Source organism: Pikeienuella sp., assembly GCF_046290545.1.
In the GTDB taxonomy this organism is placed as follows: domain Bacteria; phylum Pseudomonadota; class Alphaproteobacteria; order Rhodobacterales; family Rhodobacteraceae; genus Pikeienuella.
In genome coordinates this window covers 112201-277622 of sequence record NZ_JBKAGV010000016.1, presented here as the reverse complement: position 1 = coordinate 277622, position 165422 = coordinate 112201, and the positions used below count along the sequence as shown (strand labels likewise).

The window sequence follows — 165422 nt, the reverse complement described above, 5'->3', positions numbered from 1 at the left end:
ACACGTCGGCGGGGTCGCCCCGCCAGTATGCGGTCAAGGCGACATCCAGCACCTCGCCGGCATCCATCGTCCGCGGGCGGCCGCGTGAAGGTTTCGGATCACTGTCACTCATATTTATACCATTCGGTATTTTATTTCTTGACGGGGGCGCCCAGATATTCGTACCAGTCGGTAACACCACATTCAAGCAGGAGATCGCGGGATGACAAGCGCAGAAACGAACGTCGGTCGAACGGTGGCGATCACGGGGGCGAGCAGCGGCTTCGGCGAAGGGGCCGTGCGCGCCTTCGCGGACCGGGGCGATCGCGTGTGGGCCACGATGCGCGACGCCGCGGGGCGCAACGCCGGCAAGAAGGCCGCGCTTGAGGCGCATTCGGCCAATATCTCCGTAATCGATATGGACGTGAGCGACGACGCCTCGGTTGCGGACGGTTTCGCCGCGATCCTCGCGGGAGGCCCGGTCGACATCCTGATCAACAACGCCGGCGTCATGTATCTCGGCCTCACCGAAGCCTTCAGCGTCGCGCAGGCGCGGGAGCAGATGGAGACCAACTACTTCGGAGCCGTCCGCGCCATGCAGTCTGTGCTGCCCGGCATGCGGGCGGCGGGTGCGGGGCTGATCATCAACACCTCGTCGCTGGTCGGGCGCATCTCGCCGCCCTTCTTCGGAACCTATACGGCCACCAAACATGCGCTGGAGGGCTATTCCCAGGCGCTGCGCTACGAAGTCTCGCCCTTCGGCGTCGACATCGCGATCGTGGAGCCCGGCCCTTTCGGCACCGGCCTTCTCGGCGCGGGCAAGCCGCCCGCGCGGGAGGATGTCATGGCCTCCTACGGCGATCTCGCGGGCGTGCCGACCGCGATGGGCGCGCATTTCGCCGCGCTCCTGACGAGCGAAGGCGCCCCCGATCCGCAATGGGTGGTGGACGCCTATCTCCGGCTCGCCGACATGGCCCCCGGCAAGCGCCCGACCCGCACGGTGGTCGGCATGACCTGGGGCGTCGACCGGATCAATGCAGGGACCCAGGCGGTGCAGGACGCCATCCTGAAGGAAATGCAGCTCGATGGCGTGCTCGGCGGAGCCGACGCCTGACCGGCGGGCGGCCCGCGCCCCAGACCCCTTCCCGACAAAGAAAGGACCATCGTCCATGAATCGATCGTTTGCAGCCCTCGCGTTCGCCGCCTCCGCCTTCGCCGGCCCCGCCCTCGCCGGCGACATCGACACGGTGCGCGCCTTCTATGCCGACATCCTGACCGACCCGGCAGGGACGACGGAGGCGCGCTACTACGAGCTCTTCTCGCCCGATGTCGTCTCGATCCCCGCGCCCCCGGGCGGCGAGGGCGCGCAGGGCATGCTCAACACCATCGCCTATCTCGGGCAGGTCGTCCCCGACCTGACATGGGAGCCGCAGGAGATCATCGAGACGGGCGACGGGCGCTTCGTCGTCCGCAGCCTCTTCCGCGGCGCGCCTGTGGGCCCCTTCTTCGGCGTTGACCCCGCGACCGGCAAGAGCTTCGAGGCCATGTCGATCGACATCGTGACCGTCGAGGGCGGGAAGATCACGCACGTCTACCACCTCGAAGACTGGACCGGCGCCATCGCCCAGCTGACGGCGGAGTGACGACGGCCCGGTCCCTGCGCCGCCGGTCGGGGCCCGCCCGGCGGCCGCCAGCCACGAGAGACACAGCATGACCTTCGCCGGCACGATCCGACACGCTCTCATCCTCGGCGCGGCGGCGGCGATGCTCCTCGCCGCGCCGCTCGCCCGAGACGCCTTCGCCGAAGATGCGGCCCGCGGCCTCGGCGCGGACATGACGGCGGACGATGTTCAGGCGGCGCTGGGCCGGCTAAGCGACGAGGAGGTGCGCCGCTTCCTGATCGAGGACTTCGCCGCGCGCCGCGCGGCCGCGCCGGAGGCGGCGCCCCCGCTGATGGAGACGCTGCGCGCCGCCGGAGACGCGCTGACGGCGAATGCCGGCGCCCTTCTGGCGAGGTGGCCGGAGCTCGGCGCGGCGTTCGGCGCCGTCGGCGCGCGTCTGGCGGGGGCCGGCGGGCTCGGCCTCGCCGCCCTCGCTCTCGCCCTGAGCCTCGGATCGGGCTTCGCGGCGCGCCATATCTGGCGGCGGCGCGCGGCCCGGCGCCAGATAGCCATCGCGGAGCGCAACATCGGGGCCGGCGCCTATGGCTCGCGCGGGTCCATCCTCGACGCCGCGCTCTTTCTGGCGATCGAACTCTCCGGGGTGGCCGTGTTCGCGCTGACGGCCATGGTGGCGCTGTATCTCGGGTTCCGGAGCCCTGACCTTCGCTACTTCGCGTCAAGCTACATCGCCGTCGTCGCCGCCATCCTCATTGCAAAGTCGATGGTCGACTTCATGTTCCCCCTCCGCTGGCCGCAATACCGGCTCGTCGCGCTCGGTGACGCGGCGACGCGGCTCGTCCACATCACGGCGCTCGGGCTCTCAGGCCTCTGGATGTTCGAGGCGATCACCTCGCAGACCATGGCCCGGTTCGACGCGCCTCCGGGGACGCCGGACCTCTTCAGCCTGCTGCTCGGCATGCTCTGGATCGCGATGGCGCTGTGCGGCGTCGCGCTCGTCCGCCGCGCGACCATGGACCTGACGCCGCCGGCGACGGAGCGGGGTCTTGCGAGCCTCCTGACGCGCAACTGGGCGGGGATCATGAGCGGGGCGCTGATCCTCATCTGGCTCCTCTTCACCGGCGGCGCGCTGATCACCGGGGATGTCGACATCGTCGCGGCGCGCATCTTCCAGACGATGCTCATCTTCATCGGGTTCTGGACGGTCCATCGCATCCTGACCCTCCATCTCCGCACGCGGATCATGGACGACGCGGTCAAGGCCGCCATCGGCCGCGCCGCGCGCGCGTCGTTCCTGGTCGCCGGCCTGCTGATCCTCGCCCCGGTCTGGGGGCTCGGCCCCGAAGCTCTGGCGGCGGGCGGCGGCGCCGGGCGCGCGGTCGACGCCGCGCTCGATATCGCCGTGACCGCCCTGATCGGCTGGGCGCTGTGGGATTTCATCCGCACGCTGATCGACGCCCGCGCCGAAAGGGAGGCGCCCCGCGGCGAGACGGACGAAGGCGCAGACGGCGAGGGCGGGCTCGGCGCGAGCCGCTCCGCGACGCTCCTTCCGCTCGTGCGGACGGCGGCGATGGCGCTTATCGCGCTCTGCTGCGTCTTCGCGGGCCTCTCCAGCCTCGGCGTCAACGTCGCGCCCCTGATCGCGGGCGCCGGCGTCGTCGGCCTCGCAATTGGCTTCGGGGCGCAGACGCTGGTCAAGGATGTGGTTTCCGGGGTTTTCTTCCTGATCGACGACGCGTTCCGCCGCGGCGAGTACATCGACCTCGGCTCGGTCAAGGGCACGGTGGAGCGGATCTCCGTCCGCAGCCTCCAGCTCCGCCATCATCTCGGCGCCGTCCACACGATCCCGTTCGGGGACATTTCGGCGTTGACCAACTATTCGCGCGACTGGGTGATCATGAAGCTGCCGCTGCGGCTCACCTTCGACACCGATCCGCACAAGGTGAAGAAGCTCGTGAAGCGGATCGGCGAGGAGCTGATGGCGGACGCCGCGCTCGGCGCCGGGCTGCTGGAGCCGCCGAAGTCGCAAGGGGTGATCCAGATGGAGGACAGCGCCATGATCCTGCGGGTCAAGTTCAAGGCGATCCCCGGGAAGCAGTTTCCGATCCGGCGCGAATTGCTGCATCGTATCCGCGCGGCCTTCGAGGAGGCCGGCATTCGCTTCGCCAGCCGGGAGGTCACGGTGCGGGTTCAGGAAGACGCTGGTGCGGCGGAGCGCCGGTCCGCCATCGAGGCGGCGGCCTCCCGCGGGTTCGAGGAGGCGGAGCGCGCATGAGGAACCGGGCTCCGGACGAGGCGACGCTTCTCTCCCCGCAGGACTGGGCGCTCCCTGTCCCCATCGCCTACGGCCCCGGGCGGCTCGCGGAGATCGGGCCGCGCTGCGGCGAGATGGGCGTGCGGAACCCTCTGGTCGTCACCGACCGGGGCAGCGCCGGCCTGCCGTTCGTGGCGCGGCTGTGCGAGCTTCTGACCAGGGAGAGCCTGAGCCCGGCGCTCTTCGCCGACTTCTCTCCCAACCCGGTCGGCGAGGAGATCGGAGCGGGGCGCGAGGCGTTCCGCGCGGGCGGCCATGACGCCGTCATCGCCATCGGCGGCGGCAGCGCGATGGACGCCGGCAAGGCGCTCTGCCTCGCCGCGGGGATCGAGACCGACCTCTGGGCCTTCGACTTCGACCGGCCCCCTCCGATCCCGCCGCCCGGCGCGGCGTTCCCGCGCCTTGTCACGATCCCGACGACGGCGGGGACGGGGGCGGAGACCGAGAGCACGGCGATGGTCACCCATGCCGGCAAGGGCATGAAGTTCTGCCTCTGGCATCCGCAGCTGAGGCCGTCTCTCGCCCTTCTCGACCCGGAGCTTACGGTCGGCCTCCCGCCGAACCTGACGGCCTGGACCGGGGCGGACGCGCTGACCCATGCGATCGAGGCCCTGCTTGTTCCTGGCTATCACCCGCTCTGCGACGCCGCGGCGCTCGAAGCCCTCGGCCTCATCGCGGCATGGCTTCCGGTCGCCGTGCGCGAGCCGGCGAACATGACCGCGCGCGGGGGCATGTTGATGGGCTCGTGCCTCGCCGGCATCGCCTTCCTGAAGGGCCTCGGCCTCGTCCATGCGATCTCGCACATGGTCGGGGCCGAGTTCGACACGCATCACGGCCTGACCAACGCAATCCTGCTGCCCGCCGTGCTCCGTTTCAACCTGCCGGGGATGGAGGAGAAGACTGCGCGCATGGCCGAGGCCATGTCCCTGCCGGGCCGCTCGGTCGACGGATTCATCGCCAGCGTCGAGTCGCTGCTAGACGAGATCGGCATTCCCCGCTCCCTCGGGGAAATCGGCGTTCCGGCGGACTGCGCCGCGCGCATCGCCGGAAAGGCGATGCAGGACGCCGCCGCCCGAACGAACCCGCGCGCCGCGAGCGAGGTGGAAGTCCGCGGGCTTGTCGAGGCCGCCATCGCGCGGGGTCGCAGCTGACCGCGCCTCGCGCCGAAGGGCGCATCGCGATACCGGGTCAGGCTCCGCGCGCTCACATGCGCGACGCTCGTCCTCTGCCCGGCCCTCGACGCGGTCTTGACCGGTCTTCTCGTTCCCGCGTTGTCGATCCTCGCCGACGTCTTTCGCGCGAGCCCCGCGACGGTCCAGTTCGCAATCGTCGCCTTCGCTGTCGGGCAGCTCGTGTTCGGCCCGCTGCAGGACCGTCTCTTGCAGCCCGCGCTCCTCGGCCGCCCGGATGATCGTCAGGCCGCCCGCCCGGGCGCGCTCCACCGCCTCCGGCTTGAACGCATCAGGGAAATGACGCCGCTTCCTGCTCTCCGTCGAACACTCCTCTCTCGGCTCGGAAACCTGCAAGGGGCGCCCGCTCAAGCGGGGCGGGATCAGTGGCTCGGCGGCATTCCTTGAGGGAGGGCGAAGTGTTTGGCGGCAAGTGAGGTCTCAGTTCAGTGCACCTGCGGCGTGTTCACCCAGAAGATTAGCGCCCTCTCATCGCCAACGTTGCGATAGCTGCTGGTCAGGTGGTTCTTGAAGAAGAACGAGTCACCCTTGCTCAAGCGATAGGTCGTCGTCTCGATCGTGAGCTCGATCTCCCCTTCGACAATGTAGCCAAGTGTTTCACCGTGGTGGGTGACTTTATCCTGCTTCTGTCCGCCCGGTTCGACACGATGGATGTTGGCTTCGAGCAGGTTGCCCGCCGCGAACGGGACAAGGCGCTCATAGCTGACACCTGCTCCGCCCCGGATTGCGTCGGTCAAGAGGATCGGGCGCTCGTTGGCTCGCTGCACGAGTCCGGGCGTGTCGAGCTTTGATCCGAAGAACGACGCGAGGTCGCGCCCCAACGCGGCGACAAGCCTGGCAAGCATGACAATTGAAGGAGTGACTTTCCCGCTCTCGATCTTGGAGACCATGCTCTCCGCACATCCCACTTTCTGTGCGAGGTCGCGAATGCGAAGGCCAGCGAGTTCGCGCGCTTGGCGGAGGCGGGCGCCGATCTCAAGGTCGCCGCGAAGATCATGCGTCTCCGTAGTGTGTTGCGGCATGTCCTCTCCTAACCGCTCGGTATGCCGATCATGCCTACCGCGTTTCTGTGCGCTGTCCCGATTGTGCCGCCGCTATCTCGCACTTCCCTGTCGAGTCAATCGTGCCTGATTCCCGTGAGGCCGCCTTGAGCAGACGACAGACGTACGTGATTTAAAATAAAACGACATGAATATTAATCACATTCCGCGCTTGGCGCCTCCCCAAGGTGCAAAGCGGCGCAGTCTTGGTGCGCCGCAGCGAAAATCGCTTCGCCGGGCGCCTTTGCCGCCCATCCTCGCGTCCAGGGCGCCTCAATCGTCGACGCCCGCGGACGGAGTCCTTGAGGAGCCGATAGCACGATGATTGCAGGCCTGATCCTTCGTCGCGTGGCCGCAGCCTTGCCCGGGCTCGTCGGCGTCCTGATCGCGACGTTCATCCTTTCCCGCGCCCTGCCGGGGGACCCCGCCGTGTTCTTCGCCGGCCCGGCTGCGAACGCCGAATCCGTGCAGCAGCTTCGGGAGACGCTCGGACTGGACAAGAGCTGGCCGGAGCAGCTGTGGATCTATGTGGCGGACATCGCAAGCGGCAGCCTCGGGACGTCACTCACCTCAGGTCAGCCGGTGCTTCAGGACCTGATCCAGCGGCTCCCGGCGTCGCTCGAACTGACGTTCGTCGCCCTTTTGCTCGCAGTTGCGGTCGCCGTGCCGCTCGGGGTCATCGCGGCGCTGCGGCCGAATTCGCTGATAGACCATCTGTGCCGCGTGCTTGTGACTGTCGGCGCAGCGTTTCCGACCTTCTTTGTCGGGCTGCTGATGGTCTATGTCTTCTACTTCCTGCTCGACTGGGCGCCGCAGCCGCTCGGACGGCTGGACGAGATCTATTTCATCGCCCCTGAGCGCGTCACCGGGTTCTACCTTGTCGACACACTGGTTTCCGGCGACGTAGAGGCTTTCCGCGGCGCGCTCTCGCAACTGGTGATGCCTGCGGTCACGCTCGGTCTCTTCGCGCTCGCGCCGATCGCGCGGATGACCCGCGCTGCCATGCTCACCGCCCTCGGAACAGACTTCATCCGGACCGCGAGAGCCTATGGGCTCACGCGCTACACGGTCATCTTCACCTATGCATTTCGGAACGCGCTCCTCTCCATCGCGAACGTGATGGGCATGGTCTTCTCGTTCCTTCTCGGCTCCAACGTGCTGGTGGAGCAGGTATTCGGCTGGCCCGGCGTCGGCTCGTACGGCGTCTCGGCGGTGATCGCCTCGGATTACGCGGCGGTTCAGGGCTTCGTGCTACTGATGGCCGTTCTCTACATCCTGCTCAACCTCGCGGTCGACATCCTGTCCGGGCTGATCGACCCGCGCGCCCGGATGGAGGGGTGACGCGGCCATGAGCGGCGCAACCCTCGCGCGCGACCTGCGCTACGCCTTCGGCTCGAACCCCCTGACGGCTGCGGCCGCCGGGCTCTTCGCGCTGCTTCTTCTCTGCGCCGTCTTCGGCCCGGCGCTCGCGCCCTATGACCCGCTGGCGACAAACGCGGACATGCGGATGATCCCGCCCTCCCTCGCGCATCCTTTCGGGACGGACCATCTCGGCCGCGACATCTTCAGCCGGGTGATCGTCGCCGCGCGGCTCGACCTCGGAATGGCGCTCACTGCCGTCGTCGCGTCGCTGCTGATCGGCACTGCACTGGGCGCCGCGGCCGGCTATCTCGGCGGCTGGGTCGATCTGGTGATCGGCCGGTTCTTCGACACCATCATGGCGTTTCCGCTCTTCGTGCTCGCCATGAGCATCGTCGCCGCCCTCGGCAACAGCGTCGTCAACATCATCATCGCCACAATCGTCATCAACCTGCCGTTCTACGGGCGGTTCGCGCGCGCCGAGGTGAGCGTTCTGCGCAACTCCGCCTATGTCGAGGCTGCGCGGATGGGCGGAAACGGCGCCGTTCGCATCCTCTGGGCGCATATCGTTCCGAACATATTGCCGCCGATGATGGTGCAGGCCTCGCTCAACATGGGCTGGGCGATCCTCAACGCAGCCGGCCTCTCCTTCATCGGGCTCGGCGTCCGGCCGCCGGACGCGGAATGGGGGATCATGGTCTCGGAAGGCGCGGCCTACATCTTCTCCGGCGAGTGGTGGACCTTCTTCTTTCCCGGAATGGCGCTCGTCCTGGCGGTCTTCTGCTTCAACCTGCTGGGCGACGGCCTCAGGGACCTTATCGATCCGCGGAGGCGGACTTGAGCGCCGCGCGACTCTTGGAGGTGGACGGGCTCACGCTCGACTTCCGAACCCGGCAGGGCGCCGTCAAGGCGCTCGAGGACGTGAGCTTCTCCGTCGCGAAGGGGGAGATCGTGGGCGTCGTCGGGGAGAGCGGCTCAGGCAAGTCGGTCACCGCCTTCGCCGTGATGGGGCTCCTTGACGAGACGGCGGTGATCCGTTCGGGCTCCGTCTCGCTCTCCGGAATAGACCTGATGAAGGACGGGCGCAGCGCGCTCGGCGCGCTGCGCGGCCGTGAGATGTCGATGATCTTCCAGAGCCCGCGGACGGCTCTCAATCCGATCCGAAAGGTCGGCGTGCAGATCGCGGATGTGCTCGTCCGGCACGGTCCGGTGACGCGAGGCGACGCGAAAGAGCGCGCGATCGAGGCGCTCCGGCGCGTCCGCATCCCGGACCCGGAACGCCGCTACGACGCTTATCCGTTCGAGCTTTCCGGGGGGATGTGCCAGCGCGTGATGATCGCCATGGCGCTTGCCTGCAAGCCGATGCTGCTGATCGCGGACGAGCCGACGACCGGGCTGGACGTCACCACGCAAGCGGTCGTGATGGACCTTATTGCGGAGATCGTCGCGGAGACGCGGATGGGCGCCGTGCTCATCACCCACGACCTCGGCCTCGCCGGCGAGTATTGCGACAGGGTCGTCGTGATGCATGCAGGTCATGTCGTCGAGACGGGGCCCGCCCGGGCGCTCCTGGGCGGAGCCGCGCATTCCTACACACGACAACTCGTCGCGGCCACGCCGGCCTCGGCAGGGTCCATCGAGGGGCTCGCGTCGATCCCGGGCGCCTTGCCGGACCTCCGGCGCTCCGATTTGCCATTTTGCCGTTTCGAGGGGCGGTGTGCGCTCCGGGAGCCGGTTTGCGGTGAAAGGCCCTTGCCTCTCGCCGATGTCGGCGACGGGCATACGGTTCGTTGCTGGAGGCCGACGTGACGGCTCTGCTCGAGGCGAGCGGGCTGGCCAGGCGCTTCGTCGTCGGAACCGGCCGCAAGCGCGGACTGCTTCACGCAGTGGATGGCGTGGACCTCGAGATCGGACGGGGCGAGAGCGTCGGGCTCGTCGGAGAGTCGGGCTGCGGAAAGTCCACTCTCGCCCGCGTCCTCGGCCGGCTGATCGAGCCGACGGAGGGCGAGATCCGGTTCGGCGGCGTCGATATCGGCGCGATCCCGCTTCGCCGCTTCGTCCGTGCGCCGGAGCGGGCCAGGATCCAGATGGTGTTCCAGGACCCGACGGAGAGCCTCAACCCCCATTTCAAGGTCTTCGACGCCGTTGCAGATCCCGTCCGCCGGCTCTCGGGGCTCAGGACCGCGAAGGATGTCGAGGCGCGCGTTCGCCGCGCGCTCGATCATGTCGGCCTGCCGGACGAGCTAGTCGGGCGCTATCCGCATCAGCTTTCCGGCGGCCAGAAAGCGCGCGTCGGCATCGCCCGCGCGATCGCGGTGGAGCCGGAACTCCTGATCCTCGACGAGCCGACCTCGGCGCTCGACGTCTCGGTGCAGGCCGTGATCCTGCGGCTCCTGGCCGACCTTCGGGACCGGCTCAACATGAGCTATCTCTTCGTCTCGCACGATCTCAACGTCGTGCGCCTGCTCTGCGAGCGGGTTGTGGTCATGTATCTCGGAAAGGTCGTGGAGACCGGACCTTCGGCCGAGGTCTTCGCCCGCCCGCAGCATCCCTACACGCGCTCGCTCCTCGCCGCGATCCCGGACCCGACGCGGCGCGGCCCGCCGCCCGCGCGCCTTGCAGGGAGCCCGACATCTCCGATCGACCCTGACCCGAACCGCTGCCGGTTCGAGAACCGCTGCCACATGGCCGCGCCGCTCTGCGCGGAACGGCAGCCCGCGCTCGCCCTTGTCGGGACGGACCACCGGGCCGCCTGCCATTTTGCTGGGCCTGCGCCCTCCCAAGAGAAGGAAAGAGAGCATGTCTGACTCGGACAACGCAATCGCACGGCTTTCCGCCGGCGAGATCGCGGCGAAGGTGAAGTCGAAGGCGATTTCCGCCGCGGATGTGACGGAGGCGGCGCTGCGCCGGATGGAGGCTCTTGAGCCGCATATCCACGCCTTCTCCGTGCCGACTCCGGAGGTCGCCCGCGCCGCCGCCGCCGCTGTCGACGCGAAGGTCGCGGCGGGGGAGGATCCGGGCCCGCTCGCGGGCGCGCCCATCGGGATAAAGGACCTCGTCGCGACGAAGGGAATCGTCACCGCGATGGGCTCGAAGCTCTACGAGGGCTGGGCGCCGGAGGAGGACGACATCGTCGTGGAGCGGCTGAAGGCCGCCGGCGCCGTCATTCTCGGCAAGACCAATGTGCCGGAGTTCGGCTATTCCGGCGTCGGCCACAACCCGCTCGGCATGACCACGCGCAACCCGTGGAACCTCGCCCTCACGCCGGGGGGCTCCTCCGCCGGCTCGGGGGCCTCTGTGGCGAGCGGCGTCTCCCCCTTCGCTATCGGGTCGGACGGCGGCGGGTCGATCCGCATCCCCTCCGCCCATTCCGGCCTCTACGGCATGAAGGCCTCGATGGGCCGCGTCCCGCTCTATCCCGGCTGCCGGGACGAGCGATACCCTGGCGTGTCGAGCTGGGAATCGCTCGAGCATATCGGACCGATGAGCCGTACGGTCGCGGATTCCGCCCTGATGCTCAGCGTCATCGCCGCCGGCCCCGACATGCGGGACCGCTACTCGATCCCCGGCCCGGAATTCGACTGGAACGAAGCCGCGAAGCCGGGCTCTCTGAAGGGCCTCCGCGTCGCCTATTCCTCCGACTGGGGCTATGCGCCGGTCGACCCGGAGGTGCGGCGCGTCGTCGGCGAGGCCGTGAAGGCCTTCGAGCAGGACCTTGGCTGCCATGTCGAGGAGGCGCATCCGGGCTGGGAAGATCCCGGCCCGCATTTCTGGACGCTGGTCGCCGCCGAATCCGACCTCACGGGGATGCGCAAGATGATCGCGGGCCGGGAGGCGGACGTCTCCCCGCATCTCGTGGCGCTCATCCAGAAGGAATGGACCGGAGCGGAGTTCACAGACGCCAAGACGGTTCGCAAGGCCGTCGTCAACAAGATGTGGCGTTTCATGCAGAACTACGACGTCCTGCTGACGCCGACGCTCGCCGTCCCCCCGTTCCCGGTCCACATGCAGGGGCCGGAGATGATCGAGGGGCGGATGGTGGACAGCGGGCGCTGGCTCTCCTTCACCTTCCCGCTGAACCTGACCGGCCAGCCCGCCGCCTCGATCCCCGCAGGGTTCACGAAGGACGGGTTGCCGGTCGGCCTCCAGATCATCGGCCGGCACCTCGACGACGCGATGGTGCTCCGCGTCTCCGCCGCGTTCGAAGCCGCGCGGCCCTGGGCGAATGTCTGGCCGCCGCTTGTCCGCGACCTTGGGCTCTAGAACGACCCGCAACCAAGAAACGACACTCCGACAGAAAGGTCTCCCGCATGATTGAACTCGATCGCCGCGCCGCCCTCGGCCTCTTCGGGGGCGTCGCCTCCGCCGCCGCTTTCGGATGGCGCCCAGCCTTCGCCGCCACGCCGAAGGATACGCTCGTCCTCGTCAACGAGATGGGGCCGAACTCGCTCGACACGATGCTCCCCTCCGCCAACGATCAGGCCCGGATGGTGGCGTGGAGCGTCTATGACCGGCTCGTGAGCCACGGCGTCAAGACGATGCCCAACGGCGCCCTCGGCTACGACTCGACCGTCTTCACGCCCGAGCTCGCAGAAAGCTGGGAGGTGCTGGACGGCGGCAAGACGATGATCTTCAACCTCAGGAAGGACGCGACCTTCCATGACGGCGCCCCCGTCACCGCGGAGGATGTGCGCTGGTCCTTCGAGCGGGCGATCGCTGCGGGCGGCTTTCCGGCGATCCAGATGGCCGCCGGCTCCCTTGAATTCGCGGAGCAGTTCTCCGTCATCGACGACCACACCTTCAAGATAACCTTCGAAAAGCCCAACAAGCTCAGCCTCCCCGATCTCGCCGTGCCGGTGCCCTGCATCGTGAACAAGGCGCTGGTGATGCAGCATGCGACCGCGGCGGACCCATGGGGCCTCGAATGGAGCCAGCGGAACGACGCCGGCGGCGGCGCCTTCTCCGTCGCGAGCTGGAAGCCGGGAGACCAGCTCGTGCTCTCCCGCTTCGATGACTGGAAATCCGGCGAGCTGCCGCAGATGAAGCGCGTCGTCTTCCGCCAGATCGCCTCGCCCGGCACCCGCCGCGCGCTGCTTGAGAAGGGCGACGTGGACATCTCCGTCGGCCTTCCGCCGAAGGACTACGCGGAAATGGCCGCGGCCGGCGAGATCAAGGTCATCGGCACGCCGGTTCAGGGCGATCTGCTCTTCATGGACATGAACGTGCAGATGGCGCCCTTCGACAACCTCAAGGTCCGGCAGGCGATCGCCTACGCCATTCCCTACGAGGAGATCATGTCGAGCGCACTCTATCAGCGCGGCCTGCCCATGTTCGGCGCGCCGGCGGGGACCACGGACTTCCCGCCGACCTGGCCCACGCCCTCGCCCTTCTCCACAGATCTCGAAAAGGCGAAGGCGCTGCTGACGGAGGCGGGCTTCCCCGAAGGGTTCGAGACGACCCTGTCCTTCGACCTCAGCCAGGCGACGACGCGGGAGCCCATCGCGCTCCTCGTTCAGGAATCCCTCGCCAAGATCGGCGTGAAGCTGACCATAGAGAAGGTGCCTGGCGCCAACTGGTTCGCCAACATGGCTTCGAAGACCATGCCGTTCGTCATCGCCGAGTTCTATCCGTGGCTCGACTATCCGGAATACCATTTCTTCTGGACCTATCACGGAGGCAACAACTCGGTGTTCAACACCTGCAATTACGTGAACCCCGCGCTCGACGAGTTGATCGAGACGGCCCGGTTCGCGACGGACGACGCGGTCTACAAGGAGACGCTGAGCAAGATGGTGGCCATCGTGATGGCCGACATTCCCCGCATCCCGCTTGCGCAGCTCTTCGGCGACGTCGCGATGCAGCAGAACGTGGAGAACTACGTCTACTGGTTCCACCAGCACATCGACTATCGGACGATCCGGAAGTCGTAACGCGTTTGCGAACGGCGCCCGCTGCGCGGTGCGGGCGCCGCATTCCTGTTCGGGAAGCATGAGATGAGAGACGAGTTCGGCGCCTTCGTCACCGGCCCACCCTGTGCGCTTCAGCCCACGGCGCCGGGTTTGCTCTCCGGGTTGAGCTTCGCCGCGAAGGACCTTTTCGACATAGCCGGTCATGTGACCGGCTCCGGCAACCCGGACTGGGCGCGCACCCATCCGCCCGCAAGGCGCCATGCCGCAGCGGTGGAGGTTCTGCTCGGGGCCGGCGCCGTTCTGGCCGGCAAGACGGTGACCGATGAGATCTCGCTCGGACTTCTCGGCCGCAACCGGTTCGATGGAACGCCGCTCAACCCGCGCGCGCCGCGCCGCGTGCCCGGCGGCTCCTCCAGCGGTTCGGCCAGCGCCGTGGCGGGCGGGCTGGTCGATCTGGCGCTCGGCACGGATTCGGGCGGCTCGGTCCGGACGCCGGCGTCGTTCTGCGGCCTCTACGGCATTCGCCCCACCCACGGGCGGGTGAGCGTCGAAGGCATGGCGACGCAATCCCCGAGCTTCGACACCTGCGGCTGGTTCGCCCGTGACGCAGAGACCTTCGCGAAGGCCGGGGAGGCGCTGCTCGGCGCGCCGGCGGAAGGGGCGCCGTTCCGCCGGCTCGTCATCGCGGAGGACTGCTTCGCCCTCGCCGACTCGGAGGTGCAAACGGCTCTCGCCGGTCCGGTCGAGGCGCTCGGTCGCCATTTCCGCACGAGCGAAAGCAAGCCGCTTGCGGAAGGCTCGATTCTCGAATGGTCCGCCGCGCAGCGCCCGCTTCAGGCCGCCGAGTTCCACGCCACGTTCCGGCCCTGGATAGAGCGATGCGTGCCGCGTTTTTCCATCGAGGTCGGGCGAAGCCTCAGCCTCGCGGCGATGATCGAGGAAAGCGCGCTTGTCGAGCCGCGCGCATTCCGGCTCGCCGCGAAGGCGAGGATGGCGTCGCTCATCGGCGGTGACGCCGTCCTTTGCCTGCCGACGAGCCCGATCCTCCCGCCCTTCCGCGACGAGCCGTTCTCCGCCATGACGCGCGCAGTGGACCGTATCATCGAACTCACCGCCATAGCGGGTCTCACCGGCTCTCCGCAGATCAGCATCCCGATGGCGGCGGATCAGGGCGTTCCCGTCGGCCTTTCGCTGATCGGGCCGGCGGGTTCCGACGAACGGCTTCTCGCCCTGGCGAGGGGTCTGGCGGAGCCGGGTTGAACGATTGCCTAGCGTCTTATCCGCAGACGCCTTGCGCGAGACGGCGAGCGTTGTGCCGGAGGGATCCGGCCCCCGAAACATCGAGAAAACGAACCTGCCAGCCGCCCCTGTGGCACAGTTGCGCTTGGTCGACATGGAGAGAAGATGCCCCGCTTCGTCAATGATACCAGGATTCTCGCTCTCGCCGGCGCGCAGGCGGTGCTTCGGGCCGCAATTTCCGAGGCTGAGCGAATTGGCGCGCCGATGTGCGTCAGCGTGGTCGATGCGGGCGGAAACCTGCTCGCCTTTGCAAGGATGGACGGCTCGAAAGCGCTCTCGGTGATCTCCTCGCGAACCAAGGCCGAGACCGCGGCGCTCTCGGGCGAGCCGACCGGCGGCGCCAATGCAGACGTCGAGCTTCAGATATCTCTCGCTTCTGCAGGTCGATGGACGAACCTGATCGGCGGATTGCCCATCATTATCGAAGGACATCTCATCGGCGCAGTTGCGGCCGGGTCCGGAACCGGGCCCCAGGATCTCGCGGTGGCCCGAGCGGGCGCCGCCGCCATCGAAGGGGCGGAGATGTTCGAGGGCTTCGTCTTCAGAGGCGCGGAGGATACCGGCTTCGCTCGCAACGACCCGAGATGAGCCCCCGGCGCCGAGGCCGCGATGAGAGCGCTGAAGGGGCGCCCCTCGCATCGGAGCCTCGGAACAACGCGATCACCCGGTCTCAGAGCGGAAGCTGTCGCCGCGCCGAGAGAGGTGGCTCGGGAAATCTGAACGGGAGTTCTGAGTGGTGAAGCCGCTCGAGATCGGCAAGAAGATTGCCGAGAAGCGAGGAGCGACCACTACGAACGGACCATGCCGGAACCACAGCCCGGCCTTCAAGGCGAAGGTGGCGATTGCGGCCATCAAGGGGGAGAAGACGCTGGTGGAGCTGGCGCAGCAGTTCGATGTGCATGCGAACCAGATCACACAATGGCGCGGGCAGCTTCTGGAGGGTGCGACGGCGGTCTTCGGTGATGGCGCAAGGCCGACGCGGCTCCGGCGGTCGACGTGAAGGTCCTGCATGCGAAGCTCGGCGAGCTGACGCTGGCCGACGATTTTTTAGAGGGCGCGCTCGGCAAGGCCGGACTGCCGGCGAGCGCAAGACGATGATCGACAGGTCCCATGGACTGCCGCTGAGCGGGCAAGCGAAGGCGCTCGGAATCAGCCGGGGCAGCGTCTGCTATCTGGCCCGCCTGGCCTCGGAGGCCGACCTGGCGCTGATGCGGCGCATAGACGAATTGCACCTCGATCATCCGTTCGCCGGCAGCCGGATGCTGCGGGACATGCTGAAGGCGGAAGGCCCTCCCGCATAACCCTCGTTTATAACGGAAAAATCCGGCCTCAGCCGGATCGGTAGAACGCTTTCGCGGGGGCAAGTGGCGGAGGGGATGGGCCTGATATCCAACCTTCTCTGGCATCTAAGGCATTGTTATTATTTACTTTGTATATGGTTCGAATGGTCAAGTGGTCCAAACGCGACTGACAGCGAAACGCGGTCATGACAGCTTCATGCACAGCACCACTGACCCGTCCTCCGCTACGACTTCGAGAACCCCGCCAACAAACTGTCGGCGGGGGGGGCGATCTCGAGCAGGTGGATCTGAAGCTCGGACCGAAAGCGCCAAGCCAGGTCAGGCAGCCGAAGACGCCGGCTGAGCCTCGGACGGGCGCATGTCCAGCGCGATAACGCCCCGGCGTCGGCGCGTTTCCACCGCTTCATGGGCGCGCGCGATCTCGGCCAGTGGAAAGCTCCGTTCGATCACCGGGGCCAGCTTGCCTGCCTCAGCCATCTCTGCGAGGCGGGCAAGCTGCGCGGCATCCGGCTCGGAGATACCGAAGCGCACGACATGGCCGTAGCGCCGCCACGGGACCAGCATCTGCCGCCCCTCGCGCCAGCCGCCCTCGTTCGTGAGATAGCGCCCGCCGCGCCGCAGGAGCCCGCGCGCCCGACCGAAATCCAGGTGCCCGATCGTGTCGAACACCGCGTCGAACCTGGCACCCGCTTCGGTGACATCCTGACGAGTGTAGTCGATCACCTCTTCCGTGCCGAGACCGCGCACGAAGTCGGCGTTCCCGGGCGAGGTCAGCGCGGTGACATGCGCGCCGAGCGACTTCGCGACCTGGATGCCGGCATGGCCGACCGCGCCCGAGGCGCTGGTGATCAACACCCGCTCGCCGGCCCGGACTCGGCCCAGATCGCGGAGGAAGTGATCGGCGGTGGCGGCACCGAAGGGGAGCGCGGCGGCCTGCGCATGGGTCAGGCTCATGGGCTTGGCGGCGATGGCGGCGGTCTCGGGCACGGCGATGTATTCCGCGTGACCGCCCCGGTTCAGCGCGCCGAAGACCGGCTCGCCGACCGCAAACCGCGTCGCACCGTCGCCGGTGGCGACCAGGGTGCCCGAGAAGGTCACGCCGGGCACGACACGGCGGGGGCGGAAAAGGCCCGTCGCCAGCCGCCCGACAAGGCGTAGGCCCTTCGGATAGGCGGCGCCGCGAAGTCGCCAGTCGCCCGTGGTGACGGCGGAGGCATGAATGCGCACCAGCATTCGCCAGAGGCGGGGCGCGGAACCGGCATGGTTTCGAGCGCGATTAGAGCTGTCGCGGTTTGGTTCCGGTCACTTGAGAGCGATACTTGCCATCAGGGAGACTGGATGTGGCAGACAGACATAGCGACGAGTTCAAACGTGATGCGGTTCGGATCGCGCTTACCAGCGGCCTGACGCGGCGCCAGGTGGCGTCGGATCTCGGGATCGGCCTTTCGACGATCAACAAGTGGGTGAAGGCGTTTTCGGATGAAGCTTCGCCGACCGGGCCAGATCGGGATTTGCTGCGTGAGAACGAGCGGCTTCGGCGAGAGAACCGAATTTTGCGGGAGGAGAGGGAAGTCCTAAAAAAGGCGACAGTTTTCTTCGCAGGCCAAAAGCTATGAGGTTCGCGTTCATCGATGAATATCGTGGCGCGCTGCCACAGGCACATCTGTGCCGAATGCTGGGCGTGACGGATCGCGGTCTGGCGCCTGGCGCCGGCGCCCGCCGTCGCAGCGGCAGCGCACCGACATGGTGCTGCTGGCCCATGTCCGTGAGCAGCACCGTGCCAGCTTGGGCAGCTACGGCCGACCACGGATGACCGAGGAGCTGAAAGAACTCGGTTTCAACGTCGGCCACCGCCGGGTGGGTAGTCTGATGCGCCAGAACGACATCCGCGTGGTGCGGACACGGAGATACAAGGTCACAACCGACAGCGATCACAGCCTCAACATCGCGCCCAACCTGCTGAACCGCAACTTCCACGCAGACGCACCGAACCAGAAGTGGGCTGGTGATATCAGCTACATATGGACCCGGGAGGGCTGGATTTATCTCGCGGTTATTTTGGATCTGCACTCCCGCCGCGTGATCGGTTGGGCGACCAGCAATCGGCTGAAGAAGGATCTGGCGATCCGGGCGCTGAACATGGCGATCGCCCTGCGACGCCCGCCCAAGGGCTGCATCCAACACACGGATCGCGGCAGCCAATACTGCGCCCACGATTATCAGAAGATCCTGCGTCGGCACGGCTTCAGGGTATCGATGAGTGGCAAAGGGAATTGCTACGATAATTCCGTGGTGTAAACGTTCTTCAAGCCTCTGAAGGCCGAGCTGATCTGGCGGCGATCCTGGTCGACACGCCGCGACGTCGAAGTCGCCCTCTTTCAATACATCAACGGCTTCTACAATCCGCGACGGCGACACTCAGCCCTCGGCTGGAAAAGCCCCTTGGCCTTCGAACGAAAGGCCGCCTAAACGAGTACCGTGACCGGAACCAAACCGCGACAGGTCCAATCCTGCGAGATGCGCCAGATGCCTATGTGCGGGATCCCTGCGATCTCGTAGCTGTAGGTCCAGAGGCGCTTGAGGAAGCGTCCCTGCTTGTAGACGGCCAGCAGCGTGTCGGATACCCGGATGAGCCAATAGACCAGGATGATGAGCAGTCGAAAGAGACCGACGCTCGTCAGGAAGGTGATGAACCAGCGCAGCCCCGGGCCGATCTGCTCCGTCGCGCTCAAGAGGCTGTTGATGGCGATGATGTAGGTGATCGTCGCCAGCAGAATCGCGATGTTGACCTTTTCGAGCGTGTTCATGGGAGGGCCTCCTGCGGCGGACGTGTCGGGAGCACGGGGATCCTTGGCGGCGGTCAGGCGGGCTGCGACTGGCTCTGGGTCATCCACAGCAGCCCGAACAGCAGGAGCGCGGCCGAAAGCGCGGCCGCGGCCGTGCGGACGGAGTTCCAGAAGGTCCAGCGCGGCACGTAGATCTGCAGCCAGTAGTCCCGCGTGGCCTCGGAGCTCAGTTCCATTCCGGCCAACGCCTGGTTCATCGGCACGTTGAAGGCGACCGTGACGCCAAAGACGCCAACGAGATAGACGAGCGCCGCGGCGCCGATCAGCGTACCCGCCGGGCCGTTGAGCTGGGCCCAAGCATAGCCCGCGATCAGGATCGAAACCGCAGCCATGCCGAGGAACAAGGCCATGAATACCCAGCGAAAGACCTCGCGGTTGATGACCTGCATGGCCTCGACGCCGCCCACGCCGCCGGTGAGCGCAAGAGAGCGCATGATGAAGTCCGAAAAGGCGAGAAAGACGCCCGCGACCAGCGCATAGGCGAGGATCGAGAACTGCAGGAGAACGAAGAACGTAGTGGACATGGCGCTTCCTTTCGAGCGTGGGAGTGAGCGCGCGGGAACGGACGGCCCCCGCGCGCTCACGGCGATCAGGCGGCGCTGGACCAGACGCCCGTGCGAGCCGCACCTGCGGCGAACTCGGCGAAGTCACGCGGCGCACGGCCCAGGGCCCGCATTACCCCATCGGTGGTATGGGCATTCCGCCCGTCGAGCGTTTCCCGCGCGATGGCGGCAAATACATCCGCGATGAAGCTGCCGACTGAGGCGGCGACATTCGCGTGGAAATCGTCGAAGCTGATAGGGATGTACCGGATCGGTCGGCCCGTGGCGTGGCCGAGCACGTCCGCCATCTCGGCGAAGGTCATCAGTCGCGGCCCCGTGACCTCGTAGAGGTTGCCCCGGTGACCGTCCTCCGTCAGCGCGGCGACGGCGACGTCGGCGATGTCCTCGATGTCGATGATCGGCTCGCGGATATCGCCGCCCGGCATCGGTAGCACGCCGCCGAGGATCGGGTCGCGCAGATAGCCTTCGGAGAAGTTCTGTGCGAACCAAGCGGCGCGGACGAGGGTGAAGTCGACGCCGGAGGCGCGCACGACCTTTTCACCCAGCCGTGCGTGATGCTCGCCCCGGCCCGAGAGCAGGACGAGATGCGGGACGCCGACATCCTTGGCCGTCTCAACGAACGATTCGAGCTTCTCGACCGCCCCGGGGAATGCGAGATCGGGGAAGTAGGTGACGTATGCGGCGCGCACACCGGTAAGTGCGGGCGCCCAGGTCTCCGGCGCCTCCCAATCGAATGGAGTGGCGGAACTGCGCGAGCCGCGGCGCACGGGAAGCCCCTTGGTCTCCAGCTTGCTGGCGACGCGGCTGCCGGTCTTGCCGGTGGCACCGATGACGAGGATGGGTTTCGTTTGCACGGGTATTGCTCCTTGGCTTCAAGTTATGGCCAAGGGGTATCAGCAGGGGCGCGGCGCGGTATTGACCGGCCTTGCCACGGTTTTGACCGCCGTCGCCAAAGCGACGTCAACGGCTCATGCGAGCCTTGCGGTAACTCGCCGGCGTCGTGCCCACCCAGCGTTTGAAAGCCCGGGTGAACGAGCTCTGCTCGGAGAACCCTGTCAGGAAAGCGATCTCGGCAAGGGAATGGCTTTCCTCTCGCAAGAGTCCCTCGGCCAGGTCGCGGCGTGTGTCCTCGGTAAGGGTGTGGAAGCTCATTCCGTGTTCCGACAGACGCCGATGAAAGGAGCGCGCGCTCAGGCCAAGGTCGCGTGCAATATCCGCCATCTTGGGCGCACCCTCGCTGAGCGCCTGCGCGATTGCGTCCTTCGCGTGGGCGACCAGCGGGGCCTCATCGCCCATCTGCGCCAGCTCGGCGTCCAGATGCGAGACCAGGTAACGCGAAATTCCCTCGTCGCCGAGGATGTTCGGCTGCGCCAGCGTCTCTCGCGAGAACAGGATCGCATCCAGATCCGCGGCGAACCTGACGGGACAGCCGAAGTAGTCGGCGTGAGAGGCGGTGGACTTCGGAGCCGGATGCCGAACCAGCACCTCCAGGGGCGCGACAGGCACCGGGCTGACCTGCCTTGCTATCGTAACAGCGCTCGCCAGCGTCGCCTCGTTCGACAGCCGAAGGCCCAGCCGCCGTTCGCCGGACCTGTGCAGGATAAAGAGCGTGCCTCGCGGATCGGGGCGCAGCTCGTACTCCACGACGCTGGTCCAGAGCCGGGCATAGCGTTCGACCCGCGCATACGAGCCACCAAGAGTCGTCGCCGCCTTGAAAGCCAATCCCAGCGCGCCGTATTCGTCGAGCCGCATGGACGCACCGACGCGCACCGGCAGATCGGTCACGTCGGTCTGCGAGGCGATGCGCTCCAGCATATCGTAATAGCTCTCGGCAGGCAGCATTGCCTTCGGATCCCAAGGCCCTTCCGCACTGAGGCCGACCGAGGCGAGCATAGCGGCGGCATCGACTTGAGAGCCAGCTGCGGCGACCATCTTTCGCGCGAATAATGAAGTAACGTAGCCCACGATCGAAACTCTACGCGGAATGGGCGCGAGGTCCAAACAAGCCGATCGCTGCCAAGATGGCGGCAAGGCCTTTCCATCAGCCGGGGAAGCTTGGAGGCGACCCCCTGTTTCACCAAGCGTTGTTGCTGGCAGACTTCAGAAATGCACTGCGAAGTTGAGGGGGTGACGGTCAGGCTTGGCGACGGGTGTCATGGATGACGGGCGACCGCCAAGCCGTGACCGGCCCGGACCAGTTGGAACAGCAGGAACCCCGCCGGTCCGAACAGGAAGGTGACCGGCAGGCACGGCGCTACCGACCAGAAGGGCAGACCCTCCTGCCGCCCGCGCCGGCAGATCCACGCGCCGATCAGGAGGTCGAAGGCGAGGAAATGGATCCACCCCGCGATGAGCGCATCGGCGTGTGAGAAGAGCTCCCTCACGTCGGCGAAGCTGCCGAACCCGCCACTCGGGGCAGGAAAGACGAACAGGATTACGACATAGCCAGCCGAGAGGATGCCTGGAACGGCAAGACCCGCGATCCGTTCCGACCAGACCGGAATAACGGGCGACAGCACAAGCGTGACCCAGCCGGCCATCGCCAACATCCCCGCGAGCGAGAAAATCAACTCATGGTTCATGGGATGTCCTTTCGGAACCAGAATGCGCGAGATCCAGCGCGACATGCGGTGTGCCATCCGAGGTCCGCTCCTTGGAATGTCCCTCGGGACCGACCTCGACCCGGATCCGCTTGCGCAGATTCGAGAAGCTGTCGAAGCGGACCACGTCGACGGCCGCTTCCAAGTCGAGCACCAGCCGGAACCAGCCGGGCCGAAACTCGTCGGTGGCCAGCACCGTTGCGGCGAAGGGCTGCGACAGGTAGCGCCCGGTCACCCGCCCGCCGACCTCCCAGCCTTGCGGCGGCCGGGCGCGCAACGCGGCGTGAAACGCGTTCCAGTCGCGGTAGCCGTGCCGCTGCGCGACCCGCTCCAGCGCCTGCGCGTGGCTGATCGCCTCGCCCTGTTCGGCAAGGGTGGCACGCAGGTGTTTTGCTTCCTGCTTCGCCTCCGAGATCGTCGGCAAGTCGCGTGTCATGCCCGCACCTCCCGAACCGTTGTGAAGAGACCCCAGCGCAGGGACTGCGCCCGTGCGACCTGTGCCAGAACGAGGGCCGTCAGCCCGACCAGCAGAACCTCCGCGACCGGCGCCGCCAGCCAGATGCCCTTCTCGCCGACCGACCCGGCCAGCGCGAAGGTCAGCGGCATCACGAAGAGATAGGGCTTGGACAGCCCGAGGATGGCCGCGCGGGCCGCATCGCCTATCGCTTGGAAATGCATGGCGATCATCATCAGCGGCCCGGCGGCGAAGAAGCCCGCCGAGATCACCGGCAGGATGCGCGCGACCTCTCCGATGACGACCAGGTCCGATACGAAGGCCGCACCGATCGGTTCCGCGAAGACCGTCATGACGACTTGGAGCGCCAGGCAATAGCCGAAGGCCGCGAAGACGCCCGTCCGAAGGCTCGCGTCGCTGCGGTGGAACGCCCCTGCGCCGTAGTTGTTGCCCGTGATCGTCTGCATCGCATGGGCGAGGCCAAGAAGCGGCAGGAAGGCGAAGGTGATCAGCCGCGTGACGATCCCGTAGGCCGAGACGGTCGCGTCGTAGTCCGGCGCCTCGACCCATTGGAGGGCCGCGATAATCGCCCCCGACCCGAGCGCAAGCCCAAGGAAGTTGAGGCTTTGCGGCGCTCCGAGAGCGAGGATGCCCCGCCATCCCAACAGCGGCGAATGGTGCCAGAGCGCGGACGGGCGCAAACCCGTTTCGCCGAAGACGCGGAAGCCCAGGATGATGGCGAGCGCGAGGGCCTGTGCCAGCGCAGTGCCGTAGGCCGAGCCTGCCACGCCCATGTCCAGAAGACCGATCAGCACGTAGTTGAACGCAATGTTGCTGAGTGAGACCAGAAGGCTCATCGCAGCCATGAACATGACCAGCCCTTCGTTCCGCAGGGCGTCGGAATTGACCGACAGCACGAAGATCAGGGGCGAGGCGAAGACCATGATGCGCAGGTAAGTGAGCCCCATCGCGGCGAGGTCTTCGGACCCGCCGGCGGCGAGGAGCGCGACCGGCTTCCCGAAGGCCAGGAAGAGCGCGATCAGGACGAGGCCGACAAAAACGGCGAGCCCGTGCGCGGCGGAATACGTGATGCGCGCCTCGAGCACCCGCGAGGCGCCGAGCTGCCGGGCGAGGATGCTCGACATGCCCGACGACACCAACGTCGCCAGCGCGACGATCAGCATGTAGAGCGGAAACATGAGCGTGACGGCGGCCAGTGCTTGCGGTCCCGCGAAATGCCCGAGGAACAGGGCATCGACTACGGCGAGCGCGCCGTTCATGCCCATGACGAAGATGATGGGGAGCGCGGTTCGCGCGTAGATCGGGCCCAAGGGCCCGGTGAGAAATGAATTGGTCTGGGACGACATGACCCCGTTTTCCTTCCGGCTCAGGTCGCGCAAGGACTGGACGGGGCCCGCATTACCATCCGCGCGACAAGTGCCGAGGATGACGAAGATCGTGTCTGTTACAGAACTTCACCGTGACGAAAGTCGGCGGGCGGCAGGCGTCTGTTACCTGAGCGCCATCTAGAGGAGCCGACGCACTCTTGTCAAGCGGAACGGCTTTTACGCCCCACGCGCTCGGCAAGCCCACGCGCTAGCAGATCGAAGACCACCCTGATGCGGCGGCTGGTCTGCAATTCCCGGTGCGTGACAAGCCAGATCGGGAACTCCGGCGACGGGAAATCGGAAAACACCCTCTCTAAACCCGGCTCTGCATCGCCGAGCGCTTCGGGCTGCATCGAGACGCCGTAGCCCGCCTTTACCAACTCCCACGCAACGACCCCGCTTGCGCTCGACATCACGAAGCTCTCCGGTCGGACGGGAATACCCATATTGTGAAGTGGCGCCATAAGACGCTCGGGGTCTGCGTTTCCGACGAAATCGTAATCGGCGATGTCGCGCAGCGCGCGCGGTCGTCCTGCGCGGTCTAGATACTCCGATGCGGCAAAGAGATTTGCGCGGAAATCACCCAGATGCCGTGCGATCAGATCGGGACGCTCCGGTCTGACATGCCGGACCGCAATGTCGGCATCCCGCTCTGTCAGGTTTTCCAGCTCGCTAGAGGCGAGGATGCGGATCCGAATGCCCGGAGCCGTCTCCCGCAATGGCTTGAGAACGCGCGGCAGGACAGCGGCGGAAAGAAGGTCGGTTCCTGTGATCGTGACCTCGCCCGTGACGTCCTGGGACTTCCCGTCGGCCACCATTGATATCAGGGTCGCCGCCTCACCCATCGCGCGAACATGGTCGAGAAGATCACGACCCGCCTCGGTGAGGGTGAGCCCCCGGACGCTACGTTCAACGAGGGTCACGCCCAGTGCCTCCTCGAGGGCGCCGATCTGCCTTCCGATGGTCGGCTGCGTCGTCTTCAGGACACGCGCTGCACCGCTGAACGAGCCCTCTTCGGCCGTCGCGAGGAAGGCGCGCACCTGGTTCCAGTCAAAGGAGATGGCCTGCCAGTTCATATATCGGCGTATAGCAGATGGACGAATTTCGACAATCGACCAATTGCGTGCGCATGGCGATACAGCTCGCGACACCGAAAAGCGGCCGACAGACGATTTCGGCTCGTCATCCCGCGCCCCCGAAAACACAAGCTTGGACGGATCGACCAATGGCCACTCAACTCTTTTGGGACCGTATCGCGCCCAAATATGCACGCAAACCCGTGGACGATCCCGACGCCTACGAAGAGAAACTCGCGCTTGCCGCGTCGCTACTGCAGCGCGGTGACCGCGTGCTCGAGATCGGGTGCGGGACTGGGACAACCGCCCTGCGCCTCGCCTCCAGCGTGAGTCACTACACCGGGACCGACGGCTCGCGTGCCATGATTGGTATCGCCGACGCCAAGCTCGGCCCAAGGGCACCGGCAAACGTCACATTCCATCATGCCGACGCCGGCGAACTGGTCGCCGGGGCGCCGTTCGACGCGGTCTGCGCCTTTAGCCTGCTGCACCTTGTCGAGGACATCCCAGAAGTTCTGACAGCCGCGCACGCGCAGCTGAAGCCGGGCGGTCTGTTCCTGTCCAAGACGGTGTGCACGAAGGCGGTGGCCTGGTCGATCCGCCTCCTTGTCCCCATGCTGACCGCGCTCCGCATCGCACCGCATGTGACGCCGCTGAGCGAGGCGGAGCTCGTGCGGTTTCTCGAAGCGACAGGCTTCACGGTCGAGCGCACGGTGCATCTGGGTCGGAAACGGATGAGCCCAATCATCATCGCGCGCAAGGCCGGATGAAGCAGTCCAAGCCGCTCTCCAGAAAGACCGAAGCATGAATTTCATCAGCCGTCGCGAATGGGCCTTGCTTGCCCTCGTTTTAATGTACTCCTTCATCCCGGCCGTGTTCGGACTGCTCCGGATTCCCGAACTTCTTGGCGGTCCCATCATCATACCGCCGAACCCGCGTGCGGTGATCGATCCCGTGCCGATTGTCCTGCATATCCTCGGCAGTTCGGTGTTCTGCCTGATGGGAGCCGTACAGTTCCTGCCGAGCCTGCGGCGCCACCGCCCGGCAATGCACCGGACCCTCGGGCGGGTCGTGGCGGCCGCGGGATGCGTCAGCGCACTCACCGGGCTCTGGATGACCGTGTCCTACGCGTTTCCGGATGCCCTGCAGGGACCACTGCTCTACGGGGCGCGGGTCATCCTCACCCTCGCCATGGTCACCTTCATTGCTTGGGCCGTCATCGCCATACGATCGCGAAAGCTCGCTGCGCACCGCGCTGCGATGCTGCGCGCCTATGCGATCGGCCAGGGGGCCTCGACACAGACCGCGCTCTTTCTGATCGTCATGATCTTCATGAAGACCGAGCCGCTCGGCTTCGCCCGCGACCTCCTGATGGTTGGCGCGTGGGCCATCAACCTTGCGGTCGCGGAACTCCTCATCCAGCGCATCTTCGCTACGCGCGCATTTCCCGCCGCGATCTCGCATGGGTCGTGAAGTCTAGGCCAAAGCCCCTCTAACTCCAAAAAGAAGAAACCGAAATGCGAAAGATCGATCCCCATACCCTCCTGTCCGCACTTTGGCTGTTCATCCTGCTCAACGTGATCTTCCGGGATTTTCATCAGCTCGGCATGGCCTGGTATCTGGAATCCCTGCTGACCGGCTACCAGAACGGCGTGGAGATCACCGACGAAATCATGCTGATGGCCGGCATTCTCGTACAGGTGCCGATTGGCATGGTGCTTCTGTCGCATGTGCTTGCACGAAAATGGCTACGCCGCGCGACCTTTCTCGCAGTCCCGATAACGGCTGCGGGGATGATGCTGGCGCCACCGACGGACATGGACGATGTGCTCCATCTGGTCATCGAGCTGCTTGCCATACTCGTGATCCTGTCGGTCGCGTGGCGATGGCCCGACGACCAAGCGACACCGGCACGGGCATGATGAAGTCTGATCCCGAACGCGAAGCTCCCGCAGTGCCTGCGGGCCTCCGCCGGCGGCGACGCTGGCCCATGGGTCCCATCGTCCTGCTCGTCGCGCTGGCCGCGATGGTGGCGACAAGGCTCGACTTGTCGCCCATGCTCGCGGCACTATTGGATCAGGCAGCGAATTCGCGCAGCGCGATCTGGGCGCTCCTGTTGCTCTACACCGTTCTGCTCGTCATGCCCTTCGTGCCGGGTGCGGAGATCGGCCTTGCGCTCTTGCTCGTCTTCGGCGCTGCCATGGCATGGCCAGTCTATGCCGCAACGGTGCTGGCGCTGTCGATCGCCTTTGCGGTCGGGCGGCTTGCATCACGATCTCGAAGCCCCGCGTCCTTTGGGAACGTGCCGCTGGCCTCGGATGCGGTCACTTCGCTCTTGGAAGGACTACGGGATCGCCCGTGGATCCACGGATTGATGCGTTTTCGGTGGCTTGCCCTCGCCCTGTTGATCAACATGCCGGGCAATACCGTGATCGGCGGCGGCGGCGGCATCGCGATGGCGGTCGGATACAGTCGGACGTTCACCTACCCGGCGTTTCTCGCCTGCGCGGCTGTCGCCGTGGCGCCGGTGCCGACCCTCGTCTTGCTGGCCGAAGTCACGGGGTTCGGGGAGCGACTGAGTCAATGGTTACGACACTTCGTTTGAGCGCCAGTGCAACTCGGGTTGCGCGCAGGGATTGCGAAGGCTCTTTGCGCCGAAGGTACAGGATTAGAGGAGACGACATCGATGCCCAGCGGAAGCCCTGAAATGCACATCCTTTGCGGCAAGATCGCTTCGGGGAAGTCGACGCTGGCGGCCCGGTTGAGCGCGAAGCCGGACACCGTCCTCATCACTGAGGACGCATGGCTCGACGCCCTGTTCGGGGAAGAGCTGCAGACCCGCGAGGACTACGTCTCATGCTCACGCCGGATCAAGGCCGCCTTGCAACCGCACATCGCGGCACTCCTCCGGGCGGGCGTGTCGGTAGTTCTCGATTTCCCGGCGAACACACCAGGGCAGCGTCGCTGGTTCAAAGAAATCGTCGAGACTACCGGGGTAGCACACACGCTGCATTTCTTGGACGTGTCGGACGCGGTTTGCCTGGCAAGGCTGCGCCAGCGCAATACCACCGGGGAACATCCATTCACGGTGACCGACGACATGTTCCATGAATTCACGAGTTACTTCACCGCTCCCTCAGCGGAAGAAGGGTTCACGGTCATTCGACATCACGAGGCGGGCGATGACACGCCTGAGGACTCGCGACGTTGAGGAACACCGCCAACAAGCCAAACCGGGAAACTCAATCGATCATTTGTGCGAAGATTTGTTCGACAGAATATTGAGGCCTGCGCGCGGACATCAGAGAACGCCAACTTGAAGACTGAGATCGCGCTCTTTCGTTTGTCGGAGATCGCGCATCCGTTTCTTGACTTTCCTGCTGCCACTTTCCCGAAAGAGCATTGGTGCGCTCCAAATCTCGGTGCTCGGCTGGTCGGCGAGATCGAGTTCGATGGGGCCAAGTTCCATAAGTTCCGGCTCGAGACTGATAGCGCTGACTTGCGTACGTCAGAGCCACGCGCTCACTCGGGGGCTTAGTCTAACCAAAAAGTTCGCGCTTGCTCCCGCATCACCGCGTAGTCCGCCAGCATCTCCGCGATCGCCGAGCCCTCTGGCACCAGAGCCAGTTCGTCGGCGGCCCGCGCCTGGAACTCCAGGCTGTACTCGACGATAGGAGGGCAGGCCCCGCGTTCGCCGACGTCAGAACTGACCGTCGCGCAGCCGCTGAGCCAGATCGTCGCGAGAGCGAGGGCGACGCGCCGCCGCCTCGAGCATCCGTCTTTGGGCGTCATGGGATTTCTCCATGGTCTCGAGCTGCTCGGCCAGCCGCCCGGCGCGCTCGCCAGAGCGGCGCAGGGCCAGCAGGAACATAAGGATCGTGAGGGCGGTGAGGCCGTAGCGGAGCACCGCGCGCGCCCACGCCGATCCGGCGATTCCGGTGAGGAGCTCGCCGATCATCGCGGCCTCCGGCGCCAGTCATCGAGCCGAGCGTAGATCGTGACCGCGATCCCGCCGAGCGCCACCACGATGAACACCCAACGGAGCGTGTCGAGATACGGCACGAGCGGCAGGATGGCGGTCTGGGTCTCGGCCAGGACGCTCTGTGCCACGTCGACCCCGGCCGCGCCCAGCGTGGCGACACCGGCCGCGCCACCACCCTTCATTGTGCGGCTGTCAGCCAGCACCTCGCGCGCGGGCGGCGTCTCGGCTGCAAATGCGGTCGCCCGGACTGGGAACCGCTCGCCCCATTCACGGGCGGGCCCGAGATCGACATGGATGAAGCCCGAGCGGGGATAGAAGCCGAAGCCGGTGAAGCCGGCGATCCGCGCCGCCTTCTCGAACGCCTCGGGATCATGGTTCGCCATGGAGATGTCGAAAGCGATCCCGAGGAGATGCTGAGACCGCGCCGCGCCGCCGACGGCGCGGTTGTGGGCGGGGCTGCGATAAGCCGAGCGGATGATGAGGGGCTTGCCGAGCGCGTCTCGGAGGGCCTGAAGCCGGTCAAGCGCGACGGCGTCGATCAGGATGGCGCCGATCCCGCGGCAGGCGATCTCGGCGGAATAGAAGTTGGACCAGCGCCAGGTTCCGGCGGGGAAGTCGCATTCAGAGCGATCACGGCGAGCCCCTATAATCTCTTCCGATCATGCGCTTATCGAGTTGATAAGCCGCCACCTGCGAGCGAACGTCGCTCTTGAGACGCGATGCAACTCACCCTGACCCGCCGCGCTGCGGGCTCGACCTCGTAGAAGGCCCGGCATTCCGCCCGGCCCGATACGAAGGACGAACCCCATGACGAAGCTCTCGGACACTCAACTGGTGATCCTGTCGAACGCCGCCGCCCGGCCCGACCGCAACGCCCTCCCGCTTCCCGGCTCACTGCGGGGCGGCGCGGCTGGCAAGGTGGTCAGCGCGCTCCTCTCCCGCGGCCTTGTCGCCGAGCGGATCATCGAGACCAAGACAAAGGCCGACGCCTCGCTGAACCGCCTCTGGCGGAACGAGCCGGACGGACGCGCGGTGCTGCTGGAGATCACCGACGTGGGCCTCGCCACCATTGACGCGGAGACAGGCGAGAGCGTTGGTTGCGCGCAGGGTGAAGGCGACCCCATCACAGGGCCCGCCGGAGAGTCACGGAGCGCGCCACTGGGCGGGGTCTCGGGCGAGACGAGCGTGGACGAGCCGGGGACCGAGAAGGCCGCCCATGACGCCGCTGTGGCGCCCCGTGCGCGCAAGACCCGCGAGGGGACGAAACAGGCGACCCTCATCGCCATGCTGCGCGCGCCGGGCGGCGCGACTATCGCGGAGATCGCTGCGGCGACCGGCTGGCAGGCGCACACGGTTCGCGGAGCCCTGTCCGGGGCGCTGAAAAAGAAGCTGGGGCTGGAGGTCACATCCGAGAAGGATGGGGCGCGCGGGCGGGTCTACAGCATCCGCTGACCGGCTTCCGAGTGATCAGGCCGCCGCGTTTTCGAGCGCGGCGGTTTCTCATTGGCTGTCGCGGTTCGCGCTCGACCCTCGCCTTCGACTATGCGCGGGCGAACCTGTTCTCGGGCAGCCCTTGTCCAACGCCTTCGATCGCGAGGAGCGAACCGGACAGGGGCTCCCTCGAGATCTGTTTCACCGTGAGGAACTTGGTCGCTGTTGTGACATAAAGGGTCGACAGGTCTCTCCCCCCGAAACATACGCAGGTCGGGTTGGTGGTCGGCAGCCCGATCACGCGATCTATCCGACCGTCTGGCGCGTAGCGGACGATCCGGGCGCCGGAGAAGAAAGCTTGCCACATACATCCGTCGACATCGATGCAGGCCCCGTCAGGTCGGTCGCTGCTGGACCTGTAGTCCGCGAAGAGACGCCGTTCGAGGATCGCGCCGTCCGCAGGGTCGATATCGAAGACCCATGTCAGAAACCGCCTCGTATCGGTGAAGTACATGGTCCTTCCGTCGGGCGCATGGGCGATCCCGTTCGTCACGATCACGTCGCCGAACATCTTCATCGCGTCCCCGTCCGCTTCAATGCGGTAGACGCTCGCGTTCGGCCGGCGCAACTGGTTGTCGAGCGTGCCGATCCACAGGCGGCCCGAGGGATCGACGCGCCCGTCATTCAGGCGATTGTCGAGGTCGCGCTCAACCTCGACGAATTCCTCCAGCGCGCCGTCGGCGGGATCGAACAAGCGTAGCCTGAGGTCGATGGCGGCCAACAACCGGTTCGACTGCGTCAAGGCGAGCGATCCGATGCAGCCGCCGGGCATCGGATGAACCTCGTGGCGACCTGTCGCCGGATCGAAGGACTGCACATTCGGCGCATCGACATCGATCCACCACAATCTGTGTTCGCGGTCGCACCAGAGCGGCGTCTCGCCGAGCCTGTCGTTGGACCGCACGGCGCATTCGATGGTTGGCTTTGATCCCGGCATTGCGGGACGCTAGCAGGCTGTCCCTGTCTGAGCCAGAATGGCGTTCGCCAAGTGAAGCAGGCCGTCGCCGAGTTTTGGAACGCGGCATTCCGTCAGGAGTAGAGGCCCGATCTCTCGCTGGCGCCCTCCAGCCTCGCGATCAGGTTCCCGACATTCGAGACGCCCCACGCCCCTCCCCGCCGCGTGAGCACGCCCCGCTCGTTCAGAGCCGCGGCGATCCCCCGGAGGGTGGTCGCGCCCCCGGCCCTGATCTCCGCCAGCACCGGCGCGAGGTCGCGCGCGAAGGCGTCGGCGTTGCGGGAGACGGCGGCGCGGAGGGGAGCCCCACCCTTGCCGGCCCGGTGGAGGGCGGCGGCCCCGTTCGGGTTGCCGAGCTTCACGCCGCGGGCCTTCGCCGCGGCCAGCGCTTCGCGGGTGCGCCGGGAGATCAGATCGCGCTCGGCCTCGGCGACGAGCGCCATGATCCCGACGGTGAGGTCGTTCGCCGCCGGCATGTCGCAGGCGAGGAAGCGGACGCCGCCGTCGCGGAGGGTGAGGAGGAAGGCTGCGTTGCGGGAGAGCCGGTCGAGCCGGGCGATGAGGAGGGTTGAGCCGGTGAGCCGGGCGTGCCGGATCGCGCGGGCGAGTTCCGGCCGGTCCGCCTTCCGCCCGCTCTCGACCTCGGTGAAGATCGCCGCGACCTCCGCGCCCCGGCTTCTGGCGTAGCCCTCGATGGCTGACCTCTGCGCCGCCAGCCCAAGCCCGCTCGCCCCCTGCCGTGCCGTGGAGACCCGCTCGTAGCCGACGAAGCGCTCCGTGGGCGTCAGTCCCGCCCCTGATCCCGCCATCTCCTCCCCCTGTGCAAACCTGCCAAACGTTCGTTGCGCAGCTGTGCACGAGGGTGGCGGGAAAGTGTAGGCGGATGAATGGCTTGTCGGGCGGCTTAGGTCGGCTGGACCGCAGCGGCGCTCAGATCCCGTCCAGCATTCGTATCTGCTGATGGACCGGCTCCCGGCGCTCCTCGATCTGCCGCCGCCCGTCGGTGTTCCAGGGACCGCGCTCCAGCCGCGTCTCGGTCGTCGTGCCGTCCGGGTTCGGGCTCACCAGAACGATCTCGACCTTGTCGATCTGGTCATGCTCCGGCTCCGGCTGCATCGCCGGAACGCGCGCCCGCGCCGAGGGCGTGAGACCGAGCTCCGCCATGTAGCGCGCCATGAGTTCGAGCTGCTTGTTCGCGACGGTCAGCCAGGGCGATTGCTGCACATAGCCGGAGGGCGTCTTCAGCAGTATGGGCGTCTCCGCCAGCCGCCGCTCCGCCTCGGCCCAGCGGGACCAGCACTGGCAATACGCGGCGAGCGCCGCCCGGTCCGCCACCGTGAGCACGCCCGCCTTGTGGAGCGGCGTAGCCAGCCTCCGCCATTCCCGCCGCGCCTCCGCCGAGAGATGGTCCGGGCAGCGCGGCAGCGTGTTGAGCGAGGCCGGCGCATCCGCCTTCGCCCCCCGCTTCGCCAGAGCCCGCGGCTTCGGTTTCCGGCCCCGCATCATGAGACAGACCCTCCCCGCAACCGGGGCGACACGGTCAGCCGTCCACGGAGCCAGGTCGCCAGGAGACCGAGAAGCGGGAGCATGGCCAGCTGACCCAGAACCGCCAGGCCGAGCCCGGCTGCGAATGCGGCGGCGGCCTCCGCCAGCAGCGCGGCGTCCGTGCGGCCTGAGACCATATCCGGGGAAGCGGGGCTCATCGGTCCGTCTCCGCATCGACAAGCGCCGAGCCGCGCCGGTCGCGATCATCGGCGAGAGGCGCCGTGGCGGGCTCGCCCTCGATAACGGGCCGCTCCGCATGCCGGTCGAGCAGCGCGATGAGCCGCTCGCGTGCGCCTGTCACCTCCACCGGGCCGCCATCCGCGCCCGTGACCTCCAGCCGGTCCTTCTCCCGCCAGCCCGCCTGCGTCTTCAGGAAGAAGATCATGCAGGCGGTGTCGCCGCCCCGCGCCTTGGCGATCAGGCTCTGCGCAATCGCGCCGACCGCCCGCGCCTTGCCCCGTTTATAGCGTTCAGCGAAATCGGGGTCGCGGTCCATCAGGGAGAAGAGCGTGGTCCGGCCGATCCCGAAATAGTCCGCCATCTGCCCGGCGGTCAGCACGGCGGCGAGCGTCTCCACCTCCGCCCGCTGCGCCTCCGTCAGGGTCTTGAACTTGCCGGGCATCAGACCGCCTCCAGTTCGGGGCTGTCGTGCGCGTAGGCCTCTGCGCCGTCCTCCGCCTCTGGTCCGAGCCGGTCGGCGCGTATCTCCGCGAAGCTCCGTCCGTCCCCGTCGAGGATCGCGTCGCGCCCGGTCTCCGCCTGCCAGCGTAGAATCGCGACGTCCACATAGGCCGGGCCGATCTCCATGGCGTAGACCCGGCGTCCGTTCGCCTCGCCCGCCATGACCTGCGAGCCCGAGCCCGAGAAGGGTTCGTAGCAGAGCCCGCCCCGCTCGACATGCTGGCGCATCGGGATGCCGAAGGCGTCAAGCGGCTTGGGCGTCGGATGGTCGGGCCGGTCCGCCTTCGCGAAGGAGGGCATCTCCCAGGTCGAGGAGAGCGTCTCGTCGGCGACCTTCGGCGGACGGTTCGGGCGGCGCCAGCCCATGAAGCAGGGCTCGTGCCTCCAGAGATAGTGGGACCGGGTGAGCACGCCCCGGTCCTTCACCCAGATGATCTGCTGATGGACGAAAGCGCCTGCGCGCTCCCAGCATTCCTCCAGCATCGCCTGCCGGCGCGAGGCGTGCCAGCAATACCACGCCGCGTCATCCGCGATGGCCTCCGCGACGGCGGCGGCGATGAAGCCGTCGTAGAGTTCCGAGCCCTGAGAGCTGTCGTCCCAGGTGGTCCCGTAGGAGGCCGACCAATCCTTGTTCCGCGTCGGGTGGTTCGAGCCGTCATAGTCCACCAGGTAAGGCGGATCTGTCGCGAAGAGGATCGCCCGCTCGCCGTTCATCAGCCGGCGCACATCGGCATGGCTGGTGCTGTCGCCGCAGAGCAGGCGGTGTTCGCCGAGGAGCCAGAGATCCCCGGTCCGCGAGGCGGGGTTCCGCGGGGGCTCCGGGATGACGATGGGCGGGACGGACGTTCCCTCGTCCTCCTCCCCGTCCATTCCGAGCAGCCGGTCCAGCTCCGCGCTCTCGAAGCCGAGGTCCATCAGGTCGATCCCGAGCGCCGAGAGGTCCTGCGCCTCCAGCGCCAGAAGCTCCCTGTCCCAGCCCGCCTGCTCCGCCAGCCTGTTGTCGGCGAGGATGTAGGCCCGCTTCGCCGCCTCGGAGAGATGCGCCAGCTCGATCACCGGCACCCGCTCCAGCCCGAGCTTCCGCGCCGCCAGGAGCCGCCCGTGCCCCGCGATCACGCCGTTCGCGCCGTCCACCAGCACCGGGTTGTTGAAGCCGTATTCCCGGATCGAGCCGGCGATCATCGCGACCTGCGCCTCGGAATGCGTCCGGGCGTTGCCGGCATAGGGGATCAGCGCCTCCACCGCGCGCATCTCCACCGCCGAGGCCCCGCGGAACCCGGTCGCCTCCTCGGCTTCCTCTCCGTCCCGTCTCCGCCGCACTGAGCCCATGACCCCCGCCTCCGAATAGACCGCGCGCCGTCCCCGCGCCTCGCTTCGGAGTATATCATCTCCCGTAACTAACTGATAGAATGACAGTTTCTGCCGATCAGCGTCATGCGGCGACAACAAACGACGCGCCTTTCAAGGCTCACCCTGATCCAGGCCGTCCCCGCCGAGGCAGAGCCTGGCGCGCGTCTGCCGCCGTTGTGACGCTTGTGACGCTTGTGACGGATTAAACCAGTCCTCCTCTCACGCGCGCGCGCGTGAGGGGACCAATGGTTTGAAGCGTCACAAGCGTCACAAGCGTCACAGACGTCGCTGGTCAGGGCTGTCGGACAGGGGGGCGGTCGTGCTTCCGATACCCGAACAGCAACTCTCCACCGCGACGGCGCGATGAGCCGCTTGTCGGCGCTTTTGGGTTGAGCGTTCGTATGGTGACGGAGGGCGGCGAGAGCCGGCGCCGACCGAGCCGGCCGCACCCATGGCCGAGACTGGCTAACAGGGGTTCCGAGAGAGAAGGGGGCAGGACGGCACTCGACAGCGACATTCCACACATCCGCCTGTTCTGACGCCGAACCGCCTCCGCCTCCGCCTCGCCCGATACGCTGTCCGTCCCGTGCGCCGCCCAGCCCCCACCCAGCCCCTCGCGCGCGTGTCTCTCGACTATTCACTAACCATGTTCTGGTTGGTGAACCCTTGAGCGAAGGCACAGGACGATCAGCCCCGCTATCCGGGGTTGGTTCCCGTGCCCTCCGCGTACGTTCTGGCCGGAGCCACCCCGTCGCATCAGGCCCCCGAAGTCGCTGTGATCCGCGCTTCAGGGTCGGCCGCTACTATTCGACGCCGGATCTGGCGCCGGGGGACACGCTTCGGCCTTTCGGACTGCGTGTGGCATGCGTCCCCGCCCCGTGGTGTGCCAGTGCAGGATCGTCGCCACGGTCATCCAAACCCTCCGGCGATCCCGGCCGGGTGGCGCCTCAAGGAGACGCGCCGCCCGGCCCCGCCAGCATAGCAAATCGCTCAAGTCATTGTTATATTGTCATTTTCTGACATTCGGCGACATGCGCCGACATTCGCTCCGCTGGTTTTGGTAAAGGGCCTCATCCGCCCGCCGGCGACGATCGTTGTGATTCGCCGTGTCGGGTCTGGCCAGAACAGGCGCGAGCGCCGCATGATGTTCACCGGAGACCAAGGACCACCGACATTCAGCGAGCAGGTGATTGCGATGATGGATCCAAGGCGGGAGAAGCTCCTGAAGGCCAAGCTGGGGGCGTTGTGGACCTGGTCGAGGCCGGAGATTGTAGAGACCGTCGGTCCCTACAATCTCGAAATGCATAACGCCTACGCCGTGTTTCGAGAGGCCATGATCAAGGAGTGCGCGGAGAAGCTGCTCTCCTATGACGATCATCAGATCTCGGTTCTGCTGGGCGAGGTCGAGGACGACACGGATGACCTGCTCGACGATTGGCGCAGGTTCCGAGAGGACAAGATCCGGAACGGCGTGAGGCACATGCCGCCCTGGCATGCCTCCGGGTTTGGGCACCCTGATCATGCAGCGGATTTCGAGCACTGGAGCAAGATGGCGATCTTCACCATCCATGAGCTTCTTTGTCTGTCCGTCGGCGTCGAGCCGGGCAGCCTGGACTCTTCGGAGCTTGCGAAGCTGGCCGCCGCGCCAAGAGAGCGCCATGGAGATTATTGGCCGACGCTGAATTTCCTCATCCGTAGGCGTGAACAGCTGGTTCGACAGTTCTGCTTCAGGTCCACCGACTGCCGGGTCACGCCGAAATCCTTCCTTGCCTGGGTCGACAAGGTGGCCTTCGACGCACATCCCGAGTTGCTGCGCCTGCTCCGTCGCTACCACGTTGAAGAAGCCCGCGAGCCGGCTGCCTCTGCCGCGCCGCCGCGGCAAGATCCGAGGGAGGTCGATACGATCGCGCAATTGTTCACCGCCATGGCGATCGACCATCTCGGCTATGATCCGCAGCAGGACCGCAGTCCCATCCTCAAGGAGATCACCGATCTTGCGGCATCAATGGGGATGCAGGTGTCGACCGAAACGGTGCGAAAGTATCTGAGGCGCGGCGCAGCCTTCATTCCGGAGGACTGGTCGCCAAATAGACCTATTCGTTGAGCGAATAGCCACCCTTCAACCCGCTGATATCATTGTAATTCAGATCTATTCGGCATGGGGTGCGGGTGTTCCCGTACGCCAGCGGCCGACTGTGGCACGCCCCTTCTGACGCTTCAGGACGGAGGGCCGACAGAAATGACGTATCACGACGAAAACGCGCAGCGGAGGCCGGGCGCGCTGGCGTTCATGACGGAGCGCGAACTGGCGTCCCGATGGCGGGTGTCGGCCAGAACCCTGCAGCGCTGGCGCGCCGAGCGCTACGGCCCGCCCTGGACCAACATCGGCGGCTCCATCAGATACGGCATGGCCGATGTGCTCGCCTTCGAGGAAGGGGGCCGCTCCGGCGGGCGTCGCGCGTGAAGGCCCCGAACCCTCTTTCGCCTTTCCTGATGACGCCCGCGGAACGGCGCGCTGAACTCTGCCGCATACTGGCGCGCGGGCTAGTCCGGATGCGCATGCGTCATTGCGACGAAGCGTCCGGGGCCGTCGGAGAGAGTTCGCTACACTTCCCGCCCGACCGGAGCGGTCATGCGAACCCGACTGAACGGAGACCGGCATGACGACGCATGATCCCATTCCCGCGCGCCTCGCTGCGCTGAGGACCGCGACGACGCCCGACCTGAAGCAGCAATGGCGCGATCTCTTCGACAGCGAGCCGCCGCCCTTCAACCGCCGCTACCTGGAGAGCCGGCTGGCCTACAGGATCCAGGAGCTAACCTACGGCGGGCTCAAGCCTGAGACGATCCGGCGGCTGGAGCGACTCGGCGAGGAACTAGACGGCGGCGACCGTGCGAAGCGGAGCATCCGCGCCGATCGCGACCGCCCCATCACCGGTACGCGGCTGCTGCGCGAGTGGCAGGGCGTCGAGCACGTCGTCACCGTCACCGCCGACGGCTTCGAGTGGCAGGGGCGGCCCTACAGGTCGCTCTCCGCCATCGCCCGCGCCATCACCGGCACGCGCTGGAACGGCTGGGTGTTCTTCGGCTTCCGCAATCACAGGAGCCGGACATGACGAAGCCGCCCGAAAAATCGAAGGTCGTCCGCAAGCTGCGCTGCGCGGTCTACACCCGGAAATCCTCCGAGGAAGGGCTGGAGCAGGAGTTCAACAGCCTGCATGCCCAGCGAGAGGCGTGCGAGGCCTACATCGCGTCCCAGCGCTCAGAGGGCTGGGTGCTGGTCCGGGATCAATTCGATGACGGAGGCGTCTCTGGCGGCACGCTGGAACGCCCCGGCCTGAAGCGGTTGCTGGACGACATCGAGCACGGGTTGGTCGATGTCGTGGTCGTGTACAAGATCGACCGCCTGAGCCGCTCGTTGGCCGACTTCGCGAAGCTGGTCGAGGTGTTCGACCGGAACGGCGTCACGTTCGTCTCGGTCACGCAGTCCTTCAACACGACCACGTCGATGGGCCGGCTGACGCTGAACATCCTGCTCAGCTTCGCCCAGTTCGAGCGCGAGGTGACTGCCGAGCGGATCCGCGACAAGGTCGCCGCCAGCCGGAAGAAGGGCATGTGGATGGGCGGTGTGCCGCCCTACGGATACCGGGTAGAGAACCGGAAGCTGGTGGCCGACGAAGAAGCCGCCGAGCATGTCCGATGGATCTTCGCCCGCTACCTCGAAATCGGATCGGGGACCGAACTGGCGCGCGAGGTCGCGAAACGCGGCATCCGCACGCCCCGCGGCAACCGGATCGACAAAAAGTACCTCTACCGGATGCTGAACAACCGCACCTACATCGGTGAGGCGGTCCACAAGGGCGACAGCTACCCCGGCGAGCACGACGCCATCATCGACCGCGAGACGTGGGACCGCGTCCACGCGATCCTGCAGGAGAGCCCGCGCAAGCGTGCCGCGCGCACCCGCGCTGAGACGCCCGCACTGCTGAAGGTGCTGCTGTTCGGCCCGGATGGCGCGGCCTTCTCGCCGACGCATACGCGCAAGGGCGGGCGGTTGTACCGCTACTATGTCAGCCAGACAGTGCTGAAGCATGGCGCTGGATCCTGCCCCATCGGCCGCGTGCCAGCGGGGGAGATCGAGGCCGCGGTCATTGACCAGCTGCGCGCCGTGTTCCGCCAGCCCGAGATCGTGGCCGGGACGTGGAAGGCGGCGAGCGCCCACGCCAGCGACATCACCGAAGCCGACGCCCGCGCCGCGCTGCAGCAGATCGACCCGCTGTGGGGCGAACTCTTCCCCGCCGAGCAGGCGCGTATCGTGGCGCTGCTGATCGAGCGCGTGGACATCGGCACGGATGGGCTCAACGTCCGGCTGCGCATGGATGGTCTGGGGAGCCTCGCCCGCGAGATGCGTGCTGGAGACATGGGAGCGGCCGCATGACCCGCGAGCCGCCGATCCCCGAGACCATGACGCTCCACGTTCCGTTTCGGATCGTGAAGCGCGGCGGGCGCAAGGAGATGCAGCTTCCCCATGGCGTCCGGCCAGACCGCAAGGCGGACAACACGCTGGTCAAGGCACTGGCCCCCGCGTTCCGCTGGAAGCGTCTGTTGGAGTCGGGTGAGTTCGCCACCGTTTCCGAACTTGCCGAGCGAGAGGGGATCGCACCATCCTACATAACCCGCGTCCTGCGCCTGACGCTACTAGCGCCGGACATCGTCGAGGCAATCCTGGACGGGAAGCAGGGGCCGGAGGTTACGCTGGCACAAGGACTGGAGCCGTTCCCCCTCGCATGGCAGCTGCAGAGTTCGCATTTTTCTCTGTAGGACAAAAACTGCAATTCGAACGATTGACTCGTCGGGTTAGATAACCTAGATCTCTGTAAGCGCCTTACAGAGGATTTTTCCATGCGGCTCGCGGAGCTCTCTGATATTCACTCCGGCTACACGGCACGCGGCAGGCTCGAACCGCTGCCTGAGGGCGGCGTGCCGGCACTGCAGCTGCGTGATGTCGGGACGGAAGGCGCGGCACCGGGCCCAGACTTCCAACGGTACGATCTGGGCAAGCTGCCCGACCGATACTTTGTCCGTGGTGGCGAGGTCGTGTTTCGCTCGCGCGGCGAGCCGAACGCTGCGGCGGCAATTAGCGATCCGCTTCCGGAGCCTGCTGTGGTCATCGTTCCGCTGGTGATCGTTCGCCCGGACAAGGCCCGCGTTCTCCCCGAATACCTCGCTTGGGCCATCAACCAGCCCGACGCGCAGCGCAGGCTAGGCGCGGAAGCACAGGGCACAAGCCTCCGGATGATCCCGATGGCGGTTCTCGAAAACCTCGAGATCGCCGTCCCTGACCTGCCCACGCAGAAACGCATCGTCGAACTCAATGCCTTGGCTCGGCAGGAGGGTAAACTGCTTCGACAGCTCGCCGCTCGCCGGGACGAACTCGTAAGCGCCATTCTCGGCGAGGCCGCGAAGGCCGCCGACCAGAAGGAAATTGTCTGATGACCAACCAGATTACCCAAGACCAAGTCAATAATGCCGCCTGGGCTGCTTGCGACACCTTCCGGGGCGCAGTCGATCCCGCTCAGTACAAGGACTACATCCTCGTGATGTTGTTCCTGAAGTATATTTCGGACCTCTGGAACGACCACCTCGAGACCTACCGCAAGCAGTATGGCGACGACGAGGCACGCATTCGCCGGCGCCTCGAGCGCGAGCGCTTCATCCTGCCTGAGGGCGCCAGCTTCTACGACCTCCACGCCCAGCGGAACGAGGCCAATATCGGCGAGCTGATCAACATCGCGCTGGAAAAAATCGAGGACGCAAACCGAGCCAAGCTCGAGGGCGTCTTCCGCAATATCGACTTCAACTCCGAGGCCAATCTCGGCCGGCCGAAGGATCGTAACCGCCGCCTCAAGAACATGCTTGAGGACTTTGCCAAGCCTGCCCTCGACCTGCGCCCGTCGCGGGTGACCGAGGACATCATCGGCGAGTGCTACATCTACCTGATCTCGCGCTTCGCCTCAGACGCCGGAAAGAAGGCGGGCGAATTCTACACGCCCACCGCCGTGTCCCGCCTGCTGGCCAAGCTGGCCTCGCCGCAGCCCGGCAACACGATTTGCGATCCCGCCTGCGGGTCCGGCTCGCTGCTGATCCAGGCCTCGCAGGAAGTCGGCTCCGAGAACTTCGCCCTCTACGGGCAGGAGGTGAACGGGGCGACCTGGGCGCTGGCCCGGATGAACATGTTCCTGCACGCCAAGGATGCCGCCCGCATCGAGTGGTGCGACACGCTCAACAGCCCGGCACTGGTCGAGGGCGACCACCTGATGCGCTTCGACGTGGTGCTCGCCAATCCGCCTTTCTCGCTCGACAAGTGGGGCGCAGAGGACGCCGACAGTGACCAGTACAAGCGCTTCTGGCGCGGTGTGCCGCCCAAATCCAAGGGCGACTACGCCTTCATCACCCACATGATCGAGATCGCGAAGCGCCAGTCCGGCCGTGTCGCGGTGATCGTGCCGCATGGCGTGCTGTTCCGGGGCGGGGCCGAGGGGCGCATCCGCCAGCAGCTGATCGAGGAGAACCTGCTCGACGCGGTCGTGGGTTTGCCCGCCAACCTGTTCACCACCACGGGAATCCCGGTCGCCATCCTGATCTTCGACCGCTCGCGCGAGGAAGGCGGCGCGAACGCGGACCGGCGCGACGTGCTGTTCATCGACGCCAGCAAGGAGTTCACGCCGGGCAAGACCCAGAACGTGATGGACGAGGCGCATGTCGGCAAGGTGCTGGAGACCTACAGCACGCGTGCCGCGGTCGAGCGGTATTCGCATCGGGCAAGCCCCGAGGAGATCACCGAGAACGGCTACAACCTCAACATCCCCCGCTACGTCGACACCTTCGAGGCGGAGGACGAGATCGACGTCGCCGCCGTGCAAAAGGACATCCAGCGGATCGAGGCGGAACTGGCCGAGGTCCGGGTGAAGATGGCCGGGTATCTGAAGGAGCTCGGCGTTGATGCTTGAAGGATGGGCCGAGTCCCGGATAGACGAATTGGGCAACGGGCGCCGCCCTGTTTTGAAGGCCGGCCCTTTCGGCTCCGCCGTGACGAAGGCGACCTACGAAGCCTCGGGCTACAAAGTCTATGGTCAACAGGAAGTTGTTGCCAAAGACCTCGACGCGGAAGCCTACTTTGTGTCTGAGGCCACTTTTCGTCGGCACAAGAGTTGCGCGGTTGAGCCCGGTGATATTCTCATGACCATGATGGGAACGATCGGCCGCGTGTATCGCGTCCCTCATGGAGCGCCAAAGGGCATCATCAATCCGCGGCTTGTTAGAATTGCGTTCGACAGGTCGCGCATCCTGCCGGAGTTCGCCGAAGCTGCCCTGGAGCAGCCGCCACTGCAACGGTTGCTGGATCGCCGGAGCCACGGCGGAACAATGCAAGGGCTTAATCTGGACGCGCTCGCGTCGATCCGGCTCTCCGTCCCCCCGCTCCCCGAACAACGCAAGATCGCCGAGATCCTGCGGACCTGGGACGAGGCGCTCGAAAAGCTCACCGCCCTCCGCGCGACGAAGGTTCGTCGCATCTCCTCGCTGCGGCAAAGGCTGTTCGAGGCAGAGTACGCCTCCCACAACCGGCTCCAGCGCGCCAGAGACCTGTTCGAGACGGTGTCGGAACGTGCGCGCCCAGATTTGCCGCTTCTCGCTGTGATGCAGGATATCGGGATTGTCCGCCGCGACGAGCTCGATCGGCGCGTGGCGATGCCTGACGGCGACACCTCGACCTACAAGGTAGTCCGTCCGGGCGATTTCGTGATCAGCCTGCGTTCCTTCGAGGGAGGTCTCGAATACTCCAGCATCATCGGGCTGGTCAGCCCGGCCTACACGGTCCTGCGGCCGACCACCGACCTGATCGGCGACTACTACCGCCACTTCTTCAAGTCCCGCAGTTTCATCGGCCGCCTAGACAAGCTGATCTTCGGTATCCGCGACGGCAAGCAGATCGCCTTCCGCGACTTCGGGGACATGTACATCCCCGCACCGCCCGTTGCCGAGCAAGAAGCGCACGCCCTCGCTCTCGGCTCACTCGAAGCCGACCTTGCCCTCGAAGACGAACGGATCGCTGCCCTGACCCGCCAGAAACGCGGCCTGATGCAGAAGCTGCTGACGGGCGAGTGGCGGGTAAAGCTGGAGGCGCCGGTTGCCTGACTTCTCCGACTTCATCGTCTATGCCGACGAGAGCGGCGATCACGGGATGGTCAGCATCGACCTGCAATATCCCATGTTCGCGCTGACCTTCTGCGTCATGCGCAAGGACGAATATGTCGGCGCCGTCGTGCCCGCCATGCAGCGGTTCAAGTTCGGCATCTGGGGCCACGACTCGGTCGTTCTGCACGAAAGTGAAATCAGCAAGTCGAAGGGCGCTTTCGGTTTCCTCCGAACAAGCAGGGAACTGCGTGAGCGCTTCTTCGAAGAGCTGAATGCGTTGATGGAGGCGGCGCCGATGACAATTTTCGCGTCTGTCATCCAGAAGGAGAAGCATCGCGCGAAATACGCGAACCCCTGGAACCCGTACGAGATCGCCCTGCATTTCTGCATGGAGCGGCTACACATCATGCTGACGGCGGAAAATCAGTACGGGAAGACCGTGCATGTCGTCTTCGAGAGCCGGGGCGCCAGGGAGGATGTAGAGCTTGAGCTGGAGTTCCGCCGCATCGCCGGGAACGACAGCCACTGGGGCTGGCGCCGGCACGATTTCGGCCGCTTCGACTTCCAGCCGGTGTTCATCCCGAAGGCCGCGAACGCCTCGGGCCTGCAGCTGGCCGACCTGACCGCCCGGCCCATCGCCCTGTCGCAGCTGCGCCCCGGCCAGCCGAACCGCGCGTTCGAGATCATCCGGCCCAAGCTGGGAGGGCTCAAATGCTTCCCCTAAGCACTTGTCAGACCGGAAAAAACAAAGGGGCCCCGGAAGCTCCAGGACCCCTTTGTCGACCGGGAAATGCCCAATCCTTTGATCCATATATAGACACAGAGCCCCTTAACCGCAAGTTAATCCGGGCCCGGGAGTGCGCCCCATGACCTTCAACGCCGCCGAGAAGCACCAGTCTCAGGTGCCAGCGCTGCAGCTGCTCGTCGCGCTTGGGTTCACCCCGCTTTCGCAGGAGGAGGCCCTGCGACTGCGTGGTGGGCGGCTGCGGAACGTGGTGCTGGACGATGTGCTCGCCGAGCAGCTGATGCGCATCAATCGCTTCACGCATCGCGGTCGGGAGTATGCCTTCGATCTCGAGGACGCGCACGAGGCGATGCGGCGGCTCAAGCCCACGCCAGATCGGCTGAAGGGTCTGCGCGGCACGAACCAGGACATCTACGACACGCTCGTCCTCGGCACGACCATCACGAAGTCCATCGACGGCGACTCGAAGAGCTACTCGTTCCGCTACATCGATTGGGAGCGGCCGGAGAACAACGTCTTCCACGTCACGGCAGAGTTCTCGGTCGAAAGGACCGCATCGAGCCAGACCAAGCGCTGCGACATCGTCGCGTTCGTGAACGGCATCCCGATCCTGGTGATCGAGAACAAACGGCCGACCGAAAGCCTGAAGAAGGCGGACAGCCAGCTGATCGGCTACCAGAACGAGGACAACATCCCGCAGCTTTTCCACTTCGCCCAGCTGCTGATCGGCATGAACCGGAGTACGGCGCGGTATGCGACGGTCGCAACGAAACCGAAGTTTTGGGCCGAGTGGCGCGACGAAGAAGACACCGACGAGGCCATCGCGCCCTTCGCCAACCGCGTGCTCACCGCGCCGGAGAAAGGTGCCATCTTCTCCGGCGACTTCGCGGGCGCGCGAGCCTACTTCGACGCCATGGCCGCCGAGGGCGAGCGCGCGGTCACGGTTCAGGACCGGACGGTGTACGCGCTGTGTCGCCCCGAGCGACTGCTCGACCTCATCCGCCGCTTCACCGTGTTCGACGGCGGCGTCCGCAAGGTGGCACGCCATCAGCAGTTCTTCGGGATCCGGCGCGCGGTCGAGACGGTCAAGCAGCATGATGTCAGCGGCGCCCGAAAGGGCGGCGTGATCTGGCACACGCAGGGTTCGGGCAAGTCGCTTACGATGGTGATGCTGGGGCGCTCGCTCGCCTTGGAACGGAGTATCGAGAACCCGAGGATCATCATCGTCACGGACCGCGATGATCTCGACAAGCAGATCAAGGACACCTTCAAGTCCTGCGACCTCGAGCCGGTTCGCGCGACGAGCGGGTCTCACCTTCTTGAGCTCGTCCACAACAAGGCGCCGCTGGTCACTACAATCATCAACAAGTTCGACACGGCGCTGAAGAATAGCAAGCTCGCGGACGACGATCCTAACATCTTCGTGCTGGTCGACGAGAGCCACAGAACACAGACGGGGCGCTACGGCGGCCACAGCCAGTTCGCCGCCAAGATGCGGCGTCTCCTGCCCAAGGCCTGCTACCTCGGCTTCACCGGAACGCCCCTGCTGAAGAAGGAAAAAAATACGCTTTCGACCTTCGGCCGGCTGATCCACCGCTACGCCATCGACGAGGCGGTCGCCGACGGCGCCGTCGTGCCGCTGCTTTACGAGGGACGGCTTGTCGAGCAGCAGGTCTCGGGCGCCGTGATCGACCGCTGGTTCGACAAGATCAGCGAGGGGCTGACCGAGAACCAGAAACGCGACCTGAAGCGGAAGTTCTCCAGGATGGACACGCTGGCCAAGACCGACCAGGCCATCCGAGCCAAGGCGTTCGACATCTCCGAGCACTATCGCCAGCACTGGCAGGGGACCGGCTTCAAGGCACAGCTCGTTGCCCCGTCGAAGGCCGCGGCCGTCCGCTTCAAGGAGGTCCTCGACGAGATCGGCCACGTGTCGAGCGCGATCGTCATCTCGCCGCCAGACGAGAACGAGGGCAACGAGGAGGTCGACCAGGAATCCAAGGACCTCGTGCGGAAATTTTGGTCGTCAATGATGGCGCGGTACAAGACCGAGGAGGAGTACAACCGCCAGATCATCGACGCCTTCAAGGGCTCCGGCGATCCAGAGATCCTGATCGTCGTTTCCAAGCTCCTCACCGGCTTCGACGCGCCCCGTAACACGGTCCTTTACGTCTGTAAGTCCCTGAAGGAACATAACCTCCTGCAGGCGATTTCGCGCGTAAATCGCCTCTACGAGGACGGTGGCACGGAGAAGCAGTTCGGCTTCATCATCGACTACGAAGGGTTGCTGGGCGAGCTCGACAGCGCCCTAACGACCTATAGCGCATTCGAGGGCTACGAGGCGGCGGACCTCGCCGAGACGGTGCACGACGTCCGCGAGGAGATCCGCAAGCTGCCCCAGCTGCACGATCAGCTCTGGGACCTGTTCAAGCCGGTCCGGAACAAGAAGGACATGGAGCAGTTCGAGCAGCACCTTGCCGACGAGTCGCTTCGCCACGAGTTCTACGCACGCCTCAAGGCATTCAGCCGGTGCCTGCACATCTCGCTCTCGTCCGACAAGCTGTTCGATGTCTTCGACGAAGCCAAGGTCGATGCCCTGAAGCGGGACTGGAAACAGTTCTCCGAACTCAAGCGCTCGGTCCAGCTTCGCTACCAGGAGACGGTCGATGTCCGCGAGTTCGAACCGAAGATCCAGAAGTTGCTTGATGACCATGTCGTGGCGATGCCGGCGGAGACTATCATCGAGGTGGTCAACATCAACGACCCCGACGCGCTGAAGGCTGTCGTCGAGGAGACGGGGGTCTCCGAGGCCTCGAGGGCGGACCGCATCGCCAGCGCGACCCGCCGGGCAATCACCGAGAAGATGGATGAGGACCCGACGTTCTACAAACAGTTCTCCGAGCTGCTCGAAGAGACCATCCGCGCCTACCGCGAGAAGCGGCTGTCCGAGCGCGAGTACCTGAACAGCGTCGTGGACCTCGCGAGCAAGGTGGCACGCAAGGATCGGGGCCGGGATGTTCCCGAAAGCATCCGGGGGGATGAGGATGCACAGGCGTTCTTCGGCGTCCTGGAAGGCCAGCTCAAGATCACGGACGATGAGCCGGTGGCCGGCGACGAAGCAGCATCCATCGCCCTGGAGATCATCGACATCATCAAGTCCCACCTGATCGTCGACATCTGGTCGAACGAAGTGGCCCAGAACAAACTGCGCAATGCCATTGATGACTACTTCTTCGACGTTCTGCGTGACGAGAGGGGCGTCGACCTGCCCGTGGAGGTGCTCGACGATCTCGAACTCAAGATCATGGATCTTGCTCGGGCCCGGTTCGCGGCATGACGCGGGAACTGCACTGCCTGCAGTACGGCGAGCAGGAGATCCGGTACGAGATCGTCCGCCGTCGGAGGAAGACGCTAGAGATCGCTGTCGAGCCGGATGCTTCGGTGGTGATCGCGGCCCCAGAGGACGCGACGCTCGACGCAATAGAAGCCAAGCTGCGAAAGCGCGCGGCATGGGTGACGCGGCAGCAGCGGTACTTCGCCCAGTTCCTTCCAAGAACACCGGAGCGCAGGTTTGTCGCCGGTGAGACCCATCTCTACCTCGGGCGCCAGTATCGGCTGAAGGTCGTCCCGCATGTCCAGGAAAGCGTGAAGCTGATCCGCGGCTTCATCGTTGTGCAGACACACCGGCCGACCAGGCCGGAGGTGACGCGCGAACTGGTCGAGGCATGGTACCGGGACCGGGCACACATCAAGTTTCCGGAGCGGATCGAGCTCTGTCTCGGCCACTTCCCGGATCCGGAGGCATTCAGGCCGAAAGGTCTCATCGTACGCCAGACCCGGCAGCGATGGGGGTCCATGTCGCCGGCCGGACGCCTGCTGCTGAACCGCCGCCTCGTGCAGGCGCCGGTCGACGCCATCGACTACGTGATCACCCACGAGCTCTGCCATGTGGCGGAGCCTCATCACGGTGCTGCCTTCTTCGAGCTGCTCGACAAGTTGATGCCCGATTGGGAGCGTCGGAAGCAGAGGTTGGAAAGGGCCATGGCCTGAGAACTTCCGAACCCGGTCGCGGCAGACGCAAACGCGACTCCAATCCAAGCAATTTCTGACGCTGGATTTTCTATATATATAACAATGGCTTATAAGAAATTCACCAAACGGGCGCAGTCATGAGGTCCGGAGAATAACGGCTCTGAGAGACCGCTTTCGGGCCTCCAGGCTCAGAGGTCAGTGCTCAGCCCCACCCGCATAACCCTCGAAAACAAAGAGAAAATCCGGCCGCAGCCGGATCGGGAGAACGCTTTCACGAGGGCAAGTGGCGGAGAGACAGGGATTCGAACCCTGGGTGGGGTCGCCCCCACAACGGTTTTCGAGACCGCCCCGTTCGACCACTCCGGCACCTCTCCGCGAAGCGACGCTCTGTCGACGCGGCGGTCTTTAGCGCCAGTCGCGGGCGGGGGCAAGAGGCGCGCTGCGGCGCTTCAGCGGAGCCTCTCCGCGAGAGCGGCGACGGCGACGCGGCCCTCGTCGACCATCGCGGCGTAGGCGGTCAGCGGCGCTGTCGCCGCGGGCGCGATCTCCGCGATCTCCGGCGCCTTCACATAGACGGCGGCGAGGACGAGCGCGAGGAAGGTCACCGTCGCGAAGCCTGCGAGGAAGGCGCCGCCCGCCCGCGGCCCTTCCGGCTCCGCGCGGAGCGTGGCGGCGAGCGCGGCCGGGTCCGGCGTTTCCCGCCGGGCGCGCGGCGCCTCTATCACGACGGGGTCCGGGCGGGCCCGCGGCGGATCGGCGTCGACATAGACGGCGTCGTCCTCCTCGGGTCCGAAGCGCGGGGGCTCCGGTTGCGGGCGGCGCGGCTCGGGCGGCAGCACCGTCTCCCGCGCTTCGCGCGCCTTCCGGGCGGCTTCCTCGAGCGCGTCGGCCGCCGCCTCCATGCCGGGCGCTGCGGGGGGCTGGAACCATTCGGCGGCGCAGGCCGCGCAGCGCACCATGCGGCCGGCCCGGCCGATCGCGCCCGCGTCGATCTCGTATTCCGCCGCGCAGGACGGGCAGGTCAGCCGCATGTCGTCTTTCCCTCAGGCATGGCGGCGCCGCCGCTCCGTTCGGAGCATAAGGCGCCCGCGCGCTTGCGCCAAGCGCGCCGGAACGGAGCCGGAGGGTCGCAAGGCGTTGTCAGCCTCGCCGCGCTTTGCGATGGTCCGCCCGTCCCGCTCAGGTCGCGGGGCGGGGCCGAGAGGTGGATGTGATCGAGTTCGAATCCGCGAGCGTGGGCTATGATGGGCGGGTCGTCCTCGCCGACGTGTCGCTGACGCTGGAGAGCGGCTCGCTGCATTTCGTCACCGGCCGCTCCGGTGCGGGGAAGACGACCGTCCTGCGGCTGATCTACCTCGCGCTCCGGCCCGATTCCGGCGCCGTCCGCGTCTTCGGGCGGGACACGCGGGAGGTGCCGCGGCGGGAGGAGGCGGCGATGCGGCGGCGCATGGGAATCGTGCTTCAGGATTGCGACCTTCTCGACCATATGAGCGTGATGGAGAACATCGAGCTGCCGCACCGCGTCGCCGGCCGCCAGCCCGGCCCGGAGCTGAAGGAGCTCGCCGCCTGGGTCGGCCTCGGCAAGCGGCTCGACGCGCGGCCGGCCCAGCTTTCGGCCGGGGAGCGGCAGCGCGCGGCGCTCGCCCGCGCCGTCGCCGCCTCGCCCGACCTCATCATCGCCGACGAGCCGACCGGCAATGTGGACGCCGAGGCCGCAGCGCGGATCATGTCGCTCTTCGTCGAGCTCAACAAGCTCGGCAAGACGGTCCTGATCGCGACGCACGACCTTAACCTGATGCGCGCCGCCCAGGGCTCCCGCGCGCGCGTGCTGAAGGTGGAGGGGGGCCGCGTCTCCCGCTCCGGGACGCCGCTGTGAGGGCGCTCTTCTCGCGCCGGCGCGGGGGGCCGCCGATCGCGCCCGGGGGCGGGGCGATCGGCGGGCTGCTCGCGCTGGTCGCCGCGGCGATGGGCTTTCTCGCCGCCGCCGCCGCCATCGCCGGCCTCGCGGCGGGGGAGGTCGCGGGCCGCTGGTCGGCCGATCTCGCCCGCGTCGCGACCGTCCGCGTATGGACGCCGGAGGCGGAAGGGCAGGGCGCGCGCGAGGCGGCGGTGACGGCCGCGCTCTCCGTCCTCGCCGTCACGCCCGGCGTGGCGGAGGCGCGGCTGATCGACGAGGCGGCGCAGCGCGCCCTCCTCGCGCCCTGGCTCGGCGCCGAAGCTGACGTCTCGGCCCTGCCGCTTCCGAGCCTCATCGACGTGCGGCTGGAGGGCGCCGGACCGGACGTGGCGGACGTCTCGCGCCAGCTTTCCGCCGCCGCGCCCGGCGCGGAATGGGACGATCACGGCGAATGGCGCGGCCCGCTGATCCGCGCCGCGGAGCGGGTGCGCCAGACCGCCGTCGCGGGCGTCGCCCTCGCCGCCGCCGCGCTGGCGGCGATGGTCGCCGTCGCCGCCGCGGCCACGCTCTGGTCCGGCGCGGGGGTGGTGCGGACGCTGCGGATGATCGGGGCGGAGGACACCTTCATCTCCCGCGCCTTCGCCGGCCCCTTCGCGCTCCGCGCCACGTTCGGGGCGGGCGCCGGCGCGCTCGCCGCGGCGGCGCTGCCCTTCACCCTGCCGCAGATCGGCGTCGAGACGGGGCTGGAGACCGGACTCGCCGCCGGCGCGGACCTTTTCGTCCTCGCGCCGCTCCTCGTCCTCTCCACCGCGCTCGTCGCCGGGCTCACCGCCCTCGCCGCCACGCGGGCGGCGGCCTGGCTCGTGCTCAGGCGGGGCTGACCGTGCGCTGGCTCCGCGCGCTCCTCTTCACGCTCTGGCTCTACGGGCTGATGGTCGTGCTCGGCCTCCTCTTCGCGCCGGCGGCGGCCTGGTCCCGTGCGGGGGCCTACTGGGCGATCGGGATCTATCTGAAGCTGGTCTTCGCAGGGCTCGAACGGCTATGCGGTCTTCGCTGCGAAGTTCGCGGCGCCCCCCCGTCCGGCGAAGTTCTTGTCGCCGCGAAGCATCAGAGCTTCCTCGATATTCTCATCCTCATCCGCGCCCTGCCGCAGGCGAAGTTCGTGATGAAGCGGAGCCTCGTCTGGGCGCCGATCCTCGGCTTCTACGCGCTCCGCATCGGCGCGAGCCCGGTGACGCGCGGCCGCGGGTGGGAGAGCGTGGCCGAGATGATGCGGGAGGTGGAGCGCCGGCGCGGGCTCGCGGGCCAGCTCGTGATCTTTCCGCAGGGAACGCGGGTGAAGCCCGGCGTCGCCGCGCCCTACAAGCCGGGCTCCCATCTTCTCTATCGCGCATACGGGCTGCCTTGCGTCCCGGTTGCGCTCAACACCGGGCATTTCTGGCCGCGCGCGGGCGTGATGAAGCGGCCCGGCGTCGCCGTCGTCGAGTTTCTCGAGCCGCTGCCGGAAGGGTTGGGTCCGAAGGCCTTCGTCACCACGCTCGAGAGCCGGATCGAGCCGGCCGTCGACCGCCTCGCCGCCGAGGCGCGGGAGCTTTACGGCGCCTGATCCGGCGCGACGCGCGGAAGCGTGAGGCGGAAGCGCGCGCCGCCCGCGCCCGTCTCCTCCAGAATCAGCCGCCCGCCGTTCATCGCCGCCAGCTCCGCCGCGATGGCGAGGCCGAGCCCCGCGCCGCCGCGCCGCGCGCCGCCGCGGAAGGGCTGGAAGAGGTTTTCGAGCGCCTTCGGCGGCAGCCCCGGCCCGTCATCCGCAATCACAAGCGCCGCCGCGCCTTCTTCGGCCGCGGCGAAGACGGAGACGCGGCCGGGCCGCCCCGCGCCCTCGATCGCCTGCTTCGCGTTGCGCGCCAGGTTGGTGAGGATGCGGAAGAGATGTTCGGGGTCCGCCTGCGCCGTCATCCCCGCGGGCGCGTGGTTCTCGAAGGCGACGGCGCCGCCCTCCTCGAACACGGCGTCCGCCACATCCTCGACAAGGCGGCGGAGATCGACGGGGCGGGGCCTTGGCGGCGCCTCCTCCGCCCGCCCGTGGCTCAGCGTGGAGATGCAGAGCGCCGCCGCCCGGTCGAGTGAGCCGATCAGCTTCGGCCCGATGCGGGAGACAACCGGGTCCGCGCTGCCCTCCAGCCGGTCGGCGAGGAGTTGCGCGCTCGCAAGCATGTTCCGGAGATCGTGGCTGATCTTCGCAACCGCCGCGCCAAGCTCCGCGAGGCGGGATTTCTGCCGCAGCGCGCCGCGGAGCTCCGCCTGCATCTCCGCCAGCGCCGCCTCCGCCCGCCTGATCTCGCTCAGGCCGGAGCGCGCGGCGGGCGCCTGGGCCGCGCGCTCCGGGTCGCGGGCGAAGGCCGTCATGTCGCCGACCACGCGCTCGATCGGCCGCACGATGATCCTGCGGCAAACGAGAAAGACGAGCGCGCCGGTCATGCCCGAAATGAAGAGGGAAATCAGCAGGATGCGCTCCCCGAATGCGCGCATCGCGGCGCCGAGCGGGGCCTCCGACATCGTGATCTCGATCTCGCCGGCGCCCATGCCCGCGTCGCCGATGACGCGGATCATCCGCGGCTCGGTCCGCACGAGCGTCCGCAGCGCCTCCACGACGAGCGTCGCCGCGCCCGCGTCCCGCAGGTCGAACGTCTCCTCGACCATCACCCCCGCCGGCGCGGCGAGGATGAGCTGGCGCGAGGCGTCCCGCCTCAGCGCGATGGAGGAGACTTCGGCCCGCTGGAGCAGCTCCGCCTCCAGCGTCTCCTCCACCATCTCGTCCTCCGCGGCGAGGAGGGCGAGCGCCGCGATCTGCGCCATCTGGAGGCGCAGCATCAGATAATCCTCGCGGTACCGTGCGACCGAAGGCACGAAGACGAGCACCTCGGTCAGCATCACGACGCCGACGGCGACAAGGAAAAGACGCCCCGAAAGCGTGCGGAAGAGCGTCATGGCCAGCCGTCCCGACCCCTCTCTGCGGTCCCGGCCCCGCCGCCCGCCTCAGCCGAGCTTCGCGAGGAGCCGCACGATGCGCTTGACCATCGGCGATCCGAAAAGCCGTGGCGAAAAGTATGCCCCGGCCGCGCGCTTCGCAAGCTCGCCATAGGTGGGGTAGGGGGCCACGAACCCCGCCACGTCGCCGATCTTCAACCGCTTCGCGATGGCGAGCGACCAGAGCGAGACGAGGTCGCCCGCATGGGCGCCGACGATGGTGGCGCCCACCGGCCGGCCCTTCACGACCATGACCTTGACGAAGCCCTCGGTCTTCAGCTCCGCCCGCGCCCGGTCGTTCTCCGCATAATCCGCGCGGCAGATCTCCAGCTTCGCGCCGTATATCTCCCGCGCCTCCGCCTCCGTCGGGCCGACCTGCGCGAGCTCGGGCTCGGTGAAGGTCGCGCGGGGGATCGCCGCCTCCGCCTTCACCGGCAGGCGGAAGAGCGCGTTGCGGATAACGAGGCCGGCGTGCCATCCGGCGAGATGGGTGAACTGCGCGCCGCCCGCCGCGTCCCCCACCGCATAGACGCGGCGGTTGGAGACGGAGCGGAGCCCGGAATCGACCTTCACCCCCGCCCGCGTCGTCTCCACCCCCGCCGCCTCCAGCCCGAGCCCGTCCAGCGCGGGGCGGCGACCGGCGGCGACGAGGAGCGCCTCCGCCTCCAGCCGCTCCCCGCTTTCGAGCGTCAGCGTCGTGACCGCCCCCTCGCGCGAAACAGAGGCCGCCTTCGCCCCTTCGCGGATCGTGAGCCCCTCCGCCCTGAGCCGGGCGAGGACGACCGCCGCCGCCTCCTCATCCTCCCGCCCGAGCGCGCGCAGCGCCTCCACGACCGTCACCTCGCAGCCGAGCCGCAGATGCGCCTGCGCCATCTCCATCCCGATCGGCCCGCCGCCGAGAATGAGGAGCCGCCGCGGCCGCTCGCGGAGCGCGAAGATCGTCTCGTTGGTCAGATAACCCGCTTCCTCCAGCCCCTGCACCGGCGGCATGGCGGGGCGGGAGCCCGTCGCGATGACGAAGCGCCGCGCGCGGATCCGCGCGCCCCCCGCCTCCGCCTCGGTCGGGGAGACGAAGCGCGCCCAGTCCCGGATCACGTCAACGCCGAGCCCTTCGAACCGCTCCTGCGAATCGTGCGGCGCGATCCCGTCGATCACCCGCCGCACGTGATCCTTCGCCGCCGCGAAATCGACCTCCGCCCGGGCGGGCGCCACGCCGAACGGCGCGCCCGCCCCCATCGCCTTCGCCGCCTTCGCCGCGGCGAGGAGCGCCTTGGAGGGCACGCAGCCATGGTTGAGGCAGTCGCCCCCCATCTCCCCGCCCTCGATCAGCACGACTGCGGCGCCCATCTGCACGGCCCCGGCGGCGACGGAGAGCCCGCCCGAGCCGGCGCCGATGACGCAGAGATGCGGCGTCAGAACCTTCATGCCCGCCTCCTCCGGAACGCCTTGACGACCAGCGGCAGCGCCGAGAGCGCGGCGAGGCCGAGCAGCGGCAGCAAAACCGGCGGCGTGAAGATGATCCCGAGATCGGGCGTCCCCCCCGCCTCGAACACCGCGCCGAGGCCCGACCCGACCGAGGCGTAGACCAGCGCGCCCGGCATGATGCCGAGGAAGGTCGTCCATGCGTAGTTGAACGTCGTCGCGCCGAGGAAGGCGGGCACAAGGTTGGCGACGAAGAAGGGCATCGCCGGCACCAGCCGCATCATCAGGAGGAAGCTGATCTCGTTCTCCCGGAACCCGTCCTCCGCCCGCTTCACCCAGCCCCCGGCCCGGGCCCGCAGCGCATCGCCGAGCGCGCCCTTCGCGAGCAGGAAGATCGCCACCGCCCCCGCCGTCGCCCCCGTCACCGCCAGCGCGCCGCCCCACCACGGCCCGAACAGGAACCCCCCCGCGAGCGTCAGCGCGAGCCCGCCGGGGAAGGAAAGCGCCGTCGCCGCCGCGTAGAGCGCGGCATAGCAGCAGGCGACGAGCAGGTAGTTCGAATCCCGCCAGGCCAGCAGAACCTCGCGATTGTCGCGCAAGGCCTCGAAGCTCAGATGCTCGCGCCCGAAGACGAAGAGGAGCGCCGCGCCGAGAATGGCGGCCGCAAAAGGCGCAATGCGTCTTGCGGGAAATCCCTTGCCGCTCATGCGCCTCTCCCCTTCCTGTCCTTTACTTGCGTCCCGTCGCCGCGCCGCGCCAGCGAAGGAGCCCCCTCATGACGAAGGCGTGATCGGCCCCGCTCCCGGTCGCGCGCCGCGCCGGCCGCGAGGCCGCGCCCCGAGCGGGGCGGACATCAGGTGATAATGCTGCCGCCAGGCGAAGCCTTCCGATTCGTAGAACCGCATCGCCCGGTTGCCGTCCTCGACCTCGAGATGCAGCGCCGCGAGCCCCTCCGCCGCCAGCGCCTCGGCCACCGCGCGGAGCGCCGCCCGCCCCGCGCCGCGCCCGCGATGCGCCGGCGCGACGTAGAACTCGTCCACGAACCCGTCCCGCCCGCCGAACTCGATGGACCAGCCGAAGGCCACGCAGATATAGCCGGCCTCCTCCCCGCCCTCCGTCTCGATCATCCAGAACGCGCCGGGGCAGGGCTCCGTGAAGAGCGCCGCGAGCGCCCGGCGGCGATGCGCGTCGTCCGCCTCGACGCCCTCCTCGACATGGAAGGCGGCGACGAGGGGCAGCGCCTCCTCGATCCGGTCTGCGCCGGCGCGGACGATCCGATAGCTCATCGGCAAGCTCTGCCCGGCATGGCCGGAATTGACAAGTCACGCCTCCGCGCGTATCCCCCGGCTTCCGAATTTCGGGCGGCGCTCGCGCGCGCCCCGGACGAACCGAGGACAAGACGATGAAACGCACCTTCCAGCCGAGCAACCTCGTTCGCGCCCGCCGTCACGGCTTCCGCGCCCGCATGGCGACGAAGAGCGGCCGCGCCATCCTGAACGCCCGCCGCGCCCGCGGCCGGAAGCGTCTCTCGGCCTGATCCGATGAACGCGCCGGCCCCAGCGACCGGCGCGGAGGGGGCTGCGCCTGCGGCGAGGCTCCCCGTCCTGAAGAAACGGCGGGAATTTCTCGCCGCCGCGCGCGCCCGCCGCCAGCATGCCGAAAGCCTGATCCTCCAGGCCCGCCGCCGCGCGGAAGGCGAGATGGAGGGGCAGGGGCCCCGCATCGGCTACACATGCTCCAAGAAGGTCGGCAACGCCGTCGCCCGCAACCGGGCGAAGCGCCGCCTCCGCGCCGCCGCCGCCGCCGTTCTGCGGGAGGCGGGGCGCGAGGGCTGGGATTACGTCCTGATCGGGCGTGAGGGGGCGACGGCCGCGCGCCCTTTCCCGCTCCTCCTCGAAGACCTTCGCGGGGCGCTCGCCCGCATCCACGCCCCGAAGGCGCGCGCATGACCCCGCTCGCCCATATCCTCGCCGCGCCCGTCCGGCTCTACCGCGCCGTCTTCTCCCCCTGGGTCGGGCACAATTGCCGCTATCAGCCGACCTGCTCGGCCTATGCGCTCGAAGCGCTGGAGCGGCACGGGGCCCTCAGGGGCGGCTGGCTCGCCTTCCGCCGGGTGCTCCGCTGCCATCCTTTCGGCGGTTCCGGCTACGACCCCATTCCCGAGAAGCGCCACGATGCTTGACGATCCGCTGGACCGCGCCGCGGAGGCGCTCTTCGCCGACATGCCGGCAAGCGGCGAGTTCGCCAAGCTCCGCAAGCGGATCATCCGCGAGACGCGGGAGTCGCTGCAGGTCTACGGCATGGTCCGCCGCGGCGCGCGCTGGCTCGTCTGCCTTTCGGGGGGGAAGGACAGCTACACGCTCCTCGCCGTCCTCCTCGACCTCAAATGGCGCGGGCTCCTGCCCGTCGACCTCCTCGCCTGCAATCTCGACCAGGGGCAGCCCGGCTTCGACGAGATGATCCTGCCCGGCTTCCTCTCCCGCCTCGGCGTGCCCCACCGGATCGAGCGGAGGGACACCTATTCGGTGGTGACGGAGAAGACCCCGGCGGGCCAGACCTATTGCGCGCTCTGCTCCCGCCTCCGCCGCGGCAATCTCTATCGCATCGCGCGGGAGGAGGGCTGCGATGCCGTCGTCCTCGGCCATCACCGGGACGACGCGATCGAGACCTTCTTCCTCAACCTTCTCCACGGCGGCAAGCTCGCCGCCATGCCGCCGAAGCTCCTGAACGACGAGGGCGACCTCCTCGTCCTCCGCCCGCTCATCCGCGTGGCGGAGGCCGATTGCGCCCGCTTCGCCGCGGCGATGAACTTCCCCATCATCCCCTGCGACCTCTGCGGCAGCCAGGACGGGCTCCAGCGCCAGCAGGTCAAGCGGATGCTGGACGATTGGGAGCGGCGCCGCCCCGACATCCGGGCGGTGATGGCGAACGCGCTGGCGAACGCCAACCCCTCCCACCTGCTGGACGCCTCGATCTTCGACTTCGCCGGGCTCGCGCCGAAGGCTTGAGCGCGCGCCCGGCGCCGCCGGTCACCCCGCGAGGGAGACCGTCCTGTGCGAGGCTGTCTTGTCCCGCCGCACCATCAGCCGGTTGAGCGCGATCACATAGGCCCGGGCGGAGGCCACGATCGTGTCCGTATCCGCCGCCTGCCCGGTCACGAGCCTCCCGCCCTCCTCGAGCCGGACGGAGACGGTCGCCTGCGCGTCGATCCCGTCCGTAACCGCCTGCACGGAATAGACCTTCAGCACGGCCTCATGCGGCACGAGGCTGTCGATCGCCTTGAAGGCCGCATCCACGGGCCCGTCGCCCTGCGCGGTCGCCTGAACGTCCGTTCCGTCGATGGTGAGCGTCACGTCGGCCGATTTCGGGTCGAGCGTGCCCGCGATCACGCGCATGAACTTGAGCCTGATCCGGTCATTCGCCGCGGCCGTCCGCTCGTCGTCGACAAGGGCGAGGATGTCGTCGTCATAGACGTCCTTCTTCTGGTCCGCGAGCGCCTTGAACCGCACGAACGCCTCCTGGAAGGCGTTGTCGCCAAGCTCGATGCCGAGGTCCTTCAGCTTGGCGCGGAAGGCGGCGCGGCCCGAATGCTTGCCCATCACCAGCGCGTTGGCGGTGAGGCCCACATCCTCCGGCCGCATGATCTCGAACGTCTCCGCATTCTTCAGCACGCCGTCCTGGTGGATGCCGCTCTCATGCGCGAAGGCGTTCTTGCCGACGATGGCCTTGTTGAACTGCACCGGGAAGCCCGAGGCCGTGGCGACGAGGCGGGAGGCGCGCATGATCTTCGTCGCATCCACGCCGGTGTGATAGGGCATGATGTCCCGCCGCACCTTCAGCGCCATCACGACCTCTTCGAGCGCGGTGTTGCCCGCCCGCTCGCCGAGCCCGTTGATCGTGCACTCGATCTGCCGCGCGCCGGCCTCCACCGCGGCGAGGGCGTTCGCCGTCGCCATGCCGAGGTCGTTGTGGCAGTGGGTCGCCACCACGCACTTGTCGAGCCCCGGCACGTTGGCCAGCAGGTCCCGGATGATCTCCGCCGATTCCCGCGGCGCGGTGTAGCCCACCGTGTCGGGGATGTTGATCGTGGTGGCGCCGGAGGCCACCGCCACCTTCACCGTCTCGATCAGGTAGTCCCGCTCCGTCCGCGTCGCGTCCATGGGGGACCACTGGACATTCTCGCAGAGCGACCGGGCATGCCCCACCGTCTCTTCGATCTTCCGCAGCACCTGCTCCTTGTCCATGGCGAGCTGATGCTGCCGGTGGAGCGGGGAGGTGCCGATGAAGGTGTGGATCCGGGGCCGCTTCGCATGTTCGAGCGCGGCCCAGGCGCGGTCGATATCGCCCTTCGCGGCGCGGGCGAGGCCGCAGATCACGGCGTTCTGCGCCTGCCTGGCGATCTCGCTCACCGCCTCGAAATCGCCGTCGGAGGCGATGGGGAAGCCCGCCTCGATCACGTCCACCCCCATCTCGTCGAGGAGGGCCGCGATGGCGAGCTTCTCGCTCAGCGTCATGGTGGCGCCGGGGCTCTGCTCGCCGTCGCGCAGGGTGGTGTCGAAGATCAGGACGCGGCTTGCGTCTTTCTGGATGTCAGTCATGTCGGTGTCTCTCGGTCCGGGTGTTTCCTGCGGCGCGTGGTTTACCCCCCAGACGCGCGCGCCGCTGCCCGGCGCGCCTAGGGGCGCGTAAGGAGGAGGCCGAGAAGGCGAAGGGGCGCACTCGCGAACATGCGCCCGTTTATACGCGCATCGCGCCGCCGCGCAAGAAAAGATCGGCATGCGCCCGCCGCCGCCCGCCGCTCTCGCCGCGATCACGGAAATCTGACCGGGCGCGGCGTAACGCGAGCCCGCGTTGAGACGAACTCACCGGAAATGCGCCGCAGCGCGCCAGGGGAGGCATGAATGTTGACGACATCTCTGATCCGCCATGCGAGGCGCGGCGTCTCCGCCGTCTTCCTCGCCCTCGCCGCGCTCGTCGCGCCCCTGGCGGCGACGGCCGACGGCCCGAAGCCCCTCGCGCCGCATGTGATCGCGGAATTCGGTCATCCGCCGGCCACGCCTGACGGCCCGCTCTCCCCGGAGATCGAGGCCGCGATCCGCGCCGTCTTCATCGACAACCTCGCCGAATACGGCTGGGGCGCGGAAGAGCAGGCGGCGCTCGACGAGATCGCGTTATCGGGCGACCCGCGGCTCGCCTGGATCGTGAGCGACCTGATGCGCTTCTCATGGCGCACCTCGCTCGACGCCGCGCTCGGGAGAACAGGCGCAGCCCTGCTCGGCATCGAATATGAAACGCCCCAGCGCTGGGGCGAGCTGACCGACCATCTCATCGCCTGGGACATTCCGGCCCCGCCCGGCTATCTGGAGGTCAAGCGCGCGATCTTCACGAACTTCATCCCCGGCTGGGAGCGGATCTTCGTGGAGGGGGAGATCGACTGGCGCCACGTCTCCTGGGGCGGCGTCCTGATCGACGACCGGCCCTTCGGCGCGACGGATGTTCCCTGCAACTGCATCCCCGCCGCCGACAACCCGGAGGTCAGCAGCGCCGCGGAGGCGACCTGGCTGAAGGATTCCGACATCGTCTTCGGAATCGGGATCAACGGCGAGTATCGCGCCTATCCGCGGAGGATCATGGAGGTCCGCGAGATGGTGAACGACACGCTCGGCGGCCGCGACCTCGGCATCCCCTACTGCACCCTCTGCGGCGCCGCGCAGGCCTATTTCACGGACAATATGCCGGAGGGCGTGAAGCGCCCTGTCCTCCGCACCTCGGGCCTCCTCATCCGCTCCAACAAGGTGATGTACGACGTCGAGACATGGTCCGTCTTCGACACCTTCCTCGGCCATGCCGTGACCGGTCCGCTCGCCGAGCGCGGCCTCCGGCTCGAACAGGCGACCGTTGTGACGACCGACTGGGGAACATGGCGGCGCGCCCATCCGGAGACGACCGTGCTCGTCGAACACCTCGCCCTCGGCCGCGATTTCGACTTCCGCAACGGGCGGGACGCGAACGGCCCGATCTTCCCCGTCGGCGACGTGGACCCGCGCCTGCCCGTGCATGAGGACGTGATCGGCGTCCTCACCGCCTCCGGCCAGCCCGTCGCCTTCCAGCGGAGCAAGGCCATCGCCGCCCTGAAGGCGGGCGAGGCGATCGCCTTCGAGAACGTCCGGCTTGAGCTTGAAGCCGGCGGCGTGAAGGCGGTGGGCGAGGACGGGGCCGACCTCGGCAGCCACGAGGCGTTCTGGTTCGCCTGGTCGCAATTCCATCCCGGCACGGCGCTCTGGGGAGGGTAGGGGGGCTTCGAGAGAGGAGTCCGGCCTGCTGGAATCGGCCAAGCGAAGGCGCCGCGCTCCCCCCGCAATCCTTGGCCCGGGCGACAAGCCCCGGGCCGCGGCCTCCCTCCCCCCAAGGGAGGCCGCATTGCAACCGCGCAAGACGTGCGATCGTTCGAGTTCGTGGCGACATAAACCACAACGGCCAATCCGCCCGAGGCGGCCCCCCGAGGGAGGCCGCGCCCCTCCACGCTCCGTTCGCAAGCCGGCCGGCCTCGTCGGAGCGCCCCACGTTACCGTCAGATCGGCCTTGGCGCCAGCATGCCAGCCGGCGCCTTCAAGCGCGCCGGCGGATCGGCTAGCCTTGGCCCCCCGCCCCGAGACAGGACCCCCGATGCTCCCCTGGACCCTCCTCGCCTCCGCGAGCGCCCCCGGGGGCGGCGCCCTGAAGCTCTTCCGCCGGGGCGACGAATTCTCGATCCGCCTCGAAGGCGGGAACGAGCTGATGAACAGCCGCCTCGGCGGCTCGGAGGAGGCGCTGGCGACGCTCGCCCTCGAACGCCTCGGCCCCCGGCCCGCGCCCCGCGTGTTGATCGGCGGCCTCGGCATGGGCTTCACCCTTCGCGCGGCGGAGGCCGCCGCCCCGCCCGATGCGCGCCTGATCGTGTCGGAGATCGTCCCCGAGCTGATCGACTGGGCCTCGCTCCACATGGGCGCGGTCTTCGGAGACTGCCTCGCGGACCCCCGAGTCGAACTCCGCCCCGGCGACGTCGCCGCCGAAATCGCCGCCGCGCCGGCGGCCTTCGACGCCATCCTCCTCGACGTGGACAACGGCCCCGGCGGCCTGACGCGGGAAGGGAACGACGCGCTCTACGGCCCCGGAGGCCTCCGCGCCGCGCATCGCGCCCTCGCCCCCGGCGGCGTCCTCGCGCTCTGGTCCGCCGCGCCGGAGCCCGCCTTCACGCGGCGCCTCTCGCAATGCGGATTCGAGGCGACGATGCGGAGCGTGCGCGCCGGGCGGGCGAAGCGGGGGGCGAGGCACACGATCTGGCTTGCCGTGCGATCAGAGGGCTGACGCCCCCCTCAATCCCCCGTCTGCGCCGCCGGCTGCGCCGGAGCGCCCCGCTGCCCGTTCACCCAGTCGCCGTCGAAGACGGAGCCGGAGGCGAATTCCATCCGTCCGGGGCCGTGGCGGCGGTTGTCCTTGAAGGCGCCCTTGTAGACGTCCCCGTTGGCGTAGGTGGCGACGCCCGTGCCCTCGATCCGGTCGGCGACCCATTCGCCCTCGTAGCGGAAGCCGTCCGGCTGGGTGAAGACGCCCTGACCCTCCCGCCGCCCCTCGACGAAGGCGCCCTCATAGACGCCGCCGTCGGGAAAGCGGGCGACGCCCCGGCCGTGGGGCATGTCGTCCTTCCATTCGCCTTCGTACTGGTAGCCGTCCGGATAGACGATCTTGCCCGCCCCCGCGATCCGCCCGGCCCGGAACTCGCCCTCGTAGACGGCGCCGGAAGCGTAGCGGAAGACGCCGCGGCCCTCGATCACGCCGCCCGCCCATTCGCCCGTATATCCCCCGCCATCCGTCGTCGTCATCTCGCCCGGCCCGGCGAGGGCGTTGTCCTTGAAGACGCCTTTCAGCACCCGCCCGTCAGCCAGCCGGGCGACGCCCTCGCCCTCGAACTGGCCCTCGACCCACTGGCCCTCGTAGACGTCGCCGTTCGCGGCGGTCAGCACGCCCGCGCCCTGCCGCCGCCCGCCGACGAAGGAGCCGACATAGACATCCCCGTTCGCGTATTCCGCCCGGCCCTCGCCCTGCCGCTCGCCGTCAAGGAAGGCGCCTTCGTAGACGTCGCCGTTGGCGTAGCGCGCGCGGCCCGTCCCGCTGATCTGCCCGCCCTTCCACTCGCCGACATAGGTGAAGCCGTCCGGCATCTCGATCTCGCCCATGCCCTCGCGCACGCCGGCGATGAAGGCGCCCTTGTAGACCGAGCCGTCGGAATAGGTGACCGTCCCCGTCCCGTGCGGCGCGCCCTCGGCCCATTCGCCCTCGTAGCGATAGCCGTTCGGGCGGGTCATCACGCCCGTCCCGTGATGCGCCGACTGCAGGAACTGCCCCTCGTAGCGCGCGCCGTCGGCATAGACGGCGACGCCCGTCCCCTCGATCACGCCGCCGACCCAGTCGCCCTCGTAGGAGCCGCCGTCGGAATAGACGATCTTGCCCTTGCCGTGCGGAGCCCCGTCCTTGAACGTCCCTTCATAGACGGAGCCGTTCTCATAGCGGACGCGCCCGTCGCCCTCGATCCGCCCCTCGACCCACTGGCCGGTGTATTCGTAGCCGCCCGGCAGGGTGAAGGTGCCGAAGCCGTGCTGCCGCCCGTCCCGGAACTCGCCCTCATAGACGCCGCCGCTGTCGTATTTCTTCACCGCGACGTCCTGGGCGGAGGCGAGAGCGGGAAGGAGGAGGAGCGATAGGGCGGCGATCGCCGGTCCGGACATGACGCGCATCTGGGGCTCACTTCTCCAACGCCTCGCGGGAGCCGGAGATTATGGGCCGATGCGCGCGCTGACAACCGTCCTTGCGTCTCCGGCGGCCCGGCTGCTACGCCGCCCCGGCCCGGAGGAGGGGCGCGCATGAAGACGACCCGATTCGCGCCCTCGCCCACCGGGGCGCTCCATCTCGGCAACCTGCGCACCGCCGTGTTGAACGCGCTCGTCGCCCGCGCCGCCGGCGGCCGCTTCCTCCTCCGGATCGACGACACCGATTCCGCCCGCTCGGAGGAGCGCTTCGTGGAGGCGATCCGCGACGATCTCCGCTGGCTCGGGCTCGCATGGGAGGGCGAGGCGCGGCAATCGGAGCGCCTCGCGCGCTACGAGGCGGCGGCGGAGCGGCTGCGCGAGGCCGGCCGGCTCTATCCCTGTTGGGAGACCGAGGGCGAGCTCGCCCTCATGCGCCGCGCCCTCCTCAACGCGAGGAAGCCCCCGGTCTATGACCGCGCCGCGCTCCGGCTCACGGAGACGGAGAAGGCCGCGCTGGCGGCGGAGCGCCCGCCCCACTGGCGCTTCCGGCTCGAGGACCGGGCGATGGAATGGGAGGATGGCATCCTCGGCCCCCAGCGCATCGCCGCCTCCGCCGTCTCCGACCCGGTGCTGATCCGGGAGGACGGGCAGTTCCTCTACACGCTCTGCTCAGTGGTGGACGATGCGGAGATGGCGGTGACGGACGTCGTCCGCGGCGCGGATCATGTCACCAACACCGCCACCCAGATCCAGATTTTCGAGGCGCTGGGCGCCCGCCCGCCCCGCTTCGCCCATCACGCGCTGATGACCGGCCCGGGGGGTGAGAAGCTCTCGAAGCGCGCCGGCGCCCTTTCCGTCGCGTCGTTGCGAGAGGCCGGGGTCGAGCCCGCCGCGCTCCTCTCCTGGCTCGCCCGCTCCGGCTCTTCCCGGCCCGTCGAGCCGGTCTGGTCGGTCGCCGAAGCGGCGGCGGATTTCGACCTCTCCGCCTTCTCCCCGGCGCCCAGCCAGGCGAGCGCGGAGGAGATCGCGCAACTCTCCGCGAAGATGCTGCGCGAGGCGCCGTGGGAGGCGGTCGCCGCCCGCGCGCCCGAGGGCGTGACGGAGCCCTTCTTCACCGCCGTCCGCCCCAATCTCGACCGATTGGAGGACGCGGCGGACTGGCTCCGCATCGCGAAGGGCGCCCCCGCGATCATCGCCCCGGAGGATGCCGACTTCGTGGCCGAAGCCCTCGCCTTCCTCCCCCCCCGCCCGTGGGACGAGACGACATGGCGCGAGTGGACGGAGGCGGCGAAGGCGAAGTCGGGCCGGAAGGGCAAGGCGCTCTTCCTCCCGCTCCGCCGCGTTCTGACGGGCCGGAGCCACGGGCCCGACATGGGCGCGTTCATGCCGTTTCTGGAGCGGTGAATCCGACCTCGTCGTTTGCGAATGCGTCGGCGAAGAGCGCCCGGCTGATCTGACCCGCGTCAGATCAGCCCGCGCCCGCCGCCCCCCCGGCGGGCGCGAGTCCGCGCCCACCGCGGCGCGCACGGCCCGATCTTCGACGTTCGGGAAGGCTTGGCGCCCCTCGCCCTCCGGCCTTCGCCTCCGGGCGACCGTCCCCTGCGACCCTCCCCCGGAGGGTCGCCGGTCGGGGCCGGGTCCTCCCGCCGAAACCCTTGCGCCCCGCCCCCGCTTCAGGCATAGCCTCGCCCCATGAGCCGCGCGATCATCATTTGCGAGATCTGCATCATCCGCTGACACCAGTCCGCGGCGGCGCTTCTGTTCCTCACGAAACATGGCCCGCCGGGGCGCCCCGGGGAATACGCCATGACGACCATCAAGCTCTGGAACAGCGCGGCGCGCGGGAAGGTGGACTTCGCTCCGCTCGATCCCTCGAACGTTCGCATGTATGTCTGCGGCCCCACCGTCTATGACCGCGCGCATATCGGCAACGCCCGCCCCGCGGTCGTCTTCGACGTCCTCTTCCGCCTCCTCCGCCATGTCTACGGGGAGGATCACGTCACCTATGTCCGCAACATCACGGACATAGAGGACAAGATCATGGACCGCGCGAAGGAGCGCGGCGTCAGCATCGCTGAGATCACGGCTGAGACGACGCGCTGGTATCAGGAGGACATGGCCGCCCTCGGCAGCCTCCCCCCGACGCATCAGCCGCGGGCCACCCAATTCGTCCCCCAGATGGTCGCGATGATCGAAACCCTCGTCGCGAAGGGCCACGCCTACGAGGCGCAGGGCCATGTCCTCTTCGAGGTTGCGAACTACCCCGAATACGGCCGCCTCTCCGGCCGCTCGACCGACGACATGATCGCCGGCGCCCGCGTCGAGGTCGCGCCCTTCAAGCGGGACCCGATGGATTTCGTCCTCTGGAAGCCCTCCGCGCCGGACCAGCCCGGCTGGGAAAGCCCGTGGGGCAGGGGCCGCCCCGGCTGGCACATCGAATGCTCCGCCATGGCCGCGGAGCTGCTGGGCGAGACCTTCGACATCCACGGCGGCGGGGCGGACCTGCTGTTCCCCCACCACGAGAACGAAATCGCCCAGAGCCGTTGCGCCTGCCCGGAGGGGGGCTTCGCGAAGCTCTGGATGCACAACGGCATGATCAACGTGGACGGGCGTAAGATGTCCAAGTCCCTAGGCAACTTCCTGACCGTGGAGGATTTGCGCGATCAGGCGCCGGGCGAGGTGCTGCGCCTTGCGCTCCTCTTCACGCACTACCGCGGCGTGCTGGACTGGACGGAGCAGCGCCTGTCGGAGGCGCGGGACGCGCTGGCGAAATGGGGCCCGCTGGTCGAGGGCGTCACGCCCGGCGAGGCCCCCGCCGTGCTCGAAGCCCTGATGGACGACCTCAACACCCCCGCCGCCTTCGCGGAGATGCACCGCTTGGCGCGCGCAGGGGAGGTTGAGGCGCTGGCCGGGGCGATGGCGATCATGGGGATCGAAGCGCCGCACGCCGGGAAGGCGGACGGAGCGCTCGTCGAGTCCCTCCTCGCCCGCCGGGCCGAGGCCCGCGCGGCGCGGGACTTCGCGGCGGCGGACATGATCCGCAAGGGGCTGGACGAGGCCGGCATCGTGGTGATCGACCAGAAGGGCGGCCCCTCCGAATGGCGCCCCGGCCCCGATTTCGACCCGGCGAAGCTGGAGGCTTTGCGATGACCCCCGCCCGCCTTCACCTCTACGACACCACTCTACGCGACGGGCAACAAACCCAGGGCGTCGACTTTTCCGGCGACGACAAGCGCAAGATCGCCCTCGCGCTGGACTCGCTCGGCCTCGACTATGTGGAGGGCGGCTGGCCCGGCGCGAACCCGACGGACAGCGAGTTTTTCGCAAACGCCCCAACGCTCAGGAAGGCGACCTTCACCGCCTTCGGCATGACGAAGCGCGCCGGGCGCTCGGCGGCGAATGACGAGGTGCTGGCGGAGGTCGTCAACGCCGCCACGCCCGCAATCTGTCTCGTCGGCAAGACCCATGATTTCCATGTCGAAACCGCGCTCGGGATCACGTTGGAGGAAAACCTCGCCAACATCGCGGACTCGATCACCCATCTTGTGAGCCTCGGCCGCGAAGCCCTTTTCGATGCAGAACATTTCTTCGACGGCTACAAGGCGAACCCCGCCTACGCCCTCCGCTGCCTAGACGCCGCGCATGCAGCCGGCGCCCGCTGGGTCGTCCTCTGCGACACGAACGGCGGCACGCTCCCCGGCGAGATCGCGGAGATCACCGCCGCCGTCACCGCCCGCATTCCCGGCGATCATGTCGGCATCCACACCCATAACGACACCGAAACCGCCGTCGCCGGGGCGCTGGCCGCGGTGGAGGCGGGCGCCCGGCAGATCCAGGGCACGCTGAACGGATTGGGCGAGCGCTGCGGCAACGCCAATCTCGTCTCGCTCATCCCCACGCTCCTCCTCAAGGAGCCGTGGAAGAGCCGCTACGTCACCGGAATCAGCGCGGACAAGCTGCCCTCCCTCACCGGCCTCTCCCGGATGCTGGACGAGCTTCTGAACCGGGCGCCGGACCGGCACGCCCCTTATGTCGGAGCCGCCGCCTTCGCCCACAAGGCGGGGCTCCACGCCTCCGCCATCGTGAAGGACCCGACGACCTACGAGCATGTCCCGCCCGAGGCGGTGGGGAACGAGCGCATCGTCCCGATGTCCAACCAGGCCGGCCGCTCCAACCTCCTCCGCCAGCTCCGCGAGGCGGGGATCGAGGCGCAGGCGGACGATCCGCGCCTCGCCGCCCTCCTCCGCGAGGTGAAGGAGAAGGAGGATCAGGGCTTCTCCTATGACAGCGCTGCGGCCTCCTTCCAGCTTCTCGCGCGGGAGGCTCTGGGGCTCCGCAAGCGCTTCTTCGAGGTGGAGCGCTTCCGCGTCACCGTGGAGCGGCGGCGGAACGCGGTGGGCGACCTTGTCACCGTCTCCGAGGCGGTGGTGGTGGTGAACGTGGATGGCGAGCGCTTCATCTCCGCCTCCGAGAGCCTCGATCCGGCGGGAAACGACCGCGGCCCGGTCAACGCCCTCTCCAAGGCGCTGCGGAAGGACCTCGGCAAATACGATTCCGCCATCGCCGACATGCGGCTGACCGACTTCAAGGTCCGCATCCTCTCCTCCGGCACCGAGGCGGTGACGCGCGTTCTGCTCGAAAGCCGGGACGGCGCAGGGCGGCGGTGGACCACTGTCGGCGTCTCCCCGAACATCGTGGACGCCTCCTTCCAGGCCCTGATCGACGCGGTGGACTACAAGCTCCACCGGGACGCCGCGTGAGCGGCCAGCCCTCGCTCCTCTCCTCCCTCCCGAGGGAGGGAGGAAGCGCAGGCCGCGCCCCCTGCGCCCCCCCTCTCCCGGTCGGGAGAGGGGACGGGGGAGAGGGCGGGGCCCGCTCCGGCCGACATGGGCGCGAAGGGCCGCGGCGGCCCCTTGGCGGACGCTACGGAACGCCGGGGCGGCGGCGGTTTATCGCGTCAGGTCATCCAACCGTCGAGCGGCGGGCGACGTCGCGATGCGTCCGCCCCCCCGCAGGGGCGGCCGCGGCCCGTGCTGGTCGCACGTGCCAAGGGGCGAGCGGCCCGCGCCGGCGCGCATTTCTTTGTATTTATATATATCAAATACATAACCCCCCTGCACTCCGTGTGCGCGCACCCGCGCGATGACCGCCCCCACCCTCTCCCCCGCCGCCGAGGCGGCCCGCGCCGGGGACGAACCCCGCTTCCTCGCCGCCCTCTGCGCGCCCCCCGAACGGCGGGAGCGGCTCTTCGCCCTCGTCGCCCTCAACCTCGAACTCGCCCGCATCCCCGTCACCGTCTCCGAGCCCATGCTGGGCGAAATCCGCCTCCAGTGGTGGCGCGACGCCCTCGAAGACCTGTTCGAGCGGGGCAGGGCGGCGGGCCACGAAGTGATCGCCGCCCTCGCCGCCGCCGCGCCCCCCGATCCCGCGCCGCTCTACGAGATGGTGGAGGCGCGCCGCCTCGCCCTCGCCCCCGGCGGGCTCTCCGAGAGCGACCTCGAAGCCTTTCTCGCCGGAACCGCCGGGGCGCTGATGCGGGCGGAGGTGCAGGCGCTCGGCGGCGGCGCGAAGGCGGAGGAGGCGGCGGCGCTCGCCGGCTGGGCCGAGGGCGCGGGCCGCCTCGTCGCCGCCCTCCCCGCCATGATGGCGGAGGGGAGCGCGCCCTTTGACGAGACGGCGGCGCGGGAAGGCGCCGCGCTTCGCGCACGCCTCGCCGCTCTCGCTCAGGAAGGGCTCGCCCGCCTCGCCCGCGCCCGCGCCCTCCGCGCGGAAGTGCCCCGCGCCGCCCGCGCGCCCCTCCTCTCCGCCCATGTCGCCGAACGCGCCCTCCGCGCCGCGATCCGCCCCGGCTACGATCCGTTCGCTCCCGACGCGCCCTCGCCCTTCCGCCTCCGCGGCGGCCTCCTCCTCCGCGCGGCGTTCGGGCGCTACTGATCCGGATAGACGATGAATTCCAGCAGCGTTCCGTCCGGATCGCGGAAATAGAGGCTCGTCCCCGTCCCCTTCGCGCCGAGCCGCTGCACCGGCCCGAGCTCCACCTCCACCCCGTGCGCGGCCAGATGCGCCGCCGCCTCCTCGACCGTTCCCGGCCAGCTGAAGCAGAGGTCCGAACCCCCGGGCATCACCGGGAGCCGCGCGCGCGGATGCCCGATCTGCCCCGGCCCGTGGGTGTTGAGCTGCCGGTCGCCGAAGCGGAACATCGCCCCGATCCCGTGGGGCACGATCTCCGCCCCCATCACGTCGCGGTAAAAGGCGATGCTCGCCTCCCAGTCCCCGACATGGATCACCGAATGGTCGAGTTCGATCTTCACGCTTCCGCCCCTTTCAATCCTGCCAGCCCCTCGCGTTCCAAGAACACCGGCCGCCGCGTCGCCAGCGCCCGCCGCGCCTCGTCCGCCTTGCCGAGCCGGAGGAGGAGGTTCGCCCAGGTCAGCTCCAGCAGGTCCCGCTGCGCCCGGCTGCCGCCGAACCGCTCATGCGAGGCCATGACGGGCGTGAGGTCACGGAGCGCCCCCGCCCAGTCCCCCCGCGCGAAGGCGCCCCAGGCTGCGGCGACGGGGCGGACGAGATCGCCCGCGAAGCCCGCCGCCCCCTCCGCGAGCCGCGCCAGCCGCTCGCCCTCGCCCGCCATCGCATGGGCGAGCGCGGCGTGCATGTCCGCGAAGCTCTGGCCCGAGGCGGGGAATTTCGCCGCCGCATAGTCCGAAAGCGCCCGCCACCGCTCCGGCGGAACTTCGATCCCCGCCATCTCCGCCCGGTGAAGAAGCGCCGCCGCATCCGTCAGCGTGTTGAGCGGCATCCCTGCGGAGCCGCCGGGGCCGATCGCGCCGTCGAGCATCGACCAGACCCGCGCCATCTCCCCCCGCTCCAGCGCCCAGAGCGCCATATGCCAGCTCATGTGCCCGTGGAGCGGCGCCGCGCGCTCATAATCCTCCATCCAGCCTTCGAGATAGCGGAGCCCCGCCTCCGTCTCTCCCGCCTCGTAATGCGCATGGGCCTTGAAATGCGCCCCGTTCGCGTTCCGCGGATGAAGCGCCAGCGCCCGCTCCATCAGCGCCTGCGACTCGCCGATCCGCCCCGCCTCACAAAGAGAGATCGCGTGGACGGACATCATCCACCAGTCCTCCCCGTAATGCGGTGAAAGCCGCTCCGTGAAGGCGAGGAGGAACGCCTCCCGACCGGCCTCTCCGGAAAAGCCGATCAGGCCGAAGACGCTGGTGAGAAGCTGCGCGATCAGCGCGTCCCGCGGATGCGCCCGCGTATGCGCCAGCGCCGCCTCCCGCGCCTCCGCCGCCCGGCCAGAGAGAAGGAGGGAGAAGACGCCGAGATGCCCCCGCTCCCGCGCGTCGAGCCCGCCCGAAAGCGCCTCCGCCCGCGCCAGCGCCGCCTTCGCGCCGCCCATGTCCCCCTCGAACATCGCCGCGCGGGCGAGGCCGGCATGGGCCAGCGCGAAGCCCTCGTCCGCCGCCAGCGCCCGCTCGAACGCGCCGCGCGCGCCATAGGTCGCGCCGAGCACATGCCGCGCGCCCTCCGCATAGGCGTCCCGCGCCGCGGCGGAGGCGGTCGTCAGCCGGTTGCCGTAATCATCATCGAGCGCCATCCGCGCCTCCCCGTCATGGCCCGACGGTCGCCGCCCCCTCCGCCGCGGTCAAGCCCGAACCGCCCCTTGCGCGCCCGCCCGCGCCCTCCGATAACCGGGCGATGAACCGCCCCGCCCCCTTCAACCCCGCGCTCTCCCACGCCCTCGCCTCGCCGGTGATGACGGCGCAGTCCTGGCTCCGGGGGAAGGTCTTCCCGCCCGAGCGGCCGCTCCTCAACCTGAGCCAGGCCGCCCCCGTCGGCCCGCCGCCGCTCTCCCTCCGTCGCGCGATGGCGGAGGCGGCGATGTCGGAGGGGGACGCCCATCTCTACGGCCCCGTGCCGGGGGACGGCGCGCTCCGGGCGGAGATCGCCGCCCGCTGGTCCGCGCTCTACGGGGCCGGGATCGCCCCGGAAGAGGTCGCCGTCACATCGGGTTGCAACGAGGCCTTCGCCGCCGCGATGCTCTCCCTCGCCGGGGCGGGGGACGAGGTGATCCTGCCGACGCCCTGGTATTTCAATCACAAGATGTGGCTCGACATGATCGGCGTCCGCGCCGTCCCCCTCCCTGTGGGGGAGGATGGCCTGCCGGAGCCTGAGGCGGCCGCGGCGCTGATCGGCCCGCGCACCCGCGCCCTCGTCCTCGTCACGCCCAACAACCCGACCGGGGCGGAATGCCCGGCGGGCCGGATGGAGGCGCTCTTCGACCTCTGCGCCGCCGCCGGGATCGCCTTCGTGGTGGACGAAACCTATCGCGACTATCTGAGCCATGAGGGCGCGCCCCACGGCCTCTTCCGCCGCCCGGCGTGGGGCGAGACGCTGATCCACCTCTATTCCTTCTCCAAGGCCTATCGCCTCACCGGCCACCGCGTCGGCGCGCTCCTATCCTCCGCCCGCCGGGTGGCGGAGGTGGAGAAGTTTCTCGACACGGTGACGATCTGCCCCTCCCGCATCGGGCAGATCGGCGCGCTGGAGGGGTTGCGGCGCGAGGGGGCCTTCGTCGCCGGGGAGCGGGCGGAATTCGCCCGCCGCCGCGCCGCCCTCGCCGCCGCCTTCGCGGAAGGGGTCGGCGGTTGGCGGCTCTTGGGCGCCGGCGCCTATTTCGCCTGGGTCGCGCATCCGTTCGATGCGCCCTCGGAGGCGGTGTCCCGACGGCTGGTGGAGGACCAGTCCGTCCTCGCGCTCCCCGGCGGCTTCTTTACGCCGGAGGGGGACGATGCGGGGCGCGGCGCGCTTCGCCTCGCCTTCGCGAATGTGGACGAGGCCGGGATCGCGGAGACGGCGCGGCGGCTCCGCGCCTTCTCCTTCTAGGCTGCGGCCTCCTCCGCCTCCGGCCGGTGCGCCGCGAGCTTCTCCCGCCAGTCGCGGGAGAAGGCCTTCTCCAGCGCCGCCGCGAGTTCGGGCTCGTCCCGCCAGAGCCGGCGGACCGCGGCGCCGGAGATCAGCCAGAGCCGCGCCGGAGCCGACAGCGTCGCGTCCGCGCTCGCGGGCCCTTCCTCGACCACGGACATCTCCCCGATGAAGTTCCCGGCGCGGCAGCGGGTGAAGACGCGGCCGCGATAGGCGATTTCCGCCTCGCCGGAGGCGATCCAGACGAGATGGGAGACGGGCTCGCCCTCCGTCGTCAGCCGCAGCCCCGGCGCGCCGTCGATCCAGACGCCGCGGTTCAGCAGCCGCCGCGCCTCGCCCGGCCTCAGGTCCGTGAGCCTCGCGGAGACGAACGCCGCCTCCTCGGCGGTGAAGCGCGCGCGCCGGTTCGCCCGCCAGGCGAGCGTCAGCTGCGCGATGTTCACCAGCACCAGCAGCGACTCCCAGAAGACGCCCACGGGGTCCTTCAGCCAGACCCAGTCATAGAGGATGGCGACGAAGGCGGAGAGGATGACGAGGACGCGGAGCGGGCCGAGCCGGCGCATCAGCATCGAGATCACGAGCAGAATATAGGAAAGGTGGCCCACAAGGCCGCCTGTCGAAAATGCGGATTCGAGCGTCAATTCCATCTGAAGCCTCTTCTGCGGCGCGCGGAGTTAACCGCGCGCAGCCTGCTAAGGCCATGTTTTTCTGCACGCCCGCTTCAGAGCAGCGTCTTCAGCAGCCGCTCCTTCTCGGGCCAGAGCTTTTCGCGGTCCAGTCGCTCCAGCACCCGGGCGCGCGCCGCCGCCCCGCGCCGCCGCGCCGCCTCGGGCGCGTCCAGCGTCTCCGCGATCCCGGCGGCGAGCGCTTCCGGGTCATGGAGGGGAACGAAAAGCCCCGTCTCCTCGTCCATGAACTCCCGCACCGGCGCGCTGTCGGAGACGATCATCGGGCAGGCGACGGCCATCGACTCGATCATCGACCAGGAGAGGACGAAATCCGCCGTGAGATAGACATGCGCCCGGCTCGCCTGCAGCGCCTTCACATACTCGCCCCGCGGCTGGAGCCCGATGAAATGCACGCGCGAAAGGTCGAGCCGCCCCTCGAGCTCCGCCAGCATCCGCGCCTTCCAGCTCTCGCCCTCGGGCAGCTTCGCGCCATAGGCGACCCGGTCCTCGCCCCCGATCAGCGCATGGAGGCCGGGCCGCCGCTCCTGCAGGATGGCGAGGGCGCGCATGAACTGCGGAAACCCGCGATGCGGCTCCATCCCGCGCGTGATCGAGGTCACGATTTCCGGCATGGCGGAGACGTCAAGCCCCGCGACGCTCCGCACGGGCGCCGCCGCCGGGGCGTGGAGCGCGCAGTCGATCCCGTCATGGATCACCGTGATCCGCTCGCGCAGATGCGCGGGAAAGCGCGCGGCCTGATATTCGGTCGGGCAGAGCGCGAGCGCGGCGCCTTCGAGATCGAGCAGGAAGGGCGCGTTCCGCGTCTTCTGCCGGAGCCGCGCATGGAGGTCGAACGTGTGGGTCCCGAGGCTCACGTCGTCGGGCGGCGGGTATTCGTACCACCATTCGAGATAGGGGACGAACCGCGCCTCCGGCCAGATCTCCCGCGCGAACATGCCGGAGCCCCAGCCCGAATGCGCCATCACGATGTCGGGCCGGTATCCCCGTTCCGCCGCGGCGAGGAAGGCGCGGGCCGCGGCCTGCCCGGTGATGACCGCCTTCTCGAAATTCCCTGCATAGGGATGCACGCCCTCCGTCGGCGCCCGGTGCGCCTTGTAGCGGAGGAAGGCCGGGTCCCCCGCATTGCCGCCCTCCCAGGCGGTCGCGAAGCGCACGTCCCAGCCGCGGCGGAGGAGCCACGCGCCGAAGGCGCCGAACTGCGCCGGGTAATTGTCATGCACGAACAGGATCTTCATTCCGCCCTCCGCGGCGGCACAATACCGGCGCGGGCGCTCCCGGCAAGTTGATCGCGCCGCCCGCCCGCCTGTGGCAGGCTTCCGCCCGAAGATGGGAGGCGTCATGCGATATCTGACAGGGCTTGCGGCCTTCGCCGCGCTCGCCTCGCCCGCGGCGGCGGAGCGGATCACCGTCACCGGGGAGGCGATCGACACCTGGTGCTATTTCTCCGGCGTCATGGGCGGCGCGGACGCGGTGCAGGGCACGGCGCACCACACCTGCGCGCTCTGGTGCGCGGCGGGCGGCATCCCCGTCGGGCTGCTGGCGGAGGACGGTACGGTCTACATGGTCCTGAAGATCGCCGCGGATGACGCGGCGAACGGCGGCGACATGCTGCTCCGCATCGCCAGCCACGTCATCACCGCCACCGGCGAGCATCATGTGCGGGACGGGATCAACTACCTCATCGTCAACGATGTCGTGGCGGACGCCGGCATCGTGAACCTCACCCATGAGGATTACGGCGTCGTCCCCGATTTCGCGATCCCGGAGCCGAAGGAATGAGCGCGATGCGGATGATCGCCGGCCTCTTCGCGGCGGCGCTCGCCCTCCCCGCGGCGGCGCAGGATTTTTCCGCCGTGTCCGAGGCGAAGGAATGGGGCCTGCTCGGGGAGGAGAAGGCGCGGTTCGAGGCGAAGGTGGTCGATCTCCTCTGCGAACTCGCCGGCGATTGCCCCGCCGATTGCGGCGCGGGGCGGCGGCAGCTCGGCCTCCTCCGCGCGGCGGACGGGGCGCTGATCGTCCCGATGAAGAACGGCCAGCCGCTCTTCACCGGCGCGGCGACCGATCTTTTCCCCTATTGCGGCAAGGACGTGGAGGTGGACGGCGTGCTCGTCGGCGACGAGGAGCAGACGCCGGCGAAATTCTACATGGTCCAGATGGTGCGGGAGGTCGGCGCTGCCGAATGGGCGCGCGCCAATCTTTGGACGAAGGACTGGGAGGCGAGGAATCCCGGCCCCGCGGCGGAGAAGGGCCCGTGGTTCCGGAAGGACCCGCGCGTCAACGCGAAGATCGCGGAGTCCGGCTGGCTCGGCCTCGGGCTGGAGGCGGACGAGGCCTTCCTGAAGGAGTATTTCCAGTGAGGGCCGCGCTCCGCATCGCGATCTTCGCCGCGCTCCTGGCCCTGCCCGCGAAGGCCGAGGCGCCCTCGCCCTTCCCGGTCGCCCTTGGCGGCCCCTTCGCGCTCGTGGACCAGAACGGCGCGGAGCGGACGGAGGCGGACCCGGAGGGGCGGCTCCAGCTCCTCTTCTTCGGCTACGCCGAATGCCAGGCGATCTGCACCGTCGCCCTGCCGCGGATGGCGGAGATGGCGGAGCTTGCGGCGGAGGCGGGCGTCGCCGTCCGCCCGGTTCTCGTCACCGTCGATCCCGCGCGGGACACGGAAGAGGCGATGCGGGGCGCGCTGCCGGGCTATCACCCGGATTTCGTCGGGCTCACCGGCCCGGAGGAGGCGCTCGCCGCGGCGCGCAAGGCCTTCGGCGTGGAGAGCAAGGTGGTGTTCGAGGATCCGCAGCTCGGCCCGGTCTACGCCCACGGCTCCTTCATCTATCTCCTCGACGGGGCGGGAAAGCTCCTCACGCTGATTCCGCCGGTCGTCGATCCGGCGCATGGGGCCGGGATCGTGGCGCGGTATGCGAAAGCAGGGCTCTGAGGGGTGGCGGAGCGCTTGCATCGGCCTGCGATTCCCCTTAAGTCCGCTCGGCCCACGCTAGGGGTGTAGCTCAGTTGGTAGAGCGACGGTCTCCAAAACCGTAGGTCGGGGGTTCGAGACCCTCCACCCCTGCCAGCGTCGGCAAGGAGGAAGATCATGGCGCGTACAAATCCCGCCCAGTTCATCCAGCAGGTTCGCGCCGAGACCGCGAAGGTTGTCTGGCCGACCCGGAAGGAAACCGGGCTCACCACCATCATGGTCTTCATCATGGCGGCGTTGGCGGCGGTGTTTTTCTTCCTCGTCGATCAGGTCATCGCGCTCGGCATAGACCAGATTCTGCGTCTTGGAGGCTGAGCCTGGCGCTTGACTTGGGGGCGGCGCGGGTCTATCCGCGCTCCTTCCTGAAGAACGATGGCGCGCGCCGATTCGGAAAGCGCGCCCGAAGAGTTTACGGCATCGCGTCCCGAAGAGGGCGCGGCGAGGCGAGCGGAGAGGCGGCGAGACACATGGCGAAACGCTGGTATGCCGTCCACGTCTTTTCGAACTTCGAGAAGCGGGTGGCAGAGACGCTGCGCGAATCCGTGGCCCAGAACGGCCTTGAGGACGAGATCGAGGAGATCTTCGTTCCCGTCGAGGAAGTGATGGAGATCCGCCGCGGCAAGAAGGTGAAGACGGAGCGGCGGCTGATGCCCGGCTACGTCCTCGTCAAGATGGAGATGACGGACCGCGCCTATCTCCACATCATCGACACCAACCGCGTGACCGGCTTCCTCGGCCCGCAGGGCAAGCCCTCGCCGATGCGCGATTCCGAGGTGAACGCGCTTCTGAACGTCGTCGAGGAAGGCGTGGAGCGGCCGCGGCCGAAGATCTCCTTCGAGGTCGGCGAGCAGGTCCGCGTCACGGACGGCCCGTTCGAGAGCTTCACCGGCTCCGTCGAGCAGGTGGACGAGATCAGCGCGCGGCTGAAGGTCATGGTCTCGATCTTCGGCCGGCCGACGCCGGTCGAGCTGGAATACGCGCAGGTCGCCAAGCAGGTCTGAGCGTCGCATCGCGGGAGGCGAGGGGGGCGCGCCCTCCGGACCGGACCGCTCACCGAGGACGCCCGGGGTCGCGACCCTGAGGCGGAATGGCAAAGGAGGCCGGAATGGCCAAGAAAGTGATGGGGCAGATCAAGCTCCAGGTTCCTGCGGGCAAGGCGAACCCCTCGCCGCCCATCGGCCCGGCGCTCGGTCAGCGCGGGCTGAACATCATGGAGTTCTGCAAGGCGTTCAACGCCCGGACGCAGGAGATGGAGGCGGGCGCCCCGTGCCCGACCGTCATCACCTACTATCAGGACAAGTCCTTCACGATGGAGATCAAGACGCCGCCGGCGTCCTTCCTCATCAAGAAGGCGGCGAACCTGAAGTCCGGCTCCAAGACCCCGGGCCGCGCCGTCGCCGGCTCCGTCACCGTCAAGCAGGTGCGGGAAATCGCGGAAGCGAAGATGAAGGACCTGAACGCGAACGACGTGGACCAGGCGATGAAGATCATCGTCGGCTCCGCCCGCTCGATGGGCATCGAGGTGAAGGGGTAAGTCGATGGCGAAGATCGCAAAGCGCATCAAGGCGGCGCGCGCCGCCGTCGAGGGCAAGGCCAACCTCCCGCTCGCGGAGGCGGTGAAGCTCGTAAAGTCGAACGCCAGCGCGAAGTTCGACGAGACGATCGAGATCGCGATGAATCTCGGCGTCGACCCGCGCCATGCGGACCAGATGGTCCGCGGCACGGTCACGCTGCCTGCGGGCACGGGCAAGACGGTGCGCGTCGCCGTCTTCGCGCGCGGCCCGAAGGCGGACGAGGCGCTCGCCGCCGGGGCCGACATCGTCGGCGCCGAGGACCTGATGGAGACCATCCAGTCCGGCAAGATCGAGTTCGACCGCTGCATCGCGACGCCGGACATGATGCCGATCGTCGGCCGGCTCGGAAAGATCCTCGGCCCCCGCAACCTGATGCCGAACCCCAAGGTCGGCACGGTGACGCCGGACGTGGCGGAGGCGATCCGCGCCGCGAAGGGCGGCCAGGTGCAGTTCAAGGTCGAGAAGGCGGGGGTCATCCACGCCGGCATCGGCAAGGCCAGCTTCGACGACGCCAGCCTGATCGCCAACGCCCGCGCCTTCGTGGACGCGGTCGGCAAGGCGAAGCCGTCGGGCGCGAAGGGCTCCTACATGCGGAAGATCTCGCTCAGCTCCACGATGGGCCCGGGCGTGACCGTGGATGTGGCCGACGCGAACGCGCAGGAAGCGGCGAAGACCGCCGCTGAATGAGAGATTCGCGCCGGGTCCGCCCGGCGCGATACGGCGGGGCGCTCCGGCGCGCCGCCGCCCGGTCCGAGACGGAGGGCGGGGCTTCGGCCCGCTAAGTCCTTCCATAGACGGGAGACGCAGGATCAGCCGCCTCATCGCGGCGTTCTTGGCTGACCCGGGAACGGGAACGGAAGCGGAGGGGCGGGGAGCCGCCCTCCCGAACCTGAGCCGGCCGAGGGGGGAAACCCCGGAGGCCATAACCTTGGAGTAGACTGTGGATAGAGCCCAGAAGGAAGCGGTGGTCGAGGAACTCGGCCAGATCTTCTCTGACTCTGGCGCCGTCGTGGTGTGTCACTACGCGGGGCTCTCGGTCGCTGAGATGTCGGATTATCGCGCCCGCATGCGTGCGGCGGGTGCGTCGGTCCGCGTCGCCAAGAACAGGCTCGCCAAGATCGCCCTGGAGGGCAAGCCGTGCGAGGGGATGAAGTCCCTTCTCATCGGTCAGACGGTGCTCGGCTACGCCGAGGATCCGGTCGCGGCGGCGAAAGTCACCGTGGAATACGCCAAGGGGAACGCGAAACTCGTGATCCTCGGCGGCGCCATCGGAACCACCGTCATGGACGAAGCGGGCGTGAAGGCGCTCGCCGCGTCGCCCTCCCGTGAGGAAGTTCTGGCGTCCATCGTGGGGTGCATCATCTCCCCGGCCGCCAACCTCGCGGGCGCCATCGGCGCTCCGGCCTCCAACATCGCCAGCATTCTGACGACGCTGAGCGAGAAGGAAGCCGCCTGAACCTTGCAGCAATCGGGAGGCGCGGCCGAGGGCCGAAGCCAGACCCACGAAATCAAGCGAACGGAACAAGACAATGGCTGATCTGAACAAACTGGCCGAGGAGCTCGTCGGCCTCACCCTTCTCGAAGCGGTGGAGCTCAAGAACATCCTCAAGGACAAGTACGGCATCGAGCCCGCCGCCGGCGGCGCGGTGATGATGGCCGGCCCGGCCGCGGGCGCCGCCCCGGCGGAGGCCGCCGAGGAGCAGACCGAGTTCGACGTCATCCTCAAGGAGGCGGGCGACAAGAAGATCAACGTGATCAAGGAAGTCCGCGCCATCACCGGGCTCGGCCTGAAGGAAGCCAAGGACCTCGTCGAGGCCGGCGGCAAGGCCGTGAAGGAAGGCGTCTCCAAGGCCGAGGCCGAGGACATCAAGAAGAAGCTCGAAGAGGCCGGCGCCTCCGTCGAGCTGAAGTGATCCGGCCCGCGCGGCCGCCCCTCGGGGCGCGCCGCGCGGCCTAAGGCTCGGGCCGGGGGCGACCCCGGCCCGCGCCGCGCCTTCTCGGGCGCTCCTGCGGGAGATTCCTGGAAGTCGCGGCGGTCCGAGACGCCGGCATGGGAAGCCGGCTGGGATGGGACCGATCCGACAGCGGGACGTCTGCGCGCCGTTTCCCCACCGGCGCGCGGCGGGCGAAAGACCAGAGGACCCAAATGGTTCAGACGCATTCCGGACGCAAGCGCATTCGCAAGTTCTTCGGCAAGATCCGCGAAGTCGCGAAGATGCCGAACCTGATCGAGGTGCAGAAGAGCTCCTACGATCTTTTCCTCCAGTCGGGCGACGGCCCGAAGCCGACGGACGGCGACGGGATCCAGGGCGTCTTCCAGTCCGTTTTCCCGATCAAGGACTTCAACGAGACGGCGGTGCTGGAGTTCGTGAAATACGAGCTCGAAGCGCCGAAATACGACGTCGAGGAATGCCAGCAGCGCGACATGACCTACGCCGCGCCGCTGAAGGTGACGCTGCGCCTGATCGTCTTCGAGGTGGACGAGGACACCGGCGCCAAGTCGATCAAGGACATCAAGGAGCAGGACGTCTTCATGGGCGACCTGCCCCTGATGACGGATAACGGCACCTTCGTCGTGAACGGCACCGAGCGCGTGATCGTCTCGCAGATGCACCGCTCGCCCGGCGTGTTCTTCGACCACGACAAGGGCAAGACGCATTCGAGCGGCAAGCTCCTCTTCGCTTCCCGCGTCATCCCCTATCGCGGCTCCTGGCTCGATTTCGAGTTCGACGCGAAGGACAACGTCTATGTCCGCATCGACCGGCGCCGGAAGCTGCCGGTGACGACGCTGCTCTACGCCCTCGGCATGGACCAGCAGAAGATCTGCGACGCCTTCTATGACCGGGTGGACTACACCCGCTCCGGCGAGGGCTGGGCCGCGCCGCTGAACGGCGAGCGTCTCCGCGGCTCGAAGCCGGCTTTCGACCTGATCGACGCGAAGACCGGGGAAGTCATCGCGGAGGCGGGCGTGAAGCTGACGCCGCGCAAGCTCAACAAGCTCGCGGAAGAGGGCGTGACGAGCTATCTCGTGCCGTTCGCCGGCATCGTCGGCCGCTATGCGGCGGAGGACATGATCGACGAGGGGACCGGCGAGATCTGGGTCGAGGCGGGCGACGAGCTGACGGACGAACTGGTCGAGCTCCTGCTCGAAAAGGGCGTCACGACGATCTCGACCCTCGACATCGACAACGTCACGGTCGGCCCGTACATCCGCAACACGATGGCGGTGGACAAGAATCTCGGCCGCGAGACCGCCCTGCTCGACATCTACCGCGTGATGCGCCCCGGCGAGCCGCCGACGCTGGAGGCGGCGGAGACGCTGTTCCAGTCGCTCTTCTATGATTCCGAGCGCTATGACCTCTCGGCGGTCGGCCGCGTGAAGATGAACATGCGCCTCCAGCTCGACGCGCCGGACACGGTCCGCACCCTCCGGCCGGAGGACATGCTGGCGGTCATCAAGGCGCTGGTGGAGCTGCGCGACGGCAAGGGCGAGGTGGACGATATCGACCATCTCGGCAACCGCCGCGTCCGTTCCGTCGGCGAGCTGATGGAGAACCAGTATCGCGTCGGCCTCCTCCGCATGGAGCGGGCGATCAAGGAGCGGATGTCCTCCGTCGAGATCGACACCGTGATGCCGCAGGATCTCATCAACGCGAAGCCGGCGGCTGCGGCGGTGAAGGAGTTCTTCGGCTCGTCCCAGCTCTCGCAGTTCATGGACCAGACGAACCCGCTCTCGGAAGTCACGCACAAGCGGCGCCTTTCCGCGCTCGGGCCGGGCGGCCTGACGCGGGAGCGCGCGGGCTTCGAGGTGCGCGACGTGCACCCGACCCATTACGGCCGGATGTGCCCGATCGAGACGCCGGAAGGCCCGAATATCGGCCTCATCAACTCGCTCGCCAGCTTCGCCCGCGTGAACAAGTACGGCTTCATCGAGACGCCCTACCGCACCGTGCGGGACGGCAAGGTGACGGACGAGGTCAACTACATCTCCGCCACGGAGGAGATGCGTTACACCGTCGCCCAGGCGAACGCGACGCTCGACGAGGAGGGGCGCTTCGTCAACGAGCTCGTCTCGACCCGCAAGAGCGGCGACTATCAGCTCTCCCCGCGGGAGAACGTGAACCTGATCGACGTCTCGCCGAAGCAGCTCGTCTCCGTCGCCGCCTCGCTGATCCCGTTCCTTGAGAACGACGACGCGAACCGCGCGCTGATGGGCTCGAACATGCAGCGCCAGGCGGTGCCGCTCCTCCGCGCCGAGGCGCCCTTCGTGGGCACCGGCATGGAGGAGGTCGTCGCCCGCGACAGCGGCGCGGCGATCACCGCCCGCCGCTCCGGCGTGATCGACCAGGTGGACGCGATGCGCATCGTGGTCCGCGTGACGGACGAGCTCGCGCCCGGCGACGCCGGGGTGGACCTCTACCGCCTGCGGAAGTTCCAGCGCTCGAACCAGAACACCTGCATCAACCAGCGCCCGCTGGTGAAGGTGGGGGACCGGGTGAAGGCCGGCGACGTGATCGCGGACGGCCCCTCGACCGATCTCGGCGAGCTGGCGCTCGGCAAGAACGTCCTCGTCGCCTTCATGCCGTGGAACGGCTACAACTACGAGGACTCCATCCTGATCTCCGAGCGGATCGTGAAGGATGACGTCTTCACCTCGATCCATATCGAGGAATACGAGGTGATGGCCCGCGACACCAAGCTCGGGCCGGAGGAGATCACGCGCGACATCCCCAATGTCGGCGAGGAGCAGCTCCGCAATCTCGACGAGGCGGGCATCGTCTATATCGGCGCCGAGGTCGGGCCGGGGGACATTCTCGTCGGCAAGATCACGCCGAAGGGCGAGAGCCCGATGACGCCGGAGGAGAAGCTCCTCCGCGCCATCTTCGGCGAGAAGGCGTCCGACGTCCGCGACACCTCGCTGAAGATGCCTCCGGGCGATTCCGGCACCATCGTCGAGGTTCGCGTCTTCAACCGGCACGGCGTCGACAAGGACGAGCGCGCCATGCAGATCGAGGGGGAGGAGATCGAACGCCTCGCCCGCGACCGCGACGACGAGATGGCGATTCTCGACCGCAACACCTATGCGCGGCTCCGCGAGCTCATCCTCGGCAAGACCTGCGTGAAGGGCCCGAAGGGCGTGAAGGCGGGCGAGACGATCGACGAGGCGATGCTGGACCAGACGCTGAGCCGCGGCCTCTGGTGGCAGCTCGTCCTGCCCGAGGAAGCGGACCAGAACCTGCTGGAGGCGCTCAACAAGCAGTATGACGCGCAGCGCCGGCAGCTCGAGGCCCGGTTCGAGGACAAGGTCGAGAAGGTCCGCCGGGGGGACGATCTGCCGCCGGGCGTGATGAAGATGGTCAAGGTCTTCGTCGCGGTGAAGCGGAAGCTCCAGCCGGGCGACAAGATGGCCGGCCGCCACGGCAACAAGGGCGTCATCTCCAAGGTGGTGCCGGAGGAGGACATGCCTTTCCTGGCCGACGGCACGCCCGTCGACGTCGTGCTGAACCCGCTCGGCGTGCCGAGCCGCATGAATGTCGGCCAGATCCTCGAGACGCATATGGGCTGGGCCGCATCCGGCCTCGGCCGCGCCGTCTCCGAGGCGCTGGACGGCTACCGCCGCTCGGGCGATCTCACGCCCGTCCGCAAGGCGATGGAAGTCGCCTACGGGGCGGAGACGCTCGCGGAGGCGACCGCCGACATGAGCGAGGACGAGTTCGTCGAGGCGGCGCAGAACGTCCGCCGCGGCGTCCCCATCGCCACGCCGGTCTTCGACGGGGCGAAGGAGGCGGACGTCAACGAGGCGCTGCGGAAGGCCGGCTTCAACGAATCCGGCCAGTCCACCCTCTATGACGGCCGCACGGGCGAGGCCTTCTCCCGCCCGGTCACGGTCGGCTACAAGTACATCCTGAAGCTGCACCATCTGGTGGACGACAAGATCCACGCCCGTTCGACCGGCCCCTACAGCCTCGTCACCCAGCAGCCGCTGGGCGGCAAGGCGCAGTTCGGCGGCCAGCGCTTCGGTGAGATGGAGGTCTGGGCCCTCGAAGCCTACGGCGCCGCCTACACGCTTCAGGAAATCCTGACCGTGAAGTCGGACGACGTCGCGGGCCGCACCAAGGTCTATGAGAGCATCGTCAAGGGCGAGGACAATTTCGAGGCCGGCGTGCCGGAATCGTTCAACGTCCTCGTGAAGGAAATCCGTTCGCTCGGCCTCAATGTCGAGCTTCTGGACTCGGAGGCGGAGTGAACAAGATGAATGAACTCAGCAACATCTTCACCCAAGGGCACACGCCCGCCGTCACCTTCGACGAGATCCGCATCGGGCTGGCCAGCCCGGAGCGGATCATGTCCTGGTCCTTCGGCGAGATAAAGAAGCCGGAGACGATCAACTACCGGACCTTCAAGCCGGAGCGGGACGGGCTCTTCTGCGCCCGCATCTTCGGCCCGATCAAGGACTACGAGTGCCTCTGCGGCAAGTACAAGCGCATGAAGTATCGCGGGGTCACCTGCGAGAAATGCGGCGTCGAGGTCACGCTCCAGAAGGTGCGGCGCGAGCGGATGGGCCATATCGAGCTCGCCAGCCCGGTCGCCCATATCTGGTTCCTGAAGTCGCTCCCCTCCCGCATCGGCCTGATGCTGGACATGACGCTGCGCGACCTGGAGCGGGTGCTCTATTTCGAGCAGTATGTCGTCATGGAGCCGGGCCTGACGGACCTGACGGCCGGCCAGCTCCTGACCGAGGAGGAATTCCTCGACGCGCAGGACACTTACGGCGAAGACAGCTTCACCTGCGGCATCGGCGCCGAGGCCGTCCGCGAGATGCTGGCGGCGATCGACCTTGAGCAGCTCCGCGACAAGCTCCGCGAGGAACTGTCCGAGGCGACGGGCGAGCTGAAGCCGAAGAAGATCATCAAGCGGCTGAAGCTGGTCGAGAATTTCCTCGATTCCGGCAACCGCCCGGAATGGATGGTCCTCACGGTCGTCCCCGTGATCCCGCCCGAGCTGCGCCCGCTCGTGCCGCTCGACGGCGGCCGCTTCGCGACCTCCGACCTCAACGACCTCTACCGCCGCGTCATCAACCGGAACAACCGGCTGAAGCGGCTGATCGAACTCCGCGCGCCGGACATCATCATCCGCAACGAGAAGCGGATGCTGCAGGAATCCGTCGACGCGCTCTTTGACAACGGCCGCCGCGGCCGGGTCATCACCGGCGCGAACAAGCGGCCGCTGAAGTCGCTCTCCGACATGCTGAAGGGCAAGCAGGGCCGGTTCCGGCAGAACCTCCTCGGCAAGCGCGTGGACTTCTCGGGCCGGTCCGTGATCGTGACGGGCCCGGAGCTGAAGCTTCACCAGTGCGGCCTGCCGAAGAAGATGGCGCTCGAACTCTTCAAGCCCTTCATCTACGCGAAGCTGGACGCGCAGGGTTATTCCTCCACCGTCAAGCAGTCGAAGAAGCTGGTGGAGAAGGAGCGCCCGGAAGTCTGGGACATTCTCGACGAGGTGATCCGCGAGCACCCCGTGCTCCTCAACCGCGCCCCGACGCTCCACCGCCTCGGCATCCAGGCCTTCGAGCCGGTGCTGATCGAGGGCAAGGCGATCCAGCTTCACCCGCTCGTCTGCTCCGCCTTCAACGCGGATTTCGACGGCGACCAGATGGCCGTGCACGTGCCGCTGAGCCTTGAGGCGCAGCTTGAGGCGCGCGTCCTCATGATGTCGACCAACAACGTCCTCAGCCCGGCGAACGGCAAGCCGATCATCGTGCCGTCGCAGGACATGGTGCTCGGCCTCTACTACCTCTCGCTGGAGAAGGAAGGCGAGCCCGGCGAGGGCATGATGTTCGCCGACATGGCGGAGATCGAGCACGCGCTCCAGCAGAAGATCATCACGCTCCACACGAAGATCGTGACGCGCCGCGACACGGTGGACGTGGACGGAAACCCGGTGCGCGAGCGGCTGCAGACCACGCCGGGCCGCATGATGATCGGCGCCCTCCTGCCGAAGAACGCCGCCGTTCCCTTCAGCGTCATCAACCGCGTCCTCCGCAAGAAGGAGGTGGGCGAGGTGATCGACGAGGTCTACCGCCATTGCGGGCAGAAGGACTCGGTCATCTTCTGCGACCGGATCATGACCCTCGGCTTCACCGAGGCGTTCCGCGCCGGCATCTCCTTCGGCAAGGACGACATGGTCATCCCCGAGTCGAAGTGGCGGATCGTGAACGAGACGCGCGACGCGGTGAAGGATTTCGAGCAGCAGTATCTCGACGGCCTCATCACCCAGGGCGAGAAGTACAACAAGGTCGTCGACGCCTGGTCCAAGTGCACGGACAAGGTGGCCGAGGCCATGATGGCCGAAATCTCCGCCGTGAAGAAGGATGAGAACGGCCGCGCGAAGGAGCCGAACTCGGTCTACATGATGTCCCATTCCGGGGCCCGCGGCTCGCCGACGCAGATGCGGCAGCTCGCGGCGATGCGCGGCCTGATGGCCAAGCCCTCGGGCGAGATCATCGAGACGCCGATCGTCTCCAACTTCAAGGAAGGCCTGACCGTGCTGGAGTACTTCAACTCCACCCACGGCGCGCGGAAGGGCCTCGCCGACACCGCGCTCAAGACGGCGAACTCGGGCTATCTCACGCGGCGTCTCGTGGACGTGGCGCAGGACTGCATCATCAAGATGGAGGAATGCGGCACGGACAACGGCATCACGCTCGAAGCCGTGGTGAACGGCGGCGAGGTCGTCTCCCCGCTCTCCGAGCGCGTGCTCGGCCGCATCCCGGCGGAGGACGTGCTGAACCCGACGGACGACACGGTTCTCGTCGCCCGCGGCGAGATGATCGACGAGAAGCTGGCGGCGAAGATCGACGCCCTCCATGTCGCCTCGATCAAGATCCGCTCGCCGCTGACCTGCGAGGCGGAAGACGGGATCTGCGCCAACTGCTACGGGCGTGACCTCGCCCGCGGCACGCGCGTGAACATCGGCGAGGCGGTGGGCATCATCGCCGCCCAGTCGATCGGCGAGCCCGGCACGCAGCTGACGATGCGGACCTTCCACATCGGCGGCGCGGCGCAGATGAACGAGCAGTCCTTCGTCGAGGCGAAGCAGGAGGGCGCGCTCTCCATCCGCAACGCCCAGCTGCTCGAGAACGCGGATGGCGGCGTGATCGCCATTTCCCGCAACGTCCAGCTCGTCATCACGGACGACAACGGGCGCGAGCGGGCGACGCACAAGCTCGCCTACGGCTCCCGCCTCCTCGTGAAGGAGGGCGACCGGATCGAGCGCGGCCAGCGGCTGGCGGAGTGGGACCCGTACACCCTCCCCGTCATCGCGGAGAAGGGCGGCGTCGCAAAGCTGGTGGACCTCGTGCCCGGCATCTCGGTGCGCGAGGAGATGGACGACGCGACCGGCATCAGCCAGCGCATCGTGTCCGACTGGCGCTCCGCCCCGAAGGGCGGGGACCTGAAGCCCGCGATCAGCCTGATGGGCGCCGATGGCGAGCCGGTGAAGCTCGACACCGGCAACCCCGCCCATTACTTCCTCTCCGTGGACGCGATCCTCTCGATCGAGGACGGGCAGACGATCCGCCCGGGCGACGTGCTCGCCCGCATCCCGCGCGAAGGCGCCCGGACGAAGGACATCACGGGCGGCCTGCCGCGCGTGGCGGAGCTCTTCGAGGCGCGGCGGCCGAAGGACCATGCGATCATCGCGGAAGTCGACGGCCGGGTGGAGTTCGGGCGCGACTTCAAGAACAAGCAGCGCATCTCCATCGTGCCCGAGGAAGACGGCATGGAGCCGGTCGAATACCTTGTCCCCAAGGGCAAGCATATCACCGTGCAGGAAGGCGACTTCATCCAGAAGGGCGAGTACCTGATCGACGGCAACCCGGCCCCGCATGACATCCTCGCGATCCAGGGGATCGAGAAGCTGGCCGATTACCTCGTCAACGAGGTGCAGGACGTCTACCGGCTCCAGGGCGTGAAGATCAACGACAAGCATATCGAGGTCATCGTCCGGCAGATGCTGCAGAAGGTGGAGATCACCGACGGCGGCGACACCACGCTCCTCAAGGGGGAGCAGGTGGACAAGGCCGAGTTCGACGAGGCCAACGAGAAGGCGTTGCGCGAGGGCCGCCGCCCGGCGGAGGGCGGGCCCGTCCTCCTCGGCATCACCAAGGCGAGCCTGCAGACCCGCTCCTTTATCTCCGCCGCCTCCTTCCAGGAGACGACGCGGGTGCTGACGGAGGCCTCCACCCAGGGCAAGCGGGACAAGCTGATCGGCCTGAAGGAGAACGTCATCGTCGGCCGCCTCATCCCGGCGGGCACGGGCGGGGCCGCGATGCGGATCAAGTCCGTCGCCGCGGAGCGGGACAAGAAGGTGATCGCGGAGCGGGAGGCCGAGGCCGCCGCCGCCGCGGCCGCCGCCGCCGCGCCGACCGCGGACGCCTTCGCGGTCATCGAGGGGCCGGATTCGGAGGACGACGACAACCTCCTCGTCGACTGAGGCCGCCTTCGCTCCGAAGATCATCCGCCGCCCCGGCCAGAAGCCGGGGCGGCGGTTTCGTTTTGCGGGGCGCAGTTCGCGGCGAGATAGGCGCAGACTGAGCTTCCACCAAATTTCTTGCTCCCCTGCGGTCGCCATCAGCGCCCGGCTGATCTGACCCGCGTCAGATCAGCCCGCGCCCGCCGCGGCGGTCACGGTCCGATCATCGACCGACGCGGCGGCTCGGCGCCCTTCGGCCTTCGCCTTCGGGCGACGGCCTCGGCGGCTTTCCTCCGTAAAGCCGCTGATCGAGGCCGAAGAATCTCCTCCCATCCCCGCCCTTGACCTCGATCAAGGCGCGCCCCCGCCCCTCCGCCGATCCTCCTCCCGTCGCCGGCGAAGGCCGGCCCTTCAGAGGAGAGATCCATGTCCAACACGCCCCATGAACTCGCCGAGGAATTCCCGGAGAAGGCCGAGCGCATCCACCTGCTGAAGACGGGGGACCCGCATTTCCGCAAGCTCTTCGACCAGTATCACGAGGTGAACCGCGCCGTTCACCGGGCGGAGACGCGGGTGGAGGCGATGGACGACGCCGCCGAGCAGGCCCTCCGCCGCCAGCGCCTGATGCTGAAGGACGAGCTTTCGCGCATGCTCGCCTGAGGGGCGGGGACGGAGGCAGACCCGGCCGGGCTCATGCGGGGCGCTCCCCCCGAAACCCTTGGCCCGTGCGCCCAGCACGGGCCGCAGCCTCCCTCCCGCATGGGAGGCCGCATCGCAACGGCGAAGTTGGCACAATCGTAAGAGTGCCTGACGCCATGAACCGCTGAAACCAATCGTTTCGAGGCGTCCTCCCGAGGGAGCCCACGGCCCTTCGCGCTCCGCTCCGGGGCCGGACGGCCTCGCCGCCGCGCGTTGGTGGCGCGGGGGAAAGATGTCCGGCCCTGCGGCGACCGTCCGGGTTCCGTCGCGCGCCGCGCCCGAGCCTGGCCGCCACTCAGCCTTGCCCTTCCCAGAGCCGCGCCTCCGCCCATTCCCCGTCCTCCGGCCGTCGCCAGGCCAGGAACACGGCGTAGAGCTCCAGCCGGGGCGAGGCCGCCAGCGCCTCGCCCGAGGCATAGAGCGGATCGCCGAGGATCGGCAGGCCGAGCCCCGAGGCGAGATGAACGCGGAGCTGGTGGCTTCGCCCGGTGAGCGGGCGGAGCGAGAGCCGCGTCGTCCGCTTCCGCCGCTCGATGACCTCCCAGTCCGTCACCGCCATGCGCCCGTCCGCCGCGATCATCTGCTTCGGCCGGTTCGGCCAGTCGGCGCGGAGCGGCGCCTCGATCCGCCCGGAATCGCCCCCCGGCGCGCCCCAGACCTCCGCCTCATAGCGCTTTCTCACGATCCGTTTCTCGAACTGCCCCGAGAGGATGCGCTGCGCCCGCGCGTTCCGGGCAAAGAGCATTAGCCCCGATGTCGCGAGGTCCAGCCGGTGCACGATCAGCGCGCCGGGAAAGGCGGCGGCGACCCGCGCCTCCGCGCAATCCGCCATGCCCGGCCCCTTGCCGGGGACGGAGAGGAGGCCGGCGGGCTTCTCCACGACGACCGCGTCCGCGTCGAGATGGACGATGCGGAGCGCGCCCGGCGGCGGGCGATAGATCAGCTGCGGCGGGCCTCCCATGAGCCCCGGATAGACGGCGACGCCCCCTCGCGCCAGCCCCGGGGCAATGCTATCGAGCCGAAAAGACAGGGGCTTCGATGGACGCGATCTTGTGGCTGGCCCCCTTCGTCTTCCTCCTTGCGGGGACGATCAAGGGCGCCCTCGGCATCGGCCTGCCGACGACCGTGATCGCCATCCTCTCGCAGGTCGCCGATCCGCGCCTCGCCGTGGCGATCGGGCTCATGCCGATCATCTTCTCCAATCTCTGGCAAACCTACCGGGAAGGGGAATGGCGGAAGACGCTGGCGCGGTTCTGGCCGTTCTCCCTCGCGCTCGGCGTCACGATCTTCATCTTCGCGGACATCGCCGCCGATGTCTCCGCCGCGACGATCATCATGGCGACGGGCGTCGGGGTCGTCATCTTCGCGGCCGCGAACCTGATCCGCCGCCCGCCGCCCCTCCCTGCGCGGTGGGAACGGCCGACGCAGGTGGCGGTGGGCGTCGCGGCGGGGGTGATGGGCGGCTTCACCGGGCTCTGGGCGCCGCCGCTCGTCATCCTCCTCCTGTCGCTCCGGCTGGACAAGACGGATTTCGTGCGGGCGACCGGGCTTCTCCTCCTCCTCGGCGCGCTGCCGATGCTGGCCGGCTATGCGCAGAGCGGGCTGATCACGGCGGAGGTGTTCCTCTGGTCGGTCGCGATGATCCTGCCCACCTTCCTCGGCTTCTCCGTCGGGGAACGCGCGCGGCGGCGCATGGCCGACGCCCGCTTTCAGAAGGCCTTGCTGATCTTCTTCCTGCTGATGGGCCTCAACATGATCCGCCGCGGGCTGGAAGGGTAGGGGGCGCCGCGGCGCCCCCGATCCTCAGCGCCCCCGATCTTCAGCGCCCCAATCCCTTCGCGACATGGTCGAGCGCAAGCGAGAGCTTGTCGAACATCTCGTCCAGCAGCGCCTCGTCCATGATGAAGGGCGGGCAGAGGACGACGGACTGGCCGAGCGGCCGGCAGATCAGCCCCTGATCCATGCAGGCGTTGGCGACCCGCTCGGAGACGGAGAGAGACCCGTCCCACGGCGCCTTCGTCGCCTTGTCGGAAACCATCTCCAGCGCGCCCATGAGCCCGATTCCGCGCGCCTCCCCGATGATCGGATGATCCGCGAAGCTGTTGAGCCGCTGCATGAAATAGGGGCTGACCTTCCGCACGTTGTCGAGCAGCCCCTCGTTCAGGATCACGTCGATGGCCTTGAGCCCGACGGCGCAGGCGACCGGATGGCCGGAGGCGGTGAAGCCGTGCGGGAACTCCTCGATCTTCTCCGAGGCCGCCTGGAACCGCTCCGCGAACTCGTTGCCGAGGATGACCGCGCCGAGCGGCATGAACCCGCAGGTCAGCGCCTTGGAGGAGATGATCGCGTCCGGCTCGATCGCATAGGTGTCGCAACCCCACACCTCGCCCGTCCGCCCGAAGCCGCAGATCACCTCGTCCGCGATCAGCGGGATGCCGTATTTCTTCAGCACCGGCTGGATCGCCGCGAAATAGCCCGCGGAGGGCGGGATCACGCCGCCCGCGCCCATCACCGGCTCGGCGAAGAAGCCGGCGATCGTGTCCGCCCCCTCCTTGATGATGAGCGCTTCGAGGTTGCGCGCCATGCGGGCGGAAAACTCCGCCTCGCTCTCCCCCTCGTTTCCGTATTTCCAGTAATGCGGGCAATCGGCATGGAGGAAGCCGGGCAGCGGCAGGCCGAAATGCGCGTTATAGGGCTTGCCCGTCATCGAGGCGGAGACGGCGGTGACGCCGTGATAGCCGTTGATGCGGGTGACGATCTTCCGCCTCTGCGGCTGGCCCTCGACCATGCCGAGCATCCAGAGCATCTTCACCATCGTGTCGTTCGCCTCCGACCCCGAATTGGTGAAGAAGACGCGCCCCGACTCGAAGGGGGAGACCTCGATCAGCCTCTCCGAAAGCGCCACCGCGCTGTCCGCCATGCGGCCGAAGAAGGCGTGATAGGCGGGGAAGCGGCGCGTCTGCGCCACCATCGCCTCGATCATCCCCTCATGGTCCCAGCCGCAGACGACGTTCCAGAGCCCGGAATTCGCGTCGAGATAGTCCCGCCCCTCGGTGTCATAGACGCGGACGCCCTTGCCATGCGTGAGCACGATGGGCCCGCGGGCGTTGAGCGTGGGGAAATCGGTGAACCCGGCCATGACGCTCGTCATGGCGCGGGCCTCCCAAGAGTTGGGGGCGTGCGGCTTGTTCATCTCGGCCTCGGAATGGTTGACGCCGGAAGGTATCTCGCCGCCGGGGGGCTTGTCCATCGCGGCTTGCCGAACCCTCCGGAACAGGCCGGGCGGAGGCGCCGCTATCCCCGCTCGCCCCTTGGCCCGGGCGTCCAGCCCGGGCCGCGGCCTCCCTCCCCCCAAGGGAGGCCGCATCGGGACGTCGCAAGACGCGCAACCGCCCGAGTCCCTGACGCCATAAATCGCTCAGACCAGTCGCTCCGAGGCGACCTCCCGAGGGAGGCCGCGCCCCTCCGCGCGCCGCTCCGGCGCCGGCCGGCCTCCCGCACGGCGCTCCATGGTTCCGTCGGCTCGAAATCCGATCTAGGCTCCGCCCGCATTCCGGAGGAGCATCCCATGACAAACGACCTCTGGCGCCTCGGCGCCGCCGACCTCGCCGCCCGCATCGCCCGGAAGGAGGTCTCGGCCCGCGAGGCGGCGGAGAGCGCGATCGCGCGGATGGAGGCGGCGAATCCGGCGCTCAACGCCGTCGTCGTCCCGACGGCGGAGGAGGCGATGGAGGCCGCCGCCGCGCTCGACGAGCATCAGGCGAAGGGCGCGCCCCTCGGCCCGCTCCACGGCGTCCCCGTCACGATCAAGATCAACGTGGACCAGAAGGGCTGGCCGACCTCGAACGGCGTGCCCGCCTTCGCCGGGATCATCGCGCCGGGCGATGCGCCTGTCGTCGCCAATCTCCGCAAGGCCGGGGCCATCGTCATCGGGCGCACCAACACGCCCGAATTCTCCTTCCGCGCGGATACCGACAATCCGCTCCATGGCCGCACCCACAACCCGTGGGGCCCCCATGTCTCCGCCGGCGGCTCCTCCGGCGGGGCGGGCGCGGCGGTGATGGCGGGCATCGGCGCGCTCGCGCACGGGAACGACATCGGCGGCTCGCTCCGCTTCCCCGCCGCCGCCAACGGCGCGACGACGGTGAAGCCGGGCATCGGCCGCGTTGCCGCCTTCAACCCCTCGCAGACGGCCGAGCGCGGGCTCCTCGCCCAGTCCATGTCCGTGCAGGGCGTCCTCGCCCGCTCCGCCGCCGACGTGGCGCTCGGCATGCGCGCCCTCGTCGCGGCGGATGCGCGTGACCCCTGGCATGTCGCCATGCCCTTCGACCTGCCGAAGCCGGAGGGCCGCATCCGCGTCGCCTTCACGAAGGAAACCTTCGAGTTCCCGCTCCACCCGGACGTGGACAAGGCGCTGGATGAAGCCGCCGCCGCGCTCCGCGACGCCGGCTACGAGGTGGTGGAGACGGAGGCGCCGATGCTCCGGGAAATCGGCCATGCCGGCTACCGCGCCCTGATGGGCGAGGTCGAGGCGCTGATGGGGCCCGCCGTCCGCAAGCTGGGCTCGGAGACGATCAACGCCGTCTTCCGCACCTACTACGAACTCTTCCCGCCCTACGAGGGCGCGGAGTTGCTGGAGATGATGGCGAAGCGCAGCTTCTACGCCCGCGCCTGGAACGCCTTCCTCGCCGAATACCCGCTCGTCCTCTCCCCCTTCCTGCCGCAACCCTTCTTCGCCCCGAACCGGGATGCGGAGGGCGTGGAGGGCGCGCGGGAGGCGCTGGGCTCCGCCGTCTGGTCCTATTCGATGAACTATCTCGGCCTTCCGGCGGGGAACGTCCCGGCGCATTTCAACGGCTCCCAGCCGATCAACGTGCAGATCGTCGGCGCCCGCTGGCGCGAGGACATGATCCTCGACGCCTGCGCGGCGGTTGAGGCGCGGGCGGGCTCGATGGCGGAACGCCTCTGGTCGCGGGAGGGGTGAGCCGCAGCCTCGCGGCATTGTTTCAGGTGGCGCGAAAACGCGCCATCCTTTCGTGATCGCCTGCTTCCCGGCCTTGCCCGCGCGTCGCGCCCCCCCATTTTTCTGTGGCCGCCGGGCGCTTTGCCGGCGCGGCGCGGGAACCGCACATCTTGGACATCCTTCTGGCCGAAGCGCTCGGGAAACCGGTCTGGGCGTGGCTGATCTTCGTGGGGCTCGTCATCGGGCTGCTCGCGTTCGATCTTGGCGTGCTGCACCGGAAGAGCCATGAGATCGGCGTGCGAGAGAGCCTCCTGCTCTCCGCCTTCTACATCACGATTGGCGCGCTCTTCTCGCTCTGGATCTGGCGTTCCATGGGCGCCGCGCCCGCCGTCGACTACCTGACCGGCTTCGTCGTCGAGAAAAGCCTCGCGATGGACAACATCTTCGTCATCGCGATGATCTTCGGCTATTTCGGCGTGCCGCGCGCCTATCAGCACCGCGTGCTGGTCTACGGCATCATCGGCGTCCTCATCCTTCGCGGCGTGATGATCGGCGCGGGCGCGGCGGTGGTGAACGAGTTCGAATGGGTGCTGATGCTCTTCGCCGCTTTCCTGATCTTCACCGGGATCAAGATGCTGCGCTCGGGCGACGAGGTCTACGACGTCTCCGCCAACCCCGTCCTCCGCATCCTCCGCCGCCGCCTTCCGCTGACGGAGACGCTGCACGGGGAGCGGTTCTTCGTCCGGCAGCCGGATGAAGCGACGGGCCGCCTGCGCCTCTTCGCGACGCCGCTCTTCCTCGCGCTGGTGATGGTGGAGATCGCGGACGTGATCTTCGCCGTCGACTCGATCCCGGCGATCTTCGCGATCACGACCGACCCCTACATCGTCTACACCTCCAACATCTTCGCGATCCTCGGACTCCGGGCGCTCTTTTTCGCGCTCTCGGCCATGATGCACCGCTTCGTCTATCTGAAGACGGCGCTCTCCCTCGTGCTGATCTTCATCGGCGCAAAGGTCTTCGCGGCGGAGCTTTCCGGCGTGGAGAAGATCCCGCCGATGCTCTCGCTCGGCGTGACGCTGGCGATCCTTGTCGGCGGCGTCGCCTACTCGCTCTGGAGAACGCGGCGGGAAGGCGGGGCGGTCATTACGCCGGCTCCGGCGCCGGAGCCCGGCGCGTGACGGTCGCGGAGGCGGCGGCGGGCGCGGGCGCCCCGCCGCCGCGCCCGCTCTCCCGCGTCATCGCCGAGATCGCGGCCTCGCCGGCGGAGCGCATCTCCCTCGGGGAAATCGCAGCCGCGCTCTGGGACCGGGGCTTCGCGCCGCTCATGGCGCTCTGCGCCGCGCCGAACGTGCTGCCGATCATGCCCGGCTCCTCCTTCATCTTCGGCATCCCGCTCATCCTGCTCTCGTTCCAGCTCATGCTCGGCTGGCCGCGCGTCTGGCTGCCCGGGCGGCTCAACAGGCGTACGATGGACATGGCCGCGTTCCGCCGGCTTGCGGAACGCGCCGCGCCCTGGCTGGAGAGAACCGAACGGCTCGCCCGCCCGCGCTACTGGCCGGCCTCCCGCCGCGCGGCGGAGCGTCTGGCCGGCGCCGTCTCCCTCCTGATGGCGGTGCTTCTCTTCCTCCCCATCCCCTTCGCGAACACGATGCCCGCGCTCTCGATCATCTTCGTCGCCCTCGGCATCAGCGAGCGGGACGGGCTCTGGCTCGGCGCCGGCCTCGCGACCGCCATCGTCTCCCTGCTGATCGTGGCGGGGATCTACGTCGCCGGGGCGGCGGCGCTGGCGGCGATCCTCTGAAGCGCCCGATTCCCGGGCTTCCGCGCCGAAAGTGACCATTTCGGCGGCGCCGGGCGCGGATCTAAGCCCCCGCGATGTGCGTTAAGCCATTGTGACCGGGCGCGAACATCGCATAACCTCGCCCATGAGGGAGGATCGCGTCGCATGTTCAACGAAATGTCCGGCGAAGACGGCGTCGTCCGCCCCGCCTATGAGGGCGTCGCCCGCTGGATCGAGAGGACCGGGGCGGAGAGCCTCCTCCTCAAGACGGAGGAGGCGGAGGCGATCTTCCGCCGCATCGGCATCACCTTCGCCGTCTATGGCGAGGGCGGGGACCCGGAACGGCTTATCCCGTTCGACCTCATCCCCCGCGTCTTCGACGCCGCCGAATGGCGCCGGCTCGACCGCGGCATCAAGCAGCGCGCCCGCGCGCTCAACGCCTTCCTGTGGGATGTCTACCACCGCGGGGAAATCCTCCGCGCCGGCATCGTGCCGGAGCGGCTGGTCTACCGGAATGACGCCTTCCTGCCGGAAATGGTGGGGTTCGATCCGCCCGGCCGCGTCTATTCCCACATCGTCGGCATCGACATCGTGCGGACGGGGGAGGGCGCCTTTCAGGTGCTGGAGGACAATTGCCGCACCCCCTCCGGCGTCTCCTACAAGCTGGAGACGCGGACGGTGATGATGCGCATGTTCCCCGAGCTCTTCCGCCAGCTCTCCATCGAGCCGGTGGACGATTATCCGGACATGCTGAGAAAAACGCTGGAGGAGGTCGCGCCGCCCGCCTGCAAGGGCTCCCCCGTCGTCGTCGTGCTGACGCCGGGGCCGCTCAACTCCGCCTATTACGAGCATTCCTTCCTGGCGGACCGCATGGGCCTCGAACTCGTCCAGCCGCAGGACCTCTTCGTGGACGAGGGGCGCGTCTGGATGCGGACGACGCGCGGGCCCCTGCGGGTGGACGTGATCTATCGCCGGATCGACGACGACTTTCTGGACCCGATCGCCTTCCGCCCCGATTCCATGCTCGGAATCGCCGGGCTCATGCAGGTCTATCGGAGCGGCGGCGTCACCATCTGCTCCGCGCCCGGCGCCGGCGTGGCGGACGACAAGGCGGTCTATTGCTACGTCCCGCAGATGATCCGCTTCTATCTCGGGCAGGAGCCGATCCTGGAAAACGTGCCGACCTGGCGCTGTTCGGAACCGGACGAGCTGGCCCATGTCCTCGCCCATCTCGACGAGCTGGTGGTGAAGGAGGTGCACGGATCGGGCGGCTACGGCATGCTGATCGGCCCGAAATCCACAAAGGCGGAAATCGCCGCCTATGCCGAGCGGATCAAGGCCGACCCGGAGGATTTCATCGCCCAGCCGACGCTGGAGCTTTCCGCAGCCCCCTCCGTCGCCGGGGGCGGGATCGCGCCGCGGCATGTGGATCTCCGCCCCTATTGCCTCGTCGGGGCCGAGATGCGCCTCGCGCCCGGCGGGTTGACGCGGGTGGCGCTCCGCGAGGGCTCGCTCGTCGTCAACTCCTCCCAGGGCGGCGGGGTGAAGGATACATGGGTCCTGTCCGAATGAGCGCGCGATGCTGAGCCGATCCGCCGAACATCTCTTCTGGACCGCCCGCTATCTCGAACGCGCGGAAGGCGCCGCGCGTCTGATCGAGATGGGCCAGCGGATGACGCTGATCCCCGGCGCCGGGCGGGACGAATGGCGCTCCGTCGCCGCCGTCGCCGGCGCGGCGCATCTCTTCGACGGGGAGGAGCGCATCACCGACGCGCGGATCGTGGAAAAGCTCGTCCTCTCGCCGGACGAGCCCTCCTCCATCCGCCATTGCCTCAACCGGGCGCGGGACAATGCGCGCGCGGTCCGCACCGGCATCACCTCGGAGATGTGGGAAGCGCTGAACGACGGCTGGCGCCGGCTGGAGATGGCGGACCCGTCCGCCGCGCTCCGCGACCTGCCCGCGATCCTCGAATGGGTGAAGGCGCGCGCCTCCGTCTTCCGCGGCGCCGCGGATTCCTCGATGCTGCGGACGGACGGATACTATTTCCTCCGCCTCGGCGGCCTGATCGAGCGGGCCGACCTGACCCTGCGCCTCCTCGACGTGAAATACTTCGTCCTCCTGCCGGAGACGGAGATCGTCGGCGGCGGGCGCGACCATCACCAATGGACCTCGGTGCTTCACGCCACATCCGCGGCGCGCGCCTATCACCACGTCTATCGCGGCGATTTCAGCCCGTGGAAGATCACGGACTTCCTGATCCTCAACCCGCGCTTCCCGCGCTCCGTCGCCTATTGCTACAACGAGCTTTCCCGCTATCTTGAGCTTCTCGCCATAGCCTATGGCGAGCGCAAGCAGTGCAACATGCTTGCGGCGCAGATGGTCTCCCGCCTCGCCGACGCCGAAATGGGGGAGATCTTCGCCACCGGGCTCCATGAGTTCACGACGGAGGCGATCCGTCACAATGCGCGGCTCTCCGGCGCGATCCACCGCGCCTATCACTTCTGAGGTCCGATGCTGCTCTCGATCCGCCACCGCACGCACTACCGCTATGAGCCCGCCGCCGCCCGCGTCGCGCTGAAACTGAAGCTCTTCCCCGCGATCACCGCCTCGCAGCGCCCCCGCTCCTGGACCGTGACGGTGAACGGGGAAGCGCCGCAGATGCGGCTGGTGAACAGCTACGGGGACGAGGAGGCCGTCTGGCTCGGCCATGAGGGCGCGTCGGAGGTCGAGGTGCTGGCCGAGGGCGTCGTCTCCACCTCGGACACGCAGGGGGTCATCCGCGGCTGGAAGATGGCCGCCCGCCCCGCGATGTTCCTGCGCGAGACGCGGCTCACCGCGCCGAGCGAAGAGATCGCGGCGCTGGCGCGGGGGGCGACGGCGGGCAAGCATGGCCTCGCCGCCGCGCACGCCCTCTCCGCCGCGGTGCGCGAGGCGGTGGATTATCGCACGGGCTCGACCGACGCGGAATCGACGGCGGACGAGGCGCTCAGGCAGGGCGCCGGCGTCTGCCAGGATCACGCCCATCTGCTGATCGCCGGCGCGCGCACGCTCGGCGCCGCGGCGCGTTATGTCGTCGGCTATCTCTTCGTCTCGGAGGGCGACCAGCCCGAACTGGCGACGGAGCAGGAGACGCATGCATGGGCCGAACTCTGGATCGACGGCCTCGGCTGGGTCGGCTTCGACCCCTCCAACCGCATCTGCCCGACCGACCACTATGTCCGCCTCGCGGCGGGCCTTGACGCCCGCGACGCGGCGCCCCTACGTGGATCGGTCACAGGCACTATGGCCGAGTCTCTTTCCGCTGAAGTGCAGGTGACCCAGGCGCAACAATAAGAATTCGGGGGGTCGCCTATGACGTATTGCGTGGGGCTCAAGCTCGACGCCGGCATCGTCATGATGTCCGACACGCGGACCAATGCGGGGCTCGACAACATTTCCCGCTTCCGCAAGATGTTCACATGGGACGTGCCGGGGGATCGTGTTCTCGTCGCCTGCTGCGCAGGAAATCTCTCCATCACGCAGGGCCTTCTCAGCCGGATCAACCAGGCCATCGCCCGCTCGCGCGATGACGACCGGGTGGAGACGATCCTGAACGCGCCGACGCTCTTCCGCTCCGCGCAGCTCTTCGGCGAGGCGATGAAGGAGGTGCAGGCCCGCCACCGGGAGACGCTGCAGGCGCAGGGCGCGGGGGCGGACGCCTCGATCCTCATCGCCGGCCAGCGCAAGGGCGGGGAGATGCGGCTCTATCTCCTCTATTCCGCCGGCAACTTCATCGAGGCGACGCCGGACACGCCCTTCCTCCAGATCGGCGAGCACAAATACGGCAAGCCGATTCTCGACCGCGTCATCACCCCGGCGACGCCGATGGAGCGGGCGCTGAAGGCCGTCTACCTCTCGATGGATTCGACCCTCCGCTCCAATCTCTCGGTCGGCATGCCGCTCGACCTCGCCGTGATCCCGGCGGACGAGATCCGCTTCGGCGTCCAGCGCCGGATCGAGCAGGACGACGAGGATTTCGCCGCCATCTCCCGCGGCTGGGCCGAGGCGATCCGCGACGCGTTCGAGACGCTGCCGAGCGTCGGAGAGGCGTGAGCCTCGCCGCCGCACTCGACCTCTCCGGCCGCGCCGCCCTCGTAACCGGCGCGGCGCGGGGCAACGGCTTCGCCATCGCGAAGGGCCTCGCCGAGGCGGGCGCCTTCGTGATGCTCGCCGATATCGACGGCGCGGGCGCCGCGCGCGCCGCCGCCGCGATCCCCGGAGCCGCCGCGACGGCGCTGGACGTGGCGGACGCCGCATCCTGCGCCGCGGCCGCCGAAGCCGCCCGCGCCGCCTTCGGCCCCGTCTCCATCCTTGTCAACAACGCCGGCATCATCGCGCGCGCCCCGCTCGGCGCCGACGGGTTCGAGGCGGAGTGGGAGCGCGTCCTCGCCGTCAACGCGGGCGGCGCCATGCGGATGACCCGCGCCTGCCTCCCCCAATTGCGGGAGACGCGCGGCGCCGTCGTCAACGTCGCCTCGATCATGGCGGAGCGCGGCGCGCCCGGCCTCGCCGCCTACGCCGCCTCGAAGGGCGCGCTCCTGCAACTCACCCGGGCCCTCGCCGCGGAGCTGGCGCCGGACGGCGTGCGCGTCAACGCCATCGCCCCCGGCGTGATCGAGACGGAGATGACCGCGGCCACCCGCGCGAATCCGGAGGCCATCGGCCGCTTCCTCGCGCACACGCCCATGGGCCGGGTGGGCAAGCCGGAGGAGCTCGCCGGGCCGACGCTCTTCCTCGTCTCCGGCCTCGCCAGCTACGTCACCGGCGCGATGCTGGCGGTGGACGGCGGCTATCTCACGATCTGAGGGGGGGCGCGATGCGGCGGGAGGAAGTGGACGTTCTGGTGATCGGCTCGGGCGCCGGCGGCCTCTCCGCCGCCGTCGCCGCCGCGCATCGCGGGCTCACGGTGCTCGTCGCGGAGAAGGAGCCGGTCTTCGGCGGGACGACGGCGCGCTCCGGCGGCTGGAGCTGGATCCCGGGCTCCGGCCCCGCCGTCCGCGCGGGGGTGAAGGACAGCCGGGAGGCGGCGCGGACCTACATGGCCCACGAGGCCGGCGCCCATTTCGACGCGCCCCGCGCCGAGGCCTTCCTCGACGCCGGGCCGAAAGCCGTCGCCTTCTTCGAGGAGAAGACGAGCCTCCGGTTCGACCTTGGCCCGACCTTTGCGGATTACCACCCGAAGGCGCCGGGCGGGGTGGACGGCGGCCGCTCCATCGTCGCCCGCCCCTTCGACGGGCGCGAGCTCGGGCCCGAGATCGCCCGCCTCCGCCCGCCGCTGACGGAGATCACCTTCCTCGGCCTGATGATCGGCACGGGCAAGGAATTGCAGCATTTCTTCAACGTCCTCCGCTCCCCCGTCTCCTTCCTCCACGTCGCGCGGCTCCTCGCCCGCTACGCGCGGGACCTCGTCTTCCACGGCCGCTCCATGCGCCTGATGAACGGCAACGCCCTCGTCGCCCGCCTCGCGAAGAGCGCCTTCGACAAGGGCGTGGAAATCCGGACGGAAGCGCCCGCCCGCCGGCTCCTGACCGACGAAAAGGGCCGGGTCACGGGCGCGCTCCTCACCGCGCGGGACGGGCCGGTGGAGGTGACGGCGCGAAAGGGCGTCGTCCTCGCCGCCGGCGGCTTCCCGCAGGATGTCGCCCGCCGCGCCCGGCTCATGCCCCATGCGCCGACCGGGCACGAGCATGTCTCCCCCGCCCCCCCGGGCAATACCGGGGACGGTCTCCGCCTCGGCGAGGCGGCGGGCGCGTCGGTGAACGAGAGCCTGCCCCACGCCGCCGCCTGGGTCCCCATATCCCGCCCGCGCCGGAAGGACGGAACGCTCGGAACCTTCCCGCATTTCGTGGACCGGTCGAAGCCCGGCGTCATCGCCGTCACCCGCTCGGGCCGGCGCTTCGTGAACGAGGCGGAGAGCTATCACGATTTCTGCCAGGCCATGGTCGCCCGCGCCCATGAGGAGGGGGCGGAGGAGCCGGCGGCATGGTTCATCGCCGACCATCGCGCCTTCCGCCGCTACGGCCTCGGCTTCGCCCGCCCCGCGCCCGTCCCCTATGGCCGCCTCGTGCGCGAGGGGTATCTCCTGAAGGGGGAGACGCTGGCCGATCTCGCCCGCCAGATCGGCGCGGACGCGGCGGCGCTGGAGGCGACGGTCGCCCGCTTCAACGAGGCCGCGGAGCGGGGGGAGGACCCGGATTTCGGCAAGGGCTCCACCGCCTACAACCGCTCCCTCGGCGATCCGGACTGGAAGCCCAATCCCTGCGTCGCGCCGCTCGTCAAGCCGCCCTTCTTCGCCGTCCGCCTCTTCGTCGGCGATCTCGGCACCTTCGCCGGGCTCCGCACGAATGAGCATGCGGAGGTGCTGGACGAGACGGGCGCCCCGGTCCCCGGCCTCTTCGCCGCCGGAAACGACGCGGCGAGCGTGATGGGCGGGGCCTATCCCGGCGGCGGCATCACCCTCGGCCCCGCGCTGACCTTCGGCTGGATCGCCGCGCGGCGCATGGCGGGCGGGAACGACTGACTGGGTTCGGGGATCGCTTTCAAACGCCTGCTTCGGGCCGAACGAAGCGCTGAGGGCCGCGACTGACCCCGGGAAGGCGCCCTGACGGCTGCAAGGGCGCGCTTTATCGTTTCGCCCCGAACGACGCCGGAGCCTCTTGAAGCGCGAGAGTGCGCCTGACCCTCCGGGGGGTCAGGCGCGGCCCGTGCTGGCCGCACGGGCCAAGGGGCGAGCGGAGGCGCCGCCGCGAATTCCTACCGGATCGACAGAACGCGACCGGCGGCCCCGGCTGTCTCTCAGAGCGCGATCTTTCCCCACGCCGCTCCAAAACCCTCCGGATCGAAGAGCGGCTTCGGCCCGATGGCCACCGCCCGCGTCTCCGTCTCGGCCGAAGGTTTGACGGTGAACGACCGCCCGACGAGCTGCGCCTCCACCGCTCCCTCCCCCGTCATCGCGAAGCCCTTGAAGCGATAGAGCCCCGGCGGCGGCGCGCCGAGGAGGGCGCGGAGCCCCGCCAGCGAGACGCGCCCGCCCTTCGTGGACCAGCTCGCATAATCCGCCCCGTGGTCATGCCCGCCCGGCGCCGGCGGCGCCGCTTCCGGCCGGTCCAGCAGCAGGTCGACCGGCGCCGCCCCCATCGGCGCCTCGATCACCGGCGCGGCGGAGAGCGGGGCGAGCAGCGCCCGCGCCGCCCCGAAATCCGCGATGTCCGTGCGGGTCACGAGGATCAGGTCCGCCCCCCGGAACTGCCCCGCCACCTGCGCGCCGATCAGCAGGTCCGCCAGCCGCTCGGCAAGCGAGGCGGCGTCGGCCATCGTCACGATGCCGGAATAGGTCATCTCAGGCTCGGCATGGGCGGCGGCGGCGATCTTCGCCGGGTCCGCGACGCCCGAAGCCTCGATCACGAGGCAGTCTGGCCGCGGCCGGCGGTCCAGCGCGTCGGACAGCGCATAGAGCAGCTCCGTCCCCATCGTGCAGCAGACGCAGCCATTGGCGAGCGTCAGCGTGTCCTCCGTCGCGCTCTCCAGAAGGTCGGCGTCGATGTCGAGCGCGCCGAAATCGTTGACCATCACCATGATCCGCCGCCCCCCCGCATTCCGGAGGAGATGGTTGACGAGCGAGGTCTTCCCCGCGCCGAGATAGCCGGAAATGACCGTGACGGGGAGCGGCGCAAGGCTCATGCGAGGAAGACCCGCCCTGCGCTGACGACGCCCTTCACCTTCACGTCCCGCAACGCCTCCGGCGCGACTTCCAGCGGATCCTCCGCCAGCACCGCGAAATCCGCGATCTTGCCCGCCTCGATGGAGCCGATCTCATGGTCGAGCTTCAGCGTATAGGCCGCGCCGAGCGTGATCGCCTCCAGCGCCTCCGCCACGCCGATCCGTTGCTCCGGCCCGAGGCAGGCGCCGCTCATCGTCAGCCGGTTCACCGCGCACCACGCCGTGCCAAGGGGCGCCAAAGGCGTCACCGGCGCGTCGGAATGGATCGCCATGGGCACGCCGATGTCGAGGCAATCCCGGCAGGCGTCCATCCGCCGGGCCCGGTCCGGCCCGATGGACTTCAGGACATGCATGTCCCCGAAATACCAGATGTGGTTGGCGAAGAGGTTGGCGCAGAGGCCGAGCGCCTTCATCCGCCGGAACTGCGCCCGGTCGATCAGCTGCCCGTGCTGCAGCGTGTGGCGATGGTCGGGCCAGGGATGCGCCGCGATGGCCGCCTCCACCGCGTCGATGGCGATCTCGGAGGCTTCGTCGCCGTTCGTGTGGATGTGCATCTGCACATGCGCGGCGTGGAGGTCGCGGATCAGCGCCCGCGCCTGTTCCGGCGCGATGACCCAGATGCCGTTCGGCTGCCCGCCGAGATGGCCGGGCCAGCGCAGCCGCGCCGTGAAGCCCTGGATCGAGCCGTCCAGCACCAGCTTAACCCCGCCGAGGCGCAGCCGGTCCGTCGAGCGCCCCTTCAGCTTCAGCGCCATGGGCGCGACCTCGTTCGGCGCCATCATCGCCGCGCCGAGCATCGGCACGATGCGAAGCGGATAATCCGCCGCCCCCGTCGCCGCCAGCAGCGCCGCCACGTCCTCGTCGGGCAGGGCGGCGTGAAGGTCCGTCATCGTCGTCGTGCCGGTCTGCACCGCGATCCTGCCGAAATTCGCCACCGCCTCCGGATTGGCGGAGAGCGAGCGGAAATCGACGCCGATCCGCCGCATCAGCGGGAACATCGCCGCCATTTCCTGCAACTCGCCGTTCGGCTCCCCGTCCGCCCCCTTGGCGACGCCCTCCACATTCGTCTCCCGGCTGTAGCCGGCGAGGGCGAGGGCGGGCGAATTGGCGGTCAGGAGGTGGAAGTTGGAATGCTGCACCGCGATGGGCCGCGTCGTCGAAACCGCGTCGAGATGCGTGCGGTTCAGCCGCTCCGTCGGCAGGAAGATCGGGTCGAACCCCCAGGCGTAGAGCGGCGCCTCCGGCGCGGCGCCGGAAGCGCTCATCTTCGCCTCCGCTTCCCTAAGCCGCTCGATCACGTCCTCGATCCGCGTCAGCCCCTTCCAGAGCTTGCCCTCCGCATCCACCCGGTCGTGATAGCCGACATAGGGAAACTTCCACATCGCCCCGGCCATCATGTGCGCATGGCCCTCGACGAAGCCGGGCAGGAGCACGTCGCCCGCAAACCTGTCGTCATGCCGCCCGCCGCCCCAGGGCTCCGCGCAGTCGGCGCCGCCGACGGCGAGGATGCGCCCCTCCCGCACCGCGACATGGGTCGCGAAGGGGAGGTTGCGGTCCATCGTCACGATCCGCTTCGCGCGGTAGATGATCGTCTCGTCCATGTCCCTCTCCCTCAGTTCAGCCGCGGCGTTCCGGCGAAGACCGTGCCGCGCACCGGAACCTCGCGCAATTCTTCCGGCGGAATCGCCGTCGGATCCTCCCCCAGCACCGCGAAATCCGCGATCTTGCCGGTCTCGATGGAGCCGAGGTCGCGGTCCAGATGCATCGTATGCGCGACGCCGAGCGTGACGGCGCGGAGCGCCTCCATCACGGTAATGCGCTGCTCCGGCCCCAGCACGCGGCCCGAGCCCGTGATCCGGTTCGCCGCGCACCAGGCCACCGTGAGCGGCCCCATCGGCGTCACCGGCGCGTCGGAATGGATGGCGAGCGGCACGCCCTCGTCGAGGCACGCGCGGCAGGCGTTCATCCGCCGCGCGCGATCCTCGCCCATCGTGACGGCGGCGTGCTGGTCCCCGTAGTAGAAGAGATGGTTGGCGAAGAGATTGGCGCAGAGGCCGAGCGCCCTCATCCGCCGGAACTGGTCCGCGCCGATCATCTGTCCGTGCTGGATGATGTGCCGGTGATCCCGCGGCGGATGCCCCCCGATCGCGGCGGCCAGCGCGTCTATCGTCACCTCGGAGGCTTCGTCGCCATTGGCGTGGAGGTTCATCTGGAGCCCCGCGGCGTGGCAGGCCTCCACCAGCGCGAGCAATTCCTCCGGCGCGGTGTTCCAGAGCCCGTTCGGCTGGCCGCCGAGATAGCCCGGCCATTTCAGCCGCCCGGTGAAGCCCTGGATCGAGCCGTCCGTCATCACCTTGATCGCGCCGAAGCGCAGCTTGTCCGTCGCCCGCGCGCGAAGGCGGAGCGCCTTGGCGACGATTTCCTCCGGCTTCGCGCCCACGCTGGCGAGCGAGGGGACGAGGCGGAGCGGAATGTCGGGCCGCCCGAAAAAGGCCAGGAGCTCGTCGACCTCATCCTCCTCCACGGTCGAGAAAAGGTCCGTCGCCGTGGTGACGCCGACGCGCCGCGCCGCCTCCGCGAACATCGTCAGCGCCTCCTTCCCGCGGCTCAGGCGCCGGAGGTCGAAGCCGAGCCGCCGGAAGAGCGGGAACATCGCGCCAAGCTCCCGCAGCTCCCCGTTCGGGCGCCCGCCCTCCATCATCACGCCCTCGATATTCGTCCCCGGCCCGAAGCCGGCGACATCGAGCGCCGCGCTGTTCGTCGTCACGAGGTGGAGAGACTGATGGAGGATCACGATGGGCCGCTCCGTCGAGGCCTTGTCGAGATGGGTCCGGTTCAGCCGCTCGCCCGTCAGGAAGATCGGGTCGAGCCCCCAGGCGATGAGCGGCTCCCCCGCCGGCAGCTTCGCCCCGAACTCCCGCAGCCGCGCGATCACCGCCTCCGCATCCGGCGCCCCGGGCCAGAGCCGCCCCTCCGGGTCGCGCCGGTCATGGAAGCCGACATAGCAGAACCGCCAGAGCGCGCCGGCCTGAAGATGCGAATGCCCCTCGATGAAGCCGGGGAGGAGAACGGAGTCGGAGAGGCTGTCGTCCGCCCGCCCGCCGCCCCAGCCTTCCGCGCAATCCGGCCCGCCCACCGCGAGGATGCGCCCGTCCCGCACCGCAACATGAGTCGCTTCGGGCCTGTTCGGGTCCATCGTGATGACCTTCCGCGCGCGAAAGACGGTGGTCTCGTTCATGCGCCGGGTCCTTCCCCTCCGTTCCGACTCGGAGGTTACGGCCTCCGGCGCGCGCCCGATGGCGCCAGATTTCGCCTTTTTTACGGGACTGGCGCATTTTTCTTTGCAGATGCGAAAAGAGGCTGTTTGCTGGCCATGCCGAAAAAAACAACAGGGAGACTTGCGATGAAATTCGCGCGCATTCTCGGCGGCGTCGCCGCCCTCGCCTTGCTTTCGCCTTTCGCCGCCGCCGCCGAGGGCGGCTCGCTGGTGATTCTCTCGACGCAGACGCCGCGGCACCTGAACGGCGCCGTCCAGTCCGGAACGGCGACCGCCGTGCCCTCGACGCAGCTCTTCGCCTCGCCGCTCCGCTATGACGCGGAGTGGAACCCGCAGCCCTATCTCGCGGAAAGCTGGGAGGTTTCGGAGGACGGCCTCTCCGTCACGCTCAACCTCGTGAAGACCGCGACCTTCCATGACGGCAAGCCCGTCACCTCCGAGGATGTCGCCTTCTCGATCATGACGACGAAGGAGAACCATCCCTTCAAGTCCATGTTCGCGCCCGTCGAGGCGGTAGAGACGCCCGACGCGCACACCGCGATCATCAGGCTCTCGCAGCCGCACCCCGCGCTCCTCCTCGCCCTCTCCCCCGCGCTGGCGCCCGTGATCCCGAAGCACGTCTACGGCGACGGGCAGGACCCGAAGAGCCACCCCGCCAACACCGCCCCCGTCGGCTCCGGCCCCTTCATGCTGGAGAGCTTCACGCCGGGCGAGGCGACGATCCTGAAGAAGAACCCGAACTTCTTCCGGGAGGGCTATCCGAAGCTCGACGAGATCATCATCCGCATCGTGAAGGACGAGAACGCCCTCCTCATCGCCATGGAGAACGGCGAGGCGGACATCTTCCCCTTCATGACCTCCTCCAACAGCATCAAGCGGATGCAGGGCGTGGAGCGGCTGACGGTGACGGACAAGGGCTATGCCGGCATCGGCCCGATCAACTGGCTCGCCTTCAACACCAAGTCCGAGAAGCTGTCGGACAAGCGGGTGCGGCAGGCCATCGCCTACGCCATCGACCGCGACTTCATCACGAAGGCGCTGATGCGCGGCGTGGCGCAGCCGCAGCGCGGCCCGATCATCGAGAGCTCGCCCTTCTTCGACGCCTCGATCCCCGCCTATGACGTCGATCTCGACAAGGCGAATGCGCTGATGGCCGAGGCCGGCTTCGCCGACGGGATGGAGCTGTCGGTCGACTACATCCCCGGCAATGACGAGCAGCAGAAGAATGTCGCCGAATACCTCAAGTCCCAGCTCAAGAAGATCGGGATCGAGGTCTCCGTCCGCCCCTCGCCCGATTTCCCGACCTGGGCCGGCCGCGTCTCCAGCCACGATTTCGAGCTGACGATGGACGTGGTCTTCAACTGGGGCGACCCGGTGATCGGCGTCCACCGCACCTATCTCTCCAGCAACATCGTGCCGGGCGTGATCTGGTCCAACACCCAGTCCTACGCGAACGCCGCGGTCGACGGGATCCTGAACAAGGCCGCGGTGGAGACCGACCCGGCGGCGAGAAAGGCGCTCTACGCCGAGTTCCAGATGATCGTCGGCGACGAGCTGCCGATCTACTGGCTCAACGCCTCGCCCTACCACACGGCCTATGACAGCCGGCTCGGGAACGCGCCGATGACGATCTGGGGCCCGATGTCCCCGCTCGACGAGGTCTACTGGAAGGAGCCGAAGTGAGCGGCGCATCGGCCGGGCGGTTCGCCGCCCGGCCCCTCTGAGGGTCGCTCATGGCCGGGTATCTCCTCCGCAGGCTCGCCTACGGCCTCCTCCTGATGGCCGGGGTGGTGATCCTCAACTTCTTCCTCATCCGCCTCGCGCCGGGCGACCCGGCGGAGGTGATCGCGGGCGACATGGGCGGGGCGACGGCGGAGGTTCTCGCCGCGATCCGCGCCGATTACGGGCTCGACCAGCCGCTCCTCGTCCAGCTCGGCCGCTATCTCGGCGCCATGTTGCAGGGCGATCTCGGCGAATCCTATTTCTTCAACCGCCCCGTCGCGGAGCTGATCGGCGCGCGGATCGGGCCGACCATCCTCCTCGTCCTCGCCGCGCAGGTCATTTCCATCACCATCGGCGTCGCGATGGGCGTCATGGCGGCGCGGAAGCCGAACGGCGTGCTCTCCGGCGCCGTCTCCGTCGTCGCCACCATCGGCTACGCGGTGCCGGTGTTCTGGATGGGGATCATGCTCATCATCCTCTTCGCCTCCATCATCCCGATCTTCCCGGTGGAGGGGATGGCGGATATCCGCCTCCGCAACGAGGGCTGGCTGGAGCGGATGATCGACATTCTCCACCATCTCGCGCTCCCCGCCTTCTCCCTCGCCGTGATCTTCCTCGCGATCTACGCCCGCCTCTCCCGCGCCTCGATGCTGGACGTGCTGGGGGCGGATTACGTCCGCACCGCCCGCGCAAAGGGCGCTTCGGAGCGCTCCGTCCTCTTCCGTCACGCGCTCCGCAACGCCGCGCTCCCCGTCATCACCGTGGCCGGGCTGCAATTCGGCGGCCTTCTCTCCGGCGCGCTCCTGGTGGAGACGGTGTTCAACTGGCCCGGCATGGGCACGCTGGCCTTCGACGCGATCCTGAGGCGGGATTACACGCTCCTCCTCGGCGTCCTCTTCTGCGCCGCCGCGATGGTCGTCATCGCCAACATCGTCACCGACCTCGCCTATCGCCTCGCCGACCCGCGCCTGAGGGGGGAGACATGAGCGCCCCGGACATCGCCCGCGCCCGCGCGGCCCGCGCCGAAAGCCCGCTCCGCGAGGCCTGGGTCATGTTCCGCCGGAACAGGCCCGCCATGGCGGGGCTCGCGCTCCTCGTCCTCATCATCCTCGCCACGCTCTACGGCGCGCTCTTCTATGGCGGCGACCCTTACGAGATCGTCTGGGCCCCGCACGAGCCGCCGGGGGCGACGCCGGAGTTTCCCCTCGGCACCGACTATCTCGGGCGAGACATCGTGGCCGGCCTCCTGACCGGCGGCGGCCCGACCCTTGCCGTCGGCGCCGCCGCCGCGCTCCTGACCATGCTGATCGGGGTCAGCATCGGCGCCCTCGCCGGCTATTTCGGCGGGGCGATCGACAACCTCCTGATGCGCTTTACCGAATTTTTCCAGGTCCTGCCCGCGCTGCTCTTCGCGATGGTGCTGGTGACGCTCTTCTCCCCCTCGCTGACGATGATCGCCATCGCCATCGGCCTCGTCTCCTGGCCGCAGACGGCGCGGCTGACGCGGGCGGAATTCCTGAAGATCCGGAAGCTCGAATACGTCACCGCCGCCCGCGCCATCGGCGCGCGGGACGGGCGGATCATGTGGCGCGTGATCCTGCCGAACGCGCTGCCGCCGCTCATCGTCTCCGCCACGCTCACCATCGGCGTCGCGATTCTCTTCGAGGCCGGGCTCTCCTTCCTCGGGCTCGGGGACCCGAACACGATGTCCTGGGGCCTGATGATCGGCGCGAACCGCGCCTACATCCTCTCCGCCTGGTGGCCAGTGACCTTCCCCGGCCTCGCCATCTTCCTCACCGTCTTCGCCGTGAGCCTCGTGGGCGACGGCCTGAACGACGCCTTCAACCCCAAGCTCAGGGAGCGCTGAATGGCGCTGCTGGAGATCGAGGAGCTCAAGGTCACGTTCCGCACCCGCCACGGCCCGGTGACCGCGCTGGACGGCGTGAGCCTCCGCGTCGAGGCGGGGGAGACGCTCGGCATTGTCGGGGAATCCGGCTGCGGCAAGTCGATCACCGCGCTCTCCGTCATGGGCCTCGTCCCCTCGCCGCCCGGAAACATCGCCGGCGGCGCGATCCGGCTGGCGGGGGAAGACCTCGTGAGCGCCTCCCCGCGCCGCCTCCGCCGCCTCCGCGGCTCCGAAATCGCGATGATCTTCCAGGAGCCGATGACCTCCCTCAACCCCGTCTTCACGGCGGGGGACCAGATCGCCGAGGCGATCATGCTCCACCAGAACGTGAGCCGCGCCGAAGCGCTGACCCGCGCCGTCGCCCTATTGGACCGCGTGGGGATACCCGAGGCCCGCCGCCGGGCCGGCGACTATCCGCACCAGCTTTCGGGCGGCATGCGCCAGCGCGTGATGATCGCCATGGCCGTCTCCTGCCAGCCCAAGGTCCTCATCGCGGACGAGCCGACGACGGCGCTGGACGTCACCGTTCAGGCCCAGATATTCGACCTCCTGAACGACCTCCAGAAGGAGACGGGCGCCGCCATCATGCTCATCACGCATGACATGGGCGCCATCGCCGAAATGGCGGACCGGGTGGCGGTGATGTATGCGGGCCGCGTGATCGAGGAGGGGCGGGCGGACGACATTCTCGACCACCCGAAGCATCCCTATACGCGCGGCCTCATCGCCTGCATCCCGAATGTCGGGAAGGGGGAGGGGGGAGAGCCGCCGCCGCTCGCGGAAATTCCCGGCGTCGTCCCCCCGCTCCACCTCCTCGGCGCCGGCTGCGCCTTTCGGGAACGGTGCGGTTCCGCCTTCGACCGCTGCGCTTCGGAACGCCCCCGCCTCCTCGGCCCCGCCGCCCATCCCGCCGCCTGCCACGCGGTCGAGGAGGGGCGGCCATGAGCGCGCTGCTGGAGGCGAAGGGCCTCACCGTCCGCTTCCCCATGCCGAAGCGGAACCCCTTCGCGAAGCGGGACTTTCTCGAAGCCGTCCGCGGCGTCGACTTCGCGCTGGCGGAGGGGCGGACGCTCGGCATCGTCGGCGAATCCGGCTCGGGCAAGACGACGGCGGCGATGGCCGCGATCCGCCTCACCGGCCCCGCCACGGGCGAGGTGCGCTTCCGCGGGGAGGACCTCCTCGCCCTCGGGCCGGAGGAGATGCGCCTCCGCCGCCGCGACCTCCAGGTGATCTTTCAGGACCCGTATTCCTCCCTCAACCCGCGCGACCGGGTGAGCCACATCGTGCGCGAGCCGCTCGACCTTCTCGGCGTGGGCGACGACGCCAGCAGGGACGAGCGGGTGGCCGAGCTCTTCTCCCTCGTGGGCCTGAGGCGGGACCAGCTCCCCCTCTTCCCGCACCAGTTCTCCGGCGGGCAGCGGCAGCGCATCTCCATCGCCCGGGCGCTGGCCACCAACCCGAAGCTGATCGTCTGCGACGAGCCGGTGAGCGCGCTCGACGTCGCGATCCAGGCCCAGATTCTCAACCTCCTCGTGCGGCTTCAGCGCGAATTTGGTCTCTCCTATCTCTTCATCAGCCACGATCTCGGCGTGATCCGGCAGATCTGCCAGGATGTGGCGGTCATGTATCTCGGGCGCATCGTGGAGCAGGCGCCCCGCGCCCGGCTCTTCGCCCGCCCGCTCCATCCCTACACGCAGGCGCTGCTCGCCGCCGCGCCGTCCCTCGCGCGGCGGAAGTCGGCGGGCTACCAGCGCCCGGCGAAGCTGAAGGGCGACCCGCCGAGCCCGATCAACCCGCCCCCCGGTTGCGCCTTTGCGGAGCGGTGCCCGAAGGCGCAGGCGAAATGCCGGGCGGAGCGGCCCATGCTGGCGCCGGACGGGGAGAGCCTCGTCGCCTGCTGGTTCCCCGGCTGAAGCCTCAGCGCGGCGCGCCGCGCCATGTGACGGCGAGGATCGTCGTGTCGTCCGTCGGCGCGCCGCCCGCCTGATGGCGGGATACGGCCTCGTCCAGCGCCTTCACCACCGCCGCCGCGCCGCCCGAAGCCGCCCCGGCGGCGACCTCCGCCGCCCGCGCCTCGCCGAAAAGGTCGCCGCCGGGCGTCTCCGCCTCGTGCACCCCGTCCGTGAAGATCAGGATCGTGTCGCCGCGCCGGAGCGTCAGCCGCGCCGTCTCGAACTCGGGCGCCTCCATCCAGCCGAGCGGGGCGACGGCCGGCAGCGTGAGGGGCCGCGCCGCGCCGTCCGCGCCGATCACCAGCGGCGGCTCGCAGCCCGCCGCGGCGAATTCCGCCTCTCCCGTCTCCGGGTCGATGCGCACGAGCGCGAGGGTCACGAACCCGCCCTTCTCCCGCCGCCACGCCCCGGGAGCCTGCCGCACGAATTCCCGCGCCACGGCGGCGAGCGCGGCGCCGAGCGGGCCCGCCGTCCGGTCCGTCACCGCGCCGGTGATGGATTTCGAGAGGGCGGTGACGAGGCTCGCCTCCAGCCCCTTGCCCGAAACATCCCCCACAGCGCCGAAGAGCCGCCCGTCCGAGAGCCGGAAGAGCTCGAAGAAGTCGCCCCCCACCTCCTGCGCCGGGCGGCAGATCGAGGCCGTCTCGAAGCCGAGCGCGGTGAAGTCGGCGTTGAAGGGCAGGGAGCCGAGCTGGATCTCCCGCGCCGCGTCCATCCGCTCCTCCTCCCGCGCCCGCGTCTCCCGCGCCTCCGCGAGCTGCCGCCGGATTGCGGAGACCCGGCCGAAGACGACGGGCGCCCCCGCCAGCAGCGCCGCGAGCGCCGGCATGGTCGGGGAGAGGACAAGCCCGCCGAACGCAAAGGCCGCCCAGCCGGCGAGGATCGGCGCCGCCGCGCTCGCCATGCCGAAGCCGACCAGCAGCGCCACCGAAACCCCGCCGAAGCGGATCAGCGCGAGGAAGGCGGCGAAGCCCGCATAGGCGAGCGCCGCATCCGCCGCCCAGTCCGGCGCGCGCAGGATGCGCCCGGCGAGGATGTTGTCCGCCGCCAGCGCCTGGATCACCACGCCCGGCGCGCCGTCCGCTGTGGCGAGCGGCGTCGTGTACTGGTCGATGGAGCCGAGCCGCGTGAGCCCGATCAGCACATGCCGGTCCGCGAGCCGCGCCGCCTCCGCCGCGTCGCCCTGCAGGAGCGCGGCGGCGGAGACGAGCCGCGCCGGCCCCGTCCCCTCCGCGCCAAGCCCCGGCAGCGCCCCGAAATCGAGCCAGAGCCCGAGCGAGGGCGTGAGCGGCGCCGGCGGCGGCCCGGTCCCGTCCGCGCGCCAGAGCCGGAGCGTCCGGTCCCCCCCTTCGGCGAGGAACTCCATCCTTGCGTCATAGGAGAGGCACTCCGCGTTCACCTCCGCGCAGACGATGAGCGCGGCGACGGGCATCGCCGGCAGGAAGGCCTCCGCCCGTGCGCCCGACTCGGTCAGGATCGGCTGCCCGACGAAGGCGCGCGCGCGGCGCAGCACGCCGTCGAGGTCCTGCTCCGCGAAGGTCGCGGCGTAGCCCGAGGCCGCCTGTTCGAAAAGCGCGAGCGGAAAGAGCAGGCATTCGACATGGAAGGGTTGCGGCCCCGCCGTGAGCAGCGCCCGGTCCGCGCATTGCGTCAGCCCCGGCAGGTCGTCGATCGCCCGCGTCGAGGCGCCGGCGACGGCCAGCGCCGTGGGCGCCGAGGCGATGGCGGCGGCGAGCCGCGCATCCGGAACCACCGGCAGCAGCGAGATCGCCTCCGGCCCCTTCGCCCGGAACGCCCGCATCAGGTTCACCTCGGAATAGGGGCCCGGCTCCGTCAGCAATATGTCGAGCGTGACGGAGCGGGGCCCCGCGGCCGCCACCGCCTCCACCAGTTCCGCAAGGTCCGCCCGCGCCCAGGGCCAGCGCCCCTTCTCGCGGATCGCCGCGGCGTCGATCCCGACGACGACGACCTCTCCCGTCGGCTCGTCCGGCGGCGCGAGGCGTTGCCACTGGTCGAGGAGCCGCGCATCGAGCCGGAAGAAGGCGTTGAACGCCCGCTCGTTCGTGGCCGAGAGGAAGGCGAGCCCGAGCGCCAGCACCGCGCCGAAGAGGCGCCAGCCCGGCGCCACCGTCCATTCGCGCCAAACGCTCCGCCCCATTCCCCCTCCGTTCTTCCACGAGCATAGCGAGCGCGCGCGCGCCGTCGCAAGCGGGGAAGTCCGCCGGGCCCCTCAGCGCGGCCGGACGATCAGCACCCCGTCCGCCGCGCGCTCCACGATCAGCGCCGCGCCCGCCTTCGCCTCCCCGGAGGCGAGGCGGGCCGGCCAGCGCACGCCGTCCACCTCCGCCGCGCCCTCGCCGTTCTCGAAATCGGCGAGCGCCCGCGCCGCCCGCCCCGCCATCTGCTCCGACCGCCGGTTGAGCGAGGAGACCGGCTCGCCGTCCCCCCGCCGCCTGAGCCAGGCCCGCCCGGCGAAGGCGGAGGCGGCGGAGAGCGCGGCGAAAAGCGCGATCTGCGCGCCCCCGCCCATCCCCGGCAGCAGCCAGAGCGCCAGCGCCGCGCCGAAGGCGCCGAGCGCGGGCCAGAGCAGCACATAGGAGAAGGTCAGCATCTCCGCCGCGCCGAGCGCGACGCCGAGCGCGACCCACCACCAGGGCGAGGCGCCGGCGAGCCAGGCGAAAAGGTCCATCGCCTCACTCCTTCCGCATGGCGGTTTTCGCGAGCTCCGAAATGCCCGCGATGGAGCCCATCAATCCCGCCGCCTCGAGCGGGATCATCACCGTCTTGGCGTTCGGCGCGGCGGCGATGTCGCGCAGCGCCTCGGTGTATTTCTGCGCGACGAAATAGTTGATCGCCTGCACGTCCCCCTCCGCGATGGCCTTGGAGACCATCTCGGTCGCCTTCGCCTCTGCCTCCGCCGAACGCTCCCGCCCCTCGGCGTCGAGGAAGGCGGCCTGCCGCCGGCCTTCCGCCTCGCGGATGAGGCTCTCGCGAACGCCCTCCGCCTTCAGGATCGCCGCCTGCTTCTCGCCCTCGGCGGTGAGGATCTCCGCCCGCTTCTCCCGCTCCGCCTTCATCTGCCGGGCCATCGCCTCGGTGATGTCCGCGGGCGGCGTCAGGTCCTTGATCTCGACGCGCAGCACCTTCACGCCCCACGGCGTGGAGGCCTGGTCGATCACCGTCAGCAGCTTGTTGTTGATCGTGTCGCGGTTGGAGAGCATGTCGTCGAGGTCCATCGCGCCCAGCACCGTCCGCGTGTTGGTCTGGGAAAGGTTGGAGAGCGCGCTTTCGAGGTCCCGCACCTCATAGCTCGCCTTCGCCGCGTCGATCACCTGGTAGAAGGCGATGGCGTCCGCCCGCACCATCACGTTGTCCCGCGTGATGACCTCCTGCCCGTCGATGTCCAGCACCGTCTCCATCATGTTGACCTTGCGGCCGACCTGGTCGACGAGGGGGATGATGAAACGGAGGCCCGGCCGGAGCGAGCGCGTATAGCGGCCGAAGCGCTCCACCGTCCATTCCTCGCCCTGCGGCACGGAGCGGACGCCGCGGCTGAGCGCGACGACGACGAAGACGAGCAGGGCGATGACGACGATGTTGGCGCTGAGGAAATCGGCGTCCATGATGCGGCTCCTTCCGGCTGGGCGGGGAACGCCTATCTGACACGGAGCGCCGCCGCGCGCGACCGGGAAAATCCGCCCGCCGGGCCGGACCATGGGAGACAAGTCATGCGCCTCGCCGCCCTCGCCCCCGCCGCGCTGATGCTTGGCCTCCTCGCCGCGCCCGCGCTCGCGCAGTCCACCCTGACCGTGACGGGGGAGGGCCGCGCCTCGGCCGCGCCCGACCTCGCGATCATCTCCGTCGGCGTCGAGACGCGGGCGCCGACCGCCGCGGCGGCGATGGCGGAGAATGCGGGCAAGGCCTCCGCCCTCATCTCCGCCGCGAAATCCGCCGGCGTCGCGGATGCGGACATCCAGACCTCGGATCTCTCGATCTGGCCCGTCTACGAGGATTACCGGCAGGACCGGCCGGAAGGCCCGCGGCTCATCGGCTTCGCCGTCTCCAACCAGGTGACCGTCCGCCTGCGGGATCTCCCCGCCGCCGGCGCGGCGCTCGGCTCCCTCGTTGAGGCCGGTGCGAACCGGATGAACGGAATCGCCTTCGGCTTCGCCGACGAAACCCCGCTCCGCGACGCCGCCCGCCGCGCCGCGGTGGCGGACGCGAAGCGGAAGGCCGCGCTCTATGCGGAGGCGGCCGGCGTCGCGCTCGGCCCGATCCGGAGCATCGAGGAGGCGGGCTTTTTCGCTCCGCCGCGCCCGATGATGCGCGCCGCGGCGATGGAGGCGGCCTCCGCCCCCATCGAGGCGGGGGAGAGCGAGCTCTCCGCCTCGGTGACCATCGTCTGGGAGATCGGCGCGGCGGCCGAGTGAGCCGCCGCGCGCACGGTTCACCCGATCTTCACCTTTCCGCGCCATGCTCGCGCATCGGCGCGGATTCTTTTCGCCGTGCGGCTCGGGAAGCCCGGCGTCGACGGTCAAAAAGCGAAACCGGGCAAATCTGCAATACCCGTGTAATACGTTTGTAATACGCTTGTAATATCCGAACGCTGCGATATTTGATATGAATATCAACAGCTTGTCTGTGAAGGTCTGGTTTTCCCACCCGAAGGCCGAAAATCCCGCAACGCGCGCTCCCAAATCGCTCTCTTGCCGGTCGCCCCGCCCGCCTCTCAGGCGTTGCGCATCCCTACCGCCGCCGCGCCCCCCATTGCGCCAGCGCGAGCCCCGCGAGGATCATCGCCAGGGCCGCCCAGAAGGCCGGCGCCAGCGCCTCCCCGAGGATCGCCGCGCCGAAGAAGGCGGACCAGAGCGGCACCTGGTAATTGACCGTGGAAAAGAAGGGCGGCCCCGCCAGCGCGATGATCCGGAGCATCAGGATCTGCGCCAAAGCCGTCGCCCCGAGCCCCAGCGCGGCGATCAGCGCCCAGGACTTGAACGTGATCTCCGGCAGGTTCGGCTCCTCCAGCAGGAAGGCGAGCGGCAGCGAGACGAGCGCCGAAAGCGACATGATCGCCGCCGCCATCCCCGCCGGGTCGGTCGGCCCGGCGCGCGTCAGCACGATCCCGGTCGCGGTGTAGAGCAGCATCGCCCCGATGCTGGCGAGCTGGCCGAGCAGCGCGAGGTCGCTCTCCTCGCCCGCCAGCGCCTTCGGCCCGACGAGGAGGAGAACCCCGCCGAGCCCCGCCGCGAAGCCCATGATCCGCGGCCATTCCATCGGCTCCCCCGCGAGGAAGATCCGCGCGAGGAGGAGGGAGAGAAGCGGCATCGGCGCCATCAGCAGCCCCGTCATCGCCGAGGGGATATGCTGCTGCGCCCAGGAGATCAGCCAGAACGGCAGCACGGTGCCGAGCAGCGCGGCCCAGACCACCACCGCCCATGTCACCCCCCGCCGCGGCGCCCGCGCCCCCGTCGCGAAGGCGACGACGAGCAGGAACAGCGCCGCGCAGACAAGCCGCAGCGCCGCCAGCGTCATCGGCGGCACATCCCGCACCGCGATGTTGGTGAGCATGAAGCTCGACCCCCAGATGACGCCGAGCAGGAGCAGGAGCGCCCAGGCGAGGGCGGAGGGGCTTCGGCTCAAAGCGCCGCCTTCAACGCATCGAGGAACCGCGCCTCGTCCTCCCCGTCGCACCAGAGATGCGGCGTGATCCGGAGCGAGCCGCCACGAACCGAGAGATGCACGCCCTGCGCCGCCAGCTGCGCGAGCAGGTCCTCCGGCGCGCCCGCCGGCAGCTTCGCGGTCAGGAAATGCGGCCCCCGCGCCGCCTCCTTCATCACGTCGAGCCCCATGGCGGCGAGCGCCGCGCCGAGCCGCCGCGTCCGGTCCGCCAGCGTCTCCTCCACATCCGCCGCGCCCCAGCCGAGCAGCATGTCGAGCGCCGCGACAAGGCCCGGCAACAAAGCGAAATTCGCCCGCTCCCCCATGTCGAACCGCGTCGCGCCCGGCTCGTATTCGTCGGTATAGGCGACGAGCCCGGCGAAGTTCCGGCTGCCCTTCCGCCCGATCCAGCCCTCCTCCAGCGGCTCCCCGTCCCGCCTTTCGGGCGCGACATAAAGGAAGCCGGTGGCGTAGGGCCCCATCATCCACTTGTAGGCGGCGACGGCGGCGAAATCCGGCCGGATCGCCGCGAAATCCGTGATCATCGCGCCCGCCGACTGCGTGAGGTCGAGGACCAGCGCCGCGCCGACCTCGTCGCAGCGCCGCCGCACCGCCGCGAGGTCGATGAAGGCCCCTGTCGTCCAGAGCACGTTCGGCAGCGCCGCGACGGCGCAGCTTTCGTCGATCGCCGCCAGAACCGCCTCCGTCGCCGCCTCGCCCGGCGGCGGCGCGACGGTCACGACCTCCGCCCCCGTCTCCCGCGCCCGCCGCCGCCACGGGTAGACATGGGAGGGGAACTGGTCCGCCAGCAGCACGATCCGCCGGCCTTTCCCGAGGGGGACGTTCCGCGCCGCCGTCTCCACCCCGTAGCTCGCGGAGGGGACGAGCGCGACGCCCTCCGCCTCCGCGTTCACGAGCCGCGCGAACCGCGCCCGCGCCGCATCCGGCATGTCGTAGAAATCGGGTATCGTCAGCGTCCAGGGCCGCGCCTTCATCGCCGCGCCCCGCGCCAAAGCCGCCATCACCTCATGGGAGAGCGGGGACATGTAGGCGCAGTTCAGATAGGCGATCTCGCGCGGAATATCGAAACGCGCGCGCTGGCTGGGAATCATGGAGCTAACTCTTGATTTACGGCCACTACTCTTTCTTGTGGCCATTCATTGCTGTCACATATGCGCTTGTTTTATGCCAAGGCATACGCTTCGGAGGACGTCTTAACACTCTGCCAACGTAATCGAGTGGAAAACGGCAATTAGCCCACGCGAAAACTACGCCATACCTGAACTCGACGTTGCGAAGGGTTGGGAAAGCAGCGATCGCCTCCCTTAGCGCAAAAAAAGTCCCGCCGGTTCCGGTGTAGCCTTGTATCACCAAGACTCTCGATGCGCCGTGTTTCCGGATCGCCGAGGCGCACTCTTGCAGGTATTCAAACTGCACGTAAGCATTCGAGTTATTATAATAGTCCATGACCATAAAGGCGGGCTTTGAGCCGATATTGCCTGAGATGAAGCCTCCCCAGATGCCCCCGCTCCGTCCAAGACAGATAACCAAGTCAGGCACCCAGCCATCGCGACCTATGAGCCGAACGATTTTCATCGCCGCGGCGACGGAGTGACTCCAAGTAATTGGGAATATCTCGGCGAACAGGAAAAGACGGGCGGCGCCGAGGATCAATGTCGCTGCCAGCGCGAGTAGCGATGCCAAGCTACCCCACTCTGCAAGGCCCCATTCCTCGAAGCCTATGGATGCATAGAGCATCGAAAGTTCTTTCATCCGGTCCTGTCGTCCGCACCCATCGTATCGCGCTTTGATATCGCCTCTACGCCCCCTTTTGATCGGAATCGTAGCAGAGCGCCAGCCCCTCAGGTTCGGCCCGCGTCCAGACCTCCGTCTTGCCGAGCAGCGGCACGCCGAGATAGCCGCGCGCCTCCAGCCGCTCCCCCGCCGGGTTCAGCTCGAAATCGAAGGTCTGCCCCGTCTTGGGGTCATAGACCTTGCCGCCCGTCCAGCGACCGTCCTTCTCCGCGAGCCCGGTGATGACCTCGATCCCGCACCAGTGACGCTCCCGCAGCGCCGGGTCCGGGTTCTTCACGTCGAGCCGCGGGGCGCCGTCCTTGCCGACCATCTTCTTCATCCAGACAGTGCGGCCGCAAAGCCGCCCCTCGCCGCACTCGTAGATGTCGACGATCAGCCCCTGCTTCTCCGTGAGCCAGAGCCCGGTCGGCTTGCGCTCCCCCGCGACAAGCTCTGAAACCGCGGGAAGGGCGGCGATCAGGAGGGCGGCGAGGATCAGGCGTATCATCATGCGGCTTTCGATCGTTTGCGTGAATATGGCACGTGGGTGGGCGTAAATTCCGGCGCAAGGACCACACGCGCTCGCCGCGCCGCCGGTCCGCAGTTTTCACTCGGTCTTCTATTGCACAGGTCGCGCCGCTTTGCGACATTGTATTCCCAACATGCAACTTCTAGTCGAGAATTGTCGCGTGCAGTCCGATCCTACCGCCGAACTCAAGGCCATACTGCGTGATTTCGTGGCGGATCGGGATGTTCTGGACGTTGGCAGCGTCAATCATTTCTTCAAGGGGGCGAACTGGAGCCGCGGCTGGATATTCGATTTTCTTCTCAGCGAAGCGCGCGCCGTGCGGGGGATCGACATTGCGAAGCGGCAGGTCAGGGCGGCGCGGAAAGCCGGATACGACATCCGCGTCGCCGACGCCGAACTCTATCGGGCGGAGCGCCGGTTCGAGGTCGTCCTCGCCTCGGACCTGATCGAGCATCTCAGCAATCCCGGGATGTTCCTCGCCTGCGCGCGCGCGAATCTGGAGCCCGGCGGGCGCCTCGTGCTGGTCACGCCCAACGGTTACTGCCTGCGGGAGATCTACATGGTCGTGAAAGGGTGGACGAACGACCCGGACGTTCACTGGCAGCATGTCTGCTATTTCACGCCCCGCACCCTCACCGCCCTCGCCGCGCGGGCCGGCTTCGCGCTGGAAGAGATACGCTATGCGAACATCCACTATAAGCAGGTCTCCCCGCTGCAGAGGGTTCTTCTTTGGGTGAACCGGCGCTTCTGTCGCATCTTCCCCCGGTTCAGCCAGACGATGATCCTCGTCTTCCGCATGCAGGGCGAAGCCGGCGAAGGGGCGGCGCCGGGCGAATGCGCCGCCCTGTCATCCGAAAACGACAACTTGCCGATTGACCGCGCGCCCGCGCTCGCCTATCCGGGCTCCGGGCGCGTCGTCGGACAAGGGCGAGCGGCGGCGGGCTCAGAAAAATCGCCCTGACGTTGGAGCGCGTCCATGACGTTCCCTGAAATGCCCGGCTTCAAGCCGCGGCGGCCCGAATTCTCGTCGGGCCCCTGTCCGAAACACCCCGAATGGTCCGCCGAGGCCGTGATGGCCAAGGCCTGGCTCGGCCGGTCGCACCGCGCGAAGGGTCCGAAGGCGCAGCTGAAGGCCGCGATCGACCGCACCGCCGCGCTGCTCGGCGTTCCCGCCGGCTGGCGGGTCGGCATCGTCCCCGCCTCCGACACAGGGGCGGTGGAGATGGCGATGTGGTCCCTGCTCGGCCCGCGCCCGGTGGACGTGCTGACATGGGAAAGCTTCGGCGAGGGCTGGGCGACCGACATCGTCAAGCAGCTGAAGCTCGACGACGTGAACATCCTGAAGGCGCCCTACGGCGCCCTGCCGGACCTGTCCGCCGTCCGCCCCGCCGCGGATGTCGTCTTCACCTGGAACGGCACGACCTCCGGCGCCCGCGTCGCGAATGCGGACTGGATCGCGGCGGACCGCGCGGGCCTCGTCATCTGCGACGCCACCTCGGCCGCCTTCGCGCAGGATCTCGACTGGGCGAAGCTCGATGTCGTCACCTTCTCCTGGCAGAAGGTGCTTGGCGGGGAGGGGGCGCACGGCGTCCTCTGCCTCTCGCCCCGCGCGGTGGAGCGGCTCGAATCCTACGCCCCGCCCCGCCCGCTGCCGAAGGTCTTCCGCCTCACCAAGGGCGGAAAACTGATCGACGGTATCTTCGCGGGGGAGACGATCAACACCCCCTCCATGCTCGCCGTCGCGGATTATGCGGACGCGCTGGACTGGGCGGAGCGGATCGGCGGCCTCCCCGCCCTCCGCGCGCGGGCGGATGCCAACTTCGCCGCGCTCCAGGGCTGGGCGGACCGCTCCGGCTGGATCGCCAATCTCGTCTCCGAGCCCGCGCACCGCTCCAACACCTCCGTCTGCCTCCGGGTGACGGACCCGGAGGTCGCGGCGCTCGACGAGGCGGCGCAGGCGGCCTTCTGCAAGCGCATGGTCGCGCTGCTGGAGGCGGAGGAGGCGGCCTTCGACATCGGCGGCTATCGTGACGCGCCGCCGGGCCTCCGCATCTGGTGCGGCGCCACCGTTGAGACCGCGGACATCGAGGCGTTGACCCCGTGGCTCGACTGGGCCTTCGCCGCCGCGAAGGCGGAGCTCGCCGCCAAGGCCGCCTGACCCCTCCCGCCCCAGGCGGGGCGGGCTCACCCCATTCCGAAGAGCGCGGGCGCAGCCCCGCAGCGAAGAGGCTTACCACATGCCCAGGGTTCTCATTTCCGACGAGCTTTCCGACGCCGCCGTGCAGATCTTCCGCGACCGCGGGGTGGAGGTCGATTTCCGCCCCGAACTCGGCAAGGACGCCGAGGCGCTGAAGGCGGTCATCGGCGCGTATGACGGCCTTGCCGTCCGCTCCGCCACCAAGGCGACAAAGGAGATCATCGCCGCCGCGACGAACCTCCGCGTCATCGGCCGCGCCGGCATCGGCGTGGACAATATCGACATTCCCGCCGCTTCGGCGAAGGGGATCGTCGTGATGAACACGCCCTTCGGCAACTCCATCACCACGGCGGAGCACGCCATCGCGCTGATGTTCGCCGTCTCCCGCCAGCTTCCGGCGGCGGACGCCTCCACCCAGGCCGGCAAGTGGGAGAAGAACCGCTTCATGGGCGTGGAGATCACGGGCAAGACGCTGGGCCTGATCGGCTGCGGCAATATCGGCTCCGTCGTCGCCGCCCGCGCCATCGGGCTCCGCATGAAGGTCATCGCCTACGACCCGTTCCTCTCCCATGAGCGGGCGCTGGAGATGGGCGTCGAGAAGATCGAGGAGGTCGAACCCCTGCTGGCGCGGGCCGATTTCGTCTCCCTCCACCTGCCGAAGACGGAGAAGACGGCGAACATCCTCTCCGCCGAGCGCATCGCGAAGATGAAGCCCGGCGCCCGGCTCATCAACTGCGCACGCGGCGGATTGGTGGACGAGGAGGCGGTGGCGGCGGCCCTCAAGTCCGGCGCACTCGCCGGCGCCGGGTTCGACGTCTTCGCCGTGGAGCCGGCGAAGGAGAACCCGCTCTTCGGCTGCCCGAACTTCGTCGCCACCCCCCATCTCGGCGCCTCGACCTCGGAAGCGCAGGAGAACGTGGCGCTCCAGGTCGCCGAGCAGATGGCGGATTATCTCGTGCACGGCGCCATCTCCAACGCCCTCAACGCGCCTTCCGTGACGGCGGAGGAGGCGCCGCTCCTGAAGCCCTGGATCGCGGTCGCCGAAACGCTCGGCGGCTTCGCCGGCCAGGTGACGGAGACGGCGATCAAGGAGATCGAGATCGAATATGTCGGCGATGTCGGCCGCCTGAACCAGAAGCCGCTCACCGCCGCCCTCGTCGCCGCCCTCCTCACGCCGCTGGTGGGGGAGGGGACGGTCAACATGGTCTCCGCCCCCCTCGTCGCCCGCGAGCGCGGCGTGAAGATCGCCGAGACGCGGAAGGACGCGCAAGGCGCCTACGGCTCCTACATGCGCCTGATCGTGACGACGGAGGTGCAGACGCGCGCCGTCGCCGGCACGGTCTATGGCGACGGCAAGCCGCGGATCATCCAGATCAAGGGCATCGGGCTCGAGGCGGAGCCGATGGCGCACATGCTCTACACCACGAACTCGGACACGCCGGGCTATATCGGCGCGCTCGGCATGAAGCTCGGCGCCCTCGGCGTAAACATCGCCACCTTCGCGCTCGGCCGGGCGGACAAGGGCGGCGAGGCCATCGCCCTCCTCGGCGTGGACGAGCCGGTGAACGCGGCGATGCTGGCGGAGATCGCCGCGCTGCCGCAGGTGCTTCAGGCGAAGGCGCTGCGCTTCTGAGGGGCGACAAGAAACTGTCGCCGAGGCATGATCCTCTCCGCCGGAAAGCGGAGAGGGCATGATGGACGACAAGCCGGAAACGGGCGCGGAAGACTGGCTGGCCGCCGAGCTGGCCGAGACGCTGGACGAGGATTACGAGCTCGAGCTCGAGGACATCGTGCTCAGCACGAAGATCAAGGAGATCTACCGCAAGGCGCATCCGCCCTCGCTGGAGCGGCATGACTACATCGCGCAGCTTCTCCGCCTCCAGTCCGAGCTCATCAAGCTGCAGGACTGGGTCTCGCATCACAAGAAGAAGGTCGTCGTTCTCTTCGAGGGGCGGGACAGCGCGGGCAAGGGCGGCGTCATCAAGCGCATCACGCAGCGGCTCAACCCGCGCGTCTGCCGCGTCGTCGCGCTCCCCGCGCCGAGCGACCGCGAGAAGTCGCAATGGTATTTCCAGCGCTACGTCCCGCATCTGCCCGCGGGCGGGGAGATCGCGCTCTTCGACCGCTCCTGGTACAACCGCGCCGGGGTCGAGCGGGTGATGGGCTTCGCCTCGGAGGACCAGGTGGAGCAGTTCTTCCATGACGTGCCGGAATTCGAGCGGATGCTGGTCCGCTCCGGCATCATCCTCGTGAAATACTGGTTCTCGATCACGGACGAGGAGCAGCAGATGCGCTTCCTCATCCGCATCCACGACCCGATGAAGCAGTGGAAGCTCTCCCCCATGGACCTCCAGAGCCGCGTGCGGTGGGAGGCCTACACCAAGGCGAAGGAGGAGATGCTGGCCCGCACCAACATCCCCGAGGCGCCGTGGCACATCGTCCAGGGGAACGACAAGAAGCGGGCGCGGCTGAACTGCATCGACCATTTCCTGACGCAGATTCCCTACGAGCCCGTGCCGCACGAGGAGGTCCACCTCCCCGAGCGCGTCTACAACCCGGAATACGAGCGCCGCGTCCTGCCGGACGAACTCTACGTGCCCCGGAAATACTGACTGGCGAAGGGCTTCCGCCGCGCTATGCTCCGTTCCAGCAAGCATTGAGCGAGCCCAGGGAGCAGAAAATGGCGGAAGCCCCCATTCCGGCGCAGAAGGCGCCCTATCCGGTCGAGGTCGAGGCGGGGAAAACCTATTTCTGGTGCTCCTGCGGCCGCTCGTCGAAGCAGCCCTTTTGCGACGGCAGCCACAAGGACACCGGCCTCGCCCCCGTGAAGTTCGAGGCGGCGGAGGCCGGCAAGGTCTTCTTCTGCGGCTGCAAGGCGAGCGGAAACGGCGTCCGCTGCGACGGTTCGCACAACAAGCTGTGAGCTTCCGGGGCTTCGCGCCCGGAGCCTGAGCCGTCTTCGCCGGGCCGGCGGCGCCGGCGCTCAGCCGAACGCCGCCGACGCGACCGAGGAGAGGAGGGCGAGGAACACGCCGAGCGTCGCCGCGCCGGCAAGGATCGGGTTCTCGTTGACCGGCAGATAAAAGAAGAGCGCGCGCACCACGGCGCCGAGCGGCGGCCATCTCCGCATCAGGTCGAGCACCGCCGCGAGGAACAGCGGCAATCCGGAAATTGCCGCGGCGTAGAAATAGACCGACGTGACCGCCTCCAGCCGCAACCCCGCCGCCAGGGTGGGAAGAACGGCCCGGAGCCCCGCCGCCGGATCGCCGCCGAAGGAGCCGAAGAGCGGGGCCGAAGCGAAGTAGACCGCCGAAAGCCCGATCGCGAACAGCGCGACGCGAAGCGCCATGTCGGCGAGCAGCGCCGGCCAGAGCCCGAGCCCGGAGGCGGAGAGTCGGGCTTCCAGTGCGAACATGATCTGCAGGGCGACATAGTTGACGAGGAATACGGTGAGCACCCCCTCGGTCAGGAACTGTCGCAGGTAGTAGGCTCGGGCGATCCCGCTCGTCAGGAAGCTTTCCGCGAATTGGGGCGCCAGGAAGGCGAAGCCGAGCAGGAAGATGAGGATGGAGGCGACGGAGAACGCGAGGGTCACGAGGACGAAGCGCGCCGTCGCGCCCGGCGGCCCGAGCAGCTCGTGATAGATCGCAAACGCCCCCTCCGGGCGCACGAAACGGTCGGCGAGTGCGGCCCAGATCGCCTTCCGCCCCGCGGGGGAGAGCAGCAGCTTGTCCAGACTCCAGAAAAGCGCGGGCAGGCCCAGCAGGAGGCCGAAGGTCCTCAGGACAAGGTTGACTGTCTCCGACTGGCCGAACAGGAAATCGATGACCGTCTGCATGATCGCTCCGCTGACGCGCGGGACAGAGCATAGCGCGCCGGCGCCGGCCCCGCGACCTTTTCCCGGTTTCGGCGCGCGGCGCGCCGCCTTATAAGGCCGCGGATCAACGCGGAGCGTGAGCATGGCGAATGTGGCGGTCGTCGGCGCCCAGTGGGGCGACGAGGGCAAGGGAAAGATCGTGGACTGGCTCTCCGAGCGGGCGGACGTCATCGTCCGCTTCCAGGGCGGGCACAACGCCGGGCACACGCTGGTGATCGGCGGCGTGGTCTACAAGCTCTCGCTCCTCCCCTCCGGCATCGTCCGGCCGGGCAAGCTCTCCGTCATCGGCAACGGCGTCGTGCTGGACCCGTGGGCGCTCCTCTCGGAAATCGAGAAACTGACGGGGCAAGGCGCCGCCATCTCGCCCGAGAGCCTGATGGTGGCGGAGAACGCGCCGCTCATCCTCCCCGTCCACCGCGATCTCGACCAGCTGCGGGAAGCGGCGGCGGGCGCGGCGAAGATCGGCACGACCGGGCGCGGCATCGGCCCCGCCTATGAGGACAAGGTGGGCCGCCGCGCGATTCGCGTCGCGGACCTCGCCGACGAGGCGACGCTGGATGCGCGGCTCGACCGCCTGCTCGCCCATCACGACCCGCTCCGCCGCGGCCTCGGCGTCGAGCCGGTGGACCGGGCCGCGCTGAAGGCGGAGCTGATGGCGGTCGCGCCGAAGATCCTCCCCTATGCCGGCCCGGCCTGGCGCGTGCTGGCGGAGAAGCGGCGGGAGGGCAGGCGCATCCTCTTCGAGGGCGCGCAGGGGGCGCTCCTCGACATCGATTTCGGCACCTATCCCTATGTCACCTCCTCCAACACGCTCTCCGGCATGGCGGCGACCGGCTCCGGCCTCGGCCCGAACGCGGTGGATTTCGTGCTCGGCATCGTGAAGGCCTACACCACCCGCGTCGGCGAGGGCCCGTTCCCGACCGAGCTTCGGGATGCGGACGGCGAACGGCTCGGCGAGCGCGGCCGCGAATTCGGCACCGTCACGGGCCGGAAGCGCCGCTGCGGCTGGTTCGACGCGGCGCTGGTGAAGCAGACCTGCATGCAATCCGGCGTCCGCGGCGTCGCGCTGACGAAGCTGGACGTGCTGGACGGGTTCGAGACGCTGAAGATCTGCACCGGCTACCGCGTCGGCGGCGAGGTCGTCGACTTCCTGCCCATCGCCGCGGCGCGGCAGGCGGCGGCGGAGCCGATCTACGAGGAGATGCCCGGCTGGTCCGAAAGCACGGAGGGCGCCCGTTCCTGGGCCGATCTCCCCGCGGCGGCGATCAAGTATGTCCGGCGGGTGGAGGAGCTGATCGGCTGCCCCGTCGCCCTCCTCTCCACCTCGCCGGAGCGGGACGACACGATCCTCGTCACCGACCCCTTCGCGGACTGAGCCGATGAAGCTTTCCTACAAGGCGCGGCGGCGCCTCTCCCTCGTCCTGCTGCTGGTCTGGCTGCCGCTCTTCGTCGTCGCGGCCGTCTCGGTGATGAACTGGCTGGACCGGCCGCCGCTCTGGCTCGAAGTGCTGATCTACGCCGGGCTCGGCGTGATCTGGGCGCTGCCCTTCCGCTTCGTCTTTCGCGGGATCGGAAAGCCCGATCCCGACGCCTGAACGCACAGGCCGGCTTCAGGCGCGAAGCCGGCCTTCATGGCCGAAGCGCGCGGCGCGGGAGAGGGAGTAGAGGCCGTCCTCCTCCCGCACCAGAACACCGTTCTTCAGGAGGGTGCGGAACGCCTTCATCCGCGCCTCGAGGCTGTATCCGGCCGCAGCCTCGATGCCGGACAGCGCCTGCATCACGTCGCGACGGCTGAAGCGGGGCCGCTCTTCGGACAGGGCGAGCCAGGCCGCCGCCGCCTCCACATGTTCCGTAAGTCCGTTCGCCCCCGCCTCGGCGGCGAAGGCCGCCGGGCCGGAAAGCGCCGTGCGAACCGGCCGCACGAGGGCGAGGCGCGGCTCCGGCGCGCGCGCCGCCGGGTCGAGGCGCGGCAGCGCGGCCTCGGACGCTTCGCGGAGCCGGCGGAACGGCCCCTCCGCATCTAGGGGCGCTTCTTCCGCGGCCGTAGCCTGCGGCATGATCCGGCGCAGGAAGCCGAACCGACCGACATCCGGCTCCTTGCCCGGCGCGGCGGCGGCCGGTTCGACGGGCGCCGGCTCGGCGGGCCGCTCCGCCGCGGCCGTGTCGTCCGTCTCGGCGAACAGGAAATTGTCCGTTTCCGACTCCGCGGCTTCGGACGCTGCGGCGCTCTCCGAAACGGCGCGCGCTTGCGAGGAGAATGCGGTCGCCGGGCGCGCTGCGGGCTCGGCGCCGGATGCGTCGTCCGCTTTGGCCTTCTCCGCCCGGATGATGCGCACCCGTGGCTGCGGGGCGGCTTCCGCGGTCGTGGGCGCAGGTTTGGCAATCCGCTCGCCCGCCGGCTCGTCCCGATCCTTCAGCCGGGCGCGCATCGCTGCGAACTCGGCGAGAAGCGCCGGATCCATCCCGGCGAGATGCGCGGGCGTCGCCGATTGCTCCGGGGGCGGCGGCGCTTCAACTGCGGGGGCGGCGGAAACGGTCACTCCGGCGCCTCGCGGCGAAACCGAAGCCCCGAGCCGCGCGGCGTTCTCTCCCAGGACTTCCGCGAACCGCGCGCGAAGCCGCGCCGCTTCGGGCGCGCCGCCGGCGATCAGCGCGGGGCTCGTCTCCGCGACGGCGACATAAAGGCCGAGGATCTTGTCGAGCACGCGGAGCGGGTCGTCATAGCCGACGATCTCACAATCGAACTCGCCGAAGGCGAGCTTCACGCGTCTGTCCTGATTCGTATCGAAAGCCATTCCAAATTCCCCACCACCGCTCCGGGCCTCGCTCGGCGCGCCTCCCGGCCCCCGCCGGAAAATGCGCACTCAGCCCGATTGCGTTCACATGTTCGACAAGTCTAAGCCATAAATCGCGAAAGAAAACCGCTCGTTTGCAGCGAGAGCACTTTTTTCGCCATTCGCGCGTCGGTTGCATGAACGGAGGCGGACATGGAGGGTCGGATCGGGTTCACCCGCGGAGCGACCCTTCTCGGCGCGGCGCCGGAGCGCGCCGCGCTGGAAGAGGCCCTCCGCCGGGCGCCCGCGCTCGTCTGCGCAGACGGGGGCGCGAACGGGCTGCCGGCGGGCGTGACTCCGGAAGCGGTGATCGGCGATCTCGATTCGCTCGAGAATGTCGCCGGCTGGGCCGCGCGCCTCGGCCCGCGCCTGATCCGCGTCGAGGAGCAGGAGACGACCGATCTCGAGAAATGCCTGCTCCGGGTGGAGGCGCCGTTCTTCCTCGGCGTCGGTTTCCTCGGCGGGCGGGTGGACCATGAGCTCGCCGCCCTCCACGCGCTCGTCGCCGATCCGCGCCCGATCCTGCTGCTCGGGCGGGAGGATGTCGTCTTCTCCGCCGGCCGCGGGCTCGCGCTGGACCTGCCGGCCGGCGTCCGCCTCTCGCTCCTTCCGATGCGGCGCGTGCTGGCGGAGGCGGGCGCCGGGCTGCGCTGGCCGGTCGGCGGGCTGGTCTTCGAGGCCGGCGCGCGGATCGGTTCGTCGAACGAGACGACCGGCCCCGTCTCGCTCGGCTTCGACCGTCCCGGCGCGCTCGTGATCCTGCCGCGCGCCCGGCTTGACGCGGCGCTCTCCGGCCTGTTGAACCGCGGCGAAACGCAAGAAGGAACCATGCCGGATGGAGCTTCCTGAGAACCCGGCGGACCGCGCCAAGTTCGCCGCAGCGCGCCGCGCCCTCGATTATGTGGAGGCGGGCATGAAGCTCGGCCTCGGCACAGGGTCCACCGCGAATTTCCTCGTCCGCCTGCTGGCCGAGGCTCCGCGCGCCTCCACCCTTCTCTGCGTGCCGACCTCCAGCCGCACCGCGACCCTCGCCGCCTCGCTCGGCCTCCGCGTCGCGACGCTGGAGGAGGCGGGGGCGCTCGACCTGACGATCGACGGGGCGGACGAGATCGACCCCGCGCTGAACCTCGTCAAGGGCGGGGGCGGCGCGCTCCTGCAGGAGAAGATCGTCGCCGCCGCCTCCCGCCGGATGCTGGTGATCGCCGACGCCGGCAAGCCCGTGCCCACGCTCGGCGCCTTCCCGCTGCCGGTGGAGGTCGTGCGCTTCGGCTGGCGGGCGACGATGGGCCATGTCGCGAAGCTGTTGGAGCGGGAGGATGTGGGCGGCCGCGCGATCCGCCTCCGGGGCGGGGAGGCCGCGCCCTTCGTGACGGACGAGGGCCACCATATCCTCGATCTCAACCTCCGGCGGATCGGCGACGCGCCGGGCCTCGCGACGCGGCTCAACGCGCTCCCCGGCGTGGTGGAGACGGGGCTCTTCATCGGCCTCGCCGCGGGGGCGGTGATTGGCCATGAGGACGGGCGGGCGGAGATCATGGAGCCGCCGGAGGCGGATTGACGCTCCGGGGGCCGGCTGCGCCCCGACTTGCATTGCGCCGCGGGCGGGCGGCGCCTAAGTTGCCCGCGACGGAAACGGGGCCGCGCCCCGGATGACCTCGACAGGACGGCGGATGGCGGACGGCTTCGACTATGATCTTTTCGTCATCGGCGGCGGCTCCGGCGGCGTGCGGTCCGCGCGCATGGCGGCGCAGGGCGGCGCGAAGGTCGCCATCGCGGAAGAGTATCGCTACGGCGGCACCTGCGTGATCCGCGGCTGCGTCCCGAAGAAGCTGATGGTCTACGCCTCCGCCTTTTCCGAAGCCTTCGAGGATGCGGAGGGATTCGGCTGGACGGTCGGGCCGCGGACCTTCGACTGGACGAAGCTGATCGCGGCGAAGGACCGGGAGATTGCGCGGCTCGAAGGCCTCTACGAGCGCAATGTCGGCGCCGCGGGCGCGACGGTGCTCAAGACGCGCGCCACCGTCGCCGGCCCGCACGAGGTCCGGCTCGCCGACGGAAGGATCGTGAGCGCGAAGCACATCCTCGTCGCCACCGGCGGCGCGCCCTTCGTCCCGGAGATCCCGGGCGCGGAGCACGCCATCACCTCGAACGAGATCTTCCACCTCCCCGCGTTGCCGCGGCGGGTGGTGATCGTCGGCGGCGGCTACATCGCCTGCGAATTCGCCTGCATCCTGAACGGCCTCGGCGCCGAGGTGACGCAGGTCTACCGGGGCGAGCTGATCCTCCGCGGCTTCGATGCGGACATTCGCGCCCATGTCTCGGCGGAGATGTTGCGGAAGGGAATCACCCTTCGCTACGGCTGCGACGTGATGGCGATCGAGAAGGCCGAGGGCGGCGCGCTCCGCCTGGTGATGGAGGATGGCGAGGCCATGGAGGCCGATTGCGTCTTCTATGCCACTGGCCGCCGGCCCAACACGGAGGGCCTCGGGCTGGAGGCGGCGGGCGTGACGCTGAAGCCGAACGGCGCCGTCGCGGTGGACGAATGGTCCCAGACCAGCGTGCCCTCGATCTACGCCGTTGGCGACGTGACGGACCGCGCCGCGCTCACCCCCGTCGCGATCCGCGAGGGGGCGGCTTTTGTCGAGACGGTGTTCAACGCGAACCCGACGAAGCCCGATCACACCGATATCCCCACGGCGGTCTTTACTCAGCCGGAAATCGGCACAGTTGGCCTTGCCGAGACGGCGGCGCGCGCGCTCGGGGATGTGGAGATCTATCGCTCGACCTTCCGCCCCATGCTGGCGACCCTGTCAGGGCGGGAGGAGAAGATGCTGATGAAGCTCGTCGTCACGAAGGCGGACCGCCGCGTGCGCGGCGTTCATATCGTCGGCCACGGCGCCGGGGAGATGATCCAGCTCGCCGGAATCGCGGTGAAGATGGGCGCGACGAAGGAGGATTTCGACCGGACGGTCGCGGTCCACCCGACCGCGGCCGAGGAACTGGTCACGATGCGCGCGCCTGTCTGACGGGGTCCCGTCAGGCGGAGGCGGCGCGCAGGGAGAGGAAGGAATGCCCATGTCGAGCAATGGCGGCGGCCCCTGGGGGGGCGGCGGAGGAGATGGCGGCGGGAAGAGCCCCTGGGGCGGCGGCGGCGGCGGAGGGCGCGGCCCCGGTCGCGGCGGCGGCCAGCGCCCGCCTGACATTGAGGAAATTCTGAAGGAGGGCCGCGACCGGCTCAAGGTCATCATGGGCGGCGGCGGAGGCGGCCGCGGCCCGCGGGGAACCGGCGGCGGCGGGCAGGGGCTCGGTAAGGGTGGGATCGCGCTGATCGTCCTCGCGGCGGTCGGGTTCTATCTCTGGAACGCGCTTTACACCGTGCGGCCGGAAGAGCGCTCCGTCGTCCTCACCTTCGGCGAGCGCTCCGGCATCGGCGAGCCGGGCCTCAACTTCATCCTCTGGCCGATCCAGTCCCGCGAGATCATCCCGGTTACGCGGGAGAACACGGTCGACATCGGCTCCGGACCTTCGGGAGCTCAGCGCGCGAGCCGGGCTTCGGACGAGGGCCTGATGCTGACGGGCGACGCCAACATCATCGACATCGGGTTCCAGCTCGTCTGGAACATCCGCGACCCGCAGCAGTACCTCTTCAATCTGGCCAACCCGGAGCAGACAGTCGCCGCCGTCGCGGAATCCGCGATGCGTGAGGTGATCGGCCGCTCGGAGATGAAGCCGATCCTGAACCGGGACCGCGCCATCGTCAGCCAGGAAGTGCAGGAGCTGATCCAGACGACGCTCGACAGTTATGAGAGCGGGATCAACGTCGTCCGCGTGAACTTCGACAAGGCGGATCCGCCGCAGGAGGTGATCGACGCCTTCCGCGACGTGCAGGCCGCGGAGCAGGAGCGGGACACGCTGGAGAAACGTGCGGACGCCTACGCCAACGAGCGCCTCGCCGGCGCGCGCGGCGAGGCGGCGCAGCAGATCCAGGAGGCCGAGGGCTACCGCGCCCGCGTCGTCAACGAGGCGGAAGGCGAGGCGAGCCGGTTCAAGGCCGTATTCGAGGAATATGCCAAGGCGCCGGAAGTCACCCGCAAGCGTCTCTTCCTCGAGACGATGGAGCGGGTCTACGGCGGCATCGACAAGATCATCATCGACCAGCAGATCGGAGACAGCGGTCAGGGCGTTGTGCCTTACCTGCCTCTCAACGAGCTCCGGAGGACCAACTGATGCCCCGCAGCTATATCATCGTCGGCGTCATCGCCGCGCTGCTCTTCACGGCGCTCTCCTCCGTCTACATCGTGGACGAGCGGAAACAGGCCATCGTGCTCCAGTTCGGCCAGGTGAAGGCGGTGAAGCAGGATCCCGGCCTCGCGTTCAAGATTCCGTTCATCCAGAACGTCGTCTTCTACGAGGACCGTATCCTGCCTCTGGACACGCAGCCGCTGGAAGTCACCCCGCTGGACGAGCGGCGGCTCGTGGTAGAGGCCTTCGCGCGCTGGCGGATCATCGATCCGGTCCGCTTCCGGCTCGCCGTCGCCGGCGGGGCGGAGCTTGCGGGCGCGCAGCGGCTCGACTCGATCCTGAATGCGGCGCTCCGCGGCGTGCTCGGCAACGTGAACAGCCGGGACATTCTCTCGGCCGAGCGGTCCGGCATGATGACGGCGATCCGCGACGCGGCCCGCCGGCCGGCGGAGAATCTCGGCGTCGAGGTTATCGACGTGCGGATCAAGCGCGCCGATCTCCCGCAGCAGAACCTCCAGGCGACCTTCGCGAGGATGCAGGCCGAGCGTGAGCGCGAGGCGGCGGACGAGCGGGCGCGCGGCGCGGAGGCGGCGCAGGTCGTCCGCGCGACGGCGGACCGGCAGGCGGTGGAGCTCGTCTCCGAAGCGCGCCGGGAATCCGAGATCGTCCGAGGCGAGGCGGATGCCGCGCGGAACGCCGTCTTCGCCGAGGCCTTCGGGCGGGACCCGGAATTCTTCGCCTTCTACCGCAGCCTCTCCGCCTACGAGCAGGCGCTGCAGGGGAGCAATTCCTCCATGGTCATCTCGCCGGACAGCGAGTTCTTCGACTTCCTCAAGTCGGATCAGGGGCGGCCGGCGCCGCTGCAATGAAGATCGCGCCGCCGGAACGGCGGCGCGCTCACGTTTGGGAAATGCTCTGAAACGTTTCGGTTGGATTATCGACTCCCGAGGCGTATCTCAGCGTCACAAGCTGGCGCCGCTCCGGGCGGCGCGCATCGACAAGACCCGAGGAGGCTTGACGTGTTTCTGCCCGAACTTTCGTTGAACCCGCTGCGCGCGCTTTTCGTCGCCGCCTTCGTCGGCGTGACGGCGCTCTCGGCCCCGGCGCAGGCCGCGCCGGAGAGCTTCGCCGATCTCGCCGAGCGGCTGAGCCCAGCGGTGGTCAACATCTCCACGAGCCAGACTGTCGAGGCGCCGCAGCGCGGCCCACGGCCGCAACTGCCTCCCGGCTCCCCGTTCGAAGACCTGTTCCGGGACTTCTTCGACGGCGAACGCAACCAGGGCCCGCGCACGACGAATTCGCTCGGCTCCGGGTTCGTGATCGCGCCCGAGGGCTTCATCGTCACGAACAATCACGTGATCGAGAACGCCGACGAGATCATGGTGAACTTCATCGACGGCGCCTCCCTCCCGGCGACGCTGGTCGGCACCGACCCGAAGACCGACATCGCCGTGCTGAAGGTGACCCCGCCGCAGCCGCTCCCCTTCGTGCCCTTCGGGGACAGCGACGCCTCCCGCGTCGGCGACTGGGTGATCGCCATCGGCAACCCGTTCGGGCTCGGCGGCTCCGTCTCCGCGGGCATCATCTCCGCCCGCAACCGGGACATCAATTCCGGCCCCTATGACGACTTCATCCAGACGGACGCCGCAATCAACCGCGGCAATTCCGGCGGCCCGCTCTTCAACATGGCGGGGGAGGTGATCGGCGTGAACACGGCGATCATCTCGCCCTCCGGCGGCTCCATCGGCATCGGCTTCTCCGTCCCCTCCGCGCTGGTGAAGACCGTGGTGGCGCAGCTCCGCGAATTCGGCGCGACGCGCCGCGGCTGGCTCGGCGTGAAGATCCAGCAGGTGACCCCGGAACTGGCCGAGGGCCTCGGCCTCGAAAAGCCGTCCGGCGCGCTTGTCTCCGAAGTGACCTCGGGCGGCCCGGCGGCTTCCGGCGGCGTCGAGGCCGGCGACGTCATCATGAAGTTCGACGGCCGCGACATCAACGAGATGCGCGACCTCCCGCGGATGGTTGCGGAAACGGAGGTCGGGAAGGATGTGCGGGTTGTCGTCTGGCGCAAGGGCAAGACGCAGACCGTGAAGGTCGTGCTCGGCCTCCTTGACGAAGGGGCGGGGGCGCCCGGCCCGGATGTGGACGCGCCGGAAGCCCCGGCGACCGCGGAAAGCGCGCTCGGCATGAAGATGGAGCCGCTCACGGCGAAGAACCGCACGGATTATGACGTCGCGGCCGATGCGAAGGGCGTCCTCGTGGTCGAGGTCGAGGCCGGCAGCGCCGCCGCCGAGAAGGGCATCCGCCCGGGCGACGTGATCGTCGAGGTGGCGCAGGAGGAGGTCGTGACGCCCGCCGATGTTCGCGGCGGCGTGGCGCGGGCCAAGGAGGAAGGCCGCAAGTCCCTCCTCATCCTCGTCCGCACTGGCGACGAGAAGCGTTTCGTCGCGCTGACCGTCAACTGACGCCGGAAGCGGCGGCGCGCGAGCGCCGCGCGCGCCAGCTTCGCGGCAAGGTTCATCCCCACGCCGGGGAGGGACCACGGGCATACCGCGATGCAGATGCCGCAGCCCTGATGCTCGTTGAAATAGGGCAGGCAGCGGTCGAACTCGACATACCACTTCTCCACGCCCCTCACGAGCCGCTTGTCCGGCGCCAGCGCCTCCGGCGGGCAGGCGTCCTCGCAGATCCGGCAGTTGAGGCAGAACTCGTCCACCCCCGGGTCGTCAGCCGGAGTCGGCGCGAAGGGCGCGTCGGTCAGCACGGCGGCGAGCCGGAACGAGGCGCCGTATTCCGCCGAGATGATCGAGCCATGCTTGCCGAGCTGGCCGAACCCGCAATCGATCGCCGGCGGAATGAGGAGGAGCTCCCCCGTCATCGGCCCGGTCACGGGCCGCGCCTCCCATCCCTGCTCCCTGAGCCAGGAGGCGACCGACTTCGCCGCAGCCCCTGCGCGCCCGTACTGCCGCACGACCTCAGCGCCCGCGCGCGTCTCCGGCGCCGTACTGATCTCCTCGAAATCGTGGGCGACGCCGATCATCAGCACCCGGCTCTCGGTCGTGGCGGCGCCCTCGGTGAGATATCCGGGGCGCATCTCGGCCACGCCCGCCATCTCGAACGCGCCCGCGCCGGCCATGGCGAGGAACGCCGCCGTCCAATCCTCGGGGCTCCGTTCCGCCCGCGATTCCGAAAGCGGCGAGATCGGCGCGGAGAGGATGCGCGCCCGCTCCGCCCGCGCCCTTCCGATATGCGGGTCGTCGGGGTCGCGCGTGTAGAACCAGCGCTGCAAGGCCCCGTGCGGGATGTCGTCCGGGTTCGGCGCCCAATAGACCATGCGCGCCGGACGCGGCTCCGCCTCGCCGAGGCCGTTGATCGCATCGCCCGAAACGGCGGGAAAGAGTGCGGCTTGCTCCGGGTCGGGCGTGAAGGGGCGGTAGGGGTTCTCGCGGGCCATGGGCTGAGCCTAGCAGGCCCCGCGCGCGTCGTCAGCCGAGGACGTAGTCCAGCGTCCAGAGCCAGCCCGAGGCGGTCACCACGGAAACCGCCGTCGCGATGATGACGGTCGAGGCGACCTCCCCCTCCGCGCGCTGATACATGGAGGAGAACATGTAGGCGTTCACCCCCGGCGCCATAGCCGCCATGATCGTGGCCGAGCGGACAAAGCCCGGCTCCAGCGCGAAGACATGGTGCGAGAGCGTGAAGGCGATGGCCGGATGCACCAGCGTCGAAAGCGCGGTGATCGTCAGCGCCTCGCCGAGCGTCGAGCGGATGCGATAGCGGCTGAGCACGCCGCCGAGCCCGAAGAGCGCGGCCGGGAGCGCGGCGCGCCCGATCATGTCCGCCGCATCCGCCGCCGCCTCCGGCAGGGGCAGGCCGGTCACGTTGGCGAGAAGCCCGGCGGCGGAGGCCATGGAGATCGGGTTTCGGAACATCGCCGTCGCGGCGATCCGCGCCGTCTCCGCCCCGCTCCGCCCGTCCGCCCGCGCGATCTCCATCGCGGTGATGCCGACGAGATAGCAGAACGGCGCATGGATCGCGATCAGCGCGAAATTCGGCGCCAGCGCCGCGGTTCCATAGGCCTGCTCCGTCACCGCAAGGCCGAGCAGGACGGAATTGGAGAAGAGCGCGGCGAAGCCGAGCGCCACGGATTCCCCCGGCCGCCGCCCGAACCCCTTTCGCGCCGCGAGATAGCCGAGCGCGAAGCAGAAGAGCGCGCCGGAGTAGAAGCTGACCATCAGGCCCGGGTCGAAATTCGCGCCGAGGTCGAGCCGGATCAGCGCCATGAAGAGAAGGCAGGGCACTGCAACGGATTGCGCGAACTTCATCAGCGCCCCCACCGCCTCTTCCGGGAACCGGCCGAACCGGACGAGCGCGTAGCCCGAGCCGACCACGAGGAAGACGGGAAGGACGGTGTTGAGAACGCCTAGCATGGCTGGCATGCGGGCGCGGCGTTTGGCCGTTCAGAGCGGAAAGTCGATCCGCATCCCGTCATAGGCGGGCTCCACATGGTCGGGGGTCTCCGCCTTCAGCGTCTCGTAGTCGAGATCGATATGCATGTTCGTGATGATCGCGCGCGGCACGGCGGAACGGGCGATCCAGTCGAGCGTCAGCGAAAGATGCGCATGGGTCGGGTGCGGATCATAGCGGAGCGCGTCCACCACCCAGCACTCCGCGCCTTCGAGCGCGGCCCATCCCTCTTCCGTCATCTTCACGACATCCGGCAGATATGCGAGCGGCCCGATGCGAAAGCCGAGCGCGTCGATGGAGCCGTGGCTCACCTCGAACGGCGCCGCCTCCACCGGCCCGCCCGCGCCCTCGATCCGCACCGGCCCGTCGAGCGGGCGGAGGTCGAGGATCGGCGGATAGGGGCTGCCCTCGGGCTGGGCGAAGGCGTAGCCGAAGCGGGAAAGAAGGCTGTTCGCCGTCTTCCCGTCGGCCCAGACGGGGAGCCGCCGCCGCTGGTTGAAGACGATCATGCGGAGATCGTCGAGCCCGTGAACATGGTCCGCATGTTCATGGGTATAGAGCACGCCGTCGAGATTGCCGACGCCGGCGTCCAGCAATTGCGAGCGGAGATCGGGCGACGTGTCGATCAGCACCCGCGTCACGCCCTCTGGCCCCTCGCGTTCCACCAGCATCGAGCAGCGGCGGCGATGGTTCTTGGGGTTCGTCGGGTCGCAGCGGCCCCAATGGCCGCCGAGCCGCGGCACCCCGCCCGAGGAGCCGCAGCCGAGAATGGTGAACGAGAGCCGCCCGCTCATGCCGCCTGCGCCCGCGTCCAGGCGGCGGCCTTGGCGAAGAGCCGGTCGAAATTGGCCGTCGTCGCGCGGGCGAACTCCGCGAGGCTCACGCCCTTCACCTCGGCCCCGACCTTGGCGGTCAGGGCGGTATAGGCCGGCTCGCAGCGCCTGCCCCGATGCGGCGGCGGGGCGAGATAGGGCGCGTCCGTCTCCACGAGAATCCGGTCGAGCGGCGCCGCGGCGAAGACGGCGCGCACCGCCTCCGCATTCCTGAACGTCGCGACGCCGGACATCGAGAGATAAAAGCCGAGCGAAAGCGCCGTCTCCGCCAGCGCCGCGCCGGAGGAAAAACAGTGCATCACGCAGCCGAACGCGCCCTTCGCGCGCTCTTCCGTCAGGATCCGCGCCATGTCCTCGTCCGCGTCGCGCGCATGGATCACGAGCGGCAGGCCGGTGCGCCGCGCCGCCTCGCAATGCACGCGGAGCGAGGCCTGCTGCGCCGCCGCGCTCTCCCGCGTGTAGTGATAATCGAGCCCCGTCTCCCCGATCGCGACCATCTTCGGATGCCGGGCGAGGGCGACGAGCGCCTCCACGCTCGCCGGCGCCTCCTCCGCCACGCTCATCGGATGGACTCCGGCGGCGTAGAACACGCCCGGATAGGCCTCGGCGATGGCGCGCACCTCGGGTTCGGTGGGCAGGCGCGTGCAGATCGTGACCATCCGGCGCACCCCCGCCGCCTCCGCCCGCGCGACGACCGCATCGAGCTCCCCGGCCAGCGCCGGAAAGTCGAGATGGCAATGGCTGTCCACAAGTTCGGGGGGCGTTTCGGCGTTCATGGCGGCTCCGGGCGCGGCGTTCAGCCCTCGCGCGCGCGGGCGATGCGGGCGGCGGCGTCGATTTCGAGGAAGATATCGAGCATGACCTGCGACGGGTCAAGATTGACGGCCCGCGCCGCCGCCGCCCGGCCCCCGAGCGTGAGCGCGAGATCGGCCCAGAGCCGGGCCGCCGCCGGGCCGGGGGAGAGAGCGGCCAGCGCCTTCGCCTCGCCCGGCGCCGCCTCCGCCGAAGGCGGGCCGAGCGCGCCCGCCCGCGCGAGCCGGGCGAGGAGGATGTCGATCAGCCGGATGACGAGATCATAGGTCTCCGCATTGGCGCGGCCCGAACAGGCGGAGCCGATCGCCGCCATCTCCCGCCGGTTCATCCCCGGCGCGCCGGCGAGGAGAGAGACGAGCCGGGAGTAGAGCGCCGGCCCGCCGAGCGCGGCGAGCCTCGCCGCCTCGCCCGCCGATCCGTCCGAAAGGAGCGCAAGCGCGCCCGCCTCCGCCCCGGTCTCCACCCCCGCCGCCTCCAGCGCGGCGGCGAGGTCTTCGGCCCCGAGCGGCGAGAGCTTCAGCATCAGGCAGCGGGAGCGGATCGTCGGCAGCAGCCGCGCGGGCGCGTGGCAGACGAGCAGGATCAGCACGCGCGGCGGCGGCTCCTCCAGCACCTTCAGCAGCGCGTTGGCGGCGTTCGCGTTCATCTCCTCCGCCGGGTCGACGACCGCGACGCGCCATCCGCCATCCGCGGCCGAGAGCTGGAAGAAGCTCTTGAGCCGCCGCACATCCTCAACCCGGATGCGGGTATAGAGCCGCTCCGTCTTCGGGTCCGCCTCCCGCCTCAGCGTGAAGAGCCGCGGCTCCGAGCCCGCGGCGATGCGGCGGGAGACGGGATGCTCCGGATCGAGGTCGAGCGTCCGCGGCGGCTCCGGCGCGCCGAAGAGCCCGCCGCCTTCCTCCGCCGCCAGCCGCGCGCGGGCGATGCGGTAGGCGAGCGTCGCCTTGCCCACGCCGCGCGGCCCGGCCAGCAGCCAGGCGTGATGCAGCCGCCCGCCCCCCCAGGCGGCGAGGAAGGCCTCCTCCGCCGCTTCCTGCCCGAAGAGCCGCAAGGTTTCCCGCGGGTGCGGCAGGTCGCCGACCCGGTCCGCCTCCTCGGGCGCAGCCTCCGCCATCAGGTCAGCCGCGCCGAAACCGCGGCCCAGACCCGCGCCTCGACCTCCGCCTCGCCGCCCCCTGCGTCCACCATCAGGCAGCGCCCGGGCTCCGCCGCGGCGATGGCGCGGAAGCTCTCCCGGAGCCGTGTCTGAAAACCCGGCCCGAGCCGTTCGAACCGCGCCTCGTCCGTCTCGCGCGCAAGGCCGCGGCTCAGCGCCGCCTCCGGGTCCATGTCGAAGACGAGCGTGAGGTCCGGGTCGAGCCCGATCGCCTCCCGGTGCAGGAGGTCGATCAGGGCGGGAGGCGCGCCCGCCATGCCGCCTGGTCGCGCGGCGGCCTGGTAGGCGCGGGTGGAATCGGTGAAACGGTCGGAGATCACGACCTCCCCCCGTGCGAGGGCGGGCAGGATCGTCCGCTCCACGTGGTCCCGCCGCGCGGCGAAGAACAGCAGCGCCTCCGTGACGGGGGACCACCGCGCCGGGTCGCCGGTCAGCAGGAGCGCGCGGATCTCCTCCGCGCCCGGCGCCCCGCCCGGCTCCCGCGTCAGGGTCACCGCCCGGCCCGTTTCCCGCAGCCTTGCGGCGAGGCGGCGCGCCTGCGTGCTCTTGCCCGCGCCGTCCACCCCCTCGACCGTCAGGAAGAAGCCGGCCCCCGGCTTCATTCGGCGGCTTCGGGCGCGTCGCTTCCGCGCAGGAGCGTCTCGACCGCGGCGCCGACGCGGGTGATGAGCCCGCCCTTTTCGACCGCGACGGCGGCGACAAGCGGCGCGCGGACCGGCGGCAGCCCCGCCGCCTCGACCACCAGTTCGCCGAGCGGCTGGCCGGCCGCGATGGGCGCGGGGATCGGCCCGTCATAGCGGATCGTCACTTTCGTCTCCGCCGCCGCGGCCCAGGGCGCGGTCGCGATCACGTCCTGCGCAGGCGTCAGCGGCACGGTCCGCTCCTCGCCGACCCAGACCTCCGCCTCGCCGACGATCTGCCCGGCAGAGGCGATCCGCTCGGTGCGGAACTCCCGGAACGCCCAGGTCAGAAGCCGCTCGGATTCCTGCGCCCGGTCGCCCATGCTGTCGAGCCCGGTGACGACGAAGCCGATCCGGCGCCCGTCCCGGATCGCGGAGCCGGTGAGGCCGAAGCCCGCCTCCTCGGTATGCCCGGTCTTGAGCCCGTCGGCCCCGAGGTCGAGATAGAGGAGCGGGTTGCGGTTCCTCTGCGCCACCCCGTCCCATTCGAAGTCGGTCTCGGCCCACATCGGATAGTATTCGGGGAAGGCGTTCACCATGCGGTCGATGAGCGTCATCAGGTCCCGAACGCTCATGTAATGGTCCGGGTCGGGCCAGCCTGTCGAATTGGTGAAGTGGGAATTCGCGAGCCCGAGCTCCTTCGCCCGCTCGTTCATGCGCGCCGCGAAGGCCTCCTCCGAGCCGGCGAGCCCCTCCGCCAGCACGACGCAGGCGTCGTTGCCGGACTGGACGATGACGCCGCGCAGCAGGTCCTCCACCCGGATCCTGTCTCCCGCGCGGACGAACATGCGGCTGCCGCCCATCTTCCACGCCTTCTCGGAGACGGGGAACGTGTCGTCGAGCGAGAGGCGGCCCTGCTGGAGCGCCTCGAACACCATGTTGAGCGTCATCAGCTTGGACATGGAGGCGGGCGGCAGCGGCTTGTCCGCATCCTTTTCGAGCAGCACGGCGCCCGATGTCATGTCGATCACGATGGCCGCCCGCGCCGCGGTGTCGAAGGCCGCGGCCGGCTGGGCGAGAAGCGCGAGCGCGGCGAAGAGTGCGGGCAGTCTGGTCACAGCATCACCTCCAGAGCATCGGTCACCCCCTCGGCCCGCGCCGCCTCGCGCGCCGCCGCGGCGGCGGCCTCGTCGGGCAGGGGGCCGATCAGCACGATCGTGAGCGCGCCGCCCCGCGCCGTCCGCGCGGGCGCGCCGCGGGCGCGGAGCCGTTCGGTCAGCGCCTCTGCGTTGCCGGGGACGGCGAAGGAGCCGACCTGGAGATGTCGGGTGCGCGCCGCAGCCGGAGCCGCGGTTTCGGGTGCGGGCGCGGCGACGACCGCGGTTTCCGCCGGAGCCGGGCGCGGCGACGGGCGGGGCGAAGGCTCCGCGGCCGGCAGCGGATCCGCGGCAGGCTCCGCCGCCTCGGGCGCAGTCGGCTCGGGCGCAGTCGGCTCGGGTTCGGTCGGCTCGTCCGGCGTGGCGGCGAAGGCGACTTGCGGCGCCTCCGTCTCCTCCGCCACCGGCTCTTCAATGCCGGATTCCTCGGGCCCGGCCATTTCCGCCGCGTCCTCTGCCGGCGGCGCGGCGAGCGCGGCCGTCTCCACCTCCGCGACGGGCGTGGGGGCGAGGGCCGGCGGCGTCGGGTCGAGCGCCGTGATGGTCAGTTCCGACGGCTCCCCGGGCGTGAGGCCAAGCGCCCGCGCGGCGTCCGAGGAAACGATGATCGAGGGGCCGGCCAGGGCCGGATCGCGCTTGAAGAGCGCGCCCTCGACTTCGCGCCCCGTCTCCGGCGCGCGCACCAGAACGCGCTGCGCCCGCGTGGCCAGCGGATGCGCGAACCAGACGCCCTGCAGCGTCGCCGCCCCGTCCCAGAGCGCGACGCCGGTCGCCTCGAACCGGTCGGGTGCAAGCCGCGCCTCGGTCGCCGCCGGCGCCTCAGCCTGGCGGGCCACGGCCTTCGCCATCTGCGCGCCGAGCTCGACCTCCGCGCAGCCGGGCAGCGACAGGACCGCCGCCAAGAGGGCGGCTCGACGCGCCCATCCCGTCCGCTCGATCATCCTCGCATCTCCGCCTCGATCCTCAGCCGCCGACTGACGCGGCGTTCGGTCCGAACGATACCCCAGCCGCCGCCGCAAGGGAACCGTCCCGGCTGGACCGGCGGGGCGGGAGGCGATAAAGCCCGCCGGCGGGGCGGCCGGCGGCTCAGGGCCGGCCCGCCCGCACTGGAAGGGTGGCAGAGTGGTCGATTGCAGCGGTCTTGAAAACCGCCGATGCGCGAGCATCCGTGGGTTCGAATCCCACCCCTTCCGCCACAGAGGCCCACGTGTCGCCATGCCGACGGAAACGCCGCGCCCGGAGGCCTCGGCGGCCAGCGGGCGCTCCCGGTCGGCGCGACGGCTGCGGGAGATGCGCAGTCGCCGTCGGCGGCTTCGCGAGGGGCCGGGCGGGCGTTGCTCCGGGGGTGTTGCGCGGGCCTCAACGCATTGAAAAGATGGGGAGAGTTCCGGTTATCCACAGTGTTGCGCGATTTCCGGACTCGCGGAAAAAGTTGGAAAAAATCGTGCAAGCCATTGCAAATGAAGGGATATTAGCGAAATTAGCCATGTAATTTTCCGTATTACAAGCATATTACAAGCGTATTACAAGCGTATTGCGGGTTCGGGCGGAAACGGCGGGTTAACCTTGGTCTGGTAGGGTCACGCTCCGGGTCAATTCCGGTGTTCTACGACGAAAGTCTGAAAACTGCGTGAGCGGCGCGCATCGGCGGGGGCATGGATACGTCTGTCCCGGCAGGCTGCGGGCGGCCCGCCGCCCCGCGACGGCGGCGCGCGGAACCTTCAGTCTCCGGCGGCGGCTTCCCGCGGTGGAGGAGGCTCCTTCCAGTAGCGGCGCGCCAGGACGGACGTGACGACGAAGAAGAGGGCGATCCACGCGATGTCGGAGACGCCGTTGTAGAGCGCCCAGGCGTCATCGGACATGGTTCGCCACACCGCCTCGTTCGCCGCGGCGCGCGCGACGGAGAGGGATATCCAGCCGATATGGAGAACGCGCCAGCCGCGCGCGTTCATGCGTATGGAATGGCCGAGCGTGCGGCGCAGGAGGCTCGGCCTCAGCATCATCCCGAAAGCGACGATGAGAGCGAAGGCGAGGGAGCCAAGGGTGTTGCTGATCTTGACGAAGGTCGTGTCGTCCAGAACGAGGCCGGCGCCCAGCAGAACGACCGTCAGCAGCAGGATGGAGATGGCCATGAGGGGCAGGGTCCTGTCCCATCTCCACCGCAGGAAAACGGCCATTGCGGTCGCGGCGGTCGCGAAGCCGGCCCCGACGAAGATGCCGCCGATTGCGTTGCCGATCAGAAAGGCCGGCCCCGGCATCAGCTCCATGACCAGTCGCTTGTCCATGCTCGTCCGGAGGTTTCGGATTCACGATTGGCCCGATATGGGTTTCGGGGTCCGGCACGGGAAGCCCCTCGCCGGGCCACTCCCCCTTTGCCTCCCCCTCCTGACAGCCTATGTCATCCGATTGTCCGATGAGGCTCCCGACCGTTCCGCTCCCGTGCTAGAGGCGTTCCATGGCCGAACAGAAGTTCCTTTCGATCCGCGGGGCGCGCGAACATAACCTCAAGGGGATCGACGTCGATCTCCCGCGCAACCAGCTTTCGGTGATCACGGGGCTTTCGGGCTCCGGCAAGTCCTCCCTCGCCTTCGACACGATCTATGCGGAAGGGCAGCGGCGCTATGTCGAGTCGCTCTCCGCCTATGCGCGGCAGTTCCTGCAGATGATGCAGAAGCCGGATGTGGACCATATCGAGGGCCTCTCCCCGGCCATCTCCATCGAGCAGAAGACGACGAGCCGGAATCCGCGCTCCACGGTCGGCACGGTGACGGAGATCTACGATTATCTCCGGCTGCTCTTCGCCCGCGTGGGCGTGCCGCATTCGCCGGCCACGGGCCTCCCCATCGAGGCGCAGCAGGTTTCCGAGATGGTGGACCGGGTGATGGCGATGGAGGAGGGGACGCGCGCCTATCTCCTCGCGCCGGTGATCCGCGACCGGAAGGGGGAATATCGCAAGGAATTCCTCGAATGGCGGAAGGCCGGGTTTCAGCGCGTGAAGGTCAACGGCGAATTCCATGACCTCGAGGAGCCGCCCGTTCTCGACAAGAAGTTCCGCCACAACATCGACGTGGTGGTGGACCGGATCGTGGTGCGGGAGGGGATGGAGCAGCGCCTGGCGGACAGTTTCTCCACCGCGCTCGCCCTCGCGGACGGGATCGCCGTGGTGGAGACGGCGCCGGCGGAGGGGGAGGGGGAGCCGGTTGTCACCGTCTTTTCCGAGAAGTTCGCCTGCCCCGTCTCCGGCTTCACCATCGCGGAGATCGAGCCGCGGCTCTTTTCCTTCAACGCGCCGTTCGGCGCCTGCCCTTCCTGCGACGGGCTCGGGGCGGAGCTCTTCTTCGACGAGGCGCTGGTGGTGCCGGACGAGGCGCTGCGGCTCGACAAGGGGGCCATCGCGCCCTGGTCCAAGACCAATTCGCCCTGGTACCGGCAGACGCTGGAGGCCATCGGGCGGGAATACGGGTTCAAGGTCTCCGCGCGCTGGTCCGACCTGACGGAGGAGGCGCGGGAGGTTCTGCTGCGCGGCTCGGGGGACCGGAAGATCCGGTTCCGTTATGACGATGGCGGGCGGGTCTATGAGGTCGAGCGACCGTTCGAGGGGGTGCTGCCCAATCTCGAACGGCGTTATCGCGAGACCGAGTCGAACATGATGCGCGAGGTGTTCGAGGCCTATCAGAACAACCGGCCCTGCGGCGCCTGCGGCGGCTTCCGGCTGAAGCCGCAGGCGCTGGCGGTGAAGATCGCGGGGCTGCATATCGGGCAGGTCACGCAGATGTCGATCCGCGAGGCGGCGGGATGGGCGGAGACGGTGTTCCCCACGCTTTCCCCCCAACGGCAGGCCATCGCCGGCGCGATCCTGAAGGAGATCCGGGAGCGGCTCGGCTTTCTCGTCAATGTCGGGCTCGACTACCTGACGCTCGCCCGCGCCTCCGGCACGCTTTCGGGCGGCGAGAGCCAGCGCATCCGGCTCGCGAGCCAGATCGGCTCCGGCCTCACGGGCGTGCTCTACGTGCTCGACGAACCCTCCATCGGCCTCCACCAGCGGGACAATGACCGGCTGCTGACGACGCTGAAGAACCTGCGGGACCAGGGGAATACGGTGATCGTCGTGGAGCATGACGAGGAGGCGATCCGCGAGGCGGATTACGTGCTCGACATCGGGCCGGGCGCGGGCGTGCATGGCGGGCGGGTCATCGCCGCGGGCACGCCGGCGGAGATCATGGCGGCGGAGGGCTCGGTGACGGGGGATTACCTCGCCGGGCGGCGCGTCATTCCGGTGCCGGGGGAGCGGCGGAAGGGCTCCGGCAAGCGGCTCAGGATCGAGGGGGCGACGGGCAACAACCTTCGCGACGTGACGGTGGAGTTCCCGCTCGGCACGCTCACCTGCGTCACCGGCGTTTCGGGCGGGGGGAAGTCGACGCTCACCATCGAGACGCTGTTCAAGACGGCGGCGCAGCGGCTGAACGGCGCGCGGGCCAACCCCGCGCCCTCGCGTTCGATCAAGGGGTTCGAGCATCTCGACAAGGTGATCGACATCGACCAGTCGCCCATCGGGCGCACGCCGCGCTCCAACCCGGCGACCTATACCGGCGCCTTCACCCCGATCCGGGACTGGTTCGCCGGCCTGCCGGAGGCGAAGGCCCGCGGCTACAAGCCCGGCCGCTTCTCCTTCAACGTGAAGGGCGGGCGCTGCGAGGCCTGCCAGGGCGACGGGGTCATCAAGATCGAGATGCACTTCCTGCCCGACGTTTACGTCACCTGCGAGACCTGCAAGGGCGCGCGCTACAACCGAGAGACGCTGGAGGTGAAGTACAAGGGGAAGTCCATCGCGGAAGTCCTTGACATGACTGTGGAGGACGGGGTGGAGTTCTTCGCCGCCATCCCGATGATCCGGGAGAAGATGGAGACGCTGCAGCGCGTCGGCCTCGGCTATGTGAAGATCGGCCAGCAGGCGACGACGCTTTCGGGCGGCGAGGCGCAGCGTGTGAAGCTCTCGAAGGAGCTGGCGCGGCGGGCGACGGGGCGGACGCTCTACATCCTCGACGAGCCGACGACCGGCCTGCATTTCGAGGATGTGCGGAAGCTCCTCGAAGTGCTGCACGAACTGGTGGACGCGGGCAACACGGTCGTCGTCATCGAGCACAATCTCGATGTTATCAAGACGGCGGACTGGATCGTGGACATCGGCCCCGAGGGCGGGGACGGCGGGGGCGAGATCGTCGCCACGGGCACGCCCGAGGAGGTCGCCTCCGTGGAGCGGAGCCATACGGGGCGGTATCTCCGGCCGCTCCTGAAGCGGGGCAGGGTGGCGGCTGAATAAGCGTTCCGTGATTCGCGGCAGGCGTGTTACGCTTTCCGTCCGGCAACTTCCGGGAGGAACGCTATGAACGTAAGAAAGATCATCGGCGAAAAGCCGATACAGACCGTCGAGACCATCTCCGCGCAGGAGACGCTCTCCGCCGCCGCCGCCATTCTCGCGCAGAAGAAGATCGGCGCCCTCATCGTCGCGGACGGGCGCGACGGCGTGGCCGGCATCCTCTCCGAGCGGGACATCGTGCGCCGGATCGCTGCGGAGGGCGGCGCCTGCCTCATGTCTCCGGTCGCATCGGCGATGACCAAGACGGTCATCGCCTGCGAGCCGACAGACACCGCGCATTCGGTCATGGAGAAGATGACGGCGGGCCGTTTCCGCCACATGCCGGTGATGGAGGAGGGGCGGCTCGTCGGCGTCATCTCCATCGGCGACGTGGTGAAGGCGCGGATGGCGGAGATCGTGATGGAGAACCGCGCCATGGAGGAGATGATCAAGGGGAACTGACGCGAGGCGCCATTCCCGCGCCACGATCGGCGCCCTAATGTCGGGGCATGCTGATCGTTCATGTCACCGCCGTTCTGGCGGCTCTCTTCCTGCTGATCGGACTGGCCGAGCCGCTCGCGGAGCGGCTGCGGCTGCCCTACACCGTGATCCTCGCGCTCTTCGGCTCCGCCATCGGCGCCGGCGCCGCCTGGTTCCTCGCCACGCCGCTGACGGATGCGCTGAACCCGGTGGCGGAGGCCATTCTCGGCCTGCCGATCCGCTCCAACGTCTTCCTCTATCTCTTTCTGCCGACGCTGATATTCCAGGTCACGCTCGGCGTGAACCTGCGCCGGATGCTGGACGACTGGGCGCCGATCATGCTGCTCGCCGTGGTGGCGGTGGTGGTGGCGACGGTGTTCGTCGGCTATGCGCTCTCCTGGGCGACGGCGCTGCCGCTCGCGGCCTGCCTGCTGATCGGGGCCATCGTCTCGACGACGGACCCCTCCGCCGTCGTCGGCATCTTCCGATCCATCGCGGCGCCGCGCCGCCTCTCCCGCATCATCGAGGGGGAGAGCCTGCTGAACGACGCGGCGGCGATCGCGCTTTTCGGGCTTTTCATCTCCTTCGTGATCGCCGGGCTGCCGGACCCTTCGCTCCTCTCCGCGCTCGGCCGGCTGCCGGCGCTCTTCCTCGGCGGCGCCGCCATCGGCTGGGCGCTGGCCCTCGCGGCGCTCTGGCTGATGCGGCCGATGGCGGGGCGGCCGCTCGCGCAGGTCTCGATCTCGGTGGCGCTCCCGTATCTTTCCTATCTCGCGGCGGAGCAGGTGGCGGGCGCCTCCGGCGTGATCGCCGTGGTCGCGGCCGGGCTGACGCTGAACCTGCTGGGGCCGGGACGACTGCCGCCGGCGGCCTGGACGATGCTGCGGGAGACATGGGACCTGCTGGCGCACTGGGCCGGGGCGCTGATCTTCCTCCTCGCGGCGATCCTCATTCCGCGACTTCTCGGCGGGCTTACATGGGCCGATGTCGGGCTCACCTTCGTCGTCGTGATCGCCGCCGTCGCGGCGCGGGCGGCGGTGCTGTTCGGGCTCCTCCCGCTCCTCACGGTCGCGCGCCTTTCGCCGCCGGTGAGCCTTCCCTATCGGTCCGCGATCCTCTGGGGCGGGCTGCGGGGCGCGGTGACGCTGGCGCTCGCGCTCGCGGTGACGGAGAACCTCGCCGCGCCGCCGGAGGTGCGGCGGCTCACGGGCGTGCTCGCCACCGGCTTCACGCTCTTCACGCTGATCGTGCAGGGCGGGAGCCTCCGCTGGGTGATCGCCCGTCTGGGGCTCGACCGGCTCTCCCCGCTCGACACGGCGCTGGCCAACCAGGTCGTCGCCGTCGCGCTGCAGGAAGTGCGGGAGGACATGGCGAAAACGACCGAGGAATACGGCCTTTCGCGGGAGATCGTGCGCTCGGAGGCCAAGGCCTTCGGCGAGCGGCTGGAGGAGTCGGTGCGCGCGGCGGAGGACGGCGCGGAGATTCTCGACCGGGACCGGGTCACGCTCGGGCTGATCGCGATGGCCGGCGCCGAGCGGGAGCTGATCCTCGAACGGTTCCGCGAGCGGGCGATCTCTTCGCGCCTCGCAGACCGCATCCTGACGGATGCGGACCGCCTGATCGAGCAGGCGCGGGCCGCCGGGCGCTTCGGCTACCGGCGCGCGGCGCGGCGGAGCCTCGAATACGGGCCGATCTTCCGTCTGACCGTGTTCCTCCGCAACCGCCTCCGCCTTTCCTACCCCATCGCCATCGCGCTGGCGGACCGGTTCGAGACGCTGCTGATCCAGCGGCTTATCCTTCGCGATCTCGACCGGTTCATCGACCAGCGCATCCGGCGGATTCACGGGCGCAGGGTCGCCGACATCCTGCGGGAGCTGGCCGAAAGCCGGACCGAGGAGGTGGAGCGGGCGCTCGACGGGCTGCGGCTCCAGTTCCCCGGATATGCCGAAGAGCTGGAGCGGCGCTTCATCCGAAGGACTGCGCTGAGGCTCGAGGAGCGGGAATACGAGGCGCTGCGGGAAGACGGGCTGATCGGCGCGGAGCTGCACGGCTCGCTCGTGCGCGAAGTGGAGAGCGTGCGCGCGCGGCTCGACGCGCGGCCGCCGCTCGACGTGGCGATCCGGCAGGAGGCGCTGTTGCGGCAGTTCCCGTTCTTCAGCGAGCTGGAGGGGGATGCGCTCCGCAATCTCAACCGCGCGCTGAAGACGCGCTTCGTCCAGCCGGGGGAGATCCTGATGCGGCGGGATTCGCCGGCGCGGAGCGTGTTCTTCATCGCCTCGGGCGCGGTGGAGATCGAGACGGCGGGGCAGGTCCACCGGCTCGGGCGGGGCGAGATGTTCGGGCAGATCGCGATCCTCTCCCGCCGCGCGCGCCGTTCGGAGGCGCGCGCCATCACCCACACCACGCTCCGCGTGCTTGACGAGGCGCGCTTCCGCCGGCTGCTCCGCCGCAGCGCCGCGTTCCGCGAGGCGGTGGAGGCGGCGGCGGCGAAACGGGGCATGAAGCTCGACCTCTCCGGCGAAGAGACGGCCCCTTGACCGGGCGCGCGCAACAATGTTGCCTGCCGGAAACGCCGCGGCGGGAGGGCCAGTGATGCGGATCGGATTCTACCCGGGAACGTTCGACCCGGTGACCCGCGGCCATGGCGACATCATCCGCCGCGCGCTCCGGCTGGTGGACAGGCTCGTCATCGGCGTCGCCATCAACCGGGACAAGGGGCCGCTCTTCACGCTGGAGGAGCGCGTCGACCTTCTCCGAGCCGATATCGGCGCGATCTGCGGCGAGGATGCCGACAGGGTGGACGTGGAGCCGTTCGAGGACCTGCTGATGCACCGCGCGCAGCAGGTCGGCGCGACGATCATCATTCGCGGGCTGCGGGCCGTCGCGGATTTCGAATACGAATACCAGATGGTCGGCATGAACCGCGCGCTGAACGACGAGATCGAGACGGTGTTCCTGATGGCCGAGGCCGAGCACCAGGCCATCGCCTCCCGCCTCGTGAAGGAGATCGCGCGGCTCGGCGGCGATGTTTCGCGTTTTGTCACGCCGCGCGTGAACGAAGCCCTGAAGGGCAAATACGGCGGTTGACCGCATCGTGCGGCGCGCATAGGTCAGCCGGGTCAATCATGGAGTTTCAGGATGCCGTTACGGTTTCTCTCGGTCCTCTTCGCCGCGATCCTGTCCCTCTCAGCAACGGAGGCGCTCGCCGTGGAGCCGGAAAACACCCTCATCATCGAACTGAAGACGGGCGAGGTGAAGATCGAGCTTCTCCCCGAGGTCGCGCCGAAGCATGTGGAGCGGATCAAGACGCTCGCGCGCGAGGGCGCCTATGACGGCGTCGCCTTTCACCGCGTGATCGAGGGCTTCATGGCCCAGACCGGCGACGTGGAGCACGGCAAGGGCGCGAATATGGCCCGCGCGGGCACCGGCGGCTCCAGCTATCCGGACCTTCCGGCCGAGTTCTCCAAGCTCCCGTTCGAGCGCGGCACGGTCGGCATGGCGCGGTCCCAGAACCCGAATTCGGGCAATTCCCAGTTCTTCATCATGTTCGAGGAAGGCTCCTTCCTGAACGGCCAGTACACCGTCTTCGGCCGGGTGATCGAGGGCATGGGCCACGTGGACAACATCAAGAAGGGCTCCCGCTCCGGCAACGGCGCGATCGACGGCGAGCCCGACCGGATGATCAAGGTCACCGTCGGCGGCTGACGCGGCGCGGCAATCTCGCGGGCGCGCTCTTCGGGCGCGCCCGTTTTCGTTTCGGCGGGGAGCCGCGCGATGCGCGTTGACGATTTCGACTTCGACCTGCCGGAGGATCTGATCGCCCTCCGCCCCGCGCGGCCCCGGCGGGCGGCGCGGCTGCTTGTTGCGGATGCGGAGCGGGAGGAGATCGGCGTCTTTTCCGACCTGCCGCTTCATCTGAGGCCGGGCGACCTCCTCGTCTTCAACGACACGAAGGTGATCCCCGCCCGGCTCTCCGGGGTGCGGCGGCGGGGGGACTCGAATGTCGCGGTCGAGGCGACGCTGCTGAAGCGGCTCTCCCCCTCCCGCTGGTCGGCGCTGGCGCGGCCGGGCAAGCGGCTGAAGCCGGGCGACGCGCTCGACTTCGGCGGGCTCGGCGCGACGCTGGCGGGGAAGGGGGAGGAGGGGCTGGTCGAGATCGAATTCGCCGAAGCCGGCCCCGCGCTCGACGCGGAGATCGCCCGCGTCGGCGCGCCGCCGCTCCCGCCCTACATCGCCGCCCGCCGCGCTGCGGACGAGGCGGACAGGGCGGATTACCAGACGATGTTCGCCGCCGCGCCCGGCGCCGTCGCCGCGCCGACGGCCTCGCTGCATTTCGAGCCGGAGGTGATGGCGGCGCTCGACGCGCGCGGCGTGCGGACGGCGCGGCTGACGCTCCATGTCGGCGCCGGGACCTTCCTGCCGGTGAAGGCGGAGGAGGTTTCCGGCCACCGGATGCACGCCGAATGGGGCGAGCTGCCCCCGGAAACGGCCGCGGCGGTGAACGAGACGCGCGCCGCCGGCGGGCGCGTCGTCGCCGCGGGAACGACGGCGCTGCGGCTCCTCGAATCGGCGGCGGGGGAGGGGGGCGTCGCGCCCTTCATCGGGGAGACGGACATCTTCATCACGCCGGGCTTCCGCTTTCGCGCGGCGGACGGACTGGTGACGAACTTCCACCTGCCGCGCTCCACGCTCCTCATGCTCGTCTCCGCCTTCATGGGGCGGGAGCGGATGCTGGCGCTCTACGCCCGTGCGGTGGCGGAGCGGATGCGGTTCTATTCCTACGGCGATTCCTCGCTGCTCTGGCGCGCGCGCGGCGAAGGGCAGGGTTAATCCCGCCCGGATATTCCGTTATGCTCGCCGACGAACCGGGAGTCGCCGCATGATCGCCGTTCTCAACAACTCCTGGGCGCTCCTGCTCGGCATGTTCCTGCTGATGATCGGGAACGGCCTCCAGGGCTCGCTCCTCGGCATCCGCGGCGCCATCGAGGGGTTCGACCCGGCGCTGCTCTCCTATGTGATCTCGGCCTATTTCATCGGCTTTCTCGGCGGCTCGCGGCTCGCGCCCGTGCTGATCCGCAAGGTCGGCCATGTGCGGACCTTCGCGGCGATGGGTTCGCTCATCTCCGCCGCCTTCGTCCTCTATGCGGCGGTGCCCGATATCATCGCCTGGGGCGTGCTGCGGCTCATCGTCGGCTTCTCCTTCTCCGCCGTCTACATCGTGGCGGAGAGCTGGCTGAACGACGCGTCGGACAACCAGACGCGGGGCAAGGCGCTTTCGCTCTATATGGTCGTGCAGATGCTCGGCATCGTCTCGGCGCAGGCGATGCTGAACTTCGGGGACCCGGCGGGATACGGGCTCTTCGTCCTCATCTCCGTCCTCGTCTCCATCTCATTCATGCCGATCCTGCTGACGGCGAGCCCGGCGCCCATCGTGCAGCAGACGGCGCGGATGACGCTCGGGCGGCTCTTCCGCGCCTCGCCGCTCGGCTTCGTCGGCTCGATCCTCGTCGGCGCGGTCTACTCGGTGATGTTCGGCATGGCGGCGGTCTACGGGACGGAGCGGGGGCTCTCCGTCGGCGAGATTTCCGCCTTCGTCGCGGCGATCTACATTGGCGGCCTGCTGCTGCAATGGCCGGTCGGCTGGATTTCCGACCGGATGGACCGGCGGAAGCTCATCATCATCGTCGCGGGGCTGTGCGCCATCGCCTCGGGCGCCGGCATCGCCTTCAGCGCCAGCCCGCTCGCGCTCTATATCGTCGCCTTCGCCATCGGCGGCTGCGTCAACCCGCTCTATGCGCTGATGATCGCGCATACCAACGACTTCCTCGACCAGAAGGACATGCCCTCCGCCGCCGCCGGGCTCATGTTCATGGGCGGGGTCGGCTCCATCGGCGGGCCGGTCATGGTCGGGCAGGCGATGCAGAGCCTCGGGTCCTGGGCCTGGTTCTTCTACATCCTCGCCTGCATGGCGGCGATCAGCCTCTACGGGCTCTTCCGCATGACGCGGCGCGCGGCGCTGGGGCCGGCGGAGACGGGGAAATTCACCGCGATCACGCCCTCTGTCGGGCCGGTGGCGATGGAGATCGCGCAGGAGGTGGCGCAGGCGAATCCGGGGACGGGACCCGGCCCGGTTTCCGACACGGCGCCGTCAAAACCTTGACGCTTTTTTCGTAAATGACGGCTATGTTGTGTAAATGCGGGCAAGAGCCCGCGGGCCCCGCCGCGCGGCGGGGCCGAACCGGGGCGAACGATGCGCGGAGATCGCGGAAGCGGATGTCCAGAGACTGCGGCTGCGGCGCCCAGCGCCGGAAAGCCCTCACGCCCTTCGTTGAAACCAATCGAGCGGAGCGTCGCGAGGCGGCGCGTTGACGGAGGTCGGCATGTCTGTGGAGACGGCTGAGTCGGTTCTCGCCTTCTGGCTGGAGGAAATCGGCCCGGGAGGCTGGTATGCGGCGAACGAGGCGACGGACGCGGCGGTGAGCGACCGCTTCGGCGCGACATGGGAGGCGGCGCGGGCCGGCGCGCTGGACGAGTGGATATTGCGGCCGGATTCGGCCCTCGCGCTGCTGGTCGTGCTGGACCAGTTCCCGCGCAACATGTTCCGCGGGCGGCCCGAAGCCTTCAGCACGGACCCGATGGCGCTGGCGCGGGCGAAGCGGGCGATCGGCCTCGGCCATGACCTCCACGCGGCGGAGCCGCAGCGGCAGTTCTTCTACCTTCCGCTCATGCATTCGGAATCGATGGCGGACCAGGACCGATGCGTGCGCCTCATCCTGACGCGGATGCCGAAGACGAGCGCGGAGGTGCTGCCCCATGCGCGCGAGCATCGGGACGTGATCCGCCGCTTCGGCCGGTTTCCCTATCGCAACGCCGCGCTCGGCCGCGCCTCGACGAGCGGGGAGCGGAGCTATCTCGAGGCGGAGGGCTACGCGGCCTGAGCCCCTTCGAGGAAGGCGCGGAGCCGGTCGCGCGCCGCCGTTTCGTCGCGGAGCGCGCATTCCCAGAGGACGAGGGCGCGCCACCCCCTCGCGGCGAGCGCTTCGAGCGCCGCCGCGTCCCGCGCCCGGTTGCGGCCGATCTTGGCGCGCCAGTAGTCGCCGTTCGTCTTTGGCTCCCGCGCGCCGCGGGGGCAATCATGCCCGTGCCAGAAGCAGCCGTGGACGAAGATGGCGAGGCGCCTCCCCGGATAGGCGATGTCGGGCCGCCCCGGCGCGGCCTTCCAGTCGAGCCGGTAGCCGGGCGCCCCGATCTCCCTCAGCATCCGCCGAACGCGGCGCTCCGGCCCCGTGTCCCGCGCCTTCACGCGGCGCATGACGGCGCTGCGGTCCATCACCCCGTCGCGACGAGGACCGGGCGCGTGAGGTCGGAGAGGCTGCGCCGCTGGCGGCCCGCCTCGTCGAAATTCGCGGGGTCGAGCCAGGCCTCGTGCGCCGCCTTCAGCGCCGGCCAGTCCGCCTCCGTCGCCGCATACCAGGCGGTGTCCCGGTTCCGGCCCTTCACGACCATGTGGGCGCGGAACACGCCCTCATAGGAGAGGCCGAGCCGCATCGCGAGCCGGCGGGAGGGCGCGTTGAGCGCATTGCATTTCCACTCGTAGCGCCGGTAGCCGAGCGCGAAGGCGTGGGCCATGAAGAGGAGCATCGCCTCCGTCCCCGCCCGCGTGCGCTGGAGCGCGGGGGCCCAGGCGATGTTGCCGATCTCGATGACGCCATGATCCGGCGCGATGCGCATGTAGGAGGCGAGGCCCTTGGGCGCGCCGTCCTCCCGGTCGATCACCGTGAAGAAGAGCGGGTCCCGCCCCGCAGCGGCGGGCTCCGCCCAGGCCATGAAGGCGGCGAGGTCGGGGAACGGTCCGGAGAACATGTAATCCCACACCGCGTCCGCCCCCCGGTAGGCTTCGAAGAGCGCGGGGCCGTGGCGCGCGGGCTCGAAGGGTTCGAGGCGGCACCAGCGGCCCTCAATCGGCTCGCGGAGCGGGAGCGGGGGCGGCGTGAAGCCGGGGACGGGCGGGCCGAGCGGGCGATCCTGGGACATGGCGCGACGCTGCGCCGCGCCGCGCGCGCCGTCAAGCGAGCCAGCCGGGCGCCGCCCCCATGTCGAGGCCGGGGAAGATCGCGGATTCGAGCGCCGCGCGCGGCAGGCCGAACTGGGCCGAGATCGCCCAGGCGGCGTGGCGGCGGACATCCTCCGTCGGTTCGAGATCGCGCCCGCCATAGAGCTGGCGCTCCGCGATCCCGGGGAACGAGCCGTAGATGCGCCCGCCGCGGAGCGCGCCGCCGGCGAGAAGCGCGGCGCCGCCCGTCCCGTGGTCCGTTCCGCGGTTCCCGTTCTCCCGCGCCGTGCGGCCGAACTCCGTCATCGCGACGACCAGCGTGCGGGACCAGGCGGCGCCGAGCCCGGAACGGAGGGAGAGGATCGCCTCGCTCAGCGCCGCGAGCGGATGGCCGAGCGCGCCGTGCTGGTTGGCGTGCGTGTCCCACCCGCCGATGGAGAAGGCGGCGATGCGCGCCTCGCCCGCGAGGCGGCGCGCGGCGTAGGCGGCCGCGCTCTCCCGCCGCTCTCCCGCATCGGCGGAGAGCGCCTCGGCCATCGCCACGGCTTCCGCGAAGAGCGGGTCCTGCGCGTAGATGCGGGTCAGGAGGCCGCGCTCGTCATTCCGCAGGATGAGCTGCTGGCCCGGCGCCCAGGAGCCGAAGGGCGCGGCGCCGGAGGTGAGCAGCATCGCGTCCCGCCCGACGGAGAGCGCCTCCGCCGCCGTCGCGCCGGGAAGGAGCGCGGCGACGCGGTTGAGCCATCCGTCCTTCAGGACGCCGACCTCCTCCCCGCCGTTCTCCAGGAGGTCCTGCCCGTCGAAATGGCTCCGCTTGTCGCGGTAGGGGGTGGAGACGGCGTGGGCCACCGCGAGTTGCTCCGCGCGCCAGAGCGGCTCCAGCGCGGCGAGCCGGCCGTCCATGCCGAACCGGCCGTCGAGCGCGACAAGGTCCCTCGATACCTGCGCCGCGAGCCCCGGGCGGAGCGCGGCGTATTCCCGGTCCGCCGCGGGAGGGAATACGCCGAGCCCGTCCATCGCGCCGCGGAGGACGATGACGACCAGCCGGTTCTCCCCCGGCGCGGCGAGGAGCCGGAGCGGGGTGAGCGCGGGCGCGGCCGCGGCGGCGCAGCCAAGGGCGAAGCCGGAGCGGAGGAAGGCGCGTCTGTCCATCGCGAGACCCCTATCGCCGGTTGAACTCGGGGGAGACGAGGGCGAGGGCGATCCCCTCCCAACGCTCGGCCGCATTGGTCGCGGCGAAGGTCGTCGCCTCCCCGGCGACGCCGGGCAGCGCCTCGGCCAGAAGCGCCCGCGGGTCGCGCCGCGGCGCGACCTCCCGCGCCAGATAGGAGACCCATTCGATCCGCGCCGAAAGGCCCTGCGGCGTGATCCAGGCCTCCGCCGCCTCCGGCCAGCCCTGCGGGCCGGGGGGGTTGTAGGGCTCGTGGTTGAGCCGGGCGAAGGGGTTGGCGAGGAAGGCCCGCGGCCGCGAGCCCATGTGCAGCGCCTCGATCTCCTCCGCCGTCGCGCCGACCGCGCGCCAGGAAGAGGCCACGAAATCGAAAGGTTGCTTCACTTTCTCGCCGAAGCGCGACCAGCTCTCGTCATGGTCGAGCATCGCGGCGTAAACCTCTGAAAGGTTTCCGTCGCTGCGCCGCCAGGCCGCCTCCATCTCCGTGACGAGGCTTTCGGGCGGATCGTCGGCGACGAAATGCGCCGCGAGCTTGGCGCAGAGGCGCTTCACCGTCGCCGGATGCGCGGCGAGATCGTCGAGCGCGGCGTGAACGTCGCGGATATGCGGCCCCGCCCCGCCATAGAGCCGGCCGAGAATCAGCTCCTGCCCGGGCTCGGCGCGGCGGGGGATGAAATCCGGCCGGCCTGTCGCGGCGTCATAGGTGAGGCCGGTCAGGAGTTCGGCGAATTGCCGCACGTCCTGCTGGGTGTAGCCGGCGCCGACGCCGAGCGTATGGAGTTCTATGATCTCCCGCGCGAGATTCTCGTTCAGCCCGCCGCGCCCCCGGGCGGCGGGCGAGTTCGGGCCGATCGAATTCGTCTGGTCGAGATAGACGACCATCGCCGGATGCGTCGCCGCCGCGCGGAGGAGCAGGTGAAACGGGCCGGCCAGATGCGGCCGGATCGCCTCCGCCTCCATCCGCGGCGCAAGGGCGCTGGCCGGCAGGTTCTTGCCGGCGACGGCGAAATGGGCAGACCAGAACCACGCGAGGCGCTCGAAGAAGCCGTGCGGCGAGAAGATCGGCGCGATGGCCCTGTCGCGCTGCGCTCTCGCGAAGCCCTGCCGGATCTGTCTCCTGAACGTGCGCAGCGCATCCTGCCGCCCGGCGACCTCGCCCTTGTCGGTCCGCATGGCCTCGAAGGCGCGGAAGGGCTCCAGGAGGTCCTCCTCCGTGACGAAAGGGGGAACGAAGGCCGGCCCGGCGGCGAGCTGCGCCATGAGGGCGTCTGCGTCGGCCGGCGGCGCCTCGCCCGGGCGGAGCCCGTAGCCGAAGCGGATCGCGGCGATCGTCTCCCTTGATGGCTTCACCCGTCTCTCCCGTTCATGCCGCCGTCCGGCTCTCACGCGCGGATGCGGCGGTTCCGTCGCGCCCGCGCCGCCTTGCATCGACCCCGCCCCTGACTATAGTCCGCGCCGACATCGAAACGGAGTCATCGCGTGTTCGCAACACCTGCCTATGCACAGGCCGCCGGCGGCGGCGGAGGCGACATGTTCGCCTCCTTCATTCCGCTGATCCTGATCTTCGTGATCTTCTATTTCTTCCTCATTCGCCCGCAGCAGAAAAAGGCGAAGGAGCACAAGGCCATGGTCAGCGCGCTCCGGCGCGGCGACCAGGTGCTCACCCAGTCCGGCTTGTTCGGCAAGGTCACGAAGGTGAAGGACAACGAGGAGGAGATCGAGATCGAGATCGCCGCCAATGTCCGCGTCCGCCTCTTGCGCTCCGCGGTGGCGAGCGTCATCTCGAAGGGCGAGCCGGCGGAGGCCTGATCCGGCGCGCCACGCAACGGGGAGCCGGGTTTGCTCTATTTTTCTCTCTGGAAGAAGGCGCTGGTCATCGGCCTTTGCCTTCTCGGCCTTGCGCTGGCCGCGCCGAACCTCGCCTATGACAGGGCGGACGACGCGGCGCTGGCCCGAGGCGAGATCGACAAGCTGACGGAGGCCGGGCTCAGCCCCTCCGCGGAATTGGCGGAACGGGCGAACGCGTGGCCAAGCTTTTTGCCGGCAAACGTGATCAATCTCGGGCTCGACCTTCGGGGCGGGGCGCATCTGCTGGTCGAGGTCCGGATCGAGGACGTGATCGCGGAGCGGATGGAGGCGGTGCGCGCCGAGGCGCGGGACGCGCTCCGCGATGCGGGCGTCAGGCGCTACACCCGCCTCGTCGCCACGGAGGACCGGGTATCGGTCCGCATCACGGACGCCGGCGACATCCCCGCGGCGCGGGAGGCGTTGCAGGGGCTGGCGCAGCCGGTCTCCGACTTCACGCTCGGGATCACGGCGCCCGATCTCGTCGTCTCCGAGGGGCCGGACCAGAGCCTCGTCGTCACCCTCTCCGAGGGCGCCGTGAAGGCGACGACGGACCGGACGATGGCGCAGAGCCTCGAAATCATCCGCCGCCGGGTGGACGAGGCGGGCACGCGCGAACCCTCGATCCAGCGGCAGGGCGAGCGGCGCATCCTCGTGCAGGTTCCCGGCGTCTCCTCCACGCTGGAGATCAAGGAGCTGATCGGAAAGACGGCGAAGCTCACCTTCCACCTCGTCGAGGGGCAGACGGGCGACCTGACGCGCACCCCCGCGCCGGGAACGGCGGTCTTCGCCGATGCGGACAATCCGACGGCCGGCTACATCGTGGAGCGCCGCGCGCTCGTCACCGGCGACGAGTTGCAGGATGCGCAGCCCGGTTTCGACGGGCAGACGGGCGAGCCGGTGGTCAACTTCCGCTTCGACACTTCGGGCGCCCGCAAGTTCGGCCGCGCGACGAGCGAGAATGTGGGCCGCCCCTTCGCCGTCGTGCTCGATGACTTGGTGATCACCGCGCCGGTGATCCGCGAGCCGATCCTCGGCGGCTCGGGGCAGATTTCCGGCTCCTTCACGGTCGAGAGCGCGCAGCAGCTCGCCATTCTTCTCCGCGCCGGCGCGCTCCCCGCCTCGATCTCCTTCGAGGAGGAGCGGACGGTCGGCCCCGGGCTCGGGGCGGACAGCATCGAGGCCGGGCGGATCGCGACCATGGTCGCCTTCGCCGCCGTGCTGATGTTCATGGTCGCGAGCTACGGCATGTTCGGCGTCTTCGCCAACATCGCGCTGATCGTGAATGTCGGGCTCATCATGGGCGTGCTCTCGCTGATCGGCGCGACGCTGACGCTGCCGGGCATCGCCGGCATCGTCCTCACCATCGGCATGGCGGTGGATGCGAACGTGCTGATCTTCGAGCGAATACGGGAGGAGTTGAAGGGCGGGAAGGCCGTGGCGCGGGCCATCGAGACAGGCTACGAGCGCGCCTTCGGGGCCATCATCGACGCCAACATCACGACCTTCATCGCGGCGACGATCCTTTTCGCGATGGGCTCCGGCCCGGTCCGCGGCTTCGCGGTCACGCTCGCCATCGGCATTCTCACCTCGGTCTTCACCGCGGTGATGGTGACGCGGCTGATCGTGGCCACATGGTATCACCGCCGCCGGCCGAAGACGCTGACGGTATGAGGAGGACGCCATGCGGCTGAAGCTCGTTCCCGAAGACACGCACCTCAACTTCATCGGCCATGGCCGGAAATTCATCGTGGCGAGCCTCGTGGCGATGGTCGCCGCCCTGGCGGTGTTCCTGTCGCAGGGCCTGAATTTCGGCGTCGACTTCCGTGGCGGCGCGCTGATCGAGATCCGGACGGAGGGGCCGGCCGACCTGGCGCAGATCCGGGGCATCGTCGGCGGACTGGGCCTTGGCGATGCGACGGTGCAGGAATTCGGCGAGCCGGAGGAGGTGCTGATCCAGATCGCCGCCGACGCCGTGGTCGAGGGGCAGCCGACGCCGGACGAGCAGGTGCTCCGCGCGCTGAAGGCGGAGCTCGGGGAGATCGAGCTCCGGCGCGTCGAGTTCGTCGGGCCGAAGGTTTCGGGCGAGCTGATCCAGGCGGGCATCCTCGCGGTTCTGCTCAGCCTCGTCGCGGTGATGGTCTATGTCTGGCTGCGCTTCGAATGGCAGTTCGCGGTCGGCGCCGTCGCCTCGCTGGCGCATGACGTGCTGCTGACGATCGGGCTCTTCTCGCTCATCCAGCTTGAATTCAACCTTTCGATCGTCGCCGCGCTCCTGACCATTGTCGGCTATTCGCTGAACGACACCGTGGTCGTCTATGACCGGGTGCGGGAGAATCTGCGCCGCTACAAGGCGATGCCGATGCTGGAGCTGCTCAATCTCTCCGTGAACGAGACGTTGAGCCGGACGATGATGACCTCGATCACCACGCTCATCGCCCTTATCGCGCTCTACACGCTCGGCGGGGAGGTGATCCGCGGCTTCACCTTCGGGATGATCTGGGGGATCGTGATCGGCACCTATTCCTCGATCTTCATCGCCGCGATGATCGTCATGCTGCTGGGCGTGAAGCGCGATTGGTCAAAGCCCGAGGACGGCGGCCCGGCGGGCGTCCAGTTCGGCGCGCCCGACACCCCCTGACATGCGCGTAACCGAGATCGACTTTTCCGGCCCGCCGCCCATCGACGCCTATGGCGGCGGCGGCTTCCGGCTCTCGGGCGCGTTCCACGAGGGCGGGCTGCTCCTGACTCCCTCCGGGGCTGCGCGCTGGCCGGTCTCCGGCGCTCCGGCGGAGACGGATTTCGCCGCCGTCATCGCGGAGGCCGCCGCCATCGACGTGTTGCTGATCGGCATGGGCGCGGAGATCGCGCCGCTGGACCGCGCGGCGCGGCGGGCGCTCGAATCTGCGGGGATCGGGGCGGAGATCATGTCCACCGGCTCGGCTTGCCGCACCTACAACGTGCTGCTTTCCGAAGGGCGGCGCGTGGCGGCGGCGCTCATCGCCGTCTGACCCGGAACGCTTCGTCGCGTTCCCCGTTGATTAACGGAGGGGGTGCGACGGCGCGCGAACCGCGCTATATCGCCCCCGGACGAAACCCCGACAGAAGAGAGGGACAACCATGGCTTTCGACCTTCCCGACCTGCCCTACGCCCACGACGCGCTCGCCGCCGGCGGCATGTCGAAGGAGACGCTGGAATATCACCACGACCTTCACCACAAGGCCTATGCCGATAACGGCGCGAAGCTGCTCGCCGGCTCCGGCCACGAGGGCAAGAGCCTCGAGGACATTGTGACGGGGACGTATCAGGCCGGCGCCGTCGCGCAGTCCGGCCTCTTCAACAACGCCTCGCAGATGTGGAACCACAACGAGTTCTGGACGATGATGGGGCCGAAGGGCCGCGCCATGCCCTCCGCGCTCGAAAAGCGGATCGTGGACGCGTTCGGCTCCGTCGACCAGTTCAAGGCGGATTTCTCCGCCGCGGGCGCCGGGCAGTTCGGCTCCGGCTGGTGCTGGCTGGTGAAGGACGGCGACGCGCTGAAGGTGACGAAGACGGAGAACGGCGTTAACCCGCTCTGCTTCGGGCAGACCGCGCTCCTCGGCTGCGACGTGTGGGAGCATTCCTACTATATCGACTTCCGCAACAAGCGGCCGGCCTATCTCTCCAACTTCCTCGAGAACCTCGTGAACTGGGAGAATGTGGCGGAGCGGCTGGCGAAGGCCGGCGGCTGACGATCCGGGGCAGGGGCCCTTCGGGGCCCCGCCCTCACCCCTGCGGCGTCATCACCTTCCGCGCCCGCGCGCGTTCGATGCCGAGCTGGCGCTCCCGCCAGATGATGATCCCGCCGCCCAGCACCGTCAGCGCCGCGCCGGCGAGCATGAAGATTGTCGGCGCCTCGGAGAAGATGAACCAGCCGATCAGCATGGCGAGTATGATCTGCGCATAGTCGAAGGGCGCGATCACCGAGGTTTCCGCATGGCGGTAGGAGAGGGTCAGCAGCACCTGGCCGAGCCCGCCGAGAAGGCCCGCGAGAATGAGAAGCGCCGTCGTCTCCCCGCCCGGCAGCACCCAGCCGAAGGGCGCGGAGAGGAGGGAGAGCACGGTCGAGGTGATCGAGAAGTAGATCACGATGGCGCCCGTCGTCTCCGTCGACACGAGCTTCCGGACGAAGACCTGCGCCAGCGCGGCGAAGACGGCGGCGAGGAGCGCGGCGAAGGCGCCCACCGTCTCCAGCGTCGTGACCTCGCCCGCGTTCACCTCCGTAAGCCGCGGCCATATCACCAGCGTCACGCCCGCGAGGCCGAGCGCCACGGCGAAGAGCCGGTAGAGGCGGATCGTCTCCCCGAGGAACATGGCGGCGAAGATCGTCGCGAGGATCGGCGCGGCGAAGCCGATGGCCACCGCCTCCGGCAGCGGGATGAGCCCGAGCGCGAGGAAGGAGAAGCCCATCGCCGCCGAGCCCACGAAGCCGCGCCAGAGATGCCCTGCGGGGTTCGCCGTGCGGAGCGCGCGGGGGAATTCCCCCGTCGCCCAGAGCCAGAGGAGGACGGGCGGGATCGCGAAGAGCGAGCGGAAGAACATCTGCTCCCCCGGCGGCGCCTCCGCCGCCGTCGCCTTGATGATCGCCGACATCGCCATGAAGACGCAGACGGAGAGAAGCTTGAAGCCGATGCCGCGGACGGGGTTCATGGGGCAGCCATAGCGAAGCGCCGCGGCCCGCAAAACCCCGGCTTTCGCAGGGCCGCTATTCCCTCACCGAAAGGATCTCCTCCATCGGCTTCTTCATGCGCGCGACCGCAGGCGCCGTCGCCCCCTCCGCCGGATGGCCGACGGCGAGGATCATCACCGGCTTTTCCGAGGCGGGGCGGCCGAGCGCGCTGTTGAGGAAGCGCATCGGGTTCGGCGTGTGCGTCAGCATGGCGAGCCCGGCCTTGTGCAAGGCTGCGATCAGGAAGCCGGTCGCGATGCCGACGCTTTCGGGAACGTAATAGTTCTTGTAGCGGGTCCCGTCCGCGAATTCGCCCCAGCGCTGGGCGAAGACCACGATGAGCCAGGGCGCGATTTCGAGATGCGGCTTTTCCGGCCCGGTGCCGAGCGGCTCCAGCGCCTTGATCCATTCGTCCCCGCCGCCGCCGGCGTAGAAGGCGCGCTCCTCCTCCTCCGCCGCCTCGCGGATGGCGCGCTTCGTGGCCGCGTCGCCCACGGCGCAGAAGAACCAGGGCTGGTGATTGGCGCCGGAAGGGGCGGAGCCCGCGGTCATCACCGCCGCCTCGATCGCCGCGCGGGGCACGGGGCGGGGGGAAAAGTCCCGGATCGTCCAGCGGCTTTCCATCTCCGCGCGGAAGGCTTCGGCGGCGGCGACCGTCTCCTCCTCGCTCCGCTCGGGGCGCGGGGGCAGGGGAATCGCCTCGTATTTCAGGTGGTCTTTCGCGAACATCGGGGTCTCACAGGTTCAGGGGCCGCCCCAGACATCCCGGAACCGCTCCCAGATCTTTTCGCCGATCATGCAGTCATAGGCCGGCGCCGCCTGCGTGAACTGCGCGCGGTGGATGAGCGGCGGGCCGGCCAGCTCCTGCACGATCTTCATCCGCACGGCCGCCGGGAATTCCTCCCATGTGCGGACGGGGACGACGAAGGCGCCCGGCCCGCCGATCACGCAGGCCTCGTAATACCTGTCGAGATCGTCGAGATTCCAGCGGAGGCCCAGCCCCTCCTCCGTCATCAGAGGCAGGCCGTTGATGACGAAGCCGGCGGCGATGGCGTCGTCCCGCGCATGGTGCACAGGGCGGCCCTGGTTGTTCGGCCCGTCGCCCGAGACGTCGATCACCTGGCGCCAGCTCTCGAATCCGTTGCCGGCGAAATCCGCCGCCGCATAGTCGAGAACGCCGGAGATCGACGTGCGCCGCATCGCCTCCTCGAAATTCGCGGTGATGGAGGCGGCGACGGCGATGGCGTCCTCCGGGTGCTCGATCATCGTCCAGGGGACGACGACGCGCTGCGAATTCGGCCCCGCCCATTCGACATATGTGAGCGCGATGCGGCCGAGGAAGCCCTTGCCGATGGCGGAGAGCACCTCGTCGGAGACCAGCGCCTCCGCGTATCCGCGCCGCTGGATCTCCAGCTCCCTCGGCGTCATGGAGCGGGAGACGTCGACCGCGAGGAAGAGCTCCACGTCAACCTCGATGTCCTGCGCGGCGGCGGGCGCGGCGAGGAGAAGGAGGGCGGCGAGCGTCATGCGCATGACATGATGATGCGCCAGAGGCGGGAGGCTGTCGAGAAAAAGGCGCGTGAGATGGATCGCCAACGGCCTCGTCAGTTGTCCGTGTCGACCCGCGCCGCTTGGGAGGTGAGCGATCCTCTGACGGCCTCAACGTCGAAACGGACGCAATAGGGCTTCATGATCGCGATGATCTCGTCGGCATGTTTGGCCGGATCAGCACGAAAAAGCCGCCTCGCGGCCAGCTTTGCAGGCCCTTCCGGGTCCAGCAAGCGACCGTCAGACGTCATCGGAGGGCGCTTTCCGCCACCTCTGAGATAGGGCCCGAATACGTCTTCGAGCGTTCGAACCGCCATGATCACCGCAGCCGCTTTTCGACATCGCACACCGAC

General features: G+C 68.9%; 158 protein-coding genes, 3 tRNA genes and 3 pseudogenes (1 of these 164 running past the window's edge). 102 read left to right on the top strand and 62 right to left on the bottom strand.

The window, feature by feature from the left end:
• Positions 1-202 precede the first annotated feature (202 nt).
• From ACE37J_RS16545 to ACE37J_RS16525, 5 genes are all read left to right on the top strand, one after another.
• Complete coding sequence (locus ACE37J_RS16545) at positions 203-1093, top strand: SDR family oxidoreductase (protein ID WP_409712906.1); 891 nt, start codon at positions 203-205, stop codon at positions 1091-1093.
• Positions 1094-1148: 55 nt separating this feature from the next.
• The gene (locus ACE37J_RS16540) at positions 1149-1622 is read left to right on the top strand and encodes an ester cyclase (RefSeq protein WP_409712904.1); all 474 of its coding nucleotides are present in this window, start codon (positions 1149-1151) and stop codon (positions 1620-1622) included.
• A 67-nt stretch (positions 1623-1689) separates the two neighbouring features.
• Positions 1690-3873, top strand: a complete 2184-nt coding sequence (locus tag ACE37J_RS16535; protein ID WP_409712902.1) for a mechanosensitive ion channel domain-containing protein — start codon at positions 1690-1692, stop codon at positions 3871-3873.
• Positions 3870-5063 carry an iron-containing alcohol dehydrogenase gene (locus ACE37J_RS16530; protein ID WP_409712900.1) on the top strand — a complete coding sequence of 398 codons (1194 nt, stop codon included), beginning with the start codon at positions 3870-3872 and terminating at the stop codon, positions 5061-5063. The genes ACE37J_RS16535 and ACE37J_RS16530 overlap by 4 nt, the downstream gene beginning before the upstream one ends.
• A 96-nt stretch (positions 5064-5159) precedes the next feature.
• Entirely contained in the window at positions 5160-5489 is a 330-nt protein-coding gene (locus tag ACE37J_RS16525) for a hypothetical protein (protein ID WP_409712898.1), read from the top strand.
• A gap of 38 nt (positions 5490-5527) precedes the next feature.
• On the opposite strand, the gene ACE37J_RS16520 is transcribed toward ACE37J_RS16525, so the two are convergent.
• A complete protein-coding gene (locus tag ACE37J_RS16520) occupies positions 5528-6124 on the bottom strand; it encodes a cupin domain-containing protein (RefSeq protein WP_409712896.1) in 597 nt (198 codons plus the stop codon).
• A 339-nt stretch (positions 6125-6463) separates the two neighbouring features.
• On the opposite strand from ACE37J_RS16520, the gene ACE37J_RS16515 reads away from it, so the two are divergent.
• From ACE37J_RS16515 to ACE37J_RS16475, 9 genes and pseudogenes are all read left to right on the top strand, one after another.
• Positions 6464-7483, top strand: coding sequence for an ABC transporter permease (locus tag ACE37J_RS16515; protein ID WP_409712894.1), 1020 nt, complete (start codon positions 6464-6466; stop codon positions 7481-7483).
• Between the two features lie 7 nt (positions 7484-7490).
• Positions 7491-8342 (top strand): ABC transporter permease, encoded by an 852-nt coding sequence (locus tag ACE37J_RS16510; protein ID WP_409712892.1) that lies wholly within the window; start codon positions 7491-7493, stop codon positions 8340-8342.
• Positions 8339-9310, top strand: coding sequence for an ABC transporter ATP-binding protein (locus ACE37J_RS16505; protein ID WP_409712890.1), 972 nt, complete (start codon positions 8339-8341; stop codon positions 9308-9310). Before ACE37J_RS16510 ends, ACE37J_RS16505 begins: the two co-directional genes overlap by 4 nt.
• Entirely contained in the window at positions 9307-10308 is a 1002-nt protein-coding gene (locus ACE37J_RS16500; protein ID WP_409712888.1) for an ABC transporter ATP-binding protein, read from the top strand. Before ACE37J_RS16505 ends, ACE37J_RS16500 begins: the two co-directional genes overlap by 4 nt.
• The gene (locus ACE37J_RS16495; protein ID WP_409712886.1) at positions 10301-11764 is read left to right on the top strand and encodes an amidase; all 1464 of its coding nucleotides are present in this window, start codon (positions 10301-10303) and stop codon (positions 11762-11764) included. Before ACE37J_RS16500 ends, ACE37J_RS16495 begins: the two co-directional genes overlap by 8 nt.
• Positions 11765-11811: 47 nt before the next feature.
• On the top strand, positions 11812-13431 hold the full coding sequence (locus ACE37J_RS16490) for an ABC transporter substrate-binding protein (protein WP_409712884.1): 1620 nt from the start codon (positions 11812-11814) through the stop codon (positions 13429-13431).
• 63 nt (positions 13432-13494) lie between these two features.
• The gene (locus ACE37J_RS16485; protein WP_409712882.1) at positions 13495-14670 is read left to right on the top strand and encodes an amidase; all 1176 of its coding nucleotides are present in this window, start codon (positions 13495-13497) and stop codon (positions 14668-14670) included.
• Between the two features lie 144 nt (positions 14671-14814).
• Positions 14815-15297 (top strand): GlcG/HbpS family heme-binding protein, encoded by a 483-nt coding sequence (locus ACE37J_RS16480; protein ID WP_409712880.1) that lies wholly within the window; start codon positions 14815-14817, stop codon positions 15295-15297.
• 175 nt (positions 15298-15472) lie between these two features.
• A pseudogene (locus ACE37J_RS16475) lies at positions 15473-15998 on the top strand (transposase); the annotation flags it as partial.
• A gap of 330 nt (positions 15999-16328) precedes the next feature.
• Here the strand turns inward: ACE37J_RS16475 and ACE37J_RS16470 are convergent.
• Complete coding sequence (locus tag ACE37J_RS16470) at positions 16329-17243, bottom strand: NAD(P)-dependent alcohol dehydrogenase (protein WP_409712878.1); 915 nt, start codon at positions 17241-17243, stop codon at positions 16329-16331.
• Between the two features lie 107 nt (positions 17244-17350).
• Between ACE37J_RS16470 and ACE37J_RS16465 the strand changes: the two are divergent.
• Positions 17351-18479: pseudogene (locus tag ACE37J_RS16465) on the top strand (IS3 family transposase).
• Here the strand turns inward: ACE37J_RS16465 and ACE37J_RS16460 are convergent.
• The 8 genes from ACE37J_RS16460 to ACE37J_RS16425 form a co-directional block, all read right to left on the bottom strand.
• The gene (locus tag ACE37J_RS16460) at positions 18476-18817 is read right to left on the bottom strand and encodes a hypothetical protein (RefSeq protein ID WP_409712876.1); all 342 of its coding nucleotides are present in this window, start codon (positions 18815-18817) and stop codon (positions 18476-18478) included. The pseudogene ACE37J_RS16465 and the gene ACE37J_RS16460 overlap by 4 nt on opposite strands.
• 53 nt (positions 18818-18870) lie before the next feature.
• Positions 18871-19380 (bottom strand): DUF1772 domain-containing protein, encoded by a 510-nt coding sequence (locus ACE37J_RS16455; RefSeq protein WP_409712874.1) that lies wholly within the window; start codon positions 19378-19380, stop codon positions 18871-18873.
• 65 nt (positions 19381-19445) lie between these two features.
• Positions 19446-20273, bottom strand: coding sequence for an NmrA family NAD(P)-binding protein (locus ACE37J_RS16450; RefSeq protein WP_409712872.1), 828 nt, complete (start codon positions 20271-20273; stop codon positions 19446-19448).
• 106 nt (positions 20274-20379) lie between these two features.
• Complete coding sequence (locus tag ACE37J_RS16445; RefSeq protein ID WP_409712870.1) at positions 20380-21351, bottom strand: AraC family transcriptional regulator; 972 nt, start codon at positions 21349-21351, stop codon at positions 20380-20382.
• A 221-nt stretch (positions 21352-21572) separates the two neighbouring features.
• Positions 21573-22001: an ABA4-like family protein gene (locus ACE37J_RS16440; protein ID WP_409712868.1), complete on the bottom strand. Its 429-nt coding sequence runs from the start codon at positions 21999-22001 to the stop codon at positions 21573-21575.
• The gene (locus ACE37J_RS16435; RefSeq protein WP_409712866.1) at positions 21991-22455 is read right to left on the bottom strand and encodes a glyoxalase superfamily protein; all 465 of its coding nucleotides are present in this window, start codon (positions 22453-22455) and stop codon (positions 21991-21993) included. The genes ACE37J_RS16440 and ACE37J_RS16435 overlap by 11 nt, the downstream gene beginning before the upstream one ends.
• Positions 22452-23840: an MATE family efflux transporter gene (locus ACE37J_RS16430; RefSeq protein ID WP_409712864.1), complete on the bottom strand. Its 1389-nt coding sequence runs from the start codon at positions 23838-23840 to the stop codon at positions 22452-22454. Before ACE37J_RS16430 ends, ACE37J_RS16435 begins: the two co-directional genes overlap by 4 nt.
• Before the next feature lie 182 nt (positions 23841-24022).
• Positions 24023-24937 carry a LysR family transcriptional regulator gene (locus ACE37J_RS16425; protein WP_409712862.1) on the bottom strand — a complete coding sequence of 305 codons (915 nt, stop codon included), beginning with the start codon at positions 24935-24937 and terminating at the stop codon, positions 24023-24025.
• Positions 24938-25086: 149 nt separating this feature from the next.
• On the opposite strand from ACE37J_RS16425, the gene ACE37J_RS16420 reads away from it, so the two are divergent.
• The 5 genes from ACE37J_RS16420 (at position 25087) to ACE37J_RS16400 (ending at position 28148) form a co-directional block, all read left to right on the top strand.
• Positions 25087-25707 (top strand): class I SAM-dependent methyltransferase, encoded by a 621-nt coding sequence (locus tag ACE37J_RS16420; RefSeq protein WP_409712860.1) that lies wholly within the window; start codon positions 25087-25089, stop codon positions 25705-25707.
• A gap of 34 nt (positions 25708-25741) precedes the next feature.
• Complete coding sequence (locus tag ACE37J_RS16415; protein ID WP_409712858.1) at positions 25742-26410, top strand: DUF2306 domain-containing protein; 669 nt, start codon at positions 25742-25744, stop codon at positions 26408-26410.
• Positions 26411-26454: 44 nt separating this feature from the next.
• Positions 26455-26859 (top strand): DUF6326 family protein, encoded by a 405-nt coding sequence (locus ACE37J_RS16410; RefSeq protein ID WP_409712856.1) that lies wholly within the window; start codon positions 26455-26457, stop codon positions 26857-26859.
• Positions 26859-27542: a hypothetical protein gene (locus tag ACE37J_RS16405; protein ID WP_409712854.1), complete on the top strand. Its 684-nt coding sequence runs from the start codon at positions 26859-26861 to the stop codon at positions 27540-27542. Before ACE37J_RS16410 ends, ACE37J_RS16405 begins: the two co-directional genes overlap by 1 nt.
• 81 nt (positions 27543-27623) lie before the next feature.
• The gene (locus ACE37J_RS16400; protein WP_409712852.1) at positions 27624-28148 is read left to right on the top strand and encodes an AAA family ATPase; all 525 of its coding nucleotides are present in this window, start codon (positions 27624-27626) and stop codon (positions 28146-28148) included.
• Positions 28149-28637: 489 nt separating this feature from the next.
• Here ACE37J_RS16400 and ACE37J_RS16395 read toward each other — a convergent pair whose 3' ends face one another.
• Together ACE37J_RS16395 and ACE37J_RS16390 are read right to left on the bottom strand one after the other, a co-directional pair.
• A complete protein-coding gene (locus ACE37J_RS16395; protein ID WP_409712850.1) occupies positions 28638-28895 on the bottom strand; it encodes a hypothetical protein in 258 nt (85 codons plus the stop codon).
• On the bottom strand, positions 28892-29566 hold the full coding sequence (locus ACE37J_RS16390) for a YcbK family protein (protein WP_409712928.1): 675 nt from the start codon (positions 29564-29566) through the stop codon (positions 28892-28894). The genes ACE37J_RS16395 and ACE37J_RS16390 overlap by 4 nt, the downstream gene beginning before the upstream one ends.
• A 160-nt stretch (positions 29567-29726) precedes the next feature.
• On the opposite strand from ACE37J_RS16390, the gene ACE37J_RS16385 reads away from it, so the two are divergent.
• Positions 29727-30371: a DUF3489 domain-containing protein gene (locus ACE37J_RS16385; protein ID WP_409712848.1), complete on the top strand. Its 645-nt coding sequence runs from the start codon at positions 29727-29729 to the stop codon at positions 30369-30371.
• A gap of 88 nt (positions 30372-30459) precedes the next feature.
• Here the strand turns inward: ACE37J_RS16385 and ACE37J_RS16380 are convergent, their stop codons facing one another.
• The 6 genes from ACE37J_RS16380 to ACE37J_RS16355 form a co-directional block, all read right to left on the bottom strand.
• Positions 30460-31347 carry an SMP-30/gluconolactonase/LRE family protein gene (locus ACE37J_RS16380; RefSeq protein ID WP_409712846.1) on the bottom strand — a complete coding sequence of 296 codons (888 nt, stop codon included), beginning with the start codon at positions 31345-31347 and terminating at the stop codon, positions 30460-30462.
• Between the two features lie 92 nt (positions 31348-31439).
• The gene (locus ACE37J_RS16375; RefSeq protein WP_409712844.1) at positions 31440-32174 is read right to left on the bottom strand and encodes a recombinase family protein; all 735 of its coding nucleotides are present in this window, start codon (positions 32172-32174) and stop codon (positions 31440-31442) included.
• A gap of 121 nt (positions 32175-32295) precedes the next feature.
• On the bottom strand, positions 32296-32868 hold the full coding sequence (locus ACE37J_RS16370; protein ID WP_409712842.1) for a phage terminase small subunit P27 family: 573 nt from the start codon (positions 32866-32868) through the stop codon (positions 32296-32298).
• A complete protein-coding gene (locus ACE37J_RS16365; RefSeq protein ID WP_409712840.1) occupies positions 32868-33068 on the bottom strand; it encodes a hypothetical protein in 201 nt (66 codons plus the stop codon). Before ACE37J_RS16365 ends, ACE37J_RS16370 begins: the two co-directional genes overlap by 1 nt.
• The gene (locus ACE37J_RS16360) at positions 33065-33532 is read right to left on the bottom strand and encodes a hypothetical protein (RefSeq protein ID WP_409712838.1); all 468 of its coding nucleotides are present in this window, start codon (positions 33530-33532) and stop codon (positions 33065-33067) included. Before ACE37J_RS16360 ends, ACE37J_RS16365 begins: the two co-directional genes overlap by 4 nt.
• On the bottom strand, positions 33532-34842 hold the full coding sequence (locus tag ACE37J_RS16355) for a site-specific DNA-methyltransferase (protein WP_409712926.1): 1311 nt from the start codon (positions 34840-34842) through the stop codon (positions 33532-33534). The genes ACE37J_RS16360 and ACE37J_RS16355 overlap by 1 nt, the downstream gene beginning before the upstream one ends.
• A 1240-nt stretch (positions 34843-36082) precedes the next feature.
• On the opposite strand from ACE37J_RS16355, the gene ACE37J_RS16350 reads away from it, so the two are divergent.
• From ACE37J_RS16350 to ACE37J_RS16300, 11 genes are all read left to right on the top strand, one after another.
• Positions 36083-37045: a hypothetical protein gene (locus tag ACE37J_RS16350; protein ID WP_409712836.1), complete on the top strand. Its 963-nt coding sequence runs from the start codon at positions 36083-36085 to the stop codon at positions 37043-37045.
• A 135-nt stretch (positions 37046-37180) separates the two neighbouring features.
• Entirely contained in the window at positions 37181-37405 is a 225-nt protein-coding gene (locus ACE37J_RS16345) for a helix-turn-helix domain-containing protein (protein ID WP_409712834.1), read from the top strand.
• Between the two features lie 196 nt (positions 37406-37601).
• Positions 37602-38057, top strand: coding sequence for a DUF2924 domain-containing protein (locus ACE37J_RS16340; protein WP_409712832.1), 456 nt, complete (start codon positions 37602-37604; stop codon positions 38055-38057).
• Entirely contained in the window at positions 38054-39379 is a 1326-nt protein-coding gene (locus tag ACE37J_RS16335; RefSeq protein WP_409712830.1) for a recombinase family protein, read from the top strand. Before ACE37J_RS16340 ends, ACE37J_RS16335 begins: the two co-directional genes overlap by 4 nt.
• Positions 39376-39762: a hypothetical protein gene (locus tag ACE37J_RS16330; protein ID WP_409712828.1), complete on the top strand. Its 387-nt coding sequence runs from the start codon at positions 39376-39378 to the stop codon at positions 39760-39762. The genes ACE37J_RS16335 and ACE37J_RS16330 overlap by 4 nt, the downstream gene beginning before the upstream one ends.
• An 81-nt stretch (positions 39763-39843) precedes the next feature.
• Positions 39844-40434: a restriction endonuclease subunit S gene (locus ACE37J_RS16325; protein WP_409712826.1), complete on the top strand. Its 591-nt coding sequence runs from the start codon at positions 39844-39846 to the stop codon at positions 40432-40434.
• Positions 40434-41951, top strand: a complete 1518-nt coding sequence (locus ACE37J_RS16320; protein ID WP_409712824.1) for a type I restriction-modification system subunit M — start codon at positions 40434-40436, stop codon at positions 41949-41951. The genes ACE37J_RS16325 and ACE37J_RS16320 overlap by 1 nt, the downstream gene beginning before the upstream one ends.
• Entirely contained in the window at positions 41944-43137 is a 1194-nt protein-coding gene (locus tag ACE37J_RS16315; protein ID WP_409712924.1) for a restriction endonuclease subunit S, read from the top strand. Before ACE37J_RS16320 ends, ACE37J_RS16315 begins: the two co-directional genes overlap by 8 nt.
• Positions 43130-43861, top strand: coding sequence for a DUF3800 domain-containing protein (locus ACE37J_RS16310; RefSeq protein WP_409712822.1), 732 nt, complete (start codon positions 43130-43132; stop codon positions 43859-43861). Before ACE37J_RS16315 ends, ACE37J_RS16310 begins: the two co-directional genes overlap by 8 nt.
• 142 nt (positions 43862-44003) lie before the next feature.
• Positions 44004-47219, top strand: coding sequence for a type I restriction endonuclease subunit R (locus ACE37J_RS16305; protein ID WP_409712922.1), 3216 nt, complete (start codon positions 44004-44006; stop codon positions 47217-47219).
• Positions 47216-47932, top strand: a complete 717-nt coding sequence (locus ACE37J_RS16300; RefSeq protein ID WP_409712820.1) for a M48 family metallopeptidase — start codon at positions 47216-47218, stop codon at positions 47930-47932. The genes ACE37J_RS16305 and ACE37J_RS16300 overlap by 4 nt, the downstream gene beginning before the upstream one ends.
• A gap of 266 nt (positions 47933-48198) precedes the next feature.
• Here the strand turns inward: ACE37J_RS16300 and ACE37J_RS16295 are convergent.
• Both ACE37J_RS16295 and ACE37J_RS16290 read right to left on the bottom strand, forming a co-directional pair.
• A tRNA-Ser gene (locus ACE37J_RS16295) sits at positions 48199-48288 on the bottom strand.
• Positions 48289-48363: 75 nt separating this feature from the next.
• Positions 48364-48945, bottom strand: a complete 582-nt coding sequence (locus tag ACE37J_RS16290; protein ID WP_409712818.1) for a zinc-ribbon domain-containing protein — start codon at positions 48943-48945, stop codon at positions 48364-48366.
• 179 nt (positions 48946-49124) lie between these two features.
• On the opposite strand from ACE37J_RS16290, the gene ACE37J_RS16285 reads away from it, so the two are divergent.
• From ACE37J_RS16285 to ACE37J_RS16275, 3 genes are read left to right on the top strand one after another with little or no spacing between them, the layout of a single operon-like run.
• Positions 49125-49790, top strand: a complete 666-nt coding sequence (locus tag ACE37J_RS16285; RefSeq protein WP_409712920.1) for a cell division ATP-binding protein FtsE — start codon at positions 49125-49127, stop codon at positions 49788-49790.
• Positions 49787-50692, top strand: a complete 906-nt coding sequence (locus tag ACE37J_RS16280) for a cell division protein FtsX (protein WP_409712816.1) — start codon at positions 49787-49789, stop codon at positions 50690-50692. Before ACE37J_RS16285 ends, ACE37J_RS16280 begins: the two co-directional genes overlap by 4 nt.
• A 2-nt stretch (positions 50693-50694) precedes the next feature.
• Positions 50695-51417 (top strand): lysophospholipid acyltransferase family protein, encoded by a 723-nt coding sequence (locus ACE37J_RS16275; protein WP_409712814.1) that lies wholly within the window; start codon positions 50695-50697, stop codon positions 51415-51417.
• On the opposite strand, the gene ACE37J_RS16270 is transcribed toward ACE37J_RS16275, so the two are convergent.
• From ACE37J_RS16270 to ACE37J_RS16255, 4 genes are all read right to left on the bottom strand, one after another.
• On the bottom strand, positions 51405-52799 hold the full coding sequence (locus tag ACE37J_RS16270; RefSeq protein WP_409712812.1) for a sensor histidine kinase: 1395 nt from the start codon (positions 52797-52799) through the stop codon (positions 51405-51407). The two genes, ACE37J_RS16275 and ACE37J_RS16270, sit on opposite strands and share 13 nt — an antisense overlap.
• 48 nt (positions 52800-52847) lie before the next feature.
• Positions 52848-54263: a dihydrolipoyl dehydrogenase family protein gene (locus ACE37J_RS16265; RefSeq protein ID WP_409712811.1), complete on the bottom strand. Its 1416-nt coding sequence runs from the start codon at positions 54261-54263 to the stop codon at positions 52848-52850.
• Entirely contained in the window at positions 54260-54967 is a 708-nt protein-coding gene (locus ACE37J_RS16260) for a TVP38/TMEM64 family protein (protein WP_409712809.1), read from the bottom strand. The genes ACE37J_RS16265 and ACE37J_RS16260 overlap by 4 nt, the downstream gene beginning before the upstream one ends.
• A gap of 66 nt (positions 54968-55033) precedes the next feature.
• Positions 55034-55546, bottom strand: a complete 513-nt coding sequence (locus ACE37J_RS16255; protein WP_409712807.1) for a GNAT family N-acetyltransferase — start codon at positions 55544-55546, stop codon at positions 55034-55036.
• Between the two features lie 116 nt (positions 55547-55662).
• Here ACE37J_RS16255 and rpmH point away from each other — a divergent pair, with 116 nt between their 5' ends.
• Genes rpmH through ttcA form a run of 4 tightly spaced genes read left to right on the top strand, consistent with a single transcriptional unit; the run spans position 55663 to position 57268 of the window.
• The gene (rpmH, locus tag ACE37J_RS16250; protein ID WP_409712805.1) at positions 55663-55797 is read left to right on the top strand and encodes a 50S ribosomal protein L34; all 135 of its coding nucleotides are present in this window, start codon (positions 55663-55665) and stop codon (positions 55795-55797) included.
• Positions 55798-55801: 4 nt separating this feature from the next.
• Complete coding sequence (gene rnpA, locus ACE37J_RS16245) at positions 55802-56209, top strand: ribonuclease P protein component (RefSeq protein WP_409712803.1); 408 nt, start codon at positions 55802-55804, stop codon at positions 56207-56209.
• Positions 56206-56442, top strand: a complete 237-nt coding sequence (yidD, locus tag ACE37J_RS16240) for a membrane protein insertion efficiency factor YidD (protein ID WP_409712801.1) — start codon at positions 56206-56208, stop codon at positions 56440-56442. The genes rnpA and yidD overlap by 4 nt, the downstream gene beginning before the upstream one ends.
• On the top strand, positions 56435-57268 hold the full coding sequence (gene ttcA / locus ACE37J_RS16235; RefSeq protein WP_409712799.1) for a tRNA 2-thiocytidine(32) synthetase TtcA: 834 nt from the start codon (positions 56435-56437) through the stop codon (positions 57266-57268). Before yidD ends, ttcA begins: the two co-directional genes overlap by 8 nt.
• A gap of 21 nt (positions 57269-57289) precedes the next feature.
• Here ttcA and ACE37J_RS16230 read toward each other — a convergent pair whose 3' ends face one another.
• Positions 57290-58858 (bottom strand): 2-isopropylmalate synthase, encoded by a 1569-nt coding sequence (locus ACE37J_RS16230; RefSeq protein WP_409712797.1) that lies wholly within the window; start codon positions 58856-58858, stop codon positions 57290-57292.
• A 303-nt stretch (positions 58859-59161) separates the two neighbouring features.
• Between ACE37J_RS16230 and ACE37J_RS16225 the strand changes: the two genes are divergently transcribed.
• The gene (locus ACE37J_RS16225) at positions 59162-60553 is read left to right on the top strand and encodes a DUF3179 domain-containing (seleno)protein (protein WP_409712795.1); all 1392 of its coding nucleotides are present in this window, start codon (positions 59162-59164) and stop codon (positions 60551-60553) included.
• Positions 60554-60926: 373 nt separating this feature from the next.
• Entirely contained in the window at positions 60927-61607 is a 681-nt protein-coding gene (locus ACE37J_RS16220; RefSeq protein WP_409712793.1) for a spermidine synthase, read from the top strand.
• Positions 61608-61615: 8 nt separating this feature from the next.
• Here ACE37J_RS16220 and ACE37J_RS16215 read toward each other — a convergent pair whose 3' ends face one another.
• A complete protein-coding gene (locus tag ACE37J_RS16215; protein ID WP_409712791.1) occupies positions 61616-63034 on the bottom strand; it encodes a 2-isopropylmalate synthase in 1419 nt (472 codons plus the stop codon).
• Between the two features lie 126 nt (positions 63035-63160).
• Between ACE37J_RS16215 and gltX the strand changes: the two genes are divergently transcribed.
• From gltX to ACE37J_RS16195, 4 genes are all read left to right on the top strand, one after another.
• Complete coding sequence (gene gltX / locus ACE37J_RS16210; protein ID WP_409712789.1) at positions 63161-64450, top strand: glutamate--tRNA ligase; 1290 nt, start codon at positions 63161-63163, stop codon at positions 64448-64450.
• Positions 64451-64852: 402 nt separating this feature from the next.
• Entirely contained in the window at positions 64853-66196 is a 1344-nt protein-coding gene (gene cysS / locus ACE37J_RS16205; protein WP_409712787.1) for a cysteine--tRNA ligase, read from the top strand.
• Complete coding sequence (gene cimA, locus ACE37J_RS16200) at positions 66193-67806, top strand: citramalate synthase (protein ID WP_409712785.1); 1614 nt, start codon at positions 66193-66195, stop codon at positions 67804-67806. Before cysS ends, cimA begins: the two co-directional genes overlap by 4 nt.
• Positions 67807-68188: 382 nt before the next feature.
• Positions 68189-68980 (top strand): squalene/phytoene synthase family protein, encoded by a 792-nt coding sequence (locus tag ACE37J_RS16195; RefSeq protein ID WP_409712783.1) that lies wholly within the window; start codon positions 68189-68191, stop codon positions 68978-68980.
• Here ACE37J_RS16195 and ACE37J_RS16190 read toward each other — a convergent pair.
• Both ACE37J_RS16190 and ACE37J_RS16185 read right to left on the bottom strand, forming a co-directional pair.
• Entirely contained in the window at positions 68974-69357 is a 384-nt protein-coding gene (locus tag ACE37J_RS16190) for a VOC family protein (protein ID WP_409712781.1), read from the bottom strand. The genes ACE37J_RS16195 and ACE37J_RS16190 overlap by 7 nt on opposite strands.
• Positions 69354-70646 carry a tetratricopeptide repeat protein gene (locus tag ACE37J_RS16185; protein ID WP_409712779.1) on the bottom strand — a complete coding sequence of 431 codons (1293 nt, stop codon included), beginning with the start codon at positions 70644-70646 and terminating at the stop codon, positions 69354-69356. The genes ACE37J_RS16190 and ACE37J_RS16185 overlap by 4 nt, the downstream gene beginning before the upstream one ends.
• 101 nt (positions 70647-70747) lie before the next feature.
• Here ACE37J_RS16185 and ACE37J_RS16180 point away from each other — a divergent pair, with 101 nt between their 5' ends.
• Complete coding sequence (locus ACE37J_RS16180; RefSeq protein ID WP_409712777.1) at positions 70748-71935, top strand: aminotransferase; 1188 nt, start codon at positions 70748-70750, stop codon at positions 71933-71935.
• On the opposite strand, the gene ACE37J_RS16175 is transcribed toward ACE37J_RS16180, so the two are convergent.
• Both ACE37J_RS16175 and ACE37J_RS16170 read right to left on the bottom strand, forming a co-directional pair.
• Complete coding sequence (locus tag ACE37J_RS16175) at positions 71932-72621, bottom strand: cyclic nucleotide-binding domain-containing protein (protein WP_409712775.1); 690 nt, start codon at positions 72619-72621, stop codon at positions 71932-71934. The two genes, ACE37J_RS16180 and ACE37J_RS16175, sit on opposite strands and share 4 nt — an antisense overlap.
• 74 nt (positions 72622-72695) lie before the next feature.
• Positions 72696-73898: a glycosyltransferase gene (locus ACE37J_RS16170; protein ID WP_409712773.1), complete on the bottom strand. Its 1203-nt coding sequence runs from the start codon at positions 73896-73898 to the stop codon at positions 72696-72698.
• Between the two features lie 103 nt (positions 73899-74001).
• On the opposite strand from ACE37J_RS16170, the gene ACE37J_RS16165 reads away from it, so the two are divergent.
• From ACE37J_RS16165 to ACE37J_RS16105, 13 genes are all read left to right on the top strand, one after another.
• The gene (locus ACE37J_RS16165) at positions 74002-74442 is read left to right on the top strand and encodes a hypothetical protein (RefSeq protein ID WP_409712771.1); all 441 of its coding nucleotides are present in this window, start codon (positions 74002-74004) and stop codon (positions 74440-74442) included.
• Positions 74439-75020, top strand: coding sequence for a hypothetical protein (locus ACE37J_RS16160; protein ID WP_409712769.1), 582 nt, complete (start codon positions 74439-74441; stop codon positions 75018-75020). Before ACE37J_RS16165 ends, ACE37J_RS16160 begins: the two co-directional genes overlap by 4 nt.
• Positions 75017-75589, top strand: coding sequence for an SCO family protein (locus tag ACE37J_RS16155; protein WP_409712767.1), 573 nt, complete (start codon positions 75017-75019; stop codon positions 75587-75589). Before ACE37J_RS16160 ends, ACE37J_RS16155 begins: the two co-directional genes overlap by 4 nt.
• Before the next feature lie 59 nt (positions 75590-75648).
• Positions 75649-75724: transfer RNA gene (locus ACE37J_RS16150), tRNA-Trp, on the top strand.
• A 21-nt stretch (positions 75725-75745) separates the two neighbouring features.
• Positions 75746-75943, top strand: a complete 198-nt coding sequence (gene secE, locus ACE37J_RS16145; protein ID WP_409712766.1) for a preprotein translocase subunit SecE — start codon at positions 75746-75748, stop codon at positions 75941-75943.
• Between the two features lie 152 nt (positions 75944-76095).
• Positions 76096-76629, top strand: coding sequence for a transcription termination/antitermination protein NusG (gene nusG / locus ACE37J_RS16140; protein ID WP_409712764.1), 534 nt, complete (start codon positions 76096-76098; stop codon positions 76627-76629).
• A gap of 104 nt (positions 76630-76733) precedes the next feature.
• Complete coding sequence (gene rplK, locus ACE37J_RS16135) at positions 76734-77162, top strand: 50S ribosomal protein L11 (RefSeq protein ID WP_409712762.1); 429 nt, start codon at positions 76734-76736, stop codon at positions 77160-77162.
• Positions 77163-77166: 4 nt separating this feature from the next.
• Positions 77167-77889 carry a 50S ribosomal protein L1 gene (gene rplA, locus ACE37J_RS16130; RefSeq protein ID WP_409712760.1) on the top strand — a complete coding sequence of 241 codons (723 nt, stop codon included), beginning with the start codon at positions 77167-77169 and terminating at the stop codon, positions 77887-77889.
• 253 nt (positions 77890-78142) lie between these two features.
• Positions 78143-78658: a 50S ribosomal protein L10 gene (gene rplJ, locus ACE37J_RS16125; RefSeq protein WP_409712758.1), complete on the top strand. Its 516-nt coding sequence runs from the start codon at positions 78143-78145 to the stop codon at positions 78656-78658.
• A gap of 73 nt (positions 78659-78731) precedes the next feature.
• Positions 78732-79115 carry a 50S ribosomal protein L7/L12 gene (gene rplL / locus ACE37J_RS16120; protein ID WP_409712756.1) on the top strand — a complete coding sequence of 128 codons (384 nt, stop codon included), beginning with the start codon at positions 78732-78734 and terminating at the stop codon, positions 79113-79115.
• A gap of 233 nt (positions 79116-79348) precedes the next feature.
• Positions 79349-83449 (top strand): DNA-directed RNA polymerase subunit beta, encoded by a 4101-nt coding sequence (rpoB, locus tag ACE37J_RS16115; RefSeq protein WP_409712754.1) that lies wholly within the window; start codon positions 79349-79351, stop codon positions 83447-83449.
• Between the two features lie 5 nt (positions 83450-83454).
• Positions 83455-87696 carry a DNA-directed RNA polymerase subunit beta' gene (rpoC, locus tag ACE37J_RS16110; RefSeq protein ID WP_409712752.1) on the top strand — a complete coding sequence of 1414 codons (4242 nt, stop codon included), beginning with the start codon at positions 83455-83457 and terminating at the stop codon, positions 87694-87696.
• A gap of 405 nt (positions 87697-88101) precedes the next feature.
• Complete coding sequence (locus tag ACE37J_RS16105) at positions 88102-88335, top strand: YdcH family protein (RefSeq protein WP_409712750.1); 234 nt, start codon at positions 88102-88104, stop codon at positions 88333-88335.
• Positions 88336-88669: 334 nt separating this feature from the next.
• Here the strand turns inward: ACE37J_RS16105 and ACE37J_RS16100 are convergent, their stop codons facing one another.
• Positions 88670-89335 carry an RluA family pseudouridine synthase gene (locus ACE37J_RS16100; protein ID WP_409712748.1) on the bottom strand — a complete coding sequence of 222 codons (666 nt, stop codon included), beginning with the start codon at positions 89333-89335 and terminating at the stop codon, positions 88670-88672.
• 77 nt (positions 89336-89412) lie between these two features.
• On the opposite strand from ACE37J_RS16100, the gene ACE37J_RS16095 reads away from it, so the two are divergent.
• Positions 89413-90153, top strand: coding sequence for a TSUP family transporter (locus ACE37J_RS16095; RefSeq protein WP_409712746.1), 741 nt, complete (start codon positions 89413-89415; stop codon positions 90151-90153).
• A 40-nt stretch (positions 90154-90193) separates the two neighbouring features.
• Here ACE37J_RS16095 and ACE37J_RS16090 read toward each other — a convergent pair whose 3' ends face one another.
• On the bottom strand, positions 90194-91567 hold the full coding sequence (locus tag ACE37J_RS16090; protein WP_409712918.1) for an aminotransferase: 1374 nt from the start codon (positions 91565-91567) through the stop codon (positions 90194-90196).
• 375 nt (positions 91568-91942) lie between these two features.
• Between ACE37J_RS16090 and ACE37J_RS16085 the strand changes: the two genes are divergently transcribed.
• The 9 genes from ACE37J_RS16085 to ACE37J_RS16045 all read left to right on the top strand — a co-directional run bounded on the left by ACE37J_RS16085 (position 91943) and on the right by ACE37J_RS16045 (position 101680).
• Entirely contained in the window at positions 91943-93358 is a 1416-nt protein-coding gene (locus ACE37J_RS16085) for an amidase (protein WP_409712744.1), read from the top strand.
• 149 nt (positions 93359-93507) lie between these two features.
• Positions 93508-94518 (top strand): TerC family protein, encoded by a 1011-nt coding sequence (locus ACE37J_RS16080; protein WP_409712742.1) that lies wholly within the window; start codon positions 93508-93510, stop codon positions 94516-94518.
• Positions 94515-95141 (top strand): exopolysaccharide biosynthesis protein, encoded by a 627-nt coding sequence (locus ACE37J_RS16075; protein ID WP_409712740.1) that lies wholly within the window; start codon positions 94515-94517, stop codon positions 95139-95141. Before ACE37J_RS16080 ends, ACE37J_RS16075 begins: the two co-directional genes overlap by 4 nt.
• Positions 95142-95285: 144 nt before the next feature.
• On the top strand, positions 95286-96692 hold the full coding sequence (locus tag ACE37J_RS16070; RefSeq protein WP_409712738.1) for a circularly permuted type 2 ATP-grasp protein: 1407 nt from the start codon (positions 95286-95288) through the stop codon (positions 96690-96692).
• A gap of 7 nt (positions 96693-96699) precedes the next feature.
• Entirely contained in the window at positions 96700-97626 is a 927-nt protein-coding gene (locus ACE37J_RS16065) for an alpha-E domain-containing protein (protein WP_409712736.1), read from the top strand.
• 6 nt (positions 97627-97632) lie between these two features.
• Positions 97633-98454 carry a transglutaminase domain-containing protein gene (locus tag ACE37J_RS16060; RefSeq protein WP_409712734.1) on the top strand — a complete coding sequence of 274 codons (822 nt, stop codon included), beginning with the start codon at positions 97633-97635 and terminating at the stop codon, positions 98452-98454.
• 18 nt (positions 98455-98472) lie between these two features.
• The gene (locus tag ACE37J_RS16055; protein ID WP_409712732.1) at positions 98473-99213 is read left to right on the top strand and encodes a peptidase; all 741 of its coding nucleotides are present in this window, start codon (positions 98473-98475) and stop codon (positions 99211-99213) included.
• A complete protein-coding gene (locus ACE37J_RS16050) occupies positions 99210-99965 on the top strand; it encodes an SDR family NAD(P)-dependent oxidoreductase (RefSeq protein WP_409712730.1) in 756 nt (251 codons plus the stop codon). Before ACE37J_RS16055 ends, ACE37J_RS16050 begins: the two co-directional genes overlap by 4 nt.
• Positions 99966-99976: 11 nt before the next feature.
• Positions 99977-101680, top strand: coding sequence for an FAD-dependent oxidoreductase (locus ACE37J_RS16045; RefSeq protein ID WP_409712728.1), 1704 nt, complete (start codon positions 99977-99979; stop codon positions 101678-101680).
• 275 nt (positions 101681-101955) lie between these two features.
• Here ACE37J_RS16045 and ACE37J_RS16040 read toward each other — a convergent pair whose 3' ends face one another.
• Genes ACE37J_RS16040 through ACE37J_RS16030 form a run of 3 tightly spaced genes read right to left on the bottom strand, consistent with a single transcriptional unit; the run spans position 101956 to position 106117 of the window.
• Positions 101956-102840 carry a CobW family GTP-binding protein gene (locus ACE37J_RS16040; protein ID WP_409712726.1) on the bottom strand — a complete coding sequence of 295 codons (885 nt, stop codon included), beginning with the start codon at positions 102838-102840 and terminating at the stop codon, positions 101956-101958.
• Positions 102837-104480 carry an amidohydrolase gene (locus ACE37J_RS16035; protein WP_409712724.1) on the bottom strand — a complete coding sequence of 548 codons (1644 nt, stop codon included), beginning with the start codon at positions 104478-104480 and terminating at the stop codon, positions 102837-102839. Before ACE37J_RS16035 ends, ACE37J_RS16040 begins: the two co-directional genes overlap by 4 nt.
• Before the next feature lie 11 nt (positions 104481-104491).
• Complete coding sequence (locus ACE37J_RS16030) at positions 104492-106117, bottom strand: amidohydrolase (RefSeq protein ID WP_409712722.1); 1626 nt, start codon at positions 106115-106117, stop codon at positions 104492-104494.
• 165 nt (positions 106118-106282) lie between these two features.
• On the opposite strand from ACE37J_RS16030, the gene ACE37J_RS16025 reads away from it, so the two are divergent.
• The 5 genes from ACE37J_RS16025 to ACE37J_RS16005 are packed head-to-tail and all read left to right on the top strand — an operon-like array spanning position 106283 to position 111697.
• The gene (locus ACE37J_RS16025; RefSeq protein WP_409712720.1) at positions 106283-107839 is read left to right on the top strand and encodes an ABC transporter substrate-binding protein; all 1557 of its coding nucleotides are present in this window, start codon (positions 106283-106285) and stop codon (positions 107837-107839) included.
• 50 nt (positions 107840-107889) lie between these two features.
• Complete coding sequence (locus ACE37J_RS16020; RefSeq protein ID WP_409712718.1) at positions 107890-108864, top strand: ABC transporter permease; 975 nt, start codon at positions 107890-107892, stop codon at positions 108862-108864.
• Positions 108861-109745, top strand: a complete 885-nt coding sequence (locus ACE37J_RS16015) for an ABC transporter permease (RefSeq protein ID WP_409712716.1) — start codon at positions 108861-108863, stop codon at positions 109743-109745. The genes ACE37J_RS16020 and ACE37J_RS16015 overlap by 4 nt, the downstream gene beginning before the upstream one ends.
• Positions 109746-110729 (top strand): ABC transporter ATP-binding protein, encoded by a 984-nt coding sequence (locus tag ACE37J_RS16010; protein WP_409712714.1) that lies wholly within the window; start codon positions 109746-109748, stop codon positions 110727-110729.
• Positions 110726-111697 carry an ABC transporter ATP-binding protein gene (locus ACE37J_RS16005; RefSeq protein WP_409712712.1) on the top strand — a complete coding sequence of 324 codons (972 nt, stop codon included), beginning with the start codon at positions 110726-110728 and terminating at the stop codon, positions 111695-111697. The genes ACE37J_RS16010 and ACE37J_RS16005 overlap by 4 nt, the downstream gene beginning before the upstream one ends.
• Positions 111698-111701: 4 nt before the next feature.
• On the opposite strand, the gene ACE37J_RS16000 is transcribed toward ACE37J_RS16005, so the two are convergent.
• The 3 genes from ACE37J_RS16000 to ACE37J_RS15990 form a co-directional block, all read right to left on the bottom strand.
• Positions 111702-113894 carry a CHASE2 domain-containing protein gene (locus ACE37J_RS16000; RefSeq protein WP_409712710.1) on the bottom strand — a complete coding sequence of 731 codons (2193 nt, stop codon included), beginning with the start codon at positions 113892-113894 and terminating at the stop codon, positions 111702-111704.
• Positions 113895-113966: 72 nt separating this feature from the next.
• On the bottom strand, positions 113967-114425 hold the full coding sequence (locus tag ACE37J_RS15995) for an NfeD family protein (RefSeq protein WP_409712708.1): 459 nt from the start codon (positions 114423-114425) through the stop codon (positions 113967-113969).
• A 4-nt stretch (positions 114426-114429) separates the two neighbouring features.
• Positions 114430-115359 (bottom strand): SPFH domain-containing protein, encoded by a 930-nt coding sequence (locus ACE37J_RS15990; RefSeq protein WP_409712706.1) that lies wholly within the window; start codon positions 115357-115359, stop codon positions 114430-114432.
• 105 nt (positions 115360-115464) lie between these two features.
• On the opposite strand from ACE37J_RS15990, the gene ACE37J_RS15985 reads away from it, so the two are divergent.
• Entirely contained in the window at positions 115465-116166 is a 702-nt protein-coding gene (locus ACE37J_RS15985) for an SIMPL domain-containing protein (protein ID WP_409712704.1), read from the top strand.
• A 316-nt stretch (positions 116167-116482) separates the two neighbouring features.
• Here the strand turns inward: ACE37J_RS15985 and ACE37J_RS15980 are convergent, their stop codons facing one another.
• The 4 genes from ACE37J_RS15980 to ACE37J_RS15965 are packed head-to-tail and all read right to left on the bottom strand — an operon-like array spanning position 116483 to position 119699.
• Positions 116483-117376, bottom strand: a complete 894-nt coding sequence (locus ACE37J_RS15980; RefSeq protein ID WP_409712702.1) for a DMT family transporter — start codon at positions 117374-117376, stop codon at positions 116483-116485.
• On the bottom strand, positions 117373-118506 hold the full coding sequence (locus ACE37J_RS15975) for an aminotransferase class V-fold PLP-dependent enzyme (RefSeq protein WP_409712700.1): 1134 nt from the start codon (positions 118504-118506) through the stop codon (positions 117373-117375). The genes ACE37J_RS15980 and ACE37J_RS15975 overlap by 4 nt, the downstream gene beginning before the upstream one ends.
• 25 nt (positions 118507-118531) lie before the next feature.
• A complete protein-coding gene (locus ACE37J_RS15970; RefSeq protein WP_409712698.1) occupies positions 118532-119167 on the bottom strand; it encodes a hypothetical protein in 636 nt (211 codons plus the stop codon).
• A 46-nt stretch (positions 119168-119213) separates the two neighbouring features.
• Positions 119214-119699, bottom strand: a complete 486-nt coding sequence (locus tag ACE37J_RS15965) for a DUF2147 domain-containing protein (RefSeq protein ID WP_409712696.1) — start codon at positions 119697-119699, stop codon at positions 119214-119216.
• 178 nt (positions 119700-119877) lie between these two features.
• Here ACE37J_RS15965 and ACE37J_RS15960 point away from each other — a divergent pair, with 178 nt between their 5' ends.
• From ACE37J_RS15960 to ACE37J_RS15940, 5 genes are all read left to right on the top strand, one after another.
• A complete protein-coding gene (locus tag ACE37J_RS15960) occupies positions 119878-120678 on the top strand; it encodes a class I SAM-dependent methyltransferase (protein WP_409712694.1) in 801 nt (266 codons plus the stop codon).
• Between the two features lie 15 nt (positions 120679-120693).
• Complete coding sequence (locus ACE37J_RS15955; RefSeq protein WP_409712692.1) at positions 120694-121875, top strand: phosphoserine transaminase; 1182 nt, start codon at positions 120694-120696, stop codon at positions 121873-121875.
• A 79-nt stretch (positions 121876-121954) separates the two neighbouring features.
• Positions 121955-123547: a phosphoglycerate dehydrogenase gene (serA, locus tag ACE37J_RS15950; RefSeq protein WP_409712690.1), complete on the top strand. Its 1593-nt coding sequence runs from the start codon at positions 121955-121957 to the stop codon at positions 123545-123547.
• Between the two features lie 58 nt (positions 123548-123605).
• A complete protein-coding gene (gene ppk2, locus ACE37J_RS15945; RefSeq protein ID WP_409712688.1) occupies positions 123606-124526 on the top strand; it encodes a polyphosphate kinase 2 in 921 nt (306 codons plus the stop codon).
• 68 nt (positions 124527-124594) lie between these two features.
• Positions 124595-124837, top strand: a complete 243-nt coding sequence (locus ACE37J_RS15940) for a CDGSH iron-sulfur domain-containing protein (RefSeq protein ID WP_409712686.1) — start codon at positions 124595-124597, stop codon at positions 124835-124837.
• Between the two features lie 60 nt (positions 124838-124897).
• Here ACE37J_RS15940 and ACE37J_RS15935 read toward each other — a convergent pair whose 3' ends face one another.
• Positions 124898-125752, bottom strand: a complete 855-nt coding sequence (locus ACE37J_RS15935; RefSeq protein ID WP_409712684.1) for a hypothetical protein — start codon at positions 125750-125752, stop codon at positions 124898-124900.
• Positions 125753-125873: 121 nt separating this feature from the next.
• On the opposite strand from ACE37J_RS15935, the gene ACE37J_RS15930 reads away from it, so the two are divergent.
• Positions 125874-127166 carry an adenylosuccinate synthase gene (locus ACE37J_RS15930; protein WP_409712682.1) on the top strand — a complete coding sequence of 431 codons (1293 nt, stop codon included), beginning with the start codon at positions 125874-125876 and terminating at the stop codon, positions 127164-127166.
• A gap of 4 nt (positions 127167-127170) precedes the next feature.
• Positions 127171-127386 (top strand): DUF2842 domain-containing protein, encoded by a 216-nt coding sequence (locus ACE37J_RS15925; RefSeq protein ID WP_409712680.1) that lies wholly within the window; start codon positions 127171-127173, stop codon positions 127384-127386.
• A 15-nt stretch (positions 127387-127401) separates the two neighbouring features.
• Here ACE37J_RS15925 and ACE37J_RS15920 read toward each other — a convergent pair whose 3' ends face one another.
• The gene (locus ACE37J_RS15920) at positions 127402-128586 is read right to left on the bottom strand and encodes a hypothetical protein (protein ID WP_409712678.1); all 1185 of its coding nucleotides are present in this window, start codon (positions 128584-128586) and stop codon (positions 127402-127404) included.
• A 192-nt stretch (positions 128587-128778) separates the two neighbouring features.
• Between ACE37J_RS15920 and ACE37J_RS15915 the strand changes: the two genes are divergently transcribed.
• The 6 genes from ACE37J_RS15915 (at position 128779) to ACE37J_RS15890 (ending at position 135329) form a co-directional block, all read left to right on the top strand.
• The gene (locus tag ACE37J_RS15915; RefSeq protein ID WP_409712676.1) at positions 128779-129474 is read left to right on the top strand and encodes a thiamine pyrophosphokinase; all 696 of its coding nucleotides are present in this window, start codon (positions 128779-128781) and stop codon (positions 129472-129474) included.
• Positions 129461-130183 (top strand): ribose-5-phosphate isomerase RpiA, encoded by a 723-nt coding sequence (gene rpiA / locus ACE37J_RS15910; protein WP_409712674.1) that lies wholly within the window; start codon positions 129461-129463, stop codon positions 130181-130183. The genes ACE37J_RS15915 and rpiA overlap by 14 nt, the downstream gene beginning before the upstream one ends.
• 91 nt (positions 130184-130274) lie before the next feature.
• Positions 130275-131651, top strand: coding sequence for a glutathione-disulfide reductase (gor, locus tag ACE37J_RS15905; protein ID WP_409712672.1), 1377 nt, complete (start codon positions 130275-130277; stop codon positions 131649-131651).
• Between the two features lie 49 nt (positions 131652-131700).
• The gene (hflK, locus tag ACE37J_RS15900; RefSeq protein ID WP_409712916.1) at positions 131701-132852 is read left to right on the top strand and encodes an FtsH protease activity modulator HflK; all 1152 of its coding nucleotides are present in this window, start codon (positions 131701-131703) and stop codon (positions 132850-132852) included.
• Positions 132852-133736 (top strand): protease modulator HflC, encoded by an 885-nt coding sequence (gene hflC / locus ACE37J_RS15895; RefSeq protein WP_409712670.1) that lies wholly within the window; start codon positions 132852-132854, stop codon positions 133734-133736. Before hflK ends, hflC begins: the two co-directional genes overlap by 1 nt.
• 150 nt (positions 133737-133886) lie before the next feature.
• The gene (locus ACE37J_RS15890; RefSeq protein WP_409712668.1) at positions 133887-135329 is read left to right on the top strand and encodes a DegQ family serine endoprotease; all 1443 of its coding nucleotides are present in this window, start codon (positions 133887-133889) and stop codon (positions 135327-135329) included.
• 86 nt (positions 135330-135415) lie between these two features.
• On the opposite strand, the pseudogene ACE37J_RS15885 reads toward ACE37J_RS15890, so the two are convergent.
• From ACE37J_RS15885 to ACE37J_RS15850, 8 genes and pseudogenes are all read right to left on the bottom strand, one after another.
• Positions 135416-135742, bottom strand: a pseudogene (locus ACE37J_RS15885) (4Fe-4S dicluster domain-containing protein); the annotation flags it as partial.
• Positions 135743-136349: 607 nt separating this feature from the next.
• The gene (locus tag ACE37J_RS15880) at positions 136350-137303 is read right to left on the bottom strand and encodes an AEC family transporter (RefSeq protein ID WP_409712666.1); all 954 of its coding nucleotides are present in this window, start codon (positions 137301-137303) and stop codon (positions 136350-136352) included.
• A gap of 21 nt (positions 137304-137324) precedes the next feature.
• Positions 137325-138125, bottom strand: a complete 801-nt coding sequence (locus tag ACE37J_RS15875) for an MBL fold metallo-hydrolase (RefSeq protein ID WP_409712664.1) — start codon at positions 138123-138125, stop codon at positions 137325-137327.
• On the bottom strand, positions 138122-138940 hold the full coding sequence (locus ACE37J_RS15870; RefSeq protein ID WP_409712662.1) for a TatD family hydrolase: 819 nt from the start codon (positions 138938-138940) through the stop codon (positions 138122-138124). The genes ACE37J_RS15875 and ACE37J_RS15870 overlap by 4 nt, the downstream gene beginning before the upstream one ends.
• A 20-nt stretch (positions 138941-138960) precedes the next feature.
• Entirely contained in the window at positions 138961-140091 is a 1131-nt protein-coding gene (locus ACE37J_RS15865) for a DNA polymerase III subunit delta' (RefSeq protein WP_409712660.1), read from the bottom strand.
• Entirely contained in the window at positions 140091-140735 is a 645-nt protein-coding gene (gene tmk / locus ACE37J_RS15860) for a dTMP kinase (protein ID WP_409712658.1), read from the bottom strand. Before tmk ends, ACE37J_RS15865 begins: the two co-directional genes overlap by 1 nt.
• Entirely contained in the window at positions 140732-141871 is a 1140-nt protein-coding gene (locus ACE37J_RS15855; protein WP_409712656.1) for a D-alanyl-D-alanine carboxypeptidase family protein, read from the bottom strand. The genes tmk and ACE37J_RS15855 overlap by 4 nt, the downstream gene beginning before the upstream one ends.
• Positions 141868-142812 (bottom strand): SPOR domain-containing protein, encoded by a 945-nt coding sequence (locus ACE37J_RS15850; RefSeq protein WP_409712654.1) that lies wholly within the window; start codon positions 142810-142812, stop codon positions 141868-141870. Before ACE37J_RS15850 ends, ACE37J_RS15855 begins: the two co-directional genes overlap by 4 nt.
• A gap of 206 nt (positions 142813-143018) precedes the next feature.
• Here ACE37J_RS15850 and ACE37J_RS15845 point away from each other — a divergent pair.
• Positions 143019-143106 (top strand) — tRNA-Ser (locus ACE37J_RS15845).
• 525 nt (positions 143107-143631) lie between these two features.
• On the opposite strand, the gene ACE37J_RS15840 is transcribed toward ACE37J_RS15845, so the two are convergent.
• Positions 143632-144195, bottom strand: a complete 564-nt coding sequence (locus tag ACE37J_RS15840) for an inner membrane-spanning protein YciB (protein WP_409712652.1) — start codon at positions 144193-144195, stop codon at positions 143632-143634.
• 170 nt (positions 144196-144365) lie between these two features.
• Between ACE37J_RS15840 and uvrA the strand changes: the two genes are divergently transcribed.
• The 8 genes from uvrA to ACE37J_RS15800 all read left to right on the top strand — a co-directional run bounded on the left by uvrA (position 144366) and on the right by ACE37J_RS15800 (position 154684).
• Positions 144366-147230 carry an excinuclease ABC subunit UvrA gene (uvrA, locus tag ACE37J_RS15835; RefSeq protein WP_409712650.1) on the top strand — a complete coding sequence of 955 codons (2865 nt, stop codon included), beginning with the start codon at positions 144366-144368 and terminating at the stop codon, positions 147228-147230.
• A 63-nt stretch (positions 147231-147293) separates the two neighbouring features.
• Positions 147294-147728 (top strand): CBS domain-containing protein, encoded by a 435-nt coding sequence (locus tag ACE37J_RS15830; protein ID WP_409712648.1) that lies wholly within the window; start codon positions 147294-147296, stop codon positions 147726-147728.
• A 47-nt stretch (positions 147729-147775) separates the two neighbouring features.
• Positions 147776-150283 carry a cation:proton antiporter gene (locus ACE37J_RS15825; protein WP_409712646.1) on the top strand — a complete coding sequence of 836 codons (2508 nt, stop codon included), beginning with the start codon at positions 147776-147778 and terminating at the stop codon, positions 150281-150283.
• A 55-nt stretch (positions 150284-150338) separates the two neighbouring features.
• Positions 150339-150833 carry a pantetheine-phosphate adenylyltransferase gene (gene coaD, locus ACE37J_RS15820; RefSeq protein ID WP_409712644.1) on the top strand — a complete coding sequence of 165 codons (495 nt, stop codon included), beginning with the start codon at positions 150339-150341 and terminating at the stop codon, positions 150831-150833.
• Between the two features lie 51 nt (positions 150834-150884).
• A complete protein-coding gene (locus ACE37J_RS15815) occupies positions 150885-151451 on the top strand; it encodes a peptidylprolyl isomerase (protein ID WP_409712642.1) in 567 nt (188 codons plus the stop codon).
• A gap of 69 nt (positions 151452-151520) precedes the next feature.
• Positions 151521-152576, top strand: a complete 1056-nt coding sequence (gene queA / locus ACE37J_RS15810) for a tRNA preQ1(34) S-adenosylmethionine ribosyltransferase-isomerase QueA (RefSeq protein ID WP_409712640.1) — start codon at positions 151521-151523, stop codon at positions 152574-152576.
• Between the two features lie 49 nt (positions 152577-152625).
• On the top strand, positions 152626-153906 hold the full coding sequence (locus tag ACE37J_RS15805; RefSeq protein ID WP_409712638.1) for an MFS transporter: 1281 nt from the start codon (positions 152626-152628) through the stop codon (positions 153904-153906).
• 220 nt (positions 153907-154126) lie between these two features.
• Positions 154127-154684 (top strand): DUF924 family protein, encoded by a 558-nt coding sequence (locus ACE37J_RS15800; RefSeq protein WP_409712636.1) that lies wholly within the window; start codon positions 154127-154129, stop codon positions 154682-154684.
• Here the strand turns inward: ACE37J_RS15800 and ACE37J_RS15795 are convergent.
• The 4 genes from ACE37J_RS15795 to ACE37J_RS15780 are packed head-to-tail and all read right to left on the bottom strand — an operon-like array spanning position 154672 to position 158317.
• Positions 154672-155076: a very short patch repair endonuclease gene (locus ACE37J_RS15795; RefSeq protein ID WP_409712634.1), complete on the bottom strand. Its 405-nt coding sequence runs from the start codon at positions 155074-155076 to the stop codon at positions 154672-154674. The genes ACE37J_RS15800 and ACE37J_RS15795 overlap by 13 nt on opposite strands.
• Positions 155076-155780 (bottom strand): GNAT family N-acetyltransferase, encoded by a 705-nt coding sequence (locus ACE37J_RS15790; RefSeq protein WP_409712632.1) that lies wholly within the window; start codon positions 155778-155780, stop codon positions 155076-155078. Before ACE37J_RS15790 ends, ACE37J_RS15795 begins: the two co-directional genes overlap by 1 nt.
• A 31-nt stretch (positions 155781-155811) precedes the next feature.
• Entirely contained in the window at positions 155812-156948 is a 1137-nt protein-coding gene (locus ACE37J_RS15785) for a DUF1501 domain-containing protein (protein WP_409712630.1), read from the bottom strand.
• Positions 156949-156958: 10 nt separating this feature from the next.
• Positions 156959-158317, bottom strand: a complete 1359-nt coding sequence (locus tag ACE37J_RS15780; protein ID WP_409712628.1) for a DUF1800 family protein — start codon at positions 158315-158317, stop codon at positions 156959-156961.
• Positions 158318-158446: 129 nt separating this feature from the next.
• On the opposite strand from ACE37J_RS15780, the gene yajC reads away from it, so the two are divergent.
• From yajC to ACE37J_RS15755, 5 genes are all read left to right on the top strand, one after another.
• Positions 158447-158776 (top strand): preprotein translocase subunit YajC, encoded by a 330-nt coding sequence (gene yajC / locus ACE37J_RS15775; RefSeq protein ID WP_409712626.1) that lies wholly within the window; start codon positions 158447-158449, stop codon positions 158774-158776.
• A 30-nt stretch (positions 158777-158806) separates the two neighbouring features.
• A complete protein-coding gene (gene secD, locus ACE37J_RS15770) occupies positions 158807-160486 on the top strand; it encodes a protein translocase subunit SecD (RefSeq protein ID WP_409712624.1) in 1680 nt (559 codons plus the stop codon).
• A gap of 10 nt (positions 160487-160496) precedes the next feature.
• On the top strand, positions 160497-161453 hold the full coding sequence (secF, locus tag ACE37J_RS15765) for a protein translocase subunit SecF (RefSeq protein WP_409712622.1): 957 nt from the start codon (positions 160497-160499) through the stop codon (positions 161451-161453).
• A 1-nt stretch (position 161454) separates the two neighbouring features.
• Positions 161455-161823 carry an Mth938-like domain-containing protein gene (locus ACE37J_RS15760; protein WP_409712620.1) on the top strand — a complete coding sequence of 123 codons (369 nt, stop codon included), beginning with the start codon at positions 161455-161457 and terminating at the stop codon, positions 161821-161823.
• Between the two features lie 109 nt (positions 161824-161932).
• Positions 161933-162544: a superoxide dismutase gene (locus ACE37J_RS15755; RefSeq protein ID WP_409712618.1), complete on the top strand. Its 612-nt coding sequence runs from the start codon at positions 161933-161935 to the stop codon at positions 162542-162544.
• Positions 162545-162578: 34 nt separating this feature from the next.
• Here the strand turns inward: ACE37J_RS15755 and ACE37J_RS15750 are convergent, their stop codons facing one another.
• From ACE37J_RS15750 to ACE37J_RS15730, 5 genes are all read right to left on the bottom strand, one after another.
• Positions 162579-163502: a DMT family transporter gene (locus ACE37J_RS15750; RefSeq protein WP_409712616.1), complete on the bottom strand. Its 924-nt coding sequence runs from the start codon at positions 163500-163502 to the stop codon at positions 162579-162581.
• A 55-nt stretch (positions 163503-163557) separates the two neighbouring features.
• Positions 163558-164250: a nitroreductase family protein gene (locus ACE37J_RS15745; RefSeq protein ID WP_409712614.1), complete on the bottom strand. Its 693-nt coding sequence runs from the start codon at positions 164248-164250 to the stop codon at positions 163558-163560.
• 15 nt (positions 164251-164265) lie between these two features.
• Positions 164266-165054: a DUF1194 domain-containing protein gene (locus ACE37J_RS15740; RefSeq protein WP_409712612.1), complete on the bottom strand. Its 789-nt coding sequence runs from the start codon at positions 165052-165054 to the stop codon at positions 164266-164268.
• Positions 165055-165125: 71 nt separating this feature from the next.
• Positions 165126-165320, bottom strand: coding sequence for a hypothetical protein (locus ACE37J_RS15735; protein ID WP_409712610.1), 195 nt, complete (start codon positions 165318-165320; stop codon positions 165126-165128).
• Between the two features lie 68 nt (positions 165321-165388).
• Positions 165389-165422 carry the 3' portion of a hypothetical protein gene (locus tag ACE37J_RS15730; RefSeq protein ID WP_409712608.1) on the bottom strand. 527 nt of this gene lie beyond the right edge of the window, so 34 of the gene's 561 nt are visible here — the last part of the coding sequence; its start codon lies off the right edge, out of view — the gene reads right to left on this strand; the stop codon is at positions 165389-165391.

Bases quoted from the DNA above. Each gene is read 5' to 3' on its own strand.
- ACE37J_RS16545 (WP_409712906.1), top strand. From the start codon at position 203: ATGACAAGCGCAGAAACGAACGTCGGTCGAACGGTGGCGATCACGGGG.
- ACE37J_RS16540 (WP_409712904.1), top strand. From the start codon at position 1,149: ATGAATCGATCGTTTGCAGCCCTCGCGTTCGCCGCCTCCGCCTTCGCC.
- ACE37J_RS16535 (WP_409712902.1), top strand. From the start codon at position 1,690: ATGACCTTCGCCGGCACGATCCGACACGCTCTCATCCTCGGCGCGGCG.
- ACE37J_RS16530 (WP_409712900.1), top strand. From the start codon at position 3,870: ATGAGGAACCGGGCTCCGGACGAGGCGACGCTTCTCTCCCCGCAGGAC.
- ACE37J_RS16520 (WP_409712896.1), bottom strand. From the start codon at position 6,124: ATGCCGCAACACACTACGGAGACGCATGATCTTCGCGGCGACCTTGAG.
- ACE37J_RS16515 (WP_409712894.1), top strand. From the start codon at position 6,464: ATGATTGCAGGCCTGATCCTTCGTCGCGTGGCCGCAGCCTTGCCCGGG.
- ACE37J_RS16510 (WP_409712892.1), top strand. From the start codon at position 7,491: ATGAGCGGCGCAACCCTCGCGCGCGACCTGCGCTACGCCTTCGGCTCG.
- ACE37J_RS16495 (WP_409712886.1), top strand. From the start codon at position 10,301: ATGTCTGACTCGGACAACGCAATCGCACGGCTTTCCGCCGGCGAGATC.
- ACE37J_RS16490 (WP_409712884.1), top strand. From the start codon at position 11,812: ATGATTGAACTCGATCGCCGCGCCGCCCTCGGCCTCTTCGGGGGCGTC.
- ACE37J_RS16485 (WP_409712882.1), top strand. From the start codon at position 13,495: ATGAGAGACGAGTTCGGCGCCTTCGTCACCGGCCCACCCTGTGCGCTT.
- ACE37J_RS16480 (WP_409712880.1), top strand. From the start codon at position 14,815: ATGCCCCGCTTCGTCAATGATACCAGGATTCTCGCTCTCGCCGGCGCG.
- ACE37J_RS16470 (WP_409712878.1), bottom strand. From the start codon at position 17,243: ATGCTGGTGCGCATTCATGCCTCCGCCGTCACCACGGGCGACTGGCGA.
- ACE37J_RS16460 (WP_409712876.1), bottom strand. From the start codon at position 18,817: ATGAACACGCTCGAAAAGGTCAACATCGCGATTCTGCTGGCGACGATC.
- ACE37J_RS16455 (WP_409712874.1), bottom strand. From the start codon at position 19,380: ATGTCCACTACGTTCTTCGTTCTCCTGCAGTTCTCGATCCTCGCCTAT.
- ACE37J_RS16445 (WP_409712870.1), bottom strand. From the start codon at position 21,351: ATGGTCGCCGCAGCTGGCTCTCAAGTCGATGCCGCCGCTATGCTCGCC.
- ACE37J_RS16440 (WP_409712868.1), bottom strand. From the start codon at position 22,001: ATGAACCATGAGTTGATTTTCTCGCTCGCGGGGATGTTGGCGATGGCC.
- ACE37J_RS16435 (WP_409712866.1), bottom strand. From the start codon at position 22,455: ATGACACGCGACTTGCCGACGATCTCGGAGGCGAAGCAGGAAGCAAAA.
- ACE37J_RS16430 (WP_409712864.1), bottom strand. From the start codon at position 23,840: ATGTCGTCCCAGACCAATTCATTTCTCACCGGGCCCTTGGGCCCGATC.
- ACE37J_RS16425 (WP_409712862.1), bottom strand. From the start codon at position 24,937: ATGAACTGGCAGGCCATCTCCTTTGACTGGAACCAGGTGCGCGCCTTC.
- ACE37J_RS16420 (WP_409712860.1), top strand. From the start codon at position 25,087: ATGGCCACTCAACTCTTTTGGGACCGTATCGCGCCCAAATATGCACGC.
- ACE37J_RS16415 (WP_409712858.1), top strand. From the start codon at position 25,742: ATGAATTTCATCAGCCGTCGCGAATGGGCCTTGCTTGCCCTCGTTTTA.
- ACE37J_RS16410 (WP_409712856.1), top strand. From the start codon at position 26,455: ATGCGAAAGATCGATCCCCATACCCTCCTGTCCGCACTTTGGCTGTTC.
- ACE37J_RS16405 (WP_409712854.1), top strand. From the start codon at position 26,859: ATGAAGTCTGATCCCGAACGCGAAGCTCCCGCAGTGCCTGCGGGCCTC.
- ACE37J_RS16400 (WP_409712852.1), top strand. From the start codon at position 27,624: ATGCCCAGCGGAAGCCCTGAAATGCACATCCTTTGCGGCAAGATCGCT.
- ACE37J_RS16395 (WP_409712850.1), bottom strand. From the start codon at position 28,895: ATGATCGGCGAGCTCCTCACCGGAATCGCCGGATCGGCGTGGGCGCGC.
- ACE37J_RS16385 (WP_409712848.1), top strand. From the start codon at position 29,727: ATGACGAAGCTCTCGGACACTCAACTGGTGATCCTGTCGAACGCCGCC.
- ACE37J_RS16380 (WP_409712846.1), bottom strand. From the start codon at position 31,347: ATGCCGGGATCAAAGCCAACCATCGAATGCGCCGTGCGGTCCAACGAC.
- ACE37J_RS16375 (WP_409712844.1), bottom strand. From the start codon at position 32,174: ATGGCGGGATCAGGGGCGGGACTGACGCCCACGGAGCGCTTCGTCGGC.
- ACE37J_RS16370 (WP_409712842.1), bottom strand. From the start codon at position 32,868: ATGCGGGGCCGGAAACCGAAGCCGCGGGCTCTGGCGAAGCGGGGGGCG.
- ACE37J_RS16365 (WP_409712840.1), bottom strand. From the start codon at position 33,068: ATGAGCCCCGCTTCCCCGGATATGGTCTCAGGCCGCACGGACGCCGCG.
- ACE37J_RS16360 (WP_409712838.1), bottom strand. From the start codon at position 33,532: ATGCCCGGCAAGTTCAAGACCCTGACGGAGGCGCAGCGGGCGGAGGTG.
- ACE37J_RS16355 (WP_409712926.1), bottom strand. From the start codon at position 34,842: ATGCGCGCGGTGGAGGCGCTGATCCCCTATGCCGGCAACGCCCGGACG.
- ACE37J_RS16350 (WP_409712836.1), top strand. From the start codon at position 36,083: ATGATGTTCACCGGAGACCAAGGACCACCGACATTCAGCGAGCAGGTG.
- ACE37J_RS16345 (WP_409712834.1), top strand. From the start codon at position 37,181: ATGACGTATCACGACGAAAACGCGCAGCGGAGGCCGGGCGCGCTGGCG.
- ACE37J_RS16340 (WP_409712832.1), top strand. From the start codon at position 37,602: ATGACGACGCATGATCCCATTCCCGCGCGCCTCGCTGCGCTGAGGACC.
- ACE37J_RS16335 (WP_409712830.1), top strand. From the start codon at position 38,054: ATGACGAAGCCGCCCGAAAAATCGAAGGTCGTCCGCAAGCTGCGCTGC.
- ACE37J_RS16330 (WP_409712828.1), top strand. From the start codon at position 39,376: ATGACCCGCGAGCCGCCGATCCCCGAGACCATGACGCTCCACGTTCCG.
- ACE37J_RS16325 (WP_409712826.1), top strand. From the start codon at position 39,844: ATGCGGCTCGCGGAGCTCTCTGATATTCACTCCGGCTACACGGCACGC.
- ACE37J_RS16320 (WP_409712824.1), top strand. From the start codon at position 40,434: ATGACCAACCAGATTACCCAAGACCAAGTCAATAATGCCGCCTGGGCT.
- ACE37J_RS16315 (WP_409712924.1), top strand. From the start codon at position 41,944: ATGCTTGAAGGATGGGCCGAGTCCCGGATAGACGAATTGGGCAACGGG.
- ACE37J_RS16305 (WP_409712922.1), top strand. From the start codon at position 44,004: ATGACCTTCAACGCCGCCGAGAAGCACCAGTCTCAGGTGCCAGCGCTG.
- ACE37J_RS16300 (WP_409712820.1), top strand. From the start codon at position 47,216: ATGACGCGGGAACTGCACTGCCTGCAGTACGGCGAGCAGGAGATCCGG.
- ACE37J_RS16290 (WP_409712818.1), bottom strand. From the start codon at position 48,945: ATGCGGCTGACCTGCCCGTCCTGCGCGGCGGAATACGAGATCGACGCG.
- ACE37J_RS16270 (WP_409712812.1), bottom strand. From the start codon at position 52,799: ATGACGCTCTTCCGCACGCTTTCGGGGCGTCTTTTCCTTGTCGCCGTC.
- ACE37J_RS16265 (WP_409712811.1), bottom strand. From the start codon at position 54,263: ATGAAGGTTCTGACGCCGCATCTCTGCGTCATCGGCGCCGGCTCGGGC.
- ACE37J_RS16260 (WP_409712809.1), bottom strand. From the start codon at position 54,967: ATGAGCGGCAAGGGATTTCCCGCAAGACGCATTGCGCCTTTTGCGGCC.
- ACE37J_RS16255 (WP_409712807.1), bottom strand. From the start codon at position 55,546: ATGAGCTATCGGATCGTCCGCGCCGGCGCAGACCGGATCGAGGAGGCG.
- rpmH (WP_409712805.1), top strand. From the start codon at position 55,663: ATGAAACGCACCTTCCAGCCGAGCAACCTCGTTCGCGCCCGCCGTCAC.
- rnpA (WP_409712803.1), top strand. From the start codon at position 55,802: ATGAACGCGCCGGCCCCAGCGACCGGCGCGGAGGGGGCTGCGCCTGCG.
- yidD (WP_409712801.1), top strand. From the start codon at position 56,206: ATGACCCCGCTCGCCCATATCCTCGCCGCGCCCGTCCGGCTCTACCGC.
- ttcA (WP_409712799.1), top strand. From the start codon at position 56,435: ATGCTTGACGATCCGCTGGACCGCGCCGCGGAGGCGCTCTTCGCCGAC.
- ACE37J_RS16230 (WP_409712797.1), bottom strand. From the start codon at position 58,858: ATGACTGACATCCAGAAAGACGCAAGCCGCGTCCTGATCTTCGACACC.
- ACE37J_RS16225 (WP_409712795.1), top strand. From the start codon at position 59,162: ATGTTGACGACATCTCTGATCCGCCATGCGAGGCGCGGCGTCTCCGCC.
- ACE37J_RS16220 (WP_409712793.1), top strand. From the start codon at position 60,927: ATGCTCCCCTGGACCCTCCTCGCCTCCGCGAGCGCCCCCGGGGGCGGC.
- ACE37J_RS16215 (WP_409712791.1), bottom strand. From the start codon at position 63,034: ATGCGCGTCATGTCCGGACCGGCGATCGCCGCCCTATCGCTCCTCCTC.
- gltX (WP_409712789.1), top strand. From the start codon at position 63,161: ATGAAGACGACCCGATTCGCGCCCTCGCCCACCGGGGCGCTCCATCTC.
- cysS (WP_409712787.1), top strand. From the start codon at position 64,853: ATGACGACCATCAAGCTCTGGAACAGCGCGGCGCGCGGGAAGGTGGAC.
- cimA (WP_409712785.1), top strand. From the start codon at position 66,193: ATGACCCCCGCCCGCCTTCACCTCTACGACACCACTCTACGCGACGGG.
- ACE37J_RS16195 (WP_409712783.1), top strand. From the start codon at position 68,189: ATGACCGCCCCCACCCTCTCCCCCGCCGCCGAGGCGGCCCGCGCCGGG.
- ACE37J_RS16185 (WP_409712779.1), bottom strand. From the start codon at position 70,646: ATGGCGCTCGATGATGATTACGGCAACCGGCTGACGACCGCCTCCGCC.
- ACE37J_RS16180 (WP_409712777.1), top strand. From the start codon at position 70,748: ATGAACCGCCCCGCCCCCTTCAACCCCGCGCTCTCCCACGCCCTCGCC.
- ACE37J_RS16175 (WP_409712775.1), bottom strand. From the start codon at position 72,621: ATGGAATTGACGCTCGAATCCGCATTTTCGACAGGCGGCCTTGTGGGC.
- ACE37J_RS16170 (WP_409712773.1), bottom strand. From the start codon at position 73,898: ATGAAGATCCTGTTCGTGCATGACAATTACCCGGCGCAGTTCGGCGCC.
- ACE37J_RS16165 (WP_409712771.1), top strand. From the start codon at position 74,002: ATGCGATATCTGACAGGGCTTGCGGCCTTCGCCGCGCTCGCCTCGCCC.
- ACE37J_RS16160 (WP_409712769.1), top strand. From the start codon at position 74,439: ATGAGCGCGATGCGGATGATCGCCGGCCTCTTCGCGGCGGCGCTCGCC.
- secE (WP_409712766.1), top strand. From the start codon at position 75,746: ATGGCGCGTACAAATCCCGCCCAGTTCATCCAGCAGGTTCGCGCCGAG.
- nusG (WP_409712764.1), top strand. From the start codon at position 76,096: ATGGCGAAACGCTGGTATGCCGTCCACGTCTTTTCGAACTTCGAGAAG.
- rplK (WP_409712762.1), top strand. From the start codon at position 76,734: ATGGCCAAGAAAGTGATGGGGCAGATCAAGCTCCAGGTTCCTGCGGGC.
- rplA (WP_409712760.1), top strand. From the start codon at position 77,167: ATGGCGAAGATCGCAAAGCGCATCAAGGCGGCGCGCGCCGCCGTCGAG.
- rplL (WP_409712756.1), top strand. From the start codon at position 78,732: ATGGCTGATCTGAACAAACTGGCCGAGGAGCTCGTCGGCCTCACCCTT.
- rpoB (WP_409712754.1), top strand. From the start codon at position 79,349: ATGGTTCAGACGCATTCCGGACGCAAGCGCATTCGCAAGTTCTTCGGC.
- rpoC (WP_409712752.1), top strand. From the start codon at position 83,455: ATGAATGAACTCAGCAACATCTTCACCCAAGGGCACACGCCCGCCGTC.
- ACE37J_RS16105 (WP_409712750.1), top strand. From the start codon at position 88,102: ATGTCCAACACGCCCCATGAACTCGCCGAGGAATTCCCGGAGAAGGCC.
- ACE37J_RS16100 (WP_409712748.1), bottom strand. From the start codon at position 89,335: ATGGGAGGCCCGCCGCAGCTGATCTATCGCCCGCCGCCGGGCGCGCTC.
- ACE37J_RS16095 (WP_409712746.1), top strand. From the start codon at position 89,413: ATGGACGCGATCTTGTGGCTGGCCCCCTTCGTCTTCCTCCTTGCGGGG.
- ACE37J_RS16090 (WP_409712918.1), bottom strand. From the start codon at position 91,567: ATGAACAAGCCGCACGCCCCCAACTCTTGGGAGGCCCGCGCCATGACG.
- ACE37J_RS16085 (WP_409712744.1), top strand. From the start codon at position 91,943: ATGACAAACGACCTCTGGCGCCTCGGCGCCGCCGACCTCGCCGCCCGC.
- ACE37J_RS16070 (WP_409712738.1), top strand. From the start codon at position 95,286: ATGTTCAACGAAATGTCCGGCGAAGACGGCGTCGTCCGCCCCGCCTAT.
- ACE37J_RS16065 (WP_409712736.1), top strand. From the start codon at position 96,700: ATGCTGAGCCGATCCGCCGAACATCTCTTCTGGACCGCCCGCTATCTC.
- ACE37J_RS16060 (WP_409712734.1), top strand. From the start codon at position 97,633: ATGCTGCTCTCGATCCGCCACCGCACGCACTACCGCTATGAGCCCGCC.
- ACE37J_RS16055 (WP_409712732.1), top strand. From the start codon at position 98,473: ATGACGTATTGCGTGGGGCTCAAGCTCGACGCCGGCATCGTCATGATG.
- ACE37J_RS16045 (WP_409712728.1), top strand. From the start codon at position 99,977: ATGCGGCGGGAGGAAGTGGACGTTCTGGTGATCGGCTCGGGCGCCGGC.
- ACE37J_RS16040 (WP_409712726.1), bottom strand. From the start codon at position 102,840: ATGAGCCTTGCGCCGCTCCCCGTCACGGTCATTTCCGGCTATCTCGGC.
- ACE37J_RS16035 (WP_409712724.1), bottom strand. From the start codon at position 104,480: ATGGACGAGACGATCATCTACCGCGCGAAGCGGATCGTGACGATGGAC.
- ACE37J_RS16030 (WP_409712722.1), bottom strand. From the start codon at position 106,117: ATGAACGAGACCACCGTCTTTCGCGCGCGGAAGGTCATCACGATGGAC.
- ACE37J_RS16025 (WP_409712720.1), top strand. From the start codon at position 106,283: ATGAAATTCGCGCGCATTCTCGGCGGCGTCGCCGCCCTCGCCTTGCTT.
- ACE37J_RS16020 (WP_409712718.1), top strand. From the start codon at position 107,890: ATGGCCGGGTATCTCCTCCGCAGGCTCGCCTACGGCCTCCTCCTGATG.
- ACE37J_RS16015 (WP_409712716.1), top strand. From the start codon at position 108,861: ATGAGCGCCCCGGACATCGCCCGCGCCCGCGCGGCCCGCGCCGAAAGC.
- ACE37J_RS16010 (WP_409712714.1), top strand. From the start codon at position 109,746: ATGGCGCTGCTGGAGATCGAGGAGCTCAAGGTCACGTTCCGCACCCGC.
- ACE37J_RS16005 (WP_409712712.1), top strand. From the start codon at position 110,726: ATGAGCGCGCTGCTGGAGGCGAAGGGCCTCACCGTCCGCTTCCCCATG.
- ACE37J_RS16000 (WP_409712710.1), bottom strand. From the start codon at position 113,894: ATGGGGCGGAGCGTTTGGCGCGAATGGACGGTGGCGCCGGGCTGGCGC.
- ACE37J_RS15995 (WP_409712708.1), bottom strand. From the start codon at position 114,425: ATGGACCTTTTCGCCTGGCTCGCCGGCGCCTCGCCCTGGTGGTGGGTC.
- ACE37J_RS15990 (WP_409712706.1), bottom strand. From the start codon at position 115,359: ATGGACGCCGATTTCCTCAGCGCCAACATCGTCGTCATCGCCCTGCTC.
- ACE37J_RS15985 (WP_409712704.1), top strand. From the start codon at position 115,465: ATGCGCCTCGCCGCCCTCGCCCCCGCCGCGCTGATGCTTGGCCTCCTC.
- ACE37J_RS15975 (WP_409712700.1), bottom strand. From the start codon at position 118,506: ATGATTCCCAGCCAGCGCGCGCGTTTCGATATTCCGCGCGAGATCGCC.
- ACE37J_RS15970 (WP_409712698.1), bottom strand. From the start codon at position 119,167: ATGAAAGAACTTTCGATGCTCTATGCATCCATAGGCTTCGAGGAATGG.
- ACE37J_RS15965 (WP_409712696.1), bottom strand. From the start codon at position 119,699: ATGATGATACGCCTGATCCTCGCCGCCCTCCTGATCGCCGCCCTTCCC.
- ACE37J_RS15955 (WP_409712692.1), top strand. From the start codon at position 120,694: ATGACGTTCCCTGAAATGCCCGGCTTCAAGCCGCGGCGGCCCGAATTC.
- serA (WP_409712690.1), top strand. From the start codon at position 121,955: ATGCCCAGGGTTCTCATTTCCGACGAGCTTTCCGACGCCGCCGTGCAG.
- ppk2 (WP_409712688.1), top strand. From the start codon at position 123,606: ATGATGGACGACAAGCCGGAAACGGGCGCGGAAGACTGGCTGGCCGCC.
- ACE37J_RS15940 (WP_409712686.1), top strand. From the start codon at position 124,595: ATGGCGGAAGCCCCCATTCCGGCGCAGAAGGCGCCCTATCCGGTCGAG.
- ACE37J_RS15935 (WP_409712684.1), bottom strand. From the start codon at position 125,752: ATGCAGACGGTCATCGATTTCCTGTTCGGCCAGTCGGAGACAGTCAAC.
- ACE37J_RS15930 (WP_409712682.1), top strand. From the start codon at position 125,874: ATGGCGAATGTGGCGGTCGTCGGCGCCCAGTGGGGCGACGAGGGCAAG.
- ACE37J_RS15925 (WP_409712680.1), top strand. From the start codon at position 127,171: ATGAAGCTTTCCTACAAGGCGCGGCGGCGCCTCTCCCTCGTCCTGCTG.
- ACE37J_RS15920 (WP_409712678.1), bottom strand. From the start codon at position 128,586: ATGGCTTTCGATACGAATCAGGACAGACGCGTGAAGCTCGCCTTCGGC.
- ACE37J_RS15915 (WP_409712676.1), top strand. From the start codon at position 128,779: ATGGAGGGTCGGATCGGGTTCACCCGCGGAGCGACCCTTCTCGGCGCG.
- rpiA (WP_409712674.1), top strand. From the start codon at position 129,461: ATGGAGCTTCCTGAGAACCCGGCGGACCGCGCCAAGTTCGCCGCAGCG.
- gor (WP_409712672.1), top strand. From the start codon at position 130,275: ATGACCTCGACAGGACGGCGGATGGCGGACGGCTTCGACTATGATCTT.
- hflK (WP_409712916.1), top strand. From the start codon at position 131,701: ATGTCGAGCAATGGCGGCGGCCCCTGGGGGGGCGGCGGAGGAGATGGC.
- hflC (WP_409712670.1), top strand. From the start codon at position 132,852: ATGCCCCGCAGCTATATCATCGTCGGCGTCATCGCCGCGCTGCTCTTC.
- ACE37J_RS15880 (WP_409712666.1), bottom strand. From the start codon at position 137,303: ATGCCAGCCATGCTAGGCGTTCTCAACACCGTCCTTCCCGTCTTCCTC.
- ACE37J_RS15875 (WP_409712664.1), bottom strand. From the start codon at position 138,125: ATGAGCGGGCGGCTCTCGTTCACCATTCTCGGCTGCGGCTCCTCGGGC.
- ACE37J_RS15870 (WP_409712662.1), bottom strand. From the start codon at position 138,940: ATGAACGCCGAAACGCCCCCCGAACTTGTGGACAGCCATTGCCATCTC.
- ACE37J_RS15865 (WP_409712660.1), bottom strand. From the start codon at position 140,091: ATGGCGGAGGCTGCGCCCGAGGAGGCGGACCGGGTCGGCGACCTGCCG.
- tmk (WP_409712658.1), bottom strand. From the start codon at position 140,735: ATGAAGCCGGGGGCCGGCTTCTTCCTGACGGTCGAGGGGGTGGACGGC.
- ACE37J_RS15840 (WP_409712652.1), bottom strand. From the start codon at position 144,195: ATGGACAAGCGACTGGTCATGGAGCTGATGCCGGGGCCGGCCTTTCTG.
- uvrA (WP_409712650.1), top strand. From the start codon at position 144,366: ATGGCCGAACAGAAGTTCCTTTCGATCCGCGGGGCGCGCGAACATAAC.
- ACE37J_RS15830 (WP_409712648.1), top strand. From the start codon at position 147,294: ATGAACGTAAGAAAGATCATCGGCGAAAAGCCGATACAGACCGTCGAG.
- ACE37J_RS15825 (WP_409712646.1), top strand. From the start codon at position 147,776: ATGCTGATCGTTCATGTCACCGCCGTTCTGGCGGCTCTCTTCCTGCTG.
- coaD (WP_409712644.1), top strand. From the start codon at position 150,339: ATGCGGATCGGATTCTACCCGGGAACGTTCGACCCGGTGACCCGCGGC.
- ACE37J_RS15815 (WP_409712642.1), top strand. From the start codon at position 150,885: ATGCCGTTACGGTTTCTCTCGGTCCTCTTCGCCGCGATCCTGTCCCTC.
- queA (WP_409712640.1), top strand. From the start codon at position 151,521: ATGCGCGTTGACGATTTCGACTTCGACCTGCCGGAGGATCTGATCGCC.
- ACE37J_RS15805 (WP_409712638.1), top strand. From the start codon at position 152,626: ATGATCGCCGTTCTCAACAACTCCTGGGCGCTCCTGCTCGGCATGTTC.
- ACE37J_RS15800 (WP_409712636.1), top strand. From the start codon at position 154,127: ATGTCTGTGGAGACGGCTGAGTCGGTTCTCGCCTTCTGGCTGGAGGAA.
- ACE37J_RS15795 (WP_409712634.1), bottom strand. From the start codon at position 155,076: ATGGACCGCAGCGCCGTCATGCGCCGCGTGAAGGCGCGGGACACGGGG.
- ACE37J_RS15790 (WP_409712632.1), bottom strand. From the start codon at position 155,780: ATGTCCCAGGATCGCCCGCTCGGCCCGCCCGTCCCCGGCTTCACGCCG.
- ACE37J_RS15785 (WP_409712630.1), bottom strand. From the start codon at position 156,948: ATGGACAGACGCGCCTTCCTCCGCTCCGGCTTCGCCCTTGGCTGCGCC.
- secF (WP_409712622.1), top strand. From the start codon at position 160,497: ATGCGGCTGAAGCTCGTTCCCGAAGACACGCACCTCAACTTCATCGGC.
- ACE37J_RS15760 (WP_409712620.1), top strand. From the start codon at position 161,455: ATGCGCGTAACCGAGATCGACTTTTCCGGCCCGCCGCCCATCGACGCC.
- ACE37J_RS15755 (WP_409712618.1), top strand. From the start codon at position 161,933: ATGGCTTTCGACCTTCCCGACCTGCCCTACGCCCACGACGCGCTCGCC.
- ACE37J_RS15750 (WP_409712616.1), bottom strand. From the start codon at position 163,502: ATGAACCCCGTCCGCGGCATCGGCTTCAAGCTTCTCTCCGTCTGCGTC.
- ACE37J_RS15745 (WP_409712614.1), bottom strand. From the start codon at position 164,250: ATGTTCGCGAAAGACCACCTGAAATACGAGGCGATTCCCCTGCCCCCG.
- ACE37J_RS15740 (WP_409712612.1), bottom strand. From the start codon at position 165,054: ATGCGCATGACGCTCGCCGCCCTCCTTCTCCTCGCCGCGCCCGCCGCC.
- ACE37J_RS15735 (WP_409712610.1), bottom strand. From the start codon at position 165,320: ATGACGTCTGACGGTCGCTTGCTGGACCCGGAAGGGCCTGCAAAGCTG.